Raw genomic sequence first — 225,094 nt, 5'->3', positions numbered from 1 at the left:
CATCGTGCACCTCGTGCTGGCCCGGCCCGTGGACACGCAGGGGGCTGGCGGACCCGGGACCAAGGGGCTCAGCCTGTTCATGGTCCCCAAGTTCCACGTCGACCTCGAGACCGGCGAGCTCACGGAGCGCAACGGGGTGCAGGTGACCAACGTGGAGTCCAAGATGGGCCTCAAGGTCTCCGCCACCTGCGAGCTGACCTTCGGCCAGGAGGAGCCGGCGGTCGGTTGGCTCGTCGGGGACGTCCACGACGGCATCGCGCAGATGTTCGAGGTCGTGGAGTACGCGCGCATGCTGGTCGGCACCAAGGCGATGGCCACCCTCTCCACGGGCTACCTAAACGCCCTCGACTACGCCCGGACCCGTCTGCAGAGCCCCGACCTGACACGCAAGGGAGACCGGAAGGCGCCGGACATCGCCATCATCGGGCACCCGGACGTGCGCCGGTCCCTGATGGTGCAGAAGGCGTACGCCGAGGGCATGCGGGCCCTCGTGACCTTTGCGGCCTGCAACCTAGACGACATCGTCCTGGCCGAGCACGGGGGGCTCGACGCGAGCGCGCTCATGGCGCGCAACGACCTGCTGCTGCCCATCGTGAAGGGGTACTGCTCCGAGAAGGCCTACGCCACCCTCACCGAGAGCCTCCAGGTCTTCGGGGGCTCGGGCTACCTGCACGACTACCCGATCGAGCAGTACATCCGCGACGCCAAGATCGACACAATCTACGAAGGCACCACGGCGATCCAGGGCATCGACTTCTTCTTCCGCAAGGTCCGGCGCGACGGCGGGGTCGCCCTGGGCGGGCTCCTCGACGAGGTCGAGGGCTGGCTGGATGCGGCGCGCGGGCACCACGACGTGCTGGTGGATGCCCTGTTCCGGGCGCTGCACGCGGTGCGGCGCAGCCAGCTCGTGCTGACCGACTGGGCCGGCCGGTCCGAGGAGGACCCCCGCGCGCTCTACCTGGTGGGCCAGCACACCACCCGATTCCTCATGATGGTCGGAGACCTCGTGGTCGGGTGGCTCCTCGCCAGACAGGCCGAGGTCGCCGCAGCGCACCTGGCATCCGGAGACGCTGGTGCGCGTGGGGCGGACTTCTACCGGGGCAAGGTCATGGTGGCGACCTTCTTCGCCACCGAGCGGCTGCCCCTGGTCTCGACGGAGGCGGACATGCTCGCCGCGGCGACGCAGCACCTGATGGAGATGCCGGACGCCGCGTTCTGAGTGGAGCCCGGTGGCCGGCCACGGCCGGCTACCGGGAGTCAGGTCAGACCACCGAGACCGACAGGTAGCGCTCCTGCAGTTCGGCGTCCGCAGCGAAGTCCGACGTCGCACCCTCGTGGACGACCCGCCCGGTCTCCAGGACGTACACCCGTGAGGTGAGTCCGGTGACGAACGGAAGGTTCTGCTCGGCCAGCAGGATGGTGACGTCGAAGAGCTCCGGCAGCCGGGCGATGGCTTCGGCGATGCCGTCGACGATCAACGGGGCCAGGCCCTCGGTCGGCTCGTCGAGGAGCAGGAGCGCCGGGCGCGGGACGAGGGCCCGCGCGATGGCGACCAGCTGCTGCTCACCGCCACTGAGCTGGTTGCCCTTGCGGTCGATGAGCTTGTCGAGCAGCGGGAGCGAGTCGAGAAGCTCGTCCGTCGTCACGGGGGCGCGATCCCCGCACGCGAAACGCGCCAGGTCGAGGTTCTCGCGCACCATGAGGTTGGTGAAGATCCGTCGGTCCTCGGGAACCCAGCCGACGCCGAGCCGAGCGATGTGGTCGGCCGAGCGCTTCGCCACCGACTGTCCGGCCACCTCGATCTCTCCCGACGAGCGGAGCTCCAGGTTCATGATCGCGTTGAAGGTGGAGCTCTTGCCTGCGCCGTTGCGACCCAGCAGCCCCACCACCTCGCCCGCGCGGACGTCGAGGTCCACGCCGAACAGGGCCTGGGCCGATCCGTACCAGCCGTTCAGGCCCCGCACCGTCAGCATGTCGGGCCTCTGCGTCGCACTCATGACACTCCTCGTCCCAGGTAGAGCTCCTTGGTCACCGCATGACCGGCGACGTACTGGGGAGTGCCGTCGAGCACGACCTCCCCGTTGGCCATCAGGACCACACGCTCGGCCAGGGAATGGATGACCTCCATGTCGTGGGCGGTGAGGATGACGGTCATATCCCGGCGCTCCTCGAGGAGCGCGGCCAGCTGCCTGGTCGCCACGCGTGCGTCGTCGTACCCCATTCCCGCAGTGGGCTCGTCGAGCAGCAGGAGGCTCGGCCTCTGGACGACGGCCATCGCCATTTCCAGCGTCTTGCGGGCGCCCTGGGCCAGGGAGGCAGCCACCACCTCGGAGAGGTCGGCCAGTCCCGCGGTCATCATGGCCTCGTCGGCCACGCGCGCGACATCGGCGCGGGTCGAGAGGGCGTCCCAGAACCGGATGCCGCGACGTTGCCCGGTCAGTGCGGCGAGGAACAGGTTCTCCCGCACCGTCATGGTGGACATGAGCCGGGCGACCTGGAAGGTGCGGCTCATCCCGGCCCTGGCCCGCCTGGAGGAATGGTGCGAGGTGACGTCCCGGCCGTCGAACCACACGGTGCCACCGGTCGGTCGGTGCTCACCGGCGATCATGCCGAACAGCGTCGACTTCCCGGCGCCGTTGGGACCGATGATCGCCAGCCGCTCACCTCGCTGGACCTCCAGGTCCACGGCCTTCACGGCCGGGACACCCTGGTAGGACTTCGAGGCGCCCTTGAGCTCCACCATCGCCGTCATCGCACGACCTCCTCGTTGTCGGCGTCGTGGAGCGCGCCGTCCATGGGCGACGCGGCGACAGGAGCACCCGTCGGTGCCGGGCCCCGCGGATCCTCGGCGGTGGAACGTCGGCGCCCTCGTACGCGTCCGGGCAGCGAGACCAGGCCCTGCGGCAGTGCGATGACGATCACGAGCAGCAGAAGTCCCACAAACATGCTCGAGTCCTCGATCAGGTTGCTGATCAGCGTCTGGGCCCAGATCAGCACGACCGCGCCCATGATCGGTCCCACGAAGCGGCTCATCCCGCCGATGAGGCAGGCGACAAGGATCTCGCCGGAGATGGCGAAGCTCAACATCCCCGGGCTGACGACTCCCTGCCCCTGGGCCAGCAGGGCACCCGCCACGGCAGAGAACGCCGCACTCACGGCGAAGGCGCTGACCTGGACGCGACGCACGTTGATGCCCAGGGCCGCCGCCCGCCACGGATCGTCGCGCACGGCCCGCATCGCCATCCCTGCGGTCGATCGGTGCAGCAACCAGAGCAGCCACACGCAGGAGCCGACGACGGCGATCGTGTAGTACCACAAGGCCAGGTCGGAGGTCAGCGGGCTGCTGATGATCTTGACGGAGAAGAGCCCGTGGAACCCGTCCTCCCCCTTGAGCCACGACACCCGGTAGGTCAGGAGCCAGAGCACCTGCGCGAGGACCAGGGTGAGGATGGCGAACTCGGCGCCGCTCGTGCGGAGCGCGAAGAGCGCGAACACTGCCGCAACGGAGGCCGCGACGAGGGCCGCGGCGACCAGCATCAGGAGGCCAGGAGTCTCCGGCCTGCTCTCGTGCACGAGGGCCATCGTGTAGGCGCCGATGCCGAAGAAGGCGGCCTGGCCGAAGGACAGCAGGCCGGTCCAGCCGAACAGGACCGAGGTGCTCATGGCGAAGAGCACCCAGACCGCGACGGTGGTCCACGTGAAGAGCGGGCTCCCCCCGAAGAACACCGGCATCACCAGCGCGACGACTGCGAAGCCGAGCAGCACGGGCAGTCCGGACCTGGTGACGACAGGGAAGCGTCGACCGAGCGTGGTCATCGTCGTCTCACCTCGCCATCTGGGTGGAGCGTGACGGGGAGCCGAAGATCCCCTGCGGACGGAACATCAAGAAGACAGCGACCACGAGGTAGTAGCTGAAGCCGCTCAGCGAGGGGGCGAGCCGGAAGAGCGCACTCTCCAGCACCCCGAGGGCCAGCGCCGCGATCAGCGCGCCCGGAACGGAGCCGAGACCTCCCACGATGATGACGATGAAGGCAGGAAGCATGTAGTCCGAGCTCAGCGCCAGGCTCTCGTCGATCGACGACACAGGCGCGATCAGCGCCCCTGCCACCCCGGCGAGGAAGGCGCCGATGGCGAAGATGCTCGTGGACACCCGTTGCACCCGGATCCCCAGCGCCAGGGCCATGGTGCGGTCGTGCGACACCGCCCGCACCCGTGTCCCGAGCGACGTTCGCGTGAGGAGGAGGTAGAGGCCGGCCGCGATGACCCCGCCGACCACGACCAGCGCCAGGTCGTACTGACCGATCCTCGCGCCGCCGATCTCGAAGGATCCGTTCAGGGCCTCGGGGTAGGCCACGGTCCGGGGGTTGGTGCCCCAGACCAGCAGCGCGACGCCCACCAGCGCCAGGAACAGGGCGAAGGCACCGAGGAAGCTCACGGTGGAGCCGGCCTTGTAGAGGGGGCGGAAGACCGCGACCTCGCTCACGACACCGACCAGCATGACGCCCAGGCCCGCGAGGAGGACCGACAGGCCGAAGGCGGCGAGGCTCGTCCCCTGGAGGGTCGAGGTCACGATGAGTGCCCCGATCAGGAAGAAGCCGCCGTGGGCGAAGTTGAGGACGTGCAGGACCCCGTAGATCAGGGTCAGTCCGCTTGCCACCACGAAGATGGGCACGCCTTGGGCGATGCCGGCCACCACGATGGGAACCAGGTCGTGCATGGTGCTCTCCGTTCTCGGTCGGGAGGACTCACCCGACGGTCGTGTCGAGCCAGCCCTCCCGACGGGATTCGAGGTGGGTCAGTCGCCGACCGGGAACACGTCGCACTCGGTGATGGAGACGCCCTGCGGCGCCTTGGGGTCACCCTGGAGGAGCGCGGTCGTCACGCCACCCGTGCCGGCGTGGCTCTCGGCACCGATCTCCATCGTCGGGCCCATCGGGGTCTCGATGGACAGGCCCTTCAGGGCCTCCTGCACGTCGGCGGTGTCGGTCGAGCCGGCCTCGGTGACGGCGGCCTCGAGAAGCTTGATCGCCAGGTAGCTCTGGTAGGCGCCGGCGTCAGGCTTCTCGCCGGTGGCCTTCTCGAACGCGGCCACGAACTCGTCGTTCTCCGGGTCGTCCTGGCAGGCGTAGAAGTAGTCGTGCACGTTGTAGATCGCCGGGGCCTGCCCATCGAGCGACGTGGCCGTCGGCCAGTAGACGCCGGTCTGCGCGAGCACGCCGTACTCGTCCAGGAGCCCGGTCGGCTTGGCCTGCTGGATGAAGCTGGTGGTCCCCGCTCCGTAGATGCCCAGGAACAGGCCGCGCTTGGTCTTGTCACCCGAGGAGACGAGCCCGGAGATCTCCTTGCGCATGCTGGTGGCACCGATCGGCACGGAGTACTGCTCGCCGACCTGCACCTCGTGCCCGAGCTCGGCCTCCATGGCCTGCTTGGCGATGTCCCACGAGCCGCGCATCACCTCGACGTCGTAGGTCACCACGTCCCAGGTGTCCACGTCCGGGTAGCGCTTGGCCAGCCCGGTGCCGATGGCGGTCGCCAGGTCGGTCATCTGCTGGCCGATCATGAAGAAGTTGTCCGTGATCGGCGGGTCCACCAGCTCCGGAGAGGTGCAGTGGGCGCCGATGAAGGTCATGTTGAACCGCTGGGAGGCCTCCGCCGAGGACTTGCACAGGTCGGAGGTCTGCCCGCCCACGGCGAGTTGGACGCCCTGGTCGTTGAGGTCGCGCACCACCGTGGCGCTCCGGGCGGGATCGAGCTGGTCGTCGACCTCGACGAGGTCGATCTTCCACTTGCCGTCGATGCCCCCCTCATCGTTGATCATGGTGGCCGCCACCTCGGCGCCCTGGCCCTCGAGCTTGGCGATCGTGGCCTGCACGCCCGAGAAGGGCAGCACCACCCCGACCTTGACCGACCCGTCGTCGGAGCTGGCTCCCTCCGACTTCCCACAACCGGAGAGCACCAGCCCGGATAGGGCGAGGGCCACCGTGGTTCGCAGTACAAGTGCGTTCTTCATGTCCTAGTTCTCCTGTCTGAAATCTTCGAAGATCGCACCGAGACGATCGGGGTCGCCCACGGGCCATCCGTAGTACGACGACGTGCGGTCCGCCCGCTTCCCCAGGTGCTTGCGCGCCAGGGTCGGCATCTCCTCGGGACTACCCGAGATCGCGAAGTTGTCGATGAAGTCGGCCGGCACCACCTCGGCGAGGCGGTCCCAGTCCCCGGACTTGGTCAGGGCCGTCAGCTCGGGCTGCAGGTCCCCATGACCGATCGCGTCCAGCACGGGTCGGTACGCGGGTGTCGACCCGTAGAACGCGAGCTGGGCGATGACCTCGCGCTGGCGCTTGGCGACCTCTTCCTCGGTGTCGCCCATCGCCATGAACATCGGTATGGAGATCTCGATGTCGTCGAAGGTCCGTCCGGCCTTCGCCAGGCCACGCTCGATCGCCGGGAAGGTCACCTCGTCCAGGTAGGACGGGTTCGTGAAGGCGTGGAGGATGATGCCGTCGGCCACCTCGGCGGCCATCTCCACCATCTTCGGCCCGACGGCCGCGAGGTGGATCGGGATGTGGTGCTCGTGGGGCCGCGGCGCCCAGAACGGGCTCATCAGCGTGTGGGTGTAGTGCTCACCCTCGAACTCCAGCCTCTCGCCCGTGCGCCACGAGCTCCAGATGGCGCGCAGGGCCAGCACGAACTCGCGCATCTGGCTCACCGGCCGGTCCCACTGCATCGAGTAGCGCCGCTCCACGTGTGCCTTGATCTGGCTGCCGAGCCCCAGGGTGAAGCGGCCGTCGGAGACGTCGGCGACGTTCCAGGCGCTGTACGCCACCGTCATGGGGGTGCGGGCCAGGGCCACCGCGATGGCCGTCCCGAGGTGCACGGACTCCGTCTGGCGGGCCACCTCGTAGGCCTGGAGAAAGACGTCGAGACCGGTCTCGGTGCACCACACGGCGTCCAGTCCCGACTCCTCCGCCCGCACGGCACGCTCGCCGGAGACGAGGAGGTCCTTCTCGATCAGGGTCGTGTCGATTCGCAAGGGTCGAACCTCTCGGGTGAACGTGCACGGCGCTAAACCAAGCGTTTGCTTGTTAGAGTATTGGGAGCGGTGTCTGTGATGTCAAGCACATGGACAAACGGGTCCGAATCAGGTCAGGCGAGAGCGGAGAACGCTCTTCTGCACCTTGAGATTCGCGTTGCGCGGCAGGGACGTCACGAGCTCGACACGGGTCGGCTTCTTGTAGCTCGCGAGCTGCTGGGTCGCGTGCCGGACGACCTCCTCCGGCGTGAGCCCGCTGCCGACCCGTGGCACCACGACGGCGCAGATCGATTCCCCCCACCGGAGATGGGGCACGCCTATCACCGCGGACTCCTCGATATCGGGATGGGCGTGGAGCACCCGCTCGATCTCGGCCGGGTAAACGTTCATCCCGCCGCTGATGATGAGGTCGGCCTCGCGTCCGTCGACGTAGACGAACCCGCGCCCGTCCACGTGCCCGAGGTCGCCAGTATGCAGTCGCCCGCCGCGAAGCGCGGTGGCCGTCGCCTCCGGCCGCCCCCAGTACCCGGAGAACAGCGACGGCGACTCGACCACCAGCTCGCCCACCTCGCCGGCAGCGACCCGGCGACCCGAGGCGTCCACGGCATAGACATCGGCCGGGGGCAGCGGACGGCCAATGGTGAGATGTGGATCCTCGGCCTGCGAGTCCGGGCCCAGGTCCAATGACGTGGTCACCGTGACGGCCGCAAGGGTCTCGGTCATCCCGTAGGACTCCAGAGAGACCCCGCCGAGGGCTGCCGCCATCGCCTCTCGCTGGCGAGCCGTGGCCGGCGAGGCCGAGTGGCACGCTCCCACCAGTCGCGCCACTGCTTCGGGACGACGGGTCGCCTCGACCGCGAAGTCGTCCAGGTAGGGGGTCGGCACGAAGGTGAACGTGCTGCCGTGCTCGTGCATGCGGTCGAACCACCGCTCCACGGTCAGGTCGGGCTGGAGCATGTCGATGCTGCACCCCAGGTAGAGGTGGGGATGGACGAGAGCCCAGAGGAGTGCAGTGAAGGACACCGAGCCGGAAAAGGCGCAGGCTCCGTACGGGACCACGCGGAAGGCCACGACGTTCGCGCGCACCGCCGCCATGCCGGCGGCGTGCGTCATCACAGCGCCCTTGGGGTGACCCGTGGTCCCGCTCGTGTAGCCGATCATCGCCCCGTCAGACGCGGCGACCGTGACCTCCGGCGGGCCGCTCGCACCGTGGGAGACCAGGGCCTCGTACTCCGGACACGTGTCGAGCGCGTCCGCCGGCCCCGTCCCCAGCACCAGGGCGAGCCTCGGGACGACGTCGGAGCCCGCCACGGTCGCTCGCACGCCGGCGCTGTGCACGAGCGCCGTGGCGCCGCAGTCAGTGAGGATGTGGTCGAGCTCCGCGGTGCGGAATCGCGCGTTGACGGGCACCGCCACCAGACCGGCCAGGGCAGCGGCCAGGTGCGGCTCCAGGGAGCGCAGGCCGTCCTCGACCATGACGGCCACCCGGTCGCCCGGACCCAGGCCGCTCCGCACGAAGTGGCGCGCCAAGCGTGACGCCCGGTCGACGAGGTCGGCGTACGTCCGCTCCGACGACCCAGCGCGTAGGGCGATCCGGTCCCCGAAGCGACGGCTCCGCAGCACCATCTCCCGCAGCGTGTCCGCCACCTGTCAGACCGCCTGCCCCGCGGCGGAACGGGCCGCGACGACCGGCGCCAGCATCTCCAGCTCCTCGGGTGCCGACAACGGGATGGTGTGGATGGCGGGGTCCAGGATCCGGCCCATGTGCTCGGCGACCTCCTCGGCCGTCACGACTCGCGTCGGATCGGCCTGCCAGCCGGCCGCCAGGCCGGTGAAGACGCGCGCGAAATGACCCGCGCCGGCGGAGATCACCTGGTGCGTCTCGCGGCATTGCTCGCTCGCCAGGTAGGCGACCAGCGGGGCGACGTGCTCGGGCGAGAGCGCCTCGTCGGCCTCCAGCACGGACTCGGTCATCCTGGTCCGCGCGAGCGGACACACGACGTTGCTGAGGATGCCGTGCCGCTCCCCCTCGATGGCGACGACCTGGGCCAGTCCGATGACCCCTGCCTTGGCGGACCCGTAGGACGCCTGCCCGAAGCTGCCGAAGGTGCCTGCGTTGGAGGAGACGAACACGAACCGTCCGTAGCCCTGCTCGCGCATCACCCGGAAGGCCGGTTGGCTGACGTAGGCCGCACCCCGGAGGTGGACGTCCTGGACGGCGTGGAAGTCGTCCCAGTCGAGCTTGCCGAAGCTCTTGTCGCGAAGGATCCCGGCATTGTTGACCACGGCGTCGACGCGCCCGAAGTGGTCCACGGCGGCGGCGATCACGGCCTCTCCACCCTCCGGCGTGGAGACGGTGTCACCATTGGCGACGGCACGACCTCCGCGCGCGACGACCTCCTCCACGACCGCCTCGGCCGCCGAGGTGTGGCCGGTCCCGTCGAGGGTGCCTCCGGTGTCGTTGACCAGCACGGCCGCCCCTCGTCGCGCCAGCTCGAGCGCGTAGGCGCGACCGAGGCCTCCTCCGGCGCCGGTGACGACGGCGACCCGCCCGGACAACGAGATGTCTTCCATGCTGGCTCTGCTCCTGTGTGGTCGGCGGATCGGTCGTGGTTGGCGTGGACGCGGCTACGCGAGCGCGGTCTGGGGCAGCACGCCCTCGAGGTCGGCCTTGATCTGGAGGGCGAGGTAGGTGGAGTAGAGGCGCGCCTCCATGAGCGCACCGCCCATCACCCAGAAGCCGTCCTGGGCGGTCCTGACCCACAGATTCCTCATGACGTGGTTCTCGTCGAAGCCCCAGATGGGTCCCACGCGATCGGCGACCTCGTCCTCGAACAGCAACCGGATGCCCTCCTGCTGGTTCTTGTACCCGGTGGCGAGGATGACCGCGTCCGCGTCGAGCTGGCTGCCGTCCTGCATCCGGACGCCTCCGGCCACCAGCCGGTCCACGTCGGTGGCCTGTCGCACCTGGATCTGCCCGTCGATGATGAGGTCCGAACAGCCGACGTTGATGTAGTAGCCACCGCCCTTGCGCAGGTACTTCATGTGGAAGCCCGTGCCGTCCGGTTCGAAGTCCGTCCGGAACCCGGCCGCCTCGAGGCCCGCGATCAGGTCCCGGTCGAGCTCACAGGTCTTTCGAGTCAGCCACTGGTAGGTCTTCTCGAGGATCGGGTAGGGCGTGGCGGCCTGGACGAAGTCCACGTCGGCGGGGTCGCGGTCGTCGGAGTAGGCGGCGTAGACCATCGTCCCGCAGGGATCGAGGCTGATCACCGCGGTCGGGTTGCGCTGGATCATGGTGACCGCGCTGGCGCCGTTCTCGTGGATGTCCTGGGCGATGTCGTGGGCACTGCTGCCGGTGCCGAACACGACCACCCGCTTGCCCTCGTAGTCGCGCCCTCCCCTGAACTGGCTTGAGTGGAGCAGCGAGCCTGCGAAGTCGTCGGCCCCCGGCAGGTCAGGCACGTGAGGCACGCCGCTGTGCGCGCCGGTGGCCAGCACGACGTGAGGAGTCGTCTTGACGACCTCGGTACCGTCGTCACGGCGAATGCGCACCCTCCACCGCCCGGTGTCGTCGTCACGCTCGCCGTGGAGGACCCGCGCACCGGTCCAGACGTTGAGCTCCATGGCCTCGGCGTACGACTCCAGCCAGTGCGCGAGCTTGTCCTTCGGCAGGAAGGCCGGCCAGGTCTCGGGGTAGGGCATGTAGGGAAGAGTGTTGGTGGCGACCTCGTTGTGCAGGGTCAGCGAGTGGTAGCGGTGGCGCCAGTTGTCGCCCACCCGAGCGTTCTTCTCGACGATGAGGACATCCACCCCCATCTGTCGTAGGCGAGCCCCGAGCACGAGGCCGCCCTGACCGGCACCGATGATGATGACCTCGGGCTCACGGTCGGCGAACTGCTGCTCGCGCACACGACGGTCGAGCCAGTTCTCCCGGCCGACCTCGTGCTCGCGCCCCTTGGGCCGGCCCGGTCCCACCCGGTGCTCGAAGCCCCGCAGTGACTGGAGCGTCGTGAGCATGATCCAGATCCGAGGGGTACCCGAGGGGTCGTCCAACCGCAGCCGCACGTAGGCCGTGCCGTGCCCCGCGGCCGTCTCGTACTCGAGGTAGCCCTCGAGGACGTCCACACCCGAACGCCGGGCGATCCGCGGCCGAGCCCTCACGGTGGAGACCTCGACCTGCTTGGGACGTGCGGGCTCGAGAGTCCTGCCGAAGGCGTCGGCGATCTCCGCGCGACCGTGGAACGTGCGATAGCGCCAGGTGAAGGCCAAGTAGTCCATCCAGTAGCCGTCAGGGTCGAAAAGCGCGGCCAGGTGCTCGGGCTGGCCGTTGGCCAGCCCGTCGCGCAGCGTCTCGACCCAGGCTGCGAAGGCCTCGTGTGCTTCCAGGTCCTGCTTCAGCTGCGTCACGGCGGGGTCTGCGGGGCCGGAGCTTTCCTTGATCACGTCGACCACCCTACCTAATGGTTGCTTGGTTGTCATGCCTCAACCGATCAAGCGCTTGGGGACAATGGTGGGATACGCTGCACCGACCTCGGAAAGGCACGACCATGACCGTGAGCGCTACCCCAACCCAGCCACCCGCACCCAAGAAGTCACGCAACGGCGTCGACCGCCGTGGCGAGCTGATCCAGATCGCCGGCAAGCTCTTCGCCGAGAAGGGGTTCCTCGCCACCACGATCCGCGACATCGCTGATGCTGCCGGTATTCAGTCGGGCAGCCTCTACTACCACTTCGAGTCGAAGGAATCGATGGTCGAGGAGCTCATCAGGGACTACTGGAGCACCCTCCTCGAGCACTACCGGACAGTGATCGACGCCGACCTCGGCGCGACGGAGACTGCGCGCGGCCTTATCCGCGCCTCGGTCCTCCTGCTGGACGAGTGCGAGCTCGCGTTGCGGCTCATGCTCAACGACTGGAACTACCTCGCCGAGATCTTCCCGTTCATGGAGGAGAGGCTGGAGGAGTGCCGCGACCTCTGGCTCGATACCCTCAACCGCGGCGTCAGCGCCGGTGAGTTCAACCCTTCGGTGGATGCGGTCATCACCTACCGCACCATCATGAGCTCCGTGAGCGGCACGGCTCGCTGGTTCCGCCCGGGTGGCAAGCTCAGCGTCGAGGCGCTGGCCGACGAGATGGCAGCCGTGTTCATGGACGGCATCGTCGCCCGCTGAGCGAGCGACGACGCCGCACGAGAGGTCAGCGCACCTCGAAGACCTCGTACCGGACCTGGCCTGCCGAGGTGTCGATCGACCCCTTGCCGACGAACAGGCGGGCGTTCATCCAGGCGTAGCGCTCGTCTTCGATCTCGAAGGTGATCGCGGTGTACATGGTGGCCCCGTCGAGTCCCGCCGAGGCATCCCCGCGCCCTTGGTACTCCATGTAGACGAAGGCGCCGTCATCGGTCCGCAGCGCCATCCGCACGTCCGGGATGGCAGTGCCGTCCGGCCCGATGAGCAACCAGTCCGCAGCGGAGTCACCCCGCTGGGAGGCGTTGAAGCGCTCCCCTTCACAGCGTCCGTCCCGGACGCCGACCACCACCCGCTGTCCCAGCGGGGTACGCCCGGCGAAGTCGGGCTTGGCTGCGAGGGGGGTCGCGGTGAACGTGCAGAACGGGACGAGCTCCATGGTTTCTCCTGTCGATGATGCGGTTGCGGCGACTAGACGCCGAGGATGTGGGCAGAGGAGACAGCAGTACTGCCCTTGATCAGGCCACCGCCGCACTGGAGGAAGGCGCGACGCGCGCCGTCCACCTGGCGGGACCCTGCCTTGCCGCGCAGCTGCTGCACGGCCTCGAAGACCTGGGCGACGCCGGTGGCACCGATGGGGTGTCCCCGCGCGACCAGCCCTCCGGACGGGTTGACCGGCATCCGGCCGTCGATGCGGGTATGACCGTCCATGGCCCACGCCATCTCGTCACCGGGCGGGCACAGCCCCGACTCGGCCCACGATACGATCTCGCCCGGCGAGGTGGCGTCGTGCAGCTCTGCGAAGTCCATGTCCCCAGGACTGAGGCCCGCCTGCTCGAACGCGGCGGCCGCGGAGTACTCATGCGAGTCCGACGGTCCGTGCGCGTCCGCTGGCAGGGACCGCAGCTGGGAGGCGAGGATCGAGACGTCGCGCGAGTCCCTCACCGCCGGCGCAGACGTGATGACCGCCGCGGCAGCCCCGTCACCCACCGGTGAGCACATGAGCACGGTGAGGGGTCCCAGCACGTGCCGGGCGGCAAGGATCTCCTCGGCCGACCTCGGCGTGCGCCGCTGGGCCAAGGGATTGAGCGAGCCGTTGAAGTGCGCCTTGGACGCGACCTCGGCGAAGGCCTCAGGAGTGACACCGCGGTCGTCCATCAGGTACGCCGCGACTTTGGCATAGCGGTCGATGAAGGGGCTTCGACTCACTCCGGCTCCCTCACCGAAGTCCTGGTGGTCGACATCCATCCCACCCATGAACGCCTGGAAGCTGCGCTGCTTGTCGGAGGAATAGAGCTTCTCCGAGCCCACCACCAGGACGGTGTCGTACTGACCACCCGCGACCGCGCTCCAGCCGAGATGGAATGCGTTGCCACCCGAGGCGCAGGCGTTCTCGACGTTGTTGACCGCGATCGGCCCAGCCCCCATGTAGTGGGTGACCGTCTCCCCACGGATCGAGTGCTGGCCGTACATCACACCAGCGGCGACGTTGCCGAAGTAGACCGCCTGCACGTCGGCGAAGGTGACACCCGCGTCGTCGAAGGCCTGGTTGATCGCCTGCGCGGAGAGATCCTTGAGGCTCGTGTCCTCAAACCGTCCGAATGGGGTCATCCCGACCCCCCGCACCACTGTGTCCCTCATGCTCACTCCCTCTTCTCGATGTCGTGGGGCACGCGCTTGCCCTTCATGCCTTCGCGGTCCCGTACGCCTGCGCATAGCGGGCGTCGTACCGACCGTCGGTGGTGCGTCCCCCGTCGACGACAAGGCACTGTCCCGAGACGAAGCTGGCGTCCTCGGATGCCAGGAAGGCGACGGCTGCGGCCGCCTCTTGCGGCCGTCCCTGGCGCAGCAGCGGCTGCATCAGGTCGCGGCGACGTCGAAGGTCGGAGTCGTCGCCGAAGCCGCCGCGCACCATCGAGGTGTCGATGACCCCGAGCGCCACCGCGTTCGAGCGGATGCCGCGATCGGCGTATCGGACGCCGAAGTGTCGCGAAACGGCGAGCAGGGACGCCTTCGACGCCTCGTAGGAGAGCGAATACCCACTGGAGATGATGCCGGCGATCGAGGTGACGAAGACGAAGGTGCCGTGACGGCGGTCCAGCATCCCGGGGAGCGCCGCCTGCGCCACCAGCCAGTGGGACCGGACGTTGACGTCCTGCACCCACTCCCAGTCCTCGACCGTCTGGGTGCGGCCGGGGAAGCGCCCGGTCACGCCGACATTGGCCACCACCACGTCGAGCGGACCGATTGCCCGCTCCGCCTCGCCGGGTAGCGACCGACAGTCCTCGACTGATGAGGCGTCGGACCTCAGGGCCACGGAACGTCCGTCACCGATGGCGGCAACGGTGCGCTCGGCCCGGGCCAGGTCGACGTCGGAGACGACCACCGTCGCCCCCTCCGCCGCGAGACGCAACGCGATCTGTGCCCCGTTGGCCTCCAGTCTCTCCGGACCCTCGGCGCCACCGCCCACCACCAGGACCCGTTGACCGTCGAACCTGCCTTGGAGCATGCCGTGATCCCCTCCGTCGACTAGCCAAGCAAGCGCTTGGCCCGTACCCTAGCACGGTGCCGACTCCTGCCCCGTCCTCGTCGCGACCGACCGCCCAGACACCTGCCGAGCGTCCCGGGCTGAGCACCTTCCGCGCCGAGGCGCACGCGTTCGTCGCCACCCACCACCCCCTGCGCGACGGAGCGGAGTCCCCCTCCGACGCGGACTTCAGCGTGCTGCCCGAGAAGCCCGCCGAGCTCGAACGACGCGAGCTGGCGCAGGCACTGGCCTGGCGACGCACGGCCTACGACGCGGGGTTCGGCTGGATCGACGGCCCGACCCGGTTCGGAGGTCGTGAGCTCCCGGCCTCGTACGCCGCGGCGTACCGCGACGTCGAGCGGCTGTTCGACGTGCCCGACGAGGCGTACACCCGTTTCAGCGTGGCCATCTTGTGCCCCACCATGCTCAGCCACGCGAGCGACGACCTCCAGCGAGACATGCTCCCCGGACTGCGTCGCGCCGACGTGGTCGCCTGCCAGCTCTTCTCGGAGCCGGACGCCGGCTCCGACATGGCGTCCGCTCGCACCCGGGCACGACGAGAGGGCGACACCTGGGTCGTGGACGGGCAGAAGGTGTGGACGTCCGGTGCCCACTACAGCCAGGTCGGGCTCCTACTGGCCAGGACCGAGGCGGGAAGCCGTCGCAACGCAGGCCTCTCTGCCTTCCTCATCGACATGGACCAACCGGGGATCGAGGTGCGGCCCATCCGCCAGCTCACCGGAGGCGCGTCGTTCAGCGAGGTGTTCCTCGACGGAGCGAGAGTTCCGGACTCCCGCCGTGTGGGCGACCTCGGCAGCGGCTGGCAGGTCATCAGCACCACCATGCGCTACGAGCGCGCCATCATCGGGACGGACGGCGGTGTCGACCTGCTCCTGGCTCGTCGCCTGGTCGACCTCGCTCGGGCACGAGAGTGCTGGGACGACCCTGGCATCAGGGACGTCGTGGGTGAGGTCGTCGCGCGCGGTCGCGCCACCGCGTTGATGACCCAGCGCTTCCTCGACGACGCAGACGAGTCCGGGGTGCCCGGGCCTGAGATGTCGTTGTCCAAGCTCATGCTCACCGACAACCTGCTCCGGATCTCGGCTGCAGCCCAGCGGATCCTGGGCACCGGGTTCGCCACGGACTCGGGCGAGGCTGCGACCTACGCCTGGCACCAGCTGGCTCTCACTGTCGAAGGGCTCCGCACAGGTGGGGGGACCGACGAGATCATGCGCACGATCGTCGCGCAGCGAGTCCTCGGCCTGCCGCGCTCCTAGACCCCGCCCGGACCAGTCGGATCACTGACTCACCGACCTGCGGCCTCACCGCTTCACCGACAGACAAGGATGCCCATGACCAGCTCGCCCGCCCAGCTCTTCGCCATCGACTCGCTGCTCACCGACGACGATCGAGACATCGCCACCACGGTACGAAAGCTGGTCGACGACCGGCTCCGCCCCGACATCGCCGAGTGGTACGAGTCCGGCTCGATCCCGGCTCGTGAGCTCGCACAGGAGTTCGGTCGTCTCGGACTCCTCGGCATGCACCTGACCGGCTACGACTGTGCAGGCGCCTCTGCCACGGCCTACGGTCTCGCGTGCCTCGAGCTCGAGGCCTGCGACTCCGGGCTCCGCTCGCTCGTCTCAGTGCAGGGATCGCTGGCGATGTTCGCCATCTGGCGCTACGGATCCGAGGGGCACAAAGAGCAGTGGCTTCCTGACATGGCTGCCGGCCAGGCGATCGGCTGCTTCGGTCTCACCGAGCCGGACTTCGGCTCCGACCCTGCGGGGATGCGAACTCGCGCCACCCTGGATGGCACGGACTGGATCCTCAACGGGACGAAGATGTGGATCACCAATGGGTCGGTGGCCGACGTCGCGGTCGTCTGGGCACAGACCGACGACGGCATCCGGGGCTTCGTCGTACCCACCACCACTCCGGGCTTCTCGGCTCCCGCCATCAAGAACAAGCTCTCGCTGCGCGCCTCAATCACCTCAGAGTTGGTGCTCGACGGAGTCCGTCTTCCCGCCGACGCGATGCTCCCCGAGGCCAAAGGCCTCTCGGCACCGCTCTCCTGCCTCAATGAAGCCCGCTTCGGCATCGTCTTCGGCGCGCTCGGCGCTGCGCGTGACTGCCTGCAGACCACGTTGGACTACACCGCCAGCCGCCAGATCTTCGGTCGTCCCCTCGCGGCCTACCAGTTGTCCCAGGCCAAGCTGGCCAACATGACCCTGGAGCTCGGCAAGGGAATGCTTCTGGCACTGCACCTCGGACGCCTCAAGGATGCCGGCACGTTGCGACCGGAACAGGTCAGCCTCGGCAAGCTCAACAACGTGAGGGAGTCCCTTTCGATAGCGCGCGAGTGCCGCACCCTCTTGGGTGCCGCCGGCATCACGGGCGAGTACCCACTCATGCGCCATGCGAACAACCTCGAGTCCGTCCTGACCTACGAGGGCACGTCTGAGGTGCACCAGCTCGTGATCGGACGGGCCCTCACGGGTGAGTCCGCGTTCCGGTGACGCACTGAGCTGACGACCGCCAGAGCCGTGTCGACCGGCGATGCCATGACGGAGGCCCCTGCCCTGTCTCGCTGCGGGTCAGGGGCCTCTTCGTGGAGCCGCCTGTCAGAATCGAACCAGCGACTAGCTGTACCCAGCTATCAGGTTGGTAGCAGTCGACTGATCGGTGGTTTGCCTCCGAGCGCGCTGTGGCGGCGTTCAGTGTTGTAGTACTCAAGCCAAGGGGCAAGGGCGGCGGTGCGGTCGTCGTTGCTGGTGAAGACCTGGCGGTAGGCCCACTCGGTGGCCAGGGTGCGGTTGAGGCGCTCGACCTTGCCGTTCCGCCACGGGCAGTGGGGTCGGATGAACTTCTGCTTGATCTGGTGGGTGGCACAGACCTCTCGCAGCGACCAGCGGTAGGCCCAGGCGTTGTCGGTCATCAGCCGCTCGATCCGAGTGATGCCATGAGCAGCGAAGTAGTCGATGGCGCGTCCGAGGAACGCCGCGCAGGTGGGGCCCTTCTCGTCGGGCAGGATCTCGGAGTACGCGAGTCGGGTGTGGTCGTCGACGAGTGAGTGCACGTAGTCGTAGCCGATCGGCTTCTTGTTGATGCGCGCCTGGTGGTTGGTGCGGGTCTCTCCCCGAGCCCGCCAGCCACCGCCGTCAGGGATCTTGCCGAGCTTCTTGACGTCCATGTGGACCAGCTCGCCTGGCTTGTCGCGTTCGTAGCGGACCGCGGTGGCCTTCGAGGACCGGATGACCTCCCCGGTCATCGGGTCGCACTCACGCAGGTATGGCACGCCGTGGCGGCGCAGGATCCGCGACACCGTCCGGGCCGGCACCCCGACCTTGGATGCCAGGACGTCGGGACCGTCGCGGTGCTCAGCGCGTGCTGCGAGGACCTTCTCCTCGACATCGGGGGCGGTCTTGGTCGGCATCGAGTGTGGCCGGGAGGACCGGGTTCCCAGACCCGCCTCGCCCTCGGCTTCGTAGCGGTCGAGCCAGTACTTCACGCACCTGCGTGAGATCCCCATCGCTGCCGCGATGTGGGCCTGTTTCCAGCCGCCCTGGCGGCGCTGGACGATCAGAAGGCGGCCGTGGACGGTCAGGCGGGCATTACGGTGGGACACGAGAACCTCCGGGTGGAAGTGGGCCTTAGACAAGCCACATCCCATTCGGAGGTTCTCGCTCGTTCAACCAGGCTCGCCGCTACCAACGTCCTGGCCGGGTACACCTAGCCGGACGTGCAAAGACCCCGCTAACCGTTCTTGGGGTCGCGAGGTCTGTGCGCTGATGATGACACAGATCGGGGTGGGTCGGAGCCCCGGGCTGCGGACCTCACGGCGAGCCTCAGCGGCCCACTTCTCGACGAACTTCTCGACCCGCGCGGGATGGATGTCGAGCCACCGACCAGCAGCTTCGGGGTCCTCACCAGCCTCGACCGCCGTCCACAGCCGGTCCTCCTGCAGCGCCTCGCGGCGGCGCTCCAGCTCGAGGAGCTCCTGCCGGCGGATCACCTCGGTGGCACGGTCGCGGACGTAGGTCCACAGCACCAGCCGCATCCCGTTGCGGGTCCCGGTCAGGACTCCGTTGCGGCGCTCGGCCCGCCACTGGCACACCGCGGACACCTGGCCGCGGTCCGTCCACCGGCGTATCCGGTCCGCGCCGAACGTCACGTCGGTCATCATGGTCACGGCCTCGGCGGCCATCCCGATGTGGGTCCACCCGTCGCGGTCGGGGCCGCCCTGGAGGAGGTCACGGCGGACGGCGGTGGCGTACTCGCCGGAGTCGTAGTCCTTCCGGCAGCCGGGGCACTCCCACGACTGGCCGGCCGAGGGGTCCTCGATGCCGCCCTGGTCGCAGGTACCGCAGGGCTGGTAGGCGTTGCGGACGTCGCGGTGGTGAGGGCTTGGGGGTAGCCGAGGCGTGCCCCCCTGCGGAGCTCGAGGCGGGCGGGGGTGTCGTGGGTGCACCGGGCGGGGTCGCGCCACCGGCGTTCGAGGGTGTCGCCGCACTCGAAGCACTCCACCCCGCGTTCGGGGTCCTGCTCGTTGTGGAGGGCGCGTTCGAGGCGGACTCGGATGTCGCGGGTCTGGCGGGTGAAGGCGAGGTAGTCGGGTCCGTCGCCGTCCTGGGCGATGTGGGAGAGCTGGTCGCTGAGGTAGGTGATGGCGCGGTGGAGGGTCGCGGTGGTGCGGCCGGGGGTGTGGCCGGCCCACTGGCGGTAGAGGTCTTCCCACTGGGCGAGCACGGCGAGCGGGGGCAGGGGGTCGCGCTTGTGGTGGTCGTCGGCGAGGACGTCGGGGGTGAGGCCGTGGGCGACGCGCATGAGGTCGAGGCGGACGGTGGGGCCGCGGAGGACCTGGGCGTTCCCGCCGAGGATGGGTGCTGCGGCGACGAGGCAGCCGTCCCTGCCTGCGTCGAGGGCTTCGGTGGCAAGGGCGGCGTACGAGCTGCCGATGGTGGTGAGGTCCTGGTCGGTGCGGAGCTCGCAGGCCGGGCAGAGGTCTGGGGGTGTCGTTGGTGGCGTGTTCGCGGCCGCAGACGACGCAGTGGGGTGCGGTGCAGGGTGCGCAGCCGTCGTGGTCGAGGGGGTTGGGGCAGTCGTCGCGGTGCTCCTTGGTGACGCGCTCGCCCAAGTGGCGGTCGTACTGGCAGGCGGGCGGACGGCGGTGCTCGGTCATAGGTTCTCCAGCGGCTGTCGGTGCAGATGGCTACGGTCGGCGGCGGCGTCACTCGGACGCTCACAACGAGAAGGGGGAGTCGATCCATGTCCCAGAAGAAGGAAGAGGCACAGGAGGCGATCTACGCAGGCATCGCGCGGGTGGCCGGCGAGATGAAGGACTGGACGCCCGACACGCAGGCAACCATGTTGCGGGAGCTTGCGGCTGCGTACCGGATGGCTGCAGGCGGACAGCAGCCCGGAAGTTCGATCGTCACCCAGTAGGCGACGTTTGGATCGGTGGTCACGCCCGTGTGACCACCGATCCAGCGCAGCAGCAGTGACCTGCACCCGTTGCACCAGCGTCCGGGCGGGAGCACCATGGACGGGTGACCCAGCCGACACCTGAGCCCGCCGCGGACTACGATGCGTGGCGCGACCTCCAGGCCGTTCTCGAGGAACGCGACCGCGAGTGGTGGGACGGAGCTGAGCCAGACCTCGACGACGAAGGCTGAACCCCAGCGCGATATCGGTGGCCCGGTGCACCATGTGTGCCATGCAACATGTGCTCGCTGAACAGCTTCCAAGGTGGTCTTGAGGTCGCGGCGTACGCCGCAGCGAAGCATGGGCTCCTGGGAACGACGCGAGCGCTGGCCAACGAGTGGTCAGCCTTGGGCATCCGCGTGAACGCCATCGCACCGGGCTACTTCCAGACCGAGTTCACCCAGGCGCACCGTGACGACCCGGAGAAGTTCCAGGCAATGCTTGCCCGGATCCCCGCCGGGCGCTGGGGAGTCCCGGATGACCTCGCTGGAGCAGTCATGTTCTTGGCCTCGGAAGCATCGAGCTACGTGACGGGGAGTGTGCTGACGGTCGACGGTGGCTGGACCTCTCGCTGAGGCCATGCCGCTCAGCGCCGATGGCGCCTCGTCAATCACGCCGCCAGCGCGCTCCTCGTTGGCTTCGATTGCGCGTTGAGTACTCGCCTTCGGCGGGTTCGCGAGGGGCCTAGTCAGGAAGTCGGCCGCCACCGTGGTGGGAGCGGGGAGGGGATAGCCGTCATTGAGGCGAACCGTGTTAGAGAACGGCACCTCCTCGACCGATCCGAGGGTGCCTCCGGCCCGGAAGACGACGCGCCGCAGCCCGGCTCTCCCGGGGGCTTCACCGGAGTATCCACGGAATCGACGAGGACCGGTGCGGAAAGGAAAAGCCCCTGACCTGCATCTCTGCAGGTCAGGGGCCGCTGGTGGAGCCGCCTGTCAGAATCGAACTGACGACCTAATCATTACGAGTGATTCGCTCTACCGACTGAGCTAAGGCGGCGTGCTGCCCGGCTGAGGTCAGGACCGGCCGGGCAACTCGAGAAGGATAACGCCCGACCGTGCGGCGGTCGAAATCACCCCGCGTCCGCCTCAGCAGTCCGTCGGGTCGGCGGGGACGTCGACGTCGAGGAGGTAGTCCTCGATCGCGGTGTCGACGCACTCGTTGCCGGAGTTGTACGCCGTGTGGCCGTCGCCGTCGCGACGCAGCAGCACCCCGGACTCGAGCTGCTCGGCGAGGGCCTCGGCCCACTTCAGCGGCGTCGCCGGGTCGCGCGTCGTACCGGTGACGAGGATCGGGGCGGCGCCCTCGCCGCGGATGTCGAGCGGCTCCTCGGTCGAGCGGAGCGTGAAGCCGCTGCACGTGGTGAGCGACCAGGCGAAGATCCGGCCGAAGGTCGGCGACGCCTCCTCGTAGGCGGGGTAGGCCTCGCGCACCTGGTCGAACGGCACCGACGACGGGTCGTCGAGGCAGTTGATCGTCACGTTGGCCTCGGTGCTGTTGTCGGTGTAGCCGTCCCGGCCGCGCGAGGAGTAGAGGTCGGCCAGCTCCATGAGCGCCTGGCCGTTGCCGTCGAGGGCGCTGCCGAGGGCAGCACTCAGGATGAACCAGTAGTCGCGGTTGTAGAGCGGCGCGACGATGCCGTAGAAGGCGTTGCCGATGGCCAGGTCGCGGTCCCCGCTGGTGGGCAGCGGCGACTCCTCGATATCCGCCAGCAGCCCGTCGATGGTGGCCAGCCCCTCGTCGACGCTGTCGCCGAGGAAGCACTCGTCGGTGGTGTCGATGCAGTTCTGGACGTAGGCGCGCAGCGCGGTCTCGAAGCCCTCGGCCTGCTCGAGCCCGAGCTGGCGGTTGTCCAGCGAGACGTCGACGGCGCCGTCGAGCACGAAGCGCCCGACCCGGTCGGGGAAGAGCTCGGCGTAGGTCGCACCGAGCTTGGTGCCGTAGGACGCGCCGAGGTAGGTCAGCGTCGACTCCCCCAGCGCGGCCCGCAGCACGTCCATGTCGCGGGCGGCCTCGATCGTGGTCACGTGTCCGGCCACCTCGCCCGAGGCGGCACACCCGGCGCCGAAGGCGCGCACGTCGGCGGCGTACTGCTGCTCCTCGGCCGCGTCGTCGGGGTCGGGGTCGCCGGCGAGGTAGGCGTCGAGGTCGTCGTCGCTGAGGCAGTCGACCGGGCTGGACTCGCCCGTGCCGCGGGGGTCGAAGCCCACGATGTCGAAGGCCCGCAGCAGCGGCGCGCGGAAGACCTGTCCGGCGGCGGCGGCGTAGTCGGTGCCGGGCGCACCCGGACCGCCGGGGTTGACCACCAGCGAGCCCTGGGCCCGATCGGCCGCGAGCACCCGCAGGAGTGCGAGGTCGATGGTGTCGCCGTCCGGCTCGGCGTAGTCGACCGGCACCGTCAGCGTCGCGCACTCGCGGTCGCCCTCGCACGTGGACCAGTCGATCTGCTGGTCGTAGAAGGACTGGAGTGCGGCGGACGGCGCCTCGCGCGCGTCGGGGGCCTCCTCGCGCTCGACCCGCGGGGCCTGCGTCGAGGACGTGCTCGAGCCCGACGTCGCGTCGGCGAACGAGTTCCAGATGACGACCGCTCCCGCGCCGACGGCGAGGAACACCATCGCCACCACCACGACCAGTGCCACGACCTTCTTCATCGACCCGCCCCCGTCGGCAGCTTGAGCGCCACCATCATCGACTCCAGTGCCAGCTGAGGCTGCACGTTGAACTCCAGCATCTGCGTGCGCGCGGTGAAGATCGCGTCGATCATCCGCAGCAGCTCCTCCGGCGTCACGACCCGCGCAATCTGCGCGACGTCGGCCCGGAGCTCCTCGTTGACCAGGTCGCCGGGCGCGCCCACCGACACCGCGATCGCGTCGCGGTAGACCGACACGAGGTCCATCAGCGCCCGGTCGACGACGTCGAGGACGCGGCGCTTGGCGCGGGTCTTCTGCCCCCTCTCCAGGGCGTTGAGCGCGGGCGCGTACTCCCGCGGTCGCCGACCGCGGGCCTCCACGCCGTACGCCGAGTCGAGGTCGGCCTTCTCGCGCGCGTCGAGGTCGGCCGTCTGCACCTCGGCCTCGACCTTGCTCACCTCGACCACGTTGGTGGCCGCCGTCATGCAGGAGCCGAGCGTGGTCAGGCGGGCCGGCAGCGAGACGACCTCGCGGCGCCGGCGGCGGGTCTCCTCGTCGCGGGCCAGCGCCCGGGCCCGGCCGATGTGCCCCTGGCTGGCTCGCGCGGCGTGGGCCGCGAGCTCCTCGCCGACCCCGACCGAGCGGACCAGGAAGGCCGCGACGTCGACGGCCGTCGGCGTCGTCAGCGACACCAGCCGGCAGCGGGAGCGGATGGTGGGCAGGACGTCCTCGGTCGTGGGGGCGCAGAGCAGCCACACGGTGCGGGCCGTCGGCTCCTCGATCGCCTTGAGCAGCGCGTTGCAGGCCTGGTCGGTGAGCCGGTCGGAGTCCTCGACGATCATGATCTGCCAGCGGTCACCGGACGGCGCGAGGGCGCTGCTGCGGACCAGGTCGCGCACCTCGTCGACGCCGATGGAGAGCTTCTCGGTGCGGATGATCCGGACGTCGGCGTGGCTGCTGGCGAGCACGGTGCGGCACGACTTGCAGGTGCCGCACCCGGTGCCGGTCTCACACTGCAGCGCGGCCGCGAAGGCGACGGCGGCGTTGGAGCGACCGGACCCGGGCGGTCCGGTGAAGAGCCAGGCGTGGGTCATGCCGTCGCCGCCCGCCGCCCGGCTGAGCGCCTCGATCACCGGCCGCTGGCCGACCAGGTCGTCCCACACGGTCACGGCAGCAGCACCTCCACCCGGGCGCGGATGGCGGCGGCGATCTCCTCGATCGGGGCGCGGGCGTCGAGCACGACGTAGTGGTCGGGGTCGGCCGCCGCTAGGTCGAGGAAGCCCTGCCGGACCCGCTGGTGGAACTCCACCGACTCACCCTCGATGCGGTCCCGCTCGGTGAAGCGCCCCAGACCGGCCTCGGGGGCCAGGTCCAGCACCACGGTCAGGTGCGGTCGCAGGTCGCCGGTCGCCCAGCGGTTGACCCGCTCGACGTCGGCGAGCAGCAGGTCGCGGCCGGCGCCCTGGTAGGCGAGGGAGGAGTCGACGTAGCGATCGGTGATGACCACCTCGCCGCGGGCGAGGGCCGGGAGCACGACGGTGTCGACGTGCTCGGCCTTGTCCGCGGCGTAGAGCAGCGCCTCGGTGCGGTGCGAGAGCTCGCCGGTCTCGGGGCTGAGCACGATCCGACGCAGCGCCTGCCCGACCGGGGTGTCACCGGGCTCGAAGGTGAGCAGCACGGTGTGGCCACGCTCCTCGAGCCAGGTGCGCAGCAGCCCCGACTGGGTCGACTTGCCCGCGCCCTCGCCACCCTCGAAGCAGACGAAGACGCCGGTGTCGGCATAGACGCGTCGGCTCACGCGCACACCCTACGGGCGGGCACCGACGGCGCCGGACGCCGAGCGGACTGCCCGGCGTACGGAAACACGGGTGACGGCGGGCGCGCGGCGCGCGCAGACTCCTCCCATGACCCCGATCGACGGCCTGCAGGAGGGCCTCACCGCCCGGCCCCTCACCCACGACGACGCCGAGGCGGTGACCGCGGTCGTGGCCGCCGAGGAGGTGATCGACCTCGGCGAGCCCGAGGTGACCGTCGAGGACGTGCTGTCGGACTGGCTGCGCCCGAGCTACGACATCACGGAGAGCACCGTCGGCATCCTCGACGGCGACCTGCTGGTCGCGTACGGCGACCACAGCGGCCCGGACATCGGCTACACGGCCGTGCTGCCGGCGTACCAGGGTCGGGGCATCGGTACGGCGATCGCGCGCTGGCTGCAGGCCAAGGCCCGGGCTGCCGGGTCCCCCCGGATCGGCACGCAGGTGGCGCAGGGCAGTGCCGCCGACCGCCTGCTGGCCGACCTCGGCTACGAGGTCCGCTGGACCGCGTGGGACCTCGAGCTGCCCCCCGATCGGGAGATCAGCGCCCGCCCCCTGCCCGACGGGTTCACCCTCCGCGACGCCGAGGACGCCGACCGGGAGGCGGCGTGGACCCTGGTCGAGGACTGCTTCCTCGAGTGGTCCGACCGGGAGCGGATGAGCCTGGCCGACTTCGGCGCCCGGGTCTGGGACCGCGGGGGGTTCGAGCCGTGGAACCTGCGCCTGCTGGTCTCACCGGACGGGCAGGTCGTCGGGGCCACGCACGTGTTCCTCGCCGGTGACGGCGGGTACGTCGCCCGGATCGCGGTCCGCCCCGACCAACGGGGTCGGGGTCTCGCCCCGCCGATGCTGGTCGACGCCTTCGACCGGGCGCGCGAGCACGGCGCCGTCCGCTGCTACCTCTCCACCGACACCCGGGCGGGGGCGCGGGGGCTCTACGAGAAGGTCGGCATGGAGGTCGCGTCGACCTGGGTGAACCGGGCCATCACCCTCTGATCGGCCCTAGGCTGCGGCCACGGGCAGGCACGAGGGGGACGGCATGACGACGGACGCTGCGGCGACGGCACCACCGGGTCGACTGGTCGACGACTGGGGCCGCCGCGACCGGGTCGCCGGGTGGGTCCTCGTCGCCGCCTGGACCGCGCTGCTCGTCGCCACCCTCCTCACCGGCCATCGGATCTCGGACTTCGACCGGCTCGAGGGGCTCGTCGCCGCTGGTGAGGTGACCGAGGTCGAGGTGGTCGGCGGCTTCGAAGGCGCGGAGGACTGGCAGGGCTTCGGCGTCACCCAGGTCCGGTGGCGTGAAGGGTGGATCGTCCACACGGCCGACGTGACCGAAGCCAGCAACAACCGGCAGGCCGCCCACGCGCGACGGCAGGGCGATGCCGACAGGACGGTGGTCGTCGGCAGTGTCAGGGACCACCTGGCCCGCCTCGACCCCGACGTCGCCTTCGTCCGCGGGGAGCCGCGCAACCCGTACTCGACGGTGGTCGGGCTGAAGGCCCCGGGATGGGTGGGCCTGATCTACGTCGTCCTGCTGGGCGCCACCCTGGTGCTCAACGGCGGACCCCGACCGTGGCGCGCGACGAGGTGGGCGTGGGCGTGGCTGGTCCTGCTGGTGCCGCCGTTCGGCATCGCGGCGTACCTGGCCCTCGGCGGCCCCACCGGGCTCTTCCGACCCCGCGATCCCCGACGGGTGTGGCTCACCGGTGGCTGGGCGTTCCTGCTGGCGCTGCTCCTCGGTGGCGGTTCCACCGCCGCCTGAGGAGGCACCGGCGGCAGGTCAGGCCTTCTTGGCCGCGGCCTTCGTCGTCGTCTTCTTCGCAGTCACCTTCTTGGCCGTCGTCTTCTTGGCCGTCGTCTTCTTGGCGGTGGTCTTCTTGGCCGTCGTCTTCTTGGCCGGCGCCTTCTTCGCGCCCTTCTTGGCGGCCTTCTTGGCCGGGCCCTTGTCGCGACGCTCCTGGAGCAGCTCGGCCGCCCGCTCGGGAGTGATCGACTCGACGGTGTCGTCCTTGCGCAGGGTGGCGTTGTACTCGCCGTCGGTGACGTACTCCCCGAAGCGGCCCGCCTTGACGACGATCGGCTGCCCGGAGACCGGGTCGTTGCCGAGCTCCTTGAGCGGCGGAGTGGCCGCGCCGCGGCCCCGCTGCTTGGGCTGGGCGTAGATCGCCAGCGCCTGGTCGAGGGTGATGTCGAAGATCTGGTCCTCGGACGTCAGCGACCGCGAGTCGGTGCCCCGCTTGAGGTAGGGCCCGTAGCGGCCGTTCTGCGCGGTGATCTCCTCGCCGTCCTCACCGGCTCCGACCACCCGCGGCAGGGAGAGAAGCTTGACGGCCTCCTCCAGCGACACGGTGTCGAGGGTCATCGACTTGAAGAGCGAGCCGGTGCGCGGCTTGGCCGACTTGGGGGCGTCCTCGGGCAGCTGCTCGGTGACGTAGGGACCGAAGCGGCCGTTCTTGGCGACGACGACCAGGCCGGTCTCCGGGTGCTCACCGAGCACCTGCTCCTCGCCGGCCGGGTTGGCCAGCAGCTCCCTGGCCTTGGCCACGGTGAGCTCGTCGGGCGGCAGGTCGTCGGGCACGTTGGCGCGCACGGTCGCGCCGTCGCCCTCCTCCTCCGGACCCGGAGCCTCGACGTACGGGCCGTAGCGGCCGACCCGCAGCACGATGCCGGAGTCCTCGCCGATCGGGAACGTCGCGAGCTCCTTGGCGTCGATGTCGCCGAGCTCGTTGACCAGCGTCTTGAGGCCCTCAATGTCGCCGGAGCCGTAGTAGAACTCGCCGAGCTCGGTCTTGCGGTCGCGGCGGCCACCGGCGATGTCGTCGAGGACGTCCTCCATGAGCGCGGTGAACTCGTAGGAGATCTGCCGCGGGAAGTGCTCCTCGAGCAGCCGCACCACCGAGAACGCGAGCCAGGCCGGCACCAGCGCCGAGCCCTTCTTGTAGACGTAGCCGCGGTTGACGATGGTGCCCATGATCGAGGCGTACGTCGAGGGGCGGCCGATCTCGCGCTCCTCGAGCTCCTTGATCAGGGTCGGCTCGGTGTAGCGGGCCGGGGGCTTGGTCTCGTGGCCCGCGGCGGTGACCGACGCGGCCGAGATGGCCTCGCCCTGCTCCAGGTTGGGCAGGCGGGTCTCCTGGTCGTCGCGCGCGGACGCAGCGTCGTCGGTGCCCTCGACGTACGCCTTGAGGAAGCCGTGGAACGTGATGACGCGACCGCTCGCCCCGAAGACGACGTCCTCACCGGTCGCCGCGGCGCCGCCGAGGCGGATCGAGACGGTGTGGCCGGTGGCGTCCTTCATCTGGGAGGCGACGGTGCGCATCCAGATCAGCTCGTAGAGCCGGAACTGCTCACCGGTGAGCCCGGTCTGCGCCGGGGTGCGGAACGAGTCGCCGGCGGGCCGGATCGCCTCGTGCGCCTCCTGGGCGTTCTTGACCTTGGACGTGTAGGTCCGCGGGCTGTCGGGTACGTACTCCGCGCCGTACAGCTCGCGCACCTGGTCGCGGGCCGCCTCGACCGCGGCGCTGGAGAGCGTCGTGGAGTCGGTACGCATGTAGGTGATGTAGCCACCCTCGTAGAGCCGCTGCGCCACCGACATCGTCACGCTCGAGCTCATGCCGAGCTTGCGGCCGGCCTCCTGCTGGAGGGTGGTGGTGCGGAACGGGGCGTACGGCGAGCGGCGGTAGGGCTTGGACTCGACCGAGCGGACCTCGTACGTCGTGTCCTCCAACGCCGCGGCCAGGGCCTCGGCGCGGCTGCGGTCGAGGTGGACGAGGTCGGACTTCTTGAGCTGGCCGTCGGGACCGAAGTCGGAGCCGCGGGCGACGCGGGCGCCGTCGACGGAGTGCAGCTTGGCCGGGAACATCCGCTGCTCGTGCGTGCTGCCGGCGTCGAAGGTGCCCTCGAGGTCCCAGTAGGAGGCGACCCGGAAGCGCATCCGCTCGCGCTCCTTGTCGACCACCAGGCGGGTCGCCACGGACTGGACGCGACCGGCGGAGAGGCCGGACATGACCTTCTTCCACAGGACCGGGCTGACCTCGTAGCCGTAGAGGCGGTCGAGGATGCGGCGGGTCTCCTGCGCCTCGACGAGGTGCATGTCGAGCTCGCGCGGGCTCTCGGCGGCGGCGAGGATCGCGGGCTTGGTGATCTCGTGGAAGACCATCCGCTTGACCGGGATGCCCTTCGGGTCGAGCTCGTCGAGCAGGTGCCAGGCGATCGCCTCGCCCTCGCGGTCCTCATCGGTGGCGAGGTAGAGCTCGTCGGCGTCCTTGAGGAGCTTCTTGAGCTTGGCGATGTGGCTCTTCTTGTCACGCGGCACGACGTAGTAGGGCTCGAAGTCGTGGTCGACGTCGACCGCGAGACGACCCCACGGCTTGTCCTTGATCTTGGCCGGGGTGTCCGCCGCATTGTTGGGCAGGTCCCGGATGTGACCGATGGACGACTCGACGACATACCCGCTGCCGAGGTAGCCGCCGATCATCTGCGCCTTCTTGGGCGACTCGACGATGACGAGCTTGTGTGCCACGTGATTCCTGCTTCCTGATTCGGTGATGCGCGGCAACCGTAGCGCTCCGGGGCGACAACTCCAGCCGGGGCGACCGGCGGCGGGCACCGGCGCGGCGTACGGCGCCCCCGGGCGAGGCGGGCCCGGACCCCCTCTCCCCGGGCACGGAGCGGGCCCCACGCCGATCGGCGTGGGGCCCGCTCCGGGGGGGTGGATCAGAACTCGACGTCCTCCAGGTACAGCTTCCCGATGGCTGCCGTCGTCACCGGGTTGAAGTCGGGGGTGTCGTTCTCGACGATGTACTCCTCGACCTGGTGACGCTTGAAGATCGCCGGGAAGTCGATGACCCCCATGCCGAGGTCGGCCATGTCGCCCGGCTGCTCGTCCACGAAGAGCGCGAGCGCGTCGTCGCCGTGCCGGTCCTTGACGTGGTACTGCCGCACCTCGAGCGGGGCCGTGCGGATGACCTCGTTGGCGAAGGCCAGCGGATCTGCCTCGAGGAGGTTGACCCCGGCGGTGTAGGCCCAGTAGAGGTCGACCTCGAGGTGCACGAGCCTCGGGTCGAGCTCGGACATCAGCACCTCCCACGGCGTCGTGCCGTCGGGGAACTTGATCGTGAACTCATGGGCGTGGTTGTGGTAGCCGTAGCGGAGGCCACGCTTGCGTGCCGCCGCCGCCTCGGTGTTCATCTGGTCGGCGAGGTCCTGCCACGCGGCCTTGTCCGGCGAGTTGAAGTACGGGACGTTGAGGTACTTCTGCCCGAAGGTGTTGGCGTCGTCGAGCTTCTTGTTGAGCGCGGCCGCGTCCCTGTTGCTGACACCGTCGTGACTGGAGCTGGCCCAGATGTCGCGCTCGTCGAACAGCGCCTTGAGCTGGGCGGCGCTGTAGGTGTAGAGCCCGGCGCGCTCGACCCGCTCGTAGCCGAACTTGGCCAGCTGGTCGAGGACCAGCCTGATCTGGGTGTCCGAGGTCATCGCCGACCGCAGCGTGTACAGCTGGATGCTGATCCGGTCGGTGGCCACCTCGTGGTTGCGCTCGTGCCCCCGGCCCCGGCCCTTGCCGTGGGCGGCCGCTGGCGTCGCGGCCCCTGCGCCAGCGCCGAGGGCGGCGGCGCCCGCGGCCCCCGCGAAGGCGCCGCGGATCAGGTTGCGACGACTCGCCCCCTGCCTCTCGAGGGACTCGCGCAGCGCGCCCTCTCCGTCATGTCCGAAACACATCTCAGGCCTCTTCTCGGGGCGCCGCGCGCCCGTGTCGGTGGTGGGTGGCCTCGAAACTAGGAGGGTGACGGACATCACGTCAACGATCGCACACCTTTTGTATGAAATTTGTCAGAAGTCCGCGCACCACCCGCCCCACGGATGCACCCCCGTGGTCACCGGTCCCGCACGAGGAATCCCTCCGCCACCAGCTCGTCGACGACGGGCAGCAGCGTGCGGCGTACGTCGTCGACGTCCAGCTCCAGCAGCTGCGCCAGCGCGCCGATGATCTGCCCGACCGCGAGGTCGCCGTCGCAGGCCCCCACGAAGGCCGCCTCGGCGGTGTCGACCTGCCGCGCCCTGCGCAACCCCCGCTGCTGGCGCAGCACGATGGTCGAGGGGTCCTCCGCGCCGGGGCTGCCCTGCGTCTCCTGGAGCAGGTCGGGTCGCGCCACGAGGTGGTCTGCCTCGGTCACCCGGGCGCCCACCGCGGCGCCCCACTCGGCGATCGCCGGGCCGATGGGCTGCTCGACGTCGTAGGGCCAGTCCAGCAGCTGGTGGCGCCCTCCCCCGCTGCGCCGCAGGTTGAGCCAGCCGAAGCCCACCCCCTCGATGCCCTGCTCGTCGAACCACGACAGCCAGGTGTCGTAGCGGCGGACGTAGTCGTCGCCGCCGTGCAGCCCGGCGTCCTTGAGCCACAGCTCGACGTACTCGCTCGGGTCGACGACCTCGCGCTGGACGACCAGGGCGTCGCAGTCGGCGTCCAGCCAGGTCGCGAGGCGCTCGTCCCACGGCCGGCCGCGCTCGATCACCCAGTTGCCCAGCACCTGGCACCACCCGCCGTCGGTGAGCAGGTCCGGCGCCTGGCGCACGATGTCCTCGACGACCCGGTCGCCGGGCAGGCCGGAGTCGCGGTAGACGAGCCGCTCGCCGGTGGCCGGGGAGATGACGAACGGGGGGTTGGTCGCGATGAGGTCGAAGCGCTCCCCGCGCAGCGGCTCGAAGAACGACCCCTCCCGGACGTCCACGGTGACCTCGTTGAGCGCCGCGTTGAGACGCGTCATCCACAGCGCCCGGGTGTTGACGTCGGTCGCGACGACCTCCCGGGCGTGGGCGGCGAGGTGCAGCGCCTGGACGCCGCAGCCGGTGCCGAGGTCGAGGGCCCGGCCGACCGGCTCGCGGATGGTGAGCTGGGCCAGGCTGGTCGACGCGCTGGAGATGCCGAGCACGTGGTCGCTGCCGACCCGGTTCGGGGCGCCGTCGAGGCCGGGCGTGAGGTCGGAGACGATCCACAGGTCCTCCTCGTCGGTGCGGTAGGGCCGGCAGTCGAGCCGCGCCGCCACCTCCCCCACGCTCTGCTCGAGCAGGCCCGCGTTGCAGAGCCGGTCGACGAGCCCCGGGAGCGCCCGCTCCGCCTCGTCATGCGACACCGGCGCCTGGAGCAGGAAGAGTCGGGTCAAGGTGGAGAGCGGGCTGCCGTCCGTCGTACGCCGCAGTCCCGGCGTGGTCTCGTTGCGGCTCAGCGCGCGGTGGCCGGCCTCGCCCAGCTGGCCGGCGACGCCGTCGTAGGTGAAGTCGGCCGCGACGAGGGCGTCGCGCAGGGGTCCGGTGAAGTCGAGGCTCATGCGCTGACTCCCCTCTCGTGGTAGCCGGTCATGGGTTCGCCCGAACGCCACTCGTCGAGGGCGCCCCGGTAGATCCCGTGGCGCAGCTCGACCTCGTAGCCGTCGTACTGGGGGGCGCCCATCGCGCGGGCCACCGCGAGCTCGGCCTCGACGTCATACGGGACGCGGGCGAAGGACACCGACCACGGGGCCGGCTCCTCGCTACCGAGCTCGCCCTCCAGGATGCAGTACATCGGCGTCGGGTCGCCCATGCAGTTGCCGACGCTGCCGGTGTTGAAGCTGGTGCGCCCCTCGAGCTGGCACTCGTAGAGCGGGTCGTGCGTGTCGGCGTACCCGACGAGGTCCGGCACCGGGCCGCCGCCGGTGGCGTCGGTGTGGGTGAAGAGCCCCTCGAACTCCTCCTGCGTGCGGACATAGCGCACCCGCCGGTGCACCGTCTCCTCGCTGGCGTGGAAGAGCCGCACCCGTCGACCGCTCAGCCAGAAGTCGTGGTTGAACGGGAGCGCGCGCAACCACTCCCCCTGGCCCGGCCCGAGCTGGGCCAGCCAGAACTGCAGGGCCTCGCTGTCGAACTCGCGATCAGGGTCGGGCAGGAAGTCGTCCCAGTTGCCCAGCAGGTTGACCTCGCAGCGCTCCTGGCACAGCTCGACCACCTCGCGTCCCCGCGGGCCCTTGCCGACGTAGTCGCCGAGGTTGAAGACCCGCGAGATCCCCCGGCGGTCGATGTCCGCGAGGACCGCCTCGAGGGCGGTGAGGTTGCCGTGCACGTCCGAGACGAGGGCGATGCGCTCCATGGCCGCCATCCTTCCAGCCGCCGTCGCCGCGCTCGGACATGCCACTGGCCCGCCGTGCGGGTGCACGACGGGCCAGCGGGAGGTGTTGCGGTCAGCTGTGCGCGTGCGGCGTCATCGACGAGCTGCCGGTGTTGTCACCGTCGTCGCTGATGGCGACCCCGCGCTGCTTGGAGATGTAGATCGAGCCGGCGATGATCGCGACCGCCACCAGGGCGATGGCGATGCGCAGGACGTCGTTCTGGTCCTCGCCCACGCTCAGGGAGACGATCGCGCTCGCGATGAGCAGCGAGACGAGGTTCATCACCTTGAGGAGCGGGTTGATGGCCGGGCCGGCGGTGTCCTTGAACGGGTCACCGACGGTGTCACCGATGACCGTCGCCTCGTGGGCGGGCGATCCCTTGCCACCGTGGTGCCCGTCCTCGACCAGCTTCTTGGCGTTGTCCCAGGCGCCGCCCGCGTTGGCCAGGAAGACGGCCATCAGGGTGCCGGTGCCGATCGCGCCGGCGAGGAAGCCGGCCAGCGCCGTCACGCCGAGGCCGAAGCCGACGGCGATGGGAGCCAGGACGGCCAGGATGCCGGGCGTCACGAGCTCGCGCAGCGAGTCCTTGGTGACGATGTCGACGACCTTGCCGTACTCCGGACGACCCGTGCCCTCCATGATGCCGGGGATCTCGCGGAACTGGCGTCGCACCTCGTAGACCACGGCACCTGCCGCCCGGGCGACGGCGTTGATCGCCAGGCCCGAGAAGAGGAAGACGACGCAGGCGCCGAGCAGGACGCCGACCAGGACGGCGGGGTTGAAGACGTCGAACTGGATGAACTCGTCCGGGGCCGGCTTCGCCTCCAGCAGGGCCTCGAAGACCGAGGTGGCGTAGGACCCGAAGAGTGCGGTCGCCGCCAGCACCGCGGTGGCGATCGCGATGCCCTTGGTGATCGCCTTGGTGGTGTTGCCGACGGCGTCGAGCTCGGTGAGGATCTGCGCCCCCTCCTCGCTCACGTCGCCGGACATCTCGGCGATGCCCTGGGCGTTGTCCGAGACCGGGCCGAAGGTGTCCATGGCGACGATGACGCCGACGGTGGTCAGCAGGCCGCAGCCGGCCAGGGCCACCGCGAAGAGCGACACGGTCAGCGCCGCGCCGCCCAGCAGGTAGGCGCCGAACACGGCGGCGCCGATGACCAGCGTCGTGTAGACCGCGGACTCGAAGCCGACCGACAGGCCGGACAGGATCACCGTGGCGGCACCCGTCAGCGACGTCTTGCCGACGTCCTTGACCGGGCGGTACTCGGTGCCGGTGTAATAGCCGGTGAGGGCCAGGATGCCCGCGGACATCACGATGCCGATGACCACGGCGGCCGAGGCGATGAAGCGCGGGTCGCCCTCGGCGGCGACCAGGTTCTCGGAGATGTTGGTGAACTCCGAGAAGCTGCTCGGCAGGTAGACGTAGGAGAGCACCACGCTGGCCAGGGCGGCGATGGCCGAGGACAGGTAGAACGACCGGTTGATCGTGGTGAGGCCGTTCTCGCCCACCTTGGGCCGGGTCAGGTAGACGCCCGCCACCGCGGTGAGGGCGCCGATGGCCGGGATCAGCAGGGGGTAGACGAGCCCCTTGTCGCCGAAGGCCTGCGACCCGAGGATCAGCGCCGCGACCAGCGTCACGGCGTACGACTCGAAGAGGTCGGCCGCCATGCCGGCGCAGTCACCGACGTTGTCGCCCACGTTGTCGGCGATCGTCGCGGCGTTGCGCGGGTCGTCCTCGGGGATGTTCTGCTCGACCTTGCCCACCAGGTCGGCGCCGACGTCGGCCGCCTTGGTGAAGATGCCGCCGCCGACCCGCATGAACATCGCGAGGAGGGCCGCGCCGAAGCCGAAGCCCTCGAGCACGTCGGGGGCCGAGTCCTGGAAGAACAGCACGACGAGGCTGGCGCCGAGGAGGCCGAGGCCGACCGTGAGCATGCCGACCATGGCGCCGGTTCGCAGGCCGATCCGCATGGCGTTCTCGCGACCGGTGGACTCGGCGGCGGCGGCGACACGGAGGTTGGCGCGCACCGCGAGGTTCATGCCCAGGTAGCCCACCGCTGCGGAGAACCCGGCACCGACGATGAAGAACACGGAGCGGAAGATCCGCACGGTCATGTCGTCGGCCGGGAGCACGAGCAGCGCGAAGAACGCGATCGCCGCGAAGATGGCGAGCGTGCGGAACTGTCGCGCGAGGTAGGCGTTGGCGCCTTCCTGCACGGCCCTGGCGATGGTCTTCATGTTGTCGGTGCCCTCAGCGGCGGCCATGACCTGCTGGCGGAACATCGCAGCCATCGCGAGCGCGGCGAGCGCGATCACGGCGACGACGATGACCAGCACGAGATTGCCGCCAGTGAGCTCCGGCGTCACGACGACTGGGTTGATCCCCGTCATGTGCGTCCTCCTGGCAGTGGTTCGAGTGTGCGAACGCGCGGGAGTCTACGCAGATGTGTCACAGATCACGTGCGACACGTGATGCGCGACACACACCTCTCCGGAGGTCAGCCGGTGGCGACCGACGGGTCGGCGGAGTCGTGGATCACGAACACCTTCGCCAGACCGGTGATGCGGAAGATCTTGAGCAGCCGCTCCTGGCTGCAGATGAGCTCGAGGGAGCCGTCGTGGGCGCGGACCTTCTTGAGGCCGCCGACCAGCACGCCGAGCCCCGTGGAGTCGAGGAACTCGACCGCTTCGAGGTCGATCACGATGTTGTAGGAGCCCGCACCGACCAGCTCGGTGATCTGGTCACGCAGCTTGGGCGCCGTGTAGACATCGATCTCACCGCCCACCGCGACGACGGCACGGCCGTCGACCTCGCGGGTCGCAAGGGTCAGATCCACGACTGCTCCAGGTCCGGGAGAAATAGTCACACGGAGCCAGTCGCCCCGAATGCTGTCGGCAGTATCAAACCACGTGGGGGCGAACTGCGCAGGCGTACCCGGGAGCGGGTATCTCCATGTCCGTCCCGACGACCGCCTCCCGGGGAGGTGCCACCCTGCGCGCGCACGGTCGTCGGGACCGCCGTGGACGCCGTTGTCGGCGGCGTTTGCGACACTGCGCTGGTGGCCACCGCGACTCCTGCACACCGCTCGGTCGCCGCCCTCGTCGACCGGCTCACCGGCGTGCCGGGACGGGAGGACCGGCTGCGCCACCTCGAGGTGCTGCCACCCCGCACCGCCCGTTTCGCCGACTGGCCGGCATGGGTCCCGGCCGACGTCCGGGACGCGTTCGTCGCGGCGGGGATCACCCGGCCGTGGCAGCACCAGGCGGCCGCCGCCGACGCCGCGCACACCGGCCACCACGTCGTCCTGGCGACCGGGACGGCGTCGGGCAAGTCGCTGGCCTACCAGCTGCCCGCGCTGGCCGCGATCCGCTCCTCGCGCGGCGCCCGGGGCGAGCGGGGCGCCGGCGTGCTCTACCTCGCGCCCACCAAGGCGCTCGCCCACGACCAGCTGGCCACCGTCGCCGGGCTCGGGCTGGACGTCCGCGCCGCCACCCACGACGGTGACAGTCCCTGGGAGCAGCGGGAGTGGACGCGCGACTTCGGGGAGTACGTCCTCACCAACCCCGACATGCTGCACCGCTCGCTGCTGCCCGGCCACGCCCGCTGGGCGTCGTTCTTCGCCTCGCTGGAGTACGTCGTGGTGGACGAGTGCCACCACTACCGCGGCGTGTTCGGCGCGCACGTGGCCCACGTGCTGCGCCGCCTGCGCCGGGTCTGCGCGATGTACGGCGCGTCGCCGACCTTCGTCCTGGCCTCCGCGACCGTGTCCGACCCGGAGGTCGCCGCCGGGCGGCTCACCGGCCTGCCCGTCGAGGCGGTCACGGCCGACCACTCCCCCCGAGGGCAGGTCTCCCTGCTGCTGTGGGAGCCACCGTTCGTCAGCCACGCCGGCGAGAACGGAGCGCCCGTACGCCGCGCCGCGTCGTCGGAGGTGGCCGACCTGCTGGCCGACCTGGTCGCCGAGGACGTGCGCACGCTGGCGTTCGTGCGGTCACGACGGGGCGCCGAGCAGGTCGCGCTCACCGCGGCCGAGCTGCTGGCCGAGGTCGATCCCTCGCTGCCGTCCCGCGTGGCGGCCTACCGGGGCGGCTACCTGCCGGAGGAGCGGCGGGCCCTGGAGTCGTCGCTGCGTCGCGGGGAGCTCACCGGGCTGGCCGCCACCAACGCCCTCGAGCTGGGCATCGACATCAGCGGGCTCGACGCGGTGCTGATCGCCGGCTTCCCGGGCACCCGGGCCGCCCTGTGGCAGCAGGTCGGGCGGGCCGGGCGGGGCGCCCAGGACGCGCTCGGCATCCTCGTCGCGCGCGACGACCCGCTGGACACCTATCTCGTCAGCCACCCGGAGGCCCTGATCGGCCGCCCCGTGGAGGCGACGGTCTTCGACCCGACCAACCCCTACGTCCTCGGACCGCACCTGTGCGCCGCGGCGCAGGAGGCACCCCTGACCGAGGAGGACCTGCCGCTCTTCGGCCCGACCGCCCGCGAGGTCGTGGACCGGCTGGTCGAGAGCGGCCTGCTGCGCAAGCGGGCCCGGGGCTGGTTCTGGACGGACCGCCGGCGGGCCAGCGACCTCGCCGACATCCGCTCCACCGGCGGCGCGCAGGTGCAGCTGATCGAGTCGTCCACCGGACGGGTCATCGGCACCGTCGACGGGGCCAGCGCCCACGGCACGGCCCATCCCGGCGCGGTCTACGTCCACCGCGGCGAGACCTGGCTGGTCGAGTCGCTCGACCTCGACGAGCACGTGGCGGTAATGCACCCCGCCGAGCCCGACTACTCGACGTCGGCCCGCGAGGTCACCGACATCACCGTGCTGGCCGAGCGCGAGCACCGCGACTGGGGTGCCTGCCGACTCTCGCTCGGCGAGGTCGACGTGTCGCACCAGGTGGTGTCCTTCCTCCGGCGACGCCAGCCCGGCGGCGAGGTGCTGGGCGAGGAGCCCCTGGACCTGCCGGAGCGCTCGCTGCGCACCACGGCGGTGTGGTGGACCGTCCCGGCCGACCTGCTGGCCGAGTCGGGGCTGGCCGCCGCCGACCTGCCCGGCGCGGCGCACGCCGCCGAGCACTGCTCCATCGGCCTGCTGCCGTTGTTCGCCACGTGCGACCGGTGGGACATCGGTGGGGTCTCGACCGCCCTGCACGCCGACACCGGACGGCTCACCGTCTTCGTGCACGACGGGCACCCCGGTGGCGCCGGCTTCGCCGAGCGGGGCTTCCACGCCGCCCACGAGTGGCTCACCGCCACCCGCGAGGCGATCGCCGGCTGCGAGTGCGAGAGCGGGTGCCCCTCGTGCATCCAGTCGCCCAAGTGCGGCAACCAGAACAACCCCCTCGACAAGCCCGGCGCGGTCGCGCTGCTGGACCTGCTCCTCACGCACGCGGTGGGTGGGTAGCCTGCCCCCATGGTGATACTCGGACTGCTGCTGATCATCCTCGGCGCGATCGCGATCCTGTCGGCGATCTTCGTCAGCGAGGGCAGCGGTGAGCTGCTGGGCATCGACATGAGCTCGCTGGAGATCTTCCTGGTCGGCGTGGCCGCCGGTGCCGCCGTGCTGTGGGGCTACTCGATCCTCAAGTGGGGCACCAGGCGCGGCCTCGCGCACCGCAAGGAGCGCAAGGAGCTCAACAAGCTGAACCAGAAGCTCGACCGCGTCGAGGCCGAGAAGCGCGAGGACAACCCGACCACTCCCGACGAGCGCGTCTGACCCTGCGTCCTGCCTACGGAGTCCCCGCTCCGGCGGGGGACTTTGGCGCTTGCTGGCCGACACATCCCCCCATGCGGACCACTCGGCCAGTAGGTCCGGTCCGCGGCGGCACCTGGCTGTACGACGGCGCGCTGGCTGGCGGCGTACGACAAGTCGGGCACGCAGACTGGCGGCGTACGACAAGTCGATCAGCGCCGCGACTGTCGGCACCCGCCAGTGTGCTGAGGGCCCGGAGCGCAGCTGTCGGCGCCCGCCAGTTGCCCGTGGAGAAGGGCGTGTCGGGAGGACGTCGTACGACGCTCGCATCGGGCGAGAGCTCCGGGGGTCCGCCTCGGAGCTGGCGACGCTCCGGGTCCGCCTCGGGGCGGCCGCAACTGGCGGCGTACGACAGGGGGCACGCAGACTGGCGGCGTACGACAAGTCGATCAGCGCCGCGGTTGTCGGCGGCCGCCAGTGTGCTGAGGCCCCTCCGTCGCACATGTCGGCGCTCGGCTGGCCCCCTGCCGAGGAGAGACCTGTCTAGCCCGGACCCGCCCGGGCATCGGCGACCACGTCGACGGCCCGGCCCGCCGGACCGGAGGCCCGCACACGGACGCTGACCCGGACGTCGTCGGCACCGTCGACGCACGACACCAGGACGGCGTCGTTGGCCCGCGCCGTGGCGGCGGCCGCGGCGCAGCCGTCCCGGCCGTCCGCCGCAGCGGTCGCCCCGGACAGGGCGGCGAGATCGGCCGCCGACTGCGCCCGACGCTGGGCGACCACCACGGCACTCACGCCGCTCAGCGCCAGGCCGACGAACAGCAGCAACCCCGCCGCGGCCACGACGAGCAGGGTCGCGGCCCCGCGCTCCCCCGGACGCCGGCGGCGATCCCCCCGACCACGACCCCGACCCCGGGGACACGGATCGCGGCCCCGCCGCGTCACCCGGTCTCCTCCGCGGCGGCGACCGCCGTCGAGCGCACCGTGACCCCGGGCAGGAAGTCGAACAACCCTCCCGGGCCGTCGATCCGGACCGCTGCCTCCGCCCGCACCTCGTCGCCGGCGAGGCGCACGTCCACCTCCGCACCCTCGGGGGCGATGCGCCGGCCCACGTCTCGGGCCGCCTCGATCCCGTCGCCCCGGGCGGCGACCCGGGCGGCCTCGCGGGCCGCGTCGACGACCCGCACCTGGGCGGTGCCCGCCGCCAGCAGCCACACGAGGCCGACGGTGACGGCGAGGAGCAGCGGCAGGCCGAGCGCCAGCTCGGCCGTGACCGCCCCCCGCTCGGACCGTCGGCTCATCCGATGCCCAGCAGGCCCATGACGTGGTCGAAGAGGGTCTTGAGCAGCCGGTCGCCGAACCCGCCGCTCAGCAGCTGGTAGAGCAACCCGGCGAACCCGGCACCGGCCGCGGTGCCGACGGCGTACTCCGCCGTGGTGATGCCGCGCTCGCCACGTCGGCTGGGTCGAACGGTCTCGTGCATCTCGTGTCCTCTCGGTCGCGGCCCGCCCGCTGCGGGTCGTCGTGCGTCGACTCTGGGCGGATCGGCCGGCGCCCGGGTCGGGGCGGCCGGGAGCTGTGGAAGGCCTCGCCCGAGGGGCCCCTGTGGAGGGGAGGTGGCTCACGGGCCCGGCCGCAGCGTGGCCAGCAGGCCGGCCACCGTGGGGACGATCCCGATGAGGATGAAGGCAGGCAGCAGGCACAGGCCCAGGGGGACCGCGGCCCTGACCCCGACCGCGCGGGCGCGGTCCTCCACCGAGGCGAGGGCCTCCCGCTCGAGGTCGTCGGCGAGGCGCTCGATCGCGTCGGCCACCGAGGACCCGCTCGCCTCGGCACGGGCGAGGGTGTGGCCGAGGGGGGCCAGCACGGCGTCGAGGGACAGCAACCGCCACACCTCCGCGGCGGGCAGCCCGACCCGGAGCCGGGCCAGCACGGGGTCGAGCCGTTCGGCGGCCGCACCGGGGCAGGCGGCACACACGGACGCCAGCGCACCGGCGGGTGCGGCCCCGGATCGCAGGGTCGCCGCCAGCAGGTCGACGAGGTGCGGCAGGTCACGGGCCGCGGAGGCGCGGGCCTCCCTGACGACCCGGGTCTCGGACCGGTCAAGAGCCACCCAGGCGGCGCCTACCGCCAGCGGCCCGGCCACCAGACCCCCGGGAGGCCCGAGGAGGAGCCCGGCGCCGCACCCCGCGAGGGCCGAGAAGAGGGCGCGCCACCCCACGGACCGGTGGCTCGGGGCGGACAGGTCGTCGTCGGCCGGGTCCTGCGACGGCGCGCCCGTCCAGCCGGTCCGCGGGGGGACGGCCAGGAGCACGGCCAGGAGGGTGGCCGCGACGGCGACCGCGGTCACGGGCGGTCCACGCCGTCGGCGATCGCCTCGATCCACCAGAGCCCGAGCAGGCCGAACGCGAGCCCGAGCCCGAGGCAGCCCCAGCCGACCGGCGTGCCGAGCAGGAAGCCCCACGGATCACCTCCGGCTCCCGAGCCCATGCCGAGCGCGACCACCGGCAGGGCGGCGACCAGGCGAGCGGTGGCCCGAGCCGAGGCCAGCTCGGAGGTGACCACCCGGCGGGTCTGTCGACGCGCCCGGATCCGGGCCGCGACCCGGGACAGGGCGTCGGCCAGGCCGTGGCCGGAGTGCTGAGAGACCTGCCACGCGGAGGCGACGACCCGCAGCTCGCCCGCGCCAGGGGTCGAGGCGAGGCGCCGCAGCGCGTCGGGGACGTCCGAACCCAGGGCGTGAGCCTCCACCACGGGCGCCAGGTCGGACCACTGCCCGGCGGCCTGGGCGAGCGCGGCGTCGGGGGGCCGGCCGGCGGCCAGCTCGGCGGCGACCACCTCACAGGCGCCGAGGACGCGTCGAGACGTCTCGGCGGCGGTGAGGCGGTCCCGGCGCCGTCCCCAGATCCGCCGGGCCGCGAGCACGGTGAGCAGGCCGATGGAGCCGAGGACGAGGAACTGGAGCGGCACCACCCCGGCCGTCACGAGGGCCACCGACAGACCCAGGAGGGCGAGCGGGAGCCGCGCCCGCGGGTGGCCGGGACGCCGGTCCCCCGGCCACGTCCGGTCCGCGAGGAGCGACCCGGACGGCACCGGGCAGGCCAGCCACACGGCCCCGGCGACAGCGGCGGCGGGCCCGACCCACTCGAGAGGGCCGGTCACGGCGAGATCCGGCGGGCCAGGTCGCGGGCGGCCGGTCCCCTCTCGACCCGGCCGGCCGCGTCGAAGGACACGGCGACCTCGAGGCTCACCAGCCCGTCGGCCCCCCGGCTGGGCACGCCGACCTGGGCCACGCGGCGTACGCGGTCGGGCCCCCGGGCCACGTGGACCACCACGTCGAGGGCGGCGGCGAGCTGGCTGTGCACGGCTGCCCGGGGCAGTCCGGCAGCCAGGGCCAGGGCCTCAAGCCGGGCGGGCACATCGGCGGCGGAGTTGGCGTGCACCGTGCCGCACCCGCCGGCGTGGCCGGTGTTGAGCGCCGCCAGCATCTCGACCACCTCGGCACCGCGCACCTCCCCCACGACCAGGCGGTCGGGGCGCATCCGCAGGGCCTGGCGCACCAGCGTGCGCAGGGTGATCTCGCCGGCACCCTCGATGTTGGGCGGTCGCGCCTCCAGCCCGATGACGTGCGGGTGGGCGGGTCGCAGCTCGCTGGAGTCCTCGACCAGCACCAGCCGCTCGCCGGGGTCGACCAGGGAGAGCATGGCGGCGAGCAGCGTGGTCTTGCCGGTGCCGGTGCCTCCGGTGACGAGGAAGGCGCACCGGGCGGCGACGATCGCCGCCAGGAGCTCGGCACCCTCCTCGGTCACCGCCGCGGCGGCCACCAGGTCCTCCATCGTGAAGACCCGGGCCCGCGGGACCCGCAGGGACACCACCGTCCCGGGGCGCGCCGTCGGTGCGAGCACCGCGTGGAACCGGGTGCCGTCGGGCAGCCTGACGTCCGCGTGCGGGGTGGCGTCGTCGAGCCGGCGCCCACCCGTCGCGGCCAGCCGCTGCGCGAGGCGGCGCACCGCCACGTCGTCGGGGAAGCGCACCCCGGTGAGCTCGAGCCCGGCGCCGCAGTCGACCCACACCTCGTCGGCCCCGTTGACCAGGACGTCGGTGACCCCGGACCGTCTCAGCAGCGGCTCGAGCGGCCCGGCGCCCAGCACGTCGCGGCGCAGCTCGTCGTGCACCGCCAGCACCATCGCGTCGCCCACGGGCCTCCCGGCCGCACGCAACGCCTCCGCCACCCGGTGCGGCGAGAGGTCGCCCGGCGAGGCGGSGAGCCGCTCCCGCACCTCGTCGAGGAGTCCCGGGGCGATCGCGGCGGCGGTCACGCGGCGTCCTCCAGCACCTGTCGCGCCGCCCGGGCGAGCGGCACCCGCAGGTGGCGCACCGGTCCCAGGCCGAGGTCCACCGCCTCAAGGAGGCCGCGCTGCTCGGGCACCTCGACGGCGATCGGAAGGCCGGTGGCGCGCTCGACGTCGTCCCACGAGACGCCTCCCCGCCGCACGGCCAGCGCCGCTCCGGAGACGGGCCCGACCCGCTCGAGGAGCCGCACCGTCGACGCGACACCCCCGAGGGTCGCCGGCAGCACCACCAGCAGCCGGTCGCACCGCGCCACGAGCTCGTCGACCAGTGCCGGGCCGTGGCGCGCGAGGTCGAGCACCACCAGGTCGTGGCCACGCTGGGCGGCCGCCACCGCCTCGCGCACGACCGTGGCGTCGGGCTCGGAGGCGGCGCCGGAGGCCCACGACAGGACCCCGACCCCGGAGGCGGACCTCGGCACCGCCTCGCGCAGGGACCTCGCTCCGAGGCGCCCGGAGCTCGACGCGAGGTCTCCCCAGCGCACCCCAGCGGCCGACTCGAGGCCGAGCAGCCGGTCGAGGCCGGGCCCGAGCGGGTCGGTGTCGACCACCAGCGTCGGTCCCCGCGGCGCGGACACCTGGCCGAGCGCGCACGCGAACGTCGACGCACCTGCGCCCCCGGACCCTCCGATGACGCCGACGGTCCGGCCACGCCCCGGCGCCTCCTCCGAGTCTGCGAGCAGGTCGACCAGCCAGGCCTCGCACACGGGCAGCTCACCGACCGTGCCGGCGCCGATGGCCAGCGCAGCCCGGAAGACGCCGTCCGCCGGGGCCCAGCCCACGACGTGCACCCCGTCACGCCGTCCCGGACGGGCCGCGGCCACCTCGTCGACCAGGTCGGCACCCACGAGGACCAGCGGCGCACGCGGCCACGCCGCGAGGGCGGCGAGCGGGTCGTCGTACAGGTCGGGACGGACCCCGGCCGCGGCGCTCAGCCGGGCGACCTCGTCGGCCAGGGAGCGGTCACGGGTGAGGAGGATCGGCTGCATGGAGCGAGGTTCCCCGCGGTGACCGACACCGCGCCGGGACCAGCGGCGACCCTGTGGAGGAGCGTGCCGCCCGGACGGCCGGTGGACGGTTGCTGGCCCGGGCAGACGGCCCGGTCGCCGTCACCGCCCTACGATGGCCGACATGTCCCGCCCCACCGCGGCCTTCTTCGACCTCGACAAGACGATCATCGCCAAGTCGAGCACGTTGGCCTTCAGCAAGCCCTTCCAGGCGGGCGGGCTGATCAGCAGGCGCGCGATGCTGCGCAGCACCTACGCGCAGTTCGTCTACCTCGTCGGCGGTGCCGACCACGACCAGATGGAGAAGATGCGGGCCTTCATGTCCGCGCTCTGCGCCGGCTGGGACGTGGCGACGGTCCGCGAGATCGTCGCCGACACGCTCCACAACATCGTCGACCCGATCGTGTACGACGAGGCGGTCAGCCTGATCGAGGAGCACCACCGGGCCGGGCGCGACGTCGTCATCGTCTCGACCAGCGGCTCGGAGGTCGTCGAGCCGATCGGCGAGATGCTGGGCGCGGACCGGGTCGTCGCCACCCGCATGGAGATCGTCGACGGCAAGTACAGCGGGGACATCGAGTACTACGCCTACGCCGAGGAGAAGGCGCGCGCCATCGAGGACCTCGCCGAGCTGGTCGGCTACGACCTCGACGAGTGCTACGCCTACAGCGACTCGGTGACCGACGTGCACATGCTGCGGGCCGTCGGCCACCCCCACGCCGTCAACCCCGACCGCGAGCTGCGCAAGGCGGCGATGGCGGAGGGCTGGCCGGTGCTGGTCTTCGACAAGCCCGTGGCACTGCGGTCCCGGGTGCCGCTGCCCCCCGCCCGACAGACGCTCGCCGCGCTGGCCGTCGGCGGCGCGATGGCCGCCGGGGGCGTGCTCTGGGTCAACTCCCGCAAGCGTCGCAACGAGGCCTGAGCCCGCACCTATCGGGTGGGATGTCAACCCTTGAACGCGCGGCAGGACCGGCGTACAACGGAGTCACACAACTCCACAGACAGCACGTGAGCCTGGTACCCACGCGGCGATCTACCCTTCGCACAAGGGCGCGAGTCACCGGCCATGACCGGGGCAGCAGTTAGATGTTGCACGCTTGGTAGCCAAGCGTCACGTGTCAGCGACGGCACCTGATCTCACGATCGGGTGCCGTTCGCATGGGATGGCCCGTCCGGACTACTCCGCGGCCCTCCGCAGCGGCGACGCCTCGGCGCCCGCGGCGTACGCCTCGCTCGCGTAGAGCACCCACGCGTGCACCCCACGCGCACCTCCGTCGCGGTAGGCGCCGAGGTTGGACTCGTACTGCGCGCGCAGGGCGAGGTGCCCGGCCTCCGGCACGACCAGCGACTTGGCGTCCACGCCCCGCGAGACGAGCACGAGCCGCTCGACGGCCCGCGCCACGATGCCGTTGTGGGAGGCGAAGGGCGCGGCCGTCGCCAGGTCGGCGTGCACGACGGCAGCGACGAGCAGCGCCGGTGCGGACGTCTCGGCGAGCAGCAGCTCGGCGACCCCGCGGAGCCGGTCGGCGGAGGCCGCGTCGCGGGGGCGGCCCAGCTCGTCGGGCCCGAGCACCGCCGACCCGACGACGCTGTGGATGCGGGCGATCGCCTGGAGGGGCGCGGTCTTGAGCAGGGGCGCCAGGGCCAGCAGCGAGGCCGACATCCGGACGGCGTCCACGGCGACCTGGTCGCCGGAGCCCTCACGCAGCTCCGCCAGGGTGGTCGAGGAGCCCTCGAGCACGGCCGAGGCGTGCGCGCCGCGCAGGAGCGACTCGGCGGTCATCTCCGGGGAGGTGCGTCTCAGCCCGCGGTCGCGGAGCATCACGTCGATGCCGTCACGGACCGCGGCGTACCCGGAGGGCACGCCTTCGAGGTCCACCAGCCAGGCCAAGGGATCGGTCGTCACGCAGCAGGACGCTAGTAGCCTGCGGGGGATGAGTGACGAGCAGCCCACCCCCGAGGACATGAAGCGCTGGTCGGGGTCCTTCGGGGCCGTGGCCCAGACCTACGACCGTGGCCGTCCGTCGTACCCCGCCGAGGCGGTCTCGTGGCTCGTCGGCGGCGAGGCGAAGGTCGTCCTCGAGCTGGGGGCGGGCACCGGCAAGCTCACCCGTGAGCTGGTCGCCCAGGGTCACGCCGTCTACGCGACCGAGCCGGACGCCGCGATGCTCGCGCTGCTCGAGGCGCAGGTGCCCGGTTGCAGCGCCAAGGTGGCGGGTGCGGAGGAGATCCCCGCCAACGACCGCTCCGTCGACGTGGTCGTCGCGGGGCAGGCGTTCCACTGGTTCGACCACGAGGTCGCGCTGCCGGAGATCGCCCGCGTGCTCAAGCCCGGCGGCCACCTGGCGCTCGCGTGGAACTTCTTCGACCAGCGCATCCCCTGGGTACGACGCCTCGTCGAGGCCATGGGCGAGCAGGGGATGACGTCCTCGTCGCACGGGATCCTGGCGGACTCCGACCTCTTCGGTCCCGTCGAGGACAAGACCTTCGCGCACTGGCAGGACGTCAACCGCGAGACGCTCGTCGACATCGTGGCGTCGCGCTCCTACGTCGCCAGCCTCGACGAAGCCGGCCGCGAGGCCCGCCTCGACAAGGTCCGTGCCCTGTACGACGACTACGGCCGCGGCCACGACGGCATGCAGCTGGCCTACCGCACCGAGTGCTTCCGCGCGCAGGTCATCGACCGCGACGAGGGCCCGACGACCGATCCGGGTGACGGCGCGTCGCACGAGGGTCCGCTGATCTCCGACGGCACCGACACCGACATGCTCCTGATCGACTTCCGGTGAGCGCCGCGCCCCGGCACTAGTCTCGGGGCATGCGGCGCTGGCGACGGTCCGACCACCGGCGCACGGCGCTCGGCTCCCAGGCCGACCGCGCGACCTTCCGGGCGCTGCACAACGCGTCGCTGGCCAGCCCGGCCCTGCGCGCCGGCCTCACGACCGACAGCGCGGAGCGCAGCCTCGGCCACCTCCGCGCCCTGCTCGGCACGCCCGCCGCGGCCCTCACCGACACCCGCGGCGTGCTGGCCTGGGACGGATCCGGCCAGCACCACGTCGAGGACGTGCCGCGCTTCCTGCCCGACCTCGTCGACACCGGTCGCACCCGGGTGGCCGACCTCGCCTGCCAGCACCCGCGGTGCGAGGTGCGGCAGGTGGTGCTCGCGCCGCTGGTCGTCGAGGAGACGATCGCCGGCGCGCTCGTCGTCGGGGCGGCGTACGCGACCGGAGGGCTCATCCGGGCCGCCGACGAGGTGGCCCTGTGGGTCTCCGGGCAGCTCGAGCTGGCCGAGCTCGACGCCTCCCGGACCCGCCTCATGGAGGCCGAGGTGCGCGCCCTGCGGGCCCAGATCAGCCCGCACTTCATCTACAACTCGCTCGGCGCCATCGCCAGCTTCGTCCGCACCGACCCCGACCGGGCCCGCGAGCTGCTGCTCGAGTTCGCCGACTTCACCCGCTACTCCTTCCGCCGCCACGGCGAGTACACGACCCTCGCCGAGGAGCTTCGCTCCGTGGAGCGCTACCTCCTGCTGGAGCAGGCCCGCTTCGGCGACCGCCTCCAGGTCACCCTGCGCATCGCCCCCGAGGTGCTGCCGGTCGCCGTGCCCTTCCTCTGCATCCAGCCGCTGGTCGAGAACGCCGTGCGGCACGGCCTCGAGGCCAGCGCCGACAAGGAGGACGGGGTCGGCCGGCTCAGCATCCTGGCCCGCGACCTCGACCAGGAGTGCGTCATCGAGGTCGAGGACGACGGCAGCGGTGAGGACCCCGAGCGGGTACGCCGCGCGCTCGCCGGCGACACCTCGATGGACTCGGTGGGGCTCGGCAACGTCGACGCCCGGCTGCGCAACGCGTACGGCGACGAGTACGGCCTCGTCGTGGAGACGGCGCCGGGGGCCGGCACCAAGGTGACCGTGCGGGTCCCGAAGTTCGCGCCCGGCGTGGCCGCCAGCGCCTGAGCCGACACTAGGCTGCGGCGCATGAGCCAGAGCGGCCTGCGCATCCTCGTGATCGACGACGAGCGGCCCGCCCTCGACGAGCTGACCTACCTCCTCGAGCGCGACGACCGCGTCGCCGGCGTGCTCGGCTGCAACTCCGCCACCGAGGCGCTGCGGATGCTGCAGGACCTCGAGGTGGACGCGGTGTTCCTCGACATCCAGATGCCCGGCCTCACCGGGCTCGACCTGGCCCAGGTGCTGTCCCGCTTCCGCACGCCGCCGCCGATCGTCTTCGTGACCGCCCACGAGGAGCACGCCGTGTCGGCGTTCGAGCTCGCCGCGGTCGACTACGTCCTCAAGCCGGTGCGGGCCGAGCGCCTCGCCGAGGCCGTACGCCGCGTGGTCGAGGCCGGCGCGCCGGCGCCGTCGGGCGACGCCCAGATCGCCGTCGAGCGCGGCGGGGTGACCCGCTTCGTGCAGCGCTCCGACATCACCCACGTGGAGGCCCAGGGCGACTACGCCCGCCTGCACACCAGCGAGGGCTCACACCTGGTCCGCACCCCGCTGTCGACCCTGGCCGAGGAGTGGGCGCCGGCCGGCTTCGTGCGCATCCACCGCTCCCTGCTCGTCTCGCTCGCGCACATCGAGGAGGTCCGCACCGACGCCGGCCGGGTCTCGGTGGTGGTGGCCGGGCAGGAGCTCGCGGTCAGCCGGCGGCACACCCGCGAGCTGCGCGAGCTGCTCACCCGGCGGACCCCGTGAGCGAGCCCGGGAGGCCGGCCCGGGTCCGGGTCACCGGCCCCCCGCGGCGCCGGGCGAGCGGCGTACGACCGACGGCGTCGCGCGAGATCGACGCCGACACCGAGCTCGGCGCCGTCTACATGAGCTCGCTGCTCGGCGAGCAGCTGCGGCTGGCGGCCGGGGTGCTCGTGGCGCTGGGGCTCACGGTCGGGGTGCTCCCGCTGGTCTTCCACCTCTTCCCGCACCTCAGCGAGGTGCGGGTGGCCGGCGTGCCGGTCCCGTGGCTGCTGCTCGGCGTGCTGGTCTACCCCTGGCTGCTCGCCCTGGGCTGGATCTACGTGCGCCGGGCCGAGGCCAACGAGCGCGACTTCATCGACCTGGTCGACGACCCGGAGAGCCCGTGAGGAGGGCGGCGTGACCAGCGTCCCCGGGATCGTCGCGGTCGTCCTCGTTACGGTGGCGACGCTGGCGATCGGCACGTGGGGGCTGCGGTTCTCCCGCACCACCAGCGACTTCTTCGTGGCGTCCCGCACGGTGCGCCCCGGCCTCAACGCGAGCGCGATCGGCGGCGAGTACCTCTCGGCCGCGTCCTTCCTCGGCGTCGCCGGCCTGGTGCTCGTCTTCGGCGCCGACATGCTCTGGTACCCCGTCGGCTGGACCGCCGGCTACCTCGTGCTGCTCGTGCTGGTGGCCGCGCCGCTGCGCCGCTCCGGGGCCTACACGCTGCCGGACTTCGCCGAGGCGAGACTGGGCTCGCGGCGGGTGCGGTCGCTGTGCTCGGCGCTGGTCGTCGGCATCGGATGGCTCTACCTGCTCCCCCAGTTCCAGGGCGCGGGCATCACGCTCGCGGCAACCATCGGCGCGCCGACCTGGCTCGGCGCCGTGATCGTCGCGGCCGTCGTGCTCATCAACGTCACCTCCGGCGGCATGCGGTCCATCACCTTCGTGCAGGCCTTCCAGTACTGGCTCAAGCTGACCGCCCTGCTCATCCCCGCCTGCGTGCTGCTTGCCGTCTGGGTCGGCGACGGCGCCCCCAACCCCGCCGACGCGGCCGCCCCCGGCGACGCCTTCTGGTCGTTGCCGCTGGGGGACGGCGGCGCGCAGGGCCTCTACGTCACCTACTCGCTGATCATCGCGACGTTCCTCGGCACCATGGGCCTGCCGCACGTGGTCGTGCGCTTCTACACCAACCCCGACGGCCGCGCGGCGCGGCGTACGACGCTCGTGGTCCTCGGCCTCCTCGGCGTCTTCTACCTGCTGCCCCCCGTGTACGGCGCGCTGGGGCGGCTCTACGCGTCCGACCGGGCGGTCGGCGCCTCCGACACCTTGGTGCTCGAGCTGCCGCGGCTGATGGTCCCGGGGCTCGGCGGCGAGCTGCTCACCGGCATGGTGACGGCCGGCGCCTTCGCGGCGTTCCTGTCCACCAGCTCGGGCCTGACCATCGCGGTCGCCGGGGTGCTCAGCCAGGACGTCGCGAGCAAGCGGCTCAGCGGGATCACCGCCTTCCGGGCCGCCGGGGTCGTTGCGGTCGTCGTGCCGTGCGCCGTGGCTATCGCGGCCCCCGACGTCGGGGTGGCCCGGACCGTCGGGCTGGCCTTCGCGGTGGCCGCCTCGACCTTCTGCCCGCTGCTGCTGCTCGGCATCTGGTGGCGCGGGCTCACCGCGGCCGGCGCGGTGGCCGGCCTGCTGGTCGGTGGCATCGGGTCGGGCTGCGCCGTCGGGTGGACCCTGCTCACCAACGCGACAACCGGGTGGGCGGCGGTGCTGCTGGGCCAGCCGGCCGCGTGGAGCGTCCCGGCCTCGATGGCCACGATGGTGGTCGTCAGCCGCCTCACCCGCGCCCGGATCCCCGCCCACGCCGGCCGCTTCATGGTGCGGCTGCACACCCCGGAGGCCGTGGACCTGCAGCGCTGAGGTGCACCACCCCGGCCGGGCGGACCTGCCCGGAGTCCTCGACATCCCGCACACCGGACCCCGACGTCTGGCATGCTGGGCGCCCCGTCGGGGGAGACGGGCGCGCGGCACGGGGGAGATGCATGACGACGTTCATGGTGATCGGGCTGGTCGGACTCGGCCTGCTCCTGGTCTCGCTCGTCGTCGGCGACCTCTTCGACGGCGCCCTCGACGCCCTTGGTGGGGACGCCTTCTCCAGTGCCGTGGTCGGCGCCTTCGTCGCCGCCACCGGCTTCGGGGCGGCCGCCGTCCAGGGAGCGGTCGGTACGGCACTCGCGATCCCGGTCGGCCTGGTCACCGGCTCCGCCTTCGCGTGGTTCGCCTGGTGGCTGACCCGGTTGCTGAGCGACGGCAGCAGCGACTCCACCCCCACCACGGACGACACCATCGGCCGCGACGGTCGCGTCATCACCCAGATCCCCGCGGACGGTCTCGGCGTCGTCGACATCCTCGTCGGCGGCCACACCATGCGGCTCAACGCCCGCGCCGAGCACCCCATCGAGCCCGGGACGCCGGTGCACGTCACCAGCGTGCTGTCCCCCACCTCGGTCACCGTCGCCCCGGTGTGGCCCGAGATCGCCTGACCGACCCACCACCCGCACACCCACCACACGCCCAGGAGAAACCCCGTGGAACTGTCCAGCCCCCTCGTCGCCGTCGGTGGCCTCGTCGTCCTCGTCGTCCTGCTGCTGCTGCTCGTCACGAGCCGCTACAAGGTGGCCGGGCCCAACCAGGCGTACATCGTCACCGGACGCAAGGGCAAGGCGGTGCTCAACCCCGAGACCGGCGCGCTGAGCCACGACCTCTCGGGACAGAAGGTCATCCTCGGTGGCGGCGTGTTCGTCATCCCGTTCGTCCAGAAGCTCGGCACGCTCGACCTCTCCTCGCGGCGCATCTCGGTGCAGATCCGCGGCGCGGTCTCCGGCCAGGGCATCAAGCTCAACGTGGAGGGCGTGGCCATCGTCAAGGTCGGCGGCAACGCCGACCAGATCCGGCTCGCCGCCCAGCGGTTCCTCAGCCAGCAGGAGGAGGTCGAGGCCTTCACGCAGGAGGTGCTCGCCGGGGCCCTGCGCTCCATCGTCGGCGGCCTGACGGTCGAGCAGATCATCCGCGACCGCGCGGCGTTCGCCCAGCGCGTGGCGGACGAGTCCGAGAACTCCCTGACCGGCCAGGGGCTCATCCTCGACACCTTCCAGATCCAGGACGTCACCGACGACGGCACCTACCTCGCCGACCTGGGCCGCCCCGAGGCAGCGCGCATCCAGCAGGCCGCGTCCATCGCCGAGGCCAACGCCCGGCAGGCCGCCGAGCAGGCCCGGATCGCAGCCGAGCAGGAGATCGCCATCTCCACCCGGACCCTCGCCCTCAAGCAGGCCGAGATCAAGGCCGAGACCGACGCGGCCTCCGCGACCGCCGCCGCCTCGGGACCGCTGGCCCAGGCCGACCGCGACCAGGCGATCCTGCTCGAGCAGGAGAAGGTCGCCGTCCGCCAGGCCGCGCTGACCGAGCGCAACCTCGAGACCGAGGTCCGCAAGCCGGCCGACGCCGCCCGCTACAAGGTCGAGCAGGAGGCCGAGGCCCAGCGCTCGGCCGAGATCGCCGCCGCCGAGGCACGCAAGGCCGCCACCATCGCCGCCGCGCAGGCCAAGGCCGAGGAGGCCCGCCTCAGCGGTGAGGCCGAGAAGTCCCGTCGTACGGCGCTCGCCGAGGCCGAGGCCATCGAGGGGGCGCGCCGTGGTGAGGCCGAGAAGGCCCGGCGTACGGCGGAGGCCGACGCGACGCGCGCCGAGGGCGAGGCCACCGCGGCCGCGACCCTGGCGGTCGGGCAGGCCGAGGCCGAGGCGATGGACAAGCGCGCCGACGCGTTCGCGCACTACAACGACGCCGCCGTCCTGCAGATGCTGATCGAGGTCCTCCCCCAGATCGCCCGCGAGGTCGCCTCGCCGATGGCCGCCATCGACCAGCTGACCGTGATCTCCTCCGACGGCGCCGGCGCCCTGCCGCGCCAGGTCAACGACAACGTCGTGCAGACCCTCAACATGCTCAAGACGTCCACCGGTCTCGACCTCGAGGCGCTGATCAAGAAATCCGTCGGGAACGCCACCGGCACGTCCGGCGACGGCAACGCGCTCGACGGCACGGCTCGCGACGGTCACGCGCAGGCCTCGTCGGTCTGACCTTCTGCCTGTTCCACGGCTCCACCCCGGTGGGACCGCGGTGACCTGGCGCCCTCGCCGCCCGCCGGCCGGGGGCGCCGCGTCGACCGCTCGTCGTACGCATCCGACCGCTCGGCGACGCGCTGACCCCGCCCGCCGACGTACGGCTGCGACCCCCTCCCCGGGCACGCCGCAAGGGTGCGACCGTGACGGCGGTCACACATCGGTGACCCCCGCGTGGAAGGAATCACCGTGACATCCGAGACCCACGAACAGGCCGCGCGCCACGACCCGGTCTACGACCGACTGCACGAGTCGTCCGAGTTCACCGAGCTCCGCCGCCGCTATCGCGGCTTCGTCATCCCCGCCACGGCAGCGTTCCTCGCCTGGTACCTGCTGTACGTCGTCATGTCGAACTGGGCGGGCGACTTCATGGCCATCAAGGTCTTCGGCAACATCAACGTGGCCCTGATCTTCGGGCTGCTGCAGTTCGTGACCACCTTCGGCCTGGCCTGGATGTACAGCCGCTTCTCCAACGCCAAGCTCGACCCGCTGGCCCGCAACCTCGAGCAGGCCTACCGCGACCAGGCCGGCACCGACGCGAAGCGAGGCCAGGCATGAGCGACCAGTTCCTCACCACCTTCCTCTTCCTCTCGGTCGTCGCCCTGACCATCGGCATCACGTTCTGGGCGAGCCGCCAGACCAAGACCGCCGCCGACTTCTACTCGGGCGGCCGGTCCTTCTCCGGCTTCCAGAACGGCCTCGCGATCGGCGGCGACTACATGTCGGCCGCGTCGTTCCTCGGCATCTCCGGGGCGATCGCGATCTACGGCTACGACGGCTTCCTCTACTCCATCGGCTTCCTCGTCGCCTGGCTCGTGGCGCTGCTCCTCGTCGCCGAGATGCTGCGCAACGCCGGGCGCTACACGATGGCCGACCAGCTGGCCTTCCGGATGAACCAGCGCAAGGTCCGCACCGCGGCCTCGATCTCCACGGTCGTGGTCTCGATCTTCTACCTGCTCGCCCAGATGGTCGGCGCCGGCACCCTGGTGGCGCTGCTGCTGGGCGTCGACAGCCAGGCGATCAAGAACATCACCATCATCGGCGTCGGCGTGCTCATGATCTTCTACGTCGTCGTGGGCGGCATGAAGGGCACGACGTACGTCCAGATCACCAAGGCCGTGCTGCTCATGCTCGGCTCGGCGCTGATCGTGGTGCTGGTGCTCGCGGAGTTCAACTTCAACCTGTCCTCGCTGCTCGGCGCCGCTGCCGAGAACTCCGGCCAGGGCGACGCCTTCCTCCAGCCCGGCCTGCAGTACGGCAGCACGCTGACCTCGCAGATCGACTTCCTGTCGCTCGGCCTGGCCCTCGTCCTGGGCACCGCCGGCCTGCCGCACATCCTGATCCGCTTCTACACCGTCCCGACGGCGCGCGATGCGCGCAAGTCGGTGCTGTGGGCGATCGGCCTGATCGGCGCGTTCTACCTGATGACGCTGGTCCTCGGCTTCGGTGCCGCGGCCCTGCTCGACCGTGACGTGCTCGACCCCGCGACGGGTGGCAACCAGAACCTCGCCTCGCCGCTGCTGGCCGAGGCCGTCGGCGGTGGAGAGGGCTCCACCGGTGGCGCCGTGCTGCTCGCCCTCATCGCGGCGGTGGCCTTCGCCACCATCCTCGCCGTGGTGGCCGGCCTGACGCTCGCCTCGTCCTCCTCGGTGGCGCACGACCTCTACAAGGGAGTCATCAAGAAGGACAAGCCGGTCAGCGAGCAGGACGAGGTCCGGGTCGCCCGGATCGCGGCCTTCGGGATCGGGGCGGTGGCCATCGTGCTGTCGATCCCGGCCCAGCGCCTCAACATCGCCTTCCTCGTGGCCCTGGCCTTCGCGGTGGCGGCGTCGGCCAACCTGCCGGCGATCATCTACAACATGTTCTGGCGGCGCTTCAACACCCGCGGCGCCACGTGGAGCATCTACGGCGGCCTCATCTCCGCCGTGGGCCTGGTGCTGCTGTCGCCGGTCATGTCGGGAGCACCCACCTCGATGTTCCCGGACTCCGACTGGGCGATCTTCCCGCTCAACAACCCGGGCATCGTGTCGATCCCGCTGGGCTTCCTGCTCGGCTTCATCGGCACCATCTCGGCCCGCGAGCCGAGTGCGGAGGACCGCTTCACCGAGCTCGAGGTCCGCGCTCTCACCGGCGCCGGCGCCGAGGGTGCCGTCCACCACTGATCGACCCACCCGACGCCCGGACCGGCCCACACCAGCGCTGCACCCAGCGCCGGGCCGGCCCGGGCGTCGGACCATCGACCGGCCGACCTTCGCCGAGTAGGTTCGGGACCGGCCGTCCGGCGGCGCACGTCGCCGCCGCACCTCGACACCACCGATCCGACAAGACGGAGCCACGATGACCGAGCAGAAGTCCGACGCCCTCGCCAACCTCGCCACCGAAGACCGCCGCTTCGAGCCCCCGGCCGACCTCGCGGCCGACGCCAACGTGAAGGAGGAGGCCTACGACCGCGCCTCGTCCGACCGCGAGGCCTTCTGGGCCGAGGCGGCCGAGCGGCTCGACTGGGGCCAGAAGTGGGACCAGGTCCTCGACTGGTCCAACGCCCCCTTCGCGAAGTGGTTCGTCGGCGGCACCATCAACGCCGCCGTCAACTGCGTCGATCGGCACGTCGACGCCGGGCGCGGCGACAAGGTCGCCATCCACTGGGTGGGCGAGCCGGAGGACGACACCCGGGACCTGACGTACGCCGACCTCAAGGACCAGGTCTCCCGCGCCGCCAACGCCCTCACCGAGCTCGGCGTGAAGAAGGGCGACCGGGTCGCGATCTACATGCCGATGATCCCCGAGGTCGCGATCGCGATGCTGGCCTGCGCCCGCCTCGGTGCCCCGCACACGGTCGTCTTCGGGGGCTTCTCCGCCGACGCGCTGGCCACCCGGGTCGCCGACTGCCAGGCCGAGGTCATCATCACGTCCGACGGCGGTTACCGCCGGGGCGCCCCGAGCGCCCTCAAGCCGGCCGTGGACGAGGCCGTCACCAAGGCCGCGGAGCAGGGCCAGGAGGTGCGCTCGGTCGTCGTGGTGCGTCGTACGGGCCAGGACGTCGACTGGGACGAGAGCCGCGACGTGTGGTGGCACGACGTCGTCGACGGCGCCTCCCCCGACCACGAGCCGGAGATGCACGACAGCGAGCACCCGCTCTACGTGATGTACACGTCCGGCACCACGGGCAAGCCCAAGGGCATCCTGCACACGACGGGCGGCTACCTCACCGGGACGTCGTACACGCACTGGTCGGTCTTCGACCTCAAGCCCGAGACCGACGTCTACTGGTGCACCGCCGACGTCGGCTGGGTGACCGGGCACAGCTACATGGTCTACGGGCCGCTCGCCAACGGCGCCACGCAGGTGATGTACGAGGGCACGCCCGACTCCCCGCACAAGGGCCGCTGGTGGGAGATCATCGAGAAGTACGGGGTGACGATCTTCTACACCGCGCCCACCGCGATCCGGACGTTCATGAAGTGGGGCGACGACATCCCCGCCAAGCACGACCTGTCCTCGATCCGCCTGCTCGGCTCGGTGGGTGAGTCCATCAACCCCGAGGCCTACATCTGGTACCGCAAGCACATCGGGGCCGACAAGACGCCCATCGTCGACACCTGGTGGCAGACCGAGACCGGCCAGATCATGATCAGCCCGCTGCCCGGCGTCACCGCGGGCAAGCCCGGCTCCGCGACGCGGGCGCTGCCCGGCATCTCGGTCGACGTCGTCAACGACGAGGCCGAGTCGGTGCCCGACGGCTCCGGCGGCTACCTGGTCATCAAGGAGCCGTGGCCCGCGATGCTGCGCACCCTGTGGGGCGACGACCAGCGCTTCAAGGACACCTACTGGTCGCGCTGGCAGGGCCTGTACTTCGCCGGCGACGGCGCCAAGAAGGACGACGACGGCGACATCTGGCTGCTCGGCCGCGTCGACGACGTCATGAACGTCTCGGGCCACCGGCTCTCGACCACCGAGATCGAGTCGGCGCTCGTGTCGCACCCGAAGGTCGCCGAGGCGGCCGTCGTGGGAGCGGCGGACGAGATGACCGGCCAGGCGGTGTGCGCGTTCGTGATCCTGCGCGAGTCGGCGCTCGACGACGACGGCGCCGCCCCCGACGACCTCATCGAGGAGCTGCGCAAGCACGTCCAGAAGGAGATCGGCGCGATCGCCAAGCCACGCCAGATCATGATCGTCCCCGAGCTGCCCAAGACCCGCTCGGGCAAGATCATGCGCCGCCTCCTCAAGGACGTCGCCGAGCACCGCGAGGTGGGCGACGTGACGACGCTCGCCGACTCGACCGTGATGGAGCTGATCAAGGGCAAGGAAGGCGCGTCCGCGGACGACTGACCCTCCGGGCTCGCGGCTCGGAAGTTGGGGACGTTCTCGTAGGCGATCTCGCCGGTCGACCTACGAGATCGTCCCCAACTAAGCCCGGCCCACGCTGGGTAGTCCGTGACGGTCGGACCCCCGATCCTCGGATTCCGGGGTCCCTTCGTCACGGACTACCCCGGGGAGGGTCTCAGTCTCGACCCGCCTTGTTGGGGTAGTACCGGACGTTCGGGTGGCCGCCATCGGCGTGTCGCCACCCAAAGGTCCGGTACTACCCCAACAGGGACCCGGGGATGACCTCAGTCGGTCTCAGTCGGCGTCCGCGGGCTCCGGCTCACGCCCCCGGGTCGCGGCGAGCAGCAGGACCGTGCCGATCACCGCGGCCACGAGCGAGGCGACCAGGATCCCGACCTTGGCCTCGCCGGTCAGCACGTCGGAGCCGGGGAACGACAGGCCGGCGATGAAGATCGAGACGGTGAAGCCGATGCCGGCCACCGAGCCGAGCCCGATGACCATCGGCCACGTGGTGTGGTCCGGCAGCCGCCCGAGCCCGAGGCGTACGGCGATGACGCAGGCCAGCAGGATGCCCAGCGGCTTGCCCACCACGAGGCCGACCACGATGCCGAGCCCGACCGCCGAGGTCAGCGCGTCGCCGAGCGCGCCGCCTCCGAGCGCCACCCCGGCATTGGCCAGCGCGAAGATCGGCAGCACGACGTACGACGACAGCGGGTGCAGCGCGGTCTGGAGCCGCTCCACCACCGGCACCGACTCGTTGAGCAGGAAGCGCAACCGGCTCAGCTCCTCCGGGTCGAGGTGGCGGTCCTGGAGCGCCCGCTGGGCGTAGGAGCGGGCGACGTCCTCGCGGAGGAGGGCCGTCGCGGGGGTGATCAGGCCGATGGCGACACCGGCCAGCGTGGCGTGGACGCCCGACTCGAGCATCGCGAACCACACGAGGAAGCCCAGCACCGCGTACACCCACAGCGACCACACGCGCAGCATCCGCAGCGCGATCATCACGCCCAGCAGGACGAGCGCGAGCGCGAGCCACTCCAGGTGCAGGTCGTCGGTGTAGAACGCGGCGATCACGATGATCGCGCCGATGTCGTCGACGATCGCCAGCGTCAGCAGGAACAGTCGGGCCGCCGACGGGATCCGCCGTCCGAGCAGGCCGAGCACGCCGACGGCGAAGGCGATGTCGGTGGCCATCGGGATGCCCCAGCCGTCGCGGCCGGCGCCGCCGCCCGCGATGAGCAGGTAGAGCCCGGCCGGGACGAGCATGCCGCCGATCGCGGCCACGATGGGCAGCGCCGCCGTCTTGGGGTCGCGCAGGCCGCCGGTGACGAGCTCGTACTTGATCTCGAGCCCGACCACGAAGAAGAAGATGACCATGAGGGCGTCGTTGACCCAGTGCTGGAGGGTCTCCTCGACCCGGAAGCCGCCGAGGTCGATGCCGACGACGGTGTGCCAGAACGCGTCGTACGACGACGCCCACGGGCTGTTGGCCCAGATCAGCGCCGCCGCGGCGGCGAGGAGCAGCAGGATCGAGCCCGACGCCTCGATGCGCAGGAACTCACGCACCGGCCGGGCGACGAGGCGGGCGAGCGGCTTGTTGCTCGCGAGGTACGACGGGCCGGTCGCCCAGACCTCGTCCTCCGAGACGTCGGAGGCGTCCCGGTCTGCATCGGGGTGGCGGGGGATGTCGCTCGGCATGCGGCACACGCTTTCGGGGTCGCTGTCAGGTCACTCCGCGCCCTGCTGGGTCGCGGGCCGACCAGACTTCCCGGCACACCACACATGATCCTATCGGGGCGGGAGGCGACGGGCGCCCTCGTATAGGGTCACGAGCGTCAGATCCGCGTCGTACTCTGCGAAGGACCACACATGGCCACCACCCCGGTCAAGGACACCGATCCCACGATCGGCGGCCTCGTCGTCGACGCCAGCCGCGACATCTCCACGCTGATCTCCAAGGAGATCGAGCTGGCCAAGTCCGAGCTCAAGGTCAGCTTCAAGCACGGTGGCACCGGCATCGGCCTGTTCGCCGGCGCCGCCTTCATCGGCGTGCTGGCGATCATCATGTTGTCGGTCGCGATCGCCTACTTCATCAACATGACCGGGCTCGACCTGGCGTGGTGCTTCCTCATCGTCTTCGGCGTCTACGTGCTGATCGCCGCTCTGCTCGCCTACATCGGGGTGCGGCAGGTCAAGCAGGTCAAGGCCCCCGAGCGCGCCATCAGCCAGGGCCGGGAGATCCCCGCCGCCCTCAAGGGCAGGACGGACGCCGGCCGGGTCGACACTGTGGCCAAGCCCCGCGCGAAGGCCTGACCGCTCAGGTCGTGCAGGCCCCGGTGCCCACGGCCTCCTGGGCCGTGAGCCCACGCGCGGCGGACTCGGCGACCTGGTCGGCCGTCAGCGCGTAGCCCGTGTCGCGGTCGGTGACCGACGCGGCGAACACCAGGCCCACGACGTCGCCGCCCGAGGAGACGATCGGGCCGCCGGAGTTGCCGGCCCGGACCAGCCCGCGCAACGAGAACACCTCGCGGATGACGGTGCCCTCGCCGTAGATGTCGGGTGAGCGCAGCCGTTGCACGGAGCGGATCCGCCCGGCCTGGACGTCGTACGGGCCGTCCTGCGGGTAGCCCACGATGGCCACGCCGTCCTGCGGGCCGGCGTCGCGGTCGAAGACCAGGGTCGGCAGGTCGCCGTCGTCGAGGGCCAGCACGGCCACGTCGATGTCGGGGTCGTAGTGCACGACGGTCGCGGTGACGCTGGTGCCGTCGCCGAGCTCGACCTCGGGCTGACGCACGCCGGCGACGACGTGGGCGTTGGTCATGAGGCGGCCGTCGGAGTAGAGGAAGCCGGTGCCCTCGAGGCCGCTGCCGCAGGCGTTGGTGCCGCGGACCTTCAGCACGCTGCTCTGCGCGTCGACCACGTCGGGGTCGGTGAGCAGCCGCTGGGGACCGGCCTTCACCTCCACGATCCGCTCGGGGGCGAAGGGCTCGAGGTAGCGCGGGAAGAACGTCGTGCCCACCACGTTGTTGAAGGCCTGGAGCACCCCGGTCGCCTGGCCGGGCAGCATGGAGTCGACCTTCGCGAGCACCGTCGAGTCGCGCACGGTGGGGGTGATCGCCCCGATCCGGGAGCCCGACACCGCGACGCCCAGTGCCCAGGCGACGATGAGGACCGCGACGGCGCTCAGGGCGGCACCGCCGACCGCGTCCACCGCGCGGATCGGCTGCCAGCGGATCCGCGCCCGGATCCGCGCGCCGACGTACTGGAAGAGCGCCTGCCCCAGCGAGGCCGCCAGGATGACGATGAACAGCGCCCCCAGCGAGACCCACAGGGACGGGTCGGCGTCACCGAGCGCGATCGGGGCGAGCCACACGCCGAACAGGCCGCCGAGCAGCAGCCCGGCGGTCGCGAACGCCCCGGTGACGAAGCCCTGCCAGTAGCCGGAGAGGGCGTAGATGCCCACCAGTGCGACGAGGCACCAGTCGAGGACGTTCATGCTCACTCCCCGAGTCTGGTGTTGGCCCGGATGTCCTGGCCCGGCGTGGGATCACCCTGCAACATGTACGCCGGGAGGTCACGCACCCGCTCCGCGTCCCAGGGCGTCGTCCACTCGAGGAAGTCGAAGAGCCGGGCGATGATCCCGGCGGTGAAGCCCCACAGGATGACGTCGCGGCCGGGCCCGATGAGGAAGCCGGGGCCGAGCCAGCCGCTGGGGTGGCGCACGGTGATGCGGTGGGTCGGGTCGAGCAGCTCGCTGATCGGCACGTGGTGGATCTCGTGGACCTCGTCCGGGCTCGCGATGCCCACCTCGCCCCTCTCCCGCCACCAGCCGAGGACGGGGGTGACCGCGAAGTTGCTCGGCGGCAGCCACAGCTCGGGCAGCTCGCCGAAGACCTCGATGGACGTGGGGTCGAGGGCGATCTCCTCCTCGGCCTCGCGCAGCGCGGCCTCGATCGGGGTCTCTCCCGGGTCGATCGTGCCGCCGGGGAAGGAGACCTGCCCGGGGTGCGAGCGCATGTGGTGGGCGCGCTCGGTCAGGAGGATCTCGCCCTCACCGTCGGCGTCGGTGTCGGCGAAGAGCATCAGGACGGCCCCGCGCCGGGCGTCGTTGCCCTCGGGCGGCATGAAGCGGGTCAGCTCGTGGACGGTGATCTCGGCGCACGCGTCGACCACGGGTCGCAGCCAGCCGGGGAGGTCGTCGCGTCCGACCATCGCGTCCACACCGCTCACAGGGTCACCCCGAGGTGCTGCTCGGCCAGGGCCACGATCTCGTCCACGGTGTCGACCTCGCCGGCCTTGAGGTGGGTGACCGTGCCGTCGGCGTCCACCAGCGCCCAGAAGGGCAGCCCCCGCAGGTTGGCGAACGCGCCCTGCCCGCTGACCTCACCGTCGGGGTCGGTCACGAGCTGGTAGGTGACGCCGGTCTGGGCGACCAGCTCGGCAGCCTTGGCGGGCTGGGCGTCCTGGTAGTCGATGCCGAGCACCGACACCTCGTCGCCGTGCTGCTGGTGGAACTCCTCCAGGAGGGGCATCTCCTCGCGGCACGGACCGCACCACGACGCCCACAGGTTGACCAGCGCCGGCCCCCGCAGCTCGCCGAGGTCCACGGCCTCGCCGCCGTCGAAGCCGGCCAGCGTGACGTCGGGCATCGTCGTGGGGCGCTCGGGCTCGTCGGCCGAGCAGGCGCCCAGCGACAGGGCCAGGACGGTCGCGAGGGCGGCGGCGGTGCGGGCGGTCGTGCGGATCACGCAGGCCCCTGGGTCTTGACGAGCTTCTCGGCCTCGTCGGCGTCGATCGGCCCGGTCCCGAAGGAGGGGCAGATGCGGGCGAGCGGGCAGGCGCCGCAGGCGGGCTTCTTGGCGTGGCAGCGGCGACGGCCGTGCCAGATGACGTGGTGGGACAGCATTGTCCAGTCGCGCTTGGGGAAAAGTGCCGCGACGGCGTGCTCGACCTTGACCGGGTCGGTCTCCTCGGTCCAGCCGAACCGACGGACGAGCCGGCCGAAGTGGGTGTCGACGGTGATGCCGGGGACGTCGAAGGCGTTGCCGAGCACGACGTTGGCGGTCTTGCGGCCCACGCCCGGCAGGGTCACCAGGTCGTCGAGACGACCCGGCACCTCCCCGTCGTGACGCTCGACGAGGGCCTGGCTGAGCTTGAGCAGCGCGTCGGTCTTGGCCCGGAAGAAGCCGAGCGGGCCGACGATCTGCTCGAGGTGCTCGCGCGGGGCCGCCGCCATCGCGGTCGCGTCGGGGTAGGCGGCGAACAGGGTGGGCCGGACGGCGTTGACCCGGCGGTCGGTCGTCTGCGCGCTGAGCACCGTGACGACCAGCAGCTCGAACGGGGTGTCGAAGTCGAGCTCGCACCGGGCGTCGGGATAGGTCTCGGCCAGGACCCGGTCGACCTTGCGCGCGCGCCGCACCAGGGCCGTGTCGGGCCGGGGAGCAGGGGCAGCGGTCGACGCGCGGGCAGGCACGCGGACAGCCTACGGCCCACCTCCGACACCCCCTCCCGGGTGAGGTGGAGGCGCAGATCACGGGTTGATCACGCCAGCGCGTGGCGTGGTTGCCACCTGTGATCCGGACCACGGCTAGGATCAGGCGCAATCACCAGGGCGGCCCACGGGGCGGCCGTAACCACGGGAGGGACCTTCGTGGACAACGACGTACTTCGTCAGGCACCGCTGTTCAGCGCGCTCGACGACGAGGCGGCGACCGCGCTGCGCGGCTCGATGGCCGAGACCAAGCTGCGCCGCGGCGATGTGCTCTTCCACGAGGGCGACTCCGGCGACAAGCTCTACGTCGTCCTCGACGGCAAGGTGAAGCTCGGCCGCTCGTCCTCCGACGGCCGGGAGAACCTCCTCGCGATCATGGGCCCCGGCCAGATGTTCGGCGAGCTCTCCCTCTTCGACCCGGGTCCGCGCTCGGCCACCGTCACCGCGGTCACCGACGCGACCTTCGCCTCGCTGTCCCACGAGGACCTGCTGCGCTGGCTCGACGGTCGCCCGATCGTGGCCCGCGGCCTGCTGTCGCAGCTCGCCGCCCGCCTGCGCAAGTCCAACGACGTCGTCGCCGACCTCGTGTTCTCCGACGTGCCCGGCCGTGTCGCCAAGGCGCTGCTCGACCTCGCGGACCGCTTCGGCCGCACCGCCGACGACGGCGTCCACGTGCACCACGACCTCACCCAGGAGGAGCTCGCCCAGCTGGTCGGCGCCTCCCGCGAGACGGTCAACAAGGCGCTGGCCGACTTCGCCTCGCGCGGCTGGCTGCGGCTCGAGCCCCGCTCGGTCGTGATCATGGACGTCGAGCGCCTCTCGCGCCGCGCCCGGTAGTCACATCCCACCGCTCGTGAGCCTGGCCCCCGAGGAGTTCGCTCCTGCGGGGGTCTTCCTCAACTCGGCCACGCTCGGGCTCGCCCCACGGCGCAGCGTCGAGGCCATGCGCGCGTTCGAGGACGCCCGGGCCGCCGGCGAGGTGGACGCCGTGTCCGTCGACGCGTACGTCGAGCGCGGTCGCGCCGCGTTCGCCGCGATGGTCGGCCGGTCCCCGGACGACGTGGCGACGGGCAGCCAGACCTCCCAGTTCGTCGGGCTCGTCGCCGCCGGTCTCCCACCCGGATCGGTCGTGCTCGCCGCCGAGGAGGACTTCACCTCGGTGCTGTTCCCCTTCCTGCGCACGCCCGGGCTCGACGTACGCACCGTGCCGCTGGACCGCCTGCTCGACGAGGTCACCGACGAGGTCGACCTGGTCGCCGTCTCGGCCGTGCAGTCTTCCGACGGTCGGGTCCTCGACCTCGCCGGGCTCGCCGAGACGGCCGCGCGGCACGGTGCCCGTACGCTCGTGGACGTCACCCAGGCCGCAGGGTGGCTCCCGCTCGAGGGCCTCGTGGCCGACTACGTCGTGGCCGGCGGCTACAAGTGGTTGCTCGGGCCGCGCGGCACCTGCTTCTTCGCCGTCGGGGCCGACCTGCGCGACGCGGTGCCCACGCTGGCGGCGGGCTGGTACGCCGGCGGGTCGCGGTGGGACTCCATCTACGGGCCGCCGCTGCGGCTGGCCGAGGACGCCGGCCGCTTCGACCTCTCGCCGGCCTGGGGCTGCTGGGTCGGCCACGCCCCGGCGCTCGACCTCCTGCTCGAGGTGGGGATCGACCGCATCCACGCCCACGACCTGGCGCTCGCCGACGCCTTCCGCGAGGGCCTGGGCCTGCCCTCCGGGGACTCGGCGATCGTGTCGGTGCCCTGTCCTCCCGACGTCCCCGAGCGACTCGCCGCAGCCGGCATCCGGGCCGCCGTCCGGGCCGGCCGGCTGCGGCTGTCCTTCCACCTCTACAACGCCGACGCCGACGTCGAGGCCGCGCTGCGCGCCCTCGCCTGAAGATTTCTTCGCGAGGGTGACCCCCGCGGGGCGGGACGCGCGCGTCGTACTGCATGAAGGGGGGGCCATGAGGAGCAGGGACGACCGGGACCGTGCCGCGTTCGACGAATTCGTCGCCGCACGAAGCGGGTCGTTGCTGCGCACCGCCTGGCTGCTCACCGGCGACCACCACCTCGCGGAGGACCTCGTGCAGCACGCACTCATGCAGGTCGCGCGGCACTGGGAGCGCATCTCGACCTCACCCGAGGCCTACGCCCGCCGCACGATGCACCACCAGCACATCTCACTGTGGCGCAAGCGCCGCTTCTCGGAGACGGCGCTGAGCGGGTACGACGCCGCGCAGCCGGCCGCCGACTCCGACCTGCGGTTGTCCGTCACCGAGGCCCTCGCGCGACTGACGCCCAAGCAGCGCGCGGTGCTGGTGCTGCGCTACTTCGAGGACCTCACCGAGGTGCAGGCGGCCGCCGTGCTCGGGGTGTCGGTCGGCACCGTGAAGTCGTCGACCCGCCAGGCCCTCGGCCGGCTGCGAGTGTTGGCACCCGAGCTGGCCGATCTCGTGGGGGTGGAGTCATGAGCCGGCTGCACGACGCCCTCGAGGAGCTCTCGCACGACGCCCCCCGGCCCACCCCTCACCCGGAGCTCTGGCACCACGGGCGACGGTTGCGGCGGCGCGACCGGATCGTCAGCGCCGGGTTGGTGCTCGTCATGGTGCTCCTCGTCGGCGGGCTGGCGACACTCGTCACCGGGCCCCCCGTGCGGGTCGGGCCGGCCGGCGACGTCGTGCCCGAGGGGGCCGTCCCGGTGGCGATCGAGGACGTGCCGGACCACGTCACCGAGCCGACCGACAGCGACCTCGTGGTCGGGCCGGTCTCGGTGGCCTTCGTCTCCGGCAACGACCTGCCCGTGGTGGTCGGTGCCACCGACGGCCGCTACCGCGTGCTCGACCTCCCGGGGTGGCAGGACGACTCGGTCCTCGCAGTCTCGCCGTCCGGCCAACGACTCGCCTGGTTGAGCGCCACCGGCCGGCAGAGCCTCGATCCGGCACTCAGCGTCCTGACAACGGCGACCGGTCAGGTCCAGACGACTCGGCTCGTCCTCGGCGCCGGGCTTCGCCCGAGTGCGGCCTCCTGGTCCCCGGACGGCACACGGATTGCGTGGCTGGGTGACTTGGCGGGGTCGCGAGGTTCCGGTGGAGGAGCAGTCTTCGGAGTCGTCGAGGTCGCCGACACACTCACCGAAACCCCTGCGAACCCCAGTCAGCGCGGTCTCGTCGGCGTCGCTGTTGCCGAGGACGGCAGCCTTGCGCTCGGCACGCAGTCCGGCGGACTGCTGCTGGACGCCGACACTCGTGACCCGCGGTTGCTGCCCAGGACCGACGGCTTCCCCGGGCACTTCTCACCCAGCGGCGACGTGCTGGCCCTGGAGACGCGCGTCCCCGCCCAGGAGTCGTCGACCGTGCAGGTCGCCACCGGGAAGCAGTGGCGCCACGCCTTCCCGGCCGACACCTTCGACGCCTCGACCAGCAGACCGGTCGGCTGGCTCGACGACAGGCTGCAGCTGCTGCTCGTCACGTCCGAGGAGGACCTCGCCTCCGAGCTCGTGGTCACGACCCCCGAGGTCGAGGCGACAAGCACCTGGCGCAGCGACATCGGCACGGTCGACCCGGTGGCCGCCTCGTCACTCACCGTGGCCGTGGACCTGCTCCCCGACCCGGACGCGTCGTCGACACAGGACCTCACGCACGACTTCGGCGGGCCCGACTGGCCGATGTCGGCCGAGACCCGCTCGGGCCTCATGGTCGGCGGTGGGCTGCTCCTCGCAGCGCTGCTGCTGACGGCGTACGTGCTGTGGCGGCGTACCCGACGCCTCGGCTGACACGCGACGCCCGGGCGCCTCAGCGCGGGTCGCGGCCCGCCCAGGCGGCCAGCCGGTCGTGGACCGACGCGTCGTCGGCGACCTCCACCTCCGGGGCGAAGACCCCGACACGGTTCTCGGGCGTCAGCCCCTGGCGCATCGCGGCCAGCGCCCGCTCGGCCACCACCGGGTCCAGCGCGCGCCCGGGATCGACCGCCTGCGCGAGGTCCCAGGCGTGCACGGCGAGCTCGGCCGTGGTGAAGTCGGCACCGCCGGCCCGGTCGTCGGGCTGCGACTCCCAGTGCGCGAGCAGCGCGGCGGCGTCCGCACGGAACTGCACGGCCCACCGGCTCGGAGGGATGTCGGACGGCGCGTTCCAGTCGACCGACTCCCCGTGCGCCATCGCCAGGAAGCGGCCCGGTGAGGCGGCCAGGTGGTTGCCGAGGTCGCGGACCGTCCAGCCGTCGCAGGGCGTCGGCAGGTCGAGGTGGTCGGTCTGCACGACGGCCAGCAGCTCGCCGGCCTGGTCGAGGGCCGCGGAGAGGGTGGTGACGGCGTCGTGGGTCATGCCCGCCACGCTAGGACGATGACCGGGCCGCGTCGAGGGTCAGCGCGACAGGTAGGCCAGCTGGGCGCGCACCGACAGCTCGGCGGCCCCCCAGAGCACCGGGTCCACGTCGGCGTAGACGATCTCGACGATCGAGCGCGGCAGGCCCTCGTGCGGGAACGACCCGCCCTCCCGGGCGATCGCGTGCAGGTCGCGCAGGGCGTCGCGCACCTGCCCGAGGCGCTCGCGGCGGTGCGCGAGGTAGAAGTCGAGCGCGCCCAGTGCATCGTCGATGACCGGCCCGTGCCCGGGCCAGACGGACGTGATGCCCTGCTCCGAGCACAGCGCGTGCAGGCGGTCGAGCGAGTCGAGGTAGGCGCCGAGCTCGCCGTCGGGGTGCGCGACGACCGTGGTGCCGCGGCCCAGGACCGTGTCGCCGGTCAGCACGGCCGACTCCGACGGCACGACGAACGACAGCGAGTCGGCCGTGTGCCCGGGGGTCGCCACGACGTGCACCTCGAGGTCCCCGACGGTGACCACGTCACCGTCGCCGAGGCCCTCCGACCCGAGGCGGTACGCCGGGTCGAGGGCGCGTACGCCGCAGCGGTGCCGCTCGGCGAAGGTCCGGGCCGCCTCGGAGTGGTCCGCGTGGTGGTGCGTCAGCAGCACGCTGACGACGTCCTGGCCGGTGGCCGAGACCTCGTCGAGGTGCGCCTCGATCTCCGGTCCCGGGTCGACGACGAGCGAGCGTCCGCCCGAGGAGAGCACCCAGGTGTTGGTGCCGTCGAGCGTCATGACGTCCGCGTTGGGCGCGAGCACGCAGGTCGCCGACGTCCCGAAGGACCCCCCGGTCCAGCTCACCGCCCGGCCACCAGCGGCCGGTAGCGCTCCGGCATCGACAGCACGAAGTCCTCCCCCGACGACACGACCGCGGGGGTGAACATCTCGACCCGCCGACCGGCCGACGCGGCGAGCACCTCGGCCGGGGTCGGGTGCTGCGCCATGTCCAGGCAGGTCAGGTAGGTCGGGGGCAGCATCAGGATCTCGCGTGCCTCGACCGACTCGACGGCCGAGATCGCCGGCGTCCAGTGCACCGAGGACGCCTCGGTCGACACGTCGCGGGTCACCTGCCCCTCGGGCAGCACGGCGACGAAGAACCACGTCTCGTAGCGCCGGGGCTCGAAGATCGGCGTCAGCCACCCCGCCCACGCGCCGAGCAGGTCGGTGCGCAGGACGAGCCCTCGGCGGAGCAGGAAGTCGGTCATCGACAGCTCGCGCGTCTCCAGCGCGACCCGGTCGGCCTCCCAGTCGTCGCCGGTCGTGTCGGACACGACCGAGTCGTCCGACGGGCCGGCGAGGAGCACGCCGGACTCCTCGAAGGTCTCGCGCACTGCCGCGCACACCAGGGCCCGGGCCAGCGACTCGTCGCAGGCGAGCCGCTCGGCCCACTCGGCGGGCGACGGCCCCGCCCAGGCGACGCTCGCGTCGTGGTCGCGCGGGTCGACCCCTCCGCCGGGGAAGACGCACATCCCGCCGGCGAAGGCCATCGAGGTCTGGCGGCGCAGCAGGTAGACCTCGGGGCCGACGTGCCCCTCGCGCAGCAGCACCACCGTCGCCGCGTGGCGCGGCTCGGCGGGCACGGCCTCGCCGGTCTCGAAGGCCCGGGCCTGATCGACGAGAGCCTGCGGCAGCGGCAGCCGGTCCAAGGTCAGGCCCTGATCTCCACGACGAGCTCGACCTCGACGGGGACGTCGAGCGGGAGCACGGACACGCCGACGGCGGAGCGGGCGTGCTTGCCCGCGTCGCCGAAGACCTCGCCGAGCAGCTCGGACGCGCCGTTGGCCACCTTGGGCTGGCCGGTGAAGTCGGGGGTCGAGGCGACGAAGACGACAGCCTTGACGATCCGCACGATGTCGTCGAGGGAGCCGATCTCGGCCCTGATCGCGGCGAGGGCGTTGAGCGCGCACTGGCGGGCGCACTCGTAGGCCTGCTCCTCGGTCACGTCGGCGCCGACCTTGCCGACGGCGATCATCTCGCCGTCGCGGGCGGGCAGCTGGCCGGCGGTGAACACGAGGTTCCCGGTGCGGGCCGTGGGCTGGTAGGCCGCGACCGGCGGGACCACCTCGGGGACGGTGATGCCCAGCTCGGCCAGGCGCGCCTCCGCTCCCATCAGGCGGCCTTCGCGCGCTTGAGGAAGGCCACGAGGCCGCCCTGGGCGTTGGTGTGGATGGCCACCAGCTCCCAGCCGTCCTGGCCGAAGTTGTTGAGCATCAGCGCTTCGTTGTGGAGCGGGATCGGCGCCACCTGGTATTCCCACGTCGTCATGCCCGGCACCCTACTCGGGGACGCACTAACCTCCGATCATGGAGCGCAACGAGGCCGCGGAGGACCGCGGCAAGGACAACCGACCGAACGCCTTCGAGCGGTTCGTCGACGCCGCCAACCAGGTGGTGAGCCGGGCTCCGTTCTTCACCGTGATCGTCGCCGCCCTCGTCCTGTGGGCGCTCAGCAAGCCGCTGTGGGGCAGCACCACGAAGTGGGAGCTGGCACTGCACACCGGTTCGGCGATCCTCTCCCTGCTGCTGCTCGTGCTCCTCGAGAACGCCGGACGCCGCAGCGAGGAGGCCGCCCAGGAGAAGCTCAACGTCATCGCCGAGGCCCTCTCGGACCTGATGAGCCACCACGCGCGCGACTCCGACGAGCTGCGCGAGTCGGTGGACAAGCTCCGCGAGGCCGTCGGCCTCGAGGAACGCCACTGACCCGCGCACCGGGCCCGGGAGAGCGGACCTAACGCACCAGCGGCAGCAGCTGGTCGCCCAGCCGCACGATCTCCTCGCGGTAGGGCGTGTCCGAGAGGATGAAGTGGGTGACGCCCAGGTCCTGGTACCTGCGCAGCGCCTTGGCGACGTCGCCCGCCGACCCGACCAGCCAGGTCGTCCCGGCCCCGCCCCCGCCGTACTTCCCCGGCGCCGTGTAGAGGCAGTCGTCGAGCACGTCGCCGCGCCCGGCCAGGTCGAGGAGCCGCTGCTGGCCCACCGCGCTGCCGCGGCGCTGGTCGACCGGCGTGACGCCGACCCCCTCGGCCATCCTCGCGACCTTGGCCTCGGCGTCCGCCCAGGCCTCGTCGGTGGTGTCACGCACGAGCGTGGTGATCCGCAGTCCGAACTCCAGCGGCGCGTGCTCACGCCCCACCTCCTCGCTCAGCGAGCGGAGGTGCGCGATGCGCTCGGCCACGCCCTCCAGCGGCTCGCCCCAGAAGAGCTGCACGTCGGCCTCGGCCGCGGCGACCCGCTGGGCCGCCTCGGACGCGCCGCCGAAGTAGAGCCGCGGGTGGCGACGGTCCCCGCGTACGACGGGACGCGTGGCCACGGTCGACCCCCGCACCGAGAAGTGCTCACCGTCGAAGGTCACGTCCTCCTCGGTCCAAAGCCGCCTGACGAGGTGCATGAACTCCCGGGTGCGGGCGTAGCGCTGGGCCTGGTCGCCCTCGGTGTCGCCGTACGCCTCCAGGGAGTCCAGCCCCGAGACCACGTTGACGAGCAGGCGCCCGCCGGACAGCTCGTCGAGCGTGCTGGCGGCGGACGCGAAGTTGGCCGGGCGCCAGTAGCCGGGGCGGATGGCCACGAGGGGTTGGAAGCTCGTCGTCCGGGCCGCCAGCGCGGTCGCCACCGTGAAGGTGTCCGGCCGCCCCCAGCCGGTGCCGAGCAGGGCGCCGCCCCACCCGTGGTCCTCGACCAGCGTGGCCAGCTCGACGAGCCGGTCGAGGCTGTTGTGGCCCTCGCCCGCGTCGTCCCCGCGATGGCCGGGCTCGACCTGGTTGGGGATGTACCAGAGGAACTCCTGCGTCATGGGTCGTCCTTCGTTCGATATGTCTAGTTCTTCACTAGACTAACCGTACGACGAGCGCGCGGGGTCACCCGGCCAGCAGGCGGAGCGTCTCCTCCCGGGCCGGCGACGCGGCCGCGTCGGTGCCCGCGAAGGCCGAGGTCACCGGGTGCACCATCACCTCGTCGACACCGAACTCGGTGGCCAGCTCCTCCACCCGTCGGCGGGCGGCGACCGGCTCGTCGACGACCCAGCGGGTCAGCATCGCGTCGACCATGCCGCGGTGGGCCTCGGGCACCGGGGTCGTCTCGGCCTCCTCGACGAGCCTCTGCGCGGTCAGCGGTGCCCCGGTGCGCAGGGCCACCATCTGCAGCACCTGCGGGAGCGCCAGCCGGCGGGCCTCCTCGGCCGTCGCGGCCACGGCGGCGTTGACGGTGAGGAAGGTGCGCGGCTCCGGGTGCGCCTCCGAGGGCTGGTACGACGAGCGGTACAGCTCGATCGCCTCGGCCGTGCCCTGGCCGGCGAAGTGGTGCGCGAAGACGTACGGCAGCCCCCGCGACGCGGCCAGCCGGGCCGAGTAGTCCGAGGACCCGAGCAGCCACACGGTGGGCAGCGACGCCGACCGGGGGGTCGCGCGCAACGGCTGGCGCCGGCCCCCGACCGTCATCTCGACGCCGTCGGGGTGCATCAGCGTGATGATGTCGTCGACGTACTCCGGGAACCGGGTCACCGCGTCGTCGGCGGCCGCGGAGGAGCCACCCCGCAGCACGTAGCGGGTGAGCGGGTCGGTGCCGGGGGCGCGGCCGATGCCGAGGTCGATGCGCCCGGGGAAGGCCGCCTCGAGCAGCGCGAACTGCTCGGCCACCACCAGCGGCTCGTGGTTGGGCAGCATCACGCCGCCCGACCCCACCCGGATCCGCTCGGTGGCCGCGGCCAGCATCGCGATCAGCACGGGCGGGTTGGTCGCGGCGACGGCCGGCATGTTGTGGTGCTCGGCCACCCAGTAGCGGGTGTAGCCCGCGGCGTCGGCGGTGCGGGCCAGGGACCGCGAGGCGGCGAGGGCGTCACCGGTCCGCTGGTCGCTGCGGACGGGCACGAGGTCGAGGACGGAGAGGGCTGGGAAGGTCACCTCAGGGCAACGTCGTCGCCCCGTCACTATTCCGTCGCCCCCGTCACGTCGGCCCGCGCACGCCGCTTGATCTCGAGTGCACGTGAGGTCCTAGCGTCTGCGATCGTGACGACGATGACGGGCAGCACGGGGGACGACACGAGGGACGACACCGGGAAGGACACCGGGGGCGCCACGGGCAGCGCGCCGCGCGAGCGGCTGCTCTCCCCGTCGTACGCCGCGACGACGATCGGCATGTTCGCCCTGATCGCCTTCGTGGCGTTCGAGGCGATGGCGGTGACCACCGTGATGCCCACCGTGGCGCGGGCGCTGGACGGCGAGTCGCTCTACGCCCTCACCTTCGCCGCGCCGCTGGCCTGCGGGGTGCTGGGCACCGTCGCCGCCGGGCGGTGGAGCGACCGTCGCGGTCCGGCCCTGCCGCTGGTCGTCGCGATGGTGCTCTTCTCGGCCGGGCTGCTGGTGTGCGCGGCGGCCCCCACCATGGAGGTGCTGCTCGCCGGCCGCGTCCTGCAGGGACTCGGCGGGGGCGCGCTCACCGTCGGGCTCTACGTCCTGGTCGGCATCGTCTTCCCGCCCGTCCTGCGGCCCGCCGTCTTCGCCAGCTTCGCCGCCGCGTGGGTGCTCCCGGCCCTCTTCGGGCCGGCGGTCGCGGCCCTCGTCGCGGACGCGCTCGGCTGGCGGTGGGTCTTCGGGGGCGCGGTCGTGCTCGTCGCGGCTGCGGCACTGCTCATCACGCCGGCCCTGCGGTCGGGGCACCGTCCGCCAGCGACCGATGCGGGGCCCGACGCCGGGACCGCACCGCGCGGCAGCCTCGTCTGGGCGGCGGTCGCGGCGGTGGCCGTCCTCGCCCTGGAGCTGCTCGGCTCCGAGCCCGGCACGGCGCTGCCCGCCGTGCTGGCCCTCGTCCTGGTGGTCGTCTCGCTGCGGCGGCTGCTGCCGCCCGGCACCCTGGTCGGACGCCGCGGGCTGCCCTCGGTGATCGCCACCCGCGGCCTGCTGAGCGCGTCGTTCTTCTGCGCCGAGGCCTACATCGTCTACGTCCTCCAGGAGCAGTGGGGACTCTCGCCGGGCCGCGCCGGCATCGCCCTGACCTTCGTCGGCATCACCTGGGCGGCCGCCAGCCAGGCCCAGGCCCGGCTCGGGAGCCGGGTCTCCGACGTCACCGCCATGCGGGTGGGCACCGCGCTGGTGCTGGTCGGCATCACCGCCCTGGCCCTCTCCGTCGAGCTGCACCTGCCCGCCCTGGTCACCGGGGCGTCGTACGTCCTGGCGGGCGCGGGCATGGGCTTCGGCTACCCGCGCACCAGCGTGGCGATGCTGGCCGTCTCGTCGGACCGCGACCGCGGCTTCAACTCCTCCGCCCTCACCATCGCCGACTCGCTCGGCGCCGCGCTGGCGCTGTCGGTCTCGGGCGTGGTCTTCGCCGCCTCCGAGCGGGGCGGCCAGGACCCGTTCCTCGCGGTCTTCGTGCTCGGCGGGCTGATCGCGGCGCTGGGCGTCGCCGCCGCCAGGCGCACCCGGGCGGCCTAGCGGCGCCGCAGCGGCCCGCCGGAGCGCCCGTGGCCCTCGGCGACGATCTCGGCCACCACGGACAGCGCGATCTCGCCCGGCGCCTTGCCGCCGGTGTCGAGGCCGGCCGGCACGTGCAGCCGGTCGAGCCCGGGCACGCCCTCCTCCGCCAGGTCGGCGAGGAGGCCTTCGGCGCGACGGCGGCTGGCCATCATCGCGACGTACGACGCGGGCGAGGCCAGCGCGTCGCGCAGCACCCGGGGCGCGTCCGGGGCGTCGTGGTCGCAGAGCACCACCGCGTCCCCGGCCCGCAGGTCGAGCGCCGCGATGCCGGCGACGCCACGCCCCTCCTCGTCCTCGGCCACCACCACGACCTCGCGGCCGACAGCGGTCCCGATCGCCTCGATGGCCTCCGAGATCGGGTTGCGGCTCAGCACGACGAGGCGCCCGCGAGCAGCCGGGTCGGACGGGTCGTCGGACCAGGGCTGCTCGCGGGTCGTCGTCATGTCAGACCAGCTCCGGTCCGGTCTTCTCGCGGACCTCGTCCTCGGTGACGCCGGGGGCCAGCTCGACCAGCTTGAGCGCCCGCTCGCCGAGGGTGCCCGAGGGGGCGACCTCGCCGGTGGTCGGGTCGATCACGTCGATCACGCACAGGTCGGTGATGATCCGCTGCACCACCCGCTTGCCGGTGTAGGGCAGGTCGCACTCGTCGAGGATCTTCAGCGAGCCGTCCTTGGCGGTGTGCTCCATCAGCACGATCACCCGCTTGGCGCCGTGGACGAGGTCCATCGCCCCACCCATCCCCTTGACCATCTTGCCGGGGATCATCCAGTTGGCGATGTCCCCCACCGCAGAGACCTGCATCGCGCCCAGGATCGCGGCGTCGATCTTGCCGCCGCGGATCATCCCGAACGACGTCGCGGAGTCGAAGAACGACGCCCCGCGTCGCAGCGTCACCGTCTCCTTGCCCGCGTTGATCAGGTCGGGGTCGACCGCGTCCTCGGTGGGGTAGGGGCCTACCCCGAGGATGCCGTTCTCCGACTGCAGCACCAGCTCCACGTCGTCGGCGACGTAGTTGGGCACCAGCGTCGGCAACCCGATCCCGAGGTTGACGTAGGAACCGTCGACCAGCTCGGAGGCCGCCCGCGCGGCCATCTCCTCACGCGTCCATGCCATCTTCGTCAGCCTCCCGGGTTCGACTCTTGGACAGCCTCGGACGCCGGCTGCACGGTGCGCTTCTCGATCCGCTTGTCCGCGGCCTGCTCCGGCGTCAGCGCAACCACGCGCTGCACGTAGACGCCGGGCGTGTGGATGTCGTTGGGGTCCAGCTCGCCCGGCTCGACGAGCTCCTCGACCTCCGCGATCGTGACCCGCCCGCACATCGCGGCGAGCGGGTTGAAGTTGCGCGCCGAGTCGTGGAACACCAGGTTGCCGTGCCGGTCGCCCTTCCAGGCCCGCACCAGCCCGAAGTCGGCCACGATCGCGTGCTCGAGGACGTACTCCTTCTCGCCCTCGGGGGTCTCGAAGACCTGCGTCTGCTTCGGCGGCGAGGCGACGACCACGTTGCCCGCGTCGTCGTACCGCCAGGGCAGGCCGCCCTCGGCGACCTGCGTGCCGACACCGGTCGCGGTGAAGAACGCCGGGATCCCCGACCCGCCGGCGCGCATCCGCTCCGCCAGCGTGCCCTGCGGGGTCAGCTCGACCTCGAGCTCACCGGAGAGGTACTGCCGGGCGAACTCCTTGTTCTCCCCGACGTAGGAGGCCACCATCCGGCGCAGCCGCTTGTCCATGAGCAGCAGGCCCAGGCCCCAGTCGTCGACACCGCAGTTGTTGGACACCGCCTCGAGGTCCGTGGTGCCCGCCTCCAGCAACGCCTGGATCAGCACCGACGGGATCCCGCACAGACCGAATCCGCCCACCGACAACCTGGCGCCGTCGGGGATGTCCGCCACCGCTTCCGCGGCGCTCGCGACGACCTTGTCCATCGCCCACTCCTCTCCCGGCCCGACGGTCCGCGCCGGGCTCGCTGCGATGCTAGTCACCCTCGCGGAGGGGGCCGATGGGCGCCACCCACACACTAGGCTCGACGACGTGTCCCCCGTCCACGGTGCAGCCCCCGGTGCATCCTCTGCCGGCCACCGTCGCAGCGACTGGCCGGAGGTCGAGCTGCACGTGGTCAGCGGCAAGGGCGGCACCGGCAAGTCGACGGTCGCGGCCGGCCTCGCGCTGGCGCTGGCCAGCACCGGCAAGAACGTCCTGCTGTGCGAGGTCGAGGGCCGCCAGGGCATCTCCCGGATGTTCGACGTCGAGCCGCTCCCCTACGAGGAGCGGCGGATCGCCCGCGGGCTGCCGCTGGGCGACGTCTCGCCGGGGTCGGTCTACGCGCTGCACATCGACCCGGAGTCCGCGCTGCTCGAGTACCTCTCGATGTACTACAAGCTCGGTCGCGCCGGACGGGCCCTCGACCGCTTCGGCATCATCGACTTCGCGACCACCATCGCGCCCGGCGTCCGCGACGTGCTGCTGACCGGCAAGGTCTACGAAGCCGTCCAGCGCAACGCCCGCAACAAGGACGCCCTCGCGTACGACGCCGTGGTCCTCGACGCTCCCCCGACGGGTCGGATCACCCAGTTCCTCAACGTCAACGGCGAGCTCGCCGGACTCGCCAAGGTCGGACCCATCAAGGCCCAGGCCGACACCGTGATGACGCTCTTCCGCTCGCCGCGCACCGTCGTCCACCTGGTCACGGTGCTCGAGGAGATGCCGGTCCAGGAGACGGTCGACGGCATTGCCCACCTGCACGAGGCCCACCTCCCGGTGGGCGGGGTCATCGTCAACATGGTCCGCCCGCGCGACCTCGGCCCCGCCGACCTCGAGGCGGCACGGACCGGCACGCTCGACCGGGAGGCCGTCACCGCCGACCTGGCCCGGGCCGGGGTCCGGGTGTCGCACGAGCTGGTCGACTCGCTGCTCGACGAGGCCCGCGACCACGCCGACCGGCGGGCGCTGGAGGACTCGCAGCGCGAGGTCGTCCGCGCGCTCGACGTGCCGTCGTACGAGCTGCCGCGACTGCCCGGCGGGATCGACCTGGGCGGTCTCTACGAGCTGGCCGCCCGGATGAGGGAGCAGGGACTCGCATGACCCGCAGCCGCCCCCGCGTCGGCCCGCTGGCCGCCACCGCCGAGCGCGCCCCCCGCCTCGACGTCGACGCCCTGCTCGACGACCCGGGCACCGGCATCATCGTGTGCTGCGGCTCGGGCGGTGTCGGCAAGACCACCACCAGCGCGGCGCTGGCCCTGCGCGCCGCGGAGCGGGGTCGCAAGGTCGTCGTGCTCACCATCGACCCGGCCCGCCGGCTCGCCCAGTCGATGGGGATCGAGACGCTCGACAACACCCCCCGCCCGGTGGACGGGGTCGGCCCCGGGACGCTCGACGCGATGATGCTCGACATGAAGCGCACCTTCGACGAGGTGGTGCTCAGCCAGACCACGCCGGAGAAGGCCCGGGCGATCCTGGACAACCCGTTCTACATCGCCCTGTCGAGCTCGTTCTCGGGCACGCAGGAGTACATGGCCATGGAGAAGCTGGGCCAGATCCACCGCCAGGCCCAGGCCGAGGGCACCTACGACCTCATCGTGGTGGACACCCCGCCGAGCCGCTCGGCGCTGGACTTCCTCGACGCGCCCGAGCGGCTCTCCAGCTTCCTCGACGGTCGCTTCATCCGGCTGCTGCTCGCACCGGCCAAGGGCCCGGCGCGGCTGATGACCGCGGGGCTGGGGATGGTCACCAACGCGCTCACCAAGATCCTGGGCGCCCAGGTGCTGCGCGACATGCAGACGTTCGTGGCCGCCTTCGACACCCTCTTCGGGGGCTTCCGCCAGCGGGCGCAGCGCACGTTCTCGCTGCTCCAGGCGCCGGGGACGGCCTTCGTCGTGATCGCCGCACCCGAACCGGACGCGCTGCGCGAGGCGTCGTACTTCGTCGAGCGGCTCACCGAGGACGAGATGCCGCTGGCCGGGCTGGTGGTCAACCGGGCCAGCCCCGCGGCCCGCACGGACCTGTCGGCGGACGAGGCGACCGCCGCGGCCGACCGGCTGGGCCGTACGTCGTCGGAGTCCACGACGGCGGGCCTGCTGCGGCTGCACGCCGACCGGGTGCGCATCGTCGAGCGCGAGGCCTACCTGCGCGAGCGCTGGGCGACGGCCCACCCGGGGGTGAAGACCACCGTCGTCCCTGCCCTGGCCACCGACGTGCACGACCTGGTCGGCCTGCGTCGCATCGGCGACCTGCTGGCGGGCGAACCCGCCGGCTAGACCCGCTCAGACGGTGGCGACGACCTTGACGTGCTCGAGGCGCGCGGTCTCCAGCACGGTGCGCCACGAGGCGGCCGGGCGACGACGGAGAAGGGCCCGGCGCTCGCGCTCGGTCATGCCGCCCCAGACGCCCCACTCGATCTGGTTGTCGAGGGCCTCCGCGAGGCACTCGGTGCGCACGGGGCAACCGGCGCAGACCTGCTTGGCCTTGTTCTGCTCCGCGCCGCGCACGAAGAGCGCGTCCGGAGTGTCCTGCTTGCAGGCCGCCCGCGGCGCCCAGTCCTCAACCCACATGTTGATCCCCACATTCATGGGACCCGATGGTCACCCCCATAGCGACCATTCACGACCCGGGCTCAAAGGTATGTACCAGTGACAGGTTGAGATAGGGACCACTTGGCTCAAATCACATGGTCCATTGTGACTAGTCCCGACTCGCGCGAAGTGGGGGTGTGATAGCCCCCTCCCGTACATTGGGGCCCATGTCCACGCCAACCTCTCGACGTGAGTCCGGTCGTTCGACGGCCCGGACGGTGGCGTCACACCTCGCCGTAATGGCCGTCGTCTCCGCGATCCTCGGTGTCCTGGTCGCCGGTCTGGCGATCCCGTTCGCCGGTGTCATGGGTGTCGCCGCCAAGGACGTCAGCAAGGGCATGGTCAACCTCCCCGCCGAGCTGGAGGCCAAGGAGCTGGCGCAGAAGACCCGGATCTACGACGCCAACGGCAACCTCATCGCCTCGCTCTACGACCAGAACCGCATCAACGTCCCGCTGAGCCAGATCTCGCGCAAGATGGTGCAGGCGATCGTGGGTATCGAGGACTACCGCTACTACAACCACGGCGCGATGGACATCCGCGGCACGCTCCGCGCCTTCGTCACCAACCAGGCCAGCGGCTCGGTGCAGGGTGGCTCGTCGATCACCCAGCAGATGGTCAAGCAGACCCTGCTGACCCAGGCGGAGACCAAGGAGGAGGCGGCCGCCGCCACCGACGACACCTACGCCCGCAAGCTCCGCGAGCTGCGCTACGCGATCGCCTTCGAGAAGAACTACTCCAAGGACTGGATCCTCGAGCGCTACCTCAACATCGCCTACTTCGGCGACGGTGCGTACGGCGTCCAGTCGGCCGCCCGGCACTACTTCTCCAAGAACGCCAAGAACCTCAACCACGTGCAGTCGGCCCTGCTCGCCGGCCTCGTCAAGAACCCCACGGGTTACGACCCCACCAACTCCCCGGAGCGCGCGCTCAACCGCCGCAACGTCGTCCTCGACCGGATGGCCCAGCTCGGCGTGATCGAGGAGGCCAAGGCCGAGAGGCTCAAGGAGCGCAAGCTCGGCCTCAAGATCGAGAAGTCGCCCAACGGGTGCCAGCAGTCCCAGGCGCCGTTCTTCTGCGACTACGTCGTCAACTACCTGATGAAGGACAAGTCGCTCGGCGACACGGCCAAGGACCGCCGGCGCCTCCTCCAGTCCGGCGGGCTGACGATCCAGACCACCATCGACCTCGACTACCAGAAGGCCGCCGACCAGGCCGTCTCCTCGCACGTCTACCCGACGGACCAGGCCATCGGCGGTCTCGCCATGGTCGAGCCGGGCACCGGCTACGTGAAGGCGCTGGCGCAGTCGCGCCCGATGGGCAAGGACCGGGCCAACGGCCAGACCTACCTCAACTACGTCGTCCCGCGGAAGTACGGCGACGCCAACGGCTTCCAGGCCGGCTCGACGTTCAAGGTCTTCGTGCTCGCCTCCGCGATCAACCAGGGCATCCCGCTCAGCACCTCGATCCGGTCCCCGCAGACCATGGAGATCCCGGACTCCGCGTTCGAGACCTGCAACGGCCCCTACATCGGCGACGGCGGCTGGAACGTCTCCAACTCCACCGGCGAGGGCACCTACGACCTCTACTCCGGCACCCAGGAGTCGGTCAACACGTTCTTCGCCCAGCTCGAGGCCCGCACCGGGATGTGCGAGCCCCTCGAGCTCGCCGAGCAGATGGGCATCACGCTGCCCGAGACCCAGAAGGTCCCCTCCTGGATCCTCGGCGTCTCCGACTCCAACCCGCTGACGATGGCCGAGGCCTACGCCACCTTCGGCGCGCGCGGCATCCACTGCGACTCACTGCCGGTGACCTCGGTCTCCGACGCCGACGGCAACCTCGTCAAGGACTACCCGCAGACCTGCGAGCAGGTGATGCCGGGCGCGACGGCCGACGCCGTCAACGACATCCTGCGCGGTGTCATGGAGCCCGGCGGCTTCGGGCAGAACATCGCCATCGACAAGCCGTCGGCCGGCAAGACCGGCACCAACAACGACAACATGTCGGTGTGGTTCGCGGGCTACACCCCCGAGATCGCTGCCGCCGCGATGGTCGCCGGCGCCGACCCGCTGGGCAACTGGGTGACGCTCAACGGCCAGTCGGTGGGTGGCACCTTCATCTCCAGCGCCTTCGGCTCCACGGTGGCCGGCCCGATCTGGGGCGATGCCATGGCCGCTGTCTCGCCCAAGCTCGACTACACCGACTTCACGACGCCGAGCGGCGACCAGATCGCCGGTCTCCTCAGCGCGGTGCCCGAGGTGAGCGGGATGACGCAGGAGGCCGCCACCTCGACGCTCGAGGCGGCCGGCTTCTCCGTCAGCGTCGGCGGTCAGGTCAACTCCGAGGTGGGCGCGGGCCTGGTGGCCTACTCCTCCCCCGGCGGCGGCACGTCGCTGAGCAGCGGCGACACCGTCGTCATCTACCCCTCGACCGGGTTCGTCCCGCCGCCCCCGCAGCCCGAGGGCAACGGCGGCGGCAACGGCGGCGGCAACGGTGGCGGCGGCGGCAACTCCGGTCCCGGCAACAACGGCAACGGGAACGGGAACGGGAACGGCAACCGCTGACCCACCCGCCGGCGGACCGCGTCAGCCGAGCTGGCGGCGTACCTCCGCGGCGACCGCGCCACCGTCGGCGCGGCCCTTGACCTGCGGGCTGACGACGCCCATGACCTTGCCCATCGCGCGCATGCCCTCACCGGCCGCGCCCGTCTGGGCGATGGCCGACGTGACGAGGTCCGCGATCTCCGTCTCGGTGAGCTGCGCCGGCAGGTAGTCGGCGATCACCGCACCCTCGGCCACCTCCTTGGCGGCCATCTCGGGACGGTCGCCCTCCTCGAAGGCGATGGCGGCCTCGCGGCGCTTCTTGGCCTCGGTGGACAGCACGCCGATGATGTCGTCGTCGGTGAGCTCGCGCTGCTCCTTGCCCGCGACCTCGGCGTTGGTGATCGCCGTGAGCACCATCCGCAGGGTCGAGGAGCGCACCTCGTCGCGGGCCTTCATCGAGGCGGTCAGGTCGGTGCGGAGACGGTCCTTGAGGGTGCTCATGTGGCCATTGTGGCAGCCTTGCGGAATGCCTCTCCTCCCCTTTCTCGGCCGCACCCTCGGCACCGGCCTCGCGGCGGGAGCGGCGCTGGCGACGTACGCCGCGTGGGAGGCCCGGCAGTACACCCTGCGGGAGGTGAGCGTCCCCCTGCTCCCCGCCGGGCACCGCCCGCTGCGGGTGCTCCACCTCAGCGACATCCACATGGCGCCCGACCAGCGGGCCAAGCGGGAGTGGCTGCGCGGGCTGGCGGACCTCGAGCCGGACCTGGTCGTCGACACCGGCGACAACCTGGCCCACATGCGGTCGGTCCCCGTCGTGCTCGACGCGCTCGGCCCACTCCTCGACCGACCCGGCATCTCGGTCTTCGGCTCCAACGACTACTTCTCGCCCGGGTGGCGCAACCCGGCGCGCTACCTGCTGCCCGACACGGGGCACCGCAACACCCACACCCCCCAGCTGCCGTGGCGCGACCTGCGTCGCGGCCTTGTCGACGCCGGGTGGGTGCACCTGTCCAACGAGCTCGGCTCGCTCACCGTCGGCGACACGACCTTCGCGCTGGCGGGGATCGACGACCCGCACCTGGACTACGACGACCTCGCGGCCGTGGCCGGTCCGGCGGACCCCACCGCCGACGTGCGCCTCGCGATCACCCACGCGCCGTACCTCCGGGTCCTCGACCGCTTCGCCGCCGACGGGTACGACGCCGTCCTCGCCGGCCACACGCACGGCGGCCAGGTGTGCCTGCCCGGCTACGGCGCGCTGACCACCAACTGCGACATCGAGTCCGCCCGGGCGAAGGGCCTGCACCGGCACCCGGCCGACTCCCGTCCCGGCGATCCCGGCTCGGCGTGGTTGCACGTGTCGGCGGGGATCGGCACCAACCCCTACGTCCGCTTCCGCGTCGCCTGCCGCCCCGAGGCGACCCTCCTGACACTGGTCCCGCGGGCCTGATCCGCGACCCTGATCTCCCCCGCCGAGCCCGATTTCGGACCGGTCCGACCGCTCGGGTATGCTCGCCGTGCTCCGATGCCGGACACCGGTGACGAGCGGATCGGGCTGTGGCGCAGCTTGGTAGCGCGCCTCGTTCGGGACGAGGAGGCCGCAGGTTCAAATCCTGTCAGCCCGACCATGTGATGTCTCCCGACATCGACCAGGCCCGGACCCACGGAAGTGGGTCCGGGCCGGTGTCATTTCGGGCAACGACCGACGCGCCACCCGTCACCGGGGAACATCGACCCGCCCCACGCGGGAGGATGTTCCCCGCTGATCGCAGCCCTCGGACGGGACCCGCCCGTGGCACACTTCGCCGCATGGCTGACAAGGACCTCGAGGGCGACGGCCCCTCCCTGGAGCTCCCGTCCTTCGGCTTCGGCCGCAAGCGCAAGGAGCGGGCCGGGGGCCCCGAGCCCACGTCCCCGGCCTCCGACGCCAATACGGCGACCCCTGCCACGTCCGACCCCGAGCCCGCGGCCGTCACCACCCCCGACCCGGAGCCGGAGCCGCGTCCCGAGCCGATCGTCCCCGAGGTCGAGCCGATCGTCCCCGCGCCTCCGGCCGAGCCCGACCCGCAGCCGCTGGACCGCCCCACCGAGGTGCTCCCGCCCGTCGAGACGGCCGGACGCCGCCCCCGGTCGGCGCCCGGGCCCGCGCCTGTGCGCGCGGCCGGCAACGCCGAGACCCGTGAGGACACCCGGAGCGACGTCCGCGTCGACGACCCCGAGGTCGTGCCCGGGACGCGGGAGCGACGCGACCTCCACTTCCCCAACCTGCCGGCGCTGCCGGCCGTGCTGATCGTCGGCGCCGTGGTCGGCCTGGCGGCCGTCCTGCTGACCTGGGGCTCGCTGCGCCTGTGCGACGTCGCGACGGGCACCGCCTCGTGCGGCGGAGGCCCGGGCCTGCTCCTCCTGGTGGCGATACTCATCGCGCTCACCTACCTCGGCGGCTGGCTGCTGCGCGGCTTCGGCATCAGCGACGCCGGGAGCACCAGCTTCCTCGCGGTGGGGCTGCTGGCCGTGGTGGCGATGCTGTTCCTCGTCGACTCCCTCGACGAGTGGACGGGCGCCGTCGCCGTGCCGGTCGTGACCGTGGTCGCCTACGCGCTGTCGTGGCGGGTCACCGCAACGCTGGTCGACGCGGGCGCCGACCAGCAGTAGCCGCGCTCAGCGAGCGGCTGCGATGAGCTCCGCGATCTGCACGGTGTTGAGGGCCGCACCCTTGCGCAGGTTGTCGTTGCTGATGAAGAGCGCCAGGCCGCGGTCGCCGTCGACGCCCGGGTCCTGCCGCAAGCGTCCGACGTACGACGGGTCCTTGCCGGCGGCGTACAACGGCGTCGGCACCTCGCGCAGCTCGACGCCCGGAGCGTCGGCCAGCAGCTCGCGGGCCCGCTCGGGCGTCATCGCCTGCTCGAACTCGGCGTTGACGGCCAGCGAGTGCCCGGTGAAGACCGGCACCCGTACGCAGATGCCGGACACCCGCAGGTCGGGGAGGTCGAGGATCTTGCGCGACTCGTGGCGGAGCTTCTGCTCCTCGTCGGTCTCGTTGAGGCCGTCGTCGACGATCGAACCGGCCAGCGGGAGGACGTTGTAGGCGATGGTGTCGACGTACTTCACCGGCTCGGGGAAGGCCACCGCCTCGCCGTCGTAGGCCAGCTCGCGGCTCTTGTCGCCCGCGGCCGCGACACCGTTGGCCAGCTCGTCGACGCCGGCGACGCCGGAGCCCGAGACGGCCTGGTAGGACGAGACGATCAGGCGCTGGAGACCGGCCACGTCGTGGAGCGGCTTGAGGACCGGCATGGCGGCCATCGTCGTGCAGTTGGGGTTGGCGATGATGCCGCGCCCGGCGGCGACCACCTCGTCGATGGCCGAGGGGTTGACCTCGCTGACGACGAGCGGGATCGCCGGGTCCTTGCGGAAGGCCGAGCTGTTGTCGATCACGACCACGCCGGCGTCGACGAACGACTGGGCGAGCGCTCGCGACGTGGTCGCGCCGGCGGAGAAGATGGCGATGTCGAGACCGGCCGGGTCGGCGGTCGAGGCGTCCTCGACCGTGACGTCGCGGTCACCGAAGGGCAGCACCGTGCCGGCCGAGCGGGCCGAGGCGAAGAACCGGACCTCCTCGATCGGGAAGTCCCGCTCGAGCAGGATCTCGCGGACCGCGACGCCCACCTGGCCGGTGGCGCCGACGATGCCGAGGCGGATGCCGCTCATCGACCGGTCCCGCCGTAGACGACCGCCTCGACCTCGGTCGCGTCGAGGTCGAACGCCGTGTGCGTCGCCGCCACGGCCTGGTCGACGATGGCCTCGTCGACGACCACCGAGATGCGGATCTCGGAGGTGGAGATCATCTCGATGTTGACACCGGCGGCGGCGAGGGAGGCGAAGAACTTCGCGGTGATCCCGGGGTGCGAGCGCATGCCCGCGCCGATCAGGGACACCTTGCCGATCTTGTCGTCGTACAGCAGCTTGTCGTAACCGACCTCGGCCTGGATCTTGGCCAGTGCGTTCATGGCGACCTGGCCGTCGGTGCGCGGCAGGGTGAACGAGATGTCCGTCAGGCTGGTCGCCGCCGCGGAGACGTTCTGCACGATCATGTCGAGGTTGATCTGGGCCTCCGACAGCGCCTCGAAGATGCGCGCGGCCTCACCGACCCTGTCGGGGACCCCGACGACGGTGATCTTGGCTTCGCTCCGGTCATGGGCGACGCCGGAGATGATGGCCTGTTCCATGGTGCCTCCATCGGTGGGGTCCTCGACGACCCAGGTGCCTTGCAGCTGACTGAACGACGAGCGGACGTGGATCGGGATGTTGTAGCGCCGGCCGTACTCCACGCACCGCAGGTGCAGGATCTTGGCGCCGCATGCCGCGAGCTCGAGCATCTCCTCGTAGGAGACCTTGCCCAGCTTGCGGGCGGCCGGGACGATGCGCGGGTCGGCGGTGAAGACGCCGTCGACATCGGTGTAGATCTCGCAGACGTCGGCCTCGAGCGCCGCGGCCAGGGCGACCGCGGTGGTGTCGGTGCCGCCGCGACCGAGGGTGGTGATCTCCTTGGTGTCGGCGCTGACGCCCTGGAAGCCGGCCACGATGACGATGTGGCCCTCCTCCAGCGCGCTGGTGATGCGGCCGGGCGTCACGTCGATGATCTTGGCCTTGCCGTGCACGCCGTCGGTGATCACGCCGGCCTGCGAGCCGGTGTAGGAGCGCGCGGTGTAACCGAGGTCGCTGATCGCCATCGCGACGAGCGCCATCGAGATGCGCTCACCGGAGGTGAGCAGCATGTCCATCTCACGGGCCGGCGGCAGCGGAGACACGCCCCTGGCCAGGTCCTCCAGCTCGTCGGTCGTGTCGCCCATCGCGGAGACCGCAACGACGACATCGTGGCCGGCTTTCTTGACCTCCACGATGCGCCGTGCGACGCGCTTGATGGCGTCGGCGTCGGCGAGCGAGGAGCCGCCGTACTTCTGCACGACAATGCCCACGGTTGGTCCCCTGCGTGATCGGTGGCTCGAGCGGTGCCGAGTCTACGCGGGCGCCGCAGCCCGCTTCGCGCCCATCTCACGGCCGCGTCGCGCGCCGCGGCCGATGGAGTACGACGCCGTCGCGGCGTCGCGGTCAGGCCTGCGGACCGACGTCGCCCAGGATCTCGTTGGCGACCGCCAGCGCCTCGGCGTCGGCCTCGAAGTCGGTGTCGAAGCGGTCGTGGGCCACCACGGTCAGCAGCGCGTTGAGCGCCGCCCCGGCCAGGTTGCCCCAGCTGTTGACGTAGGAGAACTGCCACCACCACAGCGCCTCGGCGATGTCGCCGCGCTTGTAGTGGCGCAGGCCGTTGTCGAGGTCGGTGGCGATCGAGGCCAGGTCGTCGGAGAGCTGGCTGATCACCACCTCGGGGACGTAGGGGTCGAAGACGAAGCTGTAGGTGTCGACGCTGTCGAGCATCTCGGCGAGGCGCAGCCGCAGCTCGTCGATGTCGGCCTCGGGACCCACGTCGGGCTGGTACTCCTCGCGCGGCTGGAAGTCCATCTGGGCGCCGAGCCGGGCGCCGGCCAGCAGCACCTGGCTGATCTCGAGCAGCAGCAGCGACACCGCCTGGGAGCCGTTGCCCTCGCGGGCGATCTCGCGCAGCGCGATGAGGAAGGTCTCGATCTGGGTGGCGATCTGCGAGGCGAACTGCTCCTCGTCGATCACGCCCCCGGTCACGTCGGTCTTGGTGTGCTCGGGCTTGGTGTGCTCAGTCATCTGCTGATCGCCTTCCTGCGAATGCGCGGCCGAGGGTGACCTCATCGGCGTACTCGAGGTCGCCGCCCACTGGCAGTCCACTCGCCAGCCGCGTGACGCGCAAGCCCATCGGCTTGAGCATCCGGGTGAGATAGGTCGCGGTGGCCTCGCCCTCGAGGTTGGGGTCGGTGGCCAGGATGCACTCGGTGATGGTGCCGTCGGCCAGCCGCACCATCAGCTCGCGGATGCGCAGCTGGTCGGGGCCGACTCCGTCGATCGGCGAGATCGCTCCGCCGAGGACGTGGTAGCGGCCGCGGAACTCGCGGGTGCGCTCGATCGCGACGACGTCCTTGTACTCCTCGACGACGCAGAGCACGGCTGGGTCGCGACGCGGGTCGCGACAGATGCGGCACTGCTCGTCCTGCGACACGTTGAAGCACACCGTGCAGAACTTCACCCGGGCCTTGACCTCGATCAGCACGTCCGCGAGGCGGCGTACGTCGGCGGGCTCGGCCTGCAGCAGGTGGAACGCGATCCGCTGCGCGCTCTTGGGACCGACGCCCGGCAGCCTGCCGAGCTCGTCGATGAGGTCCTGGACGATGCCTTCGTACAAGGGGAGGCCCTAGAAGCCGAGTGGGCCGCCGGGCGCCCCACCCTGGTCGTCGGAGCCGCCGAGGCCACCCGCGAGCGGGCCGAGGGTGTCGCTGGCCAGCGCGTCGGCCTTGCCCTTGGCGTCGCGGTAGGCCGCGATGACCATGTCGGAGAGGTCGGAGAGGTCGTCGGTGTCCGAGCCGTCGAACTGGCCGGCGCTGATCGCCAGGCCCACCAGCTCGCCGACACCGTTGACCGTCACCGTGACGGCTCCGCCGGCCACCGTGCCGTCGACGGTCTGCTCGGCCAGCCGCTCCTGGGCCGAGGCCAGCTGCTCCTGCATCTGCTGGGCCTGCTGGAGCAGGGCGCCCATGTCGAAGCCGCCGCCGCCGAGTCCCTCGAAGGGGTTCTGGCTCATCGTCTCTCCTGCCGTCGTGGGGTTGTGGGGTGGTGCGTAAAGTGCCTGGCGTGCGTGGTGCGTGTGGTCACGTGTGCCTGATCTCGTCGATCACCTTGGCGCCGAGGGTCTGCTGGAGCAGCGCGGTGCTGTCGAGGCCCTGGGTGTCGGCGTCCGGGTCGTCGGGGTCGGCCGCCGCGTCGGCCAGCGCCGCGTGGTCGACCCGGGGCTCGTCGGACGACGGCGCGGTGCGCGAGCGCTCCAGTGCCTCGCGCGCCGCGATGAGGCCGGCCGAGTCCTGTGGGGGCTTGGGCGGGCCGGAGTCCTCCGGCGGGGGTGCGGGAGCCTGCGGAGCCGTGTCACCCGTGACCCAGTCGGGCGGGGCGTCGACGGCGGGGCGGTCGTCCGCCGGGGCCGCTGGCGGCGAGGCTGGCGTGGAGGGGACCGAGGCGGAGGTGACGACGGGCTGGCCGCTGCCGCCCTGCGCGCTCGGGTCGACGATGGCGTCGATGCGCCAGTCCACCCCGACCACGTCGATCGCGGCCTGGCGCAGGATCTCGTCGCACCCGCCTCCGACGAAGGACTCACGGGCGCCCTGGCTCGCGAAGCCGACGGTGAGCGTGCGTCCGTCGACGCCGACGACCTGGGCGTTCTGGGTGAGGATCATCCAGGCCAGCCGGCGGCGCATCTTGGTGGCGTCGACGATGTCGGGCCACAGCCGGCGGACCTCGACCATGCTCAGCCCGCCCTCGGGACCTGCCGCGGACTGCTGGGCCGACTGCTGGGCGGCCGGCTCGGAGGGTCGGTCGTGACGGGTCTCCGACGCACCCGACGGTGCCTGCGCGCTCGTTGCGGGAGCCGAGGGTGCGTCCGCCGGCAGGGCGGTCACGTCGGGCCAGGCCGCCTCGGCGTCCGGGGGGCCGTCGGGCGCCGACGGCACGGAAGGCGGGATGGGTGCCGGGCGGTCCGCGGGAGCGTGCCCGGAAGCGGGGGGCTCCTCGGCGGGACGCTGCTCGCCCGGGTCCGCGGCGGCCGGGGGACGCTGCTCGGTCGGCGGCGCCTCGGCAGTCGGCACCTCGCCCGGCGCCATCTGCGGGGAGGCGGACTCGGGCGCGGGCTCCTGGTGCGCCCGCTGGGGACGGTCGGCCTCCGGACGGGCCTGTCCGGGACCGGCCGGTTCGGGCCGGGGCTGCTCCGCACGGGCCGGCTCGGGGCGGGCCGGCTCGGGGCGGACCGGCTCGGGGCGGGCGGCGGGGGGTCGGGGTGCGACCGCACGTGCCGGGGCGGCGTCGGCGGACGGGGCGCTCACCGCACCACTCACGTCGAGGCGGCGCTCCAGCCGCTCCAGGCGGGCCATCACGCCGTCGCTGGTGTGGTCGGCGCCGGGCAGCAGCACCCGGGCGCAGATCAGCTCGAGCAGCAGGCGGGGGGCGGTGGCACCGCGCATCTCGGTGAGGCCCGCGGCGACGATGTCCGCGGCCCGGCTCAGCTCCATCGCCCCGAAGCGGGCGGCCTGGGCGACCAGGCGCTCGCCGGCGTCCTCGGGGACGTCGATGAGGCCGCTGGCCGGCGCCTCGGGCACCGCGGCCACGATCACCAGGTCGCGGAGCCGGCGGAGCAGGTCCTCGGTGAAGCGGCGGGGGTCCTGGCCGGTCTCGACGACCTTGTCCACGACCCCGAAGACGGCCGCGCCGTCGCCCGCCGCGAAGGCGTCGACGACCTCGTCGAGCAGGGTGTCGGGCGTGAAGCCGAGGAGTGCGGTCGCGAGTGCGTGGGTGACCCCGGTCGGACCGGCCCCGCCGAGGAGCTGGTCGAGCACGGAGAGCGTGTCGCGCGCGGAGCCGCCACCGGCGCGCACCACGAGGGGCAGCGCGGCCGCCTCGATCGCGACGCCCTCCTCGGCACAGAGCCGGGAGAGGTAGTCGGACAGCAGCCGGGGCGGGATCAGCCGGAAGGGGTAGTGGTGGGTGCGCGACCGGATCGTCGGCAGGACCTTCTCCGGCTCGGTGGTGGCGAAGATGAAGCGCAGGTGCGGCGGCGGCTCCTCGACGAGCTTGAGGAGCGCGTTGAAGCCCTGCGGGGAGACCATGTGGGCCTCGTCGATGATGTAGATCTTGTAGCGGTCGCGCACCGGGGCGAAGAACGCCTTCTCCCGGAGGTCGCGGGCGTCGTCGACGCCGCCGTGGGAGGCCGCGTCGATCTCGATCACGTCGATGGAGCCGGAGCCTCCGCGGGCGAGCTCGCGGCACGAGTCGCACTCCCCGCAGGGGTCGGAGACGGGGGCCTGCGCGCAGTTGAGCGTGCGGGCCAGGATGCGGGCCGAGGTCGTCTTGCCACAGCCGCGTGGACCGGAGAAGAGGTAGGCGTGGTTGACCCGGTCGTTCGCGAGCGCGACACGCAGCGGCTCCGTGACGTGGTCCTGGCCGATGACCTCGGCGAACGTCTCGGGCCGGTAGCGGCGATAGAGGGCGAGCGGTGACTCCACGTCTGAACCCTAACGACAGGGTCCGACAGCGACCACCGAGCGCTGCGCGCAGCGGGCCCCACCGGACGAAAAGGCCCCCCACGCACCCGACAGAGCTCGCTTACCCTTGCTGCCTTCCGGCCCTGGGGGAGTTGGGCAAGATGTCGCCACGTGGGGGGTTGTCGCAGAGTCTAGGCGAGGGTCCGCGCACCGCCCAACGCGACCCCGGGAGAGGCGATTTCACGCCCGGTCGGGCGCCGGGTACGCTCCTCCGCGGAGGATTCGCCTAGTGGCCTATGGCGCTCGCTTGGAAAGCGGGTTGGGTTAATAGCCCTCAGGGGTTCGAATCCCCTATCCTCCGCCACTCGACACGGCGCCGGTCCCCCGGCGCCGTGTCGCATCTCCGGGTCCCTCGGGCCCGGGTGCGCCCGGCGTACGGCGTCCGCCCGGTCAGCGCCGGGCGAGAGGGCGCAGGATGAAGGCCAGTGCCATCAGCGCCCCCGCCAGCAGCCCCGCCCACAGCAGCAGCGTGCGCGAGGGGCCGAACAGGTCGATCCGCCGCGGGGCCGGGGGCGCCATCGCGTCCGCACTGACCTCCCGGACCGTGCGGTCGACCTTGCCGCTGCGCCCCAGGACGAGCGTGCGGGTGAGCGCGTCGTGGGCCTGGACCACGCCCGCCCCGGTCCACGGGTTGGCGACCTCGTCGGAGCCCTCGGCGGTCGCCTCGAGGCGTCCGACGATCTGTTTGGCGTTGTCGCGGGGGTAGGCCGCCCGCAGCAGGGCGACGACCCCGCTGACCTCGGCGGCGGCCCAGGAGGTGGCGACCTCGACGACCAGGCACTTCTGCCCGGTGGTGTTGTAGGAGAGCGCCTCGTAGGTGGGCGCCGCGACGTCGGTCTGCTTGTTGGGGGCGACGAGCCCGCGCAGGTCGTTGTTGTCGGGTGCCACCGCGCTGACGGCGAGCACGCCGGGGTAGTCGGCGGGGTAGACGGGGGCGTCGCTGCCCGGTGTGCCCTTGAACGACTCCGACGCCTCCGCGTCGGCGTTGCCCGCGGAGGCCACCACGACGACGTCGCGCGCGACCAGGTCCTTGATGGCGGCGCGCAGGTTGGGGTCGTCCTGGCCGACGGACAACGAGATGTTGACGACCCCGATCTTCTCGGTGCGGGTCACCGCGATCAGCTGGCGGATGCCGGCGGTCAGGCCCGCCGAGGTGACGCCCTTCTGCTGCTGCGAGTAGTCCGGCGTCTCGGTGTCCAGCACCCGCACGTCGATCACCCGGGCGCCCGGCGCGACGCCCTCGCGACCGGCGACCAGGCCGGCGACGATCGTGCCGTGGCCCGACAGGATCGGGCCGGAGACGTCGGGGATCCCGAGCGGGGGGCCCGTGTCTATCGGCAGTCCCGGCTGGATGCCGGAGTCGACGACCGCGACCGTGACCCCGGTCCCGTCGGTGATCTCGTGGGCCTCCGGGACGTGCATGCGTGCCATCGGTGCGCTGGTGCGCGCCTTGGTGTCGGCCAGCGACTCGGACTCGGGGAGCGTCGCGACGTTGCACTCCTCGCCGTCCACGGCGTGGGCGGGCGCGGTCGCCCCGAGGCTCAGCGTCCCTAGCGCGAGCGCGGTGGCGAGACCGCCGCGGGCCCACAGTCCCGTCCTCGTGCCCATGCCCGTCACTCCTCGGGGCCCGCGGTCGCGGGAGCGTCCTCCGGCACCCGCCGCGCGGCGTTGACCGACAGCGACCTGCCCTCCTGGAAGAACTCGAGCCACGTGTTGGGCACCACGGGCGCGGCGCTGTCGCCGTAGCCGATGGAGAGCGCGACGTCGGGACCGACGAGCTGGTACTTCAGGGCCTTGGTGTCGATGACGTACGGCGTCCCGTCGGTGGCCGCCTCGTCGGCGCCCGCGCGGACATAGGCCCCGCCCGAGGGAGCGACGGCGACCTCGTGGCTCTTGGGTCGGATGCCGGTGGCGGCCGCCTCGCCGCGGGGCGTGCCGGCGAGCCTGACCTCGGCGGCCTCGCCGCCGACGCCCGGGTGCAGGACCGCGCACATGTCGACCCCCTCGTCGGAGGCGGGCGTGTCGGAGGGCCACTCGCCTGGGTACGACGAGGCGGCCAGCGTGGCCCGCAGGTCCTCGTCGAGGTCCTCGGCCGGGGATCCGACGGAGTCGTAGACGACCGCGGCGAACTCGCTCAGCGGGATGGGGCCGTCCGGCCCGAGGAGGTAGCTGCGGCTCGGTGTGCGCACGAGGTCGCCCACGCTGAAGCGGGAGAGGTCGGTCTCGGCGCCCTCGTAGGCGACCGGCGACCCGATGTCGGTGAGCCCGAAGGAGTCCTCGTCGAGGGCCGCCCCGCGTGGGAACAGGTTGAGCCACTCCTCGGGGACCTTCGGTGCGGTGGACGTCGCGTCGAAGCCGAGCCGGCCCGCGATCACGTCGGCGGTGGTGGGGTCCGCGGGGAGCTCGAGCCGGTAGCCACTGCCCGTCGGGCTCGGCGCGACGAGCCACACCGACCCACCGCTGCTGACGAGGAAGGCCGACTGACGCAGCTCGGCGATGTCCGGGTCCTCGGTGAGGGTGAGCTTGATGCCGGTGTCCGCTGCAGTGCACGCCGTCCAGCCGTCGTCGATCAGGTCGCCGGCCGCCGGGAGGGTGGGCGCACCGTCGATGCCGAGGTCGGGCCCGAGGGCGACCTCGCGGATGTAGGTGTCCGAGACCCGGTTGGCGGTCAGCTCCGGCTCACCGAGGAGCAGCTGGGCGGAGAGGTAGTTGGGGACCCGCTGGAGGAGCGGGTCGTCGCCGCCGCGCAGGACGACGTACCGCTCGCCGGTCTCCTTGGAGATGACGAAGCTGCCCTGCTCGAGCCACGCCGAGTTGGGACGGCCGATGAGGAAGCCGGCGATCGCGGCGCCGGCGAGCAGCAGCACCGACAGGGCGATGCCGCCGATGAGCACGCGCCCCGGTCGCACCGGCTCGACCTCGCGGCCGCCGGGCGCGCCGCTGACGAAGGCGGTGATGAGGCGTCGCTTGCTGAAGGCGTGCGCCTCGACGAGGTCCTTCTTGGTGGCCACCCGATCAGCCCTTGACCATGTCGAAGAAGCCGGCCGCCACCACCATCAGCGGGAGCAACGAGATCAGTGTCGCGGTCTCGACCACGTCGCCGATCCGGCCGCGCCGGACCGACCCGGAGGACGGGACCAGGGTCGTCACGAGCAGGAGCGCACCCACGGCGGCGAGGGCGATCGCCGCCTCGGCCCGCCAGGCGTCGTGGATGAGGACCATCGACAGCGCGATGGAGATCAGCCCGGCGATCCCGGAGACCAGGCCGGCGAGGACCTCGGAGCCGGCGCGGTACTGGCGGGTCCGGAACATCACGGCAAGGCAGCAGACCGCGGCCAGGATCGTGCCGTAGACGCCGCGGTCCACGGCGAGCGGCGCGAAGAGGACGAGCAGGGTGCCGACGGTCGCCGACACGGCGAGCAGGATCTCGTGCGCCACCCGGGCGTCCGCACCCACCTGGGCGGGGTCGATCTCGTCGGGGTCGGCGGTGATGTCGTGCAGCGAGTAGATCTGGTCGACCTTCGTCCCGGTCACGCCCAGCGCGAGCCACGGGAAGATGCTGCCGGCCAGCACGACGAGGGTCATCACCACCGTGAAGACGACGCTCGCCTCCCATCCGGTCGCCATGAGCAGCAGGCCGCAGGCGCCCAGGATCGCGCCGACGACCACGCCGGGGATCACGAGCGAGCGTCCCTCCCGGAGGCCGACGACCGCGACCACGCCGGTCACCAGCATCGCGCCGCCGGCACACGCCAGCGGCAGCTCGAAGAACTCGGCCGGCAGCGGCCAGGTCCACCCGGTCAGCTCGCCGGGCGCGAGGAGCAGGCCGGCCACGGCGGCGTACAGGACGGCGAGCAGCGAGACGGCCACGCCGGCCTCGGGCTCCTGCTGGCTGTGGGCCAGCACGATGCCACCCACCACGAGCAGGCCGGCGAGCACCGCTGCGGCGAGCCCGCCGAGCAGGCTCTCGCCCTGTAGCAGGAGCGCGAAGGCGCCGAGGCCGAGGAGCAGCGCGGCGGCGCTCAGGGCCGTACGCCGTCCGGCGGCCGGCTCCCAGGGGCTCAGCTCGTGCTCGACCACGTCGGCCATCGCCTCGACGATGTCGTCGTAGACGCGGGGGGCCTCGTCGTCGATGCCGGCGGTGACGGTGAGCAGGCCGCCGTCCTCGACGCCCTGGATGGTGAGGCCGGCGTCGCCGGCGAGGTGGCGGCCGTCCTTGGTGATGAGGCGGTAGCCGCCGTAGACGGTGGACGCGTCGAGGATGCCGACGCTGCGTGCCAGCTCGGGCACGAGCTCGGCCACCGGGACGGCACCGGGGAGGACCAGGTCGACCCGTCGCGATCCCGAGGCCACCGTCACCCGGACCAGTCCGGACGTGACAGATGCCGCCTGACTCATGCTGTGCTACCCCCGTGGTCCGTGCATAACTGATCCGCGCGCGTCGCCGTGGTCGCCATGCGTCACTCCCGAGTCGTGAGCTCCCCGGTCGGGGAGCAGCCTACATAGCCGGATCGCCGTGCGAAGCAGACCGAGGCCGGTCGCCCAGAAGGGGCGACCGGCCTCGGGTGCTGGTGTGATCGAGGACGATCAGAAGCGGTTGGCGCCGCGCGAGTCGGCCGCCTTGTACTCGTCGTTCGAGGTCGACACGTTGGCGCTGGCCTGCTGGAGCAGGACGATCATGTCGGCGATCGCCTGGTCCCACTTGGCCTTGGCCTCGTCGTAGGCCTGCTTGGCGGCACCGGTCCAGTCCGAGGCGAGCGGCTTGAGGTCACCCTCGAGCTGGTCGAGCCGGGTCTGGATGTCCTTGGCCGCCGTCATGACGTCCTGGGAGCCCGCGTCGAGCTTGCCGTGCTGAACATTGATTCCGTCGAAACCGGTCATTGCAGTTCTCCTGAAGTCTGTGGTGGGTGGTCAGCCGAGGCGGTTCTGGAGGTTCATGTGAGTCTGCGACTGCGACTCGTCGGTCTTCATGTTGTCCTTCTCCGTCTCCTGCATCGACATGGAGAGCTGGTCGAGCGCCTTGAGGATCGTCTCCTGCTTCTCCTGCCACGCGAGCATCAGGTTGCTGAACGCGGAGGCACCCTGGCCGCCCCAACCGCCCATCATCTCGGAGACCCGGTCGCTGAGGACGTTGCACTTGCCCTTGACGTCGCCGCGAGCGGTGTTGACGTACTCCGCACCCTGGGAGAGCGCCTTCTCGGTCTGGCTGAGGTTGGTCATGTCAATCCTTCCCCCTCGGCGGCTTGACCCCCGAGTTCACTGGTTGGTGTAGCTCTGTCGTTGCTGTGCAGCCTGCTGGTGGAGCCCTGGCTGGTTCGGGGAGACGTCCCGGCCCCCCGTGCCGACATCGATGTACCCGAGCGTCCGGGGCCTAAACCTCAGGACGTGATTTCCCACAGGCTGCGGAAGAAGCCCGAGGCGACGACCGTCGCGGCGAGGGCGAAGGACCCGCAGAGACCCTCGGCGAGCTCGGCCCGCCGGGACCACCAGACCGAGCGCCAGCCACGGCCGGTCGCCACCCCGGCCGCCAGGCTGATCGCGCCGAGCAGCAGGACGACGACCACGCCGATGGTGACCGCCCTCGGAGACGCGTCGCCGACGGCGAAGCCGAGGAGCCACGCCCAGCAGGCCAGCCCGCCCACCCGCAGCAGCCGGCGCGCAGCGGTGTGGCGGTAGGACCGCGCCGCGAGCAGGATGCTGGCACCGGCGAAGAACGCCAGGCAGCGGGCGCCGATGCGGTCGAGGTCGATCGTCGCGGTCGCGAGGAGCAGCGGGGTCGCGACCACGGCCACCACCATGATCGCGGCGCAGGCCGCGGTGACGGTGCGGGTGGCGCCGGCGACGAGCTGTCGCATCGCCGCCGCGGAGACGACGATCCGACCGCGACCTGCCCGCCCGGAGTCGCGCGCCGACCAGGCGGTCACGGCGAGCCGGTCGAGGTCGATCAGCGTCTCGTCCGGTACGTCGATCGCGAGCGACGGCACGAAGCGTGCGGCGAGCATCGCCAGCAGCAGCAGGACGGCCCACGCCACCCGGCCGTCCCACTCCAGGAGCAGGGTGGTCCCGCAGACGGCGAAGACGACCAGCCCGGAGACGATCCACACGACCAGGGCCTCGTCGCGCTCGGGGCCCAGCGCCCGGGCCACGGCGGCGATCACGCCGGCCGAGACCGCGCTCACCGCGACGACCGCGGGCAGCAGGTGCACCCCCGGCTCGTACACGGCGGCGAAGGCGGCCGCGGCACCGAAGGCCGGGGCGGCGGCCGCGCGCTGGACGGTGTGCCTGCCCAGCGGCAGGGTCGAGACCAGGGCGCAGGCCATGAGCAAGCCGACCGTCGCCGTGCGCAGCCAGTCGTCGGCCGACTGGGCGGCGTACCACGCGGCGAGCCCGGCGGCCGCGGCCGCGATCCCCATCGCCAGCGCGGCGACGGCGGGGGTGTCGGGCTGGGACTGCAGGGCGTCCTGCTCCGGGTCGCGGGGACGGCTGCGGTGGACGCCGCTGGTCGCCACCAGGACCGAGCCGGACTCGACGCCGGCACTGGCGAGCGTGCGGTCGGCCGTGAGCAGCTCGCCCAGGGGCGTCTGGAGCAGGGGGATGCCCGCGACGCCCGTCTGGGCGGCGTACTCCCGGGCCACGTCGACCGACGTCGCACCCTCGGGCACCACCAGGTCGAGCACCCCGGCCGGACCGTGCACGCTGACCGCGATGGTCGAGGCGAGCGCGTGGTTCGGCTGCGCGTCGGTCACGACTTCCCCCATGATCTCGTCTGCGCCGGACTCCACCGGCGACGTGCAGGCTAGTCGCTGGTGTGCGGCCCACCTATCATCAACGCGACCATTCGGGTATGGCTAGGGGGAACTAGTGAGCACGACACTGCGTGGCGGACACCGGCTCGACGAGCCGGAGATGCCCGGGGGCCAGATCGTGCTCCAGCCGCCGCCGGAGATCCAGGAGAGCGAGGGCGCCAGCGGCGTCCTGATGAACGCCATCCCGATGCTCGGCAGCCTCGGCTCGATCGTGCTCGTGGCCACCATGGGCGGCGGCGCCAACAAGACCCGCAGCTTCCTCGCGGCCGGCATGTTCCTCTTCGCCACCCTCGGCTTCATCATCGTGCAGATCGACCGGCAGCGTAAGCAGCGGGCGCAGCAGGTGACCGGCTCGCGCACCGAGTACCTCCGCTACCTCGCCAACATCCGCAAGGTGGCGCGCAACGCCGCCGCGCAACAACGCCGCGCGCTCAACTGGCACCACCCCGAGCCCGCCGCGCTCCCGGCTCTGGCCGAGGAACGCACCCGCCTGTGGGAGCACGGTCCGGGCGACTCCAACTACATGCACGTGCGCTACGGCCTCTGCTCGCAGCCGCTGTCGACCGAGCTGGTCCCGCCGGAGAGCGCGCCCGTCGACCAGGTCGACCCGGCGGCCGCGTCGGCGCTCCACCGGCTCCTCGTCGTGCACCGCGTGCAGCCCAACCTGCCGGCCTCCATCGACCTGCGCGCCTTCGACCGCGTCGAGGTCTGCGGTCCCGAGGACGAGGCCCGCGCCGCCGCCCGGGCGATGATCCTGTCGGCCACCGCCTTCCACAACCCCGACCAGCTCGTCGTCGCGGTCCTCAGCTCGGAGCAGAACCTCACCCACTGGGACTGGATCAAGTGGCTGCCGCACGCCCAGAGCGCGCGCGAGGTCGACGCGGTCGGCCCGATGCGCCTGGTCACCACCTCGATCGGCGACCTCGGCAACCTGCTGCCCCCCGACCTCAGTGACCGTCCCCGCTTCGGCGCCGACGAGCGGCCGCCGACGCCGCACATCCTGCTCGTCATCGACGGCGGGCACCTCCCGCCCGGCAACCACATCGTGCCGCCCGACGGCCTGCACGGCGTCACCCTGCTCGACCTGCCGTCGCGGTGGGACGAGCTCGAGGACTCCACCCGCCTGCGCCTCCAGTTCGCCGAGGGCCGCCCCCAGCTGGGCAAGATGCCGATCCTGGCCATCCGGGTCCGCGAGGAGCCCATCAAGGCGCTCATCGACCAGTGCGACATCGCGACCGCCGAGGCCTTCGCCCGCCGCCTGGCCCCGCTCAAGACCATCAGCGCCGACTCTTCCAGCGGGGCCGCCGTCGACATCACCTCGACGACCCCGGACCACATGGAGCTGCTCGGCCTCGGCGACATCCACACCTACGACACCGCGACCGCCTGGCGCCCGCGCCCGGCCCGCGACCGGCTGCGCGTGCCGATCGGCATCGGCGACAGCGGCGGCCTCGTGCACCTGGACATCAAGGAGTCGGCCCAGCAGGGCATGGGCCCGCACGGCCTGGTCATCGGCGCCACCGGCTCCGGCAAGTCGGAGTTCCTCCGCACCCTGGTGCTCGGCCTGACGATGACCCACTCGTCCGAGCAGCTCAACCTCGTGCTCGTCGACTTCAAGGGCGGCGCCACCTTCGCGGGCATGGCCGACATGCCGCACGTGTCGGCGGTGATCACCAATCTCGCCAACGAGCTCACCCTCGTCGACCGCATGCAGGACGCGCTGTCCGGCGAGATGACCCGTCGCCAGGAGCTGCTGCGCGACGCCGGCAACTACGCCTCGATCCGCGACTACGAGAAGGCGCGAGCCAACGGCGAGGACCTCGCCCCCATGCCCTCGCTCTTCATCGTGGTCGACGAGTTCTCCGAGATGCTCTCGGCCAAGCCGGAGTTCATCGACCTGTTCGTCGCCATCGGCCGCCTGGGCCGCTCGCTCGGCCTGCACCTGCTGCTCGCCTCGCAGCGCCTCGAGGAGGGCCGGCTGCGCGGCCTGGAGTCCCACCTCTCCTACCGTGTCGGCCTGCGCACCTTCTCGGCCGGCGAGTCCCGGGCCGTGCTCGGCGTGCCCGACGCCTACGAGCTGCCGGCCGTCCCGGGCCTCGGCTACCTCAAGCCCGACCAGTCGACGCTGCTGCGGTTCAAGGCGGCGTACGTCTCCGGACCGCCCTCGGGTCGCACCCGGGTGAGCCGCGACGAGGGCGGCCACGTGCGCGGGATCCTGCCCTACACGATCTCCGAGGTGCAGGCGCTCGAGCCGCTCGACACCGACGTCGAGGAGGCCCCGGTGGCCGCCCAGCAGCAGGGCGAGCAGCCCTCGCTGCTCGACATCGCCGTGCAGCGGATGATCGGGCAGGGCATGCCCGCCCACCAGGTCTGGCTGCCGCCGCTGGACGTGCCGGACACCCTCGACGAGCTGATGCCCGACCTCGTCGAGGACCCCGACCTCGGCCTCGTCTCCCCCCGCTGGCGCAACGTCCCCGGCCTGGTGGTGCCGCTGGGCACCGTCGACCGGCCGCGCGAGCAGCGCCGCGACACGATGACCCTCAACCTCACCGGCGCGAGTGGCCACGTCGCCGTCGTCGGCGGTCCCCGCTCGGGCAAGAGCACGCTGCTGCGCACCATCGTGACGGGCATGGGCCTGGTCTCGACCCCGCTCGAGTCGCAGTTCTTCGTGCTCGACTTCGGCGGTGGCACCTTCGCCCCGCTGGCCCGCTTCCCGCACGTCTCCGGGGTCGCCACGCGCTCCGAGCCGGACGTCGTACGCCGCGTGATCGCGGAGGTGCAGGGCGTCGTCGAGCGCCGCGAGGCCTACTTCCGCGAGCACGGCATCGACTCGATCGAGACCTACCGCAGCCGACGCGCCCAGGGTCGGGCCGACGACGGCTGGGGCGACGTCTTCCTCGTCGTCGACGGGTGGAGCACGCTGCGCGCGGAGTTCGACGACATCGAGATGGAGCTCCAGCAGCTCGCCGGTCGTGGTCTCACCTTCGGCATCCACATCATCGCGGCCTCCGGCCGGTGGGCCGACTTCCGGGCCGCGATGCGCGACGTCTTCGGCTCCAAGCTCGAGCTGCGCCTCGGCGACCCGCTCGACTCGGAGATCGACCGCAAGGTCGCGGCCCTGGTGCCCGTCGGCCGACCCGGTCGCGGACTGGTGCCGAGCAAGCTGCACTTCCTCGCCGCGCTCCCCCGCGTCGACGGGGACCCCGACGCGGGCACCCTCGGTGACGGCGTCGACGACCTCATCGAGCGCGCGTCCGTGGCCTGGAAGGGCAACCCCGGTCCCAAGCTCCGGCTGCTGCCCGACATGGTCACCCTCGACAAGATCCGCGAGGACGCGCTGCGCCGCCAGCTCCCGGACAAGAAGCTGCTCATCGGCATCAACGAGCGCGAGCTCGCGCCGGTCGGCATCGACCCGTCGTCCGAGCCGCACATGCTCGTCTTCGGCGACGGGCAGTCGGGCAAGAGCGCGCTGCTGCGCAACTACCTCCAGGAGGTCATGCGCACGCGGACCCCCAAGGAGGCGCAGATCGTGGTGGTCGACTACCGCCGCTCGCTGCTCGGCGAGGTGCCGGACGAGTACCTGCTCAACTACCTCACCTCGGCCACCCAGGCGACCCCGACGCTCAAGGACATCGCCAGCTACCTCGAGAGCCGCATCCCCGGACCGGACGTCACGCCGGACCAGCTGCGCAACCGCTCCTGGTGGACCGGCGCCGAGGTCTTCGTGGTCGTCGACGACTACGACCTCGTCGCCACCCAGCAGTCGTCCCCGGTGCAGGCGCTCCAGCCGCTGATGGCCCAGGCCCGCGACACCGGCCTGCACGTCGTGGTGGCCCGCCGCGTGGGAGGCGCGTCACGCGCGCTCTACGACCCGGTCATCCAGTCGATGCGGGACCTGGCGATGCCCGGCGTGCTGCTCTCGGGCCCCCGCGACGAGGGTGTGCTGATCGGCAACCTGCGCCCGCAGCCGGCGCCGCCCGGCCGTGCCCGGGTCGTCACCCGCGACGGGGGTACCGAGGTCACCCAGCTGGCCTGGACCGAGCCGACGATGTAGCAGGGCTTGCCGGCTGGGGCCCCGCCTGCACTCCGACGCGCCTGCGTGGAAGTACAGGCGTCATCGGCGATCGAGGCTGGATTTCCACGCACAGGCGTGGGCCTTCAGGGGCACCGTCGGCGACGCGCCCGCCCGCGCACGCGGCCGTCGTACGACGACTCGCCCCGCCGTCAGCGGCCCGGAGACGTAGACACGCGGACACAACCCGTCCGCGCTGCCCGGCCCAGGCGTGCCGGGGCGTCACGGGCACCAGGTGTGTCCGCGTGTCTACGCGCGTGGAGGCGCAGCCGTCAGCGGCGACCGGACTTGAACATCCCCCGGGCGATCTCGCGGGCCGCGGTCCGCATGAAGTCCTTGAAGACCGGGGACTTCACCACGTCCATCACGAGGCCGTCGTCGTCCTGCTGCTTGGGGGCGGGGGCGGGCTTGCGGCTGCGCTCGACCTTGGCCCGGCGGGCGTCCTCCTTGGCGCGCACGTCCTCCTCGGCCTTGCGCGCACCCTCCTCGAGACGGGCCGCGAGCTTCTCGTGGGCCGACTCGCGGTCGACGACCTGGCTGTACGTCGCCCAGCGCGGCGAGCTCTCGACGGCCGCCTTCATCGCGGCCGGGTCCGCCATCCCCATCAGCGACTCGGGTGCCCGCAGCCGGGTCCAGGCGACCGGGGTCGGCGCGCCGCGCTCGTCCATCACGGTCACCACCGCCTCGCCGATGCCGAGCGACGTGATGACCTCGCCGAGGTCGTCGTACGCCGACTTCGGGTAGGTGTTGACGGTCTGCTTGAGGGCCTTGGCGTCGTTGGGCGTGTGCGCGCGGAGCTGGTGCTGGATGCGCGACCCGAGCTGGGCGAGGACGTCGTCGGGCACGTCGGTGGGCCGCTGGGTCACGAAGAAGACGCCGACGCCCTTGGAGCGGATCAGCCGCACCGTCTGGGCGATCTGGTCGAGGAAGGCGTCGCTGGCGTCGTCGAAGAGCAGGTGCGCCTCGTCGAAGAAGAAGACCAGCTTGGGCTTGTCGAGGTCGCCCTCCTCCGGCAGGTCGTGGAAGAGGTCGGCCAGCAGCCACATCAGGAACGTGGAGAAGACCGCGGGACGGTCCTGGAGGTTGGGCAGCTCGACGAGGCTGATGACGCCGAGCCCGTCGTCGGTCGTCCGCAGCAGGTCGCGGGAGTCGAACTCCGGCTCACCGAAGAAGGCGTCCGCGCCCTGGTCCTGGAAGCCGATCAGCTCGCGCAGGATCACCCCGGCCGTGGCGGTGGACAGCCCGCCGAGGCCCTTGAGGTCGGCCTTGCCCTCGTCGCTGGTGAGGAACTGGACCACCGCGCGCAGGTCGGCGAGGTCGAGCAGCGGCAGCCCGGCCCTGTCGGCGTAGTGGAAGATCAGCCCGAGGCTGGACTCCTGGGTGTCGTTGAGCCCCAGCACCTTGCTCAGCAACATCGGCCCGAACGCCGACATGGTCACGCGCAGCGGGACGCCGACCCCCTGACCGCCGAGGGCGTAGAACTCCACCGGGAAGCCGGTCGCCTTCCACTGCTGGCCGACCGACCCGGCCCGGGCCTCGATCTTGGGCCCGCCCTCCCCGGGCACGCTGAGCCCCGAGAGGTCGCCCTTGATGTCGGCCGCGAAGACCGGGACGCCCTGGGCGCTCAGCTGCTCGGCGAGCAGCTGGAGGGTCTTGGTCTTCCCGGTGCCTGTCGCGCCCGCGACCAGTCCGTGGCGGTTGAGCATCCCCAGCGGGATGCGCACGCGGACGTCGCAGAGCGTGGTCGCGTCGAGCATCAGCCCGCCGAGCTCGAGGGCCGTGCCCTCGAAGGCGTAGCCGGGCCGCACGGCGGCGGCGATCGGGTGCTCGGGCTCCGCGGTGGCGACGCCGCCGCCGGTGGAGGAAGCCTCCCCGGCCACCACCGCCGAGTCGCCCCCGACGGTCGGCTCGGCGGGTGCCTCGGCAGCCGTCTCGGCAGTGGGCACGGTCGACTCGTCGGGCTTGTCCGTCATGGCGCGAGCCTAACCAGCACGCAGGGGCCCTCGGGGGGCGTCGTTATAGTCACCGCGTGATCTTCAAGCGCGTGGGCGAGGGGCGCCCCTACCCCGCCCACGAGCTCAGCTCGCGCGACTGGGCCGCGATCCCGCCCCGCCAGGTCCGGCTGGACCAGCTGGTGACCACCAAGGACACCCTCCAGCTCGCGACGCTCCTCGACGAGGACTCGACCTTCTACGGCGACCTCTTCGCGCACGTGGTGTCGTGGCGTGGCGACCTCTACCTCGAGGACGGCCTCCACCGCGCGCTGCGCGCCGCGCTGCACCAGCGCAACGTTCTTCACGCCCGCGTCCACGAGGTGTCCGGCTGATGCGCGATGGCGTCAAGTCGGCCCTCACGCTGCTCGTCCTGTGCCTGCTCATGGTCGCCGCCGGCGCGTGGGGGTGGCAGGCGCTGACCCAGCCGCTGCCCGACAACGAGCCCCCGCCGCTGTGCTCCGACACCACGGTGGCCGCCGGCGAGGACGTCTTCCGCGACCAGGTCGCGGTCAGCGTCTTCAACGGAAGCTCCCGCTCGGGGCTGGCCGGGGCCACCCTGGAGCTGCTCGAGGAACGGGGCTTCGTGGGCGCCGACACCGGCAACGCCCCCCGGCCGGTCAAGGGCGTCCAGATCTGGGCCGCGGACCCGCAGAACCCCGCCGTCCGGCTCGTGCAGCGCCAGTTCCGCAAGGCCCGGGTCGTGCCGGGCACCGAGGTGGACGGCGAGGCCCTGGGCCGCGGCGTCGTCGTGGTGCTGGGCGAGTCCTTCACCTCGCTCCGCGACCGGGAGGTCGAGTCGGTCACCGCCGAGGTCGAGGCGACCTTCTGCAGCCCGCCGGGGTCCTGACCCGGCTCACGACTTGTCGGGGCGCCGTCTCGGATCGGTGTTCCACTGCGCGAGCCGTCCGCCCTCCGAGACCTGGCGCAGCCGCTCCTCCGTGGCGACGCGTGCCCGGCGCGGGGTGACGACCAGCAGGTCGTCGCCGTGCCGCAGGACCGTACGCCGCTCCGGCACCAGCACCTCGCCCTGCCGGATGACCAGCGAGACCGATGCCCCGGCCGGCAGCCGCAGCTCGCCGACCTCGACCCCGTGCATCCGCGAGACCGGGCTGATCGAGACCTGGAGCAGGTCCGCGGCGACCCGCTCCAGCGGCGCGGCCTCGACGTCGAGGCCGCGCGGCTCCGAGCGTCGGGCGACCCGCAGGAAGCGGGCGACGTACGGCAGCGTCGGTCCGGTCACGAGGGTGTAGACGACCACCATCACGAAGACGATGTCGAAGAGCAGGTCGGCGTCGTCGACGCCCTCGGACAGCGGGATGGTGGTGAGCACGACGGGGACCGCGCCGCGCAGCCCGGCCCAGGAGATGAAGCCGAGCTCGCGCAGCGGCATGGGTCGCACGACCGAGCTGATGAGGACGGACAGCGGCCGCGCCACGAAGGTGAGGATCAGGCCGGTCGCGAGCGCGAGACCGACGACCTCGAGGCTGATCCGGTCGGGCGAGAGCAGCAGGCCGAGCATCACGAAGAGCCCGATCTGGGCCAGCCAGGCCACGCCCTCGGCGAAGGACTTGGTCGCGGTGCGGTGGGGCAGCTCGGAGTTGCCGAGGATGAGGGCGGCGACGTAGATCGCGGCGAAGCCGGACGCGTGGACGGCGGCCGCGCCGCCGTACGCGGCGAAGGTCAGGCAGAGCACCGCCAGCGGGTAGAGGCCCGACGAGGGCAGCGCGGCCCGGCGCATCACCCAGCCACCGGCGACGCCGACCGCGATCCCGATCACGACGCCCACGGCGAGCTCGAAGACGATGACCCCGGTGACGCCGAGGATCCCGCTGCTCGCGGCGGCACCGGTGGAGATGACGCCCACCAGCACGACCGTGGGGGCGTCGTTGAGCCCGGACTCGGCCTCGAGCACCCCGGTCAGGCGTTTGGGCAGGGGTACGACGCGCAGCACCGAGAAGACCGCCGCGGCGTCGGTGGGCGAGCAGACCGCCCCCAGCAGGATGGCCAGCTCCCACGGGAGCCCGAGGAGGTAGTGACCACCCACGGCCACGACCGCGACCGAGACGGCCACCCCCACGGTCGCCAGGGACACCCCGAGCGGGATGGACGGCCGGACCTCGGTCCAGTCGGTGGTCAGACCGCCCTCGGCCAGGATCAGGGCCAGCGCCCCGAAGCCGAGCGCGTGGGCGAGCTGCGCGTCCTCGAACTGGATCCCGAGACCCGCCTCGCCGAGCACGACCCCCATCAGGAGGTAGATCAGCAGGCTGGGCAGCCCGGCGCGGGCCGAGACCCGCACGGCGAGGATCGCCGCCAACGTGACGAGGGAGCCCACCAGCAGGAACGAGTCGAGCTGGTGCACATCGAAAGTCACGCCACCTCGTTCCCACTCCTCGCCGAGCCCCGATCCTATCGGCGAAACGGGACGCCTCCGGACGCTGCGCCCCCGCGTGACACGATCGGCGACATGAGCGCTCGGTTCGCGGTGGCCCAGCGGGCGAACGTGCCGCCCTTCCACGTGATGGACCTCCTCGCCGCGTCCGCCGAGCGGCAGCGCACGCACGGCGACCTCGTCAACATGGTCGCCGGCCAGCCGTCGACGGGCGCCCCCGGTCCGGTCGCCGACGAGGCGGTCCGGCTGCTCCGCAGCGGCGACCCGCTCGGCTACACCGTCGCCTCCGGGGTCCCCGAGCTCCGCGAGGCGATCGCCGGTCACCACCGCCGCCAGCACGGCATCGACGTGACGGCCGACGACGTGGTGGTCACCACCGGCTCCAGCGGTGGCTTCCTGCTGGCGTTCCTCGCGGCCTTCGAGCCGGGGGACCGCGTCGCGATGGCCCGGCCCGGCTACCCGTGCTACCGCAACGTGCTGACCGCGCTCGGCTGCGAGGTCGTGGAGATCCCCTGCGGGCCGGAGAACCGCTTCCAGCCCACCGTCGAGCAGCTCGAGGAGCTCGGCGACGTCCGCGGCCTGGTCGTGGCCAGCCCGGCCAACCCGACGGGGACGATGCTGCTCCCCGAGGAGCTCGCCGCCCTCGCCGCCTGGTGCGAGTCCCGCGGCGTGCAGCTGATCTCCGACGAGATCTACCACGGGATCGAGTACGCACCGCTCGACGGCCGACCCTCGCTCTCCCGGTCCGCGTGGGAGACCTCGCGGGAGGCGATCGTGTTCAGCTCGTTCTCCAAGTACTTCTCGATGACCGGGTGGCGGATCGGCTGGATGCTCGTCCCCGAGCGGCTGCGGCGGGCCGTCGACGTGCTGACCGGCAACTTCACGATCTGCCCCCCGGTCATCGCCCAGCGGGCCTGCGTGGCCGCGTTCACCGACGCGTCGTACGCCGAGCTGGACGGGCACGTCGAGCGGTACGCCGCCAACCGTCGGCTGCTCCTCGACGGGCTCGCCGCACTGGGGATCGACCGGCTCGCCCCCGCCGACGGCGCTTTCTACGCCTACGCGGACATCGGGCACCTGACCCGGGACTCGATGGCCTGGACCCGGCGGCTGCTCGCCGACACGGGGGTCGCGCTCGCCCCCGGGATCGACTTCGACACCGTGGTGGGCCAGCAGCACGTGCGGCTCAGCTTCGCCGGACCCGAGCAGGACGTGCGGACCGGTCTGGAGCGGCTCGGCGACTGGCTCCCCGCGCAGCGGGTCGACCCGACGCCCGGGTGACGCGCACCTCCTTAACCGGCAGGTGATTCGGGGTTTGACCACCTGGGATGCAGGGAAGGCGACTGGCGCACGGCGCCACGGGCGCCGCATCCAGCGCACGGGGGCCGACGAGAGGACGTGATCGATGTACGGCGACAGCGCCGCATCGCGCAAGCGTGTCGCCCAGCTGCGTGAGCAGGGTGGGGACATCAGGGCCATGGCCGACCGCCTGGTCGCCCAGGCGGAGAGCGTGCCGTGGACCGGTCGGGCCGCGGAGTCCATGCGGACCCGCATCAAGGAGCGCGCCTCGCACCTGCGCATCGCCGCCGGTCACCACGACACCGCCGCCGACTCCCTGGCCCGGCACGCCTCCGAGGTCGATGCCCTCAAGGACGCCATCGAGACGATCTCGCACAAGGCAGACACCCTGACCACCGACGCCCGGACACGTGCGGCCCAGGCCGACGCGGCTGGCACACCCGGCCGCGAGGACGCCGCCCTGCTGGCGTTCACCCCGCCGCCCGCCGGTCACAAGGACTGGCTGACCGTCGAGCTGCCCGGACTCTGACATGGTGACCATCGACCTCACGACCCCGCCGGCCGAGCCCGCCACCTTCCTGGACGGGCTCCCCCGCCGGATCGCGATCACCCTCCCCGAGCTGCGGCTGGCCGCCCGCTCGGCGGGCGACGCGCCGCTTCCCTTCGACGTCTCCGAGGCCGCCGGCCCGGGTGCCCTCGAGGGTCGCCTCGGCCAGTCCCGCGGGACCGCCGACGACACGGCGTACGCCGCCGCGCTGGGCTCGCTGCACGACCCGGCCGAGACGCTGCGACGCCGCGGCCTGCTCACCGACGCCGGCCTCGACGCCGGCCTGGCCGGGGCGATCGGGTTGCTGGCGACCCCGCGGCTCGCCCTCGACATCGACGTGGCCGCCGCCGGCAGCCAGGTCAAGGCGTGGCACCGCCAGACCGACGGGGCGGTCGCCACGCTGGCGACCTGCGACGGCATCGTGTTCGAGCTCGCGTGGTTCCGGGCCGACCAGTGGCCGGGCGAGCTCGCCCGGGTCGCCGCGATCCCCGACGACGTCGACCTGCGCGACTCCGACGTGCCCGCCACGATGGAGGTGCCGTTCCAGCTCGTCGACGCGATCGGCGAGGCCCTGCGCTCGGGACGCTCCGACCTCGTCCCGGTGCTGATGGAGCACCACGGCGAGGGCGTCCTCGACGCCGACGCGACCCCGCTCGCCGACACGGTCGCCGCCACCGCCGTCGCCGCGATCCACACCGAAGGTCGTGGACGCCTGCGGGTGCTGGCCGCCCAGGTGACCGACGCGGCCACCATCAGCGTCGGTGTCGCCTCGTGGGTGCTGCTCGCCGACGGCTGGCACAGCCTCACCCCCCACCAGGAGGACTCCGGCCCACGGGTGACCGTGCGCCGGGTGGACCCCGACGACCTGGCGACCGAGCTCGCCCCCGTCCTCGCGCAGGTGATCGCATGAGTGAGCAGGACCGCACCCACCGCGGCGCCACCGTCGAGAGCGGCACCGACGCCCGCGTCAACGCCGACAAGTACCACGAGATGCTGGCGCTGGCGGACCTCTTCGACAAGTCCGGGGCCGACATGCGCTCCCGGTCCCGCCTCGGCGCCACGATCCTCGCCGACGACGACGTCGCCGACTCCGCCGAGCTCTCGCCGGCCACCTTCGCCCAGGCGGAGGAGGACATCCGGGCCGCGACCACCGGCAAGCAGGGGCTGCTCACCCGCTCGGTGGAGCTCGACGCCGACGCCCTCGTCGTGCGCGCCACGGTGCTGACCTACCGCTGGATCGACGAGCTCCAGGACGCCGCCTACAAGACGCTCGGCTCCATCGCCGGCCGCGCCATCGGCTACCTCGCACCCGAGGTCGCGCTCGGCGGGGCGATCGTCTCGGCCGGTCTCATCGAGACCGACGCGCTCGACCGTGACGGGATGACGACCTACCTCAACGAGCTCGCCGAGGGCAACCCCGAGCTGATGGACCACATGGCCGGGGTCGGGGGGCTGCTCGACGGCCTCCAGATGCGCTCGCTGCTCGCCGCGGGTGTCATGTCAACCGACCAGGGCGCAGCCGCGGCCCGCGGTGGCCTGCGTGCCATCGGCGTGCAGCCCTTCGCGAGCGACGCCGTCTCGGCGCTGCGCGACTCCGCGGCCGGCTTCGCCGAGGAGACCGAGGTCGTGGAGACCGACGCCACCGCCGGCGAGGGCACGGCGCCCCGCACGATCGAGGACCTGATGACCAACCTCGCCCGGGCCGACCGCCGCATCAGCGTGCAGCGGATCGGGGCGGGTCGCTACATCGCCTACCTCCCCGGCCGCCGGGCCGACGAGGGAGGCCGGCTCCGCCTCGTGGGCGGCGACAACGCGTCGTACGTCCGGCAGGTCGTGCGCGCGATCGAGGACGCGGTCGCGGGCGAGCCCGGGGCCCGGGTCATGCTCGTGGGCTCCTCGCACGGCGGCACCGCCGCCGCCGAGATCGCCGCTGCCGCGGTCTCCGACGCCTTCGTCGTCGACCAGGTGGTCACCACCGGCGCCCCCTCGGCCCAGGTCCCGACCATCCCCGCGCAGACACGGGTCCTGTCGCTGGAGGACCGCTCCGACCCCGTCGCCCTGCTCGGCTCGCTCATCAACCAGGGCGTCGGCAACCGACTCACCGTGGTCTACGACGGCTCGGACGGCTCGGACACCGCGCCGTACGTCGTGGGCGGTCGCGCGGCGGACGCCGCCCAGCACCCGGAGGTCCGCGCCGAGATCGCGCGCATCCACGACCTCGGGTTCCTGGCGGTCTGACGGCGGGTCAGAGGATGTCGTGCACGAGCTCGCCCAGCTGGGTGAGGTTGCGGCACTCCACCATCGGCACGATCTCGCCGTAGGCACGGGCGGCGCTGTCGCCCGCGCCCCAGTGGCGGGTGTGCTCGGGGTTGAGCCACCACGCGTGGCGCGCGGACCCGGCCAGGTCCCGCAGCGTGTCCAGCGCCAGGTCGCTGTAGTTGGACCGCGCGTCACCGAGGACCAGCAGGGAGGACCTCGGCCCGAGGGCGTCGGCGTGCTCCTCGGCGAACGTCGTGAACGCGCGCCCGTAGTTGGTGCGCCCCCACCGCGCCGCGTGCGCGGTGCTGGCGGCGAGGTTCTCCATCACCTCGACCACGTCCCCACCGGGCGTGAAGTGGTGGCTGACCTCGTGGACCTGGTCGACGAAGGTGAAGGCGCGCACCTTGTGGAACTGCTCGCGAAGCGCGTAGACGAGCAGCAGGGTGAACTGCGCGAAGTTGGCCACCGACCCGCTGACGTCGCACAGGACGACCAGCTCGGTGCGGTGCGGGCGCTTCGGGCGGTGGTGCGTCTCCATCGGCACGCCGCCCGTGGCCAGCGACGCGCGCACGGTGCGCCGGAAGTCGAGCGCCCCCCGGCGGCGGGCGTGCTGCTCCTTGGTCAGGCGTACGGCGAGCCGCCGGGCCAGTGGGTAGATCTCGCGCCGCATCTCCTCCAGGTCCGAGCGGCGGGCCGAGGTGAAGTCGAGCCGGTCGATGGTCGGGCGCACCACCACGTCGGCCACGTGCTCGGGACCCTTCTCCTCGGCCAGGCGACGACGGGCGTCGGTCTCGACCAGCCGGGTGAACGCGCCGACCCGCCTCCCCGCGACCCTCTCGGCGTCCGCGGGGTCGGCGCCGTCGCGCAGCAGTCCTGCGACGAGCTGCTCGACCAGCTCCTGCGGCGTCACCCGCTGCAGCGCGGTGTAGGCCGACCAGCTCGACAGCCCGGGCCCCCGGCCGGGCATCGCGCCGAAGCGCGCCATCGCCTCGACCGCCAGGTCCTGGACGCGCTGGTCGTCCCCCGCCTCGAGCGCGGCGGCCAGCTCCTCGCGAAAGCTCCGCAACGCCGCGGCGTTGTCCCGCACCCCGCCCGTCTGCTCCTCCGCCGACGCCGACTCCCCGGGATCACCGGCGACCCCCTCGCCGACCAACCGCGGGTAGTAGAGGTCGAAGATCGCGTCGAAGGTGACCCGCTGCGACTGCTTCTTGACCACGGTCGCGGCGTACGCCGTGCGCACCACCTCGCGCTCGTGCCAGCCGATGCGCTCGAGGGCGGCGATGGCGTCCAGTCCCTCGGCCAGGGACACCGACAGGCCCGCCGAGCGCAGGGCCTCGAGGAGACCGATGTGGGTGTCGAGGAGGGTCATCGCGGGCTCACGGTCCCGTCACCGGGTGGCGGCGAGGCGGAGCTCCTTGACGGCGCGCTCGTGGTCGGAGGAGTGCTTGAGCACCACGCCGAGCGTGCGGCGTACGGCCTCCTCGTCGAGGTCGCCTATCTCCAGCGCGATGAGGGTGCGGGCCCAGTCGATGGACTCGGCGATGGACGGCGCCTTCTTGAGCTCGAGCTCGCGCAGCCTGGCCACCACCTCCACGAGCTGGGTCGCCACCTTGTCGGGCAGGCCGGGGACCTGGGAGGTGACGATCTCGCGCTCGCGCTCGGAGTCGGGGTAGTCGAGGTGGAGGAACAGGCAACGGCGCTTGACTGCCTCGGACAGCTCCCGCGTCGCGTTGGACGTGAGCACCACGAAGGGGCGCCGGGTGGCGGTCACGGTGCCGAGCTCGGGGATGGTGACCTGGAAGTCCGACAACACCTCCAGCAGCAACCCCTCGACCTCGACGTCGGTCTTGTCGACCTCGTCGATCAGCAGCACCGTCGGCTCCTCGCGACGGATCGCCGTCAGCAGCGGACGGGTCAGCAGGAACTCATCGGTGAAGATGTCGTCGTGGGTCTCGTCCCACCCCTCGTCACCGCTCGCCTGGATGCGCAGCAGCTGCTTCTTGTAGTTCCACTCGTAGAGCGCCCGCGCCTCGTCGAGCCCCTCGTAGCACTGCAGCCGCACCAGCTCGGCGCCGCTCGCCCGCGCCACCGCCTTGGCCAGCTCGGTCTTGCCGACGCCGGCCGGGCCCTCGACCAGCAGCGGCTTCTCCAGCGCCCCCGCGAGGTATGCCGTCGTGGCGGTCGCCGCGTCGGCGAGGTAGCCGGTGGCGTGCAGGCGGGCGGAGGCGTCGTCGGGGCTCGCGAACCAGGAGGTCACGCGGCGAGCCTACGGGCCCGCTTGGTTGGCAGAGGGGGCGGGATTCGAACCCGCGGTAGGTCTCCCTACGACCGCTTTCAAGGCGGTTCCGATCGGCCGCTCCGGCACCCCTCCTCGTGACCACCCGGAGGTGGGCACGGGCAGCATTCTAGGAGGCCGGTCGGCGCGCGCTACTCGGAGCCGCCGAACTCCATCTCCACGTCGTCGTACGCGAGGTCCCGGAGCTTCTGGAAGTGGCGGTCGATGTCGGCCAGCAGGCGCAGCAGCGCCTGCCGGACCTCGGCCACGTCGGGGCTCTCCAGCACCTGGGGGCCGAGCTCGCCCATCCGGGCGATCAGCGCGGTCCGCTCGCGCAGCGCGGCGGTGCCCCGGGCGGCGAGCCACGCGTCGTCGGGGTGCTCCGACTCGCGGATCAGCACCTCGCGGACGTCGGCGAGACGCTGCCGGATCGTCCAGCGCCAGTTGCCCAGGGCGATGCCCGGCTCCGGCGGCGCGTCGAGGGCGCGGTGCAGGGCGCTCATGGCCGTGGCCGCACTCGACATGGCACCTCCCCCAGCCGTCCGGGTCCCCCGAGTGTGGACCCGCGCAGAGGCACGTTACAAGGGCCAACTGGCGATCCGGCTCCCGGATGGGGTGCAATCCTCCTGTGCCGTCCGACTATCGACTCGCCCCCGCCGTCACCGCCCGCGTGATGGGCGTCGTGCTCGTCCTGATCGCGGTCATGGTGTTCATCGCCACCGCCGCGGTCGCGTTCCTCGACCTGCACACCGCCGTGCTGCTCGTGCCGGCCGTGCTGGCGATCGCCCTGCTCGTCGCGGCCACGCTCGCCATCGGCCGGCGCGGCTGGGTGGTGCGCCTCGGCGACGAGGGCTACCGGGTGCAGTGGGTCCGCGGGGTGGGTGTCCCCGCCGCCCGGTGGAAGGACGTCGAGGACGCGGTCACGACCACCCGCGCGGGCTCGCCGTGCGTGGTCCTGCGGCTGCGCAACGGCGGCACCACGACGATCCCGGTCGACGTGCTGGCGGGCGACCGCGAGGCGTTCGTCCGCGACCTCCAGCGGCACCTGACCGACGGCCAGGGGCTGCGCCCGCTCTGAGTCGGGACCTGATTCGGCAGATCCCGTGGGCGCCTTGTAGCCTGTGCGGGCTCGTCCTCGGCGAGCGTGGAGGCGTCGCCTAGTCCGGTCTATGGCGCCCGCCTGCTAAGCGGGTTTGGGGCTACAACCCCATCGAGGGTTCAAATCCCTCCGCCTCCGCCATCCTCTGGCCTCCTGCACGGGGGCCAGAGTGCATTTGGGCCCTCCTTTGTGTCACGGTGGAGGCTCGACTGCACATGTGTGCAATGCACACACTTGCAACCGCGACCATGGTGACGCACGGGTGCCGATCGACGACAATGGGTGCTCGTGGTCCCCCCGGACCCAGAGACAAGAGGGTGAATGAGCATGACTGCACGTCGCATCGCTGCCGCACTTCTGGCCGCAGCCCTGACCGCAGGCGCCGTGGGCGTCACCAGCGCCCCCGCCCAGGCCTTCAAGGACACGACCTGGCCGACCGGGAGCGTCATCAGCCCCCGCTGAGCCACACCGTTCAACCCCCCTCGAATCGGGCCGCGACTCAGTCGCGGTCCGATTCGACGTGCGGCTCCGCATCATTGCCGGTGATGCCCCGCCGACCCATCTCGTAGCCGAGCTGGAACCGCGTGTCCACCTGGAACTCGTGCTTGAGGTCCGAGACGTACGCCGCGTAGGTCCGCGGGCTGACCCCGAGCCGCTTGGCGCCCACCGGGTCGGCGTGACCGCCCACCAGCATCCTGATGGTCATCGCCCGCTGCTCGGCGGCGATGTCGCGCATCAGCGGCGTCTCGCGGTTGGTGAACGGCCGGGCCCGCTCCCACGAGCGCTCGAAGATGTCGACGAGGTAGAGCACGAGGGACGGCTCCCGCAGCGCCAGGCCACCCGGCCCGACACGGGTCGGGATGATGGCCAGACGCCGGTCGACCACGATCAGCCGGTTGAAGAACTCGTCGAGGGTCCGGACCTGGGCGCCCTCGGCGGCCACCGCGGCGACGTACTTGTGCGTGGCCGAGCTGCGGCGGGCCGCGTGCTGGTAGAGCGTGCGCATCGTGACGCCGCGGCGGAGCGCAGCGACCTCGCGCTCGATCGCCTGGGGCAGCTGCTCCATCGCCCGGCCCGTCTGGGGCTGGGCCGTGAGGAGCTCCTCGGACGCGTCGGCCACGGAGGAGGTGATGTAGGGGCCGATGGCCTCGCCGCGCAGCTCGGTGAACGGCCCCTTGACCGACCCCGGGGACTGGCGCCAGGTCTGTGACAGGTTGCTGAAGGCCTGCGCCCACTGGCCCGACTCCGTGATGAGCTCGGCACCCTGCTGGCCCAGCGGGGCGACGACCCGCGACTGGACGGTCGCGGGATCCACCGCCACCCACGTCGCGTCCAGCTCGTCGGCGGTGACGAGGCCGAGCTCCTGGAGGAGGTCGAAGGCCTCGCGGTCGGGACCGCGGTCGGCGATGCGCGGGTCGGCCTTGGGGATGCCGCCCTGGGTGGCGATCTCGTCGTACAGCGCGGTGGCAGCGGACTCGAAGAGCGTGCGCTCACCCGGGCCGAAACTGGTCATCCCACCGCCTCCCTCGATCCCGGGCGATCCTTCCACACCCCGGAGACGCAGCAGGCCCGTCCGGAGGAATCTCCGGACGGGCCCGTCGCGATGGTCGTCAGCCGGCGGGGCGGACGCCGCTCAGGCGCCCAGGCGCTGCTTGAGCCCGTCGAGCTCGGTCCACAGCACGGCGGGGAGGTCGTCGCCGAACTTCTCGAACCACTCCTGGATCTGCGGGATCTCGGCCTTCCACTCCTCGACGTCGACGGCCAGCGCGGCCTCGATCGCCTCGGGCGTCATGTCGAGGCCGTCGATGTCCAGGGAGCCGGGCGCCGGCACGTGGCCGATCGGGGTCTCCACCGCGGCCGCCTGGCCCTCGAGGCGCTCGATAACCCACTTGAGGACCCGGCTGTTCTCGCCGAAGCCCGGCCACAGGAAGCCGCCGTCCTCATCGCGACGGAACCAGTTGACGTAGAAGATGCGGGGCATCTTGGACGCGTCGTTGTCCTTGCCCATGTTGATCCAGTGGCTGAAGTAGTCACCGGCGTTGTAGCCGATGAACGGCAGCATGGCCATCGGGTCGCGGCGCACGATGCCGACCGCGCCCACCGCGGCGGCGGTGGTCTCGGAGGACAGCGTCGCGCCCATGAAGGTGCCGTGGGTCCAGTCGCGGGCCTCGGTCACCAGCGGGATGGTCGTCTTGCGGCGACCGCCGAAGAGGATCGCGTCGATCGGCACGCCGCGCGGGTCGTCGTACTCCGGGGCGAGCATGTCGCACTGCTTGATCGGCGTGCAGTAGCGGCTGTTGGGGTGGCTGGACAGCTCCTCGGACTCGGGGGTCCAGGGCTCGCCCTTCCACGAGGTCGCCTTGGCCGGGGTGTTCTCCAGGCCCTCCCACCAGACGTCGCCGTCCTCGGTGAGCGCGACGTTGGTGAACACCGAGTTGCCCTTGTTGATGGTGGCCATCGCGTTGGGGTTGGTGTGCTCGTTGGTGCCGGGGGCGACGCCGAAGAAGCCGTACTCCGGGTTGACCGCCCACAGGCGGCCGTCCTCGCCGACGCGCATCCACGCGATGTCGTCGCCGATGGCCTCGACCTTCCAGCCGGGGATGGTCGGCTTGAGCATGGCGAGGTTGGTCTTGCCGCACGCGCTCGGGAAGGCCGCGGCGACGTACTTGGTGACGCCTTCGGGCGAGGTGAGCTTGAGGATGAGCATGTGCTCGGCCATCCAGCCCTCGTCGCGGGCGATGACGCTGGCGATGCGCAGGGCGTAGCACTTCTTGCCGAGCAGGGCGTTGCCGCCGTAGCCGGAGCCGAAGCTCCAGATCGTCCGCTCCTCGGGGAACTGCACGATGTACTTGGTGTCGTTGCACGGCCACGCGACGTCGGCCTGGCCCTCGGCGAGCGGCATGCCGACCGAGTGCAGCGCCGGCACCCACTTGCAGTCCTCGCCGATCTCCTCCATCGCGCGGAGGATCTCGGTGCCCATCCGGGCCATGACGCGCATGGAGACGGTGACGTACGCCGAGTCGGTGACCTCGACGCCGAACATCGGGTTCTCGGCCTCGACGTGGCCCATGACGAACGGGATGACGTACATCGTGCGGCCCTTCATGCAGCCGGCGTACAGCCCGCGCATGAGGTCCTTCATCTCGTTCGGGTCCATCCAGTTGTTGGTGGGCCCGCAGTCCTTCTCGTCGACCGAGCAGATGAAGGTGCGGTCCTCGACACGCGCCACGTCGGTGGGGTCGGAGGCCGCGTAGAACGAGTTGGGCTTGATCTCGGGGTTGAGGCGGGTGAACGTGCCGGAGGCCTCGAGGGCCGCGGTGAGCTCGGCCCACTCCTCGTCGGAGCCGGTGCACCAGTGGATCGCGTCGGGCTGGGTCAGCTCGGCGACCTCGGTGACCCAGGCGAGAATGCCCTGGTGGGTGGTGGGCGCCCCGCTGGTGGTGGTGCGGGCGTCGGTGGTGGCGGTCATGCGGTGGATCCCTCTCGCGCATTCGCGGCGTACGCCCCCGTGCTGCGGTGGGCGTCGCCGGCCGTCGAGCGTATCGACGGAGGTGTCGTGGTAAGCCCGGCCCCATTGCCCGGCCCCGTGCGGGTGCGGCGAGGCTAGCGTCGCCCCCAGCGCCCTCATATTGGATCGATCCACCGATGAGAGCCACGTCACGTCGGGGGTACGACGCGACGGCCGGACCCTAGACCGGCGCGTCCGGGTCGATGCTGCGGGTCTCGCTGCGACGGTTGCGGGTATCGACCAGGTCGCTGAAGTAGACCTTGGGCAGGATCTTGGCGACGGCGAGCGTCACGTAGACGATGGTGTTGATGGCGACGAACGCCGCCAGCACGGCGACGAGCTCGTTGCGCAGGATGCTCTCCGGCAGCAGCAGCCCCATCGGGACCATGCTCCCCGCAAGGGCGTCCGCCACGCCGCCCACCTCAGCCCTCCATCCGGGCGCCGGACCCGGTCTGGACGACGTGCTTCCACGTCGCCTGCCGTGCCAACGACAGGTCCCAGACGCCCTTGACGTAGACCACGTTGAGGAACATCGCGTAGAAGAGCTCGGGGAAGAGCGACAGCCCGAGCAGACGGGCCTTCCACCCGCCACGCCACACCGTCACCACCCGCTCGAGGGTGAAGACGAGGCCCACCCCGATCCAGAACGGGAACCACACCCAGGTCGTGGTGGCCAGCACCATGAGCAGGATCAGCGCGAGGTAGGCGCCGAGGGCGATCACGCCGTAGCCGATGCCGAGCTGCTGCATCCAGTAGCGGAACGTCTGGGGTCGCAGGCCGTAGGCGCCGAGGTTCTCCAGCGCGCCACGCTGCCAGCGCAGGCGCTGGTTCCACAGGGCCCGCCACCCCGGCATCACCTCGGTGACCACCGTGCACTCGGCCGGCGAGATCATCAGCGCACCCAGCGACTTGAGGGCGATGGTCAGCTCGTTGTCCTCGGTGAGGGCGACGGTGTCGTAGACGTCGCCCGGGATGCCGGGGAGGTTGTGGCCCCGCTCGGCGGCCACGGCGCGCAGCGCTCGCGGCCGGAAGACCGACGCGGTGCCGGTGAGCACGAAGACGCGGCCGCGCCGGCGGCGCAGCTCGCGCTGGTAGCGGGTGTACTCGTTGCGCTGGAACTGGCCGATCAGGCCCGCGCCGTCCTCGCCGTAGAAGAGGCCGCCGACCGCCATCAGCGCCCGGTCGTGGGTGAGCCGCGCGGTGGCGCCCTCGAGGAAGCCGGGGTCGAGGGTCGTGTCGGCGTCCATCACCATCACGCAGTCGTTGTCGCCGAGGCCGGGCAGGACCTCGCGCAGGGCCTGGTTGAGGCCACCGGCCTTCTTGTGCGAGTTGTCGACCGTCTCGTGCACGTCGACACCGGCCTCGCGGGCCAGGCGCACGGTCGCGTCGGTGCAGTTGTCGGCCACCACCACCACGCGCAACGGCGGCACGGACTGCGACAGCAGGGACGCGAGGGTCTCGGAGATGCAGGACTCCTCGTTGTGGGCGGGGATGAGCACGGTGATGGTGACCGGGCCGGCGTACTCCCCCCGGGTCTCGGCCATCACCAGCTTGGGCGCCAGCGGCATCCGCTCGGGGTCCTCGCTGCGGCGGGCACGGGTGACCAGTCGCCGTTCGAGGGCGGCGACGCCGGCGGCCAGCAGCAGCGCCACGCCGACCGCGGCCAGCAGCACCCGCGGCGAGGGCATCTCGGTGTCGTAGAAGACCTGCCAGATGCCGAACAGCAGGCCCTCCGTCGGCGGTTGCGCCGACCGGGGGTTGCCGGCCGCCAAGGCGGCCCACAGCGCCGCCGCCCCGAGCGCGGCGGTCCCGATGATCGCCAGCCCCACCGAGCGCTGCAACCACTGCATGGATCCCGAGCCTCCCTGTCCGTGTCCGTGTCGCGCGTCAGTCCGCGGGTGCCGCCAGCACCCGGGGGGTCATGAAGGAGGCGATGAACTCCCCCTCGGGGACCGGCCTGCCGATGAGGAAGCCCTGGGCGAAGTCGACGCCCTCGGCGCGGACGACCTCGAGGATCTCCGGCGAGGAGACGAACTCGGCGACGGTCCGCTTGCCCAGGTCGCGGGCGATGCCGACGATCGAGCGCATGATGGTGCGGTCCACCTGGGACTCGTGCACGTGGGCGACGAACTCGCCGTCGATCTTCACGTAGTCGAAGATCAGGTGCTTGAGGTAGTAGAACGACCCGAACCCGGCGCCGAAGTCGTCGAGCGCGAAGGCGCAGCCCAGCTCGGTCATCCGCTCGGCGAACGCCCGGGCCAGGGCGACGTCGGCCACCGCGGCGGTCTCGGTGATCTCCAGGATGAGCGCCGAGGGGTCCACGGCGTGCCGCGCGAGCGAGTCGCGGATGGTGCTCTCGATGTCGGGGTGGCCGATGGAGTGGCCCGACAGGTTGACCTCCAGCTCGAAGGTCGGGTCGATCTCGCGCAGCCGGGACAGCATCGCCAGGCTGTGCTCGACGACCCAGGCGTCGACCTGCGGCATCAGCCCGGTCCGCTCGGCGATGTAGACGAAGCGGGACGGCGGCACCAGCTCGTCCTCGTCACGCAGGCGCAGCAGCACCTCGGCCGACGTGATCCGGTCGTGCTCGAGGCTCATGATCGGCTGGAGGTGGAGCTCGAAGCGGTCCTTCTCGATGGCCTCCTCGATGCGGCTCTGCCACTGCAGGCGCGCCGAGAACTTGGGGGGTCGCATGTCGCCCTCGGGGAGGACGGCGACCTGGTTGCGGCCGGCCTCCTTGGCGTCGTACATGGTCATGTCGGCGAGCGCCAGGATGTCGGTGGCGTGCTCGCTGGCGGCCTGGAAGGTCACCGCGCCGACGCTGGCGGTGACGCGGCGGCGTACGCCGTCGAGGGTGGCGGCGAGCTCACGGACCCGGTCCACCACGTCCCGGCCGACCCGCTCGGCGCCGGCCTGGTCGCCGTCGGTCAGCAGCAGGGCGAACTCGTCGCCACCGAGGCGGGCGACGATGTCGGTGTCGCGCACCGACCGGCGCAGGATGCCACCGATCGTGACCAGGAGCTGGTCACCCGCGTTGTGGCCGAGGCTGTCGTTGACCTGCTTGAAGTTGTCGAGGTCGAGGAGCAGGACCGCGCCGCTCTGGCCGTAGCGACGGCACCGCTCGAGGTGGCGCTGGAGCTCGGTGTCGAACCGGCGCCGGTTGGCCAGGCCGGTCAGCACGTCGTGGTCGACGAGGTGGGCGAGGCGGTCCTGGTAGCGCCGGCGCTCGGACACGTCGACCACGTTGACCAGCACGATGTCGGGCTCGTCGGACCCCTGGCGCCGCAGCAGTCGGCTGCTCAGCGCCACGTGGATGTCCTGGCCGCGGTAGTCGCGCACGACGCAGTCGGAGGCGCTGGAGCGCGACACGTCCTCGTGGATGCGGGCCAGGTGGTTGGCGATGGAGGCGTCACCCGGCGGGGAGAGCTCGATCAGCCAGGTGCCCTCGAGCTCGTCGGGCGGCAGGCCGACGAGCCCGCACAGCGCGGCGTTGACGAACTGGATCCGCCCGGAGGTGTCGAGCACCGCGACCCCGTGCGGTGCGTCGAGGAACAGGCGCTCGCTCTGCTCGGTGGCCGTGCGCGCGGCCCGGGTCTCGCGCTCCAGCCGCGTGACGATGCGCTGCACGACGCGACCGAGCACGACGGTGAGGGCGACGAGGATGACGGCGCGCCGCCAGTCCTCCACGGGGTACTCCGGCTCCCCGACGAGGAACACCGGGGCGAGGATCGTGAGGCCGGCGAGGACGCTCGCCACGTACAGCTCACGCCGCGTGCCGGTGATCGCCAACCACAGGATGGGGACGAAGAGCAGCACGGCGAGCCCCGACGGCGAGCCGCCTCCCGCATCGCGGACGAGGGCCACGAAGAGGAAGGTGAGGTAGGCCGCCGCCGGGTCGACCCAGGACCGCTCCGGCCGGCGGGTGCTCTCGATGAGCAGGCCCATGATGACGAAGTAGGTGACGGTGGCGAGGGCCAGCACGACCCACGACACGTCGTACGGTGGGAACAGCACGGTCACCAGGCCGAGCCCGCAGATGATCCCGAAGGGACGCATGAGTCGCAACGACGGGCGGCGACGGTCGAACCGACGCTCGCCCGCGGCCTGTGTTGTCCCGAGACCCGACATGGTGCCTCGAGCGTAGCCGCTGGAGGCCCCCCGGACGTGGCAACGGCCCCGGTCGTGGACCGGGGCCGTTGCAGTGGAGCGTGCGTGCGTCGTACGACGCTCAGGCGCCGTCGTCCTCCAGCGCCTTGGCCACGCGTCGGTGGGCCTCCCAGATCGCCTCGGGCATCCGGTCGAACTGCTCGAGGTGCTCGGCGCGGTTGGCCATCTCCTGCTGCCAGCGCGCGTTGTCGATCGTCAGGATGGTCTCGAGGTCCTTCGGGCTGATGTCGACGCCCTCGAGGTTGAGCTCCTCCTCGGTCGGCACGATGCCGACCGGGGTCTGGCGGCCGGTGACCTCGCCGTTGCGGAGCTGGAGCAGCCACAGCAGCGGGCGCAGGTTGTCGCGGTAGCCGGGCCACAGGAAGTGGCCGTCCTGCGGGTCCCGCTGGAACCAGTTGACGTGCGCGAAGATCGGCTGGTCGGTGGCCGCGCCGACGACGTCGAGGTAGTGCTGGGCGTAGTCGCCCTCGCCGTAGGCCATGAACGGGCGGTTGGACATCGGGTCGTAGCGCAGCACGCCCTCCTTGCCCTCGGCCGCGGCCGTGGCCTCGGCACCCAGGGTCAGGCCGTCGTAGACCCCCTCGGCGAGGTCGTGGATGGCCCGGATGAGCGGCTCCCGGTCACGGGTGCGACCGCCGAAGATGATCGCGTCGATCGGCACCCCGGCGGCGGCGTCGAAGTCCTCCGCGATGTTGGGCACGTTGGCCAGCGTCGTGGTGAACCGGCTGTTGGGGTGCGCCCACGGGGAGGAGTCGCTGTCCTTGCGGTCGGCCAGCGGCGAGCCGGTCCAGTCGAGCCAGCCGCGCACGTCGCTCGGCGGGCTCGGAGTGCGGCCCTCCCACCAGACCTCGCCGGTCGTCGGGTTGTAGGCGACGTTGGTGAAGATCGCGTCGGTGCCGGGGTCGATGGAGTGCAGGGCGGTCGGGTTGGTGCGCTCGTTGGTGTCCTTGGCGACGCCGAAGACGCCGTACTCGGGATTCATTCCCATCAGTCGCCCGGAGTCCTCGTCGACCCACAGCCACGCGATGTCGTCGCCGTAGAACGACACGTGGTAGCGCTCGCCGAGCACGTCGGGGGCGAGCATCATGGCCAGGTTGGTCTTGCCGGAGGCGCTCGGGAAGCCGCCGCAGATGTGGTAGTCCTTGCCGGTCTCGTTGTCGTGGATGCCGATGAGCATGTACTGCTCGGCGAGGAACTTCTTGCTGGCCCAGCCGTCGTACGCACCCTGGCGCAGGCCGTGGGCGATCTTGCCGAGCAGCGCGTTGCCGCCGTACGACGACCCGAAGTGCAGGATCGTCCGCTCGTCGGCCACGGTGACGAAGTAGCGCTGGTCGCGCGCGGTGCCCTGGCCGAGGTTCTCCAGGTCGCCGGTGACGTGGACGGCGCGCACGAAGTGGTCCGGGTCGTCGAGCTCGTCGAGGAAGTGCGGGGCCACCCGGGACATCCGGATCATGTGCAGCACGACGGTGCGGGTGTCTGTCAGCTGGACACCGGCCGCCCAGGGCGCGAGGGCGTTGCCGGGGGGCGACATCAGGTAGGGGATGACGTACATGGTCTTGCCGACGCTGGCGCCGCGCATGCTGTCGTGCAGCAGCGGCTTCATCTCCGAGGCCGGGCGCCAGTTGTTGTAGACGCCCTTGTCCTTCTCGTCGTTGGTCGCGACGATCGTGCGCTCCTCCGAGCGGGCGGTGTCCTTGTAGTAGCTGCGCGAGTAGTAGAGCCCCTCCCCCGCGGGGTGGAGCTCCCCGGCGTCGAGGGCCTCCTGGATCAGGCGGGCGTCGTCGGCCGCTCCGACGACCTCGATCCGCTCGGCCCCGGTGAGCTCGGCGTACTCCGCCACGAACTCGCGGACCCTGGGGTTCTTGAGCCCCGCGGCGTCCAGTGCTGCCTCGACATCTGCCATCTGACCTGTGCCTCTCGTGAGGTGGATCGGGGGCGTCTCGACCGCCCCGATCGCGCGACGTGCCGCCACCATAACGACGGTCCACCGATTGGAACGCTCCACTTCTCGACGGGTTCTGGGATCCACGTCACGTCGACCCCGGGGGGTGGGATTTCGGGTTGGCGGCGGGGGTCCGCTATTCTCGTCCGGTCGCGCTGTTCGCAGCACGGCATGCGCCTGTAGCTCAACGGATAGAGCATCTGACTACGGATCAGAAGGTTTGGGGTTCGAATCCCTACAGGCGCGCAGGACAAGGGCCCTGACCGACGGAGACGTCGATCAGGGCCCTCGTGCATGTCGGCGGACGCTCAGCGAGCGGCAGGGACCGCGGCCTCGTCGCGATCCCCCCCAGCGCCGTCGCGGTCCTGCTCGACCAGGCCCCGGTAGTCGGCCCGCCGCTTCGGGTCGTCGCTCGCGACGGCGTGGCGCAGACCCCATCCGAGCAGGACGTCCAGGGCCGGCAACAGCTCGCGCCCCGACCCGGTCAGGACGTACTCGTACCGTTCAGGTCGGGCCTGGTACAGCCTGCGCTCCACGACCCCGGCCGCTGTCAGGGCCTTGAGCCGTGCCGCCACCCGGTCCCGCGGGGCCCCCGTGCCACGGACGATGTCGCTGAAGCGGTGGCTGCCCATCGCGATCTCCCGGACCGCGAGCAGGGCCCAGCGCTCGCCGACCACCTCGAGTGCGGCCGCGATCGGGCACGGACGGCCGGGCAGGTCGGCCAGCGGGACGGTGGTAACCACTGCTGTAGCGTGTCGCGAGTGAGTTTGAATGTCAAACCATCCACGTCCACCTCCTCGCTCGTCCTCGTGTCCCTCGGCACGGCCCTGGTGCTCATCACCTACGTCACGCCGATGGCGACGGTCCCGGCGACAGCGGCCGACCTGGGCGCCGGACCAGCGACGCGCGCCTGGATCCTCAGCTCGATGTCGGTCGGACTGGCTGCGACCCTCCTGGCCGCGGGCGTGCTCGGCGACACCCACGGCCGGCGGCGCGTCTACACGGCCGGCCTCGGCGCGATCGGTGCGGGCGCCCTGCTCTGCGGTGCGGCGCAGGAGCCCTGGCTGTTCCTGGTGGGACGGCTCGTCGAGGGCGTTGGCGGCGGAGCGGTGCTGGCGTGCGGGCTGGCGGTGCTGGCGCACGACCACCCGCCGGGCCCCGCCCGCCTGCATGCGACCTCGGTGTGGGGGGCGAGCGTGGGGCTCGGGATCACCGCCGGCGCCGTCCTGGCGGCCGCGCTCGAGGTCGGGTCGGGGTGGCGCGAGGCGTACGTCGTCACCGGGGTCGCGGCGCTCGTCCTGCTGGTGCCGAGCCGGACCCGGATCCGGGAGTCGTCGGCCTCCAGGGCCAGGAGGGTCGACCGGGTCGGCCTGGTCCTGCTCGCGGCCGCGGCGACCTCCATCGTCTCGGCGCTCACCCAGGGCCGCGACGGGATCGACGGCACCACCCTCGCGCTCGTCGTCGTGGCGGTGGCCGCCTCGGTGGCGTTGGTGGTCGTCGAGAGTCGCGCGCCGGACCCCCTCGTGGACCCCGGCCTGCTCGCGGCGCCCGGCTTCCGGGTGGCGACCCTGGGGTCCTTCACCCTGGGGCTGGGCATCATCGGGATGTCGTCCTACGTGCCGACCATCGTCCAGACGGGGCTCGGCGCGGACCTGTGGACCGGAGCCTTGCTCGTCGCCGGGTGGTCGGGGACGAGCGTCGTGACGGCGTACGGCGTGCGCCACCTCCCGCGTCAGCCGTCGGCCGCGTCGATGCTGGCCGTCGTCGGGGTCGCCCAGCTGACCGGGTACGGCCTGACGGACACGTCGTCGCCGTGGCGGCTCATGGTGCCGATGGTCCTGTGCGGCCTGGCGACCGGCGTCCTGAACGCGACGCTCGGCCGCGAGGCGGTCGCGAGCGTGCCCGCCGACCGTGCCGCCATGGGCTCGGGAGCCAACAACACGGCCCGCTACCTCGGTGCCGCCTGCGGCATCACGCTGTTCGTCGTCGTGGCCACGCACGCCGGCACGCCGGTGGACGGGTGGAACGTCGCCGTGCTGTTCTCGGCCACCCTGACGTCGGCGGGCGCTGCCGCGGTGGCGCTCGCGGGACGACGCGCCTGAGGGGACACCGGGCACATCTCGGACGAGGCATCACTCGTTCGGGTGAAGCCTGTGGAGAAGCGCCCACGCCGTGCGGCTCCCTGACCTATTCTCGCGTCGGCGGCAAGGACCGCCGGCGGGGGGAGCGGACCGGTGGACGTGCAGGACGACGAGCTCATTGCCGACGCCTCCTTCGACCGCTACGCCCGGCTCGTGCGCCACTCGCTGGGTGTCCCCGTCGCCCTGGTCTCGATCGTCGAGGACGACCGCCAGGTCTTCCCCGGCGCCGAGGGCCTGCCCCCGTCGTACCAACGGGCCCGCCAGACGCCGCTCTCGCACTCCTTCTGCCAGTACGTCGTGGCCGACGAGGAGCCGCTCGTGCTCACCGACGCCCGTCTCGACCCGCGACTGCGGGACAACTGCGCCATCGACGACCTCGACGTCATCGCCTACGCCGGCTGGCCGATCCGCGACCAGCACCAGCGGGTGATCGGGTCGCTGGCCGCCATCGACTCCCAGCCGCGGGCGTGGACCGCCCACGAGCTCGCCATGTTGGAGGACCTCGCCGCTTCGTGCTCGGCCGAGATCTCGCAGCGGGAGCTGCGCCGGACCGCGGACGAGGGCATCGACTACGCCACCCACCTCGTGTGGCGGGCCAACGTGCTGCTGGAGCTCAGCCAGGCGCTCACCGCGACCCGCACGGTGACGGACGTGGCGACCGCCCTGGAGGACGTGGCCCGCGAGCACCTCGGCTGCCACCACGCCGTCCTGTGGCTGCACTCCGTGGCGGGGACCCTGGACGCGTTCGGCCACATCGGCGAGGCGGCCGACCGGGGTCGCGACCGGATGCTGCTGGTCGCGAGCCGCCACGAGTGGGCTCGCGCACGTCAGTTCAGTGACGTGCCGGCCGACTCGAGCACGCCCCTGGGGGACGTCTTCCACGGACGCCGCGCCATGTTCTTCGAGGGACCCGACGCGCAGAACGCCGCCTACCCGGCCGTCGGCACGTCGAGGGAGACCGGCGTCGCCCGTGCCTTCGAGCCGCTGGGGGTCGAGGGCCAGGTGTTCGGGGTCCTGGCCCTGCTGTGGCCCGAGGAGCGCACCTTCACCGACGACGACCGGATCACCATCTCGGCGCTCACGTCGTACACCGCCTCGGCCGTCCAGCGCGCCCTGCTCCTGCAGGACCGCATCGAGACGGCACGCATCCTGCAGAGCGCCCTGCTGACCACGCTGCCCGACGTGGCCGGGCTCGACCTGGCCGCCCGCTACCGCCCGGCCGCCGCCCGCGAGCAGGTGGGCGGGGACTGGTACGACGCCGTGGTGATGCCCGACGGGGCCACGGCACTGGTGATCGGCGACGTCGTGGGCCACGACATGAAGGCCGCCGCCGACATGGGCCAGCTCCGGACCGCCCTGCGCGCCCACCTGCACTCCGGCGACGGCTCGCCCTCCGCCACCGTCGAGCAGCTGGACAGGTCCCTGGAGCCCCTCGGCATCGACGCGCTCGCCACCCTCGTGGTGGCCCGCATCGAGGGCGGTCACGTCCGCTGGACCAACGCCGGGCACCCGCCACCGCTGCTCATCGACCCCGCCGGCGGGGTCCGCTGGCTCGAGACGGACATCTCGCCGCTCGTCGGCCTCGCACCCGACCTCCCGCGACCCGAGGGGGAGGCGGAGATGGCGTCCGGGTCGACGCTGCTGTTCTTCACCGACGGGCTGGTCGAGCGACGCGGCGAGGACATCGACGACGGCCTGGACCGGCTGGCCCGGTCCGCGAGCGCCCGCCGGAGCCTCTCGGCAGCGGGGCTCGTCGACGGCATCCTGGACGACATGCTCGTCGGGCAGCTGAAGGACGACGTCGCGCTGCTCGCCGTACGCCTCGTCTGACGCGTCCCATCTCGCTCGACCGTGAGGTGTCGGTGCGGCGTTCTAGGCTCGCGTCCGTGACGGACGCGAGGTGGGACCGCAGGCCCGTACGCCGCGTGTCCGCGGGCCCGGACGTCCCCGACGACGCCGGCTGGCCGCGGACGGTCCCAGCGGTGGACCACCTGCTGCGCGACGGGCTCGACCTCCCGGCGGGCGTGACCGTGCTGATCGGGGAGAACGGCAGCGGCAAGTCGACCCTGGTCGAGGCCATCGCCATCGCCTACGGGCTCTCGCCGGAGGGCGGTTCGATCGGCGCGCGGCACTCGACGCGGCGCACCGAGTCGGACCTCCACGAGTGGCTGCGGATCGAGCGGTCGGTCGGCGTGCGCCGGTGGGGCTTCTTCCTCCGCGCGGAGACGATGCACGGCTTCTACAGCTACCTCGCCGACAACCCCGGCACCGGTGACGAGCCCGACTTCCACGCCCTCAGCCACGGCGAGTCCTTCCTCGCCGTGCTCCGGACCCGCTTCACCTCACCCGGCTTCTACTGCCTCGACGAGCCCGAGTCGGGGTTGTCGTTCTCCGCGCAGGTGGCGCTGGTGAGCACGCTGCACGAGATCGGGCAGGCCGGCGGCCAGGTCCTCTGCGCGACCCACTCCCCGCTGCTCGCCGCGATCCCCGGCGCGCAACTCGTCGAGGTCGGACCGTGGGGGCTGCGCCCGACGACGTACGACGACCTCGAGGTGGTGGCGCACTGGCGCTCCTACCTCGACGAGCCGATGCGCTACCTGAGGCACGTGCTGTGAGGACGCGCCGGACGCTCGCCGCCACGACCGTGGCGGCCGCGCTCGCGTCCGGCCTGCTGGTGTCCTGCTCCGACGAGCCGGAGTGGACCGCGGCGGAGGTCCCCCTGCCCGACGGCCCTCCCGGGCGGATCGCGGTGCGCGACGCGGTCCACTGTGGCGAGGGCTGGTGGGCCGTGGGCGGGGTGCTGCTCTCGCCGCCCGCGGAGGACCGGGACTCCCGGCCGGCGGCCTGGCGCTCGACCGACGGCACCACGTGGGAGGCGGTGCCGGTCAGCGCGCAGACCTACTGGGGCCGCCGCGCCGTCCTCTCGGGGGTCGGGTGCTCCGACGGACGGGTGGTGGCGGTGGGGGCGCGCTCCGGCGGCGCGCACGGAAACCCCCGGGTCACCTCGTTCTTCCAGGACGGCGACGGGCTCGACGACCGGCTCGCCCCCTTCAACCTGTTCAACGGCGACACCGCCACCAACGTCGGGCCGGTCACCGGGGCCGCACCGGGCTGGTTGATCACGGGCAACCGGGTGAGCGGGCCGGCGGTGTGGCACTCCACGGACGGACGCGACTTCACCATCGAGGAGGACGTGCCGGGCCTCGCCGACGAGGAGGACTTCCACTCCCTGGCGCAGGACGCCGCCTGGGACGGCGAGGAGTGGGTCGTCGTCGGCGGTGGCAACGCCACCGGCACCCTCGACCGCGAGCCCCTCGCCTGGACCTCGCCCGACGCGCGCAGCTGGGAGCGCCACAGTGTCGAGGGCAGCGAGGAGTTCGACGACCTCCAGCGCGTGGCCGCCACCGACTCGAGCCTGGTGGCGCTGGGGCTGCGCGGCGGCCGGTTCGGCTCGTGGCTGCGCGAGGACGACGAGTGGGAGATGGCCTCGGTCTTCGGCTCCCTGCCGGAGAGCGCCCGGGCCAGCCCCTTCGTCGCGTCCCTGGCCACCAGCGACCGGGGACTGTGGGCGACGACCAGCGACGGGGCGTCGTACGCCCTCTGGCGCAGCGAGGACGGCGAGGAGTGGTCGGAGGTCACCACCCCCGCGACGCCGCCGGAGACGGCGGGCGAGCACGTGCTCGCCGTGGCCGCCCACGAGGACCGGGTCCTGCTGCTGTCCGATGACGGTGCCGCCGGTCGGATCTGGGCCTCGGATCGTTGAGAGTGGGATCGGTGGCGCCCGGTGGCACCGATCCCACACCCAGGCTGCGGCGACGACCCGGCCGGACACCCCTGGAGGGGTGGTCCCGACGGGGCGGGCGCGCGAGGGTCGAGGGAACCAGGACCAGGAGGAGCGATGGCGGAGAAGAAGAAGGACCCGGGACCCAGCGTCAAGGACCCGGAGGTCTACGAAGCGCTGCGTGACGACGGCGCGAGCAAGGAGAAGGCGGCGCGGATCGCCAACGCGGCGGCGGCCCGGGGTCGGTCCGCGGTGGGCGAGCGCGGCGGCGAGGCGACGGACTACGAGGACCGCACGGTCGACGAGCTCCGCAAGCGCGCCGCCGAGCTCGACATCGAGGGCCGCTCGTCGATGAGCAAGGCCGAGCTCATCGAGGCCCTGCGCCACCACTGATCCTCCCCCGACCGTCCTTCCGGGCGGATCGACGCGTGACCCTCGCGGTGTGGGCTCGTTGAAGCCGACATCGCCCCGTGACCCGGCCGACCCGGGTCCGCCGCACCGACGCGACGGGGCGCGGAGGGATGCGATCGTGCGAATCAAGACCACCCTGTCGATGGGCGCTGCGGCGCTCGTCGCCTCGGCGAGCCTCGTGGCACCGACGACGGCCACCGCTGCGGAGTCCGGCGACCGCGCCAACGTGTCGTCCCACCTCGCCACCCAGCTGTCGCGCCTCGACGCCGGCGCGCCGACCGCGGTGATGGTGCACGGCGCCACGCTGCAGCAGGCGAGGGACGCCGTGGCCGCTACCGGGATGACGGCGGTGACCAGCTTCGACAGGATCGGCGTCGTCGTGGCCACCGGCACCGGCAGCCAGGTCCAGGCGGTGCGCTCGGAGCCCGGGGTGACCTACGTCGAGGGCAACCAGGGCATCGAGCTCTTCCAGGACACCAGCAACATCGCGACCCGCGGCTACGAGGCCACCCAGACCCTGACCGGGGCGGACGGGCAGGAGCTCACCGGCCGTGGCGTGAGCGTCGCGGTCATCGACTCGGGCGTCGACCCCACGCACCCCTACTTCGCCGAGGCCGACGGCAGCAGCGCGGTGGTCGCCAACCTCAAGACGCTGTGCGACCCGCTCGAGGCGTTCTGCACGGTGCAGGAGCTGCCCACCACGGTCGACACCGACACACTGTCCGTCGGCGGCCATGGCACCCACGTCAACGGCATCGTCGCCGGCAACCCGGTGACCCTGAGCAGCGGCAAGCAGCTGCAGGGAGCGGCGCCGGGCGCGAAGCTCGTCTCCCTCTCCACCGGGGCCGGCCTGTTCATCATCGGTGCCGACGCCGCGCTCAACTGGGTCCTGGAGAACCACGCGGCCCCGTGCGGCGAGGGCGTCCCGGCCGCCGAGTGCCCGCCGATCAAGGTCACCAACAACTCCTACGGCCCCAGCGGCGGGGGCGAGTTCGACCCCGAGTCGGCCACCGTCAAGCTCCAGCGCGCGCTGGTGGCCGAGGGCGTCGCGACCGTCTGGGCCAACGGCAACGACGGCGGCGACGGCTCGGAGAGCCTGTCCAACCCGCCCGGCACCGACCCGACCGGCGGCATCATCTCGGTGGCGTCCTACTACGACCAGGACACCGGCACCCGCGACGGCGTCGTGTCCGACTTCAGCTCGCGCGGCGCGGACGGCGACCAGTCGACGTACCCCGACATCTCCGCACCGGGCGAGAACATCACCTCCTCGTGCCGCCTCTACCTGGCGATCTGCGCGACGGGCCTCGCCCCGGAGAACGGCCCGGGCCTGCTCGACGTCGGCACGTTCAACACGATCAGCGGTACGTCGATGGCGGCACCGCACATCGCCGGCATCGCGGCGCAGCTCTTCCAGGCCAACCCGGCCGCGACCCCCGCGCAGGTGGAGGCCGCGATGAAGACGACCGCCCACAAGTACGCCGACGGCGCCGCCTACGAGCAGGGTCCCCTCGGGACGACCTCGTTCGACAAGGGCTACGGGCTCGTCGACGTCGTGGCCGCCGCCCAGGCGGTCCGCTGATCGCACCCCGATCCGCTCCGGCGTTCGCCCTCGCCCCGGGGGAGGGCGACCGCCGGGGCACCACCCGGAAGGGTGTTGGTTTCCCTCCGCGCGGGTGGCAGGTTCGAAGCAAGCCCGGCCCGCCCGGGGACCAATCGTGCGAACGAGGTGTGAGTCATGGGTCTTGACGACAAGATCAAGAACGCGGCCGAGGACCTGACCGGCAAGGGCAAGGAAGCCACCGGCAAGGCGACGGACAACGAGCGCCTCGAGGCCGAGGGCAAGGGCGACCAGGCCTCCTCGGACATCAAGCAGGCCGGCGAGAAGGTCAAGGACGCCTTCAAGCACTGACCCTTCGGGGACGGTCGTCCGTATGGACGACGACGAGGGACATCGATGGGGGTCGGTGTCCCTCGTGTCATTTCCGGGACGCCCGGACTACCTGCGGGCGGTCCTCAGCAGGGGCTCCCACTCGTGCCCGACGAGGTCCGCCGCCGCCTCGACCACCAGGGCGGCACCCGCCTCCTCGAGCTCGGCCCGGGCGTAGCCGCCGGTCAGCACCGCCACGCACGCCAGCCCGATCCGGGCGGCCGCCTCGACGTCGTACGGCGTGTCCCCGACGACCACGGCCCGCTCACCCGACACCCGGTCGAGCGCGACGGCGAGGATGTCGGCGTCGGGCTTGGACTCCTCGGCATCGGACGACGACGTCACCGCTGCCACCTCGTCCCCGACGTCGAGCAGCCGCACCACCTCGTGGCTGAAGCGCTCGGCACCCGACGACGCGAGGACGACCACGAGGCCCCGTTGGTGGAGGTCGAGCACCAGGTCGCGCGCTCCCGGCAGCGGCGACACCTCGTCGAGGAGCGCGGCGTACTCCTGCTCCCACCTCGTCCGGAGGCCGTCGCCGTGGGCCGCTTCGACGGCGTCGCCCGCGACCTCGGCCACCAGCTTGTCGCCACCCATCCCGATGGTGCGGTGGATCCGCCACAGCGGCACCTCGACGTGGTGGGCGCCGAAGGCACGGTGCCACGCGATCGCGTGGTGGTAGGTCGAGTCGACGAGGGTGCCGTCGATGTCCAGGAGAACGACCGGGGTGTCCATGGACCGACGGTAGTCGCGGCACGTGGTGCACCGGTCCGCGTGTCCGGCCGGGTGCGGTGTCGGTGCCGGATGGCAGGGTGACGCCATGGCCCTGCACCTCCACGTCGCCGAGCGCACCGACGCGCTGGCCGACGGGCTCGCCGACCTGCTGGCGACCCCGCTCGACGACCCGTTCGCGCGGGAGGTCGTCGTCGTGCCGGCGCGGGGCGTGGAGCGCTGGGTCACCCAGCGGCTCAGCCACCGCCTCGGCGTGGGGGCGCGCTCGGGCGACGGCGTCTGCGCCGGCGTCGACTTCGTGACCCCGCACTCGCTGGTGTCGATGCTGCTGGGCAAGGACTCCGACGACCCCTGGGAGCCCGACCGGCTGGCGTGGCCGCTGCTCGAGGTCGTCGACGAGTGCCTGGGCGAGACCGGCTTCGAGGCGCTCAGCCGGCACCTCGGCCACGCGGATCGCGGGGCCGAGCGCAAGGCCCGCCGCTACGCGGTGGCCCGGCGGCTGGCGGGACTGTTCGCGTCGTACGCCGTGCAGCGTCCGGCGCTGGTCACCGACTGGCGCAAGGGGCGCGACACCGACGGGGCCGGGGGTCCGCTCGATCCCGACCTGAGCTGGCAGGCCGAGCTGTGGCGCCGGCTCCTCGTCCACGTGGGCACCACGCCGCCCGACGTCCGGCACGCGGAGACCGTGGACCGTCTCCGGTCCGGCGGCGACGACCTCGACCTGCCGCCGCGGTTGTCCCTCTTCGGCCACACGCGACTGCCCGTCACCGAGGTCGCGCTGCTGCGGGCCCTCGGCGACCTCCGCGAGGTGCACCTCTGGCTGCCCCAGGCGTCCACGGAGCTGTGGCGCGACCTCGCGCCCACGGCGGCGGAGGGCCCGGTCCCCCGCACCGCCGACACGTCGGCCGACCTCGTCGGCCACCCGCTGCTCGCCTCGCTCGGCCGGGACTCCCGCGAGCTGCGCCGCGGGCTCGGCGAGGCTCCCGTGACGGTCGGTGCGACCCCTCCCCTGCCCGACTCGCTGCTCGGCTGGCTCCAGCACGACCTGCGCGCCAACGCCGCCCCCGAGGCAGACCTGCGCGCACGGCGAGCGCCCGGTGACCGGTCGGTGCAGGTGCACGCCTGCCACGGCGCGGCCCGCCAGGTCGACGTGCTGCGCGAGGTGCTGGTCGGCCTGCTCCAGGACGACCCGACCCTCGAGCCGCGCGACATCCTCGTGATGTGCCCGGACATCGAGTCCTACGCCCCGCTCATCTCCGCGGGCTTCGGGCTCGCCGACGTCACGTCCGACGGCGCCGGGCATCCCGCCCACCAGCTGCGGGTCCGTCTCGCCGACAGGTCGCTGGGTGCCACCAACCCGCTGCTCGGGGTCGCCGCCGCGCTCGTCGAGCTCGCGGGGGGCCGCCTCACCGCCACCCAGGTGCTCGACCTGGCCGGCGCCGATCCGGTGCGCACCCGCTTCGGGTGGGGGGACGACGACCTCGAGCGGGTGGGCCACTGGGTCGCCGAGTCCGGCATCCGCTGGGGCTACGACGCGGCGCACCGCCGCACCTTCGGCGTCCCGGTCGACGCCAACACCTGGCGGTTCGGGATGCGCCGGGTGCTGCTCGGCGCGGCCATGTCCGGGCAGGGACACCGCTTCGTGGGCGGCACGCTGCCGATCGACGACGTGGGTGACGGCGACCTCGAGCTGGCCGGTCGGTTCGCCGAGCTGGTCGAGCGGCTGCACTCCTTCACCGCCCGTGCCGAGCGGGCGCAGACGGTCGAGGAGTGGACCTCCGCGATCTCCGAGGCGGTGCACGCGCTGACGTCGACGGCCCTGGCCGACGCCTGGCAGCTGGCCCAGTTCGACCGCGAGATCGGCCGGATCACCTCGAGCGTCAGCGGCGCGACCACCACCCTGCGGCACGCCGACGTGCGCGCCCTGCTCCAGCACCGGCTCCGGGGCCGGCCGACGCGCTCCAACTTCCGCACCGGCACCCTGACCGTCTGCACGATGGTCCCGATGCGCTCGGTGCCGCACCGGGTGGTGTGCCTGGTCGGGCTCGACGACGGGGTGTTCCCCCGGATCGCCTCGATCGACGGCGACGACGTGCTGGCCCGGCGCCCCCTCACCGGCGAGCGCGACCTGCGCTCCGAGGACCGGCAGCTGCTCCTCGACGCGATCGGCGCGGCCACCGAGACGCTGGTCGTCACCTACACCGGCCACGGCGAGCACAACGGCGCCGCCCGCCCGCCGGCCGTCCCCCTCGGCGAGCTGCTCGACGCCCTCGACCGCACGGCTGCCGACCCGGTGCGCGAGCACGTGCTCGTGCACCACCCCCTCCAGCCCTTCGACGAGGTCAACCTGGTGCGCGGGCGCCTGGGCGGGACCGAGCCGTTCACCTTCGACCAGACCGCGCTGGCCGGCGCGCTGGCCGCGCGCCGCCCCCGGATCGAGTTGCGCGAGCTGGTGCCCGAGCCCCTGTCGGCCCTCGACCCCGGCTCCGTCGCTGACGTGGAGCTCGCCGACCTGCACGACTACTTCAAGCACCCGGTGCGCGGCTTCTTCAAGGCCCGGCTGCGGGTCAGCACGCCCTACGACGCCGACGAGGCCAAGGACGCCGTGCCGATCGTGCTCGACGGGCTGGAGCAGTGGGCGGTCGGCGACCGGCTGGTGGCCGACGTGCTCGCCGGCGCGGACCCGCAGACCGGGATGGTGGCCGAGCAGCTGCGCGGCCTGCTGCCCCCCGGCGAGCTCGGGGTCGGGGTGCTCACCTCGATCGTGCAGAAGGTGCGTCCCCTGGTCACTCACGGCCTGTCGCTGCGCACCGGCCCGGCCCGCTCGCTCGACGTGGACATCGACCTCGGCGACCGCCGCGTCACCGGCACGGTCGGCAACATCTGGGGCAACAACCTCGTCCGGGTCAGCTACTCGAGCCTGGGTGCCAAGCACCGGATCGCCGCGTGGATCGACGCGCTCGCGCTGGCCGCCGGCCACCCCGACGAGAACTGGACGGCCCACACGGTCGGCAAGCACCGCACCGGGGGCCAGGTCGCGATGATCCGGCCGCTGCCCGAGCGCCAGGCCCGCGCGTGGCTGCGCCAGCTGATCGACGTCCACGACCGCGGTCAGTGCGAGCCGTTGCCCCTGCCGGTCAAGACCTCGCTCGCCTACGCCGAGGACTATCGGTTCGCGATGACCGGCCGCGACGCCGACCCCGACGTCAAGGCCGAGCGCGAGTGGACGACGCCGCGCTTCAACGAGACCCGCTTCCCACGCGAGGACCAGGACCCGTGGCACGTGCGCGCCTTCGGCGAGCACGCGCCGTACTCCCTGCTCAGGTCGCCGCTGCGCGGTGACGAGTCGGGCCCGGCACCCCACCGGCTCGCCCACTACAGCTGGCTGACCTGGGGGCCGCTGCTCAGCGAGGGGCACGAGCTGGTGAGGTCGCTGTGAACACGTTCTCCATCCGCGACCCGCTCCCCACCGGCACCACGCTGCTGGAGGCGAGTGCCGGCACCGGCAAGACGTGGACCATCGCCGCGCTCGTCACCAAGTACGTCGCCGCGGGCGAGGCGACGCTCGACGAGATGCTCGTGGTGACCTTCACCCGCGCGGCCAGCCAGGAGCTGCGCGAGCGGGTGCGTGCCGCGCTCGTCGAGGCGGCCGACGTGCTCGACGACCCCACCCGTGACCGCGGGCCCAACGACTTGCACACCTGGCTGCTCGACGCCGACGACGCGGAGCGGCGTCGGCGGGCGCGTCGCCTCACCGACGCGCTCGTCTCCTTCGATGCGGCGACGATCGCCACGATCCACCAGTTCTGCCAGCTCGTGCTCCGCAGCCTCGGGGTGGCCGGCGACACCGACGCGTCCGCGACCCTGGTCGAGGACCTCGACCAGCTCACCACCGAGGTCGTCGACGACCTCTACCTCGCCCGCTTCGCCGGGCACCGCACCCCGCCATGGTCACGCGACGTCGCCCTGCGGATCGCCCGCGAGGTCGTCGGCGACCCACGAGCCGTCGTCGAGCCCCGGCAGGCGCTCGCCGAGGCGCCCGACTCCGAGGCGGCGGCACGGGTGCAGTTCGCCCTCGACGTGCTCGCCGAGATCGACACCCGCAAGCGACGCCTGGGCGTGCTGAGCTACGACGACCTGCTGGTGCAGCTCGCCGACGCGCTCGCCGACGAGGACGCCCCGGCCCGCGCGCGAATGCGGCACCGCTGGAAGGTCGTGCTGATCGACGAGTTCCAGGACACCGACCCGGTGCAGTGGCAGGTCTTCGACCGGGCGTTCACCGGGGCGGCGACCATGGTGCTCATCGGTGACCCCAAGCAGGCCATCTACGCCTTCCGCGGCGGCGACATCGTCACCTACCTCCGGGCGGCCGAGACGGCAGGCACGACCCAGACCCTCGGGGTCAACTACCGCTCCGACGAGGCGCTCCTCGAGCGGCTGCAGGCGATGCTCGGTGCCGCCGAGCTGGGCGACGAGCGGATCGTGGTGCACCCCGTCGAGGCGTCACACGGCGGGTCCCGGCTCCAGGGGGCCGGTGAGCCCTTCCGGGTCCGGGTGGTCGGACGCGACGAGCTCGGGGTGGGTCCGCGCGCAAAGGTCACCGTCGGCCGCTGGCGCGACCAGGTCACCCTCGACGTGGCCCGGGAGATCAAGCGGCTGCTGCTCAGCAGGCCGACCTTCGACGGTCGCGACCTCGAGCCCGGGGACGTGGCCGTGCTGGCCGCGCGACGGGCCGAGCTCCAGGCCGTCCAGGAGGCGCTCGCCGAGCTCGGGGTGCCCGCGGTGATCAGCTCCGGCGGCACCGTGTTCCACACGCCGGCAGCGACCGAGTGGCTCACCCTGCTCGAGGCGATCGAGCAGCCGCACCGCACCGACCGGGTGCGGGCGGCGGCGCTCACGTCGTTCTTCGGTGTCTCCGCCGACGGTCTCGACCGCGGCGGGGACGTGGAGACCGACCGGCTCGCCGACCGGGTCCGCACCCTGGCCGACGTCTTCGCCGCCCGGGGCGTGGCCGCCGTCCTCGAGGCCACCGTGGTCGACGGCCTCACCGCCCGGGTGCTCGCCCGGGTCGGGGGCGAGCGCACGCTGACCGACCTGCGTCACATCGGGGAGGCCCTGCACAAGGTGTCGGTGGACGAGCGGCTCGGCATCGTCGGGCTGCTGGCCTGGTTGCGGGCGCAGGTGGCCGACGAGCAGGTCGAGGTCGCCTCCGAGCGCACCCGTCGCCTCGACTCCGACGCCGCGGCGGTCCAGCTGGTGACGATCCACGGCAGCAAGGGCCTCCAGTACCCCATCGTCTACGCCCCCACCCTGTGGAACCGCTACACCGGCAACGACCCCGACGTGCCGCTCTTCCACGACGCCGACGGCCACCGCGCCCGCGACGTCGGCGGGGCCAGCCCGTGGCGGGGCGAGCACGTCGCCCGGCACCGCCGCGAGGACGCCGGCGAGTCGCTGCGGTTGCTCTACGTCGCCCTCACCCGGGCCCAGTCCCAGGTGGTGGCGTGGTACGCCCCGGCCGCCCTCAACGCCCCCGGCTCGCCGCTGCACCGCCTGCTCTTCGGGCGTCGGCCCGGCATGTCCGCGGTGCCCGACGAGCAGGCCGTCGTCACCGACGACCGGGTCCAGGAGATCCTCGGCCACTGGCAGGCGGCCGGCGGGCCGGTGCCCGAGCGCGCCGACAGCCCGCCGCCGGACCCGACTCCCATCGAGCAGTCCGTCCTCGACCTCGCGGCCCGGCGCTTCACCCGCGGGGTCGACACCGCATGGCGTCGCACCTCCTACTCGTCCCTGTCCGCGGCGGCCTCCACCCCGCACGGCTCCGACCGCTCGCTGTCCGAGCCCGAGGAGGTCCCCGAGCTCGAGGACGACGACGACCTCGGACTGCTCGACCTCGAGCCCTCCACCGACCAGCCCGACCTCGCGCTCGCCGCGGTGCCCTCGCCGATGGCCACGCTCCCGGTGGGGGCGACGTTCGGATCGCTGGTCCACGCCGTGCTCGAGCACGCCGATCCCGGTGCGGCCGACTTCCGGGCCGACGTGCTGGCCCACATCGCCGAGCAGCGGGTCTGGTGGCCCGTCGACCTCGACGCCGAAGAGCTCGCCGACGCGCTGGTGGCCGTCTGCTCCAGCCCGCTTGGTCCGCTCGCGGCCGAGGCGACGCTGCTCGACATCGCGTCCGCGGACCGGCTCACCGAGCTCGACTTCGAGCTGCCGCTCGCCGGCGGTGACGACGCGTCGTACCGGACCGAGACCGTCCGGCTCGGCGACCTCGCGCCGCTCCTGCGACGCCACCTGCCCGAGGGGGACCCGGTCCGCGGCTACGCCGACGCGCTCGAGGGCGACCCCGGGCTGGCCGGGCAGCAGCTCACGGGCTACCTCACCGGGTCGATCGACCTGGTGATGCGGGTCGAGGTCGAGGGCCGCACCCGCTACGTGACCGCCGACTACAAGACCAACTGGCTCGGCGACCTGGCCGCGCCGCTGACCGCCCACGACTACCGCCCGGCGGTGCTCGACGAGGCGATGGGGCACTCCGACTACCCGCTCCAGGCGCTGCTCTACGTCGTGGTCCTGCACCGCTACCTGCGCTGGCGGCTCCCCGGCTACGACCCCGCCGAGCACCTGGGCGGCGTGCTCTACCTCTACCTGCGCGGCATGTGCGGGCCCGACACGCCCCGGGTCACCGGCGCCCCCTGCGGTGTCTTCGCCTGGCGGCCCCCCGTCGCCCTCGTCGAGGACCTGTCGGACCTGCTGGACGGAGTCGGACGTGAGTGACGTCTTCGAGGTCCTGGACCCCACCGACGCGCGCCTCGCCCTGGGCGCGGACGGCCTGCTCGCCACCTTCAACACGGCCGGCGTCGTCACCTCCGCCGACGTGCACGTCGCCACCAACCTCGGCCGGCTCGGCGGGGAGTCCGACGCGTCCGTCCTGCTCGCGATCGCGCTGACCGCGCGGGCCGTCCGGGCCGGATCGATCTGCCTCGACCTGGCGACCATCGCCGACCTGCCCGTCGAGGAGCCGCTGCCGTGGCCCGAGCCTGCCGCCTGGGCGAGCGCGGTCGCCGCCAGCCCGCTCGTCGACCTCGGGGTCCTGCACTGGGAGCACGGGCTGCTCTACCTCGACCGCTACCACGAGCAGGAGACGCAGGTCCTCGACGACCTCACCGCCCGCGCCGCGTCCGCCCCGCCCTACGACGCCGCCGTGGTCGACACCGCGCTCGGTCGCGTCTTCGGCGAGGGCTACTCCGAGCAGCAGGCGGCGTGCCGCGGTGCCGCCGGTCAGTGGACGACCGTCATCACCGGCGGGCCAGGGACCGGCAAGACGACCGCGGTCGCGGGCCTCCTCGTCGCCCTGCACGAGCAGGCCCAGGCGCGCGGGGAGAGCCTGCGCATCGCCATGGCGGCGCCGACCGGCAAGGCCGCGGCCCGGTTGGAGGAGGCGGTCCACCGCTCGGCCGCGAGGTTCGGCGACGCCGACCGGGCGCGGCTCGAGGGGTTGTCTGCGATGACGTTGCACCGGCTGCTGCGACCGCTGCCGGGCAACAGCACCCGCTTCCGGCACCACCGCGGCAACCGGCTGCCCCACGACGTCGTGGTGGTCGACGAGTCCTCGATGGTGTCGCTGACGATGATGGCCCGCCTGCTCGAGGCGGTGCGGCCCGACGCCCGGCTGGTGCTGGTGGGCGACCCCGACCAGCTGTCGTCGGTCGATGCCGGGGCGGTGCTGACGGACCTCGTCCGCGGATACGAGGGCCGCCCCGACTCCCCGGTCGCGGCCCTGCGTACGACGCACCGCTTCGGTGCCGAGATCGGGTCCCTGGCCGAGGCGCTCCGGGTGGGCGACGCCGACGCCGCCCTGGAGGTGCTGGCGGCCGGCCACGAGGAGGTCGAGTGGGTGACCGACGCCGACCCGGCCTCGCAGATCCGCAGCACCGCACTGCCCGCGGCCCTGGCGGTCCGGGACGCCGCGGTGGCCGGGGACATGACCCGCGCCCTCGCCGCCCTCGACCGGCACCGGCTGCTGTGCGCCCACCGCGACGGCCCCTACGGCGTCCGCCACTGGAACCGGCGCATCGAGCAGTGGCTGGCCGCCGAGACGGGTGACCCGCTCCACGAGCGCGACTACCTCGGCCGTCCCCTGCTCGTGACGGCCAACGACCACGCCCTGCGCATCTACAACGGCGACACGGGCGTCGTGGTGGCGATGCCCGACGGCGGGCGACGGGTCGCGATCGCCGGCGCGGGAGCCGAGCCGCTCCACTTCGCCCCGTCCCGGCTCGGGGACGTCGAGACCATGCACGCCATGACGATCCACAAGAGCCAGGGCAGCCAGGCCGACGTGGTGAGCGTGCTGCTGCCCGACGTGGAGTCGCGGCTCCTGACCCGTGAGCTCTTCTACACCGCTGTCACGCGCGCCCAACGCCGCGTGCGGGTCATCGGTCCGGAGCCCGCGGTCCGGGCCGCGATCGAGCGGCAGGCCCAGCGCGCGAGCGGGCTGCGGGTGCGCCTGGCCGGGTCGTGACAGCACGATCGCTCGGACTCCGGGACCGCCGCCCACGCTGCGGTACGGGAAACACCTGCGCAACGCGTCCCCGCTAGCCTCGGGCCATGCCGTTCCTGCTGCGCGTCTCCCTCCCCGACGTCCCGGGGTCGCTGGGCCGCGTCGCGAGCGCGATCGGTGAGGCCGGGGGCGACATCGAGGCCATCGAGATCGTCGAGAAGGGCGTCGACGGCCGCGCGGTCGACGACGTGCTCCTCGAGATCGGCCACGGCACGATGCCCGACTCCGTGGTCTCGGCGTGCAACGCCCTCGACGGCGTCGAGGTGCTCTGGATCAACCGGTACGGCGCCGGCGGCAACCTCTTCCTCGACCTCGAGGTCGTCGAGGAGCTCACCGCCCAGCCCGCCCAGGCGATCAACCGGGTCCTCGACATGTTGCCGATCACCTTCCGCGTCGACTGGGCCTCGCGGATCGCCCCCGACGGCAGCATCGTCCGCGCCACCGACGCCGCGCCAGGCACGCTCGGCTGGATCGGGCTCGAGCGGCCCACCCGCCTGGAGGGCGTCGACGACGTGACCCTGCTGTGCGGCGCGCCGATCGACGGCGACGTGATCGTGCTCGGCCGCCGGGGTGGCCCCGACTTCCTCGACTCCGAGCTGGCCCGGCTCGGCCACCTGCTCGGGCTCGCGCAGACCATCAGCCGCGCCTGATCCTGCCTCCCCGGGGGCGGCCGGTGCCCGGCTGCCGCAGCCCGCCGGGGGTCCGCCGCGACTGGCCGCCGCCGCAGCTGGCGGCGTACGACAACGCGAACGCCCAGACAGCTGTCGTCCCCCGCCAGTCCCGCAACGAGGCGACGGGCCTCCGCCGCAGCTGGCGGCGTACGACATCCCGACCCGAGGACTGTCGTCGTCCCCCGCCAGTCCGGACGGAGTCGTCCCGGCGCCGGCGGCGCCCCGGAGACCATCGTGCTCCCCCGTCCCTGTCCGGTGGCGAGCGGTCAGGCGACCGACCGGATGCGGGTCACCAGCACCGAGCCGACGAGGCACAGCACGAAGCCGACGGCGTACACGATCCCGTAGCCCAGCGACCAGGAGTCGCCCTCGGTGATCACCGATCCACCGGACCGCCGGACGACCTCCAGGACCAGCCCAGCGATCGCGGGCGCCAGCACCTGCGGGAGCGTGGCCGCGATGTTGATGACGCCGAGGTCCTTGGCGCGCCCCTCCGCCGACGGCAGGACCTGGGTGATGAGCGCGAAGTCCACCGCCTGGTAGATCCCGAACCCGGCCCCGAGCACCACCGCGGCCACGACCGCCCCCGTCCAGGTCTGGGCGACGCCGAGGACCAGTGAGCTGACCCCGATGAGGATCCCGGACCAGACCACGAAGACCTTGCGCCGCCCGATCCGGTCGCTCCACCAACCGACCAGCACGGTGGTGGCCACCGTCGTCGCGCCGTACAGCAGGACGAGCAGTCCGAGCCGTCCGGTGGCGTCGTCGGCGCCGAAGCCGAGGCCGTCGGTGAGGAAGTAGTAGAGGTAGTTGAGGGCGATCCAGTTGCCGAGGTTGACCAGCAGCCGGGTGAGCCAGGCCCACGCGAAGTCGGGGTGCTCGCGCGGCGACACCCAGAAGGACCGCAGCATCGCGCGCGCGTCGAACGGGGGCAGCACGTGGTCGCGTGGGAGCGGGACGTCGCGAGAGCCCAGGATCCAGGGCACCGCGAGGACGAGCACGGTCACCGCCGTGACGAGGTAGCCCTGGGCGATCGAGCCGGTGAGCTCGGCGATCTTGATGCCGAGCAGCACGCCGACGGTGCCGGCGATCGCGATCAGGCCGCCCACCAGCCCACGCCGCGGGACCGGCACCTGGTCGGGGACGGCCGCGGTGCCACCGGCCCACGCGGCGTTCAGGGCCAGCTGCGCGAGGCACCAGCCCAGCACCAGCCACACCGGTCCGTCCGCCCAGGAGAGCAGGACCAGGGCCGCCGCCCCGGTCACCGTCCCGCCCACGACCCACGGCACCCGCCGACCGAAGCGCGACGTGGTGCGGTCGGAGAAGGCACCCCACACGGGGTTGCAGACCATCGAGACCGTGGCCCCGGTGAGCAGGACGACCGCCAGCAGCACCTCCTTGCTGGGCCCGCCCACCTCGGCCGCGGCCATGTCCTCGGCCTGCTGGGCGAGCAGCACCTGGATCGGGCCGAACCACGCGGCCATGATGCCGAGATTGAGCAGCACGAGGGACAGCGTCCACCGCACCGGCGGCGTGGTCGTCGGCTCGTCGAAGGCCGATCGCAGCGCCGGTGCGGGAGTGGTCACCGGCTCATTGTGGGATCCGGAGGGTGCCTCGTGCCGGGTTTCAGTCCCGCTCGAGGAGGAACAGCGGGATCTGGCGCTCGGTCTTCTCCTTGTACGACGCGTACGTCGGCCAGGTGGCGACCGCGTGCGCCCACCAGTCCTCACGCTCGTCGCCGGACAGCTCCCGGACCCGGTAGGTGTGCTTCTCGGCCTTGTCCTGCAGCTCCACCTCGGGGTGCTTGCGGAAGTTGTCGGCCCAGGCCGGGTCGTCGTCCGCCCCGCCCTTGGAGGCCACCGCGAGGTAGGCGCCGTCGCGCTCGACGCGCATGACGGGGTTCTTGCGCAGCTTGCCGGAGCTCGCGCCGACCGAGGTGATCACCACGACCGGGTAGGGGGTGCCGGGCAGCGTGCCGCCCTTCTCCCCGTCGGACGCCTCGTACTCCTCGACGTTGTCGCGGACCCACTTCGTCGCGCTGGGGACGTACTCGCCTGTCAGTGCCATGCCGGCCACAACACCACGTCCACGTCCCGGATTCCAGTGGACCGGGTCGGCGTACGACGGGTGGCGGGCGTTAGGTTGCCGCCATGAGTGCGATCGACGGAGTGTCCGAGATCTTCGACGCGTCCCAGTGGGACGACGTGCCCGGCTTCGAGGAACTGACCGACCTCACCTACCACCGGGCCAAGGAGCACGGGACGGTGCGGATCGCCTTCGACCGGCCCGACGTGCTCAACGCCTTCCGCCCGCACACCGTCGACGAGCTGCTCCGCGTCCTCGAGCACGCGCGCACCAGCGCGGACGTCGGCTGCGTGCTGCTCACCGGCAACGGTCCCGGCGCCAAGCACGGCAAGTGGTCGTTCTGCAGCGGCGGCGACCAGCGCATCCGCGGCAGGGCGGGCTACCAGTACGAGACCGGCGGTCATGACGACGCCGGCGCCCCGCCGAACCCGATCGACAAGGCCAAGCTGGCCCGCCTCCACATCCTGGAGTGCCAGCGGCTGATCCGCTTCATGCCCAAGGTCGTCATCAGCGTCGTCCCCGGGTGGGCGGCCGGTGGCGGGCACAGCCTGCACGTGGTCAGCGACCTGACCCTCGCCAGTCGCGAGCACGCCCGCTTCAAGCAGACCGACGCCGACGTCGGCTCCTTCGACGGCGGCTACGGGTCGGCGTACCTCGCCCGACAGGTGGGGCAGAAGTTCGCCCGGGAGATCTTCTTCCTCGGCGACGAGTACGACGCGGAGACGATGCACCGGATGGGTGCGGTCAACCGGGTCGTCGACCACGCGGACCTCGAGGCCACCGCGCTGGAGTGGGGCCGCACGATCAACGGCAAGTCCCCGACCGCGCAGCGGATGCTGAAGTACTCCTTCAACCTCCTCGACGACGGGCTCGTCGGGCAGCAGCTCTTCGCCGGCGAGGCGACGCGGCTCGCCTACATGACCGACGAGGCGCAGGAGGGTCGCGACCAGTTCCTCGAGAAGCGCGACCCGGACTGGTCGCCGTACCCCTGGTACTTCTGATCCTCCCTGTTCGCGCAGGTCCGCGACATGGTGGCCACACCCACCCCTGGACGCGAGCGCCGGCACCGGATCGCCCATCTACCCAATAAAGGGGTCTACACGCTCCCGATCCGGGAGTTCTAGTGTCGGTTGCGAGCAGCCGCGTCCGCCCGGCGATCCCTCGCCGCCACGGCTGGCTTGGAGGAATCCATGTCACTACGTTTTCGACGCGGCCTCACGAGGGCCACTCTTGCCATCGCACTCATCCTTGCCTTCGGTGGCACCGCTGCCGCCCACCCCGAGCCCGAGTCCGACGGCGGTCTCCCCCACTCCGACGGACCACGCGACGCCCACCAGCACGGTGAGACCAGCGGCCACCTGCCAGCCAGCGCCACCGACAACATCCAGGTGGTCAGCAAGCTGAGGCTCAAGAACGTCGTGCCGGAGAAGATCGCCGACGTCGGGGTCCACAAGGACTACGCCTACCTCGCCGCGTGGGGCGTCGTCACGTGCAAGTACAACGGCGTGCACGTGGTCGACATCTCGGACGTGACCACCCCCCGGGAGGTCGCCTTCATCGGTGCGAAGCACGGCAGCTATCCGGGCGAAGGCATCCAGGCGCTCTCGATGGACACCCCCGCCTTCCAGGGCGACGTCCTCGTGTCGAACAACGAGAAGTGCAACGAGAACGCCGGCTTCGGCGGCATGAACATCTACGACGTCACCAACCCGGAGGCCCCCACCCCCCTCGCCGAAGGAATCGGCGACTTCACCGTCAACGGACAGGGCAAGAAGGCCGCCAACGAGATCCACAGCGTCTTCGCCTGGGACGCCGGCAACAGGGCCTACGCCGTCATCGTCGACAACGAGGAGGGCAAGGACGTCGACATCGTCGACATCACCAACCCCAAGAAGCCGTTCCTCACCGCCGAGTACGACCTCGACGAGCTCTTCCCGCAGATCAAGCAGGCCGCTCCCAGCAACCTGGTCGAGATCTTCCTCCACGACATGGTCGTCAAGGAGATCGACGGTCGTCAGGTCATGTTGCTGTCCTACTGGGACGCCGGCTACGTCAAGGTCGACGTCACCGACGTGCACAACCCCGCCTACCTGGGCGACACCGACTTCACCAACCCCGACCCCGAAGCAGCGGAGAGCGGGTTCACCGTTCCTCCCGAGGGCAACGGCCACCAGGCCGAGTTCACCTCCGACAACCAGTACGTCATCGGCGCGGACGAGGACTTCGCTCCCTACGCCCTCATCGCACGCAACGACACCGACGGCACGGACATCACGGCCAGCCAGGGCAGCGACACCACCCCGCTGGCTGAGGGCGACACCATCACCGGTGAGGCCAGGTTCGTGGGCCGCGCCTGCCCCGGTGACACCGCCGTCCCGACCGGTGACGGGACCCAGATCGCGGTCGTGGAACGAGGGGTGTGCGCCTTCACGGACAAGGTCACCAACGTCGTTGCCGCCGGCGGCTACGCGGCCGTGCTGATCTTCAACCGCACAGCATCCGACGCCTGCAACCAGACCCTCGGCATGAGTGTCGACGGCGACATCCCGACGTTCGGTGTCGCACCCAGGCAGCAGGGATACGCCATCTTCGGCGCGGAGGACCAGTACGACGACGCGGCATGCCTCGCCGGCGACGGCACGCAGCTCGCGCCCATCCCCGTCGGGGCCGTCGGCGACACCCTGACCTTCTCGTCCTACTTCGACGGCTGGGGCTACGTCCACCTGTTCGGCAACCAGAACGGCAAGATGACCGAGCTGGACACCTACGCGATCCCCGAAGCACACGATCCCGCCTACGCCAGCGGGTTCGGGGATCTCTCCGTGCACGAGGTGGCCACCTCCCGCCAGGTCGCCAACCGCCTCTACTTCTCCTACTACGCGGGCGGATTCCGGGTGGCGGAGATCGAGGGCGACGAGATCGTCGAGAAGGGTCACTACATCGACGCCAGCGGCAACAACTTCTGGGGCGTCCAGGTGTTCGAGCAGGACGGCACCGAGTACGTCGCCGCCAGCGACCGCGACCACGGACTCTGGATCTTCGAGTACACCGGCTGAGCTCACCCGCGACGTCCGGGCCCCGGTCCGGTCCGGACGTCGGGGCCCAGGTGCGATCGAGCGGCCGCAACCCCGATGAGCAGCCGTCTGTCGATCAGCCGTGATCGAGGTCGTGCTCGCCCGTACCGATGGGCGACGACGCCGACGCGCTTGCTCTACCTGGCGCTGCCGTCAGCGGCGGCGTCCTTTCGTGGGGACCACTGAGCGGAGTCCCCTTGACATCAGACACGCATGTCTGGCTTACTAATTCAGACACGCGTGTCCATGTTCGGCGAAAGGACAGCATCATGCACCTCCACGCTCCCAGCCATACGGATCTCCCCTCCGCCAGTGGCGCCCCTCCCCGTCGAGGGCTGCTCGGCGTCCTGCTGGTGGCGCAGCTGATGGTGATCCTCGACATCTCGGCGGTGAACGTCGCCCTTCCTGACATGGCGGCTGACCTCGGCATCGGCGGCGGCGATGTGAGCTGGGTGATCACCAGCTACTCGCTGATCTTCGGCAGCCTGCTCCTGCTGGGCGGACGTGCGTCAGACCTGCTCGGCCGCCGACGCCTCTTCCTGGCCGGTCTGGCCGTCTTCACGGTGGCCTCGTTCGCCTCCGCCCTGTCCCTCGACGCATCCATGCTCTTCGTCGCGCGCGCCGGCCAGGGACTCGGCGCTGCGATGCTCTCGCCCGCCGCCCTGTCCCTCATCAACACGGCGTTCCACGGCAGGGAGCGCGCAAAGGCCCTCGGGGCCTGGGGTGCGGTCGGCGGGGCCGGCGCTGCCATCGGCGTCCTCCTCGGCGGGGCATTGACGGAAGTAGCCGATTGGCGCGCCATCTTCTACATCAACCTGCCGGTCGGCGCCGCACTCGCAGCTGCCGCGATCAAGGTTGCACCAGCCGACACCGCGCGGCCCCAGTGGCGTGGCCTGGACCTGCGCGGCGCGGCACTCGTGACGGTCAGCCTGGCGGCCGTCCTGTATGCCGTTTCCCAGGCGGGCAGTGCCGGGTGGGCGTCGACCCAGACGCTGGGCCTCGGCCTGGCTGGAGCCGTCGGGCTGGCCGGGTTCGTGGGCATGGAGCTTCGAACCGCCCAGCCGTTGCTCCGCATCCAACGTCTCACCGACCGTGCCGTCGCCGGTGGATTCCAGCTGATGCTGGCCGCGTCGGCCGTGCTGTTCGGGATGTTCCTGCTCTCCTCGCTCTACCTGCAGAACGTCCTGGGCGCCGGTCCGTTGGAGACCGGGTTGGCGTTCCTTCCTGTCGCCGTCGCAGCGGGAGTGGGTGCGCACCTGGGCACCCAGGCGGTGAATCGCCACGGTGTACGTGTCCCGATGACCAGCGGGTTCGCCGGCGTGACGGTCGGGATGCTGCTGCTCGCCGGGGTGGACCGCACCAGCGGCTACTGGATCGACCTGCTGCCCGGCATGGTGCTGAGCGGCCTCGGCCTCGGGGTCGTCCTGGTGGGCGTGGCCTTCTCGGTCCTCACCGGTGTGCGCGACGAAGAGAGCGGAATGCTCTCGGGCCTCAACACCACCGGGCACGAGGTCGGCGGCTCCTTCGGTGTGGCCGTGCTCGTCTCGATCGCCACGGCGGCCACGGGAGCGGGGGCCGCTCCGATCGGCGCCGACGGGATCGCAGATGCCTTCCTGGCTGCCGGCATGATCGCCGGCGTGGGCGGTCTGGTCGCGCTTGTCGTCCTGCCGTCCGCGCGGACCTTCTTGCCACGGTTGCAGTTGGCGCCGGCACCGATGAGGATTCACTAGCAATGACGCCCCCTGACACCCGCCCTGATTCGGCTCCTCGCAGTCCTCGGCCCCGACGTGCCGACGCAGAGCGGAGCGTGGCGCGCATCCTGGACGCCGCGCTGGAGGCCCTCGCGATCGATTCCGAAGCCAGCATGGCTGAGATCGCACGTCGCGCTGGCGTTGTTCGCGCCACCGTCTACGTCCACTTCCCGACCCGTGAGTCGCTCATCGAGGCCGTCACCGAGCACACCGTGCTCGAGGTGACTCGTGCGGTCACGGCCGCGGGGCCCGACCGCGGCGATCCCGCGGACGCCCTGCGACGGGTGCTCGCGGCGGCATGGCGAGAGCTCGGCCGTTCCCATGCTCTCGTCCAGATCAACGCCCGCCAGTCGCCACCGGACCTTCACCGGCTCCACCGCCCCGTGTTCGAGATTCTGGAGCCGCTCATCGAACGTGGCCAGCGCAGCGGTGCGTTCCGATCAGATGTGCCAGCGGCATGGCACCTCTCCGTCGTGATGGCCATCGTCCACACCGCCAGCAACGAGCTGACCACCGGTCTGCTGCCGCCCCACACGCTCGAGTCGGCCCTGATGACGACGGTCCTGGGGGCGGTGGGCGGCGCGCACCGTCAGTAGCCCACGTGGTGGGCGTGGTTGGCTCATCCCGTGCGCCCTCCGCGAATCGTCGTCCTGACCGGAGCCGGCATCGCGGCCGTGAGCGGTGTGCCGACCGTCCGTGACGCCGACGCCCTGTGGGAAGGCCACGACCCGATGACGGTAGCCACCCCCGAGGCGAACAGCACTCCTTCAACCTCCTGGACGACGGGCTCGTTGGAGGCTGCTGTGCCTGTTGGCCGTTCGTCGCCGAGTCGGCTGCTCGACGAGCCGCACGCCAGGCCACGCACGTCGCATGAGGCTGGCCATCGTCGCCGTTGCGCACGCCAAGCGGAGGCCCCGCTGCTGGCAAGACCGGGTCGGCGTGTGACCGTGCGATGCGTGGTTGGCTGGTCCCCGTGGTGGTGAGTCGCGAGGTACTGACGTCGATGCGCGATCGTCCCGTCGGGCGGGTCTGGCTCGCGGTGGACGAGTCGCGCGGGATCACGAGCTTCGACGACGCGAGCCGGGCGGTGGGTCTGCGACCTCTCTCCGACAGCTGGGTCGTGGTGGACGCGGAGCGAGCTGCTCGGATCATCACCGGGCTCCTGCATCGCGATCTGGCCTACAACGCCGAGATCATGCCGCTGCTCCCGGCGCAAGCACTCGCGGCCGAGTTCGTGTCGGCGTTCGGCCCGCACGTGCAGTGCGCCACCAACACCGAGGGACTGCCGCACGAGTCACCCAAGGCCTGGGCTCCGGCCACCGATGCCACCTTCGACAGCGGAGTCGCCATCCTCGGGGACTCGGTTGCCGGCATCTACTGGGTCGCGGACGAGGACTGATCCCGTGCACACACCACGGATCGTCGTCCTGACCGGAGCCGGCATCTCGGCGGAGAGCGGCCTGCCGACCTTCCGCGACGCCGACGGCCTGTGGGAGGGCCACGACCCGATGACGGTCGCCACCCCCGAGGCGTACGACGACGACCCGGCCCTCGTGCACCGGTTCTACGACGAGCGACGCGCCGCCCTCGCCCGGGTCCGGCCCAACGCGGCGCACCGGGCGCTGGCACGGCTCGAGGACGCCCTCGGCGACCGGCTCCACCTCGTCACCCAGAACGTCGACGACCTGCACGAGCGCGGCGGCTCGCGCCGGGTGCACCACATGCACGGCCGCCTGCGTGCCGCGTGGTGCACCGCCTGTGACGAGCGCACGGAGTGGGACGGTCCGCTCGGCCACCGCCCGGCGTGCCCGTCCTGCGACGAGCCGGCGCTGCGCCCCGACGTGGTGTGGTTCGGCGAGGTCCCCCACGGCATGGACGCGATCGAGGAGGCGCTCTGGGAGTGCGACCTCTTCGTCGCGATCGGCACCTCGGGGCTGGTCCACCCCGCCGCGGCGTTCGTGCACTACGCGGTCGGCAACGGCAAGGAGACCCTCGAGCTCAACCTCGACGCGAGCGAGGCGAGCGGCGACGTCGGCCAGTCCCGTCGCGGCCCGGCCACCGAGCTCGTCCCGGCGTGGGTCGACGAGGTGCTCGGGCAGGCCTGAGGCCGGCTCACCAGCCGGATCACCAGGTGACGACGATCGCCTCCGGCGGCTCGGCGATCGGCAGGAGCACCCGGAACGTCGACCCGACGCCCAGCTCGGAGTCCACCGAGATCCGTCCACCGTGGCGCTCCACGATCCGCTGGGTGATGGTGAGCCCGAGGCCGGTGCCGGGGCGCTCGAGGGCGTCGCGGTTGGTGCTGCGGAAGAACTCGGTGAACAGCCGGGTGCGGTCGTCCTCGGAGATGCCGATGCCCTCGTCGGCACACTCCAGCACGACGTGGTCGTCCTGGCGCCACAGCGAGAGCCGCACGCAGCCGTCCTGGTCGGAGTAGCCGATCGCGTTGGTGAGCAGGTTGGTGACCACACTGGTCAGCGACGTCTCGTCCCCGAGCACGACCAGCGGCTCCGGCGGGGTCGCGCAGACGATCCCCACGCCGCGCTGCGCGGCGGCCAGCGTCGCCTGCTCGACCACCGAGGTGACCACCCAGCGCAGGTCCACCGGCACGGCGTCGAGCTCACGGGAGGGGTCGCCCACCTTGCTCAGCGTCATCAGGTCGTCGACCAGGGTGGCGAGCCGGTCGGCGCCGCGGGTGATCGCTTCGAGGGACACCAGTGCCGCGGGCGGCAGGCCCTCGACGTCGCCGAGCGACGCGAGCATCTCCGCGTGGCCCGCGACCACCCCGATCGGGTTCTTGAGCTCGTGGGCGAGGGTGGCGATGAGGCCGGCGCGGTAGTCGTCGACCCGACGCAGCTCCTCGGCCGCCTCCCGCTCGCGCTGGGAGGCACGGGCGTTGAGGATCGCCCGTCCCAGGTCCTGCCCGACGTCGAGGGCCGCCGAGCTCTCGTCGTCGGTCCATGCGGCGCTGCCCACCGCACGCGCGATGGCCAGCATGCCGAGCACCTCGTCGCCGGCACCGACGGGCACGATCACCACCTCGCCCCACCCGTGCGCGGCCAGCAGGGCGACCAGCTCGTCGCGGTGCTGCGCGTCGAGGTCGTCGTCGCCCCACACGCGGGTGCCGTCGACGAGCACGACGCGCTGGCGCGCCCAGCAGGCGCGCGCGGAGTCCTGGAGCGCCGGGTGCAACGGTGGAGCGCCGACCTCCACCGCGGCGGGCGGGTGCATGGTCAGCGCCTCGCCGAAGACGTCCACGGCGAGCACCTCGGCCCGGAAGGCGCGATGCAGCTCCTCGCCCGCGACCCGCAGCAGCTCGCCGAGACCGTGCCGGCTGGCGGCCGAGCGGACGACGACGCGGGCACCGGTCGCGAGCCGGATGCCGGCGGCGTACTCCTCGCGCTCGATCGTGGTGATGACGGCCTGGAGGCTGACGTCGAGGTCGGCGCTCATCGCGGTCAGCAGCTCGTACGTCGGTCGGAGACCGGAGTCGGGGACGTCGAAGTAGACGAACGCGCGCAACCGTCCCGCGCCGTCGAACAGCCGGGCGACCAGCATGTCCTGGGGGTGCCAGTCGTCGGACGAGCTCGGGGCGTCACCCTCGGGCACGACGACGTACGGCTCGATGCGGTCCCACGCCTCCTGGGTCATCGACTCCCAGGGGACGAAGGTGAAGACGCCGACCACGTCGCCGAGCTCGACCGCCGGATACATCGCGTCGAGCGGCGAGCTCTGTCCCTCCAGCTCGCGCACGTCCGGGTCGTCGCCGGCGATCGCGACGAACTCCATCATGTCGTCGCTGCGGCGCACCTCGATGGCACAGATCCTGAAGCCCGCGCGGCGTCGCAGGTCGTCCGCGATACGCCACAGCTGGGCACGGGACGCCGGCTCGCCCCAGCCCCCCTGGTGGGGGCGGTCGTGCTCGACGGTCTGCTCGCTGGTCGTCATGCCCCTCACCTCCGCCCTACACGATGACATGGCGGAGGCCCTCGCGGGGCGCGTTTCACGCAGAGAGCGAGCTGGGTCAGCTCGTTGCGAGCCTCATGTTGTCGATCTCCGGGTAGTGCTGACGGATGTTCACCTTGCGCTCGAGCTCGCCGATGATCGCCGGGGCGAAGTTGACCTCGTAGAGGCTCTGCGCGCTGCCGAGGCCACCGGGGCTGAAGACGTTGATCTCCATCAGCTTGTCGCCGACGATGTCGAGCCCGACGAGGAACATGCCGTCCGCGACGAGCTTGGGACGGACCACCTCGACCATCTCCAGCATCGCGTCGGTGACGGTGACCTTCTCGGCCTTCCCGCCCGCGGACATGTTGGAGCGGATGTCCTTGGTCTTGTTCGTACGCCGGAACGCGGCGTACTCGCCCTGGTGCATGAGCGGCTGGCCGTTCATGACAAACATCCGCACGTCGCCGTTGACCGCCTCGGGGAGGTACTCCTGCGCGACGACGTAGCCGTCGCGGGAGATCGCCTCGATGATCTGGGTGAGGTTGGGCGCCTCCTTGCGGTCGACCAGGAACACGCCGGCGCCGCCCGACCCCTGCAGCGGCTTGAGCACGGCCTTGCCGCCGAGGTCCGCGATGAACTCCTCGATCATCTTCTCGTCGCGCGAGATCAGGGTGCGCGGCCGGACGACCTCGGGGAAGTGCTGGAAGTAGGCCTTGGACAGCGCGTTGGCCAGGCTGGTCGGGTCGTTGACCACCAGCACGCCGGTCGAGGCGATCAGCTGGCCGAAGGCCACCCCGGCGTTGTTGCGCCACGGGTCGGTCTCGGCGTCGTCGGCCGGGTCGTTGCGCAGCATCACCACGTCGAACTCGTCGAGCCCGAGGAGCTGCTCGACCTCCGGCTTCTGGACGTCGGACATGTGCCGCTCCAGCGAGCGGTAGCTCTTGGCGTCGCCCGCGCGCGCCTTGGTGCTGAGCGAGCCGTCGGGCTCGTAGGCGAAGTCGCCGATGCCCATGTACCAGGCCTCGTGGCCCATCTCCTTGGCCGCCATGGCCAGCCGGTTGGTGGTGTACTGCGCCTGCTCGGTGTCGATGTCGTTGACGACGAAGCCGATCTTCATGTGCGTTCCTCCAGGAGTGTGCTGAGATCTTCGGTCCCGGCGGCCCTCTCGAGGTTGGCCGCGGCAGCCGGGTCGTGCAGGTAGCGGGGCAGCACCCGCGGGGGGTGGAGCACACCCCGGTCGCGCAGGTCGCCGATGAGGGGTAGGTCCCCCAGCGAGAACTTGCCCAGCCAGAGCAGGTCGAGCGCGCCGCCACCGCCGAGGTGCTCGAGCAGCTCGACGAGGCCGCGCAGGTAGATGGCGTCCTTGGTCATCCCTCCGGACCGGTAGACGCGCATCACGGTGGTGAAGGCACTGCCGCGCGGGAAGCCGTCCGACACCAGGGCGTCGTGGGCCTCGCCGAACGTCGCGCCGCCGATGAGGCGGTGCACGGTCACGACGCGACCGGCGAGCTGGCGCAGCCGGAAGGCGGTGAGCCCGCCGCACGCGATCTCCGCGAGCACGGCCAGCCCCTCCTGGGTCTCGTCGTAGCCGGCCAGCCCGACGCCCAGCACCTTGATCGGCTGGTGGGTGCCGTTGGCCTGGGTGACGAGGTGGGTGCCCACCTCGTGGTGCAGCAGGGCGGCCGCGCGGGCGTGCTGCACCCGCGACTCCGGCCCGATGAGCAGGGTGTCGCCGGAGACCATCACACCGTTGACGTCGGGGCGGATCTCGGCGTGCATCTCGAGGTCGGGGTCGACCTCGCGGTAGTGGGCGATCTCCGCCTCGGCCAGCGCCAGGAACTCCTCCGCGTCCAGGACGTCGCCCGGTGGCTCCGTCTCGGTGACGGTCTCGAGCAGCGCCTCGGCCTGCCGGCGCAGGGCGGGCGACACCCCGCCGTACAGCTCGATGCTCAGCTGGAGGAAGTCGTCGGACTCGCGCGCCTGGAGCATCTCGAGCTGGAGCTCCATCTCGCGGTGCTTGGCGCGCAGCAGGTGCCCCAGCGTGGGGTCCTCGACGGAGGCGACGTCGATGTCGTCCAGCATCGCCCGGACGACCTCCGGGTCGGTCTCGAGCTCGCGGTAGGTGAAGTCGGGCTCGGGGTCCTCGCCCTCGAGGAAGTCGTCCTTGACGTCGTCGGCGTCGACCGGCGTGATGTCGAGGAGGAAGCGGAAGGTCCGGGAGAGCTGGGCCAGGGAGTGGTCGATCGCGCGATCGGACGGGGCGATCTCCGGAGGCTCCGACGACCCGGCGTCCGGGCTCACCGGAGCCGGGCCAGGGCCTGCTCGAGCACCGGGACGGTGGCGCCGAGGGCCCGGACGGTCTCCGCGAGGCGGTCGTGGTCGACCTCGGCGGTCCACTCGTCCATGAAGGTCTTCTTGAACTCCAGCGCCAGGCAGCAGCCCACGCCGGGGTAGCGGTCGTGCACGAACCACGACACCGCGCGGCCCCGGAACTTCACGTTCTCCCGGACGTCGAGGGGCTCGCCGCCGACGTGCTGCTTGGAGAGCGTCTCCACGAAGTCGTCGAGGAGGCGACCGAAGCGGTCGCTGTCGAGGGTGCCGGTCCCGACGTTGACCACCGGGTTGTCCTCGGCGGGCTCCGGGTCGGCGTCGGCGCCGTCGCGACGGTGGTTGTAGGAGTGCACGTCGAGGAGCACGAAGGGACCGCGGGCGGCCACCGCGTCGAGGCGCTCGCCGAGGCGCGCGTAGAACTCGTCGTACACGGCGAGGCTGCCGGCGGTCAGGTCGTCGGAGAGCGTGCCGTCGGCCCACACGTCCAGGCCCCAGCAGTCGTCCGGCTCGCGGTAGACCGCCTCCTCACGGGGCCTGTTGAGGTCGACCTCGAAGCGCGAGCGTGCCGTCAGCGCACGGGAGTCGACGGCCGCGGCGATCACGTCGGTGTGCGGGTCCTCCTCGCGCAGCCGGACGTCCTCGTCGAGCACCATCGCTGCCGCGATGTCGGGCCGCAGGTCGTGTCCCGCGTGCACCGAGGTGGCCACGACCTGCGTGTCCCAGCCTCCGGTGAACGCGACGAGCCCTGACGTCTCTCTCCCAGTCGTCATGCGGGCCTGTCTACCCACCGCGTCCGTCCCGCGGCCAACCCAGCACACCCACAGGGGTGTGCGGAATCAGCGCGTACGACGCAGCAGCGCGCCGGCGTGCGCCGGCAGCTCCAGTCCGTCGGCGACCAGCGAGGCGCCGGCAGGCGTCGTGAAGAGCAGCTCGTGCTCGCCCGGCAGGTCGATGGTCGCGGGGGCGGCCCCGACGTTGACCACGACGGTCACCGCACCGCGGTGCATCACCAGGGTGCGCGCGTCCTCGTCGACGTCCACGTCGACCCGGCGCAGGTCCGGGTCGGTGAGCTCGGGCAGCTCACGACGCAGCGCGGCCAGCCGGCGGTAGACGTCGAGGAGCACCGCGTGGCGCCCCGTGCCGAGCTCGTCCCAGTCCAGCTTGGAGCGCTCGTACGTCGCAATGTCCTGCGGATCGGGCACGACCGCGGGGTCCCAGCCCATCCGCTCGAACTCCGCGAGCCGGCCCTCGGCGGTGGCCCGACCGAGCTCGGGCTCCGGGTGCGAGGTGAAGAACGCGAACGGCGTGGATGCCGCCCACTCCTCGCCCTGGAAGAGCATCGGGGTGAAGGGCGACGCCAGGGTCAGCAGCGCCGCGCAGGCGAGCTGGTCGTCGTCGAGCGCCTCGGTGACCCGGTCGCCGCGGGCGCGGTTGCCGATCTGGTCGTGGTTCTGGCTCGCCACCACGAGGCGCCAGCCCGGCACCCGCTCGACGTCCACGGCCACCCCGTGCACCCGGTTGCGGAACGAGCTGAACGTGCCGTCGTGGAAGAACCCGCGGGTCAGCACCTTGCCGAGCGCCGAGAGCGGCTCGAAGTCGGCGTAGTAGCCGTCGGTCTCGCCGGTGAGCGCCACGTGCACGGCGTGGTGGAAGTCATCGCTCCACTGCGCGTCCAGCCCGTAGCCACCGCCCTCACGGGGGGTGACGAGGTGCGGGTCGTTGAGGTCCGACTCGGCGATGAGGGTGAGCGGACGGCGCAGGTGGGCCGACAGCGCGGCCACCTCGACGGCCATCTCCTCGAGCAGGTGCGTCGGCGACTCGTCGGAGAACGCGTGCACGGCGTCGAGGCGGAGCCCGTCGACGTGCATGTCGGCGAACCACATCCGCACGCTGTCGAGGATGAGCCGCCGGACCTCGTGGCTGCCCTCCCCGTCGAGGTTGACCAGGTCACCCCAGGTGTTGGATCCCGCCTTGAGGTAGGGCCCGAAGACCGGCAGGTAGTTGCCCGAGGGGCCGAGGTGGTTGTGGACCACGTCCTGGATCACGCCGAGGCCGGCCGCGTGGCAGCCGTCGACGAAGCGCTGGTACGCCGCGGGGCCGCCGTACTGCTCGTGGACGGCCGACCACAGGACGCCGTCGTAGCCCCAGTTGTGGGTGCCGTTGAAGGCGTTGACGGGCATCAGCTCGACGAGGTCGACCCCGATCGACCGGAGGTGGTCGAGGCGGCCGAGGGCGGCGTCGAGGGTGCCCTCGGGGGTGAAGGTGCCGACGTGCATCTCGTAGATCACCGAGCCGGCGAGCTGGCGCCCGGTCCAGGTGTCGTCCGACCACACGTGAGCACCGGGGTCGAAGGTGCGGGACAGGCCGTGCACCCCGTCCGGCTGCCGGCGCGAGCGCGGGTCGGGCAGCGGGGTGGTGGCGTCGTCGACGAGGTAGCCGTAGTCGACCTCGCCCTCCGGCACGGGGCCGGTGGGGGTCCACCAGTCGTCGGCACGACGGGCCATCGGCACCCGCGCATCGCCGACCCGGAGCGCGAGGGACTCCGCCCTAGGGGCCCAGACGTCGAAGCGGCCGCGGACCTCGTCGAGCGGCGCAAGGCTGCGGGTGAGCAGCGCCACGGGCAGGTGGGCCAGCAGCTCCGCGAGCGGGACGTCGCCCGTGAAGACGCGACCGGAGACCGCGTCGGTCCACTCCCCGGCGGGCAGGGCGAGGGTGGTGTCCGCCCAGCCGCCGCGCCCGGCGAGGCCGAGCGGCAGGCGGGTGACCACGGTGATGGCCCCGCCGCGGTCGAAGGCCAGCGCGTGGTCGGCGGCCTCCCCCCTCGCTGTGAGCGGGGCGTAGGAGTCGAAGAGCTCGGACTGCTCGCGGCGGGCCCGCAGGCCGGCGCGGGTGACGAGCAGCTTGGCCGCGCCGGGGTCGTCGACGCTCCCGGTCAGCGCGGGGCGCTCGCCCTGCTCGACCGCGTGCAGCAGCGAGCGGCGTACGTCGAAGTCGACCGGGCGACGGTTGTCGGGGTCGACGAGGGACTGCTCCCACAGCTCGCTGCCCTGGTAGACGTCGGGCACGCCCGGCATCGTGATCGCGACCAGCTTGGCGGCCAGCGCGTTGCTCCAGCCGGCCGCGGCGACGGCGTCGAGCACCTCGTCGACCACGGCGCGCACCTCGGGCCGGTCGATTGCGGCGTCGACGGCCGCGTGCACGGCCGCCTCGTAGTCCTCGTCGGGCTCGGTCCACTGCGTGCGGTCGCCCGCTTCGCGCATGGCCTTCTCGGCGTACCCGTGGAGCCGCTCGCGCCAGTCACCGTCGAGGCCGGACGCGGGCCAGGCGCCGACGACGGCCTGCCAGAGCAGGTTGCCGAAGCCCGGGTCGGGCAGGGGCACCAGGTCGAGCAGCCGGTCGAGCGCCCGCTCCCAGGTGTCGGGGACCTCGGCCAGCGCGGTGATGCGGGCGCGGACGTCCTCGCCGCGCTTGGTGTCGTGGGTCGAGAGCGCCGTCATCGCGTGCGGCCACTCGCGCTGGCGGGTGGCCATCGCGTCGTGCCACTCGTCGGCGGTGACCGAGAAGACCGACGGGTCCGCCCCCACCTCGTTCAGCGAGGTGAGCCGTGACCAGCGGTAGAACGAGCAGTCCTCGACGCCCTTCGCCATCACCATCCCGGAGGTCTGCTGGAAGCGCAGGGCCGGGGGCTGGGCAGGGTCGGACAGCACCGGGAGCAGCACGTCGAGCGTGGCGGCCAGGTCGGGTCGGTGCTCGCGGGCCAGGGCGAAGGCCTCGTCGAGGTGCTCACGACCGCCGGGGAGGTAGGAGCGGTAGACGGGGAAGCAGGCCACCAGCTCGCCCACCGCGTCCTCGGTGTCGGGCGGCGCGTCGGCCCCCGAGCGGCTGAGTGCGACGCGCAGCTCGCGGCCGATGCGGAGCACCTCCGAGCGCAGGATGCCGTCGGCGACGGCGCGCTTGTTGTCATGGACCATCCGGGCCCAGTCGACGGGTCCGCCCCGGAGCCGCTCGTCGAGCGCACCGAGGGCCTCGGCCGCGGCCGGGTCGGTGAGCACCCGGTCGATGAGCGCCATCGCGTCGTAGCCCGTGGTGCCGGCGGTCGGCCACTCGCGCGGCAGCTCCTCGCCGGGCTCGAGGATCTTCTCGACGAGCACGTAGGCGTCGCCCGTCAGCTCGGCGAGGTCGCGGAGGTAGCCCTCGGGGTCGCGCAGGCCGTCGGGGTGGTCGACGCGCAGGCCGTCGACGAGCCCCTCGGTGAACCAGCGGCCGATCTCGTCGTGGGAGCGGTCGAACCACTCACGGTCCTCGACCCGGATCGCGGCCAGGGTGTTGACGGCGAAGAACCGGCGGTAGTTGAGGCCGGCGTCGGCCGTGCGCCAGGACACCAGCTCGTAGTGCTGACGGGCGTGCACGTCCTGGGCGGTGATCCCGAGCTCGTCCATGTCGTCGGCGCTGCCGGGGGCCAGCGGGAAGGCGTGGTCGTGGTAGCGCAGCTGGCCGGCCTCGACCACGAGGTGGTCGATCGTGCCGTGGTCGAGGAGGTCGTCGTCACCGACCACCGGGATGCGCAGGCGTCCGCCGCCCGCCGCCCAGTCGATGTCGAACGCGTCGGCGTACTCCGAGGCCTGGCCGTGGGTCAGCACCGACCACCACCACGCGTTGTCGTCGGCCTTGGCGACGCCCACATGGTTGGGGACGATGTCGACCAGCACGCCCATGCCCAGCCGGTGCGCCTCGGCCGACACCGCCGAGAGGCCCGACACCCCGCCGCGGGCCGCGTCGATGCGCCCGTGGTCGGACACGTCGTACCCGTGGTTGCTGTGCGACTCCGCCGCGAGGAGCGGCGAGAGGTAGACCCAGTCCACCCCGAGGTCGTGCAGGTACGGCAGCACCCGCGCAGCCTCGTGCAGGTCGAAGTCCTCGGTGATCTGGATCCGGTAGGTGCTGACGGGCGTGCGCATGGTCCCTCTCGGTGGGCTGTGCTCTGCTCCAGTCCTGGTTTCAGTCCTGGTCGTGGCGGTGGCGCTTGTCGGCGGCGGGGGTGGCGTCGGTGGTGCCGGCGTCGGCGAGCGAGGCCAGCGACGCGGCGACCGAGTGGTCGGGCTGCGTCTCGGGCTCGGCGTGCTCACGCAGCACCACGAGGCTGTGCGTCCCGAGGTGGAACGTCTCCCCCGCAGCCAGGGTCTGCGCCGTGTCGGCCGCACCCCCGGTGTCGATGACGACGTCCCACGCCGCGGCGTACTCGTCCTGGGGCAGCGTCACGTCGGCCGGGCCGTCGGCGTTGAAGTAGAGCAGGAAGTGGTCGTCGGTGATGGTGCCGCCGCGGGCGTCCTTGCCGGCGATCCCGTCGCCGTTGAGGTACATCCCGATCGCCTTGGCACCCTCCCAGCTGTCGTCCTCCATCGGGGTGCCGTCGAGCGACAGCCACACGATGTCGTTGAGGCGCTCGCCGTCGCCGGTGCGCACGGTGTTGCCGGTGAAGAAGCGCTTGCGGTGGAACGTCGGGTGGCTGGCGCGCAGCTTGGCGACCGCGGCGGTGAATTCGATGAGCGGCTTGTCGGCCCGGTCCCAGTGGACCCAGGCGATCTCGCTGTCCTGGGCGTAGGTGTTGTTGTTGCCGTCCTGGGTGCGGCTCATCTCGTCGCCGTGCAGCAGCATCGGCACGCCCTGGCTCAGCAGCAGGGTGGCGATGAAGTTGCGCTGCTCGCGGGCCCGGGCCTCGAGGATCTCGGGGTCGTCGGTGGGGCCCTCCACGCCGTGGTTCCAGGAGCGGTTGTGGCTCTCGCCGTCGTTGTTGTCCTCGCCGTTGGCCTCGTTGTGCTTCTCGTTGTAGGACACGAGGTCGCGCAGGGTGAAGCCGTCGTGGGCGGTGACGAAGTTGATGCTGGCGAAGGGCCGGCGACCGGAGTGCTCGTAGAGGTCGGAGGACCCGGAGAGCCGGGAGGCGAAGTCGCCCAGCGACGGCTCGCCGCGCCAGAAGTCGCGCACGGTGTCGCGGTAGTCGCCGTTCCACTCGGTCCACTGGGGCGGGAAGCCGCCGACCTGGTAGCCGCCGGGGCCGATGTCCCACGGCTCGGCGATGAGCTTGACCTGGCTGACGACGGGGTCCTGCTGCACCATCTCGAAGAAGGTGGAGAGCTTGTCGACGTCGTAGAACTCGCGGGCCAGGGTGGCGGCGAGGTCGAAGCGGAAGCCGTCGACGTGCATCTCGGTGACCCAGTAGCGCAGCGAGTCCATGATCAGCTGGACCGAGTGCGGGTGGCGCACGTTGAGGCTGTTGCCGGTGCCCGTGTAGTCCATGTAGTAGCGCTGGTCGTCCTCGACGAGGCGGTAGTAGGCCGGGTTGTCGATGCCCTTGAAGCTCAGCGTCGGCCCCATGTGGTTGCCCTCGGCGGTGTGGTTGTAGACCACGTCGAGGATGACCTCGATGCCCGCGGCGTGCATCGCCTTGACCATCGACTTGAACTCCTGCACCTGCTGGCCCTCGACGCTCGAGGCGTAGTCGGCGTGCGGCGCGAAGAAGCCCAGCGTGTTGTAGCCCCAGTAGTTGCGCAGGCCCTGGTCGAGCAGGGTGGAGTCCTGGATGAACTGGTGGACCGGCATCAGCTCGATGGCGGTGACGCCGAGCTTGGTGAGGTGACCGGTGATCGCCGGGTGCGCGAGGGCGGCGTACGTCCCGCGCTGCTCCTCGGGGATGTCCGGGTGCAGCTGGGTGAGCCCCTTGACGTGCGCCTCGTAGATGAAGGACTCGTTGTAGGGGATGTTGAGCTTGCGGTCGCCCTCCCAGTCGAAGAACGGGTTGATGACCACGCCGTGCGTCATGTGGGACGCGGAGTCGTCGTCGTTGCGGGAGTCCGGGTCACCGAAGGTGTAGCCGAACAGCGACTGGTCCCAGTCGATCTCGCCGCTGGTCGCCTTGGCGTAGGGGTCGAGGAGGAGCTTGTTCGGGTTGCAGCGCAGGCCGTTGGCCGGGTCCCAGGGGCCCTGGACGCGGTAGCCGTACCGCTGTCCCGGCTGCACCGTGGGGAGGTAGCAGTGCCACACGTAGGCGTCGACCTCGGTGACCTCGACGCGGGTCTCGGTGACCTTGCCGCGGGCGCCGACCTCGAAGAGGCACAGCTCGACGCGCTCGGCGACCTCGCTGAAGAGGGCGAAGTTGGTGCCGCTGCCGTCGAAGGTGGCACCGAGCGGGTAGGGCGTTCCTGGCCAGATCTGCACGGCACTCCTTGATAGTTGGATCGTTCAAAGCGTAACCGCTCGACTGGTCCCGATCTCCATCATGGCCCGCGGCAGCGTCCTGCGCATTCCGCTGCGCACCCCTGCGGGTGCATGGTCTGATGCTGCCGCCGGTCGATCAGGGGGTCTCCAGTGGCATCACGTACGACGCGCGCCGTCGCGCGCACCGCACTCGCCGTCGTCGCGACCGCAGCCGTCGCGGGCTGCAGCGTCTACGAGGACCTCACGACCAGCGACTTCGCCAAGCAGGGCGTGTCCGACGTCGTGTCGGCGAGCCTGGACACGATGACCGAGGTGGACTCGCTGCGGATGACCGGGCAGCTGTGGCTGAAGGGTCGGTCGCACTTCGTGGACCTCCACCTCAGCCGCTCCGGCGACTGCACCGGCTCGCTCACCTACGACGGCAGCCACGTCGACGTCCGGGGCGTCGACGGCAAGGCCTGGGTGAAGGGCGACGTCGGGTTCATCAACACCGCAGGCGGCGGTGCCGCCCTGCCGCAGGCGACCAAGGAGCGGCTCGCCCGGTCCTGGATCCCGCTGGGGACCCGGCAGGCCCGCGACCTCTGCGCCTTCGAGAAGCTCTTCGACAAGTACGGCGTCGTCCACGAGGACGACGAGGTGGCCGACCTCACCCGCGGTGAGGAGGTCTCCCTGGACGGCATGAAGGCGGTGGTGGTGACCGGGACTGACGGTGGGGTGGCCACCCAGCGGGCGTGGATCGCCACGGACGACCCCCACTACGTCCTCAAGATCACCCAGGAGGGGGGACGGGAGCCCGCGGCCCTGGCGTTCTCCGAGTTCGACCAGGAGTTCGAGGTCGAGCCACCGCCCGCCAAGGACGTCCTGCGCTCCTGACTCCCCTCCGTGCTCAGCGTCCGTTCTCGCTGAAGTGCTGGTAGTCCTTGGCGCTGCTCCAGTCGCCGCCCCACTCCCAGCCGATCCGGGCGAACGCGTCGATCACGGGGCCCGCCTCCACGACCATGCCCGGGCGCACCCGGTCCCTCCGCAGGTAGGCGCTGGCCAGCTCGGGCAGCACCACGTCGCCCTTGAGGTAGGGGTTCTGGAAGGTGTTGAGGTCGATGGCCAGGCCGTAGGCGTGCTGGGAGAAGTACGACGCCCCGGTCGTCGGCCGGCAGACGAACGCACCCGTGGCGTTGCCGTCGCCCGTCGGCGGCTCGTCGGGGTCGTAGGAGCGCACGATCACCACCTGCTCCTGCGGGAAGCGCTGCCGGAAGAGGGCGCCGAACACCTCGGCGATGCCGTCGGCCGCGCGGGAGTGCACGAGCAGCTCGCCGGTGTGGGCGCGGTGGTCGAAGCCCCAGAACTTCACCCGCACCCACGCGAGGTCGCCCGGCGCGACGGGGCAGCCCTCCTTCCACGTCGACCGCGCGACCACCCGCGCGGGTGCCGGGGAGACGACCTTCGCGCGGTAGCCCCGGCCCCGGAGCATCGGCACCGTGTCGGGCAGCGTCCACCGGCGGTGCCGCAGGGCGGGCGGGGTCGGCCGGACCTCGCCGACGCCGGAGTCGGTCCGGGGCAGCTCGCGGGTGCCCAGCCACGCCGGCGGGCGGGAGCCGAGGCCGGTGGCCGGGGCCTCGATGGTGCCGTCGGGAGGGGCCGCGGACACGGGGCCGGGCGCGAGCGTCGTACCGGCCAGGACCAGGGCAGCGAGCGCGACCTTCAGCACGCGGCCACGCTAGTCGAGCGTCGCTCGTCACGACGGCGACCACGCCAGGTGACTCGCGGGTAACATCTGCTCCATGACGCGCGACATCTACGACGAGGACCACGAGGCCTTCCGCGCCTCGGTCAAGGAGTTCCTGGACCGCGAGGTGGTCCCCCACCTCGACGAGTACGCCGAGGGCCATGGCCTGAGCCGCGAGTTCTGGCTCTCGGCCGGCAAGCAGGGCTTCCTCGGCCTGGAGATCCCCGAGCAGTACGGCGGCTCCGAGGCGGGCGACTACCGCTTCAACGCCGTGCTCACCGAGGAGCTCGCCAAGGTCAACATGACGCTGCCCTCGTGCCTGGGCATCCACGCCGACATCGTGGCGCCCTACCTCGTGCACCTCACCACCGACGAGCAGAAGGAGCGCTGGCTCCCGAGGTTCTGCTCCGGCGAGCTGCTCACCGCCATCGGCATGACCGAGCCCGGCGGCGGCTCGGACCTGGCCAACCTCCGTACCACCGCGGTCCAGGACGGCGACGACTGGATCATCAACGGCTCCAAGACCTTCATCACCAACGGCGGCAGCGCCGACCTGGTGGTGGTCGCGGCCCGCACCAGCCCGGAGAAGAAGGCCAAGGGCATCAGCCTCTTCGGCGTGGACACCTCGCTCGACGGCTTCTCCGTCGGACGGGTGCTCGACAAGGTCGGCCAGGACGAGTCCGACACCGCCGAGCTGGCCTTCGACAACGTCCGGGTCAGCAACGCCGACCTGATCGGCCCGCTCGACACCGGCTTCATCTCGATGATGCAGTTCCTGCCCCAGGAGCGCCTCGGCTCGGCGGTCACCAACCTCGCCCACGCCGCGCAGATCCTCGAGGAGACCATCCAGTACGCCAAGGACCGCAAGGCCTTCGGCCAGCCGATCGGCAGCTTCCAGCACAACGCCTTCCTGATGGCCGAGCTCGTCACCCAGGTCGAGGTCACCCAGGCCTACGTCGACCAGTGCGTCATGAAGCACACCCGCGGCGAGCTGACGGCCGTCGACGCGGCCAAGGCCAAGTGGTGGACCTCGCAGGTGCAGAACGACGTGCTCGACCACTGCGTCCAGCTGCACGGCGGCTACGGCTACATGAACGAGTACCGCGTCGCCCGCGCCTGGCGCGACGCCCGGGTCAGCAAGATCTGGGCCGGCTCCAACGAGATCATGAAGATGCTGATCGGGCGCGACCTGGGCTTCTGATGTCCAGGATGTTCGTGGCGGTCGTCCCGCCGGCGGTCGCGACCGAGGACCTGGACGAGTTCCTGTCCGTACGACGCGACGCCGCCCGGTCCGTCGAGGGCTTCCGGTGGTCGTCGGCCGAGCAGTGGCACCTCACGCTCGCCTTCATGGCGGACGTGCCGGACCGCTCGCTCGACGACCTGGTGGACCGCCTGGCGGCGACCGCGGCACGGCACCCGGCCTTCACCGCGCGGGTCGTGGGTGGGGGCGCGTTCCCCCATCCCGACCGCGCGAAGGTGCTCTGGGCGGGGCTCGAGGGCGACTTCGACGCGCTGTCCCGGGGAGCCCGCTCGGCCGCGAGCACCTCGGGTGCCGTCGTCGACGGCCAGCGGTTCCGACCGCACCTCACCCTCGCGCGGCTGGGGCGGCCGGCCAACGTGAGCCGCTGGGTCCGTCTCCTCGACGCGTACGCCGGACCCGCCTGGACCGCGGACGAGGTCGCCCTCGTGGCGTCGTACCTCGGGGAGGGCCCGCGCCGCCGCCCGCGTCACGAGGTGGTCGCGACGCTCCCGCTGGCGCGACCGGAGGGCTAGGCCGGGACGCTCAGCGAGGCGGCCACGTCACGCGCGAGCCGGAGCCAGGACTCGAGCTCGACGGCGTCGGGCTCCCAGTGGGCCGTCACCGTCACCGTGCCGTCCATCACCACGACCCAGGTGCGACTGGCCACGATGCGGTCCACCAGCGGGGCGACCCGCTCGCGGATGCTGTCGTAGTCGCCGGCGGCGACCAGCTGGCCGGGCGCGTCGCCGACGGACCGGTCCTTGAAGGTGCTCGGGAACAGCATCGGCGTGTAGACGACCGGCAGGTCGCGCAGCAGGACCTCGGCGTCGACCCCCGGCGCGTCCACCTGCAGGACGTGCTGCCGGATCGCCATCTTCATCGGGGACTGGCGACGCCCGGAGTAGGCCGTCCACGACGTCGCGGTGAAGCCGTCGCCCTCGACGACGAAGTCGCAGGCGCCGACGTCGACCGTCTCGGCCCGCAGGCGCGACGGGAACGTGCGCGACCCCACCTCGGCGCCCCAGCGGACCGTCCACCCCTGCTCGGCGGCGAGGCGGCGTACGGACTCCTGCCTGGCCTCCGCCTCCTCGAGCACGGCGCGGTCGCCGGCCCCGCCGCGGCGGTAGGTGCGCAGCCACAGGCGGGACCGGGCGGCCAGGACCCCCACGGCAGCCACGGCCAGCAGGGCTCCGAGCCAGTCGCCGACACTCATGCGCGCATGTCTAGCAGGCCCCTCACGAGCGCTGGCGGACGGTGTCGCCGGTGCCGTCGTGCCGGACCCGGCCCAGCCGAGCCTCGCCTTCGTTGCGCAGCGTCCTCGTACTGCGGACGATGGGGCCATGAGCACCGACGCGGCCGACCTCCAGATCGGCCCCCACGACGACGAGCCCCACGACGAGAGCCTGGCCGCACGGCTCAACTGGCTGCGGGCGGCGGTGCTCGGCGCCAACGACGGCATCGTCTCGACCGCGGGCCTGGTGGTCGGCGTCGCGGGTGCCACCACCGACCACCGCGCCATCCTGGTCGCGGGTGTCGCCGGGCTCGTGGCCGGAGCGATCAGCATGGCCGCCGGGGAGTACGTGTCGGTCAGCACGCAGCGCGACTCCGAGCAGGCGTTGCTGGCCAAGGAGCGACGCGAGCTCGCCGAGGAGCCCGAGGAGGAGCTCGCCGAGCTGGCGGACCTCTACGTGCAGAAGGGCCTGTCCCAGGACCTCGCCATGCAGGTGGCCGAGCAGCTGACCGAGCACGACGCCCTGGGCGCGCACGCGGAGGCCGAGCTGGGCATCGACCCCGACGAGCTCACCAACCCCTGGCACGCGGCCTGGGCCTCGATGCTCGCCTTCACCGTCGGCGCCCTGCTCCCCCTGCTCACCATCGGCCTGAGTCCCGCCGACGTCCGCCTGTGGGTGACCGGCTTCTCCGTGGTGGTGGCCCTCGCCCTGACGGGCTGGGCCAGCGCCCGGCTGGGGCAGAGCCCCGCCGGACGCGCCGTGGTCCGCAACGTCGGCGGTGGTGTCATCGCGATGGTCGTGACCTATGGCATCGGCGCCCTGGTGGGCGGTCTCTGACGTACGACGCCCGTGCCCTCAGGACCGGCGAGGCCCTGCCGACCGACTGACGCAGGGGCGAGGCGCAGCTCGCTCAGCGCGACAGGGCTGCTGCGACCTCACGGGCGAGCCGGAGGCGGAACTCCAACCCGGATGCGTCCGGCTCGAGGGCGGCCATCACCGTCACGTCGCCCGGAGCCGTGAGGATCCAGGACCCGCTGGCCCGCACCTGCTCCACCAGCGGCCCGAGGAGGTCCTCCACCTCGCGATAGTCCCCCCCGGCGAAGAGTCCGCCGATGGGCTCCTCGACGGCGACCCGGCCCTGGAAGCGGGTGGGGAGGAGCAGCTCCTCCTGACCCCTGGCCGAGCGGCGTACGAAGAGGCTGTGCCTCACCTCGGGGGCTCGCAGCCGCAGCAGCCAGAGGCGGCTCTGCGCCCCTGCGAGGGCACCCACCATCTTCTCCTTGGCCGCCCACGAGGAGGCCTCGAAGTCGGGGCCGCTGAGGACGAGCAGGCAGGCGCGTCCGTCCTCGCGGACCGAGCGCAGGTCCTCCGGCCACGACCGGTCGGGGTGCTCGTCGACCTGCCACCCGGACCGCCGGGCGAGGTCGATCGCGGACTGCTGGGTGCTGTCCCAGCTGCTCTCGCGCTCGCGGTCACGGCCGTAGAGCTGCTTGCCCTGCACCAGGACGCGGAAGAGCAGGTAGCCGAGCCCGACCGCCGCGGCCGCCACCACCAGCAGGTCGAGCAGGAAGGACCCGGTCACGGGCGCGACTCGTCGTCGTCATCGAGGTTGGCCGGATCGATGTGGGCGAGCAGGTCGGCGTCGCTCTGGGAGGCCATGTGGTCCCTCAGCTGAGGGTCGTCGGGGAGCGTCTCCTCGGCGATGGCCTTCACCTGGCGGTTCCACTCGGCGACGGCCCGGTCGTGCGCCTGCTTGAGCGCGAACCCCAGCGCCGCGTGCGAGCTGGGCGCGCCCGCCGAGAACTCGATGTCGACGACGACGGCGCTGCCGTCGACCGTGACCTCGACCAGCCCCTGGGCGGAACGGCCCACGGCGCGGATCGCGAGCACCCGGTCGGCCGCCAGGTCGGCGTTCTCGGCGCGACGCCGGTAGTCCTCGGCGACCTGGTCGAGGTTGTCGGCGGTGACCTGGGTCGGTGGTGTGTAGCTCATCCGTTGGCCACATCCAGTCCGGCGGTGTAGGCCGCGAGACCCACGGCGAGCTTGCTGGTCAGGACGTCCTTGAGCGTCGTCACCAGCAGGTCGGAGTGCCGGATCGCCTGGACGAGCAGGTCGGCGACCTGGCGCGAGTCACTCACGGTGATCCAGATGCGGTGCGTCGCCTTCGGCACCACCCAGCTGGCGCCGAGGCCGAAGGTCGCGGCGACCTGCGCCGCCCAGCTGATGAGCTGGCCGACCAGCTCGGAGATGAGGCTCTTGGTGAAGCCCCGCACGGCCTGGACCACGTCGCTGGCCACCATCAGGCCCTGGCTGATGGCCCGGCACATGCCGCCCATCTTGTAGGTGATGTCGACCAGGAGGGTCACCGCGCCGGCGTAGGCATCCGCAGCCAGTCCGGACCAGGTCGCCATGGCGCGGTTCATCGTCGCCTGCAGGTCAGTGGCCGCCGCGTCGAGCGCGGAGCCGATCTCGTTCCAGGAGGAGCCGATCCCCTCGACGAGTGCCGGGTTGCCGGCCAGGCCGTCGAGCATCTGCGGCAGGGGCGGCATGTAGTCGAGCAGGAAACCGGCGACGCTCGAGCCGAGCGCGGCGATCGGGTCGATGATCATCGCGACCAGCTCGGCACAGCCACCCGCGACGTTCAAGGCGCCGAGCGCCCAGTCACCGTTGGCGAAGGCCTCGCCGGCCTTCCACGCCTCGTCGGCCCCGGGCGAGGCCTGCACGAGTCCCGAGTAGTCGTTGTCGGCGATCTGGGAGTACGGCGAACCGGCCAGGTCGCTGACATCCACGTCCACGAGGTCACCCATGGTCACAACCTCCCCAGGATCGCGGTGGAGCGCTGCGCGCAGGCTGCGTCCGCGACATCGAAGTCCGTCGCGATGGCCGCGACGACGCCCGCGTTGCCGAGGATCGCCGCCTCGAGCGGCGCCATCGCCCCCAGGGCGGCAGCCGACATGGCCACGCACGGGGGGGTGAAGAATGAGCAGAGGATGCCGAAGGCCGCCGGCGACATCGCCGTCACCGCTGCGCCCGCGCCCATGGCCTGGGCCACCTGACCGGCGACCCCCATGAGTTCGCTCGAGTTGGAGCGCAGCTCTGCCGGCTGCACCTGGAATCCCTCACTCATGCGCCGCTTTCCTTTCCGAGCAGGAGGTTCATGATGGCGTCCGCGACGGGACGGGTGTCGAGGTCTGCGAGATCGCCCGTGCGGAGCGGGCTGAGCCCGAGCCGACCCTTGGCGTCCTCGAGGGCCGCCAGCGTCTCGCCCCTCAGCTCCTCCGGGGTCAGTCCGACGATCTCGGGTCCGAAGCTCGCCCCCGCGATGAGCCCCTTGCCGTCGACGCGCACCTGCACGGCACCGTCGAGGCCCTCGCCGGTCGCTCCCGCCGCTGCGGCGGCGACCGCCGCCATCGAGGCGGCCTGGTCGGCCATCGCCTTCTCCATGGTGGCCAGCACCAGCTCACGGATCTCCAGGACCGTGTCACGGTTGGGGCCGGCAGACTGCATGGGGTTGGGGGGCAGCGACAACGGCCCGGTGGCCAGTCGCGGCGGAGGTGAGGACGTCTCGGACATGGCGTGATGCTTTCCTTCGACGGGAGCCCTAAACCTGCTCCGTGATCCGGGATCGGCCAGCACCCTCGGCAGTCACGTCACCCGAGGGCGCGCACGATGTCGTCGACCCGCTCCTTGGCGTCTCCGAAGAGCATCCGTGAGTTGTCCTTGAAGAAGAGCGGGTTCTGCACGCCGGCGTAGCCGGTGGCCATGGAGCGCTTGAAGACCACGACGTCCTTGGCGTGCCAGACCTCGAGGACGGGCATGCCCGCGATGGGCGAGCCCGGCTCCTCGAGGGCCGCGGGGTTGACGGTGTCGTTGGCGCCGATCACCAGCACCACGTCGGTCTCGTGGAAGTCGCCGTTGATCTCGTCCATCTCGAGCACGATGTCGTAGGGCACGCGGGCCTCGGCGAGCAGGACGTTCATGTGGCCGGGGAGCCGTCCGGCGACGGGGTGGATGCCGAAGCGGACGTCGACGCCCTTCTCGCGCAGCTTCTTGGTCATCTCCGCGACGGGGTACTGCGCCTGGGCGACCGCCATCCCGTAGCCCGGGGTGATCACGACCGAGCGCGCCGAGGCGAGCAGGTCCGCGGTGTCCGCGGCGGTGATCTCGCGGTGGTCGCCGTAGTCGCGCTCCTCGCCGGTGACCCCACCGTCCGAGCCGAAGCCGCCCGCGATGACGCTCACGAACGAGCGGTTCATCGCCTTGCACATGATGTAGCTGAGGATCGCACCCGAGGAGCCCACCAGCGACCCGGTGATGATCAGCAGGTCGTTGCTCAGCATGAAGCCGGCGGCGGCGGCGGCCCAGCCGGAGTAGGAGTTGAGCATCGAGACGACCACCGGCATGTCGCCACCGCCGATGGCGGCGACGAGGTGGAAGCCGAGCAGCAGCGCCAGCACCGTCATGAGCAGGAGCGGGACCAGGCCGAGCTCGCCGTCGTCGGCGACGAACCACACCGCGAGCGCGGTTGAGCCGACGAGGATGGCGAGGTTGAGCAGGTGGCGTCCCGGCAGCATCAGCGGGCTAGAGGTCATCCGGCCGCTCAGCTTGGCCCACGCGACGATGGAGCCGGTGAACGTCACGGCACCGATGAAGACGCCGACGAAGACCTCGACGTCGTGCACCGCATCGGAGCCGCCGAGGTCGCGGAGCTCGAGCCAGGAGTTGTAGCCCACCAGCACGGCGGCGAGGCCCACGAAGCTGTGCAGCATGGCCACCAGCTCGGGCATGCCGGTCATCTCCACCGTGCGGGCCCGCCAGGCGCCGATCGAGCCACCCACGGCCATCGCGACGAGGATCAGGGCCATCGTCACGCCGAGCGGACGCTGGTCGCCGAACTGGCTGTTGCGGGCGGCGAGGACGAGCGTCGCGACGAGCGCCAGGCCCATGCCGGCCATGCCGAAGAGGTTGCCGCGCTTGGCGGTCTCGTGCTTCGACAACCCGGCCAGCGCCCCGATGAAGAGGATGCCCGCGATGATGTAGGCCGCCTGGATCAGTCCGGGCAGCTGCTCGGAGGTCAGGAAGTCGCTCACGTCAGTCCTTCCTGAACATCTCGAGCATGCGCAGCGTCACCAGGAAGCCACCGAAGATGTTGATGCTGGCCACGAGCACCGCGATCAGCGCCAGCACGGTCACCACGGTGTTGTCGCTGCCGACCTGCAGGATGCCGCCGACCAGGATGATCCCGGAGATCGCGTTGGTCTCGCTCATCAGCGGCGTGTGCAGCGCATGGGCCACGTTGGAGATGACGTAGTAGCCGACGAAGACCGCGAGCGCGAAGACCGTGAAGTGCCCGAGGAAGTCGGGCGGTGAGTACGCCGCGACGAGGGCGAAGAGCACCGCCGCGAGGCCCGCGGCGTACCACTTCCGGCGAGGGTCCGGCGGACGCTTCTCGACGGTCTTCTGCGGCTCGGCCGGAGCGGCCACAGCGGCCGCGGCCGGCGCGGCACTCACCTGGACCGGGGGCGGCGGCCACATCGACTCGCCGTCGCGGGCCACGGTGATGCCGCGTACGACGACGTCCTCGAGGTCGAGGACCAGCTCGCCGTCCTTGCCGGGGGTCATCAGCTTGAGGAGATTGACCACGTTGGTGCCGTAGAGCTGGCTGGTCTGCGCGGCCAGCCGGCCGGCGAGGTCGGTGTAGCCGAGGATCGTGACGAGGTTGTCGGTGACGACCTTCTCGTCGGTGCGGGTCAGCTCCACGTTGCCACCGTTGGCCGCGGCCATGTCGACGATCACCGAGCCGGTGCGCATCGCGGCGACCGTCTCGGCAGTGATGAGCCGCGGCGCGGGCCGGCCCGGAATGAGGGCGGTGGTGATGACGATGTCGGCGTTGCGGGCCTCCTCGTCGTACATCGCATCGGTCGCCGCCTCCTGGTCGGCGGTCATCTCCTTCGCATAGCCGTCGGACGAGACCTCCTGCTCCATGTCGACCGTGACGAACTCCGCACCCATGGACTCGACCTGCTCGGCGACCTCGGGACGTACGTCGAAGGCCCGCACGATCGCACCCATCGACCCGGCGGCACCGATGGCGGCCAGACCGGCGACGCCGGCGCCGACCACGAACACGCGGGCCGGGGGGACCTTGCCGGCCGCGGTGACCTGCCCGGTGAACTGGCGCCCGAAGGCGTGCGCGGCCTCGACGACGGCGCGGTAGCCGGCGACGTTGGCCATCGAGGAGAGGACGTCCATCGCCTGCGCGCGGGAGATGCGGGGCACCGCGTCCATGGCCAGGCCGGTGACCCGCTGCGCCTGGAGCTGCTCGACGAGCTTGGGGCTGCGGGCCGGTGCCATCAGCGAGATCACGGTCGCGCCGGCGCGGAGGCGCCAGATCTCGTCGGGGGTCGGGGCGTTGACCTTGACGACGACGTCGCTGGTCCACACCTCCTCGGCATCCGTCACCCGGATCCCGGCGGCCTCGAACGCCTCGTCGGGCTGGGCCGCCGCGGTGCCTGCGCCGCGCTCGACCACCACCTCGTAGCCGAGGGCCTGGAGCTGGCCGGCGGTCGTGGGCGTGGCCGCGACGAGCGTCTCGCCCTCGCGGGACTCACGGGGTATGCCGATGCGCACGTGGGGCCTCCTGTCGGGGTCGGACCGCGCTCAAGGTACACGCGGAGCACCCCCCGGCACGGGAGTCTCATGTGGTCCGGGTCACACCGCCGGAGGTGCGATCGAGTCGCGGGCCCGCACCGGCATGGGCACGAGGCGCTCTGCAGGAGGCGCCTCCGTGCCGAGCAGCGCCTCCACGGCGAGGCGTCCCATCTCGAACTGCGGCAGCCCGATGCTCGACAGGGAGGGCCGCAGCCAGCTGGCGAGCTCGGAGTCGTCGAAGGACACCACCGACACGTCGCGGGGCACCTCGAGCCCGACCTCGGCCAGCGCCTGGTAGACCCCGAAGGCGATCCGGTCGTTGAGGCACACGACGGCACGAGGGCGCCCGCCCCCGGCCAGCGCCTGCGCCATCACGTCGTACGCCGCCTCGGGCCACCACTTGCACGACAGCTGCTCGTCGAGGACGGCACCGGCGCCGGCGAGCTCGGCGACGATCCCCTCGAAGCGGCCCGTGCCGGGCAGGGAGCTGGCCGGCGTCTCGCCGACGAGCCAGATCCCGCGGCGGTGTCCGGCCCGGACGACGAGACCGGCCGCGGCGCGACCTCCCGCCACCTCGTCCGGGACGATCGCGGGGTACGGCGCGTCGCTGCGGCAGTTGAGGAGCACGACGGGGAGGCCGCCGGTCCCGCGCGGCGCGGACACCCGGTCGTGCGAGCTGGTGGCGACGACCAGGCCGGAGACCTGGCGACCGACGAGGTCCTCGACGAGCGCGGCCTGGAGGCTCGGGTCGCCCTCGGACTCGCAGACGAGGAGGCGATGGCCGTGCTTGAGCGCCGCGGTCATGCTCCCGCGGATCAGCTCGCCGCCGTAGTGCCCCGTGGCGATCGTGTCGGCGACCAGGCCGATGGTGCGGCTGTCCTGGGTGCGTAGGCTGCGCGCCGCCAGGTTGGGCCGGTAGTCCAGCTCGCGGGCGGTCCGCAGGACGCGCTGCCGGGTCTCCTCGGAGATCCGCATGTCGCGTCCGCTGAGGACGAACGACGCCGTCGTGGGCGACACACCGGCCCGCTCGGCGACGTCGCGCAACCGCACCCGCGATCGCCTGGCTCCCCGCATCTCGTCCCGCACCTCTCGTCATGTTTCGATCTGGTCACGTGCCACCCCAGGGGTGTTGACGTGGCGTAGGTCACAGGGTTTACTCCTGCCAAATCGTTTTAGCAAGGGTCCCGACGAGTCTGCTGGGGCCATTCAACCCCATCCGCGATTCCGCGAAGGAGCTCCACCCATGCGCACAAGAACTCGTACGATCAGGGCCGCGGCGGGCCTGCTGGCCGCCGGTCTGGTCCTCGGTGCCTGCGGGGGCGACTCCGACAGCGACACCGAGTCCAGCGGTGGCGACGCCCCCGAGGCGAGCGGCGGCGAGCTGCTGATCTGGGTCGGGGACGGCCCCGGCGGCGACGCCACCACCGCGCTCGCCGACGCGTTCGGCGAGGAGAACGGCGTCGACGTGACCGTCGAGGTCCTGCCCGGCTCCGAGCTGCAGGCCAACTTCGTGACGGCCGCACAGGCCGGGGACGCCCCGGACGTCGTGATGGGCGCCCACGACTGGATCGGCAACCTGGTCCAGAACGGCACCATCGACCCGATCCAGATCCCCGAGACGGTGTCCTCGACGCTCCAGCCGCTCGCCCTCGAGGCGGTCACCTTCGACGGGCAGACCTACGGCATGCCCTTCACGATGAACAACATCGTGCTGATCCGCAACACCGACCTCGCCCCCGACGCCCCGGCGACGGTGGAGGAGATGGTCGCGGCCGGCAAGAAGGCCGTCCAGGAGGGCGCCCAGGCGCCCCTGGCCTGGCCCGTGAGCAACACCGGCAACCCCTACTTCATCAACCCGCTCTACACCTCGGGCGGCGGCTACATGTTCGGCCAGACCGACGACGGCTCCTTCGACCCGAGCGACCTCGGCGTCGGCACACCGGGCTCGGTCGAGGCGTACGAGAAGATCGGCGAGCTCGGCGAGAAGGGCCAGGGTGTGCTGAAGCGCTCGGTCAACACCGACAACGCGATCGGCCTGTTCACCGAGGGCAAGACCCCCTTCCTCATCGAGGGCCCGTGGCAGCTGACCACGATCGACGCCAGCGACATCAACTACGAGGTGTCCGAGGTGCCCGGCTTCGAGGGCATGGACCCGGCCTCGCCGTTCATCACCGTCGACGCGGCGTACGTCGCCAGCGGGAGCGCCAACAAGACGCTCGCCCAGGAGTTCGTGACCAACTACTGGTCGCGGGCCGACGTCGGCGCCCAGCTCTTCGAGGCGACCAAGAACGTGCCGGCCAACACCGACACGCTGAGCCAGATCGAGGGCGACAACCCGGCCGTGGCCGCGGTGGCCGCGGCGGGTGCCGCCAACGGGCAGATCATGCCGAGCATCCCGGAGATGGCGGCGGTCTGGGACCCGCTGGGCAAGGCCGAGGCTGCCGTGATCGGCGGCGCCGACCCCGAGTCGACGATCCAGTCCGCGGCCAAGGCCATCGAAGCGGCCATCAACGAGTAGCAGTCCGTTCGTCCCTCGGGGCGGGCCAGTGAGCCCGCCCCGAGTGACGGTCGACCGCCCACGACATCGGCGAGGAGAGTCACGTGGCAGGCAGCACCACAACGCCCCCGGGCCGCAAGGCGCCCCGGTTCGGGCTGGGCGCCGACGGCACCAGCAGCCCGCTGATGCTGATGATCAAGATCATCGGCCTCGCCTTCATCACCGCGGTCGCGCTCTGGGCGGCCCTCCCGCTGTTCCGGGCCGACAACTGGCTGGGGCTGGCCGTCGTGGCCGCCGTCACCGGCCTGGCGTTCTACGTCTACCTGTCCCCCCGCACCGTGCCCATGAAGTACCTGCTGCCGGGCACGCTCTTCCTCATCGCCTTCCAGGTCGTCCCGGTCCTCTACACGGTCTCGACCGCGTTCACGAACTTCGGCGACGGCCACCGCGGCACCAAGGAACAGGCGATCACCGCCATCGAGGGAGCCTCGGTCAAGCAGGTCCCCGACTCCACGATCTACACCCTGACCCTGGCCACGGACGGCGACGCGGCGACGGGCGACATCGTCTTCCTGCTGTCCGACCCCGCCGCGCAGGAGAGCTTCGTCGGCACGGCCGACGGGCTCGAGCCGCTCGAGGAGGGGACCTTCGAGTCCCCCACCCCCGGTGGCAAGATCACCGCCGCCGACGACTACACCGTCCTCACCGTCCCCGAGGTCAACGCCCGCCAGGACGACATCACCGCCTTCAGCGTCCCCACCGACGACGGCGCCATCAAGAGCCAGGGCCTGTCGGCAGCCTTCGAGGGGGCTCCCCAGCAGTCCTACGACGAGGAGTGCGACTGCATCACCGACGCCACCACCGGCAACGTGTGGGAGGCGGACGCCGAGGAGGGTTCCTTCGTCAGCCAGGACGGCTCGCAGCGCAACCTCGCCCAGGGCTGGAAGGTCAACGTCGGCTTCGACAACTTCGTGCGTGTCTTCACCAACGACACGATCCGCGAGTCCTTCCTGCGGATCCTGGTGTGGAACTTCGCCTTCGCGATCGGCACCGTGGTCATCACCTTCGCGCTGGGCCTGCTGGTGGCGCTCGCGCTCAACAACCCGCTGATGCGGGGCCGCACCCTCTACCGATCGCTGATCATCCTCCCGTACGCCATGCCCAGCATCGCGATGTACCTCGTCTGGCGGGAGATGTTCAACAAGGACTTCGGTCTGATCAACCGGATCCTCGGCACCGACATCAACTGGTTCGGCAGCACGGCCAGCTCGATGTTCGCGATCCTGCTCATCCAGCTGTGGCTCGGCTACAACTACATGTTCCTGGTCATCACCGGCGCCCTCCAGTCGATCTCCTCCGACCTCGTCGAGGCGGCCGGGGTCGACGGCGCCAAGCCGTTCTACGCCTTCCGGACCATCACCTTCCCGCTGCTGCTCGTGGCGCTGGCCCCGCTGCTGATCACGTCGTTCGCCTTCAACTTCAACAACTTCACGGCGATCTTCCTGACCAGTGCGGGCGCACCCTTCCCGCCCGACAACCCGAGTGCCGGCAGCACCGACATCCTGATCACCTACACGTACCGGCTGGCGTTCGGCGGATCAGGCGCCGACTACGGGTTCGCCGCCGCCATCTCGGTGCTCATCTTCCTCATCGTCGCGACCGTCTCGATCGTGAGCTTCCGCCGCACCCAGGCCCTGGAGGAGATCAACTGATGGCAACCACGACATCGAACGCCACCCCGGCCGCGGCGGAGGACGGGTCGCCGCCGCCCGAGGTGGTCCGGCACGGCTCCGCCAAGGGCGGCTGGTTCCGGCGCACCGGGCTGAGCCACCTGGTCGGCATCCTGGCGCTGGCCTTCTCGATCTTCCCGATCCTGTTCGTGGTGTCGGCCTCGCTGAACCCCACCGGCACCCTGAGCTCGGCCACGCTGATCCCCCGGGAGGTCAGCCTGGTCAACTACCAGGAGCTGTTCGACGGATCGTTCCCCCGCTGGTTCGTCAACAGCCTGGTGATCGCCTCGCTCGCCGCCGCCATCTCGATGCTCATCTCGGCCTGCGCGGCGTACGCGTTCTCACGCTTCCGCTTCAAGGGGCGTCGGACCGGCCTCATGAGCCTGCTGCTCGTGCAGATGTTCCCGCAGTTCCTCGCGATCGTCGCGATCTACCTGATCTTCGCCGAGATCACCGAGCTGTGGCCGGTGATCGGCTTCAACACCTCCGCCGGGCTCATCCTGCTCTACCTCGGTGGCGCCCTCGGGGTGAACACCTGGCTCATGAAGGGCTTCTTCGACACCATCCCGAAGGACCTCGACGAGTCGGCCAAGATGGACGGAGCGACGCACTTCCAGGTCTTCTTCGGCATCATCCTCCCGCTCGTGGCGCCGATCCTGGCGATCACCGGCCTCCTCGGCTTCATCGGGGCGATCAACGAGTTCCTGATCGCCAGCATCTTCCTGCGGCAGGACGAGTCCAAGACCGCAGCCGTCGGCCTCTACGGGATGATCGCCGACCCGCTGACCAAGAACGCCCAGTTCGGTGAGTTCGCGGCGGGCGCAGTGATCCTGGCCATTCCGACGGTCGGGTTGTTCATGTACCTCCAGCGCTACATCGTCGGCGGACTGACCGCCGGCGCCGTGAAGGGATGAGTGGATCGTGGCCGAAGTAGTCCTCGACAAGGTCAACAAGCAGTACGAGAACGGCTTCCACGCCGTGCACGACCTGTCCATCGACATCGCCGACGGCGAGTTCATCGTGCTCGTCGGCCCGTCCGGCTGCGGCAAGTCCACCGCCCTGCGCATGATCGCGGGACTGGAGGACATCAGCACCGGCACGCTCACCATCGGCGACCGGGTGGTCAACACCCTTCCCTCGCGCGACCGGGACATCGCCATGGTCTTCCAGTCCTACGCGCTCTACCCGCACATGAGCGTGGCGGACAACATCGCCTACGGCCTCAAGCTGCGGCGCATGGACAAGAGCGAGATCGAGAAGCGGGTCAAGCGGGCCGCCGACATGCTCGAGCTCGGGCCGCTGCTCGACCGCAAGCCCAAGCAGCTCTCCGGTGGCCAGCGCCAGCGGGTGGCCATGGGTCGCGCGATCGTGCGCGAGCCGCAGGTGTTCCTCATGGACGAGCCGCTCTCCAACCTCGACGCCAAGCTGCGCGTGCAGATGCGCGCCGAGATCGCCCAGGTGCAGCGGGACCTCGACGTCACCACGATCTACGTCACCCACGACCAGACCGAGGCCATGACCATGGGCGACCGGGTCGCGCTCATGAAGGCGGGCGTGCTCCAGCAGCTCGGCGCCCCGCAGCACCTCTACGACCACCCCGACAACATCTTCGTCGCCGGCTTCATCGGCTCGCCGCCGATGAACATGGCCATCGGGAGGGTGGATCGCACCGACGCCGGCGTCACGGTGAGCTTCGGCGGGGCGACCATCCAGGTGCCCGACTCGGTCACCGCTGCCCGCCCGGCGCTCGCGTCGTACGCCGGTCGCGACGTCGCGGTGGGCATCCGCAGCGAGGACATGGAGGACGCCTCCCTGGCCCGCGACGCCGACAGCAAGGCGCGGCTGACCACGTCGGTGGCCCTCACGGAGGCCCTCGGCTCGGAGATCGTGGTGCACTTCCCCGTCGACGCGCCGCGCGTGGTCACCGAGGACACCAAGGCGCTCGAGCAGGACGCGGGCGTCGACGACGTGCCGGTGGCGCACGACGGCAACATCTGGGTGGCGTCGTTCAGCCCGCGCTCGCGCGTGCGTCCGCGCGACCAGGTGGAGATCGCCATCGACCAGGAGCGGCTGCACTTCTTCGACCCGGAGACCGGGTTGGCGATCCGCGACTGATGGCCGCGCTGGAGCCGCGGGCGCGCGTCGTCCTCACCGGCACCGACGCCGCGCCGGGGCCGGTCCCGCCGTGCTGAGGCTGGCGGGTCACTGGGTGTGGGACAGCTGGGTCGTCGACGACGGCGAGGACTTCCACCTGTTCTTCCTCAAGGCCGAGCGCTCGGAGGCGGGCCCGTCGTCGCGGCACACGCGCGCGATCGTCGGGCACGCCGTCTCCGGCGACCTGGTGACGTGGACCGAGTGCCCCGACGCGCTCGGACCGGTCGCGGGCGCGTGGGACGACCTGGCCATCTGGACCGGCTCGGTGGTGCGTGACGACGAGGGCCGGTGGCGGCTGTTCTACACCGCCATCTCCGAGCGCGGCGGGCTCACCGACCAGCGCCTGGGTCTCGCGGTCTCGGACGACCTCACGACCTGGCACCGGATCGGCGACGCTCCCCTGGTCGGCATCGACCCGCGCTGGTACAAGACGCACCCGCAGGACGTCGCGGCCAGCGAGACCTGGCGCGACCCCCAGGTGCTCCGCGACCCGGAAGGCGACGGGTGGCACATGCTGGTCACCGCCCGCGCCATGGGCGCGGACCGCAACGACGACGGCGTGGTCGGCCACGCCAGGAGCCGCGACCTGACGACGTGGGAGGTCGGCGCGCCGCTCAGCGAGCCGGGCAGCGGCTTCGGCCAGCTCGAGGTGATCCAGGTCCGGCACGTCGACGGCCAGTGGGTGCTGGTCTTCACCTGCCACCCCGACGAGCAGACCGACGAGCACCGGGCCCGCTTCGGCGACTTCTGCACCTGGTCGGTGCCGGGCGACTCGCCGCTGGGTCCGTGGGACGTGGCCGCGGCCCGGCCGTTCACGGCGGCACCCACCCTCTTCGCCGCCCCGCTCGTGCAGCGCCGAGACGGGTCGTGGTGCCTCATCGGCTTCCTGAACCGTGAGCCCGAGGGCATCGACGCGATGGAGATCGTCGACCCCATCGGGGTGCACCTCGAGGACGGCTACCTCGTGGCGGACCAGTCGGGCTGAGTCCTGCTCGACTCAGGCGCGCAGCCCGAGCCGGATCGCCCCGACGATCTCGAAGCCCGCCGCACGGGCCTCGTCGCTCATCGAGATCCCGTTGATGAAGGGGTGTACCAGCGCGGTGTGGCGCCGCAGCGTCACCGGCACGCCGGCGTCGCGCAGCGCCCTCGCGTAGGCCTCGCCCTCGTCGCGCAGCGGGTCGAAGCCGGCCACCACGACGTACGCCGGCGGCAGGCCCGCCAGGTCGTCGGCCAGCAGCGGCGAGGCCCGCGGGTCGCTGCGGTCGGTGTCGGGCCCGAGGTAGTGGTCCTCGTACCAGTCCATCTCGCCGTCGGTGAGGAAGAAACCGTCGCCGTACGCCGCCCGGGACGCGGTGCGACGGCTGAAGTCGACGCCCGGGACGACGAGCACCTGGAGGTCGGGCAGGTCGTCGCTGCCGCGGAGCTGCTGGCAGGCCACGGCGGACAGGTTGCCGCCCGCGGAGTCGCCGGCGACGGCGAGGCGGGAGCCGTCGTAGCCCCACTGCTCGCCGTGGCGGCGGGCCCAGCGGACCGCGTGCACGGCGTCCTCCACCGCGGCGGGGAACGGGTGCTCGGGCGCGAGCCGGTAGTCGACCGACAGCACGGCCACCCGGCCGTGACGGCACAGGAAGCGGGTGACGGCGTCGTGGCTCTCCACGCTGCCGAGCACCCAGCCGCCGCCGTGGAGGAACACGACCACGGGCGGCGGGCCGTCGAAGCCACCCGGCTCGTCGGCGGGGAGGTAGAGGCGGGCCGGGACCGGGACCTCGCCGGGCTCGTCGAGGGTCACGTCGTGGACGGCGCCGACCTCGATGGTGGGCCCGGTGAAGGTCCACGACTCCTTCTCGAGCAGTGCCCGGGCGGCGGGCACGTCGAGCTGGTCGTACGACGTCTTGCCGGTCAGCGCCAGGGCGCGGAGGGCCAGGGCGAACTGCGGGCTGAGCCGCTGGCCCTCGCTGGTGACGCCGCTGCCGGCGAGCAGCGACTGGAGCCGGGCCGGGCTGGCCGAGGCCACCCGGTTGACGGCCCGCTCGAGGCGGTCGCGGCGGGTGGGCCGCACGGCACCCACGTCAGTGCGCCACGCCGTACAGGCGGTCTCCTGCGTCACCGAGGCCGGGGACGATGTAGCCCTTCTCGTTGAGGCGCTCGTCCATGGCGGCGGTCACGACGGTGACCGGGACGTCGAGCCCCTCCAGGCCCTTCTCCAGGGCAGCGACGCCCTCGGGGGCGACCAGCAGGCAGATGCAGGTGATGTCGTCGGCGCCGCGGTCGGTGAGGAAGCGGATGGCCGCGGCGAGGGTGCCACCGGTGGCCAGCATCGGGTCGAGGACGTAGCACTGGCGACCGGACAGGTCCTCCGGGAGGCGCTCGGCGTAGGTCGACGCGGCCAGCGTCTCCTCGTTGCGGATCATGCCGAGGAAGCCCACCTCGGCGGTCGGGAGCAGCCGCATCATCCCGTCGAGCATCCCGAGGCCGGCGCGCAGGATCGGCACCACGAGCGGCTTGGGCGTCGCGAGCTTGACGCCGGTCGCCGCGGCCACCGGAGTCTGGATGGTGTGCTCGTTGACGCGGACCTCGCGGGTCGCCTCGTAGGCCAGCAGCGTCACCAGCTCGTCGGTCAGCCGGCGGAAGGTCGGGGAGTCCGTGGTCTCGTCCCGCAGCGTCGTGAGCTTGTGGGACACCAGCGGGTGGTCGACGACGTGGGTGCGCATGGCGCAAACCCTAGTGGGCGCGGGCGTGAACAGGGTTGGCGGCGGGTCGCCTTTCTGCGACGCTGGAGGCTCGGCGGGGACGGAGCACGGGAAGGGGTCTCCATGTCTGAGCAGTCGGACGGAGTCGACTTCGCGCTCGCCGCCTTCCGCGACGACGGGGAGTGGCAGCTGCAGGAGATCGCGTCGCCCGCCTTCGAGTCGGTCGACTCCCTGTCGCACGCTCTGCGTCGCCTGCCGGGCGACGCCGGTGCCGTCGGCATGGTCGCCGTCGACGAGGACTTCTTCGTGCTGGTCCGGGTGGACGGCTCGTCCACCCGGGTGCTGCTGTCCGACGTCACCGCTGCCGAGGAGTGGGAGCTGGCACGGTCGGCCCTCGACGTCCTGGGCCTGCCGCCGCTCGAGGACGAGGACGAGCCGGCGCCCGCGGGCGACCTCGAGCTGCTCGGTGACCTCGGGCTGCACGCCGTGGACCTCGCCGTGCTCCTCGACGACGTCGACCTCTACCCCGACGAGATGCTCTCCGAGGTCGCCCGCCGCCTCGGCTTCGGCCAGCTCTTCGACGACGTCGTCGGCTTCACGTCTGCATGAGCCCCGCCGCTCCCCCGGTGTGGGACACCGCGATGCGCCTCGCCCTCGACGAGGCCCGGGCCGCCGGGACGACCGGCGACGTGCCGATCGGCGCGGTCGTCCTCGACCCGTCCGGTGGCGTCCTCGCCCGCGGCCACAACGTCCGCGAGGCCGCGGGCGACCCCACCGGCCACGCCGAGGTCGTCGCCCTGCGCGCCGCCGCCCGCGCCCTCGGCGAGTGGCGGCTCACCGGCTGCACCCTGGTGGTCACGCTCGAGCCGTGCACCATGTGCGCCGGCGCGGCCGTGCTGGCGCGGGTCGACCGCGTCGTCTTCGGTGCGTACGACGACAAGGCCGGCGCCGCGGGGTCGCTCTGGGACGTGGTGCGCGACCGGCGACTCAACCACCGGCCCGAGGTCGTCGCCGGCGTCCTGGCCGCCGAGTCGACCTCCCTGCTGGACGCGTTCTTCGCCGGTCAGAGGTCGATTTAGCACCTCGTGCGACGTCCGGTAATCTCTCCCGCGGTGGCGTGTCCGAGCGGCCGAAGGTGCATCACTCGAAATGATGTGTGGGGTCAAACCCACCGTGGGTTCAAATCCCACCGCCACCGCCATGTGATGTCCCAGGACATCTGCAAGGCCCGGACCCACGGACGTGGGTCCGGGCCTTGTGTCATCTCGGGGTGCACCGATCCGGGCCTTCGGCTCGCGGGTGCCACGATGTCGCCATGCGCGCTGTCGTCCTGGATGCCGTCCGAGCCCGACCCGAGGTCCGGGAGGTGCCCGATCCCGTCGCCCCGGCGGGCGGGGTGGTGGTGCGGGTGATGGCCACCGGGATGTGCCGCAGCGACTGGCACGCCTGGGCCGGCCACGACGACCTCGCCTTCCCCCACGTGCCGGGCCACGAGCTGGCCGGGGTCGTCGAGCAGGTCGGCCAGGACGTCCGCGACTGGCAGGCTGGGGACCGGGTGACGGTGCCCTTCGTCTGCGGCTGCGGCCGGTGCGAGTGGTGCCGGGCCGGTGAGGCGCAGGTCTGCCCCGACCAGCAGCAACCGGGCTTCACGCACTGGGGCTCCTTCGCCGAGCTCGTCGCCCTCCACGCGGCCGACACCAATCTGGTGGCCGTCCCGGAGGAGGTGGACTTCGCCACCGCGGCCGGTCTGGGGTGCCGCTTCGCCACGGCCTACCGCGCCCTCGGCGCGCGGGCCCGGCTGCGGGAGGACGAGTGGGTAAGCGTCGTCGGTGCCGGCGGTGTCGGCCTCAGCGCGATCATGATCGCCCGCGCGCTCGGGGCACGGGTGGTGGCCGTGGACCGCAACCCCGAGGCCCTCGAGGTCGCCACCGCGCTGGGCGCCGACCACGTCGTGCTGGCCGACGGGGTCGACGTGCCGTCCGTGGTGGCCGACCTGACCGGCGGTGGCAGCCACGTCGCCGTCGACGCGGTCGGCAGCGAGCAGACGAGCGCGGACGCGATCCTCGGCCTGCGCCGCCGCGGACGCCACGTCCAGGTCGGGCTGCTGCCCCCGGTGGACGGGCACCCGCGGGTGCCGATGGCGCGCGTCATCGCCTGGGAGCTGGACCTGCTCGGCAGCCACGGCATGGCGGCGGTCGACTACCCGGAGATGCTCGAGCTGATCCGCAGCGGCGCCCTCGCTCCGCAGCGACTCGTCGAGCGCACCGTCAGCCTCGAGGAGGCAGCGGCGCTGCTGCCCGGCTTCGACACGGCGACCGTGGCCGGCATGACGATCGTCGACCCGACGCGCTGAGTCGACGCCGCCGGGGGACTACGAGGCGGCCGCCCCGTGCGACGTACGGCGCCGGGCCCGGACGACGACGTCGTGCAACGGCGCCTCCCGCCCCTCCATCGTCCGGCTGCGCTCCTCGGCGGAGACGACCTCCCACGCGTCCGGGTCGAGGCAGCCGACCACGCTCGCCGCGGTGACAGTGGCGTGCGCGGGCGGCTGGTCGTCCTCGGCGCCGTGACCGGCGTCGTGTCCGTGGCCGTGGCCGTGCCCGTGGTCACCACCCGGGTCCTGGAGGTGGCCGACCACGAGCAGCGTCCCACCCGGCGCGACCCAGGCGGCGATCCGCTCGTAGAACGCCAGCTGGGGCATCGCGGGGTGCGCGTAGTGGGTGGTGACCAGGTCGAAGGCGCCCACCGGCTCCCACGTGCCCAGGTCCGCCGGCCGCCAGTCGATGCGGTCCGCGGCCGGGCTCGCGGCCGCCCGCTCGGTCGCCCGCGCCAGCACCTCGGCCGAGATGTCGGCGGCGGTGACCCGCCAGCCGTGCTCGGCGAGCCAGATCGCCTCGGCGCCCTCGCCGCAGCCGGCGTCCAGGGCCGTGCCGGGCACGAGGCCCTCGGTCCCGGTGGCGAGGTAGGGGTTGGCGGGAGCCTGTCGGTGCCCGTCACGAGCACCCACCTCACGCCAGTGGTCCTCCCAGTAGTCCGCGTCGAACCCGTGCGTCATCGTGCCTCCGTGTCTCGGCCTGACCGGCGTCCGGTGCGCGGTCGGGTCCTCGGTCGCCAGCCTGCGGCGTACGGCTCCGATCCGCACACGATCTTGCCGAATGGCAAACTCCGTCCATGGACGACCGCACCCTCGACGCCGTCGGGCCGCGCCTCAAGCGGTTGCGCCAGCAGCGCGACCTGACCCTCACGGCCTTGTCCGCCGAGACTGGGATCTCCACCAGCACCCTCTCCCGCCTCGAGGTCGGGCTGCGGCGACCCACCCTCGAGCAGCTGCTCCCCCTGGCCCGGGCCCACGGCGTCACCCTCGACGAGCTCGTCGACGCGCCGCCGACCGGCAACCCACGCATCAACCTGCGCCCCCTCGCGGTCGGCGACGGGTCGACGGTCATCCCGCTCACCCGGCGGCCCGGTGGCATCCAGGCCTACAAGTTCGTCCTGCCCGCCGGGCGCGACGACGCCGAGCCGGAGCTGCGCACCCACGAGGGCCACGACTGGGTCTACGTACTCGACGGGACGCTGCGCCTCGTCCTGGGTGAGCACGACCTGGTGCTGGTCGCGGGCGAGGCGGCCGAGTTCGACACCAGGACGCCGCACTGGTTCGGCGCGACCGGCGCCGGGCCGGTCGAGTTCCTCAGCCTGATCGGCCGGCAGGGCGAGCGTGCGCACGTGCGGGCCGCCCCGGCCGGGCGCTCCGGGCTCAGTGGGTGAGCTTGAGCCCGACCACGCAGCCGACGAGGCCGACGATCAGCAGCACCTTCACCAGGCTGACGGACTCGGCGCCGGTCGCCATCCCGAAGCCCACGGTGAGGGCCGCACCGATCCCGACCCACACGGCGTACGCCGTCCCGATCGGCAGGGTGCGCATCGCGAACGCGAGCCCGCCCATGCTCAGCACCAGGCCCACGACGAACACCAGTGACGGGACGGGGCGGGTGAAGCCCTCGGAGCGTCCGAGCGCCACGGCCCAGACGGCCTCCAGCACCCCGGACACGATGAGCACGATCCACGCCATGACGACCTCCAGGAGGCCGTCTTGTCGCTGTCCGGGTACGGCTCCCTCGTCCGGCGAGCCGGGTCGGCTCGACGCCGATGCTACCCACGCGGCGCCTCTCCCGAGGAATAGCGACCCGCCGGCAGGGGTTGGCGCACCATGACCGACGAGCATGCTCGAGCGACCATCGGCCTCACCGGGCTGGCGACCATGGGGCGCAACCTGGCCCGCAACATCGCCCGCAACGGCCACACCATCGCGGTGCACAACCGCACGACCGCGCGCACGACCGCGCTCCTCGACGAGTTCGGCGACGAGGGCGACTTCGTGGCCAGCGAGTCGCTGGAGGACTTGGTGGGCGCCATCGCCCGACCACGCGCGATCGTCGTGATGGTCAAGGCCGGCGAGGCCACCGACGCCGTGATCGACGAGCTGCTGCCGCTGCTGGACGAGGACGACATCGTCGTGGACGCCGGCAACGCGCACTTCGTCGACACCGTCCGGCGCCAAGAGGCGCTGGCCGAGCACGGCCTGCACTTCGTCGGCATGGGTGTCTCCGGCGGCGAGGAGGGCGCCCTCCACGGCCCCTCGATCATGGTCGGCGGCTCGGAGCACGCCTACGAGCGCCTGCGCCCGGTGGTCGAGTCGATCGCTGCCGTCGTCGACGGCACCCCCTGCTGCGCCCACGTCGGCCCCGACGGTGCCGGTCACTTCGTGAAGATGGTGCACAACGGCATCGAGTACGCCGACATGCAGCTCATCGCCGAGTCCTACGACCTGCTGCGCTCGGTGCTCGGGCTCGAGCCCGCGCAGGTGGCCGACATCTTCGAGGAGTGGAACGGCGGCGACCTGGAGTCGTTCCTCATCGAGATGACCGCCGACGTCCTGCGCCACACCGACGCGGAGACGGGCGAGCCGTTCGTCGACGTCGTGCGCGACGCGGCCGAGCAGAAGGGCACCGGTCGCTGGACCGTGCAGAACGCCCTCGAGCTGGGCGTCCCGGTCACCGGCATCGCCGAGGCGACCTTCGCCCGGTCGCTGTCCGGCCACACCGAGCAGCGGGCGGCGGCCCGCGCGGTCTTCACCACCGACCCCGAGGCCCAGCGGGTCGAGGTCGACCGGGACGCGTTCGTCGACCAGGTCCGGGCGGCGCTCTACGCCTCCAAGGTGGTCGCCTACGCCCAGGGGTTCGACCAGATCGCGGCCGGCGCCGAGGCGCACGGCTGGGACATCGACCTCGGTGAGGTCGCCACGATCTGGCGCGGCGGCTGCATCATCCGGGCGCAGTTCCTCGACCGGATCAAGGAGGCGTACGCCGACGAGCCCGACCTGACGACGCTGCTCACCACGGCGTACTTCGCCAACGCCGTGAAGGACGGCGTGGACGCATGGCGCGAGGTCGTCGCGACGGCGGCACGCGGCGGCGTACCCACTCCCGCGTTCTCCTCGTCGCTGGCCTACTTCGACGGGCTGCGCCGCGACCGGCTGCCGGCGGCGCTCATCCAGGCGCTGCGCGACAACTTCGGGGCGCACACCTACGAGCGCGTCGACCGCGAGGGCACGTTCCACACCCGCTGGGCCGAGGACGGCCGGCCCGAGGAGACCAGCGGCTGAGCCGCCGGTGGTCCGTCAGCCGAACGTGATGACCTGGCGGATGGCGCGCCCCTCGGCCAGCTCGTCCATGCCGGCGTTGATCTCGTCGAGGGCGATGTGCGACGACACGAGGTGCTCGACGGGCAGGCGCCCGGCGCGCCACAGGTCGGCGAAGACGGGGATGTCCCGGCTGGGGACGGCCGAGCCGAGGTAGCTGCCGATGATGGTGCGCCCCTGGGCGACCAGGGCGAGCGGCGAGACCGTCGCCGTGTCGTCGGGCGCGGGCAGCCCGACGGTGACCGTGCGGCCGCCGGGCGCGGTCAGGTCGATCGCCGCCTCGAAGGCGCGGGCACGACCGACACACTCGATGACCACCTCGGCCTTCAAGCCCTGCTCCACCGCCTGGCCGGGGGTGAGCGCGTCGTGCGCCCCGAGGCGGCGGGCGGCCTCGAGCTTGTCCGGCAGGGTGTCGATGCCGACGACGCGTACGCCGTCCTGGGCCAGCGCGGTGAGCACCGCGGCCATGCCGACACCGCCGAGGCCGACCACGGCGACGGTCTGCCCCGGTGTCGGCCGGCCGGCGTTGAGGACCGCCCCGCCACCGGTGAGGACAGCACAGCCGAGGACCGCGGCCACCTCCGCGGGCACGTCGTCGTCGACCGGCACGACCGAGGTCTCGTGGACCACCGCGTGATCGGCGAAGCCGGAGACCCCGAGGTGGTGGAAGACGTCCGCGCCGTCGCGGTGCAGGCGCTGCGCGCCGCCGATGAGGTGGCCGGCGTTGTTGGCGGCACTTCCCGGGATGCAGGGCGCGAGCCCGTCGGTGGCGCACGAGCTGCACTCGCCGCAGCGTGGCAGGAACGTCATGACCACGCGCTGCCCCACCGCGACCGTCGTACCGGGCCCTGCCTCGACGACCCGGCCCGCCGCCTCGTGGCCCAGCAGCATGGGCACCGGCCGGACCCGGTTGCCGTCGACGACCGACAGGTCGGAGTGGCAGAGGCCCGCGGCCTCGACCTGCACCAGCAGCTCGCCGGGCCCTGGCGGGTCCAGCTCGAGCTCACCGATGGTGATCGGACGGGAGTCGGCGTAGGGGCGCGGGGCGCCGATCGACTCGAGGACGGCACCACGGATCAGCATGTGCCTACTGTGCCGCACCCCTCCCGGGGAGGGACCCGTCAGTCCAGCACGATCAGCGGGTCGCCCTCCTGGACGACGTCACCGGCGGTGACCCTGATGGCGGTGACGGTGCCTGCGCGCTCGGCGAGGACGGGGATCTCCATCTTCATCGACTCGAGGAGGATGACGGTGTCGCCCTGGGCGATGGTGTCGCCGACCTCGCAGGACACCACAAGGACGTTGGCCACCATCTCGGCGAGGATCTCGGTGGACTGGGAGCGGGCCATGGAGGCGACGCTAGCCGTTACTGGGGCGTAGTCAGAGTTCCGCGAGCCGCGACGGCTCGGGACGGTGCGCCTCCGCCTCTTCCGCGCGACGCCCGCGGCGGCCGCGCGGACCGGTCAACGCCAGGTCCGTGCGCACCACGAGGTAGCCGAGCAGCAGGCCCGGGACGAGCGAGTACGCCGCCTGCAGGCCGGCCTCGAGGAAGCTGCCGTCCGGGTCGAGCAGCCCCTGCGCCAGCGGGATCGTGGCCGTCACCCCGAAGGCACAGACCCACCAGCCCTGGCGGCGCCGGGCGCGCATGTGGGTGCCCCAGACCAGCGCCGGGATGCCGAGCAGCACCACGAGCGGACGCGGGAAGGCCCCGATCCGCTCGGTGGTCCAGTCGACGAACTCGAGCACGGACTGCACGACCGACCCCGCGCCGTACCTCCGCAGGAGCTCGGCGTAGGCGAGGGTGAGGACCAGGAGGACGGCGCCGACGAGGACCGCGACCAGGCCGCGGCGACCGAGGCCGTGGAGACCCGCGCCGAGGCGGTAGACGAGACCGAAGACGAGCACCAGCCCCAGCAGCAGCGACGCGTAGTCGAAGCGTGGGACCGTGACCGTCGGCTCGAGGCCGACGGCCGCGAGGGCCGTGATGCCGGAGAGCACGGTGGCGATGAGGACCTCGCGGCACGCGCGCAGGTAGGTGGCGGCCGGGACGGTCAGCATCACCGCGAGCACGCCGCCGGTGACGACGGTGAGGACGGCGGCACCGGTGCGCAGCATCGGGGTGTCGACCACGACCGCCGAGCTCCCGATCGCGAGCGCCAGCACCGCGGTCACCCAGGGACGGCCGCCGGTCCGCACCGCGAGCGCCCACGCCAGCACCGTGGCCACCGCGACGGCGCCGACGCCGTCGAGCCACGACGGCCCCACGCCCAGCGCGGCGGCGACCAGCGCGGCCACGCCGGCGACGAGCACCACGGCGGCCGTCAGCCACAGCAGCGCCTGGACCCGCGGGGAGACGCCGAGTCCGGACTCGGGTGGCGGGGTCAGCTCGGCCTCGGTCGGCGCGGTCGCGGTCGACTCGGTCCCGGTCTCCTCGGCCTCGGTCGGCGTGGACCTGGTCGACTCGCCCTCGGTCGGTGGGGTCCCGGTCGGCGCGGGACCCGGCTCGTCCGAGGCAGGCCGGTCCGGCGGGGAGACCGTCCCGGACCCCGTGGGGTGCGCGGCCTCCGCCTCGGGGTGCGACGACCGACCACGCCGCCACCGTGACGGCGGCTTGTCGGCGATGCGGCGGCCCTTGGCGGGGCCCCGAGAGGGGGAGGACACGGCCCGAAGGCTACAGGCGGCCGGGGCGTGGGACGCCGCTGGGAGACTGTGGCCATGGGACCGGACGGGACGGCGGCGGGCTTCAGCGGGATCGTGCTCGCGGGCGGTACGGCGGCGCGCATGGACGGCGTCGACAAGGCCGGCCTCGAGCTCGGGGGGCGCACCCTGCTGGAGTGGACCATCGATGCCTTCCTCGACGCCGACGAGGTCGTCGTGGTCGGTCCCCGGTCGGTGCCGACCACGCGTCCGGTGACCTTCACCCGGGAGGACCCGCCGAAGGGCGGGCCCGTGGCCGGCCTCCTCACCGGTGTCGACGCGCTCCTCCGCACCCCGGCCGTCGTCGGCGTGCTGGCCGTCGACATGCCGCACGTGACGGCGTACACGCTGCGTCGGCTGCGGGAGGCGGCCACCGGTCACGACGGTGCCTTCCTCGTCGATGCCGACGGACGCCGGCAGCTGGCCGGGGTGGTGTCGGCCCCCCGTCTGGCCGCCGTGCGCCCCGACCCGGAGCGGCAGCACGGCATGTCCCTGCGGGCGCTGCTCGCGGACCTCGACCTCGCGTCCGTGCCGGCCGACGGCACCGAGGCGCGCGACGTGGACACCTGGGCGGACTGGCGCGACCTGCAGGACTAGGCCGCCACCGGAGAGGCACTTGCACGCCCGATCCCTGCGGGTGGAGATTGAGCGTGTGAACCTCCACGACTGGATCGATGAGCTGTGCGACGTGCTCGACGTCGAGACCGAGGTCGACGAGGGCCTGATCCTCGACCTGGCACGCGCAGCGGCCAAGAACGTGCAGAAGACGTCGGCGCCCATCACGGCCTACCTCCTCGGCGTGGCGGTGGGCTCCCGGGACGCCGACCCCGAGGAGACGGAGCGGTTGGCGGCGCTCGCCCAGGGCCTGGCCGAGCGCTGGGAGCGGCCGGCCGGGGCGCCCGACCCCGACGACATCGACGACGAGGTCCCCGACGACTCCGGGGTCGACCACACCGGCGAGGACTTCGAGGAGGAGTAGCCCCGACTCCCCGCTCGACGGGCCGGCCTCGATGGGCTGGCATGGTGGACCCATGCGAGCCGTGATCGCCTCCGGTACCGGAGGTCCCGAGGTCCTGTCCGTGGGCGAGGTGCCCGACCCGACGCCGGGTCCCGGCGAGGTGTTGGTGGCGGTGGCCGCCACGGCGGTCAACCGGGCCGACACGTTGCAGCGGCAGGGCTTCTACCCGCCGCCGCCCGGCGCCTCGGACGTCATCGGCCTCGAGTGCAGCGGCACGATCTCCGCGCTCGGCGACGACGTGGAGGGGTGGGCGGTCGGCGACCAGGTCTGCGCGCTGCTCGCGGGCGGCGGCTACGCGTCGTACGTCGCGGTGCCGGCCGGGCAGCTGATGCCCGTGCCGGCGGGGGTCTCCCTCGTGGAGGCAGCGGCGCTCCCCGAGGTCGCGTGCACGGTGTGGTCCAACGTCTTCATGGTCGCCGGCCTGCAGCCCGGTGAGCGGTTCCTGGTGCACGGCGGCTCCGGCGGCATCGGCACCATGGCGATCCAGCTCGCGACCGCGCTGTCCGCCAAGGTCTTCGCCACCGCCGGCAGCGCGGAGAAGCTCGCGGCCTGTGCGGAGCTGGGGGCAGACGTGACGATCAACTACCGCGACGAGGACTTCGTCGACGTGCTGAAGGCCGACGGCGGTGCGGACGTGATCCTGGACAACATGGGCGCGAAGTACCTCGGCCGCAACGTCGACGCACTCGCCACCGAGGGCCGGCTCGTCATCATCGGGATGCAGGGCGGCTCGAAGGGCGAGCTCGACATCAACGCCCTGCTGCGCAAGCGCGGCGCCGTGATCGCCACCTCGCTGCGCTCCCGCCCGGCCGACGACAAGGCCGCCATCTGCGCGTCGGTGGTGGAGAACGTGTGGCCGCTCGTCGCCGACGGCACCGTGCGGCCGATCGTGCACACGACGATGCCGCTCGAGGACGTCGCCGCCGCGCACGCGCTGATGGAGTCCAGCGACCACATCGGGAAGATCGTCCTGACGCTCTGACGCCGGTCGCGACCCCGTGCCGGTGTCTTTCCTGCGCAGGTGCGCAGCTCTGACGGCCGTGCCCGGGTCCTTCCCTGCGCAGGTGCGCAGGGAACGCGGCGCGATGCCTCCCCAGAGCTGCGCACCCGCGCAACCCACTCCCCGGGAGGCCCATCGCCCCGCGGCTAGGGTGGCTGGCATGAGTGAGCAGCAGCAGCCCGGCCACGACGGCACGGTCCCCGACCACAGCGACGAGGAGCAGGTCGTGGTCGTCGGGCCCGACGGGCGCCCGGTCGGGACCATCCCGGTGAGTGCTCTGCCCACGCTCGACGAGCACCGCGACGCCGAGGACGACGCCGGCGAGGGCGCGCGACACATCACCGAGCTGGTCGAACAGCCGGCCAAGGTGATGCGGATCGGCTCGATGATCCGACAGCTCCTCGAGGAGGTGAAGGCCGCTCCCCTCGACGAGGCCAGCCGCAACCGCCTCAAGGACATCCACCAGGCGTCCATCAAGGAGCTCGAGGCCGGGTTGGCGCCCGAGCTGGTCGAGGAGCTGGAGCGTCTGACGCTCCCCTTCACCGAGGAGGGCACGCCCTCGGAGGGCGAGCTGCGGATCGCGCAGGCGCAGCTGGTGGGCTGGCTCGAAGGGCTCTTCCACGGCATCCAGACCGCGATCTACGCCCAGCAGATGGCGGCCCGCAGCCAGCTCGAGCAGATGCGCAAGGCCCTCCCGCCCGGCATGCACGCCGAGGGCCACGGCCCGTCGCAGCCGCAGGGCATGCCGACGATGCCGACGGGCGAGCCCCAGGCGCCGGGCGAGTCCGGCGGGATGTACCTCTGAGGGACGGCTACCGGTCGTCGGTCGTGCGACGTCGCGACCACCAGGCACGGAACGCCCGGAACGCGACGAACCCCATGAGGGTCAGCCCGATCACGCCGAAGACCAGGCGGCCCGTCCGCCACTGGTCGTAGGTCAGCCCGACGCTGTCGGCCTCGGTGTACCCGGGAGACGGCTCCATCCCCTCTCCGAGCGCCTGGACGACCTGCCGGTAACCCTCGTCGGTCGACACGGCCGAGGTGCACAGGCTGCTGCGGACCTCGTCGCGCTCGAGGTTGCCGAAGACCAGCACCTGCGCACCCAGCGGCCACTCGAAGACACAGGTCCCGTCGATGTCGTTGACGACGTCGACCCGACGGGTCACGTCGCCCTTGAAGACCTCGTCGACCCGGACCGTCTGCACGGCACCGTCCGAGCGGCTGTCCTCCACCTCGCCGGTGAAGACGAGGTCGCTGCCGTCGGCGAGGTCGGCGGACAGCTCCGCGCACGTGCACGCCGTGGCAGGGCCGGCCGTGAGGACCAGCGAACCGGCCAGCACGGAGACCACCATCAGTGCCCCGACCAGCGCCCGGAAGGCGGGCGTCACGCCCGGCGACCCAGCCGCCCGACGACGACGAGCCCGAGCAGTCCGACGAGGGCCAGCGCGCCGCCGGGAGCGGCGAGCCGCGCGAGCGAGGCGGGCGGGGAGTCCTCGACCAGGGTGCGGGTCGCGGTCGGCGGCGGAGGCGGCTGGACGGCCTGCCCGGTGCCGAGGATGCCCTCGATCTGGGCGACCCGGTCCGGGTCGAGGCGGCCGGTCCCGTCGCAGCTGTTGGCGACGTACGGCGGGGCGTCACCGCGCACGATGAAGAGGAGGTCGGTGCCGACCTCGGGCTCGCCGATGCCGCACGCGGTCGACTGGGTGGCCGTCGTGACGGTCGTGCTGCGCTCCACCGTGCCCTTGTAGGCGCGGGTCGCGGTGACGGCCATCTCGAGCTGCTGGTCGCCGCGGGTGACCCCGTCGACGGTGCCGATGAAGACGGCGTCCGCCCGGGAGGTCTGCCGCTCGGCGTCGGCGGGCTGGCAGGTGCACGCGGCGGCGGCCGGTGCCTGCACCGCGAGGACGAGACCGCCGACCACGAACACGCAGGCCAGCAGGGCGCGCAGCACCCGGGGCAGCGCGGACGGGAGGCGGATGGACATGCGCGTCACCCTACCGAGAGGCCGAACACCCGATCGAGCACGGTGGCGACGCCGTCGTCGTCGTTGTGGGGGGCCGTGTGGTCGGCCAGCTCGATGACCGAGGGGTGCGCGTTGGCCATGGCGTACGACGTCCCGGCCCACTCGAGCAGGGGCAGGTCGTTGGGCATGTCCCCGAAGGCGATCACGTCCTGGGGCCCGGCCCCGAGCTCGGCCGCCAGGCTCGCGAGGGTGGTCGCCTTGGTGACCCCGGCCGCACTGATCTCGACCAGGGTGCCGACCGACGACCAGGTGGGGACGACCCGCGCGCCGACGACCTCCTCGACGCGCCGCCAGTAGTCCTCGGGGCCGATCTCCTCGTGGCGGGCCAGCAGCTTGACCACCGTGTCGTCGGCGATCTCCTTCAGCGTGCCGGACGGCACGTCGGGCGCCGCGTTGACCTTGAGCCGTGGCATGAAGTCGTGCTCGCGGGCGAAGCCGGTGGTCTTCTCGAGGGCGAAGGTCGACCCCGGGATCGCGCTGCGGATCGCGGCCCCGACGTCGAGGAGGACGTCGGTCGGGATGGTGCGGGCCGTGCGGACCGCACGCTGCGCGACGTCGTACACGATGCCGCCGTTGCTGCAGATCGCGAGGCCGTGGCCGCCGACCTCCTCCCACAGCGCCTCCATCCAGCGGATGGGGCGACCCGTGGTGAAGACGACGGGCACGCCGAGGTCGTCGAGGGCGGCGAGGACGGCGCGGGTGCGCTCAGTCACGGTGCCGTCGGTGTGGAGCAGCGTGCCGTCGAGGTCGGTGGCGACCAGGAGGGGTTTCGAGGCTCGCTCCGCTCGCACCTCAACCACCGAGAACCTCCGCTCGCACCTCAACCACCGGGAGGGAACCAGCGGCCGATCTCCACCGCGGCCCCGTCGTCGTAGACCGTGTCGGTGACGTCGTCGGCGACGTCGCGGACCGCCTCGACGGACTGGCCCATGGCGACGCCGCGGCCGGCCCAGCGGAGCATCTCGATGTCGTTGCGGCCGTCGCCGATGGCGAGCACGTCACGCGCGTCGATGCCGAGCTCGTCGGCCACGTGCTGGAGCCCGGACGCCTTGTGGACGCCCTGCGCGGAGAGGTCGAGCCAGGCCGTCCATCCGACGACGTAGCCGATGGAGTGCAGGCCGAGGGTGTCAGCCAGCTTGACGAAGTCGTCGGCGCTGGCGTTGGGGTCGCGGATGATCACCCGGCTGACCGGGTGACCGACGATGTCGTCGAGGTCGGTGAGGATCATCTCGCCGGAGAGCTCGCCCTCGGGGAAGTGCCGGTTGACCCGATAGCCGACGCCACGCTCCTCGACCGCGACCAGCGCGTCGGGGTGGAGCTCCAGCACGGCGGCGACCGCCGGGGCGGCGTCGAAGGTCTCCTCGTGGACGACGTCCACGGGCGGATAGCGGAAGACCACGGCCCCGTTGGAGGCCACGATCCACAGCGGGTCCTGGTCACCCTCGTGGATGTCGAGGAGGTCGGCGATCCGGGTCATGCCGTGCGGCGAGCGGCCGCTGGCCAGCACGATGTGGGCGCCGGCCGCCCGGGCGCGCTGGACCGCGTCGTACACCGCGGGCGCGATCTGCTCGTAGGTCTGCCCGGACCCCTCGACCCAGGCGAGCAGCGTGCCGTCGATGTCGAGCGCGACCAGCTGCGGCTGCCACTGCGTCACCCGATCGGCTCCATGACCTCGAGGCCGCCGAGGTAGGGCCGCAGCGCCTCGGGCACCGTGACCGACCCGTCGGCGTTCTGGTGGGTCTCGAGGATCGCGACGATGGTGCGGGTGATGGCGGTGAGCGTGCCGTTGAGGGTGGCGACCGGCTTGATGTCGCCGTCGACGCGCTGGCGGGTGTCGAGGCGCCGGGTCTGGAAGTCGGTGCAGTTGGACGTCGAGGTCAGCTCGCGGAACTTGCCCTGGGTGGGGATCCACACCTCGCAGTCGAACTTGCGGATCGCCGACAGCCCGAGGTCCCCGGCGGCGACGTCGATCACGCGGTAGGCGAGCCCCAGCTTGTCGAGGAACTCCTTCTCCCACGCGAGCAGCCGCTCGTGCTCGGCGTACGACTCCTCGAGCGTCGTGTAGACGAACATCTCGACCTTGTCGAACCAGTGGACGCGGATGATCCCCTTGGTGTCCTTGCCGTGCGAGCCGGCCTCCTTGCGGAAGCACGGGCTGAACGCGGCGTACCGCAGCGGCAGCGATGCGCCGTCGAGGATCTCGTCGGAGTGGTAGGCCGCCATGGCGACCTCGCTGGTACCGACGAGGTACATGTCCTCGCCCTCGATGCGGTAGACGTCGTCCGCCGCCTGGCCGAGGAAGCCGGTGCCCTCCATGGCGCGCGGCTTGACCAGCGACGGGGCGATCACCTGGGTGAAGCCGGCCTCGCGGGCCTGGTCCATCGCCATGCTGACCAGCGCGAGCTCGAGGCGGGCGCCGATGCCGGTGAGGAAGTAGAAGCGCGAGCCGGACACCTTGGCGCCGCGCTCGAGGTCGATGGCGCCGAGGATCCTGCCGAGCTCGATGTGGTCGCGCGGCTCGAAGTCGAACTCGCGCGGCGTGCCGACGTGCTCGAGGGTCGCGAAGTTGTCCTCGCCCCCGGCCGGGGCCTCGTCGGCCGCGACGTTGGGGATCGAGCGCAGCGCCTCGTCCCACTCCTGCTCGGCAGCCGTCTGGGCGGCCTCGAGCTCCTTGACGGCGGTCGCGACGTCCTTGACCCGGGCGAGCAGCGCCTGCTTGTCGTCCCCCTGCGCCTGGGCGACCTGCTTGCCCATCGCCTTCTGCTCGGCCCGCTTCTGCTCGTATGCCGTGATCGCGCTGCGACGGGCCTCGTCGGCGGACAGGGCCCGGTCGACCACGTCGGCGGAGAGTCCGCGCTTGGCCTGGGCGGCACGCACGCGGTCGGGGTCGTCTCGGAGCAGTCGGGGATCAATCACGGTGCAAGGCTATCGGCTGGTCCCCTGCATACTGGCGTCCGTGCTCGACCGTCCCCGCCACGTGCCCCTGCTCTGGTCAGCCGGCTTCTTCGCCGCCTTCGCCGTCCTCGCGTGGATGGTGGCCCAGCAGGACCGCTCCCCCCTCGACGCCCTCGACACCTGGGGCCGCGACGCGGAGGACTGGGCCGACGACCACGAGCACCTGCTGACCTTCCTCAGCCTCGTCGAGCACGCCTTCAGCACCATCGGCATGACCGTCCTGACGGTGCTGCTCGCCGGCGCACTGCTCTACAGCAAGCACCGCCGGGCCGCGCTGTTCACCGTGCTGGTCATGGTCACGACGTCGCTCATCACCACGGTGGTCAAGCTCAACCTCGCCCGCTCCCGCCCGGAGTGGCAGGCGTCGGCGGACTTCCTGGAGACCAAGTCGTTCCCGTCGGGCCACGCCTCCTCGGTGACCGCGTTCGCCGCGGTCCTCGCCGTGCTCGCCCTGATGCTCGTCCGCCGCTCGGGCCTGCGGCGCTGGGCGTACGCCGGGTGCGTGCTGCTCGTCGTCGTCACCTGGGCCGACCGGGTGATGCTCGGGCGGCACTACCCGACCGACGTGGTCGGTGGCTCGCTGCTCGGGATCGCCGTGACCCTGTTGTTCATCGCGGTGTTCAACCCGCTCCCGCGCGGCCACGCCGTCAAGGAGGAGCCGCTCCCCGAGGTCTTCGTCAGCGAGCGCCGACTCGCCGTGATCCTCAACCCGATCAAGGTCGAGGACGCCGGAGCCTTCCGCGCGATGGTCGACGCGATGGCCGCCGAGTCGGGCTGGTCGGAGCCGACCTGGCACTACACCACCATCGAGGACCCGGGCACCGGCATGGCCGAGAAGGCCGCGGTGGACGGCACCGACCTGGTGCTGGTCTGCGGCGGCGACGGCACCGTCCGCGAGGTGTGCGCCGAGCTCGCCGGCACCGGCATCCCGGTCGGCATCGTCCCGGCCGGCACCGGCAACCTGCTGGCCCGCAACCTCGACATCCCCCTCTACATCCGCTCCGCGATCGACGTCGCCCTCAACGGCCAGGACCGGGCCATCGACCTGGTGGACGTCAGCGGCGACGGGATCGAGGACACCCACTTCATGGTGATGGCCGGGATGGGCTTCGACGCCGCGCTGATGGAGGGCGTCAACGACGACATCAAGGCCCGGGTCGGGTGGCTCGCCTACGTGGTCTCCGGGTTGCGGTCGCTGATGTTCCCGGCCGTCAAGGTCGAGATCCAGATCGACGACGAGGAGCCCACCGTCCACCGCGCCCGCACCGTGGTGGTCGGCAACGTCGGGCACCTCCAGGCGGGGATGCCCCTGCTGCCGGACGCGTCGATCGACGACGGCCTGCTGGACGTGGTGATCCTGCACCCGCAGCGGTTCCTGTCCTGGATCCCGCTCGCGGTGCGCGTGCTGTCCCGGGCGACCAAGACCGACGAGCTGATCAACCGGATGACCGGCCAGCGGGTGGTACTCCGGGCCTCCTCCGACATCCCCCGCCAGCTCGACGGCGACTCCATCGGCGCCGGCCGCGAGCTGCGGATGTCGTGCGTCCACGGGCGGCTGCTGGTGCGCGTCCCCCGCTGACGTCGCCGCCGCCCGTCGGGGTAGTACCGGACGTTCGCGCGGCACCCGTCGGCGTGTCGCCACCCAAAGGTCCGGTACTACCCGGCGGGGCAGCCGGCGGAGGGTCACCTCCGCTCGTGCGCGGCGTCAGGGGCAGGTGTTCGTCACGTACCGGGCGAACGACTTCTCCTCGTCGTTCTCCCAGTCCCCCTCCTCCCAGTTGAAGCTCCCTTCCTCGACGTCGCCCGCCTCCAACTCCTCGAGACGGGTGATGAGCTTCTCGAAGCCCGCTCGGGCGTCCGCGGACATGTTGTCCGGAGTCCCGACGCGCGCCAGCTCTGCTGCCCAGTCGTGGACCAGGAGAGCGAGCTCGTCGTCGGAGGGGAGGCCGCTGGCGAAGAAGCGGTCCGTGCCCTCCGCCACCATCCAGGTCTTGGCCGCGCAGAAGTCCTCGATCGACGCGTCCCTCGGAGCGTCTGCCCCTGGACCGCTGCAACCGGCCAGCAGCACCGCGCAGGCGACGACCTGCACCCACCGCGTTGACATCATCGGTCCCCCTCGTGCTTGACCGACGGCAGCGTCTCACGCCTGGGGGAGACCGTCAGGCGAACCGGACGAGGCGCGCGGAGGTCAGCCCCGGGCGTGCGAGATGGCTTCGTCCTCCTCCGGCGAGAGCTGCTGCTCGCAGGTCCAGCCGGTGATGTTCTTGGCGTAGGTGCGCGCCTCGCTACGCCCGTGGATCGAGGTCAGCACGACACCGTGGCCGGCGTCGTCGAGCAGGGCCAGGCTCCAGCTGAGGTGCCCACCGACGTCACCGAACGCGTCGTACCGGACCACCGAGAGGTGCCGCAGCGCGTCGCCGGCCTCCAGCTTGAGCGCCGCGACCTCCTGCCGCAGCCCGTGGACGTCCTCGGGCAGGGCGTCGGCCTGCGGTCGGGCGCCCGCGGACGACGTACGACGCAGCGCGACGACGGCGAGCACCAGGGCGGCGAGGGCGAGCACGAGGGCGGCTGAGGCGAGGATCCACACGGGGCCGACCCTATGGCGGTCGCTGAGACGAGCCGGTCGCGACACGGTGACGCGTGCCAGACTCCGAGCCGTGACGTCCAGCGCCTCCCCAGCGACTCCGAGCCCGGGCGCCCGGCGCATCGCCTACCAGGGCGAGCCGGGGGCCAACTCCCACCTGGTCTGCCAGCAGGCCTACCCCGACTGGGAGGCGGTGCCGTGCGCGTCGTTCGAGGACGCCTTCGCGGCCGTGGAGGGCGGGGACGCCGACCTGGCGATGATCCCGATCGACAACTCGATCGCCGGCCGGGTGGCCGACATCCACCACTTCCTGCCGACCAGCAGCCTGCACATCGTGGGCGAGCGGTTCCTGCGCATCCAGTTCTCCCTGATGGCGACCCCGGGTGCCGACGTGACGGGGCTGCGGACGGTGCACAGCCACGTGCACGCCCTGGGCCAGTGCCGCGGCGTGATCCGCGAGCTCGGGCTGACCCCGATCGTCTCCGGCGACACGGCGGGCGCGGCCCGCGAGGTGGCCGAGGCCGCCGACCCGACGCAGGCCGCGATCGCGCCGCCGCTGGCCGCGGAGATCTACGGCCTCGAGGTCCTGCGGGACGAGATCGAGGACGAGGACCACAACACGACGCGCTTCATCGTGCTGTCCCGCGACTACGACGAGGCACCGCGCGGCAACGGGCCGATCGTCACGACGTTCATCTTCAACGTCCGCAACCTGCCGGCCGCGCTCTACAAGGCACTGGGCGGCTTCGCCACCAACGGCGTCAACATGACCAAGCTGGAGAGCTACATGGTCGGCGGGCACTTCACCGCCACCCAGTTCCTCGCCGAGGTCGACGGGCACCCCGACGACCCGCCGGTGCGCAACGCCCTCGAGGAGCTGACGTTCTTCACCACCGAGGTCAAGGTGCTCGGCGTCTACCCCGCCGACGCGTTCCGGGCCGAGTAGGGACATGGCCTAGCGTTGCGCGCGTGACGCAGACACCGGGCCCCGACGACAAGACGGCCGACCTCGGCTTCGCCCGCGTGGACCTCGAGCGCGCGGCCCGCACCGGTGATCCCGAGGTCGTCTACGGCGCCGGCAAGACCCCCGAGCAGGTGGCCGCGATCCTCACCACCCTGCACGCCAGCCACCCCGACCGGGCCGTGCTCGCCACCCGCCTGTCCCCCGAGGCCATGGACGCCGCCCGCACCGCAGGCGCCACCGTCCACGAGACCGCCCGGGCGGCGACCCTCGGCCCGCTGCCCACGGCCCGCGGCACGGTCGGCGTCGTGAGCGCCGGCACCTCCGACGCCCCCGTCGCCGCCGAGGTCGCCCTCACGGTGGCCTGCCACGGCTCCCAGCCGGTCGAGATCCGCGACGTCGGCGTGGCCGGGCTGCACCGGCTGATGTCGGTCCGGGACCGGCTCGACGAGGTGGACTGCCTCGTCGTCGTCGCCGGGATGGAAGGCGCGCTGCCGTCGGTCGTGGGCGGCCTCACCGGCACGCCGCTCATCGCGGTCCCCACCAGCATCGGCTACGGCGCCTCCTTCGGCGGCCTGGCCGCCCTCCTCGGCATGCTCAACTCCTGCGCGCCGGGCGTCACCGTGGTCAACATCGACAACGGGTACGGCGCCGGCGTCGCCGCCGCCCGCATCGCCCGTCGCGTGGGCGCACCCGCGGGCCCGCAGGACGGGACCGACGGATGACGATCTGGGTGGACGCGTCCGCCGGCGCCAGCGGCGACATGCTGCTCGGCGCCCTCCTCGGCGCCGGTGTCCCCCTCGACGTGCTCGGCCGGGCCGTCGACGCGGTCGCCCCCGAGCCGGTCGTGCTCGCCCCCGAGGCCGTCACCCGCAACGGCTTCGCCGCCACCCGCTGCCACGTCGAGATCGCCGACACCGAGCACCACCGCAGCTGGCGCGACATCAAGGCCCTGCTCCAGCGGGCCGAGCTCGACGAGGAGGTCCGCGACCGGGCGACCCGCGCCTTCGAGCGGCTGGCGGTCGCCGAGGCACGGGTGCACGGCGCCGACCCGCTCGACGTCGCCTTCCACGAGGTGGGTGCGCTCGACGCGATCGCCGACGTCGTCGGGGTATGCGCCGGCTTCGCCTGGCTCGCCGCCCATGTCGGTGGCCCGGTCACGGTCTCGCCGGTCGCGGTGGGGTCGGGGTCGGTCCGCGGCGCCCACGGCACCATGCCGGTCCCGCCACCCGCGGTCGCCGAGCTGCTGCGCGGCGTACCGTCCCTCGCCGGTCCCGGCACCGCCGAGTCCTGCACGCCGACCGGTGCCGCCCTGCTGACCACGCTCGCCGACGCGTGGGGTCCCCAGCCCGCGATGGCCGTCGACGCGATCGGGATCGGCGCGGGGGGACGGGACCCGGACACCCACGCCAACGTGCTGCGGATCCTCACCGGTCCCACCGCGGCCGTCGACGGGTCCCCGCTGCTCATCGAGTCCAACATCGACGACCTCGACCCCCGGGTGTGGCCGTCGGTCATCACCGCCCTCTTCGCCGCCGGGGCCAGCGACGCCTGGCTGACGCCGATCCTGATGAAGAAGGGCCGCCCGGCCCACACGCTGTCGGTGCTCACCTCGTCGACCACCGCGGAGGCGGTCCGCGAGGCGCTGTGGCGGCACACCTCGACGATCGGGGTCCGCGAGTCCCGCCTCGACAAGCACGTCCTCGACCGCGAGATGGTCGCCGTCGAGGTCGCGGGGCAGAGGATCGCGGTCAAGCTGGCCCGCCACGGCGGCGAGGTGGTCAACGCGCAGCCCGAGTGGGAGGACGTCGCCCGCGCCGCCACCGCCCTGGGGCTCCCGGCCAACGACGTGCTCGCCGAGGCCATCGCGGCCACCCGGGCCCTGCTGGCCTGAGACCCGCTCCCTAGGCTGATCGGGTGGACCCCGTCGTCGTCGCGCTCGCCTTCGCCGCCATCTTCGTGGTGGAGCTCCCCGACAAGACCTTCATCGCCACCCTCGTCCTCTCGACGAAGTTCCGGCCGCTCTTCGTCTGGATCGGTGTCGGTCTCGCGTTCCTCGTCCAGACGCTCATCGCCGTCGCGCTCGGCAAGGCCGTGAGCTTCCTGCCCGAGACCGTCGTGCACGTGGCGGCCGCGCTGATGTTCACCATCGGCGCCGTCATCCTGCTGCGCGAGGCGCGCTCGCACGACGCCGCCGAGCAGGACGAGGAGGAGGACTTCGCCGCCAAGGCCGGGGAGGCCCAGGGCTACAAGGTCATCCTCACCAGCTTCCTCGTGCTCTTCGCCGCCGAGTGGGGCGACCTGTCGCAGCTGCTCACGCTCTCGCTGGTCGCCAAGTACGACGACCCGGTCAGCGTCTTCCTCGGCGCCTGGGGCGCGCTGCTGGCGGTCAGTGGCCTCGCGGTCATCGTGGGCCGGGTGCTGCTCAGCCGCGTCCGGCTCAGCCTGCTCCACTACCTGGGTGCGGGGGTCTGCCTGCTCATGGCATGTTTGACGGTGTGGGAGATGACGAGGGCCTGACGCCCGTCCGGCAGGCGGTCCGCGACCGTTACCTCGAGGTCAACGGGGAGCACCCGATGACCGAGGTGGACGAGACCTACGTGCGGGCCGGCTTCGTGGCGGCCACCGACGAGCAGCTGGAGCTGATGGTCGGCGGCCTGGTGCCGCTGCCGTCGTACCTCCTCGCCGACGGCACCCCGATGGTCCCCCGCGACCACCTCGACCCCGTCGGGTGGGCGGGTGGCACCGACCGGCTGCACGACTGGTTCGTCGCCTACTGGCCCGCCGACCGCCGCGACGACGCCGAGCGGGAGTGGGCGGCCTACCTCTCGGGGCAGTACGTGTGCCTCAAGCGCGTCTCGCCACTGAGCGTCCGGGACAAGGCGCGCTGGCTCGGCCAGCTCGACGCCGCCCTCGAGCGCCTGACGACCACGCCCGGTGACCACGTCGGCCGCGGGATGCTCGGCGAGGTCGTCGACCGGCTCGAGGACCTGCTGCTGCCGCAGACGACGTACGACGCGCTGCGCTTCGGCGGCGCGACCAGCTCCTGGCAGCGGGTCCAGCAGGCCCGCCAGGACCACCTCGTCCCGGCACTGCCCGAGCTGCCGATCCGCACCGAGCGGCTGGTGCTGCGGCGTGCGACGCCGGACGACGCCGACGACCTGCACGCCTACTACGGCCGCGAGGACGTCACCGAGGACCTGCTGCACGAGGCGTTCAGCCGGCCCGAGATTGACGACATGCTGCGCCGGCGACTGGCCGAGCCGCGCAACCACCACGTCTGCAACCTCGTGGTCGAGCTCGAGGGACGCGTGGTGGGCGACCTGGTGATCTTCCTCAAGGGCGAGGGCAATGACATGGCCGAGATCGGCTGGGTCATCAACCCGGACGTGGGCGGGCGGGGCATCGCGACCGAGGCGGCCACCGCGATGGCCGACCTCGCCTTCGGCCACTACGGCGTCCACCGTCTCTTCGCCGACCTCGACAGCCGCAACGAGCGCTCCCGGGCCCTCGCCCGCCGCCTCGGGATGCGGCTCGAGCTCGACGCCCGGAGCGACTACTGGTCCAAGGGCGAGTGGACCGACTCCCAGCGCTGGGCGGTCCTCGCCGACGAGTGGGCCCAGCGGCGTACGACCTGATCGGGGGCTGGCGCGCCCGCGTGGGGCCACTAGAGTCAGCCCATGCCCGCAACCCACGGCGCCGACAGCGAGGTCGGCACGCTCAAGACCGTCATGCTCCACCGCCCCGGCAACGAGCTCAAGCGCCTGACCCCCCGCAACAACGACAAGCTCCTCTTCGACGGGATCCCGTGGGTGAGCCGGGCCCAGGACGAGCACGACGCCTTCGCGGACACGCTGCGCCAGCGCGGCGTCGAGGTGCTCTACCTGACCGAGCTCCTCACCGAGACCCTCGCGAGCGAGGACGCCCGCAACCACGCCATCACCTCGGCGCTGAGCGGGCTCCACCTCGGCGACACGCTCCGGCGCTACCTCGCGTCCGCGCTCAAGGACTACTCGCCCGACGAGCTGACGCAGGTGCTGACGGCCGGCATCCGCAACGACGAGGTCCGCGGCGGGCACGGCCTGGTCACCAGCCTGCTCAGCCCCTACGACTTCCTCGTCGACCCGCTCCCCAACCTGCTCTTCACCCGCGACTCCAGCGTGTGGATCCGGGACCGGGTGGCGATCACCAGCCTGGCCATGCCGGCGCGCAAGCGCGAGACCCAGCTGACCGAGCTGATCTACACCGAGCACCCGCGCTTCGCCGGCCAGACCCGCAAGATCCACGGCTGGCACAACGAGCACGTCGAGGGCGGCGACGTGCTGCTGCTCGCCCCCGGCGTCATCGCGGTCGGGGTCGGGGAGCGTACGACGCCCGCCGGCGTCGAGCGCCTGGCCCGCCAGGTCTTCGACGCCGACCTCGCGCACACCGTGCTCGCGGTGCCGATCGCGCAGGAGCGCGCCACGATGCACCTCGACACCGTCTGCACGATGGTCGACGTGGACAAGGTCGTGATGTATCCCAACGTCGCCCACACCCTCACCGCGATCACGGTCACGGTCGGCGACTGGGGCTCGGCCGAGCGGGACCTCGTCCTCGACGTCGCCGAGCCGGAGCCGTTCCTCGTGGCCGCCGCCAAGGCGATGCAGATCGACACGCTGCACCAGATCGACACCGGCCTGGACCCGGTCACCGCCGAGCGCGAGCAGTGGGACGACGGCAACAACACCCTGGCGCTGGCGCCGCGGGTGGCCGTGGCCTACGAGCGCAACGACGAGACCAACGACCGGCTCGAGGACTCCGGCATCGAGGTCGTCCGCATCGCCGGCTCCGAGCTGGGCTCGGGCCGCGGTGGGCCGCGCTGCATGTCGTGCCCGATCTCCCGTGACCCGCTGCCGGTGGACGAGGACGCGCTGTAGGGCGCCGCACGTCACACATCACGTCGGAGCCACTCGCTCGTTGAGCGCAGTGACCCCGCACGTGCGCACGGAAGAAAGGCACCACCCATGACGTCCTCGATCTTCGACGGCCTCTCCCCCGCCGACGTCGCCCGGATCAGGTCCGCCGGCACGACGCTCACCCTGCCGCAGGGCTGGTCCCCCATCTCGGAGCAGACCCCGGCCGACAAGGCCTACATCCTCGAGGAGGGGGAGGTCTCCGTACGCCGCCGCGGCGAGGAGGTCGCGACCCTCGGCCCGGGGCAGATCATCGGGGAGGCCGCCATCCTCAACCGCTCGCTGCGCACCGCCAGCGTCGTGGCCACCACCCCGCTGCGGGTCCTCCACTTCACCGGCGAGGCGCTCGAGCGCCTGGTCGGGGAGGTGCCGGCCTTCGGCGAGGCCGTGCGGTCGGCGACCGCCGGGCGTCAGGCCCAGCCCTGACCGACGACGTCCCTCCGGCCGCTCCGGCGACGGAGGTCACCGATCCCGACGCCGACGCACCGTCGTCCGCCGAGGTCCTCGCCGACGCGTACGACGACGTGGAGGCCTTCCTCCTCGGCGGTGCCCCCGCCCTGACCCGGGTCGAGGTGGCGGAGCGGGCCGGCGTGCCGCTGGAGCTCGCCCAGGAGCTGTGGCGGCTGCTGGGCTTCGCGCACCAGGGCGACGACACGGTGGCCTTCACCGACAGCGACGTGCGGGCCCTCGAGCTGACGGCCGACCTGATGCGGATGGGCATCCTGGGCGAGGACTCGCAGGCGGCGCTGGTGCGCACGTGGGGTCGCAGCTATGCCCGGCTGGCGGAGTGGCAGACCAGCCTGCTGGCCGGCCTGGCGGTCGAGGGGCCCGATCCCGACGTCCGGATGGCCGAGCTGGCGGCCGGGGTGCTGCCCCGGGTGGAGGCGCTCCAGTCCTACGTCTGGCGCCGGCACCTCGCGAGTGCGGCGAGCCGGCTGCTGACGGCGGAGTCGACCGGGGCGGCGGAGGTGGACATGGCCGTCTGCTTCGTCGACATCGTCGGCTACACCACCCACAGCAAGAACCTCTCCGAGGGCGACCTCGTGCAGTGGATCGAGCGCTTCGAGCAGGAGGCGACCGGTGTCGCGGTCGACCGCGGGGGCCGGGTGATCAAGACCATCGGCGACGAGGTCCTGCTCACGGCCGACGACCCCGTCGCGGCCGCCGAGATCGCGCTGGCGCTCGTCGAGCGGGGCCTCGACGAGGACGACCCCTTCCCCGCGGTGCGCGCCGGCCTGTCCTTCGGGCCGGTCGTGAGCCGGCTGGGCGACGTCTTCGGGCCGACGGTCAACATCGCGGCCCGGCTCACCTCGGTGGCCCGCCCGGGGACGGTCGTCGTGGACCGGGGGCTCCACGACGCGCTCTCCCCGCCCGACGAGTCCGCCGAGACGCCTTCCTCCGCGGCGGCGGCTCCGGACGACCCGGCGGCCGAGGAGCCGGACACCGACACCCCGTCGTACCGGCTGAAGCGGCTGCGCCGCGTCTCGGTCAAGGGCTACTCGCGCCTCGAGGCCTGGAGCCTGCGGCGTCCGAAGCATGACTGACGCAGGCGCCCGGCCGGGTCAGTGCGCGGGCAGCGACCCCGAGAGGCGCTCGTGGCGCTCGGCGCTGGAGGCGTTGAGGCCGACGATCTCGACGGTCTTGGCCTTGCGCTCGTACTTGGTGGTGATCGCGTCCAGCGAGGCCACGGTGGAGGCGTCCCAGACGTGCGAGGCCGACAGGTCGATGACGACGTGGTCGGGGTCGTCGGCGTACTCGAACTGCGTGTAGAGGTCGTTGCTGGAGGCGAAGAAGAGCTCTCCGGTGACGCGGTAGACGGCCGAGGTGGTGCCGTCCCGGTTGGCCACCACCTCGCGGTGCGTCTCGGTGAGGTGGGCGACGCGGCGGGCGAAGAGGGTCATCGCGACCAGGACGCCCACGCCGACACCGATGGCGAGGTTGTGGCTGACCACGGTGACCACGACGGTGGAAGCCATCACGACGGTCTCGGACTTCGGCATCCGGCGCAGGGTGGCGGGCCGGACGGAGTGCCAGTCGAAGGTCCCGACCGACACCATGATCATCACCGCGACGAGCGCGGCCATCGGGATCAGCGCGACCACGTCGCCGAAGCCGACGACCAGGACGAGCAGGAAGACACCGGCGAGGAACGTGGAGATCCGGGTGCGGGCGCCCGAGGCCTTCACGTTGATCATCGTCTGGCCGATCATCGCGCAGCCGCCCATCCCGCCGAAGAAGCCGGTGATGACGTTGGCCGCGCCCTGGCCCCACGCCTCGCGGGTCTTGTCGGAGTGGGTGTCGGTGATGTCGTCGACCAGCTTGGCGGTCAGCAGCGACTCGAGGAGCCCGACCAGGGCCATGGCGAGGGCGTACGGCGCGATGATGCGCAACGTCTCGAGCGTCCAGGGCACGTCGGGCAGCAGCAGGCCGGGGAGGCTGTCGGGCAGCTCGCCCTCGTCGCCCACGTCCGGGACGCTGAGCGCGGCCAGCAGGGTGAAACCGGTGAGGGCGACGATGGCCACCAGCGGCGCCGGGACGACGGTCGTGACCCGCGGCAGGGCGACGATGACCGCGATGCCGACGGCCACCATCGGGTAGACGAGCCACGGGACGTCGACCAGGTGCGGGACCTGCGCCATGAAGATCAGGATGGCCAGAGCATTGACGAAGCCGACCATGACCGAGCGCGGGATGAAGCGCATCAGGCGTGCGACCCCGACCAGGCCCAGCACCACCTGGAGCACGCCTCCCAGCAGGACCGTGGCGATGAGGAAGTCCAGGCCGTAGTTGCGGGCCACGGGCGCGACGACCAGGGCGATGGCGCCGGTCGCGGCGGAGATCATCGCCGGGCGGCCACCGAGGAAGGCGATCGAGACGGCCATCGTGAACGACGCGAAGAGCCCGACCCGGGGGTCCACCCCGGCGATGATCGAGAACGAGATCGCCTCGGGGATGAGGGCGAGCGCGACGACGAGGCCGGCGAGGACCTCGGTGCGCAGCATCCGCGGCGACCGCAGCGCGTTGCGCACGGTGGGTTCGAGCGCCGCAGCGTCGGTCGTGGGGGCAGACTGGGTCACGAGCAACAACCCTAACCTCACGTAAGGGTAGGGTTGCAATCCGGACCGAGGTGAGAGGGAACACGTGAGCACCAACCCCGAGGCGGTCATGCACATCGGTGAGGTCGCCGCGCGCACCGAGCTGTCGCTGCGCAGCCTGCGGCACTGGGAGGAGGTCGGCCTCCTCCAGCCGTCGGGGCGCACCGACGGCGGGTTCCGCCTCTACACCGAGGCCGACGTGGAGAAGGTCCTGGTCATCCGCCGCATGAAGCCGCTCGGCTTCAGCCTGGACCAGATGAAGGCCGTCATGCGCGACATCGAGGCCCTCGACGACCCGGCCACCGATGCCGGGGAGCGCGACGCCGTCCGGCAGCGCCTCGACGAGATCCGTCAGGACGCGACCGAGCGGCGCCGGGCGCTGGTGCGCCAGCTCGAGATGGCCGACGAGTTCATCGACCTCATCACGACCCGGCGGGGCTGACCCGCCTGCTGGTCGCCGCCCTCAGAGGGTGGCGCGCGGGGCGTACATGATCACGGCGACCCCGACCAGGCAGATGAGCGCGCCCGTGACGTCGTACCGGTCGGGCCGGAAGCCGTCGGCGACCATCCCCCAGACCAGCGACCCGGCGACGAACACCCCGCCGTACGCCGCGAGGATCCGGCCGAAGTTGGCGTCGGGCTGGAGCGTCGCCACGAAGCCGTAGAGACCCAGCGCGATCACCCCGGCGCCGATCCAGACCCACCCGCGGTCCTCCCGGACGCCCTGCCAGACCAGCCAGGCGCCGCCGATCTCGGCGACGGCGGCCAGGGCGAACAGGAGCAGCGACGTGGCGATCGACATGATCGCGAGTGTGCCAGCCGGGAGGCGGCGGCCGGCCACGCAACGGGGCCGGGACGTCCGGACGAAATCTGGATGCCCGGCCGCTGTTGACGGGGGAAACAACAACGACCGGGCGAACGAAAACCTACCTGCCGGTCACAACGCCGACAAGGTCTTGAGCCAAAACAAGTTGATCCTTAACGGATGGTGACCTGCCGGTTGGCCAGGCCGGCCCGGGCGGAGCGCTGCTCGGGCGTCAGGTCGGAGGTGTCGGCGAGCGCCTTCTCGAGCTCGGCGGCGAAGCGCTGGGCGGGCTCCTCGAGCACCTCGGCGCCGGTGCCGACCGGGAGGTCCCAGACGGGCGCGAGGAGGCCGTGAGCGCGGAACATGCCGACGAAGCGCGAGCCCTCCGCGATGCTGTCCTTCCCGGCGGCGTGCAGCCGGGCCAGCGCGTTGAGCAGCTCGTCCTCGGGGTGCGGCATCACCCAGCGCAGGTGCTCCTTGGGCCCCACGTTGGTCCAGTACGCCGCTTCGACGCCCGCGAGCCGGGTGGTCGGGTTGGCGGCGCCGTTGGCCTGCTCGAGCGCGGCCTGCGTGGAGGCGTCCTGGTCCTCGACGTCGTCGATCCAGTAGCCGAAGCCGTCGTGCACGGTGATGTCGAGCTCGGTGTCGTTGATGAGGTCCTGGAGCCGCGGGCCCTCACCGGGCGCCTCGGTCAGGCCGATGATCCCGGGCTCCTCGGTGGCGAGCGCCTTCTCCAGCACGGCACCCAGGTCGCGGGCGGGATCGCCGTACTGGTGGGCGACCTGCAGGCCAAGCCAGATCGCGCCGGAGTCGCGCACCATCGCGGGCGCCGCCATCGGCAGCAGTGTGCACAGCCGCACCTCGCGGTCGGTGCCCTTCACGTCCAGCGGCACGGTGGCGGCCGGGACCAGCTCGCGCAGGGCGATCACGTCGCACTCGCCCGGCATGCCCTCGAAGGGGCGGCTCACGAACGCCGGGGCGGCTCCGCCGGCGGCGCCGTGGCACGCCTTGTAGCGCTTGCCCGAGCCGCAGGGACAGGGCTGGCGCGGGCCGACCTCGCCGTCGACGGGAGCAGCGTGGTCACGGGCCTTGGTGCGGGACTTCTTCGCCATGGGGGCGAGGCTATCCAACGCCTCCGTCGGGCGGACCGTCGAGGAGCTCGAGGAGGTACGCCGGCCGGTCGGTGATGACCGCCCGCGCGCCGAGGTCGAGGCACAGCTGCAGGTCCGCCTCGGAGTTGACGGTCCACACGTGCACCTGGCGACCCGCCCGCCGCAGCGACCGGCGCAGGCCCGGGTGCTCGCGCAGCTCGCCGATGCCCGGTCCGATGATCCAGTCGTCGCCGACGACCCGCCGCAGCATCGGCCAGTGGTGCGCCTTCTCCACCAGCATCACGACATCGACGTCGGGGGCGAGCCGCTTGGTGCGCTGCAGCGCCGTGAAGGAGAAGCTCATCACCCGCGCCGGGCTGCCGGCCCGGTCCCAGCCGAAGTCGGAGAGCAGCTCGACGACCCGCTTCTCCACCAGCCCGCCGTACCGCGTGGGGTGCTTGGTCTCGATGGCCACCTCCACCCGGCGATCGGCGTCGGCCACCGTCTCCAGCAGCTTGCGCAGCGTCAGCACCTTGCCGTCGGTGGGGTCGAGCTCGGGCGCCTCGTCGTCCATGTCGGACCACGGGTTCTTCCACCGGGCGAAGTCCAGCTCGTCGAGCTCGGCGAGGTTCATCGTCGAGACGAGGCCGCGCGAGGACGCCGTACGCCGCAGGTCCCGGTCGTGGACACAGACCAGGTGGCCGTCTGCCGTCAGGCGTACGTCGCACTCGAGCGCCTCCGCACCGAGCTCGATCGCCCGCGTGTACGCGCGCAGCGTGTGCTCGGCGGTCTCGTCGCTGGCGCCCCGGTGGGCGACGACCTGCGGCCTCATGCGTCGAGGGTAGGGGTCCGGACGCGAGAGGAGCGTCACCCACGTCGACGTACCGTGGCGGAAACCACCACCCCTCGCGTCGGCGAGAACGGCCGGCGCCCGACGATGAGGTTGCGCGATGACCAGCACCCGACGAATCCGCGGCGCACGCAGGACCACGCTCGCCGCCACCCTCTCCGCCCTGCTCACGGCCGGCCTGGCCGCGAGCCTCACCACGGCCCCCGGGGCGACGGCCGCGCCTCCGGACGACGTGTTCCCGCCCCGGATCGAGCTGCCCGACGGCTTCCAGCCCGAGGGGATCACCATCGGCCGCGGCGCCACGGCGTGGTTCGGCTCCCGGGCCGACGGCGACATCCACGAGGTCGACCTGCGGACCGGTGAGGGCGAGACGATCAGCCAGGGCCCCGGGCCGGGCAACCCGGCGGTGGGGCTCAAGGTCGACCAGCGGGGGCGGCTCTTCGTCTCCGGTGGCACGGCCGGTGACGCCCGCGTCGTCGACACGCGGACCGGCGAGCTGCTGGCGCGCTACCAGCTCTCCACGGCGACGGACCGCTTCATCAACGACTCGTTGATCGTCGACGACACCGTGTGGTTCACGGACTCGCGCAGCGCCCGGCTCTTCGCCCTCCCGCTCGGCCGCGGTGGCTCCCTGCCCGCGGCCGGCGAGGTCGTCACGGTGCCGCTGGGCGGCGAGTGGGTCCAGCCGGGGGCCGGGGTCAACGGCGCGAACGGGCTGACCGAGACCCCGGACGACTCGGGGCTGCTCGTCGTCAACGCCGGCGTCCTCTACCGGGTCGACCCCGGGACCGGTGACGCCCAGGTCGTCGACCTCGGCGGCGCGTCCGTCGAGAACGGCGACGGGATGCTGCTGAGGGGGCGCACGCTGTACGTCGTGCAGAACCGCCTCAACCAGGTCGCCGTCCTGGAGATGGAGCGCGACGGCAGCGCCGGGACGCTGGTCGACACCATCGCCGGGACCGACTTCGACGCGGCCGTGGACGTACCGACCACCGTGGCGGCGTTCGGGCGCTGGCTCTACCTGCCCAACGCCCGCTTCTCCACGCCCGCCGAGCCCGGCACGGCGTACTGGGTGAGCCGCGCCCAGATCCCGCGGACGCGCTGACCCCTCTTGGGTAGTCCGTGACGATCGGACCCCTGGAATCGAGTTTCCGGGGTCCCTTCGTCACGGACTACCCCGGGTTGAGGGTCACCCCGCCCCGATCCGGCTCAGGCGTCGGCGGTCTCCCGGCGCCAGGGCTGGATGAAGTCGTTGCCCTCGATCCCCTCCACCGCCATGGCCAGCTGCCCGGCCTGCGCGCCGTCGATCTGCTCGCGGATGATGTCGGCGTGGCCGGCGTGCCGGGCGAACTCCTCGATCATGTGCAGCACCAGGGAGCGCCTGTTGACCACGCTCGGCTCCATCCGGCCGAACCACGGCGCCGGCGCCTCCAGCACCTCGGCCGCCGGGTCCACCGCCGCCACCGCGTCGAGCAGGGCGCCCGTCGCGGCGTCGTACCGCTCGACGACCCGCGCCAGCGTCTCGTCGGGGGTGAGCGCGAAGCTGCCGTAGAAGACGCCGAAGTCCTCCTCGGTGAGCTCCCAGCCCCGCTCGCCGCGGTTCTGCGCCTCCCGGCGCTCCCACGTCACCCAGGCCGTGGCGAGGTGCTTGAGGATCCCGCCGACGCTCAGCCCGGACCGCGTCGGCGTCATCCGCGCCTCCTCGTCGGTCAGGCCGTGCGCCGCCGTGCGGGCGGCGACGACCTGCTCACGCAGGAAGGCGGTGAGGGCCTCGGACTCGGTGCGGGTGCTGGGCTCGATCATGGGAACTCCCCTGTCTGTGGTGGCCTGTTGCCGTGCCTCCACCCTCCCGCCGCAGGCGGACAGGATCGGTCCGCAGTCGCCCTCCATACTGAGCGCATGCGCGTGTCTGCCTGGCTCACCCAGTTCCTCGTCGCCGCGGTCGTCTTCAGCGTGATCGACGTGCTCTGGCTGAGCACCGTCGCCACCGACCTGTACGACGAGCAGCTCGGGGCGCTGCGGGCCGAGTCGCCGAACGTGCTGGCCGCCGTGCTCGTCTACCTCGTGCTGCTGGCCGGGCTCGTGCACTTCGTCATCCACCCGGCCGTCGCGGCGGGGTCGTGGCGTCGGGCCGTCGGGGTCGGCGCGTTCTTCGGCTTCGTCGTCTACGGCGTCTACGAGCTCACCAACCTGGCCGTCGTCGACGGCTGGCCGGTGGCGCTGGTGCCGATCGACATGGCGTGGGGGACGTTCCTCTCGGCCGCGGTCGGGGTCGGGACGTACGCCGTCGTCCAGCGGCTCCCGGCCTGGGCGCGCTGACCCTGGGTCGCCGGCTCTTCACCGGGGAACGTCGTCCCGCGCAGGGCCGGACGATCTTCCCCGATGATGGCGAGTGGTCGCGGAGGGCCTAGTTGGCGTGCTCGCGCAGGTAGCGCCCGAAGTGCGGCACGGTGAACGCGATCCGGCCGCGCTCGCCGGAGTAGATCAGCCCCTTCTTGAGCAGCGAGTCGCGCGCCGGGCTCAGCGACTGGGGCTTCTTGCCCAGGGCGGCCGCGACGTCCGAGGTCGGGACCGCGTCGGGCGCGTCCTGCTCGGTGCCGGCCACGTCGGCCATCGCCCGCAGGTAGTCGCGCTCCCCCGGCGTGGCCCGCTCGTAGCGGCTGCCGAAGAAGCCGACCGCGAGCTCGGCGTCGGCCTCGGGCGCGGCCACCGCGACGTCGGCCGCGGTGATCGGCGAGCGGGGTGCGCGGTCCCAGACGGCCTTGCCGTAGGCCTGGATGAAGTAGGGGTAGCCGCCCGTCGCTGCATACATCGCCTCGAGCGCACCCGCCTCGTAGAGCGCGTCCTCGTCCTCGGCCGGCACGGTGAGCGCAAGGTCGGCCGCCTCGCGGGTGAGCCGGTCGATGCGCTGGTAGCGGAACAGCCGCTCGGAGTAGGACTTGCTGGCCGACAGCACCGCCGGGAGGTGCGGCAGACCTGCGCCGACCACGATCACCGGGAGTCCCGACTGGCTGATCTCGTGGCACGCCGCGCACAGCGCCGACACGTCGTCGGGGCCGAGGTCCTGCATCTCGTCGATGAAGATCGCGATGCCCTTGCCCTTGTCGGCGGCGAGCCCGCCGAGGTCGGTGAAGAGCTCGACCAGGTCGATCTCGATGTCGCCGGAGTCGGCCCGCCCGCGGACGGCCGGGGCGTCGATGCCCGGGCTCCACTGGTCCCTCATCTTGGCGGCAGGTCCCGCGTCACGCTGGGCGAAGGCCTTGATCACGCCGAGCACGTGGTCGACGCTGTCGGCGTCCCGGTGGCCGAGCTCGCGGACCGCCTGGTGCAGCGCCCCGCTGAGCGGGCGGCGCAGCCCCTGGTCGGGCCTGGCCTCGAGCTTGCCGGTCCCCCACTGGCGGCGTACGGCGGCACCGCGCAGCGCGTTGAGGAGCACCGTCTTGCCGACCCCCCGGAGCCCGGTGAGCACGAGGCTGCGCTCGGGGCGACCGCGGGACACGCGCTCGAGGACGACGTCGAAGGCGGCGAGCTGCTCGTCGCGCCCGGCGAGCTCGGGCGGGCGCTGGCCCGCGCCGGGGGCGTAGGGGTTACGGATCGGGTCCACGATGTGACGGTATCGGGCTCTCTAGCCGGATCCTTAGATATCGCGAGACTCGGCGATCGTGTCGCGGCGGAATCACCGGCTGCCCGGTGATCCCGTGGGTTGGCGCGTGCTGCAGCGTGGCCGAACCCACCGATTCACCGGCTGCCCGGTGATCCCGGGACGGCCAGCCCGTACGACGCTCAGCCGGCCTGCTGGCCCTCGTCGGGGAGCGCGCCACCCCGCTCGGCGCGGTCGCGCGCGACGGCGTACGCCTCGGCGAGACCGGTGCGGAGCATGGCGATCAGGTCGGGGACCTCGTCGACGGACAGGCGGAAGGTCCCGGCGCAGAGGTTGTCGCGCCACAGCGACAGGACCACCACGTCGGCCTCCGGGTGCCACGAGACGCGCAGCGAGCGGTCCTCACCCCGGGGGTCGAGGAAGACGGCCCCGGTGCGGGGCAGCGGTCGCGGCTGGGCCATGGTCCATTGTGACCCGGAGCACAAGGCCCTGTCACGCGTCCTAGACTCGGTGCATGCCCGAGCTGCCCGAGGTGGAAGCGCTGGCCCAGGACCTCCGGGGCCGGCTCGTCGACCGTGCGATCGCCCGCATCGACCTGGCGGCCTTCAGCGCGCTGAAGACCTTCGACCCGCCGCTGCAGTCGCTGCACGGCACCCTCGTCGAGGACGTGACCCGCCACGGCAAGTTCCTCGACATCACCGCTAGCGGCACCCACCTCATCGTCCACCTCGCCCGCGCGGGCTGGATCCGCTGGCGTGACGACGTGCCGGCGCTCCCCGCCCGCCCCAACAGCAAGAACCCGCTCGCCGCGCGGGTGGTGATCGACGACCCCGACTTCGAGACCACGCCCGGGCTCGACATCACCGAGGCCGGCACGAAGAAGAGCCTGGCCATCTACGTCGTGCGCGACCCCCAGGAGGTCCCCGGCATCGCCCGGCTCGGGCCGGACCCGCTGGACGACGCGTTCACCATCGACGTGCTGGCCGGGATCCTGCAGAGCGAGGGCCGCAAGCAGATCAAGGGCGTCCTGCGCCACCAGGGCACCATCGCCGGGATCGGCAACGCCTACTCCGACGAGCTGCTGCACGCCGCACGCATGTCGCCGTACAAGCCGGCCAGCTCGCTCGACGAGGCCGAGGTGCAGACCCTGTACGACGCGATCCGCACCGTCATCGGTGCGGCCGTCGAGCGGTCCCGCGGCCTGGCCGCCAGTGAGCTCAAGGGCGAGAAGAAGTCCCACCTCGCCGTCCACGGCCGGACGGGTGAGGCCTGCCCGGTGTGCGGGGACACGGTGCGCGAGGTGAGCTTCGCCGACTCGAGCCTGCAGTACTGCCCGACCTGCCAGACCGGCGGCAAGCCGCTCGCGGACCGCCGGATGAGCCGGCTGCTGAAGTAGCCGCCGCTAGACCACGTGGGGGTCGCCGACCACCACGTCGGACACGACGATGTCGATGCTGCCGCGGGTGAACTCGGGGTCCGGACCGAGGATGCCGAGGACCACCGCGTGCACCTCGTCGCGGGCGACCTCGGCCTGCGCGCGCAGGTCGATGCCGTAGGAGCAGACGAGGGTGACCTCGACGCGGCGCAGCCGCTCGTCCTCGATCACCAGGTCGATGGCCTCCGGGGCCAGGGTCGGCTCGCGCAGGGCGCGACGGAGCGCCGTGGTGAGGATCCGGGCGGAGACCCACGTGCGGGATCCGGCGTCGTCGCGCTCGGTGGCCCCGTCGTGGCCGAAGGCCAGGATGGGCTCGGACGGGGCGACCGTGGCCCGCACGCGGGACATGATCGACCCGGAGAGCTCGATCCAGCCCGCGGGCTCGTCGTGCCGCGCGGCCTCCCGGGCCCGGTCGAGCGGGTCAGGTCTGGGCTCTATCGCCATCGTGCCATCCTCTCCGCCAGGGTGCGTCGGCCCCGGTGCAGGTGCCCGCGGACACTGCCCTCGGACACCCCCAGGGTGACTGCGATCTCGTCGTAGCTCATCTCTTCGACCTCCCGCAGCAGCCAGGCGGCCCGCTGGTGCCACGGCAGCTCCGCGAGGGCCACCTGCAGCGCCGCGAGCAGCTCGGCGTCCAGCACCTGCTGCAGGGGGTTGTCCTGCGCCGGGCGCACCATCGTCGACAACAGGTCGTCGTTGACCGGGATCGCCTTGCGGTGCCGTTGCAGGTCGGCGGCCCGGCGATGGACCAGTCGGAACAGCCACGTCTTGAGGCTGGAGCGCCCGGCGAACGTGGCGAGGTCCTTCCAGGCCGACACCAGCGCCTCCTGGGTCACCTCGCCGGCATCGCTCTCCGAGCCGACCAGCCGCACGGCGTAGCGGTACATCCCGGGGCCGTAGCGGTCCACGATCACCGCGAACGCGTCCTCGTCGCCGAGTCGGGCCGCCCGGACCAGGGCGTCGTCGGTCGGCTCGGCCACGAAACCCGACATTCCCCACCCCCTCCGACAGCCCGCGGGACCTGTGTCCCGGCCTTCACCCTAGGACGTGGCGGAAGGCGTGACGCAGGCCACACGAACGGAGCGTGAGGAATCGGCCGCTCGCGACGACTAACCCCTGTCCCAACACGCAGACGAGAGGCAACACGATGAGCGAGACCACGACCCCCACGACCCGATCCGCCGCGGTCGTGAGCCGCCCCGGCAACGACACCGCACTGGTCAGCGAGCAGGGCCGGACCTCCATCTCCGACACCGTCGTCTCCAAGATCGCCGGCATCGCGACCCGCGAGATCAGCGGCGTCCACGACCTCGGTGGCGGCGCGTCGCGCGCCGTCGGCGCCGTCCGCGAGCGCATCCCCGGCTCCCGCACCAACCTCAGCCAGGGTGTCGCGGTCGAGGTCGGCGAGCGCCAGGCCGCCGTGGACCTCGACATCGTCGCCGAGTACGGCGTGTCCATCGCCGACCTGGCCGCCGCCATCCGGCGCAACGTCGTCGGCTCGGTCGAGCGGATGACCGGCCTCGAGGTCACCGAGGTCAACATCACCGTCCACGACATCTTCATGGACACCGACGGCGACGGCGTCGACGACGAGAGCACCGGCTCGCGTGTCGAGTGACCGACCCGCTCCCGTGGGCGCCGCCGATCGCACCGACGCCGACCTCGTCGCCGAGGCCGTCGTCGCGGTGCCCGGCGTCCACGGACTGCACGCGGGCGTCGTCGGTGAGGTCGCGACGTACCTCCCCGGCCGTCGCGTCAACGGCGTCCGGCTCCTCGAGCCCGGCTGCGACGTCCACGTCGTGCTGGAGTTCGGGGCGCCGATCCAGGAGACGTCCGACCTCGTCCGTCAAGCCGTCCGCCCGCTCGTCGGGGGACCGGTCGACGTGACGGTGGAGGACGTCGTCGCGCCGGGCTCGGCGTGACCGGTCCGACGCACCCCACAGACCCGTCGCGCGGCCTGGCCGGGGGGGAGGCCGCGCGACGATCCCTCCGCCGGGCCGCCGCCCGGCAGCTCCACCCCGACCTCGGGGGCGACCCCGACGACTTCGACCGGGCCATGCGGGCCCTGGAGGCGGCCGGGCCGCCCCCGCCCGCCGGGCCACGGCACCGCCGATCCGCCGGCGGCTCCGCGACGAACCCCGTCGCCACCATCCGTACGACGCCGCGCTCGCGCGCCGTCCGCCGCATCACCGCCTCGGGCAGACAGCTCGTCCACACGATCCGCACCCGCATCCCACGGTCGTTGCCCGGCTCCCGCCGCTACGGCCACCTCTGAAGGAGACCACCATGACCACGTCCACCCTCGGCCTGCTCGCCGGCCTGCTGCTGACGATCGCCATCGTCACCGGCGGCCTCCTCGGACTGCTCCTCGCCCTCGTGCTGGGCGGCGGCGGCTACCTCATCGGAGGACAGGTCGACGGCGAGCTCGACCTCGGCTCCCTGTTCCGGGGTCGTCGTGGCTGAGGCCGCGCCCGCAACGGCGCCGCCACCACCCGTCGTACCGCCCGAGGAGCCGGCCGGACCGCAGCTCGTGGCGGCCGACCCCGCCGAGCGGGGGACCCTCGACGTCCGCACCAAGGCGATCCAGCACATCGTCGAGCGGGCCGTCCTCGACACCCCCGGCACCGTCGCCCACCAGGGTGCGCTCGGCAAACTCATCGGCACCGGATCGCCCCGCGCGTCCATCACGATGGAGGGCCGCCGGGCCCGCGTCGAGGTCGACGTCGCCGCCGTGTGGCCCTCGCCGGTCACCCGCATCGCCACCGACGTCCGTGACCGCGTGCTCCACGAGGCCGTGCGCCAGTCCGGCGTCTTCATCCGCACCGTCGACGTCACCGTCCACCTCGTGACGCCCGACGCCGTCGACCACCAGCAGAGGAGGGTCCAGTGAGTGTCTCCACGCCCCCCAAGGCCCGCCCGGCCGCGGTGCTGGGTGCCGCGCTGACCGCGGTCGTCCTGATCGCGGTCGCCGTCGTGGCGGTCCGCGAGCTGGCCGTCAGCCAGGGCTGGGCGAGCGGCTCGCCGTGGTCGCTCGACGCGGTCCGCTCCCTCGACGGCCTCACCCCCTCCGTGGGCGTCGCCGCCGTCGGCGTCGTGATCGCCCTGCTCGGCCTGGTGCTGGTGTGGCTGGCCCTCAAGCCGGCCGCTCGGACCCACCTGCAGGCGCACGCCGACGGCGACCTGTGGCTGTCCGCGCCCGCCGTCGCGGCCCTCGCCCGCGGCGTCGCCGACCGCGCGCCCGGCGTCATCTCCGCCGACGCCACGCGGGTCAGCCGCCGGCGCATCACCGTCGAGGTGGTCACCAGCGGTGACCCGACGGCCGTCGCCGAGCGGGTCGACTCCGCACTCCAGTCCCAGGTCCAGGGCCTCACCCGGGCCGCCGTGACCGTCCGCACCCGGGAGGTGTCCCGATGACCCGCACGCTCCTCGGCCTCGACCGACTGCTCGTCCTCGTGGTCGGACTGGCCCTCGTGGCCCTCGGCCTGCTGGCCGTGGACTGGCAGTACCACCTCCTCTTCTCGTCGTACGACGACACGGTGCGCACCGGTGCCGCCGAGGACGTCGTCACCACCGCCTGGTGGCCGTGGGTCCTGGCCGTCGCCGGTGTCCTCCTCGGCCTGCTCGGCCTGTGGTGGCTGCTGGCGCACCTGCGTCGCGAGGCCTCCTCGACGACGCGGCTGTCCGCGAGCGACGAGACCGGCCGGCTCGAGGTCGACGTACGCTCCGTCGCCACCGCGGCCGCGGCCCACCTCGGCACCATCGCCCCGGTCGTGGACCCATCCGGCACCGTGCGCTCCTACGGCGCCACGACGCTCGTCGAGCTGCGCGGCCGGGTCGACCCCGCCGCCGACGTGGAGGCCCTCACCGAGGCGGTCGCCACCACCAGCCAGCACGTCGCTGCGGCGTTCCCGGACGACCGGGTCGAGTGCCGGGTCGTCCTCGACGCCCCGCAGCGCAGGAGACGGGGGCGCACCACCCGGGTGCGCGTCCGCTGACCCACCGCACCCGACGGGCCCCGGTCATCGACCGGGGCCCGTCGTGCGTCCTACTGGCTCGGGGTCTCCGTCGGGATCTCGGGGACCTCGAGGTTGTCCATCGGGGAGCCGCAGGTGTCGGTCGTGTAGGTGTCGAACTCGTCGACCTGCGCGGTCTCGTCCTCGGTGAGGTCCTCGTCGATCTTCTCGAAGTCCTCCTGCTTGGCGTCGTCGTCGAGGTCGTCGATGAGGGTCATCGTCGTCTCGAAGCCGGCGCGCGCGTCCTCGGGCATGTCCTCGGGGGTGCCGGTCTCCTCCATCGTCGCCGCCCAGTCCTTGATCTGGGCGATGATCTCCGCGTCGGTGGCGTCAGCCATCGTCGACATGTCGTCGAAGAGGCTCTGGTAGCCCGCGCAGTAGTCCTCCTCGCTGGCGTCCGTCGGGGCGCCGGCGCCCCCACCTCCACCACTGCAGCCGAGGGCCGTGCCGCCCACGAGGACGAGCGAGGCGGCGAGCAGTGCAGACTTCATGGGGCTCTCCTGACGAGTGGGTGCGGCGCGGGTGCCTGTCCCCCAGCCTGCCCCATCGCCCCTGCTCGACACCTGTCGCGGGGCCCCGTTCCCCGTTCCCCGTTCCCCGTCCTGCGGCTCAGGCGCGGGACGGCGGGCGGGGGCCGAAGGCGGCCGGCAGCGGCAGGTGGAGAGCGACCGGCAGGTCAGCGAGGTACGCCGACCGCGACCGCTCGACCACGCCGAGGCTCTCGAGGTGCGGGGTCTGCCACTGCACGTCGAGCAGCCGGTCCTCCGCGTGCTCGTCGGAGAGCAGCGAGACGAGGCCCATCAGCGCCACCTTGGAGGCGTCGCGCTCGCGGTGGAACATCGACTCCCCGGCGAAGAGCCCGCCGATCGCCACGCCGTACAACCCGCCCACCAGGCGCCCCTCGTGCCACGCCTCGACCGAGTGCACCCAGCCGAGCTCGTGGAGCTCGCAGTACGCCGCCCGCACGTCGCGGGTGATCCAGCCGTCGGGTCGGCGGCGGTCACCGCAGGCGTCGATGACCTCCTCGAAGGCCGTGTCCACGCGGATCTCGACGTCCTTGGCGGAGCGTCGCAGCGACCGCGACACCTTGAGCCCGTCCAGGGGCAGCACCCCGCGGCGTACGGGCGAGAACCAGCCCATCGGGTCCTGCGGCGGACCGATCGGCATCGGGAACAGGCCGTGCGAGTAGGCCCGGAGCAGGGTGCCGGCCTCCAGGTCGGCCCCCACCGCCACCAGGTCGTCCTCGGCGTCCCACAGCTCCGGGTCGGGGAAGACCCAGGGTGTGTCGGGGGGCTGGACGGGGGTCACGGTGGGCACGGTAGCCAACGCGTCGACAACTTTGCGCCCCCGGCGGGCATCCCACCCGGCACCTGATCTCGGAGGACACCATGCGAAACAGCCCACTCACCATCCTGCTCACGCCGGTCCTTGGGCCGACGCTCAGGCCGACGTTCGCCGCGGCCCTGTCCGTCGGCGTCCTGTCCCTCGGCACAGCCCTCGGCGGCACAGCCCTCGTCGCGCCCGCCCACGCTGCCGCGGCGACGACCTGCGAGGGCCGCGCCGCCACCATCGTGGTGCCCGCGACGGGCTACGACACCGCGCCGGTCGTCGGGACCCCCGGGGACGACGTGATCGTCGGCACCCCGGGCCGCGACACGATCGACGGGGCCGGCGGCAACGACGTCATCTGCGGCCTCGGCGGACCCGACACCCTCGGCGGAGGCCCCGGGGACGACCGCCTCTTCGGCGGGTTCGACGGGCAGTACTCCATCGACAACGGCTACTCGTCCGACCTGGTCGCCCCCGGGCCAGGCGACGACCACGTCGACCTGGGCGCCGACCGGCAGGCACTCGACATCCACCCGGTGGACTTCGCCTACTACGACCGGGTCGTCTACACCGACGCCGCCGGTCCGGTCGTCGTCGACCTGACCGCTGGCACGGCCACCGGCGAGGGCACCGACACGATCGTGGTCGAGGGGCCGGCCGGCGTCGTCGGCAGCGCGTTCGGCGACCGGATCACCGGCTCGCCGTACGCCGACCTGATCCAGGCCGGGGACGGCGACGACGTGGTCGACGGCCGTGCGGGCAACGACCGGATCGTCGTGGACGGCGGCCTCGGCTTCACCACCTCCCTGCCGGCCCTCGACGGGGGCGACGACGTCGCCGTGGGCGGCGACGGGCGGGACGGAATGATCTCTAGCGGCGGCACCGACGTGCTGTCGGGCCAGGGGGATCGCGACTTCCTCACGACGTCGCCCATCTCGTCGGGCGAGCTGCGGGGAGGCCCCGGCCGGGACTCGGTGGACGCCGAGGGTGCCGTCGACGTGTCGGCCGGCGCGGGCAAGGACGAGATCAACTACGACCTCCGGCCGGGCTTCCGCACCGAGATCGACGGTGACGGCGGTCGCGACCTCCTCGACCTCGGGCTGAGCCGCGCCTTCGGTAAGGGCGAGCGCGTGCGCGTGGACCTGCCGCGGCGCCGGATCACCTTCACCGGCTCCACCACCCGGCTGGCCTACTCCGAGGTCGAGCGGCTCGAGGTCAGCGGCGGGCACCCGCACTGGACCTTCCTCGGCACCCCCGCCGACGAGAGCTTCCGGGTCCTCGGCGGCCGGTCCGTGCGGGCCTTCGGACGTGGGGGCGACGACGTCTTCAGCGGCACCGGTGGGCGGGACTTCTTCGACGGTGGCCGCGGGCGCGACCGGGCCACCGGCTCCTCGGGACGCGACACCTGCGTGCGCATCGAGCGCGCCCAGGACTGTGAGCGGCGCCGCTGAGGTCGGGGCTCGGCCGGCCGGGGCGGCGGGGGGGCCGCCTTCCTGCGCACCCGCACAGCTCTGGGGCCGCGACGTCGGCGCATCCCTGCACACCCGCGCAGCTCTGAGGGCAGGACCACGCCCATTCCTGCGCACGTGCGCAGGGAAGCCGACCAGCGCAGTCCCCGCTAGCCTCGCGGCCATGAGCGAGCGCGAGGTCGTCGTCGTACGACACGACCCGTGCCCGTGGTTGCCCCCGGGCGGCCGGGCGGACGTGGTGCTCTCCGCTCAGCCGGCGCCGGAGCCGACCGCCGTCGTCCGGCTGCTGGTGACCTCGGGCGAGGACGTGTGGGTGGTTCCACGCGCCGACGGGAAGGGCCTCGACCTGCCGACCGCGAGGGTCACCGACGGCGTGGCCGCCGCCCGGGCCGGCGCCCTCGACGCACTGCTGGCCACCGTCCCGGTCGGCACGACGGGGCTCCGACCGCTGGGATTCGTGCGCAACACCGTGCCGGACCCGCCGGCCGACTACCCGTGGCCCGCGCCGGTCGCGCACTTCGCGGTCTGGCGCGGCACGGTCGACCGGAGCGCGGAGCCCGACGGGGCAGCCAGGACCGGGCGGGACTCGCAGGAGTCGGACGGCCGGTGGCTCGGCCCGTCCGCCGCCGCCGAAGCGCTCGGCGAGCGGCACTGGTGGCCGCTGCACCGACGGGCTGCACCGGGGTCCGTAATATCGGGAGCATGAGCATCAAGGGATCCGTCGGCCGGCACCTCGCCCCCAGGATCTCCGACATCGCGCCCGGACTGACGACCACCTTCGTCCGGGAGTCCCTCAACCGGGCCATCGACGGCGTCGGTCCCCTCCCGCCGGCCGCGGCGGCCGCTGACAAGCAGCTCAAGGAGCAGCGGGGCCACGTCGAGCGGGCGGTCCACGAGGTCATCGAGAACCACGTGCGCCTCGCCGGCGCCCAGGGCTTCCTGACCAACGTCGGTGGTCTCGTCACCGCGGCGGTCGCGATCCCGGCCAACATCGCCGGGCTCACGCTGCTCCAGTGCCGGATGATCGCCGGCATCGCGCACCTGCGCGGCCACGACCTCGACGACCCCCGGGTCCGCAACGCGATCCTGATGACGCTGCTCGGCGAGGACACCGTCACCGCGATGGTGCGGCAGTCCAAGCTCCCCGCGCCCCCGATGGCCCTCGCCACCGCGCCGGCGCACGACGCCCACCTCGACGGCATCATCGCCGCCGTGGTGGCCACCGACCTCCTCACCCGGGTCGCCGGCAAGCGGCTGGCCACCAGCGTCGGCCGCCGGGTGCCGATCGTGGGCGGCATGGTCGGCATGGGTGCCGACGGCTACGCGACGTGGCGGGTCGGCCGGTACGCCGATCGCGAGCTGCTGCCGCGCAACAACCGGCCCTGACGCCGGACCCCTGGCGCCGGCCGGGCGGCAGTCCCGGCCAGCGGGCCCGGTCAGCAGGCCCCCTCAGCGGCGCCCGTCAGTGGTGCCGCCCACGCACCCGTCGGTAGGCGCCCAGCGCCTTGCGTCCCGACGGCCGCGCCTCGAGCGCCTGGACGGTCCGCTCGGCGGTCGTACGACGCGCGAGGTGCAGCTCGTGGCGGGCCTCCTCCAGTTCGCGGGCGAGGTTGGCCTCCGACTCGCGGAGCCGGGAGCCCTCGACGAGCAGCGCCGTGATCGCGTCCAGCGCGGCCGGCAGCAGGTCGTCGGCGGGTGCCGTGTCGGGGTCGGTGAAGGTCTCCGAGGGGGCACCGAGGAGGTCGGCGAGGTCGCCCACCACGTCGTACCCGCGCTGCTCGACCTCCGCGATCCAGGACCGCGACAGGTCCTGGACCCACGCGTGCGTGGCGGGCGGGAGGCCGAGCCGGGCGCTCGACGTACGCCGCGACAGCGTCTGGTGGGCGAGCAGCTCGCGGACCAGCGGGCGGTAGTCGGGCGGGTCGACGACCGGGGTGACCCGCTTGTTGACCAGCCGCAGCAGGGCCGTCTCGGGCACACCGAGGGACGGGTTGGCGCGCTCGGGGGTGAGGTCGAGGTCGATGCCGTCGAGGCCGAAGGTGTGGCTGAACCGCCGCCACAGCTCGTCGGGCGCCGAGCCGGGACGCGGCACCGTCACCAGGTGGACCTGCTCGGGCGGCAGGATCGCCCCCCAGCGGTCGAGGATGTCGGGGATCTCCTGGGCGCCCCAGAACCACGAGCCGATCCGGGTGTCGCGCGCGGGGTCGCGGATCATCTCGAGGAAGTGGGCGTAGGAGACGAGGCTGCGGTGCTTGACGTTCTCCTGCCACTCGGCCGGGACCTGCCGGACGAGGTCGCGCACGGAGACGATGAGGTGCACCTCGACGCCCTCGCCGAACGACGTCATCGCCCGGTCGATCTGCATGGGCGAGGCGGTCGAGAGGATCTCGTGGCTGATGATCGAGGTGCCCGGCCAAGCGCGCACCTGCTCGGCGAGCCGGTCCCAGGCGCCGACGGCCTGCGTCTCGAGCCCGCCCCACGTGAGCCGCATCAGGTCGAGCGCGGCGAGGAAGTGCCCGTCGAACCGGTCGGCCGGGTAGAGGATCCCGTGCCCGCGCAGCACCTCGCGGTTGCGGAAGAGCACGTCCTGGAGGTACGACGTCCCGGTCTTGGGGGTGCCCACGTGCAGCAGCACGCGCTTGGCCGTCGGGGTGGGCGCCGCGGCCGTCGGAGGGGTCGTCACCGCGCCTCCTTCGTCCAGTCGTCGTCCACCAGCATCCGCACCGCGAGCTCGAGCACCGCGGCGTCGGGGCGCTCCGGCGCCGGGGTCTCGCCGGTCAGGACCGGGGCGACGGCGGCGGGATCGCCGACGACAGGGTAGCCAGCCCGCTGCAGCTGGCGGGCCATCCGCTCGGCGGCGCGCGTCACCCACTCCCGGTGCTCGTCGGGGACGCTCACCGGCGGCATCGAGGTGACCGGCATCCGCGGCCACACGGTGCGCGACATGAGGGCCGCCCGCTCGT

220 protein-coding genes, 7 tRNA genes, 1 other RNA gene and 1 riboswitch (2 of these 229 running past the window's edge) are annotated in these 225,094 nt (G+C 72.1%); of the genes, 106 read left to right on the top strand and 122 right to left on the bottom strand.

What is annotated here, in order from left to right; all coding sequences use genetic code 11:
- A protein-coding gene (locus tag ASG88_RS15175) for an acyl-CoA dehydrogenase (RefSeq protein ID WP_056888242.1) crosses the window boundary here: on the top strand, positions 1–1,219 show its 3' portion. The gene continues 620 nt to the left of window position 1, outside the view; the window shows 1,219 of its 1,839 coding nt (coding positions 621–1,839); its start codon lies beyond the left edge, outside the window; it ends in the stop codon at positions 1,217–1,219.
- Between the two features lie 43 nt (positions 1,220–1,262).
- On the opposite strand, the gene ASG88_RS15170 is transcribed toward ASG88_RS15175, so the two are convergent.
- The 9 genes from ASG88_RS15170 to ASG88_RS15130 all read right to left on the bottom strand — a co-directional run bounded on the left by ASG88_RS15170 (position 1,263) and on the right by ASG88_RS15130 (position 11,473).
- The gene (locus tag ASG88_RS15170) at positions 1,263–1,997 is read right to left on the bottom strand and encodes an ABC transporter ATP-binding protein (RefSeq protein WP_157559756.1); all 735 of its coding nucleotides are present in this window, start codon (positions 1,995–1,997) and stop codon (positions 1,263–1,265) included.
- Positions 1,994–2,752, bottom strand: a complete 759-nt coding sequence (locus ASG88_RS15165; RefSeq protein ID WP_056888240.1) for an ABC transporter ATP-binding protein — start codon at positions 2,750–2,752, stop codon at positions 1,994–1,996. Before ASG88_RS15165 ends, ASG88_RS15170 begins: the two co-directional genes overlap by 4 nt.
- Entirely contained in the window at positions 2,749–3,816 is a 1,068-nt protein-coding gene (locus tag ASG88_RS15160; protein ID WP_056888239.1) for a branched-chain amino acid ABC transporter permease, read from the bottom strand. The genes ASG88_RS15165 and ASG88_RS15160 overlap by 4 nt, the downstream gene beginning before the upstream one ends.
- Positions 3,817–3,823: 7 nt before the next feature.
- The gene (locus tag ASG88_RS15155; RefSeq protein ID WP_056888238.1) at positions 3,824–4,717 is read right to left on the bottom strand and encodes a branched-chain amino acid ABC transporter permease; all 894 of its coding nucleotides are present in this window, start codon (positions 4,715–4,717) and stop codon (positions 3,824–3,826) included.
- A 78-nt stretch (positions 4,718–4,795) separates the two neighbouring features.
- Positions 4,796–6,010, bottom strand: a complete 1,215-nt coding sequence (locus ASG88_RS15150; protein WP_082600491.1) for an ABC transporter substrate-binding protein — start codon at positions 6,008–6,010, stop codon at positions 4,796–4,798.
- A gap of 3 nt (positions 6,011–6,013) precedes the next feature.
- A complete protein-coding gene (locus ASG88_RS15145) occupies positions 6,014–7,030 on the bottom strand; it encodes a TIGR03617 family F420-dependent LLM class oxidoreductase (protein ID WP_056888236.1) in 1,017 nt (338 codons plus the stop codon).
- A 108-nt stretch (positions 7,031–7,138) separates the two neighbouring features.
- Positions 7,139–8,656: a class I adenylate-forming enzyme family protein gene (locus ASG88_RS15140; protein ID WP_157559755.1), complete on the bottom strand. Its 1,518-nt coding sequence runs from the start codon at positions 8,654–8,656 to the stop codon at positions 7,139–7,141.
- Between the two features lie 24 nt (positions 8,657–8,680).
- Positions 8,681–9,604 (bottom strand): SDR family NAD(P)-dependent oxidoreductase, encoded by a 924-nt coding sequence (locus tag ASG88_RS15135; RefSeq protein WP_056888234.1) that lies wholly within the window; start codon positions 9,602–9,604, stop codon positions 8,681–8,683.
- A gap of 54 nt (positions 9,605–9,658) precedes the next feature.
- A complete protein-coding gene (locus ASG88_RS15130; RefSeq protein ID WP_200956459.1) occupies positions 9,659–11,473 on the bottom strand; it encodes an NAD(P)-binding domain-containing protein in 1,815 nt (604 codons plus the stop codon).
- A gap of 104 nt (positions 11,474–11,577) precedes the next feature.
- Between ASG88_RS15130 and ASG88_RS15125 the strand changes: the two genes are divergently transcribed.
- Positions 11,578–12,201 carry a TetR/AcrR family transcriptional regulator gene (locus ASG88_RS15125; RefSeq protein WP_056888233.1) on the top strand — a complete coding sequence of 208 codons (624 nt, stop codon included), beginning with the start codon at positions 11,578–11,580 and terminating at the stop codon, positions 12,199–12,201.
- A 25-nt stretch (positions 12,202–12,226) separates the two neighbouring features.
- On the opposite strand, the gene ASG88_RS15120 is transcribed toward ASG88_RS15125, so the two are convergent.
- Genes ASG88_RS15120 through ASG88_RS15110 form a run of 3 tightly spaced genes read right to left on the bottom strand, consistent with a single transcriptional unit; the run spans position 12,227 to position 14,725 of the window.
- Positions 12,227–12,655, bottom strand: coding sequence for a DUF3237 domain-containing protein (locus ASG88_RS15120; protein ID WP_056888232.1), 429 nt, complete (start codon positions 12,653–12,655; stop codon positions 12,227–12,229).
- A gap of 32 nt (positions 12,656–12,687) precedes the next feature.
- Positions 12,688–13,857: a thiolase family protein gene (locus tag ASG88_RS15115; RefSeq protein WP_162259853.1), complete on the bottom strand. Its 1,170-nt coding sequence runs from the start codon at positions 13,855–13,857 to the stop codon at positions 12,688–12,690.
- 43 nt (positions 13,858–13,900) lie between these two features.
- Complete coding sequence (locus ASG88_RS15110; RefSeq protein ID WP_056888230.1) at positions 13,901–14,725, bottom strand: SDR family NAD(P)-dependent oxidoreductase; 825 nt, start codon at positions 14,723–14,725, stop codon at positions 13,901–13,903.
- Positions 14,726–14,781: 56 nt separating this feature from the next.
- Here ASG88_RS15110 and ASG88_RS15105 point away from each other — a divergent pair, with 56 nt between their 5' ends.
- Together ASG88_RS15105 and ASG88_RS15100 are read left to right on the top strand one after the other, a co-directional pair.
- On the top strand, positions 14,782–16,020 hold the full coding sequence (locus ASG88_RS15105; RefSeq protein WP_056888229.1) for an acyl-CoA dehydrogenase family protein: 1,239 nt from the start codon (positions 14,782–14,784) through the stop codon (positions 16,018–16,020).
- A 75-nt stretch (positions 16,021–16,095) separates the two neighbouring features.
- Complete coding sequence (locus ASG88_RS15100; RefSeq protein WP_056888228.1) at positions 16,096–17,262, top strand: acyl-CoA dehydrogenase family protein; 1,167 nt, start codon at positions 16,096–16,098, stop codon at positions 17,260–17,262.
- A 140-nt stretch (positions 17,263–17,402) separates the two neighbouring features.
- Here ASG88_RS15100 and ASG88_RS15095 read toward each other — a convergent pair whose 3' ends face one another.
- The 3 genes from ASG88_RS15095 to ASG88_RS15085 form a co-directional block, all read right to left on the bottom strand.
- Positions 17,403–18,371, bottom strand: a complete 969-nt coding sequence (locus tag ASG88_RS15095) for an IS481 family transposase (protein WP_157559753.1) — start codon at positions 18,369–18,371, stop codon at positions 17,403–17,405.
- 63 nt (positions 18,372–18,434) lie between these two features.
- Positions 18,435–18,950, bottom strand: coding sequence for a hypothetical protein (locus tag ASG88_RS15090; protein ID WP_056888226.1), 516 nt, complete (start codon positions 18,948–18,950; stop codon positions 18,435–18,437).
- On the bottom strand, positions 18,932–19,570 hold the full coding sequence (locus ASG88_RS15085) for a hypothetical protein (protein ID WP_056888225.1): 639 nt from the start codon (positions 19,568–19,570) through the stop codon (positions 18,932–18,934). The genes ASG88_RS15090 and ASG88_RS15085 overlap by 19 nt, the downstream gene beginning before the upstream one ends.
- A gap of 441 nt (positions 19,571–20,011) precedes the next feature.
- Here ASG88_RS15085 and ASG88_RS23125 point away from each other — a divergent pair, with 441 nt between their 5' ends.
- The 3 genes from ASG88_RS23125 (at position 20,012) to ASG88_RS15080 (ending at position 20,802) form a co-directional block, all read left to right on the top strand.
- A complete protein-coding gene (locus tag ASG88_RS23125; protein WP_157559752.1) occupies positions 20,012–20,188 on the top strand; it encodes a hypothetical protein in 177 nt (58 codons plus the stop codon).
- 104 nt (positions 20,189–20,292) lie between these two features.
- A complete protein-coding gene (locus tag ASG88_RS24080) occupies positions 20,293–20,418 on the top strand; it encodes a hypothetical protein (RefSeq protein ID WP_268791250.1) in 126 nt (41 codons plus the stop codon).
- Between the two features lie 48 nt (positions 20,419–20,466).
- Positions 20,467–20,802: an SDR family oxidoreductase gene (locus tag ASG88_RS15080; RefSeq protein ID WP_082600486.1), complete on the top strand. Its 336-nt coding sequence runs from the start codon at positions 20,467–20,469 to the stop codon at positions 20,800–20,802.
- Between the two features lie 348 nt (positions 20,803–21,150).
- Here ASG88_RS15080 and ASG88_RS15075 read toward each other — a convergent pair.
- From ASG88_RS15075 to tmk, 4 genes are all read right to left on the bottom strand, one after another.
- A tRNA-Thr gene (locus tag ASG88_RS15075) sits at positions 21,151–21,226 on the bottom strand.
- 89 nt (positions 21,227–21,315) lie between these two features.
- Positions 21,316–22,878: an alpha/beta hydrolase gene (locus tag ASG88_RS15070; RefSeq protein ID WP_056888224.1), complete on the bottom strand. Its 1,563-nt coding sequence runs from the start codon at positions 22,876–22,878 to the stop codon at positions 21,316–21,318.
- Positions 22,875–24,026: a DNA polymerase III subunit delta' gene (locus ASG88_RS15065; RefSeq protein WP_056888223.1), complete on the bottom strand. Its 1,152-nt coding sequence runs from the start codon at positions 24,024–24,026 to the stop codon at positions 22,875–22,877. Before ASG88_RS15065 ends, ASG88_RS15070 begins: the two co-directional genes overlap by 4 nt.
- Positions 24,023–24,655: a dTMP kinase gene (gene tmk, locus ASG88_RS15060; RefSeq protein ID WP_056888222.1), complete on the bottom strand. Its 633-nt coding sequence runs from the start codon at positions 24,653–24,655 to the stop codon at positions 24,023–24,025. The genes ASG88_RS15065 and tmk overlap by 4 nt, the downstream gene beginning before the upstream one ends.
- 106 nt (positions 24,656–24,761) lie before the next feature.
- Here tmk and ASG88_RS15055 point away from each other — a divergent pair, with 106 nt between their 5' ends.
- Together ASG88_RS15055 and ASG88_RS15050 are read left to right on the top strand one after the other, a co-directional pair.
- Positions 24,762–25,667 carry a GNAT family N-acetyltransferase gene (locus ASG88_RS15055; RefSeq protein WP_056888221.1) on the top strand — a complete coding sequence of 302 codons (906 nt, stop codon included), beginning with the start codon at positions 24,762–24,764 and terminating at the stop codon, positions 25,665–25,667.
- Positions 25,668–25,710: 43 nt separating this feature from the next.
- Positions 25,711–26,436, top strand: a complete 726-nt coding sequence (locus tag ASG88_RS15050) for a hypothetical protein (RefSeq protein WP_056888220.1) — start codon at positions 25,711–25,713, stop codon at positions 26,434–26,436.
- Between the two features lie 18 nt (positions 26,437–26,454).
- On the opposite strand, the gene topA is transcribed toward ASG88_RS15050, so the two are convergent.
- The 6 genes from topA to ASG88_RS15020 all read right to left on the bottom strand — a co-directional run bounded on the left by topA (position 26,455) and on the right by ASG88_RS15020 (position 35,646).
- The gene (gene topA, locus ASG88_RS15045; RefSeq protein WP_056888219.1) at positions 26,455–29,196 is read right to left on the bottom strand and encodes a type I DNA topoisomerase; all 2,742 of its coding nucleotides are present in this window, start codon (positions 29,194–29,196) and stop codon (positions 26,455–26,457) included.
- Between the two features lie 194 nt (positions 29,197–29,390).
- The gene (locus tag ASG88_RS15040) at positions 29,391–30,392 is read right to left on the bottom strand and encodes a sugar phosphate isomerase/epimerase family protein (RefSeq protein ID WP_056888218.1); all 1,002 of its coding nucleotides are present in this window, start codon (positions 30,390–30,392) and stop codon (positions 29,391–29,393) included.
- 155 nt (positions 30,393–30,547) lie between these two features.
- Positions 30,548–31,996: a methyltransferase gene (locus ASG88_RS15035; RefSeq protein WP_056888217.1), complete on the bottom strand. Its 1,449-nt coding sequence runs from the start codon at positions 31,994–31,996 to the stop codon at positions 30,548–30,550.
- Positions 31,993–32,790: a metallophosphoesterase family protein gene (locus ASG88_RS15030; RefSeq protein ID WP_056888216.1), complete on the bottom strand. Its 798-nt coding sequence runs from the start codon at positions 32,788–32,790 to the stop codon at positions 31,993–31,995. Before ASG88_RS15030 ends, ASG88_RS15035 begins: the two co-directional genes overlap by 4 nt.
- 91 nt (positions 32,791–32,881) lie before the next feature.
- Entirely contained in the window at positions 32,882–35,200 is a 2,319-nt protein-coding gene (locus ASG88_RS15025; RefSeq protein WP_056888215.1) for a sodium-translocating pyrophosphatase, read from the bottom strand.
- A 107-nt stretch (positions 35,201–35,307) separates the two neighbouring features.
- Entirely contained in the window at positions 35,308–35,646 is a 339-nt protein-coding gene (locus ASG88_RS15020) for an STAS domain-containing protein (RefSeq protein ID WP_056888214.1), read from the bottom strand.
- 222 nt (positions 35,647–35,868) lie between these two features.
- Here ASG88_RS15020 and ASG88_RS15015 point away from each other — a divergent pair, with 222 nt between their 5' ends.
- The gene (locus tag ASG88_RS15015; protein WP_200956458.1) at positions 35,869–38,202 is read left to right on the top strand and encodes a DEAD/DEAH box helicase; all 2,334 of its coding nucleotides are present in this window, start codon (positions 35,869–35,871) and stop codon (positions 38,200–38,202) included.
- Between the two features lie 9 nt (positions 38,203–38,211).
- A complete protein-coding gene (locus ASG88_RS15010) occupies positions 38,212–38,514 on the top strand; it encodes a hypothetical protein (protein ID WP_056888213.1) in 303 nt (100 codons plus the stop codon).
- A gap of 519 nt (positions 38,515–39,033) precedes the next feature.
- Here the strand turns inward: ASG88_RS15010 and ASG88_RS15005 are convergent.
- The 7 genes from ASG88_RS15005 to ssd all read right to left on the bottom strand — a co-directional run bounded on the left by ASG88_RS15005 (position 39,034) and on the right by ssd (position 43,831).
- The gene (locus tag ASG88_RS15005) at positions 39,034–39,438 is read right to left on the bottom strand and encodes an Rv3654c family TadE-like protein (protein WP_082600484.1); all 405 of its coding nucleotides are present in this window, start codon (positions 39,436–39,438) and stop codon (positions 39,034–39,036) included.
- Positions 39,435–39,794 (bottom strand): TadE family type IV pilus minor pilin, encoded by a 360-nt coding sequence (locus ASG88_RS15000; RefSeq protein WP_056888212.1) that lies wholly within the window; start codon positions 39,792–39,794, stop codon positions 39,435–39,437. The genes ASG88_RS15005 and ASG88_RS15000 overlap by 4 nt, the downstream gene beginning before the upstream one ends.
- Positions 39,791–39,976, bottom strand: a complete 186-nt coding sequence (locus ASG88_RS14995; protein WP_056888211.1) for a DUF4244 domain-containing protein — start codon at positions 39,974–39,976, stop codon at positions 39,791–39,793. The genes ASG88_RS15000 and ASG88_RS14995 overlap by 4 nt, the downstream gene beginning before the upstream one ends.
- 138 nt (positions 39,977–40,114) lie before the next feature.
- On the bottom strand, positions 40,115–40,843 hold the full coding sequence (locus ASG88_RS14990) for a type II secretion system F family protein (protein ID WP_056888210.1): 729 nt from the start codon (positions 40,841–40,843) through the stop codon (positions 40,115–40,117).
- On the bottom strand, positions 40,840–41,655 hold the full coding sequence (locus ASG88_RS14985; protein WP_056888209.1) for a type II secretion system F family protein: 816 nt from the start codon (positions 41,653–41,655) through the stop codon (positions 40,840–40,842). The genes ASG88_RS14990 and ASG88_RS14985 overlap by 4 nt, the downstream gene beginning before the upstream one ends.
- Entirely contained in the window at positions 41,652–42,812 is a 1,161-nt protein-coding gene (locus tag ASG88_RS14980) for a TadA family conjugal transfer-associated ATPase (RefSeq protein ID WP_056888208.1), read from the bottom strand. Before ASG88_RS14980 ends, ASG88_RS14985 begins: the two co-directional genes overlap by 4 nt.
- On the bottom strand, positions 42,809–43,831 hold the full coding sequence (ssd, locus tag ASG88_RS14975; protein WP_056888207.1) for a septum site-determining protein Ssd: 1,023 nt from the start codon (positions 43,829–43,831) through the stop codon (positions 42,809–42,811). Before ssd ends, ASG88_RS14980 begins: the two co-directional genes overlap by 4 nt.
- A gap of 142 nt (positions 43,832–43,973) precedes the next feature.
- Between ssd and ASG88_RS14970 the strand changes: the two genes are divergently transcribed.
- Positions 43,974–44,771 carry an HAD family hydrolase gene (locus ASG88_RS14970; protein WP_157559751.1) on the top strand — a complete coding sequence of 266 codons (798 nt, stop codon included), beginning with the start codon at positions 43,974–43,976 and terminating at the stop codon, positions 44,769–44,771.
- Positions 44,772–45,026: 255 nt separating this feature from the next.
- Here ASG88_RS14970 and ASG88_RS14965 read toward each other — a convergent pair whose 3' ends face one another.
- The gene (locus ASG88_RS14965; RefSeq protein ID WP_056888205.1) at positions 45,027–45,755 is read right to left on the bottom strand and encodes a hypothetical protein; all 729 of its coding nucleotides are present in this window, start codon (positions 45,753–45,755) and stop codon (positions 45,027–45,029) included.
- A 28-nt stretch (positions 45,756–45,783) separates the two neighbouring features.
- Here ASG88_RS14965 and ASG88_RS14960 point away from each other — a divergent pair, with 28 nt between their 5' ends.
- The 10 genes from ASG88_RS14960 to acs all read left to right on the top strand — a co-directional run bounded on the left by ASG88_RS14960 (position 45,784) and on the right by acs (position 57,025).
- Positions 45,784–46,638, top strand: a complete 855-nt coding sequence (locus ASG88_RS14960) for a class I SAM-dependent methyltransferase (RefSeq protein WP_056888204.1) — start codon at positions 45,784–45,786, stop codon at positions 46,636–46,638.
- A 29-nt stretch (positions 46,639–46,667) separates the two neighbouring features.
- Positions 46,668–47,804: a sensor histidine kinase gene (locus ASG88_RS14955; RefSeq protein ID WP_056888203.1), complete on the top strand. Its 1,137-nt coding sequence runs from the start codon at positions 46,668–46,670 to the stop codon at positions 47,802–47,804.
- 21 nt (positions 47,805–47,825) lie between these two features.
- Positions 47,826–48,545 (top strand): LytR/AlgR family response regulator transcription factor, encoded by a 720-nt coding sequence (locus ASG88_RS14950; RefSeq protein WP_056888202.1) that lies wholly within the window; start codon positions 47,826–47,828, stop codon positions 48,543–48,545.
- Complete coding sequence (locus ASG88_RS14945; RefSeq protein ID WP_056888201.1) at positions 48,542–48,928, top strand: hypothetical protein; 387 nt, start codon at positions 48,542–48,544, stop codon at positions 48,926–48,928. Before ASG88_RS14950 ends, ASG88_RS14945 begins: the two co-directional genes overlap by 4 nt.
- Positions 48,929–48,938: 10 nt before the next feature.
- Positions 48,939–50,438 carry a cation acetate symporter gene (locus tag ASG88_RS14940; RefSeq protein ID WP_056888200.1) on the top strand — a complete coding sequence of 500 codons (1,500 nt, stop codon included), beginning with the start codon at positions 48,939–48,941 and terminating at the stop codon, positions 50,436–50,438.
- 122 nt (positions 50,439–50,560) lie between these two features.
- A complete protein-coding gene (locus tag ASG88_RS14935; RefSeq protein WP_056888199.1) occupies positions 50,561–51,061 on the top strand; it encodes an NfeD family protein in 501 nt (166 codons plus the stop codon).
- Between the two features lie 45 nt (positions 51,062–51,106).
- Entirely contained in the window at positions 51,107–52,654 is a 1,548-nt protein-coding gene (locus tag ASG88_RS14930) for a flotillin family protein (protein WP_082600479.1), read from the top strand.
- Positions 52,655–52,885: 231 nt separating this feature from the next.
- Entirely contained in the window at positions 52,886–53,254 is a 369-nt protein-coding gene (locus ASG88_RS14925; protein ID WP_200956457.1) for a DUF485 domain-containing protein, read from the top strand.
- Entirely contained in the window at positions 53,251–54,858 is a 1,608-nt protein-coding gene (locus ASG88_RS14920) for a cation acetate symporter (RefSeq protein ID WP_056888197.1), read from the top strand. Before ASG88_RS14925 ends, ASG88_RS14920 begins: the two co-directional genes overlap by 4 nt.
- Positions 54,859–55,033: 175 nt before the next feature.
- Positions 55,034–57,025 carry an acetate--CoA ligase gene (gene acs / locus ASG88_RS14915; protein ID WP_056888196.1) on the top strand — a complete coding sequence of 664 codons (1,992 nt, stop codon included), beginning with the start codon at positions 55,034–55,036 and terminating at the stop codon, positions 57,023–57,025.
- A gap of 291 nt (positions 57,026–57,316) precedes the next feature.
- On the opposite strand, the gene nhaA is transcribed toward acs, so the two are convergent.
- Positions 57,317–58,717, bottom strand: a complete 1,401-nt coding sequence (gene nhaA, locus ASG88_RS14910; protein ID WP_082600477.1) for a Na+/H+ antiporter NhaA — start codon at positions 58,715–58,717, stop codon at positions 57,317–57,319.
- A gap of 171 nt (positions 58,718–58,888) precedes the next feature.
- On the opposite strand from nhaA, the gene ASG88_RS14905 reads away from it, so the two are divergent.
- A complete protein-coding gene (locus tag ASG88_RS14905) occupies positions 58,889–59,332 on the top strand; it encodes a phage holin family protein (protein ID WP_056888195.1) in 444 nt (147 codons plus the stop codon).
- A gap of 4 nt (positions 59,333–59,336) precedes the next feature.
- Here ASG88_RS14905 and ASG88_RS14900 read toward each other — a convergent pair whose 3' ends face one another.
- From ASG88_RS14900 to nth, 4 genes are read right to left on the bottom strand one after another with little or no spacing between them, the layout of a single operon-like run.
- Positions 59,337–60,515, bottom strand: coding sequence for a MarP family serine protease (locus tag ASG88_RS14900; protein WP_056888194.1), 1,179 nt, complete (start codon positions 60,513–60,515; stop codon positions 59,337–59,339).
- Positions 60,516–60,517: 2 nt separating this feature from the next.
- Entirely contained in the window at positions 60,518–61,249 is a 732-nt protein-coding gene (locus ASG88_RS14895) for an NUDIX hydrolase (RefSeq protein WP_235534866.1), read from the bottom strand.
- The gene (locus ASG88_RS14890) at positions 61,246–61,767 is read right to left on the bottom strand and encodes a TlpA family protein disulfide reductase (protein ID WP_056888193.1); all 522 of its coding nucleotides are present in this window, start codon (positions 61,765–61,767) and stop codon (positions 61,246–61,248) included. Before ASG88_RS14890 ends, ASG88_RS14895 begins: the two co-directional genes overlap by 4 nt.
- Entirely contained in the window at positions 61,764–62,492 is a 729-nt protein-coding gene (nth, locus tag ASG88_RS14885; protein WP_056888192.1) for an endonuclease III, read from the bottom strand. The genes ASG88_RS14890 and nth overlap by 4 nt, the downstream gene beginning before the upstream one ends.
- A 177-nt stretch (positions 62,493–62,669) precedes the next feature.
- Between nth and ASG88_RS14880 the strand changes: the two genes are divergently transcribed.
- The 4 genes from ASG88_RS14880 (at position 62,670) to ASG88_RS14865 (ending at position 66,264) form a co-directional block, all read left to right on the top strand.
- Positions 62,670–63,347, top strand: a complete 678-nt coding sequence (locus ASG88_RS14880) for a Crp/Fnr family transcriptional regulator (protein WP_056888191.1) — start codon at positions 62,670–62,672, stop codon at positions 63,345–63,347.
- Positions 63,348–63,363: 16 nt separating this feature from the next.
- Positions 63,364–64,389: an aminotransferase class V-fold PLP-dependent enzyme gene (locus tag ASG88_RS14875; protein WP_235534865.1), complete on the top strand. Its 1,026-nt coding sequence runs from the start codon at positions 63,364–63,366 to the stop codon at positions 64,387–64,389.
- A 67-nt stretch (positions 64,390–64,456) separates the two neighbouring features.
- Positions 64,457–64,963, top strand: a complete 507-nt coding sequence (locus tag ASG88_RS14870; protein ID WP_056888189.1) for a SigE family RNA polymerase sigma factor — start codon at positions 64,457–64,459, stop codon at positions 64,961–64,963.
- Positions 64,960–66,264: a PD40 domain-containing protein gene (locus ASG88_RS14865; protein ID WP_056888188.1), complete on the top strand. Its 1,305-nt coding sequence runs from the start codon at positions 64,960–64,962 to the stop codon at positions 66,262–66,264. The genes ASG88_RS14870 and ASG88_RS14865 overlap by 4 nt, the downstream gene beginning before the upstream one ends.
- Before the next feature lie 19 nt (positions 66,265–66,283).
- Here ASG88_RS14865 and ASG88_RS14860 read toward each other — a convergent pair whose 3' ends face one another.
- From ASG88_RS14860 to ASG88_RS23560, 5 genes are read right to left on the bottom strand one after another with little or no spacing between them, the layout of a single operon-like run.
- The gene (locus ASG88_RS14860; protein ID WP_056888187.1) at positions 66,284–66,811 is read right to left on the bottom strand and encodes a TIGR03086 family metal-binding protein; all 528 of its coding nucleotides are present in this window, start codon (positions 66,809–66,811) and stop codon (positions 66,284–66,286) included.
- Positions 66,812–66,850: 39 nt separating this feature from the next.
- Entirely contained in the window at positions 66,851–67,651 is an 801-nt protein-coding gene (locus ASG88_RS14855) for an MBL fold metallo-hydrolase (RefSeq protein ID WP_056888186.1), read from the bottom strand.
- Complete coding sequence (locus tag ASG88_RS14850; protein ID WP_056888185.1) at positions 67,648–68,496, bottom strand: NUDIX hydrolase; 849 nt, start codon at positions 68,494–68,496, stop codon at positions 67,648–67,650. The genes ASG88_RS14855 and ASG88_RS14850 overlap by 4 nt, the downstream gene beginning before the upstream one ends.
- Before the next feature lie 2 nt (positions 68,497–68,498).
- Complete coding sequence (locus ASG88_RS14845; protein ID WP_056888184.1) at positions 68,499–68,960, bottom strand: RidA family protein; 462 nt, start codon at positions 68,958–68,960, stop codon at positions 68,499–68,501.
- Complete coding sequence (locus ASG88_RS23560; protein WP_199907377.1) at positions 68,960–69,115, bottom strand: hypothetical protein; 156 nt, start codon at positions 69,113–69,115, stop codon at positions 68,960–68,962. Before ASG88_RS23560 ends, ASG88_RS14845 begins: the two co-directional genes overlap by 1 nt.
- 38 nt (positions 69,116–69,153) lie before the next feature.
- On the opposite strand from ASG88_RS23560, the gene ASG88_RS14840 reads away from it, so the two are divergent.
- Entirely contained in the window at positions 69,154–69,549 is a 396-nt protein-coding gene (locus ASG88_RS14840) for a low affinity iron permease family protein (protein ID WP_235534864.1), read from the top strand.
- Between the two features lie 28 nt (positions 69,550–69,577).
- Here the strand turns inward: ASG88_RS14840 and ASG88_RS14835 are convergent, their stop codons facing one another.
- Positions 69,578–70,639: an LLM class flavin-dependent oxidoreductase gene (locus ASG88_RS14835; RefSeq protein ID WP_056888182.1), complete on the bottom strand. Its 1,062-nt coding sequence runs from the start codon at positions 70,637–70,639 to the stop codon at positions 69,578–69,580.
- A 64-nt stretch (positions 70,640–70,703) separates the two neighbouring features.
- Positions 70,704–71,744, bottom strand: a complete 1,041-nt coding sequence (locus tag ASG88_RS14830; protein ID WP_056888181.1) for an LLM class flavin-dependent oxidoreductase — start codon at positions 71,742–71,744, stop codon at positions 70,704–70,706.
- A gap of 114 nt (positions 71,745–71,858) precedes the next feature.
- Between ASG88_RS14830 and ASG88_RS14825 the strand changes: the two genes are divergently transcribed.
- On the top strand, positions 71,859–73,274 hold the full coding sequence (locus ASG88_RS14825) for an MFS transporter (protein ID WP_056888180.1): 1,416 nt from the start codon (positions 71,859–71,861) through the stop codon (positions 73,272–73,274).
- Here ASG88_RS14825 and ASG88_RS14820 read toward each other — a convergent pair.
- The 3 genes from ASG88_RS14820 to ASG88_RS14810 are packed head-to-tail and all read right to left on the bottom strand — an operon-like array spanning position 73,271 to position 75,238.
- Entirely contained in the window at positions 73,271–73,759 is a 489-nt protein-coding gene (locus ASG88_RS14820) for an XdhC family protein (RefSeq protein WP_056888179.1), read from the bottom strand. The genes ASG88_RS14825 and ASG88_RS14820 overlap by 4 nt on opposite strands.
- A gap of 1 nt (position 73,760) precedes the next feature.
- On the bottom strand, positions 73,761–74,429 hold the full coding sequence (locus tag ASG88_RS14815; RefSeq protein ID WP_056888178.1) for a 3-oxoacid CoA-transferase subunit B: 669 nt from the start codon (positions 74,427–74,429) through the stop codon (positions 73,761–73,763).
- A gap of 5 nt (positions 74,430–74,434) precedes the next feature.
- Entirely contained in the window at positions 74,435–75,238 is an 804-nt protein-coding gene (locus ASG88_RS14810; protein WP_056888177.1) for a CoA transferase subunit A, read from the bottom strand.
- Between the two features lie 187 nt (positions 75,239–75,425).
- Here ASG88_RS14810 and ASG88_RS14805 point away from each other — a divergent pair, with 187 nt between their 5' ends.
- Both ASG88_RS14805 and ASG88_RS14800 read left to right on the top strand, forming a co-directional pair.
- Complete coding sequence (locus ASG88_RS14805) at positions 75,426–76,394, top strand: ArsA-related P-loop ATPase (protein WP_235534873.1); 969 nt, start codon at positions 75,426–75,428, stop codon at positions 76,392–76,394.
- Entirely contained in the window at positions 76,391–77,566 is a 1,176-nt protein-coding gene (locus ASG88_RS14800) for an ArsA family ATPase (protein WP_056888176.1), read from the top strand. The genes ASG88_RS14805 and ASG88_RS14800 overlap by 4 nt, the downstream gene beginning before the upstream one ends.
- Before the next feature lie 6 nt (positions 77,567–77,572).
- On the opposite strand, the gene ASG88_RS14795 is transcribed toward ASG88_RS14800, so the two are convergent.
- Positions 77,573–77,860: a WhiB family transcriptional regulator gene (locus tag ASG88_RS14795; protein WP_056888301.1), complete on the bottom strand. Its 288-nt coding sequence runs from the start codon at positions 77,858–77,860 to the stop codon at positions 77,573–77,575.
- Positions 77,861–78,048: 188 nt separating this feature from the next.
- Between ASG88_RS14795 and ASG88_RS14790 the strand changes: the two genes are divergently transcribed.
- Complete coding sequence (locus ASG88_RS14790; protein WP_157559749.1) at positions 78,049–80,445, top strand: transglycosylase domain-containing protein; 2,397 nt, start codon at positions 78,049–78,051, stop codon at positions 80,443–80,445.
- A gap of 21 nt (positions 80,446–80,466) precedes the next feature.
- Here ASG88_RS14790 and ASG88_RS14785 read toward each other — a convergent pair whose 3' ends face one another.
- On the bottom strand, positions 80,467–80,925 hold the full coding sequence (locus tag ASG88_RS14785) for a GatB/YqeY domain-containing protein (RefSeq protein WP_056888174.1): 459 nt from the start codon (positions 80,923–80,925) through the stop codon (positions 80,467–80,469).
- A gap of 25 nt (positions 80,926–80,950) precedes the next feature.
- Here ASG88_RS14785 and ASG88_RS14780 point away from each other — a divergent pair, with 25 nt between their 5' ends.
- The 3 genes from ASG88_RS14780 (at position 80,951) to ASG88_RS14770 (ending at position 83,076) form a co-directional block, all read left to right on the top strand.
- The gene (locus tag ASG88_RS14780) at positions 80,951–81,874 is read left to right on the top strand and encodes a metallophosphoesterase (RefSeq protein ID WP_056888173.1); all 924 of its coding nucleotides are present in this window, start codon (positions 80,951–80,953) and stop codon (positions 81,872–81,874) included.
- Between the two features lie 101 nt (positions 81,875–81,975).
- Positions 81,976–82,052: transfer RNA gene (locus tag ASG88_RS14775), tRNA-Pro, on the top strand.
- 181 nt (positions 82,053–82,233) lie between these two features.
- Positions 82,234–83,076 (top strand): hypothetical protein, encoded by an 843-nt coding sequence (locus tag ASG88_RS14770; RefSeq protein ID WP_056888172.1) that lies wholly within the window; start codon positions 82,234–82,236, stop codon positions 83,074–83,076.
- A gap of 6 nt (positions 83,077–83,082) precedes the next feature.
- Here the strand turns inward: ASG88_RS14770 and ASG88_RS14765 are convergent, their stop codons facing one another.
- The 7 genes from ASG88_RS14765 to ffs form a co-directional block, all read right to left on the bottom strand.
- Positions 83,083–84,129, bottom strand: a complete 1,047-nt coding sequence (locus ASG88_RS14765; protein WP_056888171.1) for an aspartate-semialdehyde dehydrogenase — start codon at positions 84,127–84,129, stop codon at positions 83,083–83,085.
- Positions 84,126–85,397: an aspartate kinase gene (locus ASG88_RS14760; RefSeq protein WP_056888170.1), complete on the bottom strand. Its 1,272-nt coding sequence runs from the start codon at positions 85,395–85,397 to the stop codon at positions 84,126–84,128. The genes ASG88_RS14765 and ASG88_RS14760 overlap by 4 nt, the downstream gene beginning before the upstream one ends.
- A 133-nt stretch (positions 85,398–85,530) precedes the next feature.
- Positions 85,531–86,154, bottom strand: a complete 624-nt coding sequence (locus ASG88_RS14755; RefSeq protein WP_056888169.1) for a DUF5063 domain-containing protein — start codon at positions 86,152–86,154, stop codon at positions 85,531–85,533.
- A complete protein-coding gene (gene recR, locus ASG88_RS14750) occupies positions 86,147–86,746 on the bottom strand; it encodes a recombination mediator RecR (protein WP_056888168.1) in 600 nt (199 codons plus the stop codon). The genes ASG88_RS14755 and recR overlap by 8 nt, the downstream gene beginning before the upstream one ends.
- A gap of 9 nt (positions 86,747–86,755) precedes the next feature.
- The gene (locus tag ASG88_RS14745) at positions 86,756–87,142 is read right to left on the bottom strand and encodes a YbaB/EbfC family nucleoid-associated protein (protein ID WP_056888167.1); all 387 of its coding nucleotides are present in this window, start codon (positions 87,140–87,142) and stop codon (positions 86,756–86,758) included.
- 67 nt (positions 87,143–87,209) lie between these two features.
- Positions 87,210–89,606 (bottom strand): DNA polymerase III subunit gamma and tau, encoded by a 2,397-nt coding sequence (locus tag ASG88_RS23870; protein ID WP_056888166.1) that lies wholly within the window; start codon positions 89,604–89,606, stop codon positions 87,210–87,212.
- Positions 89,607–89,675: 69 nt separating this feature from the next.
- Positions 89,676–89,766, bottom strand: an RNA gene (ffs, locus tag ASG88_RS22690) — signal recognition particle sRNA small type.
- 94 nt (positions 89,767–89,860) lie between these two features.
- Between ffs and ASG88_RS14735 the strand changes: the two genes are divergently transcribed.
- A tRNA-Ser gene (locus ASG88_RS14735) sits at positions 89,861–89,949 on the top strand.
- 86 nt (positions 89,950–90,035) lie between these two features.
- Here ASG88_RS14735 and ASG88_RS14730 read toward each other — a convergent pair.
- The 6 genes from ASG88_RS14730 to ASG88_RS14705 all read right to left on the bottom strand — a co-directional run bounded on the left by ASG88_RS14730 (position 90,036) and on the right by ASG88_RS14705 (position 96,391).
- Entirely contained in the window at positions 90,036–91,253 is a 1,218-nt protein-coding gene (locus ASG88_RS14730) for a S8/S53 family peptidase (RefSeq protein ID WP_056888165.1), read from the bottom strand.
- Positions 91,254–91,258: 5 nt separating this feature from the next.
- Positions 91,259–92,656 carry a type VII secretion protein EccB gene (locus ASG88_RS14725; RefSeq protein ID WP_056888164.1) on the bottom strand — a complete coding sequence of 466 codons (1,398 nt, stop codon included), beginning with the start codon at positions 92,654–92,656 and terminating at the stop codon, positions 91,259–91,261.
- A gap of 4 nt (positions 92,657–92,660) precedes the next feature.
- Positions 92,661–94,043 (bottom strand): type VII secretion integral membrane protein EccD, encoded by a 1,383-nt coding sequence (gene eccD / locus ASG88_RS14720; protein WP_056888163.1) that lies wholly within the window; start codon positions 94,041–94,043, stop codon positions 92,661–92,663.
- 189 nt (positions 94,044–94,232) lie between these two features.
- Positions 94,233–94,526 (bottom strand): WXG100 family type VII secretion target, encoded by a 294-nt coding sequence (locus ASG88_RS14715; RefSeq protein WP_056888162.1) that lies wholly within the window; start codon positions 94,524–94,526, stop codon positions 94,233–94,235.
- 30 nt (positions 94,527–94,556) lie between these two features.
- On the bottom strand, positions 94,557–94,865 hold the full coding sequence (locus tag ASG88_RS14710) for a WXG100 family type VII secretion target (protein WP_056888161.1): 309 nt from the start codon (positions 94,863–94,865) through the stop codon (positions 94,557–94,559).
- Between the two features lie 158 nt (positions 94,866–95,023).
- Positions 95,024–96,391 carry a hypothetical protein gene (locus ASG88_RS14705; RefSeq protein ID WP_157559748.1) on the bottom strand — a complete coding sequence of 456 codons (1,368 nt, stop codon included), beginning with the start codon at positions 96,389–96,391 and terminating at the stop codon, positions 95,024–95,026.
- 115 nt (positions 96,392–96,506) lie between these two features.
- On the opposite strand from ASG88_RS14705, the gene eccCa reads away from it, so the two are divergent.
- Positions 96,507–100,505 (top strand): type VII secretion protein EccCa, encoded by a 3,999-nt coding sequence (gene eccCa, locus ASG88_RS14700; protein WP_235534863.1) that lies wholly within the window; start codon positions 96,507–96,509, stop codon positions 100,503–100,505.
- 290 nt (positions 100,506–100,795) lie between these two features.
- Here the strand turns inward: eccCa and ASG88_RS14695 are convergent, their stop codons facing one another.
- Positions 100,796–102,496, bottom strand: a complete 1,701-nt coding sequence (locus ASG88_RS14695; protein WP_082600472.1) for a helicase HerA-like domain-containing protein — start codon at positions 102,494–102,496, stop codon at positions 100,796–100,798.
- A gap of 56 nt (positions 102,497–102,552) precedes the next feature.
- Here ASG88_RS14695 and ASG88_RS14690 point away from each other — a divergent pair, with 56 nt between their 5' ends.
- Together ASG88_RS14690 and ASG88_RS14685 are read left to right on the top strand one after the other, a co-directional pair.
- Entirely contained in the window at positions 102,553–102,849 is a 297-nt protein-coding gene (locus ASG88_RS14690) for a type II toxin-antitoxin system VapB family antitoxin (RefSeq protein WP_056888158.1), read from the top strand.
- On the top strand, positions 102,849–103,364 hold the full coding sequence (locus tag ASG88_RS14685) for a LytR C-terminal domain-containing protein (protein WP_056888157.1): 516 nt from the start codon (positions 102,849–102,851) through the stop codon (positions 103,362–103,364). The genes ASG88_RS14690 and ASG88_RS14685 overlap by 1 nt, the downstream gene beginning before the upstream one ends.
- A gap of 6 nt (positions 103,365–103,370) precedes the next feature.
- On the opposite strand, the gene ASG88_RS14680 is transcribed toward ASG88_RS14685, so the two are convergent.
- Positions 103,371–104,888, bottom strand: a complete 1,518-nt coding sequence (locus ASG88_RS14680; protein WP_056888156.1) for a potassium/proton antiporter — start codon at positions 104,886–104,888, stop codon at positions 103,371–103,373.
- Positions 104,889–104,981: 93 nt separating this feature from the next.
- Between ASG88_RS14680 and ASG88_RS14675 the strand changes: the two genes are divergently transcribed.
- The 4 genes from ASG88_RS14675 to ASG88_RS14660 all read left to right on the top strand — a co-directional run bounded on the left by ASG88_RS14675 (position 104,982) and on the right by ASG88_RS14660 (position 108,990).
- Positions 104,982–106,187 carry a pyridoxal phosphate-dependent aminotransferase gene (locus ASG88_RS14675; RefSeq protein ID WP_056888155.1) on the top strand — a complete coding sequence of 402 codons (1,206 nt, stop codon included), beginning with the start codon at positions 104,982–104,984 and terminating at the stop codon, positions 106,185–106,187.
- A gap of 124 nt (positions 106,188–106,311) precedes the next feature.
- Entirely contained in the window at positions 106,312–106,734 is a 423-nt protein-coding gene (locus tag ASG88_RS14670; protein ID WP_082600470.1) for a hypothetical protein, read from the top strand.
- Positions 106,735–106,738: 4 nt separating this feature from the next.
- Complete coding sequence (locus tag ASG88_RS14665; RefSeq protein ID WP_157559747.1) at positions 106,739–107,662, top strand: hypothetical protein; 924 nt, start codon at positions 106,739–106,741, stop codon at positions 107,660–107,662.
- Positions 107,659–108,990: a hypothetical protein gene (locus ASG88_RS14660; RefSeq protein WP_056888153.1), complete on the top strand. Its 1,332-nt coding sequence runs from the start codon at positions 107,659–107,661 to the stop codon at positions 108,988–108,990. Before ASG88_RS14665 ends, ASG88_RS14660 begins: the two co-directional genes overlap by 4 nt.
- Positions 108,991–108,997: 7 nt before the next feature.
- Here ASG88_RS14660 and ASG88_RS14655 read toward each other — a convergent pair whose 3' ends face one another.
- From ASG88_RS14655 to ASG88_RS14640, 4 genes are all read right to left on the bottom strand, one after another.
- Positions 108,998–110,380, bottom strand: coding sequence for a vWA domain-containing protein (locus ASG88_RS14655; RefSeq protein ID WP_056888152.1), 1,383 nt, complete (start codon positions 110,378–110,380; stop codon positions 108,998–109,000).
- Between the two features lie 18 nt (positions 110,381–110,398).
- Positions 110,399–111,268: an AAA family ATPase gene (locus ASG88_RS14650; RefSeq protein WP_056888151.1), complete on the bottom strand. Its 870-nt coding sequence runs from the start codon at positions 111,266–111,268 to the stop codon at positions 110,399–110,401.
- Positions 111,269–111,294: 26 nt separating this feature from the next.
- A tRNA-Ser gene (locus tag ASG88_RS14645) sits at positions 111,295–111,382 on the bottom strand.
- Between the two features lie 56 nt (positions 111,383–111,438).
- Positions 111,439–111,810, bottom strand: coding sequence for a hypothetical protein (locus ASG88_RS14640; RefSeq protein WP_056888150.1), 372 nt, complete (start codon positions 111,808–111,810; stop codon positions 111,439–111,441).
- Positions 111,811–111,914: 104 nt separating this feature from the next.
- Between ASG88_RS14640 and ASG88_RS14635 the strand changes: the two genes are divergently transcribed.
- From ASG88_RS14635 to ASG88_RS24075, 3 genes are all read left to right on the top strand, one after another.
- Positions 111,915–112,364, top strand: a complete 450-nt coding sequence (locus ASG88_RS14635) for a hypothetical protein (RefSeq protein WP_235534862.1) — start codon at positions 111,915–111,917, stop codon at positions 112,362–112,364.
- A 68-nt stretch (positions 112,365–112,432) separates the two neighbouring features.
- Positions 112,433–112,526 (top strand) — tRNA-Ser (locus tag ASG88_RS14630).
- Positions 112,527–112,712: 186 nt separating this feature from the next.
- A complete protein-coding gene (locus ASG88_RS24075; protein WP_268791220.1) occupies positions 112,713–112,847 on the top strand; it encodes a hypothetical protein in 135 nt (44 codons plus the stop codon).
- A 37-nt stretch (positions 112,848–112,884) separates the two neighbouring features.
- Here the strand turns inward: ASG88_RS24075 and ASG88_RS14625 are convergent, their stop codons facing one another.
- From ASG88_RS14625 to ASG88_RS14600, 6 genes are all read right to left on the bottom strand, one after another.
- On the bottom strand, positions 112,885–113,898 hold the full coding sequence (locus tag ASG88_RS14625) for a TrmB family transcriptional regulator (RefSeq protein WP_056888148.1): 1,014 nt from the start codon (positions 113,896–113,898) through the stop codon (positions 112,885–112,887).
- A 120-nt stretch (positions 113,899–114,018) separates the two neighbouring features.
- Positions 114,019–115,854 (bottom strand): phosphoenolpyruvate carboxykinase (GTP), encoded by a 1,836-nt coding sequence (locus ASG88_RS14620; protein WP_056888147.1) that lies wholly within the window; start codon positions 115,852–115,854, stop codon positions 114,019–114,021.
- Between the two features lie 220 nt (positions 115,855–116,074).
- Positions 116,075–116,305, bottom strand: coding sequence for a hypothetical protein (locus tag ASG88_RS14615; RefSeq protein WP_200956456.1), 231 nt, complete (start codon positions 116,303–116,305; stop codon positions 116,075–116,077).
- 10 nt (positions 116,306–116,315) lie between these two features.
- Entirely contained in the window at positions 116,316–117,743 is a 1,428-nt protein-coding gene (locus tag ASG88_RS14610) for a glycosyltransferase family 2 protein (RefSeq protein ID WP_056888146.1), read from the bottom strand.
- 37 nt (positions 117,744–117,780) lie between these two features.
- Entirely contained in the window at positions 117,781–120,021 is a 2,241-nt protein-coding gene (locus tag ASG88_RS14605) for a putative bifunctional diguanylate cyclase/phosphodiesterase (protein WP_157559746.1), read from the bottom strand.
- A 100-nt stretch (positions 120,022–120,121) separates the two neighbouring features.
- The gene (locus ASG88_RS14600) at positions 120,122–121,963 is read right to left on the bottom strand and encodes a phosphoenolpyruvate carboxykinase (GTP) (RefSeq protein WP_056888298.1); all 1,842 of its coding nucleotides are present in this window, start codon (positions 121,961–121,963) and stop codon (positions 120,122–120,124) included.
- A 212-nt stretch (positions 121,964–122,175) separates the two neighbouring features.
- Here ASG88_RS14600 and ASG88_RS14595 point away from each other — a divergent pair.
- Positions 122,176–122,248 (top strand) — tRNA-Arg (locus ASG88_RS14595).
- 62 nt (positions 122,249–122,310) lie between these two features.
- On the opposite strand, the gene ASG88_RS14590 is transcribed toward ASG88_RS14595, so the two are convergent.
- On the bottom strand, positions 122,311–122,745 hold the full coding sequence (locus ASG88_RS14590; RefSeq protein ID WP_082600468.1) for a winged helix-turn-helix transcriptional regulator: 435 nt from the start codon (positions 122,743–122,745) through the stop codon (positions 122,311–122,313).
- 18 nt (positions 122,746–122,763) lie between these two features.
- Here ASG88_RS14590 and ASG88_RS14585 point away from each other — a divergent pair, with 18 nt between their 5' ends.
- The 7 genes from ASG88_RS14585 (at position 122,764) to ASG88_RS22685 (ending at position 130,247) form a co-directional block, all read left to right on the top strand.
- Entirely contained in the window at positions 122,764–124,104 is a 1,341-nt protein-coding gene (locus tag ASG88_RS14585) for an MFS transporter (RefSeq protein WP_157559745.1), read from the top strand.
- A 132-nt stretch (positions 124,105–124,236) separates the two neighbouring features.
- A complete protein-coding gene (locus tag ASG88_RS14580; protein ID WP_056888143.1) occupies positions 124,237–125,973 on the top strand; it encodes a SpoIIE family protein phosphatase in 1,737 nt (578 codons plus the stop codon).
- Between the two features lie 56 nt (positions 125,974–126,029).
- Positions 126,030–126,758, top strand: a complete 729-nt coding sequence (locus tag ASG88_RS14575) for an AAA family ATPase (RefSeq protein WP_056888142.1) — start codon at positions 126,030–126,032, stop codon at positions 126,756–126,758.
- Positions 126,755–127,906 carry a hypothetical protein gene (locus ASG88_RS14570; RefSeq protein ID WP_056888141.1) on the top strand — a complete coding sequence of 384 codons (1,152 nt, stop codon included), beginning with the start codon at positions 126,755–126,757 and terminating at the stop codon, positions 127,904–127,906. The genes ASG88_RS14575 and ASG88_RS14570 overlap by 4 nt, the downstream gene beginning before the upstream one ends.
- A gap of 135 nt (positions 127,907–128,041) precedes the next feature.
- On the top strand, positions 128,042–128,317 hold the full coding sequence (locus tag ASG88_RS14565) for a Rho termination factor N-terminal domain-containing protein (protein WP_056888140.1): 276 nt from the start codon (positions 128,042–128,044) through the stop codon (positions 128,315–128,317).
- 136 nt (positions 128,318–128,453) lie between these two features.
- Complete coding sequence (locus ASG88_RS14560) at positions 128,454–129,917, top strand: S8 family serine peptidase (protein WP_235534861.1); 1,464 nt, start codon at positions 128,454–128,456, stop codon at positions 129,915–129,917.
- 156 nt (positions 129,918–130,073) lie between these two features.
- Complete coding sequence (locus ASG88_RS22685) at positions 130,074–130,247, top strand: CsbD family protein (protein ID WP_082600464.1); 174 nt, start codon at positions 130,074–130,076, stop codon at positions 130,245–130,247.
- 87 nt (positions 130,248–130,334) lie between these two features.
- Here ASG88_RS22685 and ASG88_RS14555 read toward each other — a convergent pair whose 3' ends face one another.
- Positions 130,335–131,000, bottom strand: a complete 666-nt coding sequence (locus ASG88_RS14555; protein WP_056888139.1) for an HAD family hydrolase — start codon at positions 130,998–131,000, stop codon at positions 130,335–130,337.
- Positions 131,001–131,085: 85 nt separating this feature from the next.
- On the opposite strand from ASG88_RS14555, the gene recC reads away from it, so the two are divergent.
- The 4 genes from recC (at position 131,086) to ASG88_RS14535 (ending at position 140,210) form a co-directional block, all read left to right on the top strand.
- Positions 131,086–134,436, top strand: a complete 3,351-nt coding sequence (gene recC, locus ASG88_RS14550) for an exodeoxyribonuclease V subunit gamma (protein ID WP_056888138.1) — start codon at positions 131,086–131,088, stop codon at positions 134,434–134,436.
- Entirely contained in the window at positions 134,433–137,774 is a 3,342-nt protein-coding gene (locus ASG88_RS14545; RefSeq protein ID WP_056888137.1) for a UvrD-helicase domain-containing protein, read from the top strand. Before recC ends, ASG88_RS14545 begins: the two co-directional genes overlap by 4 nt.
- Positions 137,767–139,521: an exodeoxyribonuclease V subunit alpha gene (gene recD / locus ASG88_RS14540; RefSeq protein WP_200956455.1), complete on the top strand. Its 1,755-nt coding sequence runs from the start codon at positions 137,767–137,769 to the stop codon at positions 139,519–139,521. The genes ASG88_RS14545 and recD overlap by 8 nt, the downstream gene beginning before the upstream one ends.
- Before the next feature lie 95 nt (positions 139,522–139,616).
- On the top strand, positions 139,617–140,210 hold the full coding sequence (locus tag ASG88_RS14535; protein ID WP_414858644.1) for an ACT domain-containing protein: 594 nt from the start codon (positions 139,617–139,619) through the stop codon (positions 140,208–140,210).
- 287 nt (positions 140,211–140,497) lie between these two features.
- Here ASG88_RS14535 and ASG88_RS14530 read toward each other — a convergent pair whose 3' ends face one another.
- Together ASG88_RS14530 and ASG88_RS14525 are read right to left on the bottom strand one after the other, a co-directional pair.
- A complete protein-coding gene (locus ASG88_RS14530) occupies positions 140,498–141,817 on the bottom strand; it encodes an MFS transporter (protein ID WP_056888135.1) in 1,320 nt (439 codons plus the stop codon).
- 40 nt (positions 141,818–141,857) lie between these two features.
- On the bottom strand, positions 141,858–142,298 hold the full coding sequence (locus ASG88_RS14525; protein ID WP_056888295.1) for a nitroreductase family deazaflavin-dependent oxidoreductase: 441 nt from the start codon (positions 142,296–142,298) through the stop codon (positions 141,858–141,860).
- An 83-nt stretch (positions 142,299–142,381) separates the two neighbouring features.
- Here ASG88_RS14525 and ASG88_RS14520 point away from each other — a divergent pair, with 83 nt between their 5' ends.
- The 6 genes from ASG88_RS14520 (at position 142,382) to ASG88_RS14495 (ending at position 149,246) form a co-directional block, all read left to right on the top strand.
- Entirely contained in the window at positions 142,382–143,317 is a 936-nt protein-coding gene (locus ASG88_RS14520; RefSeq protein ID WP_056888134.1) for a 1,4-dihydroxy-2-naphthoyl-CoA synthase, read from the top strand.
- A gap of 189 nt (positions 143,318–143,506) precedes the next feature.
- Positions 143,507–145,372: a PA domain-containing protein gene (locus ASG88_RS14515; RefSeq protein WP_056888133.1), complete on the top strand. Its 1,866-nt coding sequence runs from the start codon at positions 143,507–143,509 to the stop codon at positions 145,370–145,372.
- A gap of 128 nt (positions 145,373–145,500) precedes the next feature.
- Complete coding sequence (locus tag ASG88_RS14510; protein WP_082600460.1) at positions 145,501–147,120, top strand: MFS transporter; 1,620 nt, start codon at positions 145,501–145,503, stop codon at positions 147,118–147,120.
- Positions 147,121–147,197: 77 nt separating this feature from the next.
- The gene (locus tag ASG88_RS14505) at positions 147,198–147,737 is read left to right on the top strand and encodes a TetR/AcrR family transcriptional regulator (RefSeq protein ID WP_056888131.1); all 540 of its coding nucleotides are present in this window, start codon (positions 147,198–147,200) and stop codon (positions 147,735–147,737) included.
- Between the two features lie 407 nt (positions 147,738–148,144).
- The gene (locus ASG88_RS14500; protein ID WP_157559744.1) at positions 148,145–148,540 is read left to right on the top strand and encodes a hypothetical protein; all 396 of its coding nucleotides are present in this window, start codon (positions 148,145–148,147) and stop codon (positions 148,538–148,540) included.
- A gap of 4 nt (positions 148,541–148,544) precedes the next feature.
- Positions 148,545–149,246 carry an NAD-dependent deacylase gene (locus tag ASG88_RS14495; protein WP_056888129.1) on the top strand — a complete coding sequence of 234 codons (702 nt, stop codon included), beginning with the start codon at positions 148,545–148,547 and terminating at the stop codon, positions 149,244–149,246.
- 19 nt (positions 149,247–149,265) lie between these two features.
- Here the strand turns inward: ASG88_RS14495 and ASG88_RS14490 are convergent, their stop codons facing one another.
- The 6 genes from ASG88_RS14490 to glgX all read right to left on the bottom strand — a co-directional run bounded on the left by ASG88_RS14490 (position 149,266) and on the right by glgX (position 160,635).
- Positions 149,266–151,089 carry a GAF domain-containing sensor histidine kinase gene (locus ASG88_RS14490; protein ID WP_056888128.1) on the bottom strand — a complete coding sequence of 608 codons (1,824 nt, stop codon included), beginning with the start codon at positions 151,087–151,089 and terminating at the stop codon, positions 149,266–149,268.
- 76 nt (positions 151,090–151,165) lie between these two features.
- Positions 151,166–152,206 (bottom strand): glutathione synthetase, encoded by a 1,041-nt coding sequence (locus tag ASG88_RS14485; protein WP_056888127.1) that lies wholly within the window; start codon positions 152,204–152,206, stop codon positions 151,166–151,168.
- Positions 152,203–153,390 (bottom strand): flavohemoglobin expression-modulating QEGLA motif protein, encoded by a 1,188-nt coding sequence (locus tag ASG88_RS14480; protein WP_056888126.1) that lies wholly within the window; start codon positions 153,388–153,390, stop codon positions 152,203–152,205. The genes ASG88_RS14485 and ASG88_RS14480 overlap by 4 nt, the downstream gene beginning before the upstream one ends.
- The gene (locus tag ASG88_RS14475; RefSeq protein WP_056888125.1) at positions 153,387–154,190 is read right to left on the bottom strand and encodes an N-formylglutamate amidohydrolase; all 804 of its coding nucleotides are present in this window, start codon (positions 154,188–154,190) and stop codon (positions 153,387–153,389) included. Before ASG88_RS14475 ends, ASG88_RS14480 begins: the two co-directional genes overlap by 4 nt.
- Before the next feature lie 66 nt (positions 154,191–154,256).
- Positions 154,257–158,378, bottom strand: a complete 4,122-nt coding sequence (gene treY / locus ASG88_RS23865) for a malto-oligosyltrehalose synthase (RefSeq protein WP_235534860.1) — start codon at positions 158,376–158,378, stop codon at positions 154,257–154,259.
- A 40-nt stretch (positions 158,379–158,418) separates the two neighbouring features.
- The gene (glgX, locus tag ASG88_RS14460; protein ID WP_056888124.1) at positions 158,419–160,635 is read right to left on the bottom strand and encodes a glycogen debranching protein GlgX; all 2,217 of its coding nucleotides are present in this window, start codon (positions 160,633–160,635) and stop codon (positions 158,419–158,421) included.
- Between the two features lie 150 nt (positions 160,636–160,785).
- Between glgX and ASG88_RS14455 the strand changes: the two genes are divergently transcribed.
- On the top strand, positions 160,786–161,508 hold the full coding sequence (locus ASG88_RS14455; RefSeq protein ID WP_056888123.1) for a hypothetical protein: 723 nt from the start codon (positions 160,786–160,788) through the stop codon (positions 161,506–161,508).
- 13 nt (positions 161,509–161,521) lie between these two features.
- Here ASG88_RS14455 and ASG88_RS14450 read toward each other — a convergent pair whose 3' ends face one another.
- Positions 161,522–162,340, bottom strand: coding sequence for a M15 family metallopeptidase (locus tag ASG88_RS14450; protein WP_082600453.1), 819 nt, complete (start codon positions 162,338–162,340; stop codon positions 161,522–161,524).
- 73 nt (positions 162,341–162,413) lie between these two features.
- Between ASG88_RS14450 and ASG88_RS14445 the strand changes: the two genes are divergently transcribed.
- Positions 162,414–163,559 carry an acyl-CoA dehydrogenase family protein gene (locus tag ASG88_RS14445; protein WP_056888122.1) on the top strand — a complete coding sequence of 382 codons (1,146 nt, stop codon included), beginning with the start codon at positions 162,414–162,416 and terminating at the stop codon, positions 163,557–163,559.
- Positions 163,559–164,131: an RNA 2',3'-cyclic phosphodiesterase gene (thpR, locus tag ASG88_RS14440; protein ID WP_056888121.1), complete on the top strand. Its 573-nt coding sequence runs from the start codon at positions 163,559–163,561 to the stop codon at positions 164,129–164,131. Before ASG88_RS14445 ends, thpR begins: the two co-directional genes overlap by 1 nt.
- Here the strand turns inward: thpR and ASG88_RS14435 are convergent.
- Positions 164,128–164,811 (bottom strand): hypothetical protein, encoded by a 684-nt coding sequence (locus ASG88_RS14435; RefSeq protein WP_056888120.1) that lies wholly within the window; start codon positions 164,809–164,811, stop codon positions 164,128–164,130. The genes thpR and ASG88_RS14435 overlap by 4 nt on opposite strands.
- 127 nt (positions 164,812–164,938) lie before the next feature.
- Here ASG88_RS14435 and ASG88_RS14430 point away from each other — a divergent pair, with 127 nt between their 5' ends.
- Entirely contained in the window at positions 164,939–165,667 is a 729-nt protein-coding gene (locus ASG88_RS14430; RefSeq protein WP_056888119.1) for a VIT family protein, read from the top strand.
- Between the two features lie 73 nt (positions 165,668–165,740).
- Here the strand turns inward: ASG88_RS14430 and ASG88_RS14425 are convergent, their stop codons facing one another.
- The 8 genes from ASG88_RS14425 to ASG88_RS14390 all read right to left on the bottom strand — a co-directional run bounded on the left by ASG88_RS14425 (position 165,741) and on the right by ASG88_RS14390 (position 172,531).
- A complete protein-coding gene (locus tag ASG88_RS14425; protein ID WP_056888118.1) occupies positions 165,741–166,412 on the bottom strand; it encodes a hypothetical protein in 672 nt (223 codons plus the stop codon).
- Positions 166,409–166,822 carry a YbaB/EbfC family nucleoid-associated protein gene (locus tag ASG88_RS14420; protein ID WP_056888117.1) on the bottom strand — a complete coding sequence of 138 codons (414 nt, stop codon included), beginning with the start codon at positions 166,820–166,822 and terminating at the stop codon, positions 166,409–166,411. Before ASG88_RS14420 ends, ASG88_RS14425 begins: the two co-directional genes overlap by 4 nt.
- Positions 166,819–167,637 carry a hypothetical protein gene (locus ASG88_RS14415; RefSeq protein ID WP_056888116.1) on the bottom strand — a complete coding sequence of 273 codons (819 nt, stop codon included), beginning with the start codon at positions 167,635–167,637 and terminating at the stop codon, positions 166,819–166,821. Before ASG88_RS14415 ends, ASG88_RS14420 begins: the two co-directional genes overlap by 4 nt.
- Positions 167,638–167,639: 2 nt before the next feature.
- On the bottom strand, positions 167,640–167,957 hold the full coding sequence (locus tag ASG88_RS14410) for a type VII secretion target (protein WP_056888115.1): 318 nt from the start codon (positions 167,955–167,957) through the stop codon (positions 167,640–167,642).
- Positions 167,954–168,403 carry a hypothetical protein gene (locus tag ASG88_RS14405; protein ID WP_157559743.1) on the bottom strand — a complete coding sequence of 150 codons (450 nt, stop codon included), beginning with the start codon at positions 168,401–168,403 and terminating at the stop codon, positions 167,954–167,956. The genes ASG88_RS14410 and ASG88_RS14405 overlap by 4 nt, the downstream gene beginning before the upstream one ends.
- Before the next feature lie 77 nt (positions 168,404–168,480).
- Positions 168,481–169,920, bottom strand: coding sequence for a Re/Si-specific NAD(P)(+) transhydrogenase subunit beta (gene pntB / locus ASG88_RS14400; RefSeq protein WP_235534859.1), 1,440 nt, complete (start codon positions 169,918–169,920; stop codon positions 168,481–168,483).
- A gap of 1 nt (position 169,921) precedes the next feature.
- Positions 169,922–171,460 carry a Re/Si-specific NAD(P)(+) transhydrogenase subunit alpha gene (locus tag ASG88_RS14395; RefSeq protein ID WP_056888113.1) on the bottom strand — a complete coding sequence of 513 codons (1,539 nt, stop codon included), beginning with the start codon at positions 171,458–171,460 and terminating at the stop codon, positions 169,922–169,924.
- Positions 171,461–171,541: 81 nt separating this feature from the next.
- Positions 171,542–172,531 (bottom strand): LacI family DNA-binding transcriptional regulator, encoded by a 990-nt coding sequence (locus ASG88_RS14390; protein WP_200956454.1) that lies wholly within the window; start codon positions 172,529–172,531, stop codon positions 171,542–171,544.
- Between the two features lie 193 nt (positions 172,532–172,724).
- On the opposite strand from ASG88_RS14390, the gene ASG88_RS14385 reads away from it, so the two are divergent.
- The 5 genes from ASG88_RS14385 (at position 172,725) to ASG88_RS14365 (ending at position 178,847) form a co-directional block, all read left to right on the top strand.
- Positions 172,725–173,999: a maltose ABC transporter substrate-binding protein gene (locus ASG88_RS14385; protein WP_056888112.1), complete on the top strand. Its 1,275-nt coding sequence runs from the start codon at positions 172,725–172,727 to the stop codon at positions 173,997–173,999.
- A gap of 83 nt (positions 174,000–174,082) precedes the next feature.
- Positions 174,083–175,690, top strand: a complete 1,608-nt coding sequence (locus tag ASG88_RS14380) for an ABC transporter permease subunit (RefSeq protein ID WP_200956453.1) — start codon at positions 174,083–174,085, stop codon at positions 175,688–175,690.
- Positions 175,690–176,622 carry a sugar ABC transporter permease gene (locus ASG88_RS14375; protein WP_082600451.1) on the top strand — a complete coding sequence of 311 codons (933 nt, stop codon included), beginning with the start codon at positions 175,690–175,692 and terminating at the stop codon, positions 176,620–176,622. The genes ASG88_RS14380 and ASG88_RS14375 overlap by 1 nt, the downstream gene beginning before the upstream one ends.
- Positions 176,623–176,629: 7 nt before the next feature.
- Entirely contained in the window at positions 176,630–177,823 is a 1,194-nt protein-coding gene (locus ASG88_RS14370) for an ABC transporter ATP-binding protein (protein ID WP_056888110.1), read from the top strand.
- 70 nt (positions 177,824–177,893) lie between these two features.
- Positions 177,894–178,847, top strand: coding sequence for a hypothetical protein (locus ASG88_RS14365; protein ID WP_056888109.1), 954 nt, complete (start codon positions 177,894–177,896; stop codon positions 178,845–178,847).
- Between the two features lie 12 nt (positions 178,848–178,859).
- Here ASG88_RS14365 and ASG88_RS14360 read toward each other — a convergent pair whose 3' ends face one another.
- Both ASG88_RS14360 and upp read right to left on the bottom strand, forming a co-directional pair.
- A complete protein-coding gene (locus tag ASG88_RS14360) occupies positions 178,860–179,921 on the bottom strand; it encodes an alpha/beta hydrolase (protein WP_162259851.1) in 1,062 nt (353 codons plus the stop codon).
- A 10-nt stretch (positions 179,922–179,931) separates the two neighbouring features.
- On the bottom strand, positions 179,932–180,573 hold the full coding sequence (upp, locus tag ASG88_RS14355) for a uracil phosphoribosyltransferase (protein WP_056888107.1): 642 nt from the start codon (positions 180,571–180,573) through the stop codon (positions 179,932–179,934).
- A gap of 102 nt (positions 180,574–180,675) precedes the next feature.
- Here upp and ASG88_RS14350 point away from each other — a divergent pair, with 102 nt between their 5' ends.
- From ASG88_RS14350 to ASG88_RS14335, 4 genes are all read left to right on the top strand, one after another.
- On the top strand, positions 180,676–181,161 hold the full coding sequence (locus tag ASG88_RS14350) for a tRNA adenosine deaminase-associated protein (RefSeq protein WP_056888106.1): 486 nt from the start codon (positions 180,676–180,678) through the stop codon (positions 181,159–181,161).
- Positions 181,162–181,193: 32 nt separating this feature from the next.
- Positions 181,194–181,631: a nucleoside deaminase gene (locus ASG88_RS14345; protein WP_056888289.1), complete on the top strand. Its 438-nt coding sequence runs from the start codon at positions 181,194–181,196 to the stop codon at positions 181,629–181,631.
- Positions 181,632–181,663: 32 nt separating this feature from the next.
- Positions 181,664–181,753: transfer RNA gene (locus ASG88_RS14340), tRNA-Ser, on the top strand.
- 114 nt (positions 181,754–181,867) lie between these two features.
- Positions 181,868–182,905, top strand: a complete 1,038-nt coding sequence (locus ASG88_RS14335) for a zinc-binding dehydrogenase (RefSeq protein WP_056888105.1) — start codon at positions 181,868–181,870, stop codon at positions 182,903–182,905.
- An 18-nt stretch (positions 182,906–182,923) separates the two neighbouring features.
- On the opposite strand, the gene ASG88_RS14330 is transcribed toward ASG88_RS14335, so the two are convergent.
- Positions 182,924–183,607, bottom strand: coding sequence for a class I SAM-dependent methyltransferase (locus tag ASG88_RS14330; RefSeq protein ID WP_056888104.1), 684 nt, complete (start codon positions 183,605–183,607; stop codon positions 182,924–182,926).
- A gap of 116 nt (positions 183,608–183,723) precedes the next feature.
- On the opposite strand from ASG88_RS14330, the gene ASG88_RS14325 reads away from it, so the two are divergent.
- Positions 183,724–184,317, top strand: coding sequence for a helix-turn-helix domain-containing protein (locus ASG88_RS14325; RefSeq protein ID WP_056888103.1), 594 nt, complete (start codon positions 183,724–183,726; stop codon positions 184,315–184,317).
- On the opposite strand, the gene ASG88_RS14320 is transcribed toward ASG88_RS14325, so the two are convergent.
- A complete protein-coding gene (locus tag ASG88_RS14320; RefSeq protein ID WP_056888102.1) occupies positions 184,307–184,621 on the bottom strand; it encodes a DMT family transporter in 315 nt (104 codons plus the stop codon). The two genes, ASG88_RS14325 and ASG88_RS14320, sit on opposite strands and share 11 nt — an antisense overlap.
- Before the next feature lie 10 nt (positions 184,622–184,631).
- Positions 184,632–184,696: riboswitch (guanidine-III (ykkC-III) riboswitch) on the bottom strand.
- Between the two features lie 63 nt (positions 184,697–184,759).
- Here ASG88_RS14320 and gndA point away from each other — a divergent pair.
- Complete coding sequence (gene gndA / locus ASG88_RS14315; protein ID WP_056888101.1) at positions 184,760–186,214, top strand: NADP-dependent phosphogluconate dehydrogenase; 1,455 nt, start codon at positions 184,760–184,762, stop codon at positions 186,212–186,214.
- 15 nt (positions 186,215–186,229) lie between these two features.
- Here the strand turns inward: gndA and ASG88_RS14310 are convergent, their stop codons facing one another.
- From ASG88_RS14310 to ASG88_RS14300, 3 genes are read right to left on the bottom strand one after another with little or no spacing between them, the layout of a single operon-like run.
- On the bottom strand, positions 186,230–187,333 hold the full coding sequence (locus ASG88_RS14310; RefSeq protein ID WP_056888100.1) for an alcohol dehydrogenase catalytic domain-containing protein: 1,104 nt from the start codon (positions 187,331–187,333) through the stop codon (positions 186,230–186,232).
- Between the two features lie 38 nt (positions 187,334–187,371).
- Positions 187,372–187,599, bottom strand: a complete 228-nt coding sequence (locus ASG88_RS14305; RefSeq protein WP_056888099.1) for a biotin/lipoyl-binding carrier protein — start codon at positions 187,597–187,599, stop codon at positions 187,372–187,374.
- A 31-nt stretch (positions 187,600–187,630) separates the two neighbouring features.
- On the bottom strand, positions 187,631–188,911 hold the full coding sequence (locus ASG88_RS14300) for a hypothetical protein (protein ID WP_082600448.1): 1,281 nt from the start codon (positions 188,909–188,911) through the stop codon (positions 187,631–187,633).
- Between the two features lie 54 nt (positions 188,912–188,965).
- Here ASG88_RS14300 and ASG88_RS14295 point away from each other — a divergent pair, with 54 nt between their 5' ends.
- The 4 genes from ASG88_RS14295 (at position 188,966) to ASG88_RS14280 (ending at position 191,770) form a co-directional block, all read left to right on the top strand.
- Positions 188,966–189,544: a molybdenum cofactor guanylyltransferase gene (locus ASG88_RS14295; RefSeq protein WP_056888287.1), complete on the top strand. Its 579-nt coding sequence runs from the start codon at positions 188,966–188,968 to the stop codon at positions 189,542–189,544.
- Positions 189,545–189,599: 55 nt separating this feature from the next.
- A complete protein-coding gene (locus ASG88_RS14290; RefSeq protein ID WP_056888098.1) occupies positions 189,600–189,926 on the top strand; it encodes a DUF6457 domain-containing protein in 327 nt (108 codons plus the stop codon).
- Positions 189,927–189,978: 52 nt separating this feature from the next.
- A complete protein-coding gene (locus tag ASG88_RS14285; RefSeq protein ID WP_056888097.1) occupies positions 189,979–190,947 on the top strand; it encodes an NAD(P)H-quinone oxidoreductase in 969 nt (322 codons plus the stop codon).
- 178 nt (positions 190,948–191,125) lie between these two features.
- The gene (locus ASG88_RS14280; RefSeq protein ID WP_056888096.1) at positions 191,126–191,770 is read left to right on the top strand and encodes a bacterial proteasome activator family protein; all 645 of its coding nucleotides are present in this window, start codon (positions 191,126–191,128) and stop codon (positions 191,768–191,770) included.
- A 7-nt stretch (positions 191,771–191,777) separates the two neighbouring features.
- On the opposite strand, the gene ASG88_RS14275 is transcribed toward ASG88_RS14280, so the two are convergent.
- Genes ASG88_RS14275 through serS form a run of 5 tightly spaced genes read right to left on the bottom strand, consistent with a single transcriptional unit; the run spans position 191,778 to position 195,904 of the window.
- Entirely contained in the window at positions 191,778–192,353 is a 576-nt protein-coding gene (locus ASG88_RS14275; protein ID WP_056888095.1) for a hypothetical protein, read from the bottom strand.
- Positions 192,350–192,949 (bottom strand): hypothetical protein, encoded by a 600-nt coding sequence (locus ASG88_RS14270; protein WP_056888094.1) that lies wholly within the window; start codon positions 192,947–192,949, stop codon positions 192,350–192,352. Before ASG88_RS14270 ends, ASG88_RS14275 begins: the two co-directional genes overlap by 4 nt.
- Before the next feature lie 5 nt (positions 192,950–192,954).
- A complete protein-coding gene (locus ASG88_RS14265; protein ID WP_235534858.1) occupies positions 192,955–193,788 on the bottom strand; it encodes an HAD family hydrolase in 834 nt (277 codons plus the stop codon).
- Positions 193,789–193,808: 20 nt separating this feature from the next.
- Positions 193,809–194,642: an HAD family hydrolase gene (locus tag ASG88_RS14260; protein ID WP_056888092.1), complete on the bottom strand. Its 834-nt coding sequence runs from the start codon at positions 194,640–194,642 to the stop codon at positions 193,809–193,811.
- Positions 194,639–195,904, bottom strand: a complete 1,266-nt coding sequence (gene serS / locus ASG88_RS14255) for a serine--tRNA ligase (protein ID WP_082600446.1) — start codon at positions 195,902–195,904, stop codon at positions 194,639–194,641. Before serS ends, ASG88_RS14260 begins: the two co-directional genes overlap by 4 nt.
- 40 nt (positions 195,905–195,944) lie before the next feature.
- Here serS and ASG88_RS14250 point away from each other — a divergent pair, with 40 nt between their 5' ends.
- On the top strand, positions 195,945–197,522 hold the full coding sequence (locus ASG88_RS14250) for a YegS/Rv2252/BmrU family lipid kinase (RefSeq protein WP_056888090.1): 1,578 nt from the start codon (positions 195,945–195,947) through the stop codon (positions 197,520–197,522).
- 126 nt (positions 197,523–197,648) lie between these two features.
- Here the strand turns inward: ASG88_RS14250 and ASG88_RS14245 are convergent, their stop codons facing one another.
- Together ASG88_RS14245 and ASG88_RS14240 are read right to left on the bottom strand one after the other, a co-directional pair.
- Positions 197,649–198,050 carry a hypothetical protein gene (locus ASG88_RS14245; RefSeq protein WP_056888089.1) on the bottom strand — a complete coding sequence of 134 codons (402 nt, stop codon included), beginning with the start codon at positions 198,048–198,050 and terminating at the stop codon, positions 197,649–197,651.
- Positions 198,051–198,131: 81 nt separating this feature from the next.
- Positions 198,132–198,530, bottom strand: a complete 399-nt coding sequence (locus tag ASG88_RS14240; protein ID WP_235534857.1) for a DUF4446 family protein — start codon at positions 198,528–198,530, stop codon at positions 198,132–198,134.
- A 70-nt stretch (positions 198,531–198,600) separates the two neighbouring features.
- Here ASG88_RS14240 and ASG88_RS14235 point away from each other — a divergent pair, with 70 nt between their 5' ends.
- The 8 genes from ASG88_RS14235 (at position 198,601) to ASG88_RS14200 (ending at position 205,987) form a co-directional block, all read left to right on the top strand.
- Complete coding sequence (locus ASG88_RS14235) at positions 198,601–199,473, top strand: prephenate dehydratase (protein WP_056888088.1); 873 nt, start codon at positions 198,601–198,603, stop codon at positions 199,471–199,473.
- A 23-nt stretch (positions 199,474–199,496) separates the two neighbouring features.
- Entirely contained in the window at positions 199,497–200,213 is a 717-nt protein-coding gene (gene larB / locus ASG88_RS14230) for a nickel pincer cofactor biosynthesis protein LarB (RefSeq protein ID WP_056888087.1), read from the top strand.
- Entirely contained in the window at positions 200,210–201,382 is a 1,173-nt protein-coding gene (gene larC, locus ASG88_RS14225; RefSeq protein WP_056888086.1) for a nickel pincer cofactor biosynthesis protein LarC, read from the top strand. Before larB ends, larC begins: the two co-directional genes overlap by 4 nt.
- A gap of 23 nt (positions 201,383–201,405) precedes the next feature.
- Positions 201,406–202,008, top strand: a complete 603-nt coding sequence (locus ASG88_RS14220) for a TMEM165/GDT1 family protein (RefSeq protein WP_056888085.1) — start codon at positions 201,406–201,408, stop codon at positions 202,006–202,008.
- The gene (locus tag ASG88_RS14215) at positions 201,987–203,126 is read left to right on the top strand and encodes a GNAT family N-acetyltransferase (protein WP_056888084.1); all 1,140 of its coding nucleotides are present in this window, start codon (positions 201,987–201,989) and stop codon (positions 203,124–203,126) included. Before ASG88_RS14220 ends, ASG88_RS14215 begins: the two co-directional genes overlap by 22 nt.
- Before the next feature lie 42 nt (positions 203,127–203,168).
- Complete coding sequence (locus ASG88_RS14210) at positions 203,169–204,407, top strand: arginine deiminase (protein WP_056888083.1); 1,239 nt, start codon at positions 203,169–203,171, stop codon at positions 204,405–204,407.
- A gap of 87 nt (positions 204,408–204,494) precedes the next feature.
- A complete protein-coding gene (locus tag ASG88_RS14205; RefSeq protein WP_056888082.1) occupies positions 204,495–204,869 on the top strand; it encodes a cyclic nucleotide-binding domain-containing protein in 375 nt (124 codons plus the stop codon).
- 98 nt (positions 204,870–204,967) lie between these two features.
- Positions 204,968–205,987 (top strand): adenylate/guanylate cyclase domain-containing protein, encoded by a 1,020-nt coding sequence (locus ASG88_RS14200; RefSeq protein WP_056888081.1) that lies wholly within the window; start codon positions 204,968–204,970, stop codon positions 205,985–205,987.
- 18 nt (positions 205,988–206,005) lie between these two features.
- Here ASG88_RS14200 and ASG88_RS14195 read toward each other — a convergent pair whose 3' ends face one another.
- Positions 206,006–207,445, bottom strand: coding sequence for a SulP family inorganic anion transporter (locus tag ASG88_RS14195; RefSeq protein ID WP_414858643.1), 1,440 nt, complete (start codon positions 207,443–207,445; stop codon positions 206,006–206,008).
- Between the two features lie 139 nt (positions 207,446–207,584).
- Here ASG88_RS14195 and ASG88_RS14190 point away from each other — a divergent pair, with 139 nt between their 5' ends.
- The gene (locus ASG88_RS14190; RefSeq protein ID WP_200956452.1) at positions 207,585–207,980 is read left to right on the top strand and encodes a MerR family transcriptional regulator; all 396 of its coding nucleotides are present in this window, start codon (positions 207,585–207,587) and stop codon (positions 207,978–207,980) included.
- A 21-nt stretch (positions 207,981–208,001) separates the two neighbouring features.
- Here the strand turns inward: ASG88_RS14190 and ASG88_RS14185 are convergent, their stop codons facing one another.
- From ASG88_RS14185 to ASG88_RS14175, 3 genes are all read right to left on the bottom strand, one after another.
- A complete protein-coding gene (locus tag ASG88_RS14185; RefSeq protein ID WP_056888284.1) occupies positions 208,002–208,340 on the bottom strand; it encodes a YnfA family protein in 339 nt (112 codons plus the stop codon).
- A gap of 176 nt (positions 208,341–208,516) precedes the next feature.
- Positions 208,517–209,455, bottom strand: coding sequence for a DUF5926 family protein (locus tag ASG88_RS14180; RefSeq protein WP_056888079.1), 939 nt, complete (start codon positions 209,453–209,455; stop codon positions 208,517–208,519).
- A 10-nt stretch (positions 209,456–209,465) separates the two neighbouring features.
- A complete protein-coding gene (locus tag ASG88_RS14175) occupies positions 209,466–210,266 on the bottom strand; it encodes a glycerophosphodiester phosphodiesterase family protein (RefSeq protein ID WP_056888078.1) in 801 nt (266 codons plus the stop codon).
- Positions 210,267–210,384: 118 nt separating this feature from the next.
- On the opposite strand from ASG88_RS14175, the gene ASG88_RS14170 reads away from it, so the two are divergent.
- Positions 210,385–211,389: a superoxide dismutase gene (locus ASG88_RS14170; protein WP_157559740.1), complete on the top strand. Its 1,005-nt coding sequence runs from the start codon at positions 210,385–210,387 to the stop codon at positions 211,387–211,389.
- Between the two features lie 104 nt (positions 211,390–211,493).
- On the opposite strand, the gene ASG88_RS14165 is transcribed toward ASG88_RS14170, so the two are convergent.
- A complete protein-coding gene (locus tag ASG88_RS14165; protein WP_056888077.1) occupies positions 211,494–212,087 on the bottom strand; it encodes a DUF664 domain-containing protein in 594 nt (197 codons plus the stop codon).
- 96 nt (positions 212,088–212,183) lie between these two features.
- Here ASG88_RS14165 and ASG88_RS14160 point away from each other — a divergent pair, with 96 nt between their 5' ends.
- The gene (locus tag ASG88_RS14160) at positions 212,184–212,603 is read left to right on the top strand and encodes a DUF2177 family protein (protein WP_056888076.1); all 420 of its coding nucleotides are present in this window, start codon (positions 212,184–212,186) and stop codon (positions 212,601–212,603) included.
- 88 nt (positions 212,604–212,691) lie between these two features.
- Here the strand turns inward: ASG88_RS14160 and ASG88_RS14155 are convergent, their stop codons facing one another.
- Together ASG88_RS14155 and ASG88_RS14150 are read right to left on the bottom strand one after the other, a co-directional pair.
- A complete protein-coding gene (locus ASG88_RS14155; protein ID WP_056888075.1) occupies positions 212,692–213,888 on the bottom strand; it encodes an ATP-binding protein in 1,197 nt (398 codons plus the stop codon).
- Between the two features lie 179 nt (positions 213,889–214,067).
- Positions 214,068–214,346, bottom strand: a complete 279-nt coding sequence (locus ASG88_RS14150) for a hypothetical protein (protein WP_056888074.1) — start codon at positions 214,344–214,346, stop codon at positions 214,068–214,070.
- A gap of 53 nt (positions 214,347–214,399) precedes the next feature.
- Here ASG88_RS14150 and ASG88_RS14145 point away from each other — a divergent pair, with 53 nt between their 5' ends.
- Positions 214,400–215,281 carry an Fpg/Nei family DNA glycosylase gene (locus ASG88_RS14145; RefSeq protein WP_056888073.1) on the top strand — a complete coding sequence of 294 codons (882 nt, stop codon included), beginning with the start codon at positions 214,400–214,402 and terminating at the stop codon, positions 215,279–215,281.
- Between the two features lie 6 nt (positions 215,282–215,287).
- On the opposite strand, the gene ASG88_RS14140 is transcribed toward ASG88_RS14145, so the two are convergent.
- Positions 215,288–215,764, bottom strand: a complete 477-nt coding sequence (locus ASG88_RS14140) for a hypothetical protein (RefSeq protein WP_056888072.1) — start codon at positions 215,762–215,764, stop codon at positions 215,288–215,290.
- Positions 215,755–216,312, bottom strand: coding sequence for an RNA polymerase sigma factor (locus tag ASG88_RS14135; protein ID WP_056888071.1), 558 nt, complete (start codon positions 216,310–216,312; stop codon positions 215,755–215,757). Before ASG88_RS14135 ends, ASG88_RS14140 begins: the two co-directional genes overlap by 10 nt.
- A 155-nt stretch (positions 216,313–216,467) precedes the next feature.
- On the opposite strand from ASG88_RS14135, the gene ASG88_RS14130 reads away from it, so the two are divergent.
- From ASG88_RS14130 to amaP, 7 genes are read left to right on the top strand one after another with little or no spacing between them, the layout of a single operon-like run.
- Complete coding sequence (locus ASG88_RS14130; protein WP_056888070.1) at positions 216,468–216,938, top strand: Asp23/Gls24 family envelope stress response protein; 471 nt, start codon at positions 216,468–216,470, stop codon at positions 216,936–216,938.
- The gene (locus ASG88_RS14125) at positions 216,928–217,242 is read left to right on the top strand and encodes an Asp23/Gls24 family envelope stress response protein (RefSeq protein WP_056888069.1); all 315 of its coding nucleotides are present in this window, start codon (positions 216,928–216,930) and stop codon (positions 217,240–217,242) included. Before ASG88_RS14130 ends, ASG88_RS14125 begins: the two co-directional genes overlap by 11 nt.
- Positions 217,239–217,595: a hypothetical protein gene (locus tag ASG88_RS14120; protein WP_056888068.1), complete on the top strand. Its 357-nt coding sequence runs from the start codon at positions 217,239–217,241 to the stop codon at positions 217,593–217,595. The genes ASG88_RS14125 and ASG88_RS14120 overlap by 4 nt, the downstream gene beginning before the upstream one ends.
- Positions 217,596–217,606: 11 nt before the next feature.
- On the top strand, positions 217,607–217,783 hold the full coding sequence (locus ASG88_RS22675) for a DUF2273 domain-containing protein (protein WP_082600440.1): 177 nt from the start codon (positions 217,607–217,609) through the stop codon (positions 217,781–217,783).
- A complete protein-coding gene (locus ASG88_RS14115; protein WP_157559739.1) occupies positions 217,776–218,210 on the top strand; it encodes an Asp23/Gls24 family envelope stress response protein in 435 nt (144 codons plus the stop codon). Before ASG88_RS22675 ends, ASG88_RS14115 begins: the two co-directional genes overlap by 8 nt.
- Complete coding sequence (locus ASG88_RS14110) at positions 218,207–218,734, top strand: DUF6286 domain-containing protein (protein ID WP_056888066.1); 528 nt, start codon at positions 218,207–218,209, stop codon at positions 218,732–218,734. Before ASG88_RS14115 ends, ASG88_RS14110 begins: the two co-directional genes overlap by 4 nt.
- On the top strand, positions 218,731–219,315 hold the full coding sequence (gene amaP, locus ASG88_RS14105) for an alkaline shock response membrane anchor protein AmaP (RefSeq protein WP_056888065.1): 585 nt from the start codon (positions 218,731–218,733) through the stop codon (positions 219,313–219,315). The genes ASG88_RS14110 and amaP overlap by 4 nt, the downstream gene beginning before the upstream one ends.
- A 50-nt stretch (positions 219,316–219,365) precedes the next feature.
- Here amaP and ASG88_RS14100 read toward each other — a convergent pair whose 3' ends face one another.
- Together ASG88_RS14100 and aat are read right to left on the bottom strand one after the other, a co-directional pair.
- Complete coding sequence (locus tag ASG88_RS14100) at positions 219,366–219,824, bottom strand: hypothetical protein (protein WP_056888064.1); 459 nt, start codon at positions 219,822–219,824, stop codon at positions 219,366–219,368.
- A 118-nt stretch (positions 219,825–219,942) separates the two neighbouring features.
- On the bottom strand, positions 219,943–220,641 hold the full coding sequence (gene aat / locus ASG88_RS14095; RefSeq protein ID WP_082600510.1) for a leucyl/phenylalanyl-tRNA--protein transferase: 699 nt from the start codon (positions 220,639–220,641) through the stop codon (positions 219,943–219,945).
- 80 nt (positions 220,642–220,721) lie between these two features.
- On the opposite strand from aat, the gene ASG88_RS14090 reads away from it, so the two are divergent.
- From ASG88_RS14090 to ASG88_RS14080, 3 genes are all read left to right on the top strand, one after another.
- Positions 220,722–222,113 carry a calcium-binding protein gene (locus ASG88_RS14090; protein WP_056888062.1) on the top strand — a complete coding sequence of 464 codons (1,392 nt, stop codon included), beginning with the start codon at positions 220,722–220,724 and terminating at the stop codon, positions 222,111–222,113.
- A 181-nt stretch (positions 222,114–222,294) separates the two neighbouring features.
- Positions 222,295–222,837, top strand: a complete 543-nt coding sequence (locus ASG88_RS14085) for a hypothetical protein (protein WP_056888061.1) — start codon at positions 222,295–222,297, stop codon at positions 222,835–222,837.
- The gene (locus ASG88_RS14080; protein WP_056888060.1) at positions 222,834–223,517 is read left to right on the top strand and encodes an EcsC family protein; all 684 of its coding nucleotides are present in this window, start codon (positions 222,834–222,836) and stop codon (positions 223,515–223,517) included. Before ASG88_RS14085 ends, ASG88_RS14080 begins: the two co-directional genes overlap by 4 nt.
- 76 nt (positions 223,518–223,593) lie before the next feature.
- Here the strand turns inward: ASG88_RS14080 and ASG88_RS14075 are convergent, their stop codons facing one another.
- Both ASG88_RS14075 and ASG88_RS14070 read right to left on the bottom strand, forming a co-directional pair.
- Complete coding sequence (locus ASG88_RS14075) at positions 223,594–224,814, bottom strand: hypothetical protein (protein ID WP_235534855.1); 1,221 nt, start codon at positions 224,812–224,814, stop codon at positions 223,594–223,596.
- Positions 224,811–225,094, bottom strand: the final stretch of a protein-coding gene (locus ASG88_RS14070; RefSeq protein ID WP_056888059.1) for a hypothetical protein. 829 nt of this gene lie beyond the right edge of the window; only the last 284 of its 1,113 coding nucleotides appear in the window; the start codon falls outside the window, past its right edge; its stop codon occupies positions 224,811–224,813. The genes ASG88_RS14075 and ASG88_RS14070 overlap by 4 nt, the downstream gene beginning before the upstream one ends.

The organism is Nocardioides sp. Soil777 (assembly GCF_001428425.1).
GTDB classification, from domain to species: Bacteria; Actinomycetota; Actinomycetes; order Propionibacteriales; family Nocardioidaceae; genus Nocardioides; species Nocardioides terrigena.
Note: the sequence above shows the minus strand (reverse complement) of the source record. Positions and strands in the feature narration are given on the sequence as shown.

Excerpts from the sequence above, each read along its gene's own strand:
- ASG88_RS15120 (WP_056888232.1), bottom strand. The coding sequence starts at position 12,655 with ATGGAGCTCGTCCCGTTCTGCACGTTCACCGCGACCCCCCTCGCAGCC.
- ASG88_RS14660 (WP_056888153.1), top strand. The coding sequence starts at position 107,659 with ATGAGTGAGCAGGACCGCACCCACCGCGGCGCCACCGTCGAGAGCGGC.
- ASG88_RS14420 (WP_056888117.1), bottom strand. The coding sequence starts at position 166,822 with ATGAGCTACACACCACCGACCCAGGTCACCGCCGACAACCTCGACCAG.
- treY (WP_235534860.1), bottom strand. The coding sequence starts at position 158,378 with ATGCGCACGCCCGTCAGCACCTACCGGATCCAGATCACCGAGGACTTC.
- ASG88_RS14170 (WP_157559740.1), top strand. The coding sequence starts at position 210,385 with ATGACCAGCACCCGACGAATCCGCGGCGCACGCAGGACCACGCTCGCC.
- ASG88_RS14835 (WP_056888182.1), bottom strand. The coding sequence starts at position 70,639 with ATGACGCAGGAGTTCCTCTGGTACATCCCCAACCAGGTCGAGCCCGGC.
- ASG88_RS14130 (WP_056888070.1), top strand. The coding sequence starts at position 216,468 with ATGAGCGAGACCACGACCCCCACGACCCGATCCGCCGCGGTCGTGAGC.
- ASG88_RS14920 (WP_056888197.1), top strand. The coding sequence starts at position 53,251 with ATGAGCGACCAGTTCCTCACCACCTTCCTCTTCCTCTCGGTCGTCGCC.
- ASG88_RS14525 (WP_056888295.1), bottom strand. The coding sequence starts at position 142,298 with ATGGCACTGACAGGCGAGTACGTCCCCAGCGCGACGAAGTGGGTCCGC.
- ASG88_RS15110 (WP_056888230.1), bottom strand. The coding sequence starts at position 14,725 with ATGCTCCAAGGCAGGTTCGACGGTCAACGGGTCCTGGTGGTGGGCGGT.
- ASG88_RS14325 (WP_056888103.1), top strand. The coding sequence starts at position 183,724 with ATGGACGACCGCACCCTCGACGCCGTCGGGCCGCGCCTCAAGCGGTTG.
- ASG88_RS14490 (WP_056888128.1), bottom strand. The coding sequence starts at position 151,089 with ATGACGACCAGCGAGCAGACCGTCGAGCACGACCGCCCCCACCAGGGG.
- ASG88_RS14655 (WP_056888152.1), bottom strand. The coding sequence starts at position 110,380 with ATGACCCTCCTCGACACCCACATCGGTCTCCTCGAGGCCCTGCGCTCG.
- ASG88_RS14745 (WP_056888167.1), bottom strand. The coding sequence starts at position 87,142 with ATGAGCCAGAACCCCTTCGAGGGACTCGGCGGCGGCGGCTTCGACATG.
- ASG88_RS14100 (WP_056888064.1), bottom strand. The coding sequence starts at position 219,824 with ATGAAGTCTGCACTGCTCGCCGCCTCGCTCGTCCTCGTGGGCGGCACG.
- ASG88_RS15115 (WP_162259853.1), bottom strand. The coding sequence starts at position 13,857 with ATGAGGGACACAGTGGTGCGGGGGGTCGGGATGACCCCATTCGGACGG.
- ASG88_RS14415 (WP_056888116.1), bottom strand. The coding sequence starts at position 167,637 with ATGGGTGACCTCGTGGACGTGGATGTCAGCGACCTGGCCGGTTCGCCG.
- ASG88_RS14515 (WP_056888133.1), top strand. The coding sequence starts at position 143,507 with ATGTCACTACGTTTTCGACGCGGCCTCACGAGGGCCACTCTTGCCATC.
- ASG88_RS15160 (WP_056888239.1), bottom strand. The coding sequence starts at position 3,816 with ATGACCACGCTCGGTCGACGCTTCCCTGTCGTCACCAGGTCCGGACTG.
- ASG88_RS14780 (WP_056888173.1), top strand. The coding sequence starts at position 80,951 with ATGCCTCTCCTCCCCTTTCTCGGCCGCACCCTCGGCACCGGCCTCGCG.
- ASG88_RS14150 (WP_056888074.1), bottom strand. The coding sequence starts at position 214,346 with ATGGCCCAGCCGCGACCGCTGCCCCGCACCGGGGCCGTCTTCCTCGAC.
- ASG88_RS24075 (WP_268791220.1), top strand. The coding sequence starts at position 112,713 with ATGACTGCACGTCGCATCGCTGCCGCACTTCTGGCCGCAGCCCTGACC.
- ASG88_RS14905 (WP_056888195.1), top strand. The coding sequence starts at position 58,889 with ATGGCCACCACCCCGGTCAAGGACACCGATCCCACGATCGGCGGCCTC.
- ASG88_RS15040 (WP_056888218.1), bottom strand. The coding sequence starts at position 30,392 with ATGTGTTTCGGACATGACGGAGAGGGCGCGCTGCGCGAGTCCCTCGAG.
- ssd (WP_056888207.1), bottom strand. The coding sequence starts at position 43,831 with ATGCAGCCGATCCTCCTCACCCGTGACCGCTCCCTGGCCGACGAGGTC.
- ASG88_RS14870 (WP_056888189.1), top strand. The coding sequence starts at position 64,457 with ATGAGGAGCAGGGACGACCGGGACCGTGCCGCGTTCGACGAATTCGTC.
- amaP (WP_056888065.1), top strand. The coding sequence starts at position 218,731 with ATGACCCGCACGCTCCTCGGCCTCGACCGACTGCTCGTCCTCGTGGTC.
- ASG88_RS14960 (WP_056888204.1), top strand. The coding sequence starts at position 45,784 with ATGAGTGACGAGCAGCCCACCCCCGAGGACATGAAGCGCTGGTCGGGG.
- ASG88_RS23560 (WP_199907377.1), bottom strand. The coding sequence starts at position 69,115 with ATGACGACGTGGGAATACCAGGTGGCGCCGATCCCGCTCCACAACGAA.
- ASG88_RS15090 (WP_056888226.1), bottom strand. The coding sequence starts at position 18,950 with ATGGCCGCCGAGGCCGTGACCATGATGACCGACGTGACGTTCGGCGCG.
- ASG88_RS15000 (WP_056888212.1), bottom strand. The coding sequence starts at position 39,794 with ATGAGCCGACGGTCCGAGCGGGGGGCGGTCACGGCCGAGCTGGCGCTC.
- ASG88_RS14080 (WP_056888060.1), top strand. The coding sequence starts at position 222,834 with ATGAGCATCAAGGGATCCGTCGGCCGGCACCTCGCCCCCAGGATCTCC.
- ASG88_RS14935 (WP_056888199.1), top strand. The coding sequence starts at position 50,561 with ATGACGACGTTCATGGTGATCGGGCTGGTCGGACTCGGCCTGCTCCTG.
- ASG88_RS14445 (WP_056888122.1), top strand. The coding sequence starts at position 162,414 with ATGACGCGCGACATCTACGACGAGGACCACGAGGCCTTCCGCGCCTCG.
- ASG88_RS22685 (WP_082600464.1), top strand. The coding sequence starts at position 130,074 with ATGGGTCTTGACGACAAGATCAAGAACGCGGCCGAGGACCTGACCGGC.
- ASG88_RS14600 (WP_056888298.1), bottom strand. The coding sequence starts at position 121,963 with ATGGCAGATGTCGAGGCAGCACTGGACGCCGCGGGGCTCAAGAACCCC.
- ASG88_RS14765 (WP_056888171.1), bottom strand. The coding sequence starts at position 84,129 with ATGAGCGGCATCCGCCTCGGCATCGTCGGCGCCACCGGCCAGGTGGGC.
- ASG88_RS14865 (WP_056888188.1), top strand. The coding sequence starts at position 64,960 with ATGAGCCGGCTGCACGACGCCCTCGAGGAGCTCTCGCACGACGCCCCC.
- nhaA (WP_082600477.1), bottom strand. The coding sequence starts at position 58,717 with ATGCCGAGCGACATCCCCCGCCACCCCGATGCAGACCGGGACGCCTCC.
- ASG88_RS14640 (WP_056888150.1), bottom strand. The coding sequence starts at position 111,810 with ATGTCGAGTGCGGCCACGGCCATGAGCGCCCTGCACCGCGCCCTCGAC.
- ASG88_RS15140 (WP_157559755.1), bottom strand. The coding sequence starts at position 8,656 with ATGGTGCTGCGGAGCCGTCGCTTCGGGGACCGGATCGCCCTACGCGCT.
- ASG88_RS14180 (WP_056888079.1), bottom strand. The coding sequence starts at position 209,455 with ATGGCGAAGAAGTCCCGCACCAAGGCCCGTGACCACGCTGCTCCCGTC.
- ASG88_RS14770 (WP_056888172.1), top strand. The coding sequence starts at position 82,234 with ATGGCTGACAAGGACCTCGAGGGCGACGGCCCCTCCCTGGAGCTCCCG.
- eccD (WP_056888163.1), bottom strand. The coding sequence starts at position 94,043 with ATGAGTCAGGCGGCATCTGTCACGTCCGGACTGGTCCGGGTGACGGTG.
- ASG88_RS14795 (WP_056888301.1), bottom strand. The coding sequence starts at position 77,860 with ATGTGGGTTGAGGACTGGGCGCCGCGGGCGGCCTGCAAGCAGGACACT.
- larC (WP_056888086.1), top strand. The coding sequence starts at position 200,210 with ATGACGATCTGGGTGGACGCGTCCGCCGGCGCCAGCGGCGACATGCTG.
- ASG88_RS14410 (WP_056888115.1), bottom strand. The coding sequence starts at position 167,957 with ATGAGTGAGGGATTCCAGGTGCAGCCGGCAGAGCTGCGCTCCAACTCG.
- ASG88_RS14565 (WP_056888140.1), top strand. The coding sequence starts at position 128,042 with ATGGCGGAGAAGAAGAAGGACCCGGGACCCAGCGTCAAGGACCCGGAG.
- ASG88_RS15010 (WP_056888213.1), top strand. The coding sequence starts at position 38,212 with ATGGTGATACTCGGACTGCTGCTGATCATCCTCGGCGCGATCGCGATC.
- ASG88_RS14175 (WP_056888078.1), bottom strand. The coding sequence starts at position 210,266 with ATGAGGCCGCAGGTCGTCGCCCACCGGGGCGCCAGCGACGAGACCGCC.
- ASG88_RS15085 (WP_056888225.1), bottom strand. The coding sequence starts at position 19,570 with ATGCGCGTCGCCCACGGCCTCACCCCCGACGTCCTCGCCGACGACCAC.
- ASG88_RS14970 (WP_157559751.1), top strand. The coding sequence starts at position 43,974 with ATGTCCCGCCCCACCGCGGCCTTCTTCGACCTCGACAAGACGATCATC.
- ASG88_RS14205 (WP_056888082.1), top strand. The coding sequence starts at position 204,495 with ATGACGTCCTCGATCTTCGACGGCCTCTCCCCCGCCGACGTCGCCCGG.
- ASG88_RS14620 (WP_056888147.1), bottom strand. The coding sequence starts at position 115,854 with ATGACCGCCACCACCGACGCCCGCACCACCACCAGCGGGGCGCCCACC.
- ASG88_RS14285 (WP_056888097.1), top strand. The coding sequence starts at position 189,979 with ATGCGAGCCGTGATCGCCTCCGGTACCGGAGGTCCCGAGGTCCTGTCC.
- ASG88_RS15155 (WP_056888238.1), bottom strand. The coding sequence starts at position 4,717 with ATGCACGACCTGGTTCCCATCGTGGTGGCCGGCATCGCCCAAGGCGTG.
- ASG88_RS14210 (WP_056888083.1), top strand. The coding sequence starts at position 203,169 with ATGCCCGCAACCCACGGCGCCGACAGCGAGGTCGGCACGCTCAAGACC.
- ASG88_RS14295 (WP_056888287.1), top strand. The coding sequence starts at position 188,966 with ATGGGACCGGACGGGACGGCGGCGGGCTTCAGCGGGATCGTGCTCGCG.
- ASG88_RS14280 (WP_056888096.1), top strand. The coding sequence starts at position 191,126 with ATGAGTGAGCAGCAGCAGCCCGGCCACGACGGCACGGTCCCCGACCAC.
- ASG88_RS14245 (WP_056888089.1), bottom strand. The coding sequence starts at position 198,050 with ATGATGTCAACGCGGTGGGTGCAGGTCGTCGCCTGCGCGGTGCTGCTG.
- ASG88_RS14610 (WP_056888146.1), bottom strand. The coding sequence starts at position 117,743 with ATGCAGTGGTTGCAGCGCTCGGTGGGGCTGGCGATCATCGGGACCGCC.
- ASG88_RS14810 (WP_056888177.1), bottom strand. The coding sequence starts at position 75,238 with ATGGACAAGGTCGTCGCGAGCGCCGCGGAAGCGGTGGCGGACATCCCC.
- upp (WP_056888107.1), bottom strand. The coding sequence starts at position 180,573 with ATGCGCACCCACGTCGTCGACCACCCGCTGGTGTCCCACAAGCTCACG.
- ASG88_RS14145 (WP_056888073.1), top strand. The coding sequence starts at position 214,400 with ATGCCCGAGCTGCCCGAGGTGGAAGCGCTGGCCCAGGACCTCCGGGGC.
- ASG88_RS14555 (WP_056888139.1), bottom strand. The coding sequence starts at position 131,000 with ATGGACACCCCGGTCGTTCTCCTGGACATCGACGGCACCCTCGTCGAC.
- ASG88_RS14305 (WP_056888099.1), bottom strand. The coding sequence starts at position 187,599 with ATGGCCCGCTCCCAGTCCACCGAGATCCTCGCCGAGATGGTGGCCAAC.
- ASG88_RS14510 (WP_082600460.1), top strand. The coding sequence starts at position 145,501 with ATGGGCGACGACGCCGACGCGCTTGCTCTACCTGGCGCTGCCGTCAGC.
- ASG88_RS15170 (WP_157559756.1), bottom strand. The coding sequence starts at position 1,997 with ATGAGTGCGACGCAGAGGCCCGACATGCTGACGGTGCGGGGCCTGAAC.
- ASG88_RS14860 (WP_056888187.1), bottom strand. The coding sequence starts at position 66,811 with ATGACCCACGACGCCGTCACCACCCTCTCCGCGGCCCTCGACCAGGCC.
- ASG88_RS14815 (WP_056888178.1), bottom strand. The coding sequence starts at position 74,429 with ATGGCATGGACGCGTGAGGAGATGGCCGCGCGGGCGGCCTCCGAGCTG.
- ASG88_RS14320 (WP_056888102.1), bottom strand. The coding sequence starts at position 184,621 with ATGGCGTGGATCGTGCTCATCGTGTCCGGGGTGCTGGAGGCCGTCTGG.
- ASG88_RS14485 (WP_056888127.1), bottom strand. The coding sequence starts at position 152,206 with ATGAAGATCGGCTTCGTCGTCAACGACATCGACACCGAGCAGGCGCAG.
- ASG88_RS15150 (WP_082600491.1), bottom strand. The coding sequence starts at position 6,010 with ATGAAGAACGCACTTGTACTGCGAACCACGGTGGCCCTCGCCCTATCC.
- ASG88_RS14405 (WP_157559743.1), bottom strand. The coding sequence starts at position 168,403 with ATGTCCGAGACGTCCTCACCTCCGCCGCGACTGGCCACCGGGCCGTTG.
- ASG88_RS14350 (WP_056888106.1), top strand. The coding sequence starts at position 180,676 with ATGTCTGAGCAGTCGGACGGAGTCGACTTCGCGCTCGCCGCCTTCCGC.
- ASG88_RS14675 (WP_056888155.1), top strand. The coding sequence starts at position 104,982 with ATGAGCGCTCGGTTCGCGGTGGCCCAGCGGGCGAACGTGCCGCCCTTC.
- ASG88_RS14625 (WP_056888148.1), bottom strand. The coding sequence starts at position 113,898 with ATGACCAGTTTCGGCCCGGGTGAGCGCACGCTCTTCGAGTCCGCTGCC.
- ASG88_RS15125 (WP_056888233.1), top strand. The coding sequence starts at position 11,578 with ATGACCGTGAGCGCTACCCCAACCCAGCCACCCGCACCCAAGAAGTCA.
- ASG88_RS14135 (WP_056888071.1), bottom strand. The coding sequence starts at position 216,312 with ATGTCGGGTTTCGTGGCCGAGCCGACCGACGACGCCCTGGTCCGGGCG.
- ASG88_RS15070 (WP_056888224.1), bottom strand. The coding sequence starts at position 22,878 with ATGAAGAAGGTCGTGGCACTGGTCGTGGTGGTGGCGATGGTGTTCCTC.
- ASG88_RS22675 (WP_082600440.1), top strand. The coding sequence starts at position 217,607 with ATGACCACGTCCACCCTCGGCCTGCTCGCCGGCCTGCTGCTGACGATC.
- ASG88_RS14695 (WP_082600472.1), bottom strand. The coding sequence starts at position 102,496 with ATGACGGACAAGCCCGACGAGTCGACCGTGCCCACTGCCGAGACGGCT.
- ASG88_RS15050 (WP_056888220.1), top strand. The coding sequence starts at position 25,711 with ATGACGACGGACGCTGCGGCGACGGCACCACCGGGTCGACTGGTCGAC.
- ASG88_RS14435 (WP_056888120.1), bottom strand. The coding sequence starts at position 164,811 with ATGAGTGTCGGCGACTGGCTCGGAGCCCTGCTGGCCGTGGCTGCCGTG.
- ASG88_RS14310 (WP_056888100.1), bottom strand. The coding sequence starts at position 187,333 with ATGCTGATCCGTGGTGCCGTCCTCGAGTCGATCGGCGCCCCGCGCCCC.
- ASG88_RS15055 (WP_056888221.1), top strand. The coding sequence starts at position 24,762 with ATGACCCCGATCGACGGCCTGCAGGAGGGCCTCACCGCCCGGCCCCTC.
- ASG88_RS14755 (WP_056888169.1), bottom strand. The coding sequence starts at position 86,154 with ATGACTGAGCACACCAAGCCCGAGCACACCAAGACCGACGTGACCGGG.
- thpR (WP_056888121.1), top strand. The coding sequence starts at position 163,559 with ATGTCCAGGATGTTCGTGGCGGTCGTCCCGCCGGCGGTCGCGACCGAG.
- ASG88_RS15100 (WP_056888228.1), top strand. The coding sequence starts at position 16,096 with ATGACCAGCTCGCCCGCCCAGCTCTTCGCCATCGACTCGCTGCTCACC.
- ASG88_RS14195 (WP_414858643.1), bottom strand. The coding sequence starts at position 207,445 with ATGCTGCGCACCGAGGTCCTCGCCGGCCTCGTCGTCGCGCTCGCCCTC.
- ASG88_RS14475 (WP_056888125.1), bottom strand. The coding sequence starts at position 154,190 with ATGACGACTGGGAGAGAGACGTCAGGGCTCGTCGCGTTCACCGGAGGC.
- ASG88_RS14140 (WP_056888072.1), bottom strand. The coding sequence starts at position 215,764 with ATGGCGATAGAGCCCAGACCTGACCCGCTCGACCGGGCCCGGGAGGCC.
- ASG88_RS14605 (WP_157559746.1), bottom strand. The coding sequence starts at position 120,021 with ATGTCGGGTCTCGGGACAACACAGGCCGCGGGCGAGCGTCGGTTCGAC.
- ASG88_RS14345 (WP_056888289.1), top strand. The coding sequence starts at position 181,194 with ATGCGCCTCGCCCTCGACGAGGCCCGGGCCGCCGGGACGACCGGCGAC.
- ASG88_RS14160 (WP_056888076.1), top strand. The coding sequence starts at position 212,184 with ATGCGCGTGTCTGCCTGGCTCACCCAGTTCCTCGTCGCCGCGGTCGTC.
- ASG88_RS15030 (WP_056888216.1), bottom strand. The coding sequence starts at position 32,790 with ATGGAGCGCATCGCCCTCGTCTCGGACGTGCACGGCAACCTCACCGCC.
- ASG88_RS15080 (WP_082600486.1), top strand. The coding sequence starts at position 20,467 with ATGTGCTCGCTGAACAGCTTCCAAGGTGGTCTTGAGGTCGCGGCGTAC.
- recC (WP_056888138.1), top strand. The coding sequence starts at position 131,086 with ATGGCCCTGCACCTCCACGTCGCCGAGCGCACCGACGCGCTGGCCGAC.
- ASG88_RS14995 (WP_056888211.1), bottom strand. The coding sequence starts at position 39,976 with ATGCACGAGACCGTTCGACCCAGCCGACGTGGCGAGCGCGGCATCACC.
- ASG88_RS14185 (WP_056888284.1), bottom strand. The coding sequence starts at position 208,340 with ATGTCGATCGCCACGTCGCTGCTCCTGTTCGCCCTGGCCGCCGTCGCC.
- ASG88_RS14820 (WP_056888179.1), bottom strand. The coding sequence starts at position 73,759 with ATGACGACGACCCGCGAGCAGCCCTGGTCCGACGACCCGTCCGACCCG.
- ASG88_RS14845 (WP_056888184.1), bottom strand. The coding sequence starts at position 68,960 with ATGGGAGCGGAGGCGCGCCTGGCCGAGCTGGGCATCACCGTCCCCGAG.
- ASG88_RS14165 (WP_056888077.1), bottom strand. The coding sequence starts at position 212,087 with ATGATCGAGCCCAGCACCCGCACCGAGTCCGAGGCCCTCACCGCCTTC.
- ASG88_RS14520 (WP_056888134.1), top strand. The coding sequence starts at position 142,382 with ATGAGTGCGATCGACGGAGTGTCCGAGATCTTCGACGCGTCCCAGTGG.
- ASG88_RS15035 (WP_056888217.1), bottom strand. The coding sequence starts at position 31,996 with ATGAGCCTCGACTTCACCGGACCCCTGCGCGACGCCCTCGTCGCGGCC.
- ASG88_RS14375 (WP_082600451.1), top strand. The coding sequence starts at position 175,690 with ATGGCAACCACGACATCGAACGCCACCCCGGCCGCGGCGGAGGACGGG.
- ASG88_RS14085 (WP_056888061.1), top strand. The coding sequence starts at position 222,295 with ATGAGCGAGCGCGAGGTCGTCGTCGTACGACACGACCCGTGCCCGTGG.
- ASG88_RS14790 (WP_157559749.1), top strand. The coding sequence starts at position 78,049 with ATGTCCACGCCAACCTCTCGACGTGAGTCCGGTCGTTCGACGGCCCGG.
- ASG88_RS14500 (WP_157559744.1), top strand. The coding sequence starts at position 148,145 with ATGCGCGATCGTCCCGTCGGGCGGGTCTGGCTCGCGGTGGACGAGTCG.
- gndA (WP_056888101.1), top strand. The coding sequence starts at position 184,760 with ATGACCGACGAGCATGCTCGAGCGACCATCGGCCTCACCGGGCTGGCG.
- ASG88_RS15165 (WP_056888240.1), bottom strand. The coding sequence starts at position 2,752 with ATGACGGCGATGGTGGAGCTCAAGGGCGCCTCGAAGTCCTACCAGGGT.
- ASG88_RS14785 (WP_056888174.1), bottom strand. The coding sequence starts at position 80,925 with ATGAGCACCCTCAAGGACCGTCTCCGCACCGACCTGACCGCCTCGATG.
- ASG88_RS14715 (WP_056888162.1), bottom strand. The coding sequence starts at position 94,526 with ATGACCGGTTTCGACGGAATCAATGTTCAGCACGGCAAGCTCGACGCG.
- ASG88_RS14685 (WP_056888157.1), top strand. The coding sequence starts at position 102,849 with ATGCGCGATGGCGTCAAGTCGGCCCTCACGCTGCTCGTCCTGTGCCTG.
- ASG88_RS14090 (WP_056888062.1), top strand. The coding sequence starts at position 220,722 with ATGCGAAACAGCCCACTCACCATCCTGCTCACGCCGGTCCTTGGGCCG.
- ASG88_RS14330 (WP_056888104.1), bottom strand. The coding sequence starts at position 183,607 with ATGACGCACGGGTTCGACGCGGACTACTGGGAGGACCACTGGCGTGAG.
- ASG88_RS14730 (WP_056888165.1), bottom strand. The coding sequence starts at position 91,253 with ATGGGCACGAGGACGGGACTGTGGGCCCGCGGCGGTCTCGCCACCGCG.
- ASG88_RS14840 (WP_235534864.1), top strand. The coding sequence starts at position 69,154 with ATGGAGCGCAACGAGGCCGCGGAGGACCGCGGCAAGGACAACCGACCG.
- ASG88_RS14710 (WP_056888161.1), bottom strand. The coding sequence starts at position 94,865 with ATGACCAACCTCAGCCAGACCGAGAAGGCGCTCTCCCAGGGTGCGGAG.
- ASG88_RS14825 (WP_056888180.1), top strand. The coding sequence starts at position 71,859 with ATGACGGGCAGCACGGGGGACGACACGAGGGACGACACCGGGAAGGAC.
- ASG88_RS14900 (WP_056888194.1), bottom strand. The coding sequence starts at position 60,515 with ATGAACGTCCTCGACTGGTGCCTCGTCGCACTGGTGGGCATCTACGCC.
- ASG88_RS14670 (WP_082600470.1), top strand. The coding sequence starts at position 106,312 with ATGTACGGCGACAGCGCCGCATCGCGCAAGCGTGTCGCCCAGCTGCGT.
- ASG88_RS14430 (WP_056888119.1), top strand. The coding sequence starts at position 164,939 with ATGAGCACCGACGCGGCCGACCTCCAGATCGGCCCCCACGACGACGAG.
- acs (WP_056888196.1), top strand. The coding sequence starts at position 55,034 with ATGACCGAGCAGAAGTCCGACGCCCTCGCCAACCTCGCCACCGAAGAC.
- ASG88_RS14950 (WP_056888202.1), top strand. The coding sequence starts at position 47,826 with ATGAGCCAGAGCGGCCTGCGCATCCTCGTGATCGACGACGAGCGGCCC.
- ASG88_RS15135 (WP_056888234.1), bottom strand. The coding sequence starts at position 9,604 with ATGGAAGACATCTCGTTGTCCGGGCGGGTCGCCGTCGTCACCGGCGCC.
- ASG88_RS23125 (WP_157559752.1), top strand. The coding sequence starts at position 20,012 with ATGTCCCAGAAGAAGGAAGAGGCACAGGAGGCGATCTACGCAGGCATC.
- ASG88_RS14955 (WP_056888203.1), top strand. The coding sequence starts at position 46,668 with ATGCGGCGCTGGCGACGGTCCGACCACCGGCGCACGGCGCTCGGCTCC.
- ASG88_RS14335 (WP_056888105.1), top strand. The coding sequence starts at position 181,868 with ATGCGCGCTGTCGTCCTGGATGCCGTCCGAGCCCGACCCGAGGTCCGG.
- ASG88_RS14800 (WP_056888176.1), top strand. The coding sequence starts at position 76,391 with ATGACCCGCAGCCGCCCCCGCGTCGGCCCGCTGGCCGCCACCGCCGAG.
- ASG88_RS14385 (WP_056888112.1), top strand. The coding sequence starts at position 172,725 with ATGCGCACAAGAACTCGTACGATCAGGGCCGCGGCGGGCCTGCTGGCC.
- ASG88_RS15025 (WP_056888215.1), bottom strand. The coding sequence starts at position 35,200 with ATGACGGGGATCAACCCAGTCGTCGTGACGCCGGAGCTCACTGGCGGC.
- ASG88_RS14270 (WP_056888094.1), bottom strand. The coding sequence starts at position 192,949 with ATGTCCATCCGCCTCCCGTCCGCGCTGCCCCGGGTGCTGCGCGCCCTG.